This window comes from Microbacterium sp. CCNWLW134 (assembly GCF_037083565.1).
Lineage (GTDB): Bacteria > Actinomycetota > Actinomycetes > Actinomycetales > Microbacteriaceae > Microbacterium.
The window spans coordinates 446,993-673,294 of sequence record NZ_JBAOJU010000002.1 but is presented as its reverse complement, the minus strand read 5'-3'; the positions used below and the strand labels follow the sequence as shown (position 1 = coordinate 673,294).

General features: G+C 69.5%; 222 protein-coding genes, 1 tRNA gene, 2 pseudogenes and 1 riboswitch (2 of these 226 only partly in view). Of the genes and pseudogenes, 92 read left to right on the top strand and 133 right to left on the bottom strand.

The annotated features are described in order from the left end of the window. Window positions 1–98, top strand: partial view of a bifunctional diguanylate cyclase/phosphodiesterase gene (locus V6S02_RS13830; protein WP_235014991.1) — the 3' end only. 1,849 nt of this gene lie to the left of the window's left edge; only the last 98 of its 1,947 coding nucleotides appear in the window; the start codon falls outside the window, past its left edge; its stop codon occupies window positions 96–98. Between the two features lie 26 nt (window positions 99–124). On the opposite strand, the gene V6S02_RS13825 is transcribed toward V6S02_RS13830, so the two are convergent. Beyond that, entirely contained in the window at window positions 125–418 is a 294-nt protein-coding gene (locus tag V6S02_RS13825) for a DUF7882 family protein (protein WP_124292375.1), read from the bottom strand. A gap of 48 nt (window positions 419–466) precedes the next feature. Here V6S02_RS13825 and V6S02_RS13820 point away from each other — a divergent pair, with 48 nt between their 5' ends. Next, window positions 467–736 carry a hypothetical protein gene (locus V6S02_RS13820; RefSeq protein WP_336401308.1) on the top strand — a complete coding sequence of 90 codons (270 nt, stop codon included), beginning with the start codon at window positions 467–469 and terminating at the stop codon, window positions 734–736. A 60-nt stretch (window positions 737–796) separates the two neighbouring features. Here the strand turns inward: V6S02_RS13820 and V6S02_RS13815 are convergent, their stop codons facing one another. Further along, window positions 797–1,567: an EAL domain-containing protein gene (locus V6S02_RS13815; protein ID WP_336401307.1), complete on the bottom strand. Its 771-nt coding sequence runs from the start codon at window positions 1,565–1,567 to the stop codon at window positions 797–799. A gap of 134 nt (window positions 1,568–1,701) precedes the next feature. Between V6S02_RS13815 and V6S02_RS13810 the strand changes: the two genes are divergently transcribed. Next, complete coding sequence (locus V6S02_RS13810) at window positions 1,702–2,001, top strand: DUF7882 family protein (RefSeq protein ID WP_124292373.1); 300 nt, start codon at window positions 1,702–1,704, stop codon at window positions 1,999–2,001. A gap of 6 nt (window positions 2,002–2,007) precedes the next feature. Here the strand turns inward: V6S02_RS13810 and V6S02_RS13805 are convergent, their stop codons facing one another. Continuing rightward, on the bottom strand, window positions 2,008–2,568 hold the full coding sequence (locus V6S02_RS13805; protein WP_336401306.1) for an acyl-CoA thioesterase: 561 nt from the start codon (window positions 2,566–2,568) through the stop codon (window positions 2,008–2,010). Between the two features lie 118 nt (window positions 2,569–2,686). Between V6S02_RS13805 and V6S02_RS13800 the strand changes: the two genes are divergently transcribed. Then, window positions 2,687–3,193 carry a GNAT family N-acetyltransferase gene (locus tag V6S02_RS13800; protein WP_124292371.1) on the top strand — a complete coding sequence of 169 codons (507 nt, stop codon included), beginning with the start codon at window positions 2,687–2,689 and terminating at the stop codon, window positions 3,191–3,193. Between the two features lie 7 nt (window positions 3,194–3,200). Further along, entirely contained in the window at window positions 3,201–4,034 is an 834-nt protein-coding gene (cofE, locus tag V6S02_RS13795; protein ID WP_124292370.1) for a coenzyme F420-0:L-glutamate ligase, read from the top strand. On the opposite strand, the gene V6S02_RS13790 is transcribed toward cofE, so the two are convergent. From V6S02_RS13790 to V6S02_RS13765, 6 genes are all read right to left on the bottom strand, one after another. Continuing rightward, window positions 4,010–4,897 (bottom strand): DUF4097 family beta strand repeat-containing protein, encoded by an 888-nt coding sequence (locus V6S02_RS13790; RefSeq protein WP_336401305.1) that lies wholly within the window; start codon window positions 4,895–4,897, stop codon window positions 4,010–4,012. The genes cofE and V6S02_RS13790 overlap by 25 nt on opposite strands. Beyond that, the gene (locus V6S02_RS13785) at window positions 4,894–5,601 is read right to left on the bottom strand and encodes a response regulator transcription factor (RefSeq protein WP_336401304.1); all 708 of its coding nucleotides are present in this window, start codon (window positions 5,599–5,601) and stop codon (window positions 4,894–4,896) included. Before V6S02_RS13785 ends, V6S02_RS13790 begins: the two co-directional genes overlap by 4 nt. After that, on the bottom strand, window positions 5,589–6,920 hold the full coding sequence (locus V6S02_RS13780; RefSeq protein ID WP_336401303.1) for a sensor histidine kinase: 1,332 nt from the start codon (window positions 6,918–6,920) through the stop codon (window positions 5,589–5,591). Before V6S02_RS13780 ends, V6S02_RS13785 begins: the two co-directional genes overlap by 13 nt. Before the next feature lie 93 nt (window positions 6,921–7,013). Beyond that, on the bottom strand, window positions 7,014–8,372 hold the full coding sequence (locus V6S02_RS13775) for a cytochrome b/b6 domain-containing protein (protein ID WP_336401302.1): 1,359 nt from the start codon (window positions 8,370–8,372) through the stop codon (window positions 7,014–7,016). 393 nt (window positions 8,373–8,765) lie between these two features. Continuing rightward, complete coding sequence (locus tag V6S02_RS13770) at window positions 8,766–9,743, bottom strand: electron transfer flavoprotein subunit alpha/FixB family protein (protein WP_336401301.1); 978 nt, start codon at window positions 9,741–9,743, stop codon at window positions 8,766–8,768. A 7-nt stretch (window positions 9,744–9,750) separates the two neighbouring features. Then, entirely contained in the window at window positions 9,751–10,527 is a 777-nt protein-coding gene (locus V6S02_RS13765) for an electron transfer flavoprotein subunit beta/FixA family protein (protein WP_124292364.1), read from the bottom strand. Between the two features lie 102 nt (window positions 10,528–10,629). Here V6S02_RS13765 and V6S02_RS13760 point away from each other — a divergent pair, with 102 nt between their 5' ends. Continuing rightward, window positions 10,630–11,160 carry a MarR family winged helix-turn-helix transcriptional regulator gene (locus V6S02_RS13760; protein WP_336401300.1) on the top strand — a complete coding sequence of 177 codons (531 nt, stop codon included), beginning with the start codon at window positions 10,630–10,632 and terminating at the stop codon, window positions 11,158–11,160. A gap of 1 nt (window position 11,161) precedes the next feature. Here the strand turns inward: V6S02_RS13760 and V6S02_RS13755 are convergent, their stop codons facing one another. From V6S02_RS13755 to V6S02_RS13745, 3 genes are read right to left on the bottom strand one after another with little or no spacing between them, the layout of a single operon-like run. Beyond that, complete coding sequence (locus tag V6S02_RS13755) at window positions 11,162–11,938, bottom strand: enoyl-CoA hydratase-related protein (protein WP_336401299.1); 777 nt, start codon at window positions 11,936–11,938, stop codon at window positions 11,162–11,164. Next, the gene (gene mmsB / locus V6S02_RS13750) at window positions 11,935–12,843 is read right to left on the bottom strand and encodes a 3-hydroxyisobutyrate dehydrogenase (protein WP_336401298.1); all 909 of its coding nucleotides are present in this window, start codon (window positions 12,841–12,843) and stop codon (window positions 11,935–11,937) included. The genes V6S02_RS13755 and mmsB overlap by 4 nt, the downstream gene beginning before the upstream one ends. After that, complete coding sequence (locus V6S02_RS13745; protein ID WP_336401297.1) at window positions 12,840–13,970, bottom strand: acyl-CoA dehydrogenase family protein; 1,131 nt, start codon at window positions 13,968–13,970, stop codon at window positions 12,840–12,842. Before V6S02_RS13745 ends, mmsB begins: the two co-directional genes overlap by 4 nt. A 232-nt stretch (window positions 13,971–14,202) precedes the next feature. Here V6S02_RS13745 and V6S02_RS13740 point away from each other — a divergent pair, with 232 nt between their 5' ends. After that, complete coding sequence (locus tag V6S02_RS13740; protein WP_336401296.1) at window positions 14,203–17,694, top strand: choice-of-anchor I family protein; 3,492 nt, start codon at window positions 14,203–14,205, stop codon at window positions 17,692–17,694. Window positions 17,695–17,839: 145 nt separating this feature from the next. Here V6S02_RS13740 and V6S02_RS13735 read toward each other — a convergent pair whose 3' ends face one another. Next, the gene (locus V6S02_RS13735) at window positions 17,840–18,457 is read right to left on the bottom strand and encodes a hypothetical protein (protein ID WP_336401295.1); all 618 of its coding nucleotides are present in this window, start codon (window positions 18,455–18,457) and stop codon (window positions 17,840–17,842) included. Window positions 18,458–18,913: 456 nt separating this feature from the next. Here V6S02_RS13735 and V6S02_RS13730 point away from each other — a divergent pair, with 456 nt between their 5' ends. Beyond that, complete coding sequence (locus tag V6S02_RS13730; RefSeq protein WP_268815541.1) at window positions 18,914–19,048, top strand: hypothetical protein; 135 nt, start codon at window positions 18,914–18,916, stop codon at window positions 19,046–19,048. A 25-nt stretch (window positions 19,049–19,073) separates the two neighbouring features. Then, entirely contained in the window at window positions 19,074–19,451 is a 378-nt protein-coding gene (locus V6S02_RS13725) for a bleomycin resistance protein (protein WP_141939861.1), read from the top strand. Window positions 19,452–19,526: 75 nt separating this feature from the next. On the opposite strand, the gene pulA is transcribed toward V6S02_RS13725, so the two are convergent. Then, a complete protein-coding gene (pulA, locus tag V6S02_RS13720; protein ID WP_336401294.1) occupies window positions 19,527–25,541 on the bottom strand; it encodes a pullulanase-type alpha-1,6-glucosidase in 6,015 nt (2,004 codons plus the stop codon). Between the two features lie 290 nt (window positions 25,542–25,831). Between pulA and V6S02_RS13715 the strand changes: the two genes are divergently transcribed. Together V6S02_RS13715 and V6S02_RS13710 are read left to right on the top strand one after the other, a co-directional pair. Beyond that, complete coding sequence (locus V6S02_RS13715) at window positions 25,832–26,539, top strand: Pr6Pr family membrane protein (protein WP_336401293.1); 708 nt, start codon at window positions 25,832–25,834, stop codon at window positions 26,537–26,539. A 37-nt stretch (window positions 26,540–26,576) separates the two neighbouring features. Next, the gene (locus V6S02_RS13710) at window positions 26,577–26,750 is read left to right on the top strand and encodes a hypothetical protein (RefSeq protein WP_336401292.1); all 174 of its coding nucleotides are present in this window, start codon (window positions 26,577–26,579) and stop codon (window positions 26,748–26,750) included. 140 nt (window positions 26,751–26,890) lie between these two features. Here the strand turns inward: V6S02_RS13710 and V6S02_RS13705 are convergent, their stop codons facing one another. Beyond that, window positions 26,891–27,889 (bottom strand): DUF2332 domain-containing protein, encoded by a 999-nt coding sequence (locus tag V6S02_RS13705; RefSeq protein WP_336401291.1) that lies wholly within the window; start codon window positions 27,887–27,889, stop codon window positions 26,891–26,893. A gap of 367 nt (window positions 27,890–28,256) precedes the next feature. Between V6S02_RS13705 and V6S02_RS13700 the strand changes: the two genes are divergently transcribed. Next, complete coding sequence (locus tag V6S02_RS13700; protein ID WP_336401290.1) at window positions 28,257–28,637, top strand: hypothetical protein; 381 nt, start codon at window positions 28,257–28,259, stop codon at window positions 28,635–28,637. A gap of 197 nt (window positions 28,638–28,834) precedes the next feature. Here the strand turns inward: V6S02_RS13700 and V6S02_RS13695 are convergent, their stop codons facing one another. From V6S02_RS13695 to V6S02_RS13665, 7 genes are read right to left on the bottom strand one after another with little or no spacing between them, the layout of a single operon-like run. Further along, on the bottom strand, window positions 28,835–29,392 hold the full coding sequence (locus V6S02_RS13695) for a hypothetical protein (RefSeq protein WP_336401289.1): 558 nt from the start codon (window positions 29,390–29,392) through the stop codon (window positions 28,835–28,837). A gap of 19 nt (window positions 29,393–29,411) precedes the next feature. Further along, entirely contained in the window at window positions 29,412–30,584 is a 1,173-nt protein-coding gene (locus V6S02_RS13690) for a thiolase family protein (protein ID WP_336401288.1), read from the bottom strand. Then, complete coding sequence (locus tag V6S02_RS13685) at window positions 30,581–31,042, bottom strand: hotdog fold thioesterase (protein WP_336401287.1); 462 nt, start codon at window positions 31,040–31,042, stop codon at window positions 30,581–30,583. Before V6S02_RS13685 ends, V6S02_RS13690 begins: the two co-directional genes overlap by 4 nt. Then, complete coding sequence (locus V6S02_RS13680; protein ID WP_336401286.1) at window positions 31,039–32,229, bottom strand: bifunctional 2-methylcitrate synthase/citrate synthase; 1,191 nt, start codon at window positions 32,227–32,229, stop codon at window positions 31,039–31,041. The genes V6S02_RS13685 and V6S02_RS13680 overlap by 4 nt, the downstream gene beginning before the upstream one ends. 40 nt (window positions 32,230–32,269) lie before the next feature. Further along, window positions 32,270–33,178 carry a methylisocitrate lyase gene (prpB, locus tag V6S02_RS13675; RefSeq protein WP_336401285.1) on the bottom strand — a complete coding sequence of 303 codons (909 nt, stop codon included), beginning with the start codon at window positions 33,176–33,178 and terminating at the stop codon, window positions 32,270–32,272. Further along, window positions 33,178–34,704: an MmgE/PrpD family protein gene (locus tag V6S02_RS13670; protein ID WP_336401284.1), complete on the bottom strand. Its 1,527-nt coding sequence runs from the start codon at window positions 34,702–34,704 to the stop codon at window positions 33,178–33,180. The genes prpB and V6S02_RS13670 overlap by 1 nt, the downstream gene beginning before the upstream one ends. After that, a complete protein-coding gene (locus V6S02_RS13665) occupies window positions 34,701–35,345 on the bottom strand; it encodes a GntR family transcriptional regulator (RefSeq protein ID WP_336401283.1) in 645 nt (214 codons plus the stop codon). The genes V6S02_RS13670 and V6S02_RS13665 overlap by 4 nt, the downstream gene beginning before the upstream one ends. Window positions 35,346–35,491: 146 nt before the next feature. On the opposite strand from V6S02_RS13665, the gene V6S02_RS13660 reads away from it, so the two are divergent. The 5 genes from V6S02_RS13660 to V6S02_RS13640 are packed head-to-tail and all read left to right on the top strand — an operon-like array spanning window position 35,492 to window position 40,564. Next, entirely contained in the window at window positions 35,492–36,400 is a 909-nt protein-coding gene (locus V6S02_RS13660; protein WP_336401282.1) for an ABC transporter ATP-binding protein, read from the top strand. Beyond that, the gene (locus V6S02_RS13655) at window positions 36,397–38,004 is read left to right on the top strand and encodes an ABC transporter permease (protein ID WP_336401281.1); all 1,608 of its coding nucleotides are present in this window, start codon (window positions 36,397–36,399) and stop codon (window positions 38,002–38,004) included. Before V6S02_RS13660 ends, V6S02_RS13655 begins: the two co-directional genes overlap by 4 nt. Then, window positions 37,997–38,476, top strand: a complete 480-nt coding sequence (locus V6S02_RS13650; RefSeq protein ID WP_235014999.1) for a GbsR/MarR family transcriptional regulator — start codon at window positions 37,997–37,999, stop codon at window positions 38,474–38,476. Before V6S02_RS13655 ends, V6S02_RS13650 begins: the two co-directional genes overlap by 8 nt. Beyond that, entirely contained in the window at window positions 38,476–40,005 is a 1,530-nt protein-coding gene (locus tag V6S02_RS13645; protein WP_336401280.1) for a carboxylesterase/lipase family protein, read from the top strand. Before V6S02_RS13650 ends, V6S02_RS13645 begins: the two co-directional genes overlap by 1 nt. 37 nt (window positions 40,006–40,042) lie before the next feature. After that, on the top strand, window positions 40,043–40,564 hold the full coding sequence (locus V6S02_RS13640; RefSeq protein ID WP_235015001.1) for a ribonuclease H family protein: 522 nt from the start codon (window positions 40,043–40,045) through the stop codon (window positions 40,562–40,564). A gap of 23 nt (window positions 40,565–40,587) precedes the next feature. Here the strand turns inward: V6S02_RS13640 and V6S02_RS13635 are convergent, their stop codons facing one another. After that, the gene (locus V6S02_RS13635; protein WP_336401279.1) at window positions 40,588–41,322 is read right to left on the bottom strand and encodes a hypothetical protein; all 735 of its coding nucleotides are present in this window, start codon (window positions 41,320–41,322) and stop codon (window positions 40,588–40,590) included. Between the two features lie 6 nt (window positions 41,323–41,328). Next, the gene (locus tag V6S02_RS13630; protein WP_336401278.1) at window positions 41,329–42,150 is read right to left on the bottom strand and encodes a TrmH family RNA methyltransferase; all 822 of its coding nucleotides are present in this window, start codon (window positions 42,148–42,150) and stop codon (window positions 41,329–41,331) included. Window positions 42,151–42,272: 122 nt separating this feature from the next. Here V6S02_RS13630 and V6S02_RS13625 point away from each other — a divergent pair, with 122 nt between their 5' ends. Then, a complete protein-coding gene (locus tag V6S02_RS13625; protein WP_336401277.1) occupies window positions 42,273–43,118 on the top strand; it encodes a hypothetical protein in 846 nt (281 codons plus the stop codon). 7 nt (window positions 43,119–43,125) lie between these two features. Here the strand turns inward: V6S02_RS13625 and V6S02_RS13620 are convergent, their stop codons facing one another. From V6S02_RS13620 to V6S02_RS13565, 12 genes are all read right to left on the bottom strand, one after another. Then, window positions 43,126–43,587, bottom strand: a complete 462-nt coding sequence (locus tag V6S02_RS13620) for an NUDIX domain-containing protein (protein ID WP_124294353.1) — start codon at window positions 43,585–43,587, stop codon at window positions 43,126–43,128. Beyond that, window positions 43,587–44,600, bottom strand: a complete 1,014-nt coding sequence (locus tag V6S02_RS13615) for an aldo/keto reductase family protein (protein WP_124292343.1) — start codon at window positions 44,598–44,600, stop codon at window positions 43,587–43,589. Before V6S02_RS13615 ends, V6S02_RS13620 begins: the two co-directional genes overlap by 1 nt. A gap of 23 nt (window positions 44,601–44,623) precedes the next feature. Beyond that, the gene (locus V6S02_RS13610; RefSeq protein ID WP_336401276.1) at window positions 44,624–45,553 is read right to left on the bottom strand and encodes an aldo/keto reductase; all 930 of its coding nucleotides are present in this window, start codon (window positions 45,551–45,553) and stop codon (window positions 44,624–44,626) included. Window positions 45,554–45,660: 107 nt separating this feature from the next. Beyond that, window positions 45,661–47,658 (bottom strand): ABC1 kinase family protein, encoded by a 1,998-nt coding sequence (locus V6S02_RS13605; protein WP_336401275.1) that lies wholly within the window; start codon window positions 47,656–47,658, stop codon window positions 45,661–45,663. Between the two features lie 44 nt (window positions 47,659–47,702). Beyond that, window positions 47,703–48,545, bottom strand: a complete 843-nt coding sequence (locus tag V6S02_RS13600) for an ABC transporter permease (protein WP_336401274.1) — start codon at window positions 48,543–48,545, stop codon at window positions 47,703–47,705. Continuing rightward, a complete protein-coding gene (locus V6S02_RS13595; RefSeq protein ID WP_124292340.1) occupies window positions 48,542–49,447 on the bottom strand; it encodes an ABC transporter ATP-binding protein in 906 nt (301 codons plus the stop codon). The genes V6S02_RS13600 and V6S02_RS13595 overlap by 4 nt, the downstream gene beginning before the upstream one ends. Window positions 49,448–49,501: 54 nt before the next feature. After that, a complete protein-coding gene (rlmN, locus tag V6S02_RS13590) occupies window positions 49,502–50,731 on the bottom strand; it encodes a 23S rRNA (adenine(2503)-C(2))-methyltransferase RlmN (RefSeq protein ID WP_336401273.1) in 1,230 nt (409 codons plus the stop codon). Between the two features lie 399 nt (window positions 50,732–51,130). Further along, window positions 51,131–52,063: an agmatinase gene (gene speB, locus V6S02_RS13585; protein WP_336401667.1), complete on the bottom strand. Its 933-nt coding sequence runs from the start codon at window positions 52,061–52,063 to the stop codon at window positions 51,131–51,133. A 16-nt stretch (window positions 52,064–52,079) separates the two neighbouring features. Continuing rightward, window positions 52,080–53,108 (bottom strand): LacI family DNA-binding transcriptional regulator, encoded by a 1,029-nt coding sequence (locus tag V6S02_RS13580; RefSeq protein ID WP_336401272.1) that lies wholly within the window; start codon window positions 53,106–53,108, stop codon window positions 52,080–52,082. A 55-nt stretch (window positions 53,109–53,163) separates the two neighbouring features. Next, on the bottom strand, window positions 53,164–54,114 hold the full coding sequence (locus tag V6S02_RS13575) for a carbohydrate ABC transporter permease (protein WP_336401271.1): 951 nt from the start codon (window positions 54,112–54,114) through the stop codon (window positions 53,164–53,166). Beyond that, window positions 54,111–55,106: a carbohydrate ABC transporter permease gene (locus tag V6S02_RS13570; protein ID WP_322411000.1), complete on the bottom strand. Its 996-nt coding sequence runs from the start codon at window positions 55,104–55,106 to the stop codon at window positions 54,111–54,113. The genes V6S02_RS13575 and V6S02_RS13570 overlap by 4 nt, the downstream gene beginning before the upstream one ends. Window positions 55,107–55,187: 81 nt before the next feature. After that, on the bottom strand, window positions 55,188–56,483 hold the full coding sequence (locus V6S02_RS13565; protein ID WP_336401270.1) for an ABC transporter substrate-binding protein: 1,296 nt from the start codon (window positions 56,481–56,483) through the stop codon (window positions 55,188–55,190). A 162-nt stretch (window positions 56,484–56,645) separates the two neighbouring features. On the opposite strand from V6S02_RS13565, the gene V6S02_RS13560 reads away from it, so the two are divergent. Then, entirely contained in the window at window positions 56,646–57,869 is a 1,224-nt protein-coding gene (locus V6S02_RS13560) for a glycoside hydrolase family 32 protein (protein ID WP_336401269.1), read from the top strand. Here the strand turns inward: V6S02_RS13560 and V6S02_RS13555 are convergent. The 3 genes from V6S02_RS13555 to V6S02_RS13545 form a co-directional block, all read right to left on the bottom strand. Further along, the gene (locus V6S02_RS13555; protein ID WP_336401268.1) at window positions 57,846–58,877 is read right to left on the bottom strand and encodes a LacI family DNA-binding transcriptional regulator; all 1,032 of its coding nucleotides are present in this window, start codon (window positions 58,875–58,877) and stop codon (window positions 57,846–57,848) included. The genes V6S02_RS13560 and V6S02_RS13555 overlap by 24 nt on opposite strands. Window positions 58,878–59,088: 211 nt before the next feature. Beyond that, the gene (locus V6S02_RS13550; protein ID WP_336401267.1) at window positions 59,089–59,451 is read right to left on the bottom strand and encodes a GntR family transcriptional regulator; all 363 of its coding nucleotides are present in this window, start codon (window positions 59,449–59,451) and stop codon (window positions 59,089–59,091) included. Continuing rightward, entirely contained in the window at window positions 59,448–60,371 is a 924-nt protein-coding gene (locus V6S02_RS13545; RefSeq protein ID WP_336401266.1) for a hypothetical protein, read from the bottom strand. Before V6S02_RS13545 ends, V6S02_RS13550 begins: the two co-directional genes overlap by 4 nt. Before the next feature lie 237 nt (window positions 60,372–60,608). Here V6S02_RS13545 and V6S02_RS13540 point away from each other — a divergent pair, with 237 nt between their 5' ends. From V6S02_RS13540 to V6S02_RS13520, 5 genes are all read left to right on the top strand, one after another. After that, the gene (locus V6S02_RS13540) at window positions 60,609–61,526 is read left to right on the top strand and encodes a PRD domain-containing protein (RefSeq protein WP_336401265.1); all 918 of its coding nucleotides are present in this window, start codon (window positions 60,609–60,611) and stop codon (window positions 61,524–61,526) included. Between the two features lie 170 nt (window positions 61,527–61,696). Next, on the top strand, window positions 61,697–63,565 hold the full coding sequence (locus tag V6S02_RS13535) for a beta-glucoside-specific PTS transporter subunit IIABC (protein ID WP_336401264.1): 1,869 nt from the start codon (window positions 61,697–61,699) through the stop codon (window positions 63,563–63,565). A gap of 8 nt (window positions 63,566–63,573) precedes the next feature. After that, window positions 63,574–65,028, top strand: a complete 1,455-nt coding sequence (locus tag V6S02_RS13530; RefSeq protein ID WP_336401263.1) for a glycoside hydrolase family 1 protein — start codon at window positions 63,574–63,576, stop codon at window positions 65,026–65,028. 4 nt (window positions 65,029–65,032) lie between these two features. Beyond that, the gene (locus V6S02_RS13525) at window positions 65,033–65,878 is read left to right on the top strand and encodes an HAD-IIB family hydrolase (RefSeq protein ID WP_336401262.1); all 846 of its coding nucleotides are present in this window, start codon (window positions 65,033–65,035) and stop codon (window positions 65,876–65,878) included. 593 nt (window positions 65,879–66,471) lie between these two features. After that, window positions 66,472–66,939, top strand: a complete 468-nt coding sequence (locus V6S02_RS13520; protein ID WP_336401261.1) for a GNAT family N-acetyltransferase — start codon at window positions 66,472–66,474, stop codon at window positions 66,937–66,939. A gap of 4 nt (window positions 66,940–66,943) precedes the next feature. On the opposite strand, the gene V6S02_RS13515 is transcribed toward V6S02_RS13520, so the two are convergent. The 4 genes from V6S02_RS13515 to V6S02_RS13500 form a co-directional block, all read right to left on the bottom strand. Continuing rightward, the gene (locus tag V6S02_RS13515; protein ID WP_336401260.1) at window positions 66,944–67,774 is read right to left on the bottom strand and encodes an SDR family oxidoreductase; all 831 of its coding nucleotides are present in this window, start codon (window positions 67,772–67,774) and stop codon (window positions 66,944–66,946) included. Next, window positions 67,771–68,592 (bottom strand): enoyl-CoA hydratase/isomerase family protein, encoded by an 822-nt coding sequence (locus V6S02_RS13510; protein ID WP_336401259.1) that lies wholly within the window; start codon window positions 68,590–68,592, stop codon window positions 67,771–67,773. Before V6S02_RS13510 ends, V6S02_RS13515 begins: the two co-directional genes overlap by 4 nt. Next, entirely contained in the window at window positions 68,589–69,350 is a 762-nt protein-coding gene (locus V6S02_RS13505; RefSeq protein WP_336401258.1) for an SDR family NAD(P)-dependent oxidoreductase, read from the bottom strand. The genes V6S02_RS13510 and V6S02_RS13505 overlap by 4 nt, the downstream gene beginning before the upstream one ends. A 111-nt stretch (window positions 69,351–69,461) precedes the next feature. Further along, entirely contained in the window at window positions 69,462–70,496 is a 1,035-nt protein-coding gene (locus V6S02_RS13500) for a TerC family protein (protein ID WP_124292332.1), read from the bottom strand. Window positions 70,497–70,674: 178 nt separating this feature from the next. Between V6S02_RS13500 and V6S02_RS13495 the strand changes: the two genes are divergently transcribed. Then, entirely contained in the window at window positions 70,675–71,409 is a 735-nt protein-coding gene (locus V6S02_RS13495; protein WP_336401256.1) for an aminoglycoside 3'-phosphotransferase, read from the top strand. Continuing rightward, a complete protein-coding gene (locus tag V6S02_RS13490) occupies window positions 71,406–71,915 on the top strand; it encodes an SRPBCC domain-containing protein (protein WP_124292330.1) in 510 nt (169 codons plus the stop codon). Before V6S02_RS13495 ends, V6S02_RS13490 begins: the two co-directional genes overlap by 4 nt. A gap of 219 nt (window positions 71,916–72,134) precedes the next feature. On the opposite strand, the gene V6S02_RS13485 is transcribed toward V6S02_RS13490, so the two are convergent. The 3 genes from V6S02_RS13485 to V6S02_RS13475 form a co-directional block, all read right to left on the bottom strand. Then, the gene (locus V6S02_RS13485) at window positions 72,135–72,923 is read right to left on the bottom strand and encodes an energy-coupling factor transporter transmembrane component T family protein (RefSeq protein ID WP_336401255.1); all 789 of its coding nucleotides are present in this window, start codon (window positions 72,921–72,923) and stop codon (window positions 72,135–72,137) included. After that, window positions 72,920–74,383 (bottom strand): ABC transporter ATP-binding protein, encoded by a 1,464-nt coding sequence (locus V6S02_RS13480; RefSeq protein WP_336401254.1) that lies wholly within the window; start codon window positions 74,381–74,383, stop codon window positions 72,920–72,922. The genes V6S02_RS13485 and V6S02_RS13480 overlap by 4 nt, the downstream gene beginning before the upstream one ends. Window positions 74,384–74,387: 4 nt before the next feature. Beyond that, the gene (locus tag V6S02_RS13475; RefSeq protein ID WP_336401253.1) at window positions 74,388–75,026 is read right to left on the bottom strand and encodes an ECF transporter S component; all 639 of its coding nucleotides are present in this window, start codon (window positions 75,024–75,026) and stop codon (window positions 74,388–74,390) included. Further along, window positions 75,020–75,129: riboswitch (TPP riboswitch) on the bottom strand. It overlaps the preceding gene by 7 nt. Before the next feature lie 36 nt (window positions 75,130–75,165). On the opposite strand from V6S02_RS13475, the gene V6S02_RS13470 reads away from it, so the two are divergent. Next, entirely contained in the window at window positions 75,166–76,683 is a 1,518-nt protein-coding gene (locus V6S02_RS13470) for a D-alanyl-D-alanine carboxypeptidase family protein (protein WP_336401252.1), read from the top strand. A gap of 37 nt (window positions 76,684–76,720) precedes the next feature. Here the strand turns inward: V6S02_RS13470 and V6S02_RS13465 are convergent, their stop codons facing one another. The 7 genes from V6S02_RS13465 to V6S02_RS13435 form a co-directional block, all read right to left on the bottom strand. Continuing rightward, complete coding sequence (locus tag V6S02_RS13465) at window positions 76,721–77,647, bottom strand: DnaJ domain-containing protein (RefSeq protein WP_336401251.1); 927 nt, start codon at window positions 77,645–77,647, stop codon at window positions 76,721–76,723. Window positions 77,648–77,656: 9 nt separating this feature from the next. Further along, window positions 77,657–77,956: a helix-turn-helix transcriptional regulator gene (locus V6S02_RS13460; protein ID WP_336401250.1), complete on the bottom strand. Its 300-nt coding sequence runs from the start codon at window positions 77,954–77,956 to the stop codon at window positions 77,657–77,659. A gap of 260 nt (window positions 77,957–78,216) precedes the next feature. Next, on the bottom strand, window positions 78,217–78,630 hold the full coding sequence (locus tag V6S02_RS13455; protein ID WP_336401249.1) for a hypothetical protein: 414 nt from the start codon (window positions 78,628–78,630) through the stop codon (window positions 78,217–78,219). Continuing rightward, window positions 78,627–79,655: a TerC family protein gene (locus tag V6S02_RS13450; RefSeq protein ID WP_336401248.1), complete on the bottom strand. Its 1,029-nt coding sequence runs from the start codon at window positions 79,653–79,655 to the stop codon at window positions 78,627–78,629. Before V6S02_RS13450 ends, V6S02_RS13455 begins: the two co-directional genes overlap by 4 nt. A 183-nt stretch (window positions 79,656–79,838) precedes the next feature. Further along, on the bottom strand, window positions 79,839–80,093 hold the full coding sequence (locus tag V6S02_RS13445; RefSeq protein WP_336401247.1) for a hypothetical protein: 255 nt from the start codon (window positions 80,091–80,093) through the stop codon (window positions 79,839–79,841). A 66-nt stretch (window positions 80,094–80,159) separates the two neighbouring features. Further along, window positions 80,160–80,996, bottom strand: coding sequence for an AlbA family DNA-binding domain-containing protein (locus V6S02_RS13440; RefSeq protein ID WP_336401246.1), 837 nt, complete (start codon window positions 80,994–80,996; stop codon window positions 80,160–80,162). A gap of 9 nt (window positions 80,997–81,005) precedes the next feature. Continuing rightward, the gene (locus V6S02_RS13435; RefSeq protein ID WP_336401245.1) at window positions 81,006–81,629 is read right to left on the bottom strand and encodes an NUDIX hydrolase family protein; all 624 of its coding nucleotides are present in this window, start codon (window positions 81,627–81,629) and stop codon (window positions 81,006–81,008) included. Between the two features lie 87 nt (window positions 81,630–81,716). On the opposite strand from V6S02_RS13435, the gene V6S02_RS13430 reads away from it, so the two are divergent. Then, complete coding sequence (locus V6S02_RS13430) at window positions 81,717–82,406, top strand: alpha/beta hydrolase (RefSeq protein WP_336401244.1); 690 nt, start codon at window positions 81,717–81,719, stop codon at window positions 82,404–82,406. A gap of 21 nt (window positions 82,407–82,427) precedes the next feature. Here the strand turns inward: V6S02_RS13430 and V6S02_RS13425 are convergent, their stop codons facing one another. After that, complete coding sequence (locus tag V6S02_RS13425) at window positions 82,428–82,781, bottom strand: hypothetical protein (protein ID WP_336401243.1); 354 nt, start codon at window positions 82,779–82,781, stop codon at window positions 82,428–82,430. A gap of 830 nt (window positions 82,782–83,611) precedes the next feature. Between V6S02_RS13425 and V6S02_RS13420 the strand changes: the two genes are divergently transcribed. The 5 genes from V6S02_RS13420 to V6S02_RS13400 all read left to right on the top strand — a co-directional run bounded on the left by V6S02_RS13420 (window position 83,612) and on the right by V6S02_RS13400 (window position 92,024). Next, a complete protein-coding gene (locus V6S02_RS13420; RefSeq protein ID WP_336401242.1) occupies window positions 83,612–85,207 on the top strand; it encodes an ABC-F family ATP-binding cassette domain-containing protein in 1,596 nt (531 codons plus the stop codon). An 89-nt stretch (window positions 85,208–85,296) separates the two neighbouring features. Further along, window positions 85,297–90,048, top strand: coding sequence for an ATP-dependent helicase (locus V6S02_RS13415; protein WP_336401241.1), 4,752 nt, complete (start codon window positions 85,297–85,299; stop codon window positions 90,046–90,048). Further along, window positions 90,041–90,814, top strand: a complete 774-nt coding sequence (locus tag V6S02_RS13410) for a DNA-formamidopyrimidine glycosylase family protein (protein ID WP_336401240.1) — start codon at window positions 90,041–90,043, stop codon at window positions 90,812–90,814. Before V6S02_RS13415 ends, V6S02_RS13410 begins: the two co-directional genes overlap by 8 nt. Window positions 90,815–90,966: 152 nt before the next feature. Continuing rightward, on the top strand, window positions 90,967–91,374 hold the full coding sequence (locus V6S02_RS13405) for a transferase (protein WP_179559830.1): 408 nt from the start codon (window positions 90,967–90,969) through the stop codon (window positions 91,372–91,374). Between the two features lie 38 nt (window positions 91,375–91,412). Further along, complete coding sequence (locus tag V6S02_RS13400; protein WP_336401239.1) at window positions 91,413–92,024, top strand: LysR substrate-binding domain-containing protein; 612 nt, start codon at window positions 91,413–91,415, stop codon at window positions 92,022–92,024. 191 nt (window positions 92,025–92,215) lie between these two features. On the opposite strand, the gene V6S02_RS13395 is transcribed toward V6S02_RS13400, so the two are convergent. From V6S02_RS13395 to V6S02_RS13380, 4 genes are all read right to left on the bottom strand, one after another. Beyond that, complete coding sequence (locus V6S02_RS13395; protein WP_336401238.1) at window positions 92,216–94,666, bottom strand: CHAT domain-containing protein; 2,451 nt, start codon at window positions 94,664–94,666, stop codon at window positions 92,216–92,218. 146 nt (window positions 94,667–94,812) lie between these two features. After that, window positions 94,813–96,486 carry a S8 family peptidase gene (locus tag V6S02_RS13390; RefSeq protein WP_336401237.1) on the bottom strand — a complete coding sequence of 558 codons (1,674 nt, stop codon included), beginning with the start codon at window positions 96,484–96,486 and terminating at the stop codon, window positions 94,813–94,815. A 54-nt stretch (window positions 96,487–96,540) separates the two neighbouring features. Further along, on the bottom strand, window positions 96,541–97,011 hold the full coding sequence (locus V6S02_RS13385) for a hypothetical protein (RefSeq protein ID WP_336401236.1): 471 nt from the start codon (window positions 97,009–97,011) through the stop codon (window positions 96,541–96,543). Next, window positions 96,998–97,615: an RNA polymerase sigma factor gene (locus V6S02_RS13380; RefSeq protein ID WP_248241586.1), complete on the bottom strand. Its 618-nt coding sequence runs from the start codon at window positions 97,613–97,615 to the stop codon at window positions 96,998–97,000. The genes V6S02_RS13385 and V6S02_RS13380 overlap by 14 nt, the downstream gene beginning before the upstream one ends. A gap of 78 nt (window positions 97,616–97,693) precedes the next feature. Between V6S02_RS13380 and V6S02_RS13375 the strand changes: the two genes are divergently transcribed. Then, on the top strand, window positions 97,694–98,440 hold the full coding sequence (locus V6S02_RS13375) for a glutamine amidotransferase-related protein (protein ID WP_336401235.1): 747 nt from the start codon (window positions 97,694–97,696) through the stop codon (window positions 98,438–98,440). 21 nt (window positions 98,441–98,461) lie between these two features. Here the strand turns inward: V6S02_RS13375 and V6S02_RS13370 are convergent, their stop codons facing one another. From V6S02_RS13370 to xylA, 6 genes are all read right to left on the bottom strand, one after another. Further along, window positions 98,462–98,953: a glutaminase gene (locus V6S02_RS13370; RefSeq protein WP_336401234.1), complete on the bottom strand. Its 492-nt coding sequence runs from the start codon at window positions 98,951–98,953 to the stop codon at window positions 98,462–98,464. Continuing rightward, window positions 98,950–100,170: a cation:proton antiporter gene (locus tag V6S02_RS13365; RefSeq protein ID WP_336401233.1), complete on the bottom strand. Its 1,221-nt coding sequence runs from the start codon at window positions 100,168–100,170 to the stop codon at window positions 98,950–98,952. The genes V6S02_RS13370 and V6S02_RS13365 overlap by 4 nt, the downstream gene beginning before the upstream one ends. A gap of 49 nt (window positions 100,171–100,219) precedes the next feature. Beyond that, window positions 100,220–101,095, bottom strand: coding sequence for a transposase (locus V6S02_RS13360; RefSeq protein WP_336401232.1), 876 nt, complete (start codon window positions 101,093–101,095; stop codon window positions 100,220–100,222). A 54-nt stretch (window positions 101,096–101,149) separates the two neighbouring features. Next, complete coding sequence (locus V6S02_RS13355; RefSeq protein WP_336401231.1) at window positions 101,150–101,863, bottom strand: GTP pyrophosphokinase; 714 nt, start codon at window positions 101,861–101,863, stop codon at window positions 101,150–101,152. 68 nt (window positions 101,864–101,931) lie between these two features. After that, on the bottom strand, window positions 101,932–103,230 hold the full coding sequence (xylB, locus tag V6S02_RS13350) for a xylulokinase (protein ID WP_336401230.1): 1,299 nt from the start codon (window positions 103,228–103,230) through the stop codon (window positions 101,932–101,934). A 99-nt stretch (window positions 103,231–103,329) separates the two neighbouring features. Then, window positions 103,330–104,517: a xylose isomerase gene (gene xylA / locus V6S02_RS13345; protein WP_336401229.1), complete on the bottom strand. Its 1,188-nt coding sequence runs from the start codon at window positions 104,515–104,517 to the stop codon at window positions 103,330–103,332. A gap of 116 nt (window positions 104,518–104,633) precedes the next feature. On the opposite strand from xylA, the gene V6S02_RS13340 reads away from it, so the two are divergent. The 3 genes from V6S02_RS13340 (at window position 104,634) to V6S02_RS13330 (ending at window position 110,403) form a co-directional block, all read left to right on the top strand. Beyond that, window positions 104,634–105,653, top strand: a complete 1,020-nt coding sequence (locus tag V6S02_RS13340; RefSeq protein ID WP_336401228.1) for a LacI family DNA-binding transcriptional regulator — start codon at window positions 104,634–104,636, stop codon at window positions 105,651–105,653. Window positions 105,654–105,748: 95 nt separating this feature from the next. Beyond that, window positions 105,749–109,090, top strand: a complete 3,342-nt coding sequence (locus V6S02_RS13335; protein ID WP_336401227.1) for an endo-1,4-beta-xylanase — start codon at window positions 105,749–105,751, stop codon at window positions 109,088–109,090. An 80-nt stretch (window positions 109,091–109,170) separates the two neighbouring features. Then, complete coding sequence (locus V6S02_RS13330) at window positions 109,171–110,403, top strand: ROK family transcriptional regulator (protein ID WP_336401226.1); 1,233 nt, start codon at window positions 109,171–109,173, stop codon at window positions 110,401–110,403. Here the strand turns inward: V6S02_RS13330 and V6S02_RS13325 are convergent. After that, window positions 110,375–111,373, bottom strand: coding sequence for a LacI family DNA-binding transcriptional regulator (locus V6S02_RS13325; RefSeq protein ID WP_124292301.1), 999 nt, complete (start codon window positions 111,371–111,373; stop codon window positions 110,375–110,377). The genes V6S02_RS13330 and V6S02_RS13325 overlap by 29 nt on opposite strands. A gap of 158 nt (window positions 111,374–111,531) precedes the next feature. Here V6S02_RS13325 and V6S02_RS13320 point away from each other — a divergent pair, with 158 nt between their 5' ends. From V6S02_RS13320 to V6S02_RS13300, 5 genes are all read left to right on the top strand, one after another. Continuing rightward, window positions 111,532–112,821, top strand: a complete 1,290-nt coding sequence (locus V6S02_RS13320; RefSeq protein WP_124292300.1) for an ABC transporter substrate-binding protein — start codon at window positions 111,532–111,534, stop codon at window positions 112,819–112,821. Between the two features lies 1 nt (window position 112,822). Beyond that, the gene (locus tag V6S02_RS13315) at window positions 112,823–113,836 is read left to right on the top strand and encodes a carbohydrate ABC transporter permease (protein WP_442927932.1); all 1,014 of its coding nucleotides are present in this window, start codon (window positions 112,823–112,825) and stop codon (window positions 113,834–113,836) included. 5 nt (window positions 113,837–113,841) lie between these two features. Next, window positions 113,842–114,714, top strand: coding sequence for a carbohydrate ABC transporter permease (locus V6S02_RS13310; protein ID WP_336401666.1), 873 nt, complete (start codon window positions 113,842–113,844; stop codon window positions 114,712–114,714). Window positions 114,715–114,808: 94 nt separating this feature from the next. Beyond that, window positions 114,809–117,085 (top strand): glycoside hydrolase family 3 N-terminal domain-containing protein, encoded by a 2,277-nt coding sequence (locus tag V6S02_RS13305; RefSeq protein ID WP_336401665.1) that lies wholly within the window; start codon window positions 114,809–114,811, stop codon window positions 117,083–117,085. A 283-nt stretch (window positions 117,086–117,368) separates the two neighbouring features. Continuing rightward, window positions 117,369–117,722: a DUF7882 family protein gene (locus tag V6S02_RS13300; RefSeq protein ID WP_124292298.1), complete on the top strand. Its 354-nt coding sequence runs from the start codon at window positions 117,369–117,371 to the stop codon at window positions 117,720–117,722. A gap of 143 nt (window positions 117,723–117,865) precedes the next feature. On the opposite strand, the gene V6S02_RS13295 is transcribed toward V6S02_RS13300, so the two are convergent. Further along, window positions 117,866–118,207: a DUF7882 family protein gene (locus tag V6S02_RS13295; RefSeq protein WP_124292297.1), complete on the bottom strand. Its 342-nt coding sequence runs from the start codon at window positions 118,205–118,207 to the stop codon at window positions 117,866–117,868. A gap of 127 nt (window positions 118,208–118,334) precedes the next feature. Beyond that, window positions 118,335–118,619: a hypothetical protein gene (locus tag V6S02_RS13290; protein WP_336401224.1), complete on the bottom strand. Its 285-nt coding sequence runs from the start codon at window positions 118,617–118,619 to the stop codon at window positions 118,335–118,337. A gap of 215 nt (window positions 118,620–118,834) precedes the next feature. Between V6S02_RS13290 and V6S02_RS13285 the strand changes: the two genes are divergently transcribed. Together V6S02_RS13285 and V6S02_RS13280 are read left to right on the top strand one after the other, a co-directional pair. After that, complete coding sequence (locus V6S02_RS13285) at window positions 118,835–119,269, top strand: hypothetical protein (protein WP_336401223.1); 435 nt, start codon at window positions 118,835–118,837, stop codon at window positions 119,267–119,269. Continuing rightward, on the top strand, window positions 119,269–119,454 hold the full coding sequence (locus tag V6S02_RS13280; RefSeq protein WP_336401222.1) for a hypothetical protein: 186 nt from the start codon (window positions 119,269–119,271) through the stop codon (window positions 119,452–119,454). Before V6S02_RS13285 ends, V6S02_RS13280 begins: the two co-directional genes overlap by 1 nt. A 238-nt stretch (window positions 119,455–119,692) precedes the next feature. Here the strand turns inward: V6S02_RS13280 and V6S02_RS13275 are convergent, their stop codons facing one another. From V6S02_RS13275 to V6S02_RS13250, 6 genes are all read right to left on the bottom strand, one after another. After that, on the bottom strand, window positions 119,693–119,986 hold the full coding sequence (locus tag V6S02_RS13275; RefSeq protein ID WP_336401221.1) for a hypothetical protein: 294 nt from the start codon (window positions 119,984–119,986) through the stop codon (window positions 119,693–119,695). A gap of 5 nt (window positions 119,987–119,991) precedes the next feature. Next, entirely contained in the window at window positions 119,992–121,146 is a 1,155-nt protein-coding gene (locus V6S02_RS13270) for a hypothetical protein (RefSeq protein WP_336401220.1), read from the bottom strand. 133 nt (window positions 121,147–121,279) lie between these two features. Further along, window positions 121,280–121,915 (bottom strand): hypothetical protein, encoded by a 636-nt coding sequence (locus V6S02_RS13265; protein WP_336401219.1) that lies wholly within the window; start codon window positions 121,913–121,915, stop codon window positions 121,280–121,282. Window positions 121,916–122,063: 148 nt separating this feature from the next. Next, on the bottom strand, window positions 122,064–124,490 hold the full coding sequence (locus V6S02_RS13260) for a family 43 glycosylhydrolase (RefSeq protein ID WP_336401218.1): 2,427 nt from the start codon (window positions 124,488–124,490) through the stop codon (window positions 122,064–122,066). 86 nt (window positions 124,491–124,576) lie between these two features. Beyond that, entirely contained in the window at window positions 124,577–127,534 is a 2,958-nt protein-coding gene (locus V6S02_RS13255) for a family 43 glycosylhydrolase (RefSeq protein WP_336401217.1), read from the bottom strand. Between the two features lie 183 nt (window positions 127,535–127,717). After that, the gene (locus V6S02_RS13250; RefSeq protein ID WP_336401216.1) at window positions 127,718–128,755 is read right to left on the bottom strand and encodes a LacI family DNA-binding transcriptional regulator; all 1,038 of its coding nucleotides are present in this window, start codon (window positions 128,753–128,755) and stop codon (window positions 127,718–127,720) included. 54 nt (window positions 128,756–128,809) lie between these two features. Here V6S02_RS13250 and V6S02_RS13245 point away from each other — a divergent pair, with 54 nt between their 5' ends. The 3 genes from V6S02_RS13245 to V6S02_RS13235 are packed head-to-tail and all read left to right on the top strand — an operon-like array spanning window position 128,810 to window position 131,024. Beyond that, a complete protein-coding gene (locus tag V6S02_RS13245) occupies window positions 128,810–128,992 on the top strand; it encodes a hypothetical protein (protein ID WP_336401215.1) in 183 nt (60 codons plus the stop codon). 10 nt (window positions 128,993–129,002) lie between these two features. Beyond that, window positions 129,003–130,643, top strand: a complete 1,641-nt coding sequence (locus V6S02_RS13240; RefSeq protein WP_124292292.1) for an FAD-dependent oxidoreductase — start codon at window positions 129,003–129,005, stop codon at window positions 130,641–130,643. A gap of 30 nt (window positions 130,644–130,673) precedes the next feature. Then, a complete protein-coding gene (locus V6S02_RS13235) occupies window positions 130,674–131,024 on the top strand; it encodes a UBP-type zinc finger domain-containing protein (protein WP_124292291.1) in 351 nt (116 codons plus the stop codon). Between the two features lie 9 nt (window positions 131,025–131,033). Here V6S02_RS13235 and V6S02_RS13230 read toward each other — a convergent pair whose 3' ends face one another. Next, complete coding sequence (locus tag V6S02_RS13230; protein WP_124292290.1) at window positions 131,034–131,936, bottom strand: zinc-ribbon domain-containing protein; 903 nt, start codon at window positions 131,934–131,936, stop codon at window positions 131,034–131,036. Here V6S02_RS13230 and V6S02_RS13225 point away from each other — a divergent pair. Next, window positions 131,935–132,438 (top strand): GIY-YIG nuclease family protein, encoded by a 504-nt coding sequence (locus V6S02_RS13225; protein ID WP_336401214.1) that lies wholly within the window; start codon window positions 131,935–131,937, stop codon window positions 132,436–132,438. The genes V6S02_RS13230 and V6S02_RS13225 overlap by 2 nt on opposite strands. Window positions 132,439–132,444: 6 nt before the next feature. Here the strand turns inward: V6S02_RS13225 and V6S02_RS13220 are convergent, their stop codons facing one another. Both V6S02_RS13220 and V6S02_RS13215 read right to left on the bottom strand, forming a co-directional pair. Then, entirely contained in the window at window positions 132,445–133,437 is a 993-nt protein-coding gene (locus V6S02_RS13220; RefSeq protein ID WP_336401213.1) for an NADP-dependent oxidoreductase, read from the bottom strand. A gap of 127 nt (window positions 133,438–133,564) precedes the next feature. After that, window positions 133,565–134,650, bottom strand: a complete 1,086-nt coding sequence (locus V6S02_RS13215; RefSeq protein WP_336401212.1) for a hypothetical protein — start codon at window positions 134,648–134,650, stop codon at window positions 133,565–133,567. 87 nt (window positions 134,651–134,737) lie between these two features. On the opposite strand from V6S02_RS13215, the gene V6S02_RS13210 reads away from it, so the two are divergent. Then, window positions 134,738–135,226, top strand: a complete 489-nt coding sequence (locus tag V6S02_RS13210) for a YdeI/OmpD-associated family protein (protein ID WP_124292287.1) — start codon at window positions 134,738–134,740, stop codon at window positions 135,224–135,226. A gap of 38 nt (window positions 135,227–135,264) precedes the next feature. On the opposite strand, the gene V6S02_RS13205 is transcribed toward V6S02_RS13210, so the two are convergent. Continuing rightward, entirely contained in the window at window positions 135,265–135,840 is a 576-nt protein-coding gene (locus tag V6S02_RS13205; RefSeq protein ID WP_124292286.1) for a TetR family transcriptional regulator, read from the bottom strand. 50 nt (window positions 135,841–135,890) lie between these two features. On the opposite strand from V6S02_RS13205, the gene V6S02_RS13200 reads away from it, so the two are divergent. Continuing rightward, on the top strand, window positions 135,891–136,931 hold the full coding sequence (locus V6S02_RS13200; RefSeq protein WP_336401211.1) for an SDR family NAD(P)-dependent oxidoreductase: 1,041 nt from the start codon (window positions 135,891–135,893) through the stop codon (window positions 136,929–136,931). 84 nt (window positions 136,932–137,015) lie between these two features. Here the strand turns inward: V6S02_RS13200 and V6S02_RS13195 are convergent. The 3 genes and pseudogenes from V6S02_RS13195 to V6S02_RS13185 form a co-directional block, all read right to left on the bottom strand. Then, a pseudogene (locus tag V6S02_RS13195) lies at window positions 137,016–137,807 on the bottom strand (SDR family oxidoreductase); the annotation flags it as partial. Continuing rightward, window positions 137,698–138,132 (bottom strand): MarR family winged helix-turn-helix transcriptional regulator, encoded by a 435-nt coding sequence (locus tag V6S02_RS13190; protein WP_164478143.1) that lies wholly within the window; start codon window positions 138,130–138,132, stop codon window positions 137,698–137,700. The gene V6S02_RS13190 and the pseudogene V6S02_RS13195, both read right to left, overlap by 110 nt. Beyond that, window positions 138,129–138,764, bottom strand: a complete 636-nt coding sequence (locus V6S02_RS13185; RefSeq protein WP_336401210.1) for an NAD(P)-dependent oxidoreductase — start codon at window positions 138,762–138,764, stop codon at window positions 138,129–138,131. The genes V6S02_RS13190 and V6S02_RS13185 overlap by 4 nt, the downstream gene beginning before the upstream one ends. Window positions 138,765–138,816: 52 nt before the next feature. On the opposite strand from V6S02_RS13185, the gene V6S02_RS13180 reads away from it, so the two are divergent. Beyond that, window positions 138,817–139,812, top strand: a complete 996-nt coding sequence (locus tag V6S02_RS13180) for an ROK family protein (RefSeq protein WP_336401209.1) — start codon at window positions 138,817–138,819, stop codon at window positions 139,810–139,812. A gap of 179 nt (window positions 139,813–139,991) precedes the next feature. On the opposite strand, the gene paaE is transcribed toward V6S02_RS13180, so the two are convergent. The 10 genes from paaE to V6S02_RS13130 form a co-directional block, all read right to left on the bottom strand. Further along, window positions 139,992–141,149 carry a 1,2-phenylacetyl-CoA epoxidase subunit PaaE gene (gene paaE / locus V6S02_RS13175; RefSeq protein WP_336401208.1) on the bottom strand — a complete coding sequence of 386 codons (1,158 nt, stop codon included), beginning with the start codon at window positions 141,147–141,149 and terminating at the stop codon, window positions 139,992–139,994. Between the two features lie 13 nt (window positions 141,150–141,162). Continuing rightward, window positions 141,163–141,681: a 1,2-phenylacetyl-CoA epoxidase subunit PaaD gene (gene paaD, locus V6S02_RS13170; RefSeq protein WP_336401207.1), complete on the bottom strand. Its 519-nt coding sequence runs from the start codon at window positions 141,679–141,681 to the stop codon at window positions 141,163–141,165. Beyond that, entirely contained in the window at window positions 141,675–142,529 is an 855-nt protein-coding gene (paaC, locus tag V6S02_RS13165; protein ID WP_442927931.1) for a 1,2-phenylacetyl-CoA epoxidase subunit PaaC, read from the bottom strand. The genes paaD and paaC overlap by 7 nt, the downstream gene beginning before the upstream one ends. Further along, window positions 142,526–142,831, bottom strand: coding sequence for a 1,2-phenylacetyl-CoA epoxidase subunit PaaB (gene paaB / locus V6S02_RS13160; RefSeq protein ID WP_336401206.1), 306 nt, complete (start codon window positions 142,829–142,831; stop codon window positions 142,526–142,528). Before paaB ends, paaC begins: the two co-directional genes overlap by 4 nt. Continuing rightward, window positions 142,831–143,787 carry a 1,2-phenylacetyl-CoA epoxidase subunit PaaA gene (paaA, locus tag V6S02_RS13155; RefSeq protein WP_336401205.1) on the bottom strand — a complete coding sequence of 319 codons (957 nt, stop codon included), beginning with the start codon at window positions 143,785–143,787 and terminating at the stop codon, window positions 142,831–142,833. Before paaA ends, paaB begins: the two co-directional genes overlap by 1 nt. A gap of 152 nt (window positions 143,788–143,939) precedes the next feature. Continuing rightward, window positions 143,940–144,329 carry a hydroxyphenylacetyl-CoA thioesterase PaaI gene (paaI, locus tag V6S02_RS13150; protein WP_336401204.1) on the bottom strand — a complete coding sequence of 130 codons (390 nt, stop codon included), beginning with the start codon at window positions 144,327–144,329 and terminating at the stop codon, window positions 143,940–143,942. Between the two features lie 5 nt (window positions 144,330–144,334). Next, window positions 144,335–146,395, bottom strand: coding sequence for a phenylacetic acid degradation bifunctional protein PaaZ (gene paaZ, locus V6S02_RS13145; RefSeq protein WP_336401203.1), 2,061 nt, complete (start codon window positions 146,393–146,395; stop codon window positions 144,335–144,337). Further along, complete coding sequence (locus V6S02_RS13140) at window positions 146,392–147,297, bottom strand: 3-hydroxyacyl-CoA dehydrogenase family protein (RefSeq protein WP_336401202.1); 906 nt, start codon at window positions 147,295–147,297, stop codon at window positions 146,392–146,394. The genes paaZ and V6S02_RS13140 overlap by 4 nt, the downstream gene beginning before the upstream one ends. Continuing rightward, entirely contained in the window at window positions 147,294–148,034 is a 741-nt protein-coding gene (locus tag V6S02_RS13135) for an enoyl-CoA hydratase/isomerase family protein (protein ID WP_336401201.1), read from the bottom strand. Before V6S02_RS13135 ends, V6S02_RS13140 begins: the two co-directional genes overlap by 4 nt. A gap of 91 nt (window positions 148,035–148,125) precedes the next feature. Then, window positions 148,126–148,617, bottom strand: a complete 492-nt coding sequence (locus V6S02_RS13130; protein ID WP_336401200.1) for a MarR family winged helix-turn-helix transcriptional regulator — start codon at window positions 148,615–148,617, stop codon at window positions 148,126–148,128. A 27-nt stretch (window positions 148,618–148,644) separates the two neighbouring features. Here V6S02_RS13130 and V6S02_RS13125 point away from each other — a divergent pair, with 27 nt between their 5' ends. Further along, a complete protein-coding gene (locus V6S02_RS13125; protein ID WP_336401199.1) occupies window positions 148,645–149,571 on the top strand; it encodes a DMT family transporter in 927 nt (308 codons plus the stop codon). Window positions 149,572–149,575: 4 nt separating this feature from the next. After that, the gene (locus V6S02_RS13120) at window positions 149,576–150,193 is read left to right on the top strand and encodes a TetR/AcrR family transcriptional regulator (protein ID WP_336401198.1); all 618 of its coding nucleotides are present in this window, start codon (window positions 149,576–149,578) and stop codon (window positions 150,191–150,193) included. A gap of 20 nt (window positions 150,194–150,213) precedes the next feature. On the opposite strand, the gene V6S02_RS13115 is transcribed toward V6S02_RS13120, so the two are convergent. Beyond that, on the bottom strand, window positions 150,214–150,564 hold the full coding sequence (locus V6S02_RS13115; RefSeq protein WP_124292270.1) for an ArsR/SmtB family transcription factor: 351 nt from the start codon (window positions 150,562–150,564) through the stop codon (window positions 150,214–150,216). Between the two features lie 82 nt (window positions 150,565–150,646). On the opposite strand from V6S02_RS13115, the gene V6S02_RS13110 reads away from it, so the two are divergent. The 7 genes from V6S02_RS13110 (at window position 150,647) to V6S02_RS13080 (ending at window position 156,678) form a co-directional block, all read left to right on the top strand. After that, on the top strand, window positions 150,647–151,954 hold the full coding sequence (locus V6S02_RS13110; protein ID WP_336401197.1) for an NAD(P)-binding domain-containing protein: 1,308 nt from the start codon (window positions 150,647–150,649) through the stop codon (window positions 151,952–151,954). A gap of 17 nt (window positions 151,955–151,971) precedes the next feature. Further along, on the top strand, window positions 151,972–152,460 hold the full coding sequence (locus V6S02_RS13105; RefSeq protein WP_336401196.1) for a GNAT family N-acetyltransferase: 489 nt from the start codon (window positions 151,972–151,974) through the stop codon (window positions 152,458–152,460). A gap of 70 nt (window positions 152,461–152,530) precedes the next feature. Continuing rightward, a complete protein-coding gene (locus V6S02_RS13100; protein WP_336401195.1) occupies window positions 152,531–153,421 on the top strand; it encodes a metalloregulator ArsR/SmtB family transcription factor in 891 nt (296 codons plus the stop codon). A 55-nt stretch (window positions 153,422–153,476) separates the two neighbouring features. Next, a complete protein-coding gene (locus V6S02_RS13095) occupies window positions 153,477–153,890 on the top strand; it encodes an arsenate reductase ArsC (protein ID WP_124292267.1) in 414 nt (137 codons plus the stop codon). Beyond that, window positions 153,887–154,549 carry an arsenate reductase ArsC gene (locus tag V6S02_RS13090; protein WP_336401194.1) on the top strand — a complete coding sequence of 221 codons (663 nt, stop codon included), beginning with the start codon at window positions 153,887–153,889 and terminating at the stop codon, window positions 154,547–154,549. Before V6S02_RS13095 ends, V6S02_RS13090 begins: the two co-directional genes overlap by 4 nt. A 77-nt stretch (window positions 154,550–154,626) precedes the next feature. Continuing rightward, window positions 154,627–155,307, top strand: a complete 681-nt coding sequence (locus V6S02_RS13085; RefSeq protein ID WP_276310454.1) for an aquaporin — start codon at window positions 154,627–154,629, stop codon at window positions 155,305–155,307. A gap of 126 nt (window positions 155,308–155,433) precedes the next feature. Then, window positions 155,434–156,678, top strand: a complete 1,245-nt coding sequence (locus V6S02_RS13080) for a phosphotransferase (RefSeq protein ID WP_124292264.1) — start codon at window positions 155,434–155,436, stop codon at window positions 156,676–156,678. A gap of 29 nt (window positions 156,679–156,707) precedes the next feature. On the opposite strand, the gene treS is transcribed toward V6S02_RS13080, so the two are convergent. From treS to V6S02_RS13060, 4 genes are all read right to left on the bottom strand, one after another. Continuing rightward, a complete protein-coding gene (treS, locus tag V6S02_RS13075; protein WP_336401193.1) occupies window positions 156,708–159,023 on the bottom strand; it encodes a maltose alpha-D-glucosyltransferase in 2,316 nt (771 codons plus the stop codon). 68 nt (window positions 159,024–159,091) lie between these two features. Continuing rightward, window positions 159,092–159,931: a universal stress protein gene (locus tag V6S02_RS13070; RefSeq protein WP_336401192.1), complete on the bottom strand. Its 840-nt coding sequence runs from the start codon at window positions 159,929–159,931 to the stop codon at window positions 159,092–159,094. Between the two features lie 54 nt (window positions 159,932–159,985). Continuing rightward, complete coding sequence (locus tag V6S02_RS13065) at window positions 159,986–160,342, bottom strand: SHOCT domain-containing protein (protein ID WP_124292261.1); 357 nt, start codon at window positions 160,340–160,342, stop codon at window positions 159,986–159,988. Between the two features lies 1 nt (window position 160,343). Further along, complete coding sequence (locus V6S02_RS13060; RefSeq protein ID WP_124292260.1) at window positions 160,344–160,775, bottom strand: DUF6325 family protein; 432 nt, start codon at window positions 160,773–160,775, stop codon at window positions 160,344–160,346. Between the two features lie 197 nt (window positions 160,776–160,972). On the opposite strand from V6S02_RS13060, the gene V6S02_RS13055 reads away from it, so the two are divergent. Further along, window positions 160,973–161,416 carry a YbhB/YbcL family Raf kinase inhibitor-like protein gene (locus V6S02_RS13055; protein ID WP_336401191.1) on the top strand — a complete coding sequence of 148 codons (444 nt, stop codon included), beginning with the start codon at window positions 160,973–160,975 and terminating at the stop codon, window positions 161,414–161,416. Between the two features lie 21 nt (window positions 161,417–161,437). Here the strand turns inward: V6S02_RS13055 and V6S02_RS13050 are convergent, their stop codons facing one another. Next, window positions 161,438–161,977, bottom strand: a complete 540-nt coding sequence (locus tag V6S02_RS13050) for a YaeQ family protein (RefSeq protein ID WP_124292258.1) — start codon at window positions 161,975–161,977, stop codon at window positions 161,438–161,440. 83 nt (window positions 161,978–162,060) lie between these two features. Further along, entirely contained in the window at window positions 162,061–162,183 is a 123-nt protein-coding gene (locus V6S02_RS13045; RefSeq protein ID WP_276310444.1) for a hypothetical protein, read from the bottom strand. Between the two features lie 131 nt (window positions 162,184–162,314). Here V6S02_RS13045 and V6S02_RS13040 point away from each other — a divergent pair, with 131 nt between their 5' ends. Next, the gene (locus V6S02_RS13040; protein ID WP_336401190.1) at window positions 162,315–163,235 is read left to right on the top strand and encodes a LysR family transcriptional regulator; all 921 of its coding nucleotides are present in this window, start codon (window positions 162,315–162,317) and stop codon (window positions 163,233–163,235) included. A 32-nt stretch (window positions 163,236–163,267) separates the two neighbouring features. On the opposite strand, the gene V6S02_RS13035 is transcribed toward V6S02_RS13040, so the two are convergent. The 3 genes from V6S02_RS13035 to V6S02_RS13025 are packed head-to-tail and all read right to left on the bottom strand — an operon-like array spanning window position 163,268 to window position 165,692. After that, window positions 163,268–164,248, bottom strand: coding sequence for a cation diffusion facilitator family transporter (locus tag V6S02_RS13035; protein ID WP_336401189.1), 981 nt, complete (start codon window positions 164,246–164,248; stop codon window positions 163,268–163,270). Continuing rightward, window positions 164,245–164,733, bottom strand: coding sequence for a hypothetical protein (locus tag V6S02_RS13030; protein WP_336401188.1), 489 nt, complete (start codon window positions 164,731–164,733; stop codon window positions 164,245–164,247). Before V6S02_RS13030 ends, V6S02_RS13035 begins: the two co-directional genes overlap by 4 nt. Before the next feature lie 11 nt (window positions 164,734–164,744). Continuing rightward, window positions 164,745–165,692 (bottom strand): SDR family NAD(P)-dependent oxidoreductase, encoded by a 948-nt coding sequence (locus V6S02_RS13025; RefSeq protein ID WP_336401187.1) that lies wholly within the window; start codon window positions 165,690–165,692, stop codon window positions 164,745–164,747. Window positions 165,693–165,889: 197 nt separating this feature from the next. Between V6S02_RS13025 and V6S02_RS13020 the strand changes: the two genes are divergently transcribed. Further along, a complete protein-coding gene (locus V6S02_RS13020) occupies window positions 165,890–166,957 on the top strand; it encodes a YihY/virulence factor BrkB family protein (protein WP_336401186.1) in 1,068 nt (355 codons plus the stop codon). On the opposite strand, the gene V6S02_RS13015 is transcribed toward V6S02_RS13020, so the two are convergent. Both V6S02_RS13015 and V6S02_RS13010 read right to left on the bottom strand, forming a co-directional pair. Next, a complete protein-coding gene (locus V6S02_RS13015; protein WP_336401185.1) occupies window positions 166,943–167,665 on the bottom strand; it encodes a DUF72 domain-containing protein in 723 nt (240 codons plus the stop codon). The two genes, V6S02_RS13020 and V6S02_RS13015, sit on opposite strands and share 15 nt — an antisense overlap. 4 nt (window positions 167,666–167,669) lie before the next feature. Continuing rightward, complete coding sequence (locus V6S02_RS13010; RefSeq protein ID WP_336401184.1) at window positions 167,670–168,332, bottom strand: hypothetical protein; 663 nt, start codon at window positions 168,330–168,332, stop codon at window positions 167,670–167,672. A 211-nt stretch (window positions 168,333–168,543) separates the two neighbouring features. Between V6S02_RS13010 and V6S02_RS13005 the strand changes: the two genes are divergently transcribed. The 7 genes from V6S02_RS13005 (at window position 168,544) to pdxH (ending at window position 172,037) form a co-directional block, all read left to right on the top strand. Beyond that, entirely contained in the window at window positions 168,544–169,284 is a 741-nt protein-coding gene (locus V6S02_RS13005) for a hypothetical protein (RefSeq protein ID WP_336401183.1), read from the top strand. Next, on the top strand, window positions 169,262–169,675 hold the full coding sequence (locus V6S02_RS13000; protein WP_141935425.1) for a phage holin family protein: 414 nt from the start codon (window positions 169,262–169,264) through the stop codon (window positions 169,673–169,675). The genes V6S02_RS13005 and V6S02_RS13000 overlap by 23 nt, the downstream gene beginning before the upstream one ends. Then, on the top strand, window positions 169,672–170,232 hold the full coding sequence (locus V6S02_RS12995; RefSeq protein WP_336401182.1) for a DUF3618 domain-containing protein: 561 nt from the start codon (window positions 169,672–169,674) through the stop codon (window positions 170,230–170,232). The genes V6S02_RS13000 and V6S02_RS12995 overlap by 4 nt, the downstream gene beginning before the upstream one ends. Window positions 170,233–170,333: 101 nt before the next feature. Continuing rightward, entirely contained in the window at window positions 170,334–170,642 is a 309-nt protein-coding gene (locus tag V6S02_RS12990) for a hypothetical protein (RefSeq protein WP_336401181.1), read from the top strand. Window positions 170,643–170,762: 120 nt separating this feature from the next. Further along, window positions 170,763–171,095, top strand: a complete 333-nt coding sequence (locus V6S02_RS12985; protein WP_141935431.1) for a DUF7882 family protein — start codon at window positions 170,763–170,765, stop codon at window positions 171,093–171,095. Then, window positions 171,095–171,346 (top strand): hypothetical protein, encoded by a 252-nt coding sequence (locus V6S02_RS12980; RefSeq protein WP_336401180.1) that lies wholly within the window; start codon window positions 171,095–171,097, stop codon window positions 171,344–171,346. The genes V6S02_RS12985 and V6S02_RS12980 overlap by 1 nt, the downstream gene beginning before the upstream one ends. Before the next feature lie 43 nt (window positions 171,347–171,389). Further along, entirely contained in the window at window positions 171,390–172,037 is a 648-nt protein-coding gene (pdxH, locus tag V6S02_RS12975; RefSeq protein ID WP_336401179.1) for a pyridoxamine 5'-phosphate oxidase, read from the top strand. 79 nt (window positions 172,038–172,116) lie between these two features. Here the strand turns inward: pdxH and V6S02_RS12970 are convergent, their stop codons facing one another. The 3 genes from V6S02_RS12970 to V6S02_RS12960 form a co-directional block, all read right to left on the bottom strand. Beyond that, the gene (locus tag V6S02_RS12970; RefSeq protein WP_124292255.1) at window positions 172,117–172,644 is read right to left on the bottom strand and encodes a DUF1269 domain-containing protein; all 528 of its coding nucleotides are present in this window, start codon (window positions 172,642–172,644) and stop codon (window positions 172,117–172,119) included. Between the two features lie 72 nt (window positions 172,645–172,716). After that, window positions 172,717–173,952 carry an NAD(P)/FAD-dependent oxidoreductase gene (locus tag V6S02_RS12965; RefSeq protein WP_336401178.1) on the bottom strand — a complete coding sequence of 412 codons (1,236 nt, stop codon included), beginning with the start codon at window positions 173,950–173,952 and terminating at the stop codon, window positions 172,717–172,719. A 25-nt stretch (window positions 173,953–173,977) separates the two neighbouring features. Next, entirely contained in the window at window positions 173,978–174,766 is a 789-nt protein-coding gene (locus V6S02_RS12960; protein WP_336401177.1) for an SDR family NAD(P)-dependent oxidoreductase, read from the bottom strand. Window positions 174,767–174,863: 97 nt separating this feature from the next. On the opposite strand from V6S02_RS12960, the gene V6S02_RS12955 reads away from it, so the two are divergent. Then, window positions 174,864–175,457, top strand: coding sequence for a TetR/AcrR family transcriptional regulator (locus tag V6S02_RS12955; protein WP_336401176.1), 594 nt, complete (start codon window positions 174,864–174,866; stop codon window positions 175,455–175,457). 59 nt (window positions 175,458–175,516) lie between these two features. On the opposite strand, the pseudogene V6S02_RS12950 reads toward V6S02_RS12955, so the two are convergent. Then, window positions 175,517–175,690: pseudogene (locus tag V6S02_RS12950) on the bottom strand (aldo/keto reductase); the annotation flags it as partial. Window positions 175,691–175,737: 47 nt separating this feature from the next. Here V6S02_RS12950 and V6S02_RS16975 point away from each other — a divergent pair. The 6 genes from V6S02_RS16975 to V6S02_RS12925 all read left to right on the top strand — a co-directional run bounded on the left by V6S02_RS16975 (window position 175,738) and on the right by V6S02_RS12925 (window position 181,168). Then, window positions 175,738–175,968 carry a hypothetical protein gene (locus tag V6S02_RS16975; RefSeq protein ID WP_442927942.1) on the top strand — a complete coding sequence of 77 codons (231 nt, stop codon included), beginning with the start codon at window positions 175,738–175,740 and terminating at the stop codon, window positions 175,966–175,968. Window positions 175,969–176,218: 250 nt separating this feature from the next. Continuing rightward, entirely contained in the window at window positions 176,219–176,938 is a 720-nt protein-coding gene (locus V6S02_RS12945; RefSeq protein ID WP_336401175.1) for an ABC transporter ATP-binding protein, read from the top strand. Next, complete coding sequence (locus V6S02_RS12940) at window positions 176,935–178,233, top strand: ABC transporter permease (RefSeq protein WP_124292253.1); 1,299 nt, start codon at window positions 176,935–176,937, stop codon at window positions 178,231–178,233. Before V6S02_RS12945 ends, V6S02_RS12940 begins: the two co-directional genes overlap by 4 nt. Before the next feature lie 17 nt (window positions 178,234–178,250). Beyond that, window positions 178,251–178,871, top strand: coding sequence for a TetR/AcrR family transcriptional regulator (locus V6S02_RS12935; RefSeq protein ID WP_336401174.1), 621 nt, complete (start codon window positions 178,251–178,253; stop codon window positions 178,869–178,871). Between the two features lie 45 nt (window positions 178,872–178,916). Beyond that, complete coding sequence (locus tag V6S02_RS12930) at window positions 178,917–180,500, top strand: MDR family MFS transporter (protein ID WP_336401173.1); 1,584 nt, start codon at window positions 178,917–178,919, stop codon at window positions 180,498–180,500. A 5-nt stretch (window positions 180,501–180,505) separates the two neighbouring features. Next, a complete protein-coding gene (locus V6S02_RS12925) occupies window positions 180,506–181,168 on the top strand; it encodes a GTP pyrophosphokinase (protein WP_336401172.1) in 663 nt (220 codons plus the stop codon). On the opposite strand, the gene V6S02_RS12920 is transcribed toward V6S02_RS12925, so the two are convergent. From V6S02_RS12920 to V6S02_RS12905, 4 genes are all read right to left on the bottom strand, one after another. Further along, window positions 181,169–182,743 (bottom strand): cation:proton antiporter domain-containing protein, encoded by a 1,575-nt coding sequence (locus tag V6S02_RS12920; protein ID WP_336401171.1) that lies wholly within the window; start codon window positions 182,741–182,743, stop codon window positions 181,169–181,171. A gap of 6 nt (window positions 182,744–182,749) precedes the next feature. After that, window positions 182,750–183,046 carry a hypothetical protein gene (locus tag V6S02_RS12915; RefSeq protein WP_336401170.1) on the bottom strand — a complete coding sequence of 99 codons (297 nt, stop codon included), beginning with the start codon at window positions 183,044–183,046 and terminating at the stop codon, window positions 182,750–182,752. 50 nt (window positions 183,047–183,096) lie between these two features. Continuing rightward, the gene (locus tag V6S02_RS12910; RefSeq protein ID WP_336401169.1) at window positions 183,097–184,527 is read right to left on the bottom strand and encodes a DUF2252 domain-containing protein; all 1,431 of its coding nucleotides are present in this window, start codon (window positions 184,525–184,527) and stop codon (window positions 183,097–183,099) included. 116 nt (window positions 184,528–184,643) lie between these two features. Beyond that, window positions 184,644–185,360: an ester cyclase gene (locus V6S02_RS12905; RefSeq protein WP_336401168.1), complete on the bottom strand. Its 717-nt coding sequence runs from the start codon at window positions 185,358–185,360 to the stop codon at window positions 184,644–184,646. A 154-nt stretch (window positions 185,361–185,514) separates the two neighbouring features. Here V6S02_RS12905 and V6S02_RS12900 point away from each other — a divergent pair, with 154 nt between their 5' ends. Next, window positions 185,515–186,399 carry a LysR family transcriptional regulator gene (locus tag V6S02_RS12900; RefSeq protein ID WP_336401167.1) on the top strand — a complete coding sequence of 295 codons (885 nt, stop codon included), beginning with the start codon at window positions 185,515–185,517 and terminating at the stop codon, window positions 186,397–186,399. Between the two features lie 19 nt (window positions 186,400–186,418). On the opposite strand, the gene V6S02_RS12895 is transcribed toward V6S02_RS12900, so the two are convergent. Further along, on the bottom strand, window positions 186,419–186,649 hold the full coding sequence (locus tag V6S02_RS12895; protein WP_336401166.1) for a hypothetical protein: 231 nt from the start codon (window positions 186,647–186,649) through the stop codon (window positions 186,419–186,421). 194 nt (window positions 186,650–186,843) lie between these two features. Next, window positions 186,844–187,293 carry a nuclear transport factor 2 family protein gene (locus V6S02_RS12890; RefSeq protein WP_124294342.1) on the bottom strand — a complete coding sequence of 150 codons (450 nt, stop codon included), beginning with the start codon at window positions 187,291–187,293 and terminating at the stop codon, window positions 186,844–186,846. Window positions 187,294–187,524: 231 nt separating this feature from the next. Here V6S02_RS12890 and V6S02_RS12885 point away from each other — a divergent pair, with 231 nt between their 5' ends. After that, window positions 187,525–188,037, top strand: a complete 513-nt coding sequence (locus V6S02_RS12885; protein ID WP_336401165.1) for a TetR/AcrR family transcriptional regulator — start codon at window positions 187,525–187,527, stop codon at window positions 188,035–188,037. 552 nt (window positions 188,038–188,589) lie between these two features. Here the strand turns inward: V6S02_RS12885 and V6S02_RS12880 are convergent. The 3 genes from V6S02_RS12880 to V6S02_RS12870 form a co-directional block, all read right to left on the bottom strand. Next, window positions 188,590–189,681, bottom strand: coding sequence for a methionine synthase (locus tag V6S02_RS12880; protein WP_336401164.1), 1,092 nt, complete (start codon window positions 189,679–189,681; stop codon window positions 188,590–188,592). Continuing rightward, a complete protein-coding gene (locus V6S02_RS12875; protein WP_336401163.1) occupies window positions 189,678–190,769 on the bottom strand; it encodes a putative oxygenase MesX in 1,092 nt (363 codons plus the stop codon). The genes V6S02_RS12880 and V6S02_RS12875 overlap by 4 nt, the downstream gene beginning before the upstream one ends. Window positions 190,770–190,893: 124 nt before the next feature. Further along, window positions 190,894–191,748 carry a sulfurtransferase gene (locus V6S02_RS12870; RefSeq protein WP_336401162.1) on the bottom strand — a complete coding sequence of 285 codons (855 nt, stop codon included), beginning with the start codon at window positions 191,746–191,748 and terminating at the stop codon, window positions 190,894–190,896. A gap of 192 nt (window positions 191,749–191,940) precedes the next feature. Here V6S02_RS12870 and V6S02_RS12865 point away from each other — a divergent pair, with 192 nt between their 5' ends. The 4 genes from V6S02_RS12865 (at window position 191,941) to V6S02_RS12850 (ending at window position 196,818) form a co-directional block, all read left to right on the top strand. Next, on the top strand, window positions 191,941–192,441 hold the full coding sequence (locus V6S02_RS12865) for an NADPH-dependent FMN reductase (protein WP_336401161.1): 501 nt from the start codon (window positions 191,941–191,943) through the stop codon (window positions 192,439–192,441). 202 nt (window positions 192,442–192,643) lie between these two features. Continuing rightward, on the top strand, window positions 192,644–193,966 hold the full coding sequence (locus V6S02_RS12860; protein WP_336401160.1) for an O-acetylhomoserine aminocarboxypropyltransferase/cysteine synthase family protein: 1,323 nt from the start codon (window positions 192,644–192,646) through the stop codon (window positions 193,964–193,966). Next, on the top strand, window positions 193,963–195,285 hold the full coding sequence (locus V6S02_RS12855) for an LLM class flavin-dependent oxidoreductase (RefSeq protein WP_124292241.1): 1,323 nt from the start codon (window positions 193,963–193,965) through the stop codon (window positions 195,283–195,285). Before V6S02_RS12860 ends, V6S02_RS12855 begins: the two co-directional genes overlap by 4 nt. A 468-nt stretch (window positions 195,286–195,753) precedes the next feature. After that, on the top strand, window positions 195,754–196,818 hold the full coding sequence (locus V6S02_RS12850; protein ID WP_336401159.1) for a hypothetical protein: 1,065 nt from the start codon (window positions 195,754–195,756) through the stop codon (window positions 196,816–196,818). A 62-nt stretch (window positions 196,819–196,880) separates the two neighbouring features. On the opposite strand, the gene V6S02_RS12845 is transcribed toward V6S02_RS12850, so the two are convergent. Continuing rightward, the gene (locus V6S02_RS12845) at window positions 196,881–197,957 is read right to left on the bottom strand and encodes a LacI family DNA-binding transcriptional regulator (RefSeq protein ID WP_336401158.1); all 1,077 of its coding nucleotides are present in this window, start codon (window positions 197,955–197,957) and stop codon (window positions 196,881–196,883) included. A 93-nt stretch (window positions 197,958–198,050) separates the two neighbouring features. Here V6S02_RS12845 and V6S02_RS12840 point away from each other — a divergent pair, with 93 nt between their 5' ends. The 5 genes from V6S02_RS12840 to V6S02_RS12820 are packed head-to-tail and all read left to right on the top strand — an operon-like array spanning window position 198,051 to window position 202,965. Beyond that, window positions 198,051–198,959: a PfkB family carbohydrate kinase gene (locus tag V6S02_RS12840; RefSeq protein WP_336401157.1), complete on the top strand. Its 909-nt coding sequence runs from the start codon at window positions 198,051–198,053 to the stop codon at window positions 198,957–198,959. Window positions 198,960–199,002: 43 nt separating this feature from the next. Next, complete coding sequence (locus V6S02_RS12835) at window positions 199,003–200,283, top strand: sugar ABC transporter substrate-binding protein (protein WP_336401156.1); 1,281 nt, start codon at window positions 199,003–199,005, stop codon at window positions 200,281–200,283. Next, window positions 200,268–201,203 (top strand): carbohydrate ABC transporter permease, encoded by a 936-nt coding sequence (locus V6S02_RS12830; protein ID WP_336401155.1) that lies wholly within the window; start codon window positions 200,268–200,270, stop codon window positions 201,201–201,203. The genes V6S02_RS12835 and V6S02_RS12830 overlap by 16 nt, the downstream gene beginning before the upstream one ends. A 2-nt stretch (window positions 201,204–201,205) precedes the next feature. Beyond that, entirely contained in the window at window positions 201,206–202,060 is an 855-nt protein-coding gene (locus V6S02_RS12825; protein ID WP_336401663.1) for a carbohydrate ABC transporter permease, read from the top strand. 17 nt (window positions 202,061–202,077) lie between these two features. After that, window positions 202,078–202,965 carry a nucleoside hydrolase gene (locus V6S02_RS12820; RefSeq protein ID WP_336401154.1) on the top strand — a complete coding sequence of 296 codons (888 nt, stop codon included), beginning with the start codon at window positions 202,078–202,080 and terminating at the stop codon, window positions 202,963–202,965. A gap of 116 nt (window positions 202,966–203,081) precedes the next feature. On the opposite strand, the gene V6S02_RS12815 is transcribed toward V6S02_RS12820, so the two are convergent. Further along, window positions 203,082–203,972 carry a helix-turn-helix transcriptional regulator gene (locus tag V6S02_RS12815; protein WP_336401153.1) on the bottom strand — a complete coding sequence of 297 codons (891 nt, stop codon included), beginning with the start codon at window positions 203,970–203,972 and terminating at the stop codon, window positions 203,082–203,084. 115 nt (window positions 203,973–204,087) lie between these two features. On the opposite strand from V6S02_RS12815, the gene V6S02_RS12810 reads away from it, so the two are divergent. Continuing rightward, complete coding sequence (locus V6S02_RS12810) at window positions 204,088–205,146, top strand: aldo/keto reductase (protein WP_336401152.1); 1,059 nt, start codon at window positions 204,088–204,090, stop codon at window positions 205,144–205,146. 615 nt (window positions 205,147–205,761) lie between these two features. Here the strand turns inward: V6S02_RS12810 and V6S02_RS12805 are convergent. Then, window positions 205,762–205,852, bottom strand: a tRNA-Ser gene (locus V6S02_RS12805). Window positions 205,853–205,924: 72 nt separating this feature from the next. Next, complete coding sequence (locus V6S02_RS12800) at window positions 205,925–207,607, bottom strand: FAD-dependent oxidoreductase (protein ID WP_336401151.1); 1,683 nt, start codon at window positions 207,605–207,607, stop codon at window positions 205,925–205,927. 139 nt (window positions 207,608–207,746) lie between these two features. Here V6S02_RS12800 and V6S02_RS12795 point away from each other — a divergent pair, with 139 nt between their 5' ends. Beyond that, window positions 207,747–208,697, top strand: a complete 951-nt coding sequence (locus tag V6S02_RS12795) for an L-lactate dehydrogenase (RefSeq protein ID WP_124292228.1) — start codon at window positions 207,747–207,749, stop codon at window positions 208,695–208,697. Between the two features lie 12 nt (window positions 208,698–208,709). Here V6S02_RS12795 and V6S02_RS12790 read toward each other — a convergent pair whose 3' ends face one another. Genes V6S02_RS12790 through V6S02_RS12770 form a run of 5 tightly spaced genes read right to left on the bottom strand, consistent with a single transcriptional unit; the run spans window position 208,710 to window position 213,728 of the window. Next, complete coding sequence (locus V6S02_RS12790; protein WP_336401150.1) at window positions 208,710–209,426, bottom strand: FadR/GntR family transcriptional regulator; 717 nt, start codon at window positions 209,424–209,426, stop codon at window positions 208,710–208,712. A gap of 9 nt (window positions 209,427–209,435) precedes the next feature. After that, entirely contained in the window at window positions 209,436–210,209 is a 774-nt protein-coding gene (locus V6S02_RS12785) for a 3-oxoacyl-ACP reductase (protein WP_336401149.1), read from the bottom strand. Window positions 210,210–210,236: 27 nt separating this feature from the next. Continuing rightward, entirely contained in the window at window positions 210,237–211,595 is a 1,359-nt protein-coding gene (locus V6S02_RS12780; RefSeq protein WP_336401148.1) for an aldehyde dehydrogenase family protein, read from the bottom strand. After that, window positions 211,592–212,392, bottom strand: coding sequence for a gamma-glutamyl-gamma-aminobutyrate hydrolase family protein (locus tag V6S02_RS12775; RefSeq protein ID WP_336401147.1), 801 nt, complete (start codon window positions 212,390–212,392; stop codon window positions 211,592–211,594). Before V6S02_RS12775 ends, V6S02_RS12780 begins: the two co-directional genes overlap by 4 nt. Next, window positions 212,373–213,728, bottom strand: coding sequence for a glutamine synthetase family protein (locus V6S02_RS12770; RefSeq protein ID WP_336401146.1), 1,356 nt, complete (start codon window positions 213,726–213,728; stop codon window positions 212,373–212,375). Before V6S02_RS12770 ends, V6S02_RS12775 begins: the two co-directional genes overlap by 20 nt. Window positions 213,729–213,927: 199 nt before the next feature. On the opposite strand from V6S02_RS12770, the gene V6S02_RS12765 reads away from it, so the two are divergent. Together V6S02_RS12765 and radA are read left to right on the top strand one after the other, a co-directional pair. Beyond that, window positions 213,928–215,472: an amino acid permease gene (locus V6S02_RS12765; RefSeq protein WP_336401145.1), complete on the top strand. Its 1,545-nt coding sequence runs from the start codon at window positions 213,928–213,930 to the stop codon at window positions 215,470–215,472. Between the two features lie 97 nt (window positions 215,473–215,569). Beyond that, the gene (radA, locus tag V6S02_RS12760) at window positions 215,570–216,931 is read left to right on the top strand and encodes a DNA repair protein RadA (RefSeq protein WP_336401144.1); all 1,362 of its coding nucleotides are present in this window, start codon (window positions 215,570–215,572) and stop codon (window positions 216,929–216,931) included. 21 nt (window positions 216,932–216,952) lie between these two features. On the opposite strand, the gene V6S02_RS12755 is transcribed toward radA, so the two are convergent. The 9 genes from V6S02_RS12755 to V6S02_RS12715 all read right to left on the bottom strand — a co-directional run. Continuing rightward, window positions 216,953–217,360 (bottom strand): dehydrogenase, encoded by a 408-nt coding sequence (locus V6S02_RS12755; RefSeq protein WP_336401143.1) that lies wholly within the window; start codon window positions 217,358–217,360, stop codon window positions 216,953–216,955. A gap of 671 nt (window positions 217,361–218,031) precedes the next feature. Further along, the gene (locus V6S02_RS12750) at window positions 218,032–218,757 is read right to left on the bottom strand and encodes a hypothetical protein (protein ID WP_336401142.1); all 726 of its coding nucleotides are present in this window, start codon (window positions 218,755–218,757) and stop codon (window positions 218,032–218,034) included. 116 nt (window positions 218,758–218,873) lie between these two features. Next, a complete protein-coding gene (locus V6S02_RS12745) occupies window positions 218,874–219,152 on the bottom strand; it encodes a GlsB/YeaQ/YmgE family stress response membrane protein (RefSeq protein ID WP_124292219.1) in 279 nt (92 codons plus the stop codon). 143 nt (window positions 219,153–219,295) lie between these two features. Then, a complete protein-coding gene (locus V6S02_RS12740) occupies window positions 219,296–219,799 on the bottom strand; it encodes an amino-acid N-acetyltransferase (RefSeq protein ID WP_336401141.1) in 504 nt (167 codons plus the stop codon). A gap of 90 nt (window positions 219,800–219,889) precedes the next feature. After that, the gene (locus V6S02_RS12735) at window positions 219,890–222,415 is read right to left on the bottom strand and encodes an ATP-dependent Clp protease ATP-binding subunit (protein WP_124292217.1); all 2,526 of its coding nucleotides are present in this window, start codon (window positions 222,413–222,415) and stop codon (window positions 219,890–219,892) included. 126 nt (window positions 222,416–222,541) lie between these two features. Then, window positions 222,542–223,483, bottom strand: a complete 942-nt coding sequence (locus V6S02_RS12730; protein WP_336401140.1) for a hypothetical protein — start codon at window positions 223,481–223,483, stop codon at window positions 222,542–222,544. A 473-nt stretch (window positions 223,484–223,956) separates the two neighbouring features. After that, window positions 223,957–224,706, bottom strand: a complete 750-nt coding sequence (locus tag V6S02_RS12725; protein ID WP_336401139.1) for a hypothetical protein — start codon at window positions 224,704–224,706, stop codon at window positions 223,957–223,959. Window positions 224,707–224,757: 51 nt separating this feature from the next. Further along, complete coding sequence (gene cls, locus V6S02_RS12720) at window positions 224,758–226,224, bottom strand: cardiolipin synthase (RefSeq protein ID WP_124292214.1); 1,467 nt, start codon at window positions 226,222–226,224, stop codon at window positions 224,758–224,760. Between the two features lie 51 nt (window positions 226,225–226,275). Continuing rightward, window positions 226,276–226,302: the 3' portion of a hypothetical protein gene (locus tag V6S02_RS12715; RefSeq protein ID WP_124292213.1), read on the bottom strand. It continues 183 nt past the right edge of the window; only the last 27 of its 210 coding nucleotides appear in the window; the start codon falls outside the window, past its right edge — the gene reads right to left on this strand; its stop codon occupies window positions 226,276–226,278.

Here is a 226,302-nt window from a genome sequence, read left to right as displayed (position 1 = left end):
CCGCAGCCCAGCGGCCGACCTCGTCAGAGCTGCTGGAAGCCGCCGACGCGGCGATGTACCGCGCCAAGCGCGCCGGGCGCGGTCGCGTCTCGCGCTAGCCGGCGCATCGGCGCCGGTGACGAGCTCAGGCGCCGGGTTCGGGCAGGAGCCGCAGACCACCGGGCGAGTTGGCCGAGTCGACGAGGTCCTGCAGCCAGGCCTTGTTGATCTCGGGCATGGGCCCGTCGTATTCGAAGCGGAGCGTGCTCGCGGGCGAGATCCACAGCGCCTGGCGCCGGTTGGTGTCGTCGTCGATCACGGCCAGCGACGTGCTCTCACGTCGGCGGAGCTTGGCCACGATCACGAGTTCGAGGTGCGCGAGCGTGCGGTCATCGATCGGAACGGCGACCGAAGGCGCGCCATAGTGCAAGGTACCCATCGTTGTCGATCCTACGTTCGTCGTGACGCGTTCCCGTACTCTGGTGCGATGGCCATCGTGAACCGACTCACCGTCGACGGGCGTGACTATTTCCTTCCCGACCCGGTCACCGAGCTCAAGGGCAAGATCCTCGACGCCATCAAGGCCGGGGGCGGGTATGTGAACATCCCGCCGCTGCGCGGAGGCCCGGGCATCGACATCCTCTTCTCCCCCGGCATGCCCGTCACCTGGACGCAGATCGACGTCCCGTCCGAGCAGGCCCACGGCAGCACCCACGACGACACCGACATGGTGATCGACGACTACAGCGGGATCTGACGGCCCCCGATCATCCGCTCGGTCGCTCGACGCCTCTTCTGGCGGGGTCGTCGCGACCGGTCAGGCCGACAGCAGAGCGGTCAGCTCCGACGCAGGCATCGGCTTACCCAGGAGGAACCCCTGGCCCCGGTCGCACCCCCGGCGACGCGCGCGCTCGAGGTCGTCGTGAGTCTCGATCCCCTCGGCCACGACGGACCATTCGTTCCGCCGCGCCTGCTCGACCGCGGCGGCGACCGCCTCATCCGCCTCGGCATCGGCCCGCTGGGTCAGTGACCGGTCGATCTTCACCTCGGTCAGCGGCAGCGCGTCGAGCATGGGGGTCGTGGTGTCGCCGGCGCCGAGGTCGTCGATCGAGAGGCCGAGGCCGGCTGCACGGGCACGCTCGAGCACCGCGAGCACGCGCGGCAGCAACTGCGGCGCGGGCGACTCGGTGATCTCGATCGTGAGACTGCCCGCCGACAGCCCGAGCTCGTCGACGCGCTGGGCGACGGTGTCGACCCACGCAGCCGAGAACTCCGACGGCGAAGCGTTCACCGACAGGCCCAGATCGTGACCGGCACGTTGCCATGCGGCGACCTGTCTGCCGGCGCGGGTGAGCACGGCGGCGCCGAGGTCGGCGATGATGCCGTGGGTCTCGGCGAGGGGGATGAAATGCACGGGCGAGATCGTGCCGAATCGAGGATGATGCCAGCGGCAGAGGGCTTCCACCGCGACGGGGCGATCCGGCTGACCGGAACCATCGAGGTCGAAGATGGGCTGGAACTCTATGGAGAGTCCGCCGGCGGGCACGGCCGCGCGCAACTCGGTGGCGAGGGTTGCACAGGGGTCCATGTCTCTCAGGGTCACAAGTATGCCCATTTCGAGCAACACCAGACAAACGGGCGCAACGTACCTATAATGCGACACGCACCCCGGATCATGCCGACCTGATCGCTGCGGCCCCGCGGCAGATTACGCTGGTCACGATGGGAACTCTGACCTACGACTCCAAACTGACCGTCGCGCTGGACGACCGTGTCCTGGCGCACCTGCAGGCCGTGGTCTGGTCGAAGCTCCGCCGTGGCGAGCAGTTCTCCTTCACCTGGACCGACCCCACCCGCAACGGAATGGGCCGCACCTCGGTGTGGCTGAGCCCGAACATCCCGGTGGCGTTCGAGTACTTCGGTAGCCGCACGCCCAAGCTCAACCCCGCGTGGCTGGACGCACTGTCCAAGTCGGCGAATTCACCGGGCGGGCTGACGATCGTCCCCGAACCGGAAGAGTAGACCGGGTCAGTTCCAGTCGCTGGGCGCCGGCTGACGGGTCGAGGGCAGAGCGGATGCCGCGGCCCAGTCGTGCACCCAGGGCTCGACGTCCGGCATCCCTTCGGGGCGACCGACCGCGGCGAACAGCTCCTCGTGGGGAAGGGTTCCGCCCGACCGCTTCAGCATCCGGATACGGATGATGGCCCTCGCGTAGATCTCACCGCGTACCAGCGCCCGGTGCTCGAGGTAGAGCGCGCGATCGTCGTGTCCCAGCATCCTGGTCTGGAGTTCGAAGCGCTGCCAGAGCTCCAGCGACTTGCGGAAGGTGACGGTCTCGCTCGAGACCACCCCGTACCACCCGTGCCTGCGCATCGCGTCGACCATCCCGGTGCGCACCAGCAGGTCCCAGCGACCGAGGTCGAACAGAGACAGGTACCGCCCGTTGTTCATGTGGCGCAGCACGTCGATGTCGGTCGGCAGGGTGGTCAGCCGGATGCGCCCGACGTCCTGGAAGGTCAACCACCCCTCACGACGGAGGCGCAGGCGCGCGAGGAGGTGGACGAGCAGGGTGCGCCAGAGGACGTTCACGGTCTCGGATCGTAGCCAGGAACGATGATTCCGCCGATTCGGTTGTGCAGGATCGACAGTTTTCCTGCGGCATCCCGCTCGATTTCGCGACGTCGGAACCCGCGCGTAGAGTCTGGCCATGGACGCTGAACTGCGAACGGATGTCGTGGTGCGGCCGGTGCGAGACGTCGATGCCGTCGCTCTCGGCCAGGTGCACGCCACATGCTGGCATGAGACCTACGACCAGGTGATCAGCAAGGCGGCGCTGGAGAAGATCTCCCCCCGCCGGCTGGCCGAACTGTGGACCCACTGGGCGGTCCAGGGACCCGAGTTCAAGATGAGCGCGGCCCTGGTCGACGGCGAGATCGTCGGGTTCGTCGGCTCGGGACCGGCCCGCGACAAAGATGCGCCCCGCAACCGCGAGCTGTACTTCATCTACCTTCTCGATGCGTATCACGGGAAGGGGATCGGACAGAAGCTCTTCGACGCCGCGGTCGAGAACGGTGAGCCCCTGTACCTCTGGGTCGCCGAAGACAACCCTCGTGCGCACCGCTTCTACGAGCGCAACGGCTTCAGCCTCGACGGCGCCTCGCACACCGAGCCCTTCCTCGGCGAGACGCTCACCGAGGTCCGGTTCGTCCGCTGAACCCGCCGTGCTGAGCGTCTGGGCGCTGGAGGGCATCCCCGAGATCACCACGGGTGACGATCTCATCGCGGTGATCGGCACCGCTGCGGCCGACACCCTGCAGGATGGCGACATCGTCGTGGTCACCTCGAAGGTCGTGTCCAAGGCCGAGGGCCGGTTCGTCCAGGCAGACGATCGCGAGGACGCCATCACCGCGGAGTCGGTGCGGGTGGTCGCGCGGCGCGAAGGTCCGAGCGGACACGTGACCCGCATCGTCGAGAATCGTCTCGGCATCATCGCCGCCGCGGCCGGGGTGGATGCGTCCAACACCCCCGAGGGGACGGTGCTGCTTCTGCCCGAAGACCCCGACCGGTCCGCCCGGGCACTCGCGGCGGGCTTGCGCGCACGCCTGGGCGTGCGCGTGGGTGTGCTCATCTCCGACACGCTCGGACGCGCATGGCGCGAAGGTCAGACCGATCACGCCATCGGCGCCGGCGGAGTGGCCGTCTTCGAAGACCTCAGAGGGACGACCGATGCCGAGGGCCGGCCCCTCGCCGTGACGATGCCGTGCGTCGCCGACGAACTGTGCGCCGCCGCGGATCTGGTGAAGGGGAAGGTCGGACGCCGACCCGTCGCCGTCGTCCGCGGCCGTGGCGACCTGGTCGGAGACCTCGATCTCCCCGGTGCGCGGTCGATCGTGCGGCCGTGGGAGCGCGACATGTTCCGCCTCGGCGCCGACGAAGCCTACGCCGAGGGGTTCGCCGCCGGCCGTGCCGGTCAGGAACCCCTCGGCGGTCCCGGTGAGCCCGGGGTCGACGGTGCGGAGGCGGAGGATGCTCAGCCGGCGCGCAGCTCCACCTGACCGGCGGTGACGCTGACCTCGACGGTGCTGCGGGCGCCCGGGGTCGAGCCGAGGCCGTTATCGAAGTCGCCTGCGGAGACCTCGGAGGTGATGTCGTACTCGCCTTCGGGCACGGTCGCGGTCACCCGTCCCGCGCTGACGTCGAACGTCATCTGGCCCGGCTGCGTACCGGTGAGGACGAGGTCCATGTCGCCCGCGCTGACCGTGACGTCCGCTTCGGCGACATCTGACAGCTCGAGGTCGGCCTGACCGGCCGACACCGTCGCGTCGACGGAACGGGCAGAGCCGGTGATGTCGATGCTGCCCGCGCCGAGGTCGAGGTCGAGCTCGCCGAAGTCACCGTCGACGACCCGGAGGTCGCCCGCGTTCATCGTCAGGTCGGCGTCGAGCCCCTCCAGGGTGTCGGGAAGGGTGAGCACCGCCTCCGACCGGTCACCGAACATCCATCCGCCCCACCATCGGTCAGGCGAGGACACCCGGATGGTGTCTTCGACGCGCTCGAGGCGCCATTGATCGGCGCCCCACCCGCGCGTCACCTCGAGGGTGGCCTCATCGACGTCGGCGAATTCGATCCTGAGGCTCCCGGCTCCCACCTCGGTCTCCACCTCGGTCACCCCGGTGGCGTCGACGGTGCTGTCGCTGGAGCTGCTCCCGCCGCCGCCACCGGTGACGGCAGCCGAAGCCGTCCCCACAGCGGCGGTGCCCAGGGTTCCGAGGATGACCAGGGCGCCGAAGGCGCCGACGAGGGTCGCGACCACGCGGGGCGCGGCGGAACGGGGCGCGTCCGGCCGGGTCGGGCGCTCGGACCCGGTCGGCGGAGTGGGCTGTTCCGGCTCCGGGGCCGGAGGAGGGACGGTACTCATCGGTTCGTTCCTGTCTGAAAGGGTCCGCTCTGCGGACGCGGTGTGGGGGCGGCGGGGCCGCCGTGTTCGAGATGGGCGAGGGCGGCGAGCACCCGGCGGTTGCCGGAGTCGTCGGGTTCGAGGTCGAGCTTCTGGAAGACCGCGGTGATGTGCTTCTCGACGCTCCCCTCACTGACGTGCAGCGTGCGGGCGATGGCCTGGTTCGATCGCCCTTCGGCGATGAGGGCCAGCACCGTGGATTCCCGGTCGGTGAGCCGCTGCATCCGCTCGTCCCGGCGACGTCGGGCCAGCAGCTGCGCGACGACCTCGGGGTCGAGGACGGTGGCGCCCTCGCCGATCCGGCCGACCGCGTCGAGGAACTCCCCGACATCGGCGACCCGGTCCTTCAGCAGATAGCCGAGGGCCCCGCCGCTCGCGGCGATGAGGTCGGCGGCGTAGCGCTCCTCCACGTACTGCGAGAGCACGAGCACCGGCAGCTGCGGCAGTCGCGCCCGCAGCGAGAGGGCCGCGCGGATGCCCTCGTCCGACCAGGTCGGCGGGAGCCGGACGTCGAGGATGCAGAGGTCGGGGGCCACCTCGTCCACCGTGTCGTCGAGGTGCTCGGCGTCGGGAAGGGCGGCAACGATCTCGTGGCCGGCGTCGGCGAGGAGACGGCTGAGGCCTTCGCGCAGGAGCGCGGAGTCTTCGCAGATCAGGACGCGCATGGGATGTTCACCTCCACCGAGGTGGGCCCGCCGATGGGGCTGTCCAGTCGCGCGGTGCCGCCGGCGGCCAGCACCCGGTTGATGATGCCGTCGATGCCGCCACCGGCGATCACCTGGGCACCACCGACGCCGTTGTCCTCGACCCGGGCCCACAGGGTGCGGGATCCGGTCTGCGGCTCGTCTCGGAGCCGGACGACCACACGGCACTCCGACGCACGGGCGTGTTTGGCGGCGTTGGTGAGAGCTTCGGCGATGGCGAAGTACGCCGCCGCCTCGGCATCTCGCGAGCAGCGCCCGTCCATCCGCACATCCAGCTGCACCGGCACCACCGATCGCGCCGCGAGGGCGGAAAGAGCGGCGTCGAGACCCCGGTCGTCGAGGACCGACGTGTGGATGCCGCGGGCGAGCTGCCGGAGCTCGGTGATGGCGGCCTTCGTGGAGGTGTGCGCCTCGGCGATGAGCTCTTTCGCGGCGGCCGGGTCGGTGTCGAGCTTCTGCTGGGCGAGGCCCAGCGTCATCCCGACCGAGACCAGCCGCGGCTGGACGCCGTCGTGGAGGTCGCGTTCGATGCGGGTGCGCTCGACGTCGGCGGCGCGGACCGCGCCGACCCGCTGCGCGTTGGAGGTCCGGGCCTCCTCGGCCAGCTGTGCTTCGCGGGAGGGCACCATGATCGCCCGGGCGAGCACGCCGTGCAGGATCGCGAGGCCGACGATGCCGGCCGCGGCCAGGACGACGACGAGGATGCCGGCGACGACCGCCCAGCCGCTCGCGACGACGAAACCCGTTCCGAAGAGCCGGAGGACGCCGTCGTCGGCGAAGAGCGGGCTGAAGGTGAAGACGATGCCGCTCGAGATCGCCTGGAAGAGGAAGAGGGTGATCCCGCCGAGGAGGGTGGCCACGGCGAGGTTCGCGATGGCCCGCCACATGCCGGGATCGATCGTCTGCTGGCCCAGGGAGCGGATCCAGCCGCCGAAGCCGGGCCTGCCGCTGCGGCGCAGCCGTCTCGGGGTGAGACCGAAGTGGTAGAGCCCGTCGATGCGGGCGGTTTCGAGCCAGCCGAGCGCGAACAGCACGTAGACGAGGCCCACGAGGAAGAGCAGCCCGATGCCGATCACGAGGAGGAAGCCGAGACCGAGGCCGAGGAGCGAGAAGAGGAATCCGAAGAGCGCGGAGCCGATGACGCCGAGCGCCGCGAGGTGGGCGATGGCGAAGGCGATGCGAGAGGGCGAGGCGATCTGCGATTTCACCTTCGCGGGGCGCGCCGGCGCGGGGCTGGGTGCCTCACGCGGCGCGGCGGGGGTGAGAGGTGCTGTGGTCATGACACCCACGGTAGAACTGCGGCCCGTTCGGCGCGCCCGAGGCATCCGGACTCTTCACCGGGGGTTATCCCCCGGTGCGGTGATCCCGCCCGCTCACCGGCTCTTCACCGTGCCGAACAGGCGGGCGATCGGCGCGACGACGAGGGGCCGGGCGGCGACCCACCCCGCGACGATGATGCCGAGCGACAGGGTGAAGATGAGGAGCCCCGCCCAGTTGTCGGCATAGGCGTTCGGGTCGACCGAGCCCTGGGCGGCATACATGTGGTTGAGGTTGCGAAGAGCGCCGGTGGCGAAGACGAGCGTCACGTGGAAGATGATGAAGACCACGAAGTAGAGCATCACCGGGAAGTGCACCTTGCGCGCCCATTCCACCGGGTAAAGCCGGTTCAGGCGCGCGGCGTCCTTCGGCCAGAAGCCGCTCATGCGCACTCCGGTGATGATCGCCAGCGGCGCTGCGATGAACACCGTGGCGAAGTACGCCAGCTGCTGCAGGGAGTTGTAGTTGACCCAGCCGTTCTCGGTCGGCCAGTCGAGCGAGAGGTACTGCAGGCCCGCGCTGACGGCGTTGGGGATGACCTCCCAGCTCGTCGGCACGATGCGCACCCACTGACCGGTGGTGAAGAGCAGGACGACGTAGATGATGCCGTTGGCCACCCACAGCACGTCGAGCGCCTGATGCAGCCACAGGTTGAGGCTGATCTTGCGGCGCTTGTTGCCCTTCGGGCTCCAGAACACCGTCGGCCGCTTCTCGGTGCGCACCTGGAGCCCGGTGCGGATGATCAGCACCATCAGGAAGACGTTGAAGAAGTGCTGCCAGCCGAGCCAGGCGGGAATGCCGACCGGTGCCCACTCGGGAAGGTGGTACTCACCCGGGAACTGCTCCACGAACCCCTGCAGGGGCGGGATGCTCAGGAGGAACCGCACGATCACGACGACGAGTCCCGCCGCGACGAGCAGCGTGAAGCCGCCGACGGCGGCGACCCCCGCCCACTGGAGCGGGGTGTACGGACCGATGCGGCGGGGCTCGGCAGGCGGGGCAAGACGAACGGATGCCGCGGCACCGGGGAACACGGTCGGGGTGAACGGCAACGGGGCGCGGGGGCCCGCGGGCGCGGACGCGACGGCGATATCCGCCGATGCGGGGGGAGCGGTCGCAGCGGGGACGCGAGCGTCACCGTCGCGAGCCGTCGATTCCTGCTGCCCCGATGGCGCGGGAGCCGCCGATTCTGCCGGGTCGGCGACGAGGGTGGCAGCACGCGCCGACGCATCGGCTGGCGGCGCTGCGGCAGCACGAGGGCGCGGCGTGAAATCAGCCGGCGGCCACGGGTTACCGCCCGCGACCCGAGGAAGCCCGCGTCGGACCCTCTCTCCCCCGCGAGCCGTCGATTCCTGCGGGGTGGATGCCGCGGGGGCGACGTTTTCTGACGGGTCGGCGGGTGTTTCGCGGGTCACCGCTCGCTCCGCGCCCGCTCGCGCGCCCGCCCGGCCGGCCGCGGGCGCGGCCGCGGGCTTGGGCGTTGCCTCGTCGGTCTGCGGCCGCGGGGCGCCTCCGGGCGTGGCCGCAGCCGGTGGCCACGGCTCACCGCCGACGACCCGAGGCAGACCCTGTCGCATCCGCCTGGGCTCGCGATCCGTCGATTTCTGCTGCCCGGATGCCGCGGGAGCGACGTTTTCTGACGGGTGGGCGGGCGTTTCGACCCGCTGCGCTCGCTGTTCAGTCTGCGGGGCCTCAACTGCCGGCCGCTCCTCAACGACCGGGGGCACCTCACCCGGCGGAGGCCAGGGGTTGCCGCCGGCGACCCGGGGCAGGCCACGACGCATGGTCCGCGCGAACGTCGCCATCCGTTACGCCTTCTTCTTCGCCTCGAGCGCCTCGATTAGCTGCGGCACGACGGTGAAGAGGTCACCCACGACACCGAAATCGGCGATCCCGAAGATCGGCGCGTCGCCGTCCCTGTTGATCGCGACGATCGTCTTGGCCGTCTGCATGCCCGCCTTGTGCTGAATCGCACCCGAGATGCCGAGAGCGACATACAGCTGCGGCGACACCGAGACACCGGTCTGCCCGACCTGATACGACTGGGGAACATAGCCGGCGTCGACGGCCGCCCGTGAGGCCCCCACGGCGGCGCCGAGCACGTCGGCCAGCTGCTCCACGAGCGCGAACTTCTCAGCCGATCCGAGTCCCCGGCCCCCCGAGACGACCTTCGTCGCTCCTCGGAGCTCCGGCCGGCTCGACGTCGCGACGGCCTCCACGACCGAGAGGACGGATGCCGCGCGCCGGCCCGACCCCGATACGGTCAGCGTTTCCACGACCGGCGCCGCCACCGCCTCGGCGCGCGCCTCGATGGCGCCCTGCCGCACGGTGATGACCGGCGCACCCCAGGTGACCGCCGCGTCGACGTTGTAGGCCGCCCCGAAGACGGAGTGGTGCGCGACGATGCCTTCGGCGTCGCGGGAGACGCCCACCGCGTCAGCGCACAGACCCGAGCGGGAGCGTGCGGCGAAGCGTCCGGCCACCTCGCGGCCTTCGACCGAGTGCGAGATCAGCACGGCATCGGGCCGCACCTCGGCCACGGCGGCGTCGAGCGCATCGACGACCGGAACCGAGAGGCCCTCTCCCGGGGCCGCGACGAGGACCGTGCCGGCGCCGAGCGCCGCGGCCGCCGCGGCGACCGCAGCGCCGTCGTCCGTCACCACGAGTGCCACCGGTGTCCCCACCGCAGCAGCCGCCCCGATGAGCCCCGCTGCGCTCTTGGCGAGCTCACCCGAGGGCATCACGTCCAGAAGGACCAGGATCGCGTCATCCGCGTATTCAGCCATCACGCCCTCACACCAGCCGGTTCTCAGCGAGGAAGTCGGCGAGCTTCTGCCCGGCGTCGCCCTCGTCGACGATCTTCACGCCCGCCTCGCGCGGCGGCCGCTCGGCCAGCGAGATGACGATCGAGCGAGCCGCCTCGGGATCGGCGGCGTCGAGGCCGAGGTCGGCGAGGCTGAGCGTCTCGAACGGCTTCTTTTTCGCGGCCATGATGCCCTTGAAATTGGGGAACCGCGCGTCGGGGAGCGCCTCGGTGATCGAGACCACCGCCGGCAGTTCGGCCCGCAGCCGCATCGAGCCGGCATCGCTGAGCCGGACACCCTCGACGGCGCCGTCGGAGATCTCGACCGACGTCAGATTCGTCGCGCTCGGCACATCCAGGATCTCGGCCACCATCGCCGGGATCATCCCGCCCGAGCCGTCGGTGGAGAGGTTGCCGGCGATCACGAGATCGAACCCGATCCGCTGGAGCGTCGCCGCGAGCACCTCAGCCGTCAGTCCCATGTCGGCGCCGAGAAGGTCGCCGTCGACCACGTGCACCGCCGACGCCGCCCCCATCGCAAGACCCTTTCGCACCGTCGCCGTCGACGCTTCCGACGCCATCGACAGCACGACCACCTCGGTGCCCTCATGCGCGTCGGCGTACGAAAGGCCCACCTCGAGGGCGCGTTCGCAGATCTCATCCAGCACTCGATCGCTGGCGTCGCGTTCGGCGAGCCCGGTCTCCAAGCTCAGCTTCCGATCGCCCCATGTGTCGGGTACCTCTTTGATCAGCACCACGATCTTCATGGAGCCTCCTTGTCCGTCTGATCGAGTCTATTGCCGCGGGTGCCGGCGGCAGCCGGGACTCGGGCTGGGATCCCGGTACCGTGGGAGCGGGAAGGAGTCGCCGTGGCCCGACGTCTGCCGGTCGATCCGATCGCCGAAGCGAAACGCCAGTGGCTCGCGCACGGCTGGACGGATGCCGCTGCCGGCATGACCGCCGTCACGTCGATCATGCGCGCCCAGCAGCTGATGCTCGCGCGGGTGGATGCGGCGCTCCGCCCGTTCCGCCTGACCTTCGCCCGGTACGAGCTGTTGACCCTCCTGAGCTTCAGCCGCGCCGGGCGCATGCCCATGGCGTCAGCCTCCGCCCGCTTGCAGGTGCATCCCACGAGCGTGACCAACACGGTCGACCGGCTGCAGGCCGACGGGTACGTCCGTCGCGAGCCGCACCCCGTCGATGGGCGGGCCACGCTCGTCGTCCTCACCGATGCCGGGCGCGACCTCGCCGAACGCGCCACGGCAGCCCTCAACGCCCAGGTCTTCTCCGAGCCGGGCCTGAGCGCCGAAGACACCGACGAGCTCGTCTCGATCATCGCCCGCATGCGCCGCGCGGCCGGCGATTTCGACGACCCGCGCCCGACCCCCGAACCGCTGTAGCTCACCGGTTCTGGAACTCCGCCGGACGCTTCTCGCGGAACGCGCGCATGCCTTCTTTCTGGTCGGCGGTGTCGAACAGCGCGGCGAACGCCTGCCGCTCGAAACGCAGTCCCTCGGCGAGCGAGGTCTCCTGGGCGGCATCCAGCGCCGCCTTCGCGGCGTACAGCGACGGCAGCGACTTCGACGCGATCGACTCGGCGAGCGCGGTCGTCTCCTCGAGGAGATCGGATGCCGGCACGACACGTGACACCAGCCCTGCGCGCTCCGCCTCGTCGGCGGTCATGTTCCGCCCCGACAGGATGAGCTCGGCGGCCTTGTAGGGCCCGACGGCGCGGACGAGGCGCTGCGTCGCGCCCATGCCGGGGATCACACCGAGGTTCACCTCGGGCTGGCCGAACACGGCGGTGTCGGCGGCGAGGATGATGTCGCACATCATCGCCAGCTCGCACCCGCCGCCGAGTGCGTAGCCCGAGACGGCCGCGATCACGGGGGTGCGCAGCGCCGCGAATCGCGCCCAGCCGCCGAAGTGATCGGTCATGAGCATCTCGAGGCCCGACTTCTCCTCCATCTCCTTGATGTCGGCACCGGCGGCGAAGGCCCGTTCCGAGCCGGTGACGACGATCGCACCGATGCGGTCATCGGCGTCCCACCGGGTCGTCACGTCGACGATCTCGCGCATCACCGTCGTGTTCAGGGCATTCAGCGCCTTCGGCCGGTTCAGCGTGATCCACCCGACCCGTCCGCGCGTCTCGGCCAGGATCGTCTCGTATTCGGTCATCCTCGTCCTCCAGGGTCGTCGCTTCCGGATCGGATCATCGTGATGATCCCGGAGAAATCCTGCCCGGCCCCGGCGCCGTCCGCGAATGCGCGGTACAGATCACGGGCGAGCAGTCCGACGCGGGCATCGACCCCCGTGTGAGCGATCGCGTCGGCGGCGAGTCCGAGGTCTTTGGCCATGAGGGCTCCGGCGAAGCCCGGCTGGTAGTCGCAGTTCGCCGGGCTCGTCGGCACCGGCCCCGGCACGGGGCAGTTCGTGGTGAGCGCCCAGCACTGACCCGACGCGTTCGACGCGACGTCGAACAGGGCCTGGTGACTGAGCCCCAGCCGCTCTCCGAGCACGAAGGCCTCGGCGACCACGATCTGCGAGGCGGCGAGGATCATGTTGTTGCAGACCTTCGCCGCCTGCCCGAGACCCGCGCCGCCGCAGTGCACCACTCGGCGACCCATGGCCGACAGCAGCGGTTCTCCCGCGGCGAAGTCCTCCTCACTTCCCCCGACCATGAACGCCAGGGTGGCGTTCTCGGCGCCGACGACCCCGCCCGAGACCGGCGCATCGAGCGCTCGGTGACCAGCCGCCTCGGCGCATCCGTGCGCGAGGCGGGCATCTTCGACCGAGATCGTGGAGCAGTCGATGAAGAGCGTGTCGGCGGGTGCTGCGGCGAGGAGTCCGCCCTCATAGGCGTCGATGACCTGACGCCCGGTCTGGAACATGGTGATGACGACGGATGCCTCGGCCACCGCCTCGTGCGGTGCGTCGACGACCGACAGGCCTGCCGTCGCCGCGCTCTCGCGCGCCGCGGTCGAGACATCGAATCCGATGACCTCGTGGCCCGCTGCGGCGAGGTTCCGCGCCATCGGGGCACCCATGTGGCCGAGTCCGAGGAAGGCGGTGCGCACCGTCATCCCCCCAGCAGTTCGCGGCCGATGATGACGCGCATGATCTCGTTGGTCCCCTCGAGGATCTGATGCACGCGCAGGTCGCGCACCACCTTCTCGATGCCGTAGTCGTGCAGGTAGCCGTAGCCGCCGTGCAGTTGGAGCGCGTCGTTGGCGACGCGGAATCCCACGTCGGTGGCGAATCGTTTGGCCATCGCGCACTGCATGGCGACATCGGGGTCGTGCCGGTCGAGCGCCAGCGCGGCATCCCGCACCATGGCACGCGCGGCACGCAGCTCGGTCGCCATGTCGGCGAGCGCGAAGACCACCGCCTGCTTCTCGGCGAGGGGCTCGCCGAATGTGAACCGCTCGTGGACGTAGCGGATCGCACGGTCGAGCGCCCATTGCGCACCGCCGAGGGAGCACGCGGCGATGTTGATGCGGCCACCGTTCAGCGCGGTCATGGCGATGCGGAAGCCGCGACCCTCCTCACCCAGGATGTTCGCGGCGGGAACGCGCACCTCGTCGAGAATGACCTGACGGGTGGGCTGGGCGTTCCAGCCCATCTTCTTCTCGTTCGGGCCGAACGACAGCCCCGGGGTGTCGCCGGGGACGAGGAACGCGGTGATCCCCTTGGCACCCGGCTCGCCCGTGCGCGCCATCACGACGTACACCGATGCCTCGCCGCCGCCGGAGATGAACTGCTTCACGCCGGTGAGGACGTAGTCATCACCCTGGCGGACGGCGCTGGTCGTGAGGGCTGCGGCATCGGAGCCGGCGCCGGGTTCGGTGAGGCAGTAGCCGCCGAAGTCGGTCATGGCCGTCAAACGCGGGAGCCACTCCTCACGCTGTGCGTCGGTGCCGAAGGTGTCGATCATCCACGCGACCATGTTGTGGATCGTGATGTACGCGGCGATCGAGGGGTCTGCGTGAGCGAGCTCCTCGACGATCGCCACCGCGTCGACGCGCGCAAGGGCGGTGCCCCCGACGTCCTCCGCGACGTACAGTCCGCCCAGGCCCAGCTCGCCGGCACGGGCGAGGACGTCTCGCGGGAAAATCTTCTTCTCGTCCCACTCCAGCGCATAGGGGGCGATCTCGGTCGCGGCGAAGTCGCGCACCGCCTCGAGGATGGCGGCACGATCCTCCTCAGTCATGGCGACCGGCTGCGGCCGCGATGGCGTTTCGCTTGCGTGGGGGGTGATCGTTTGCGACATCCGTCCGCTCCTTCCGTGCCGTCCTTGGCACGTTGATCATTTTAGATGGACATCCATGTATTTACGAGGTCTCCGGAGTATCAGTTCGTTTCCGGCTGGTTCACCCATTCGAAACGTGCCCTGGCTAGACACGAGAAGCGTGCGCCCCGGCACGCCCGACCTGAGGACATTCATGCCTTCATCTCATCGACGCGCCGCGGCCGGCTTGACCGCGGCGGCCGTCGCCTGTTCCCTGGCGCTCGCGCCGGGCGCGGCGTTCGGCGCCATCGTCACCGACCCGATCACCACCTCCGCCGACGACGCAGCGCTGTCGCTGACGCCGCTCGGCTCGTTCGAAACCGGCGTCTTCGACGAGGGCGCCGCCGAGATCGTCGCCGCCTACGGCGACCGCCTCTTCGTGGTCAACGCGCAGGCGGCGACCGTGGACGTGCTCGACTACTCCGACCCGACCGCGATCACCAAGGCGTTCGAGATCGCCGGGACCGGCGTGGCGAACTCCGTCGCCGTCCGCGAGGACGGGCTCGGTGTCATCGCCCTCGAAGCGCCGGTGAAGACCGACGCCGGGTCGCTGCTCTTCTTCGACGCGAACGCGGCGGATGCTGCGTCGGCGACGCTCGGCTCGGTGACCGTCGGGGCGCTGCCCGACATGGTGACCATCTCTGCCGACGGGCAGTACGCCGTGGCAGCCAACGAGGGTGAGCCCTCCGACGACTTCACCGTCGACCCCGAGGGGTCGATCAGCGTGGTGAGCCTCCCCGACACGCTGACCGCGCCGACGGCCGACGACGTCGCGACCGCCGACTTCCGCGACTTCGAGGAGGGCGGGTCGCTGCCCCTCCCCGAGGGTGTGCGCGTGTTCGGGCCGAACCCGGCGGGCGACCTGCCGGTGAGCCGCAACCTCGAGCCCGAGTACATCACCGTCGACGGCACCACCGCGTACGTCACGCTGCAGGAGGCGAACTCGCTCGCCGTCGTCGACCTCGCGTCGGCGACCGTGGCGGCGATCGTGCCGCTGGGCACCAAGGACCACGGCGTCGACGGCGCGGGCCTGGACGCCAGCGACCGCGACGGCGCCGCCGACGGCCCCGCCGTCAACATCGACACCTACCCCGGCCTGAACGGCATGTACATGCCCGACGCCATCGACTCGTACACCGCCGGTGGCGCGACCTACCTCGTCACCGCGAACGAGGGGGATGTGCGCGAGTGGGGTGACTACATCGACGAGTCGCGCGTGGCGAACCTCGCCGCCGACGGATACGGCCCCGTGTGCGCCGACAGCCCGCTCGCTTCGCTGACCGGAACGGCCGACCTCGGTCGCCTGGCCGTGTCGAAGGAAGACGGCTTCAACGAGACCGACGGATGCTACGAGGAGCTCTTCTCCTACGGCGCGCGCTCGTTCTCGATCTGGAACACCGCCGGCGAGCTGGTCTGGGACTCGGGTGACGCCTTCGAGCGCATCACCGCCGAGCTTGTTCCCGCGAACTTCAACTCCGACCACGGCGCGTCCGAGTTCGACACGCGCAGTGACGCCAAGGGCCCCGAGCCCGAGAGCGTCACGGTCGGCGAGATCGACGGCGTGCCCTACGCGTTCGTCGGCCTCGAGCGCGTCGGCGGCATCATGGTCTTCGATCTGAGCAGCCCCGCGGATGCCTCGTTCGTCACCTACCTCAACAACCGCGATTTCTCGGTGTCGGGTGAGGACGCGACGGATTCCGCAGGCCTCGCCGCCGCGGGCGATCTCGGCCCCGAGGGCATCGCCTTCGTCGCCGCCGAGGACTCCCCCACCGGCGCTCCGCTCCTCGCGGTCGGCAACGAGGTCTCGGGGACGACCACCGTCTACTCGGTGGACTCGACCCTCGACACCACGACCGACGTGCAGGTGCTGACGATCAACGACTTCCACGGTCGCATCGAGCCGAACTCCGGCAACGGCGAGGCCGGCGCCGCGGTGATCGCGGGTGCGGTGTCGCAGTTCGAGTCGGAGAACCCCAACACGCTGTTCGTCTCGTCGGGCGACATGATCGGCGCGTCGACGTTCACGTCGTTCATCCAGCAGGACAACCCCACGATCGACGCACTGGTCGAGGCGGGCCTCGACCTGGGAGCCGTGGGCAACCACGAGTTCGACGCCGGCTTCGCCGATCTGGTCGACCGCGTCATACCTCGCTACGGCCAGGGCGACGAGGTCGCCGGGGCTCCGTACGCTCTGGGCGCGAACGTGTACCTCGCGGGGACCGATGAGCCCGCGCTGCAGGAGTACGTCGTCGAGGAGGTCGACGGCGTGCGGGTGGCCTTCATCGGCACCGTCACCGCCGACACCGCGACCCTCGTGAGCCCCGCGGGCATCACCGAGATCGAGTTCGGCGATCAGCTCGAGGCGGCCAACCGCGTCGCGGCCGAGATCACCGAGACGGATGCCGCCGACGTGATCGTGCTGCTCACCCACGACGGGGCACCGACCGAGGACTGCGCGACCATCGCTCAGGGCGACAGCGATTACGCCGCGCTCGTGAACGGCGCATCGGCGGAGATCGACGCGATCGTGTCGGGTCACACCCATCAGCCGTATGCCTGCGAGGTGCCGGTGAACGGTGTCGCCGGAACGGAGCGCCCGGTCATCCAGGCGAACCAGTACGGAACGATGCTCGGCAAGCTCGACATCTCCGTGGACACCACCTCCGGCGAGCTCGTCTCGATCGGCGGGTCGCTGGTGCCCCTGGTCGGCGAGGATGACGCGCCGCTGTTCGCCGCCGATCCCGAGGTCGAGGCGATCGTCGCCGACGCCGTCGAGGTCGCCGACGAGCTCGGCAGCGTCGAGGTCGGGTCGATCACGGGCGACATCGTCCGGGGCGGCACCCCTCCGGGTGACGACCGCGGCGTCGAGTCGTCGCTCGGCAACCTCGTGGCCGACATGTACCTGTGGGCGACGTCGAACGAGTCGTACGCGGGCACGCCTGCGCAGATCGCGCTGATGAACCCGGGTGGCCTCCGCGCCGACCTGCTGTTCGGCGAGGACGGCACGGTCACCTACCGCGACGTCGCCAACGTGCAGCCGTTCGCCAACACGCTCGTGACCCTGACTCTCACCGGTGCGCAGCTCGAGCAGGTGCTCGAGGAGCAGTGGCAGCCCGAAGGCTCGTCACGGCCGAAGCTGCACCTGGGTGTGTCGGAGGGCTTCTCCTACATCTACGACCCGAACGCCGCCGCCGGCTCGCGCATCCTGTCGATGTCGCTGAACGGTGAGGCGATCGGCGCCGACGACGAGCTGACCATCGTGACCAACTCGTTCCTCGCGGCCGGTGGAGACAACTTCTTCACCCTGGCCGAGGGCACGAACGTGGCCGACTCCGGTCAGGTCGACCTCGCGGCATCCGTGGCGTACTTCGAGGAGTTCGAGGTCGTCGAGCCGGCGCCGCTCGGCCGCGCGGTCGTTGGGGAGACCCCGGCACCCGGTGATGGAGACGGCGGATCGACCCCCGGCGCCGGGAACGGTTCGGGCTCGGGCACGGGCAGCGGTTCGGGCACGGGTTCGACCGCCGGTCAGCTCGGTGTCACCGGCGCGGAGCTGCCGCTCGGCGCCGCCCTGGGCGCGGCGCTGCTGCTGGTCGCGGGAGGCGTGCTGTTCGCCCTCCGCCGCCGCACCACCCCCGCCGGCGAGTAACCCACACAACGCAGGAGGGCCCTCGGACCACGGTCCGGGGGCCCTCCCGCGTCTCCGGCTTCCGGCTCTGGCTCGACGACCAGATCCGCCGCGAGCCGTCACGATCTGCGGGTGCGGCGCCCTCCGAGCCGCACTTCTTGACGGGTCACGAAGACCGAAAGACCTCGACGGTCGCGCCGCGACGTCGCGACCCCAGGATCACCGCCAGAACACCAAGCCCCACCGTCCCCGCGAGGAACGCGAGCGCTCCCAGGAGCAGGAAGACCCCGTTGATGCTGAGTACATCGGGCCCGAGGGCGACCGCGAGCGCCTGCGTGAGCGCCCAGGCCCCGACCTGGAACGCGAGTACCCACATCGGCGCCCACCGCCACGGGTCGGGCACGGTGCCAGCGCGCAGGATTGCGACCGCAGCGATGAGTCCCGCGGCTGTCGGGACGAGAATCGACGCGTAGCCGAGCACCGTCCACGCTGCTGCGGCATCCGGCTCCACCGCGCCGATTGCCGCGGCCGCGCCTTCGGCGATGAGAGGCCACAGCGCGAGGATGGCGACGGCGACGACACCGGTCGGTCGCCGGGCGACGACGCTGTCGGCTCGCGTCATCCCGACGGCCAGAAGAAGAGCGGATGCCGCGAACGCGACGTTCTGCAGGATCGCCAGAACGCCCGATCCTGCAAGGCCCGCAGAACCCGCACCGAGGAGCCCGAGAGCCCCGCTCAGGATGAGGCCGATGCCACCGATGATCCACGTCGTGCCGCGCCGCATGCGAGCAGGCTATCCCCGGCCACCGGGCGACGCGCGGCCCGCTCTCCCCGTCCCCCTCCCCGCGAGCCGTCACAAACGGCGGTCGCGACGCGCAACGGGCCGCACTTTTCGACGGGTCGCGGCGGGAGCGGGCCGCGCGAACCACGCCGGTTCCCGCGAGCCGTCAGAAACGGCGGGCGTGACCCGCGACGAGCCGCACTTTTCGACGGGTCGTGGCGGGAGCGAGCCGCGCGAACCACGCCGGTTCCCGCGAGCCGTCACAAACGGCGGTCGCGACGGGCAACGGGCCGCACTTTTCGACGGGTCGCGGCGGGAGCGAGCTGCGACGGGTCGTCGTGGGAGCGAGCCGCGGCGGGCCGTGACGGGCCGCGCGGGCGGCGAAGGTCATCCTCGCGAGGGACGGGGATACACCCCGGGGCCGATGCCGTCGCGGCATCCGATTCCTAGCGTCGAGGTATGAGTAAATCGACGGCCTTCCTGCTCTCCATCGGTGGCACGGTCCTCGTCATCGGACTGCTGCTGGCCACCCTTGCCACCGTGGCCGCGGCGGCGCTGCTGATCTTCGGCGGCCCGGTGCTCGACGGCTTCTGACGCGGGGCAGCGCTAGCCTGGCGTCGTGCGCGAGTCGGCCGTCCCCATCCTGCTCAGCCGCGATCTGCGGCGAACCCTGCGGTTCTACGAGGCGCTCGGCTTCGAAGATCGCGGATCACGGCCCCCCGAGGAGTGGCACTACCTGATCCTCGCGCGCGGCGACATCGCGCTTCACTTCTCGGAAGACCCCGAGCTCGACCCGCTGACCACGGCGAGCATGTGCTACCTCTACGTCGACGACGCCGAATCGCTGTACGAGCAGTGGCGAGCGCACGTCGTTCCCGACGCGGCGACCGGCCACCGCATCACGCCGCCCGCCACCACCGAGTACGGCCTGGTCGAGTTCGCGCTCGTCGACCCCGACGGCAATCTGGTTCGGGTCGGTTCGCCGCTTCCGGCGTAAGCCGATGTCGGGGTCGCGCAGGACATCTCGGGTGAGACCCTGCGCGACCCCGACGTGGTCCGCTGTGACGGGCGGTCAGCCGCGCCGCGCCGCCGCCCGACGAAGGATCACCATCAGCGCCCCTCCGAGAAGGAGGAGCACCGCCGCAATGGCGAGGCCGAACGGCAGCTCCGAACCGGTCACCCCCAGCACACCCGGGGCGGCCGAGTCTCCGCCGGTCGACGCGCCGTCGTCATCCGACCCGACACCCGAGCCTGCACCAGGCTGCTCGCCCGATCCGTCACCGGGGCCCTCACCGGATCCGTCGCCGGGACCCTCACCGGGCTCCTCGCCGGACCCGCCGTCGGCCTGGCCCTCGACCAGCACCGCCACGGAGCGCGCCGGCACGGTCAGGTCGCCGGTCGCGGCATCCCACGCTGTGGACTTCACGACCTCGTCGGTGCCGTCCGCGAGCGTCGGCGCGAGGGCGAACGAGCGCCCCTCGAGCTCGGGCAGCGTCTGCGAGACCGCGTCGGGCGAGACGTTGAAGACCACCAGCGCACCGCTCAGCTCGGGGTCGACATCCTCGCCGAGGAGGTCGTCGATGAGCATCACCAACAGGCCCGCAGGGGCCTCCGGGCCGCTGCCGGGGAACGACACCTTCTCCTGGATGAGAGCCGCCGATCCGAGGCGCAGCAGGTCGACATCCTCGCGCGTCCGCAGCAGATCCAGAGCGGATGCCTCGGCGGCGGTGATGTCGGCTGCAGCGGGCTTCAGGGCCGGATCCGCCAGCAGGGGGCTCATGATCGCCCACTTGTCCTCGTTGTCGGCCGCCCGCGGGAGACCCGAGCCGAAGGTCGACTCCTGCCCGGTCCAGTCGATGCGATTGAACCAGTCGCCGGAGTTGTAGCTGTTGCGGTCCAGCGACTTCGAGCGCAGCAGCTCGGTGCCGGCGTGCCAGAACGACGGCGTCTGGGCGAACGCGGTCGTCGCCAGCGACAGGGTGTTCATGCGCACCCGGTCGGCCATCGCCGTGTCGGCCGGAAGCTTGAGCACCGACAGGTCGTAGAGCGTCTCGTTGTCGTGCGCGTCGACGTAGGTGATGATCTCGTCGGGCTGCTCGGCGTAGCCGGCGGGCGACCCGCGGTAATCGAGTTCGTCGCCGGCCCTCACCGCACCGGTGTGATCGGTGAGCGTGAAGTCGCGGAGGTTCCCCGCGAGCCCGAGCTTGACCAGGTCGGTCTGCAGTCCGAGGTCGGCCAGCGCCTCCTCCGGCGTGCCGTTGATGGGCACCCCGTTGGGGTCGGTGCCGAGCCCGGTGCCGAAGCCCTGCTGCTGCACCGTCTCACCGGCCACAGGGCTGCCGCCGTGGACGGCGTCGCGCAGCCGGTCGCTGAAGGTGCCGATGCCGGTGCCGCCGAGCTGACCCTGCGTGGCCTGCTCGAACAGGGCGTTGTTCGCCACCTCGCCGAAGTTCCAGCCCTCGCCGTAGAGATAGATCGCCGAACCGTCGACGCCGTCCTCTTCGAGGGTCAGCTCGTCGAGCGCGGCGCGCACCGCGAGCATGTTGGCCTTGGAGTGGTGGCCCATGAGGTCGAAGCGGAATCCGTCGACCTTGTACTGCTTGGCCCACAGCACCACCGAGTCGACCATGAGCTTCTCGGCGAGCTCGTGCTCGGTCGCGACGTTCTGGCAGCAGGTGGAGGTCTCCACTCCCCCGGCGAGGTTCAGGCGGTGGTAGTAGCCCGGTACGACCTTGTCGAGCACCGACTTCTCGCCCTGACCCGACTGGGCGGTGTGGTTGAACACCTGGTCGAGCACGACCTGGAGCCCCATGCCGTGCAGCGCCCCGACCATCTCGCGGAACTCGTGCACGCGCGCGCCGCCCTCGGCGTCGACGGCGTACGAGCCCTCGGGCGTGGAGAAGTGGTACGGGTCGTAGCCCCAGTTGAAGCCGTCGGCGTCGGCGATCGCCTCGATGCAGGCCTGCTGCGCGGTGTCGGCGGGGCCGTACGAAGCCAGGTCGCAGTCGGGCTGCGCCTGCTGCGAACGGTCCTCCTCGATCGTGGCGATGTCGAAGGTCGGGAGCAGGTGCACGGTGTTGATGCCGGCGTCGGCGAGTTCGCGCAGCTGTGCGGTGCCCGCGCTGTCGCGCGTGAACGCCCGGTAGGTGCCGCGCTCCTCCTCGGGGACCGTGGTGTCACCGATCGAGAAGTCGCGGACGTGGAGCTCGTAGATCGCGCGGTCGACCGGGCGGTCGATGACCGGCGCCGGGGTCTCCTCCCACGCCTCGGGACGCCAGTCGTCGGCGGCGAGGTCCACGGCGACGGACGCGGTCGAGTTGAGCGTCAGGGCGACCGCGTAGGGGTCGGTGACCCGGTTGGTCTCGATCGCTCGGGTCGACGGGGCGTAGACGACGACCTCCCAGAGGTACTCCGCACCCGCGAGGGCGCTGCCGTCTTCGACGGTCCAGACCCCGGATGCCGCGTCCCACTCGGCGTCATGCCGCTCGGCGTCGGCCGGGTCTCCCCCGGCGTCCCAGGTCAGAAGGGTCGCGGACTGCGACGTCGGCGCCCAGAGGCGGAAGGTCGGCACGTCGCCGTCGAAGGTCACGCCGAGGTCGACGTCGGCGACCGCGCCGGCGTAGAGGTCGTCGAGCACACCGGGGATCTGCACACCCGTGAACGCGGCGACCGCGCCGTCGGCGCCCCGCTGCGACACCATCAGCTGCCCCTGGAGCAGCGCCGCGGCGTCGGCATCCGAGAGTTCGAGCGCGACGAAGTCGGCAAGCGCCGGGAACCGCGCCTGCTGATCCTCGGTCAGTCCTCCGTCGATCACGGTCAGATCGAACGCGTCGCCGCCGACGATCTCATCGTCTTCGAGAGCGAGGGATGCCGCGGGCGAGGCGTGCAGCTGCCAGGTCGCGTCAGCAGCGTCCGCACCGAGGTCGCTCGGCCAGGCGAGGGTGTTCTCGTCGATCCAGTGCGCACGGAGCTCACCGGTGCCCGCGAGCGGCGGGTTCGTCACCTCGATCTCGAGCAGGTGGGTGTCGAGGGTGTAGCGGAAGACGATGAGTTCGCCGTCAGCGGCGCTGAAGCTGTAGTTGCCGCCCCCGGGCGTGCCCCCGACGCCGTAGTTCTCATCCCAGCTCAGGCCGTGCGCGACCTTCGCCTCGTAGGCGCCGGCGGGGATCTGATCGGTCGTGAACTCGTAGACGCCGTCACCGTCGCCGTCGGCCATGAGGGTGGCGAGGCAGTCCGGCGCCCAGTCGCCGGCGCAGCCGAGCTCGTCCTGCATCGACCCGGGGACCGTCACGATCGGACCCTCGGCGGTGGACTGCACGATGTTCGAGCGCGGGTCGAAGTAGAACGTGATCGGACCACCGGCGTGCGTGATGGCGATGTTGGTCCCGTCGAGCACACCGTTCGCGCCGTAGTTGACGTCCCACGATCCGTTGAGGGCGACCTTGTACTCGTAGTCCCCTGCCGGAAGGTCGAAGGTGCCCTTCCAGATGCCATCGGCGCCGAGGGTGAGCTTCGCCGCCTCGCAGCCGGGGGCCCAGTCGCCCGCGCAACCCATCTCGGAGTTGAGGCTTCCGGGCACGGTCACCATGTCGATCGGCGACTCGGGAACCTCGGGCACCTCGAGCGTCACGGCGTTACCCACCGAAGCGTAGGTCGACGCCGCCGAACGCTGCCCCGCGGCGTCGACGCTGACCGCGCGATACTCCACCAGCGTGCCGGTCTGGAGGCCGCGGATGTCGTGAAAGACGCGGGGGTCGGTGTCCTCGGCCGTGCCGAGCGAGGTCCACTCGTCGGATCCGACGACCCGCCAGGCGAAGCTCGTCTCCTGCCAGGTCGCGTCGGCGACATCCGCTGCGATCGCCACCTGACCCGTCAGCGCCGCGCCCGGGGCGGGTGCAGACACCGAGATTTCCTGTGCGGCCTCGGGGGCGGTGACGGTCGCGTCGGCGCGATAGACCACTGCCGAGAGGGCGGGGACGGTGACCGACGCCGTCGAGGCGGCATCGGTCGTGAGGCCCTGGTCGGTGCCGTAGATCGGGGTGAACGAGGCATCCGCCGTCAACGTCGTCACCTCGACGGTCTTGTCGGCCGTGGTGTTGTTCAGGGCGACGAGGTACTCGGTCTTCTCGTCGCGGTCGACGCGTGAGAAGGCGTAGACACCCGCGCCGTTGTCGGCGTAGCGCTCGATCTGCGCCCCGGTCGACAGCGCCGGGTGGTCTTCTCGCAGCTGCGACAGCGCGGCGATGTGGGTGTAGACGGGGGCGTCGGTGTCGAAGCGGTCGACCGAGCCCGCGGTCTCGCCGGTGAGGAGCGTCTGCTCCTGGTACTCGGCGACCTGGCTGGCGAAGAGGCTCTGGCGGGCGCTCTTGTCGTTTCCGGGGTCGGCGCCGGCGAAGCCCTGCTCGTCGCCGTAGTAGACCACCGGCTGGCCGCGGCCGAAGAACATCAGCTCGTGGGCGAGGAGGTCGCGCGCCAGCGCGTCATCCGTGTTCTTCAGGAAGTATCCGACCCGGCCCATGTCGTGGTTGCCGAGGAAGGTCGGCAGCGCGGTCGCCGAGCTGTCGGGGGTGGTGTACCGGTCGTCGCCGGCGTACAGGCTCCGCAGACCCTTGGCGCTGTTGCCCGCGGCGAAGCTGATGGCCGACGACTGGAAGGCGAAGTCGAGCACGCTGTTCATGTCGGTGTCGCGGACGTAGGGCGAGAGCTTCACCGGGTCGGCGTCGTAGACCTCGCCGAACATGAAGAAGTCGGGCTTGCCCTGCGCGTGGGCGTAGTCGAGCACCTCGGTCGACCACGTCTCCCAGAACTCGAAGTTCACGTGCTTGGCGGTGTCGATGCGGAACCCGTCGATGCCGAGGTCGATCCAGTCCTGGTACACCGCGACGAAGCCGTTGACCACCGTGGGGTGCTCGGTCATCAGGTCGTCGAGGCCCGAGAAGTCGCCGTAGGTGACCGACTCTCCCGACCAGGTCGAGTCGCCGCGGTTGTGGTACAGCGTCGGGTCGTTCAGCCACTCGGGGGTCTTGGCGTTCTGATCGGCTTCGGCGATGACCGGGGTGTAGGGGAAGGATGTCGCGGGGTCGAGCTCGGGGAAGGTGTCGCCGCCGGCGTAGTCATCGGGGGTGAAGGCGTTGCCGGCCGCATCGAGGTAGGGCGAGGTCGCCTGGTCGATGTAGGAGTACTGGCCCTCGTCGTACGAGATCACGTCGGCGGTGTGGTTGGTGATGATGTCGAAGTAGACCTTGATGCCGCGGTCGTGGGCCTCGGCGATGAGGGCCTCGAGCTCTTCGTTGGTACCGAGGTGCGGGTCGATGCGGGTGAAGTCGGTGACCCAGTAGCCGTGGTACCCGGCGCTGGCGTTCTCGCCCTCGCCCTGCACCGGGCGGTTGGCGAAGCTCGGGGTCAGCCAGATCGCACTCGTTCCGAGACCTTCGATGTAGTCGAGGTTCGCGCGGAGACCGGCGATGTCGCCGCCGTGGAAGAAGCCCTTGTCGGTCGGGTCGAACCCGGTCGCGAGGCGGTCGCCCTCGAAGCCGCCGGTGTCGTTCGTCGGGTCGCCGTTGGCGAACCGGTCGGTCATGACGAAGTAGAACTGCTCGTCGCTGCCCGGCTGGCGTACCGGCGATGCGACCAGCGCGTCGTCCGCGCCGTCGTAGCCGCCACGGAGGCCGAGCGCTTCGAGACCCACTCGGTCGACGGTGTCGTCGAAAGTGAAGCGCAGGGTGGTGGGCCCGGCGATCGTGAGCGGGATGTTGTCGGCGCCGCCGTCGAGGCCGTAGGCCTCATCCCATGCGTCGTTGAGCGCGACCTTGTACTCGTAGGTGCCGGCGGGCACCTCGAACTCGGCCGCGTACACACCCTCGGTGTCGGTGAGGGCGAGCTCGGTGGCCGCGCAGTCGGGCTGCCAGTCATCGGAGCAGCCGAGCTCGGACTGCAGGGAGCCGACGAGGGCGACGGTGCGCGCATCGTCGGGCGGGGTCGCGGCGGTGGCCGCGGGGGTGAGCGCGACGCTCCCGCTGAGGACGAGCGCGGCGCCGGTGAAGGCAGCCAGAACGCGGCGGACACGGGAGGAGGTCGGCTTCGACACGGGGCTCCTGAAGGGGCGGCACGGCGACGTGCGGATGGGGGACTCCGGGTGACCGTACCTGGGAAAGCGTTCTGTTTGCAAGCGCTTACATCATGAGAATCCCTTAACGTTGCGGTTTCGCGCGGGTGCCACGAGGTTTGTTGCCTCATCCCCGCAATCGCTTGCAGTCGAGCGGGAGGCGGATCTGCGCTGGGTGCATGACGCCACCTCTCTCCGGTTGTTCCCTGGCCCACAGGCAGATGGATACGATGTGCCGGGCTGGGGAAAGCGTTTCAGGATCGGGGGAAGACATGACGACAACGGTGACGGAGCAGAGACAAGACGTCCGCGTGCGGATCGCGCGGGCCTGGTACGGCGCGATCGCGGTGGTCGTCGCCATCGCGCTGGTGATTCAGATCGTGTTGATCCTCACCGGTGGACAGGACGCGAATTCCGGATCGAACGCGACCGGACCCATCGGCACACGCCTGGTCAGGTTGTTCAGCTTCTTCACTATCCAGAGCAACCTGTTCGTGCTCGCGACGTCGATTGCGCTGATGCTGAACGTGCACCGTGACGGGAAGGTGTGGCGGGTGCTCCGTATGGATGCCCTGCTCGGCATCATCATCACCGGCCTCGTCTACGAGACCGTCCTCGCCCGCCTCGTCGACCCACAGGGCTGGGCGCTGGTCGCCACGATCGGCTTCCACTACATCGCGCCGTGGGCGACACTCGTCGGCTGGCTCATCTTCGGGCCGCGGCCCCGCATCTCGTGGACGACGACGCTCCTCGCCTTCATCTGGCCGGTGCTGTGGCTGGTGTACACCTTCCTCCACGGGGCGATCACCGGGTGGTACCCGTATCCGTTCCTCGACGTCACCGAGATCGGGTTGACCGCATCGGTCCTCAACTCCTTCGTCGTCCTCGCGATCGGCATCGTGCTGGCCATCATCCTCACCCTGATCGACCACCGGCTCCCGTCGCTGGTGCGCGGGCGGGCGGATGATGTTCGGGAATGAGTCACGCGTCCTGAGGGTCCAAGGCGAGACCTTCGAGGTGACCCTGCACGAAGGCGCGAATCACTTCGCCTGGCTGAGCGGCCCGAACACGGGGTACGGCTTCGCCATCGGACGCACCGACGGCGCGGCGCTCACCGACGCCGAGGCCCGCGATCACATCGCCGCGTTCCTGGCCGAGATCGACCCCGCCACGGGCTACCTGCGGGACTGAGCCGCGCCCACGCGCGACGCGCGGCGCTTGTTGCGCTCAGACGCTCGCGCGCTCACGCGCTCGCGCGCATCTTCCGCCTCCCCGCGGATGGTTTGCGCCCCGATGATCCGCGTGAGCGCGCATCTCCGCAGGAGAAGGGATCAGACCTTGAGCTCTGCGCCGGGGAGTGCCTCGTAGCTCTGCCCGTGCGTGCCCGCGAGGGCGAGCGGTTCGCCGTTCACCGCGAGGATGTTGCGGCCACCGGCATCCACCCCTGCCTTCATGGTGATACCGGTGAAGACGTCGGACCCCTCGTTGCTCACCCAGGTGACGTCGTCGAGGCTGCGCATGAGGTCGGCGAATGCGGCACGGCGCTCGGCATCGAGGTACATGACGACCGAGCTGTGATAGACGACCACGCGGGCACCGCGTGGTGCGCGGGAAACGAGACCGGGAACACGCTCGAGGATGTCGCCCTGCTCGAGGTGCGGCGGGTCGGCCGCGGCGATGGCCGCCGCGGCGTCCAGGCGCCGGCGACGGTGATCGTGCTCGGGCCAGATGAGGGTCTCGAGCCAGGTGAGGGCGGCGGGGTCGGTGATATCGAGCGGGTTGAGGTCGATACCCGCCCGCCAGACGACTTCAGGGAGCCTCTCGGGAACGCTCGCCTCATCGATGGTGCATTCGAGGATGGCACCGCTCGTCCCATCGGCAGGATCCAGCGCGCGGATGTGGCCCTCAACGTCGTAGCGGTAGCTGTACCGATCGGGGTAGAGGGTGAGCCCCGCCGAGGCACCGGCCTCGATGAGGGCGAGGGGACCGGGCAACCGCGAGAGCACGGGGAGAAGCACCGCGCACCGCCCCGCCTCGTTCGTCTGCGTCGCGCGCACGAGCGCCTCCGCGCGGAGCTCCGGCCAGCGGGCGAGCATCCATTCTCGGAGCGGCGGGAACGGCCCGACGGGCGCGCCGAGCAGGCGCGCGCAGGCGAAGATCAGGTGCGGCTGCTGCTTGCGCCGTGGCAGTTCGGCAAGGAGCGCGAGGATCTCGGGGTCATCCGCGATCGCGCGCGCCCAATCCTCATAGATCGCCGAGGTGCCGTGGGCTTCGAGGTCGGCGAACCGTCGGTAGCCGACGGCGATGGGGTCGAGGTCGGAGTCGGGCATGCCGGAACGCTACCAAGCGTCGATGACACGCCCGTAGTGGGCTGGCGCGACGCCGCGATCGACCCCACCACGGGACTGAGCCGCGCCCACGCGCGACGCGCGGCGTCCCGAACTCCTGCAGTTCACGCGACGCCGGGCCGCGAAGTCCCGAATCCCCGGGTTCCGCGCCGAATCTGCAGGAGTTGGGGACGGCGGCATCGGCATAACTCCTCAGATTTCGCCGAGAAATGCCCTCCGGGCGAGCGATCTGCGCGGTGGAGAGGAGTTGTGCAGGCGGCTCGCACGATCCCGTCGGGCGACGGGCTCGCCGTCCACCGCCAGGATCCGAACCCTGGCCCCGCAGAGGCCCGGAGGCTAGGGTCGCACCATGACGCAGCAGTCGACGGTCGAGCCGGCCGCCATCGCGCCGCCACGCCGTCCGGTCAGCCGTGGAATCGTCTTCGTCGTCGGCGTCTTGCTGATCCCCTTCGCCCTCTCGGCCGCCTTCAACGGGTACGGCGCCTTGACCGTCGACTCGGCGTTCCGCATGCACGCGGCCACCGTCTCGGGGCAGACCATCGCGATCCTCACGGCGGTCCTCGTCGTCGTCCTGACCGTCCGCCGTCGTTACGCCTTGCCGGCCATCCTCGCGGTCTCGCTCATCGCGATGCTCGTCACCGCACACGCCTTCGGCGCGATCGAGAGCTCGGGCGATCTCCTTCTCACTCGCCTCGACCTGATCGCCGAGACCGACCGCCTCAACCCCTGACGTCGGCGATCACCCGGTCGCCGTCCGGATAGGTGACCATCAGAGGCTCGCCGACGAAGCTCCAGGTTCGCGAGTGGACGTGCCGGGCCGGCACACGACCATGCTCGCAGGCGTCACCGCCCGAGCCGGTGGTTGAGCGAGCGCAGCGAGAGGAAACGACATGCCACCGCGTTTCGTCTCGTCGCGGCGCTCCTCGCTCAACGACCGAACCGGTCGACAGCGTCGGTGAGCGCCGCGAGTCGCGCTTCGCGCGCGCCGCCGATCTCGACGGTGCGAGCGCGCGGACCGACCAGGTCTTCATCGTCGACGAGGTCGAGAAGGATGTCGTTCATCATCTCGCGAAGCTCGGCGTACTCTCCGTCCTCGTCAGGGGCCGGTCCGTCGACGTCATCGGCAGCGAGAGGGAGGACGACGATGAGATCGACGTGGTGCATCGCCTCAGCGGTGATCGCTCTCGCGCGGTCGAGAAGCTCGGGGGCGACGTCGGCGACATCCATCCGATCCAGCGCCCACAGGTAGGCGAGGAAGTCGAGCGGTCCGCGCTCGGCGATCAGGTCCGCAGCCTCCGGGTGCCGCAGACGATCCGCCGCGATGCGGAGCTGCGCGGCGAATGCCGCCGGATGCGGACCGTCCCAGCGCTCGTCGATGAGGTCGAAGGGGTCGGAGAAGACGACGAAAGCAGGATGCCGCTCCACGAAATCGGAGATGAGCGTGCTCTTGCCCGCGGCGTGCGTACCCGACACGACGATGCGCATGCGGGAACGGTAGCGCGACTCAGCCGAGCCGCTCGATGATCGTCGCGTTGGCCATGCCGCCGCCCTCGCACATGGTCTGCAGTCCGTAGCGTCCACCCGTCGCCTCGAGGTACGCCAGCATCGTGCCGAGCAGCCTCGTTCCCGACGCCCCGACCGCGTGACCGAGGGCGATCGCCCCGCCCCACGGATTCAGCTTCGACGGGTCGGCGCCGACCTCGGCCAGCCAGGCGAGCGGCACCGATGCGAACGCCTCGTTCACCTCGAACACGTCGAGGTCGTCGATCGACAGCCCGCTCCGCTCGAGGATCCGCCTTGTCGCCGGTATCGGTCCGGTCAGCATCATCAGCGGATCATCGCCGACCACGGCGAAGGCGTGGAACCGCGCCCGCGGTGCGAGCCCGAGCGCGAGCGCCCGCTCCTCGCTCATGATCAGCACCGCCGACGCGGCATCGGTCAAGGGCGACGAGTTGCCCGCCGTGATCCGCCACTCGAGCTCCGGGAAGCGCGCCGCGAGCTCATCGGTGCGAAAGGCGGGCGCGAGCCCCGCGAGCTTCTCCGGCGTCGTCTGAGCCCGCACCGTCTCATCCATCGAGGATTCGACACCCGCGACCGGGATCAGCTGCGAGGCGAATCGGTCATCGCCCCACGCCGCGGCAGCGCGTCGGTGGGACTCGGCGGCGAACGCATCCAGTTCTTCGCGCCCCAGGTTCCAGCGTTCGGCGATCAACTCCGCCGACACTCCCTGGTTCACGAGGCCCTCGGGATACCGTGCTCGCAGACCGGATGACACAGACCCGCCCTGACGCGAAGAGCCGAGCGGCACGCGGCTCATCGACTCCACTCCCCCGGCGATGACGATGTCGTACGCACCGGCGATCACGCCCTGCGCGGCGAAGTGCACGGCCTGCTGACTCGATCCGCACTGGCGGTCGATCGTCGTCGCCGGAACCGACTCGTCGAACCCCGCAGCGAGCACCGCCTGCCGGGCGATGTTCATCGCCTGATCGCCGATCTGGCTCACGCATCCGAGGATCGCATCGTCGACCTGCGCCGACTCCAGCCCGTTCCGCTCGAGCAGGCCCTCCAGCACCCCCGCGGCGAGATCCACCGGATGCACCCCGGACAGCGCACCGCCCGGCTTCCCGCGCCCCGCGACCGTGCGCACCGCGTCGACGATCACCGCCGACCTCACAGCGCCAGCCTCCGATCCGGGGTGGCGTACGAGCTCCGCTGCTCGATCACCGCGAGGGTGCACCGCGAGATGCAGACCAACCTGTCCGCGTCGTCCACGATCCGGATCTCCCACACGTGCGCCCGTCGGCCCAGATGCACCGGCGACGCGGTGGCGGTGACCCACCCCGACGAGACCGGACGCAAATGGTTCGCGTTGATCTCCTGCCCCACGACGTGGAACTTCTCCCGGTCGACAGCGAGGTATCCGGCCCACGACGCCAGCGTCTCGGCGACGGCGACCGACGCCCCGCCGTGCAGCACACCCGCCGGCTGCGTGGTGCGGTGATCCACCCGCATCCGGCCGACCAGCGCGTCATCCCGCACCTCGACGATCTCGATGCCGAGGTTCTCGATCATCGTGCCGGGCGCCATCGCATCGAGGTCGACGGCGGCCACATCGCCGAACCAGACACTCACCCCGCCGACTCCTCCGGACGATCGGCGACGGCCAGCACGGCCTCGTCGGGCACATACCCCTCGACGTGCCGCTCGTCGGGGCCGTTGTACTCCGAAAGCGGCCGGATGAGGGCGTTCGCACCCAGCTGCTCGATCACGTGCGCCGTCCACCCGACGATCCGCGCCGCGACGAACAGCGGCGTGAAGGTGAGGGTGTCGAAGCCCATCAGGTTGTAGGCCGGGCCCGACGGGTAGTCGAGATTCGGGTAGATGCCCTTGCGCGAGACGAACTCCGACTCGAGCGTCTCGTAGAGCGCGAGCACATCGGGCCGGTCGTAGTGCGCGACGAGAGTGTCGAGCGCGGCCTTCATCGTCGGCACCCGCGAGTCGCCGCGCTTGTAGACGCGGTGTCCGAACCCCATGATCTTGCGCTTCTCGGCGAGCGCCGCGTCGAGCCACGGCACGACGTTCTCGGCCGAGCCGATCTCGTCGAAGATGTGCAGCACGGCTTCGTTCGCTCCACCGTGGAGCGGTCCCTTCAGGGCGCCGACGGCGCCGACGACCGCCGAGTACAGGTCGCTGAGCGTCGACGCGATCACCCGCGCGGTGAAGGTTGAGGCGTTGAACGAGTGCTCGGCGTAGAGGATCATCGACCGGTTGAACGCGTCGACGACGACCGGATCGGCTTCCTCGCCGAAGGTCATCCAGAGGAAGTTCGCCGCGTAGTCGAGGTCATCCCGCGGCGCGACGGGCTGCTGACCCCGCCGGCGCCGCTGCCCATAGGCGACGATGGCCGGCAGGACGGAGAAGAGACGGATGCTGCGCGCGAGGTTCTCCTCGGCGCTCCCGCTCGCGTCGAGAACCGAGCCGGTACCGGCGAGATCCCGTGCGCCGATGAGGCTGAGAGCGGTCCGCACCTCGTCCATCGGGTGCGCATCGAGCGGAACCAGGTCGATCGCGGCCCGCACGTCGGCGGGGAGCGCGCGGTACGAGCGTTCGGTCGCGCGAAGCTTCGCCAGCTCCACATCGGTGGGCAGCTCGCCGTTCCACAGCAGGAAGGCCACCGCCTCGAACGGCTGGGTCGCGGCGAGCTCCTGCACCGGGTATCCGCGGTACAGCAGCGAGTTCGTCTCGGGGTTGACCTTCGAGACCGCCGTGTAGTCCACGACGACGCCGGCGAGGCCCTTCTTGATGTCGGGTTCGGTCATGCGGTGCTCCTTTGCTGGCGTTTCGTCTCGCTTCGCTCGCTCAACGACCGGTGGTGTCGATCTGGAAGTTGAAGACGTCCTGATCGAAACGGGTGTACTGCTCGTAGTCGATGAGGTCGTACAGGTCGGCGCGGTGCTGCATCTCGCCGAGCTTCGAGGTGAGGTGACCCTCGTCGACGAGCGTATCGAGGGCGCGCGACGCCGCCCCCATCGCGATCCGCAGCAGCGACACCGGCCAGATGACGATGTTCACACCGACATCCCGAAGCTGCGCCACCGAGAAGAGGTCGCTCTTGCCGAACTCGGTCATGTTCGCCAGGATCGGCACGTCGATCGCGCGCCTCACCGCCTCGAACTCCGACAGGTCGCGCATAGCCTCGGGGAAGATCGCGTCGGCTCCGGCGTCGACCAGCGCGCGGGCGCGGTCGATGGCGGCATCCAACCCGTCGACGGCACAGATGTCGGTGCGCGCCATGATGAGGAAGTTCGGGTCGCGCCTCGCGTCCGCCGCTGCGCGGATGCGCTTGATCGCCGTGTCTTCGTCGACGACCGACTTGCCGTCGAGGTGACCGCAGCGCTTCGGGTTGACCTGATCCTCGATGTGGGTGCCGGCGATCCCTGCGTCTTCGAGTGTCTGAATGGTGCGGGCGACGTTCATCGGCTCGCCGAACCCGGTGTCGGCATCGATGAGCGCGGGGAGGTCGGTCATGCGCGCGATCTGCTGACCGCGACCGGCCACCTCGGGGAGGGTTGTGAGGCCGATGTCGGGAAGCCCCAGGTCGGCCGAGAGCACCGCCCCCGAGATGTAGACGCCCTCGAAGCCCTTCCGCTCGATGAGGCGCGCCGACAGCGGGTTGAAGGCACCGGGGAAGCGCAGGAGCTCGCCCGAGCGCAGCCGCTCACGGAACGCACGCCGCTTCTCATGCGCAGGAACGGTCGAGTACAGCATCAGAAGAGGCCCTTCGGCGCCGGCGCGGTGGCCAGCACCCCGGGCTTGGCGACGATCGAGAGCTGCCGCACCTCGTCGGCGGTGAGCTCGGGCAGGCGCTCGGCGAGCCCGAGGAAGCGCTCGATCTCCTCGGGCGCGAGCACGGGTTCGGCGAGCAGCCGGAACTTGCGCACGTAGTCGCCCCGCGCGAAGGGCCGCGCCCCGAGAGGGTGCGCGTCGGCGACGGCGATCTCGTCTTCGATCACGGTGCCGTCGGTGAGCGTGATCACTACGCGACCACCGAAGGCCTTCTCGTTCGGGTCGTCGGAGTGGTAGCGGCGAGTCCATTCGGCGTCCTCGGCCGTGGTGATCTTCTGCCAGAGCTCGACCGTGTCGGCCCGCCCCGCGCGCTCGGGCGTGTACGAGTCGACGTGGTGCCAGCCGCCGTCCTGGAGGGCGACGGCGAAGATGTACGGGATCGAGTGGTCGAGGGTCTCGCGCGACGCGGTGGGGTCGTACTTCTGCGGGTCGTTCGCGCCCGATCCGATCACGTAGTGGGTGTGGTGCGAGGTGTGCAGCACGATCGAGGCTACGTTCGCGGGATCGGTCGCTGCCGGGTGCTCGCCGTGGAGCTTCCGCGCCAGGTCGATCCAGGCCTGCGCCTGGTACTCGGCCGAATGCTCCTTGGTGTACGAATCCAGAATGGCGCGCTTCGGCTCTCCCGCGGCGGGCAGGGGCACGTCGTACGAGGCGTCGGGGCCGTCGAGCATCCAGGCGATCACGCCGTCCTCACCCTCGTAGATCGGCGAGGGCGAGGTCTCGCCGCGCATCGCACGGTCGACGGCCTCGACCGCCATCTTTCCGGCGAACGCGGGCGCGTGGGCCTTCCAGGTGGAGATCTCTCCCTTGCGCGACTGCCGAGTGGCCGTGGTGGTGTGCAGGGCCTGACCGACAGCCTGGTAGATCGTCTCGACGGGAAGGTCGAGCAGCGTGCCGATCCCGGCGGCCGCCGACGGGCCCAGGTGGGCGACGTGGTCGATCTTGTGCTTGTGCAGGCAGATCGCGCGCACCAGGTCGATCTGGATCTCGTATCCCGTGGCGATGCCGCGCAGCAACGCCCGCCCGTCGGCACCGACGTGCTGGGCCACGGCGAGGATCGGCGGGATGTTGTCGCCTGGATGCGAGTAGTCGGCGGCGAGGAAGGTGTCGTGATAGTCGAGCTCCCGCACGGCCACGCCGTTCGCCCACGCCGCCCATTCGGGGCTCGTGCGCCGCTCGAGCGCGCACCCGAAGATCGTCGCGCCGTCGCCGCCCACCGACACCGCGTGATCGAGCGCCTGCTGGCGTGCGGCGCTCACGGGCGCCCGGGTGAGGGACGCGGCCGCGACCGCGGCGTTGTCGATGATGCGGTTGATGATCATGTCGGTCGTGTCGGCGTCGACCTCGACGGGGTCGGCGGCCACCTCCGCGATGTGCCAGGCGAGCTGCCCCTCGCGCGGCAGGTGTTCATCGCTGCGGTGGACGCGCAGATGGTGGGTGACGGTCATGCTGCTCCTTGCTGGGTGCGGGGGGATGCGATCACGTGCGAGAGCGCGTGGTGAAGGTGGACGTGCGTGGCGTGGGCGGCGAGGTCGGCGTCGCCGTCGGCGATGGCCTGCGCGATCAGGTGGTGTTCTGAGACGGATGCCGCCAAGCGGCCGGTGTGCTCGCGTGCGAGCCTACGCACCCGCACCAGGTGTGTGCGGACGGGGCGGAGGGCGGCGGTGAGGTAGTCGTTGCCGTGCGCGGCGTCGAGGGCGGCATCGAAACGCGCGATGAGGGCGTAGTACTCCTCACGCGCTGCCGCGCTGCTGACGTCCACCTCGGCGAAGCTCTCGGCCAACTCGGCGAAGCGCCGGCGGTGGTGGCTGCGGGCGGCCGCGCGGGCAGCGGCCTCCTCGAGGGCGCGGCGCACCTCGAAGAGGGCGCGGATGTCGTCGGAGTCGATGGGTGCGACCACCGTCACGCGGGGGGACTGCTGTACGACGAGCCCGTCGGCGACCAAGCGCGCGAGCGCTTCGCGCAGCGGTGTGCGGCTCACCCCGAGACGGGTCGACTGCTCGACCTCGCCGAGGACGGTGCCCGGCGCGAGAACCCCCTGCTGGATCTCGTCGAGGAGGGTCGCGTACGCCCGATCACTCGCCCGCACACACATCACCTCCCGTGGTCAGCACCAGTGTATACATATTCGCCGAATTGACGGGGTCGATGCGGCGATAGTCACGGCGACGTATACACACCGGGCCGCAGCGCACACTATTCACAAATTCGTGAAACGCGTGTAGCGTCACCCGCATGACAGACGTCATCCGCACGCACGGCCTCGTCAAGCGATACGGGCGGGTCGCCGCTCTCGACGGCCTCGACCTCCACGTTCCCGCGGGACAGGTTCACGGATTCCTCGGCCCGAACGGGGCGGGGAAGTCGACGACGATCCGCATCCTTCTCGGCCTCGCGCGCGCCACGTCCGGCGACGCGCGCGTGCTCGGCGGCGATCCGTGGCGCGACGCGGTGCGCCTGCACCGCCGAATCGCGTACGTTCCCGGTGACGTGAGCATCTGGCCGAACCTCACGGGAGGAGAGGCCATCGACTTCCTCTCCCGCCTGCGCGGCGCCGGCCGGAACGACGCCCGATACCGCGCGGAACGCGAGCGACTGTGCGAGGTCTTCCAGTTCGACCCGCGCAGGAAGGGCCGCACCTACTCGAAGGGCAATCGACAGAAGGTCGCGCTCATCGCCGCCTTCGCCGTGCCCGCAGACCTGTACATCTTCGACGAGCCGACCAGCGGCCTGGACCCGCTGATGGAACTGGTCTTCCGCACCGAGCTTCAGCGAGCCAAGGAATCCGGGGCGACGGCGCTGCTCTCCAGCCACATCCTCCCCGAGGTCGAGCAGGTCTGCGATCACGTCTCGATCATCCGGGCGGGTCGGGTCGTGGAATCCGGCACCCTCGCCGAACTTCGCCACCTCACCCGCACCTCGGTCTCGTTCTCCGCCCGTGACGGAGCCGTCCCCGCCATCCCGGGCGCGCACGACGTCGAGGTGGAGGGCGGGCGGGTCCGAATGTCGCTCGACAGCGACCGGGTGACCGCCGCGCTTCCCGAACTGTCCCGTCTCGGCGTCGAGGGTCTGCGCATCGAGCCGCCGAGCCTGGAGGAGCTGTTCCTGCGCCACTACGGCGACGAGCCCGTGGAGGCGTCGTGATCCTCCTGGCCCAGCGTCTGCGACGCGACGGCGTGCAGCTGCTGGTGTGGATCCTCGCGACCGCCGCCCTGTGCTTCTCGGCCACGGCGGGTGTCAGCGAAGCGTTCGCCGCCGAATCCGAACGACAGACGCTCCTGGCCGTCGCGCTGGCCAACCCTGCCATCCTTCTCTTCCGCGGACTGCCGTCCGGGGCGAGCGAAGGCGCATTCCTCGTCTTCACCATCCTCCCGTTCCTCGTCCTCCTCGGAGCGCTCATGGCGAGCTTCCTCGCCGTTCGCCACGTGCGCGCCGAGGAGGAAACGGGACGCGCCGACGCGGTGTCGGCCACTCCCGCCGGTCGTCAAGCGCCCTTCATCGCGACGGTCGCCCACGGACTGATCGCCTGCGTGCTCCTGGGTGGAGCGACCACCGCCGCATTCATCGCGGCGGGTCTCGGGGGAGGCGGCAGCGTCGCGCTCGGGGGTGCCCTCGCGTCCTCGGCGGCCGTGTTCCTCGGGGTCGGTCTCGTCTCGGCGCAACTGTTCCGCAGCTCGCGCGCGGCCAACTCCTTCTCGGTCGGGGTGATCCTCGTCGCCTTCCTCGCCGCGGGGATCGGCAACGCCGTCGGCACGCCGTCGGACGACCTCACCCGGATGGAGAGCTCGGGATTGGCCTGGCTGTCGCCCTTCGCGTGGGCAGAGAACGTGCGGCCCTTCGCCGACGACGACGCGCGGCCGATCCTCCTCGCGGTCGGCGTGAGCGTGGCGCTGCTGACGCTCGCCGCCGCGCTCCAGGCCACCCGCGATCTCGGCGCCGGCGTGATCTCTCCGCGTCCGGGCCGCGCCGCGGCATCCGCTCTCCTCTCCCGCCCGCTCGGACTGGCGACGCGCGTGAGCGCCGGATCCCTGCTCGCCTGGGTCGTCGGCGCTGCCGTCGTCGGCGCCCTGTCGACGTCGCTCGGCGACGTCATCGACGAGATCGCCACACAGAACCCTGCCGTCACCGACATGCTCGATCGGCTTGCCGCGCAGGGGTCGATGGATCAGGGACTCGTCGTCACCTTCTTCGTGATGGTGGGCACCTTGGCGGCGTGCTTCGGGGTGCAGACCGTGCAGCGCGCCCGCCAGGAGGAGACGCACGGCACGGCCGAGCAGACGCTGGCGACCCCGGTTGCACGCGCGAGGTGGCTCGGCGCCTTCCTCGCCACCGCTCTCGCGGGAATCGTCGTCATCGTCGCCGCGGCGGTGGCGGCCGCGACGCTGGCCCTCCTCGCGCGTGGCGGAGACCCCGCCATCCTCCCAGACGTGGTGGTCGCAGGCGCCGGTCAGGTCCTCGGAGCGGCGGTCTTCCCCGTCCTGACCGCGGTGGTCTTCACCCTCCTTCCCCGCGCGACGACGACGCTGGGGTGGGTGCTGGTGATCGCGGCGGCATCGCTGGCCCTGTTCGGCGCACTGCTGGGCCTCGACGAAGACATCGTCTCGCTCTCGCCGTTCGCCGCGGCACCCGTGCCGGCCGCGGACGGCGTCGCTTGGAACGGCAGCGTTTGGCTCGTCGTGCTCGCCGTCGCCGGGGTAGCGTCGTCCCTGATGCTCATGCGACGCAGGGAAGTTGCCACGGGTGGCTGAACCGGAGAGGTCCCACCCCGGCGTCGAGCGCGCGGAGCGGGCAGCGGCGATGCTGGCCGCCGCGGGGATGCCCCGCATGCCCGCACGGGTGATGATGGCCCTCGTCGGCTCACCCGACGAGGGGTATTCCGCCGCCGAACTCGCGTCGCGCCTGGGTGTCTCCCCCGCCGCGGTCTCCGGCGCGGTCCGCTACCTGGAGTCGATGCGGATGGTGCACCGACTCTCGCGCCCCGGCGAGCGCGTCGCGCGCTTCGACCTCATCGACGACGGCTGGCGCTCGATGGTCGTCTCCCAGACTCCCATGTACGGACGCCTCGCCGACGACATCGACGCGATCGCCGACGACAACGCCGATGCGCCGGCATCGGTCGAACGTGCACGGGAGATCGCCGGGTTCCTCCGTTACCTGGAGAAGCGGATGCCGGAGCTCGTCGTGGAATGGCAGGAATCGACCGGCAGGAGCCCGAGCTGATGACAGACACCGCCACGGCGACCGCCCCTGCGGGCGTCTTCCACGGTGACGGCCTGGCCGGCGGGGTCCGCCGCTGGCGCGGCATCCGATATGCCCTTTCCCCCGCCGGCGAGGGGCGGTGGCGACCCTCCGAGGCGGCCCCACCCGCGTCGGGACCGGTCGAGGCGCGGGCGTTCGGGCCTGCCGCCCCCCAGGGTCACACCCCGGCGGTGAAGCTCCCCGCCGACACCCCCACCGACGAGGACTGCCTGACGCTGAACATCTGGAGTCCGGATGCCTCGGGCGACCGTGCCGCACCGGTGATGGTGTGGCTCCACGGCGGCGCGTACATCTTCGGGGCGAGCAGCCAGGCGATGTACGACGGCGAGGCACTTGCACGCGCGGGCGCCGTCGTGGTGACGATCAACTACCGCATCGGCGCCCTGGGGTTCCTCGATCTGACGCGCGTGTTCCCCGATGAGGGCTTCACAGCCAACCCGGCGCTCGGCGACATCCTGCTCGCCCTTCGGTGGGTGCAGGACAACATCGCCGCCTTCGGCGGCGACCCCCACCGCGTGACGGTGTTCGGCGAGTCGGCCGGTGGGGGGCTCGTGACGACCCTCCTCACGAGCCCGGCAGCCGAAGGCCTCTTCTGGCGGGCGATCGCCGAGTCGTCGCCGGCCTCGAGCGTCTACGACGCCGACCGCGCCGCGGGGATCGCCGACCGCGTGCTCACCGAGCTCGGCGTCACCGACGTCGCAGGCCTCCGAGCCGCGACGCCATCGGCGATCGTCGCCGCGCAGATGGCCGTGTTCGCGGCCATTCCAACAGCCGAGCCCGGCACGATCGCCTTCGCCCCGGTGATCGACGGCGACCTCGTTCCCGAGGCCCCCGCTGCGGTGCTGGCGCGTGGGGAGGGGCATCCTGTCCCGCTGCTCATCGGCACGAACCGCGACGAGGCGTCGTTGTTCCGCATGATGAAATCGCCGCTGCTCCCCGTAGACGACGCCGACATCGACCGCATGATCGCCGACCTCTCGCACGAGCGCCCCGAGCTCGAGGTGCCCACGCGCGCCGAGGTGCACGCCGCGTACGAAGGGGTGCGGCACCATGCCATCGGCATGGGGATCGCGCGCGACATCGGCTTCCGCATGCCGACGATCTGGGTCGCCGAGGGACACAGTGGTCGCGCTCCGACCTGGCTCTACCGTTTCGACCACGCCACCCCGATGCTGAAGCTGCTGCGGATCGGGGCGACGCACGGCTCGGAGCTGGCGTACGTCTGGGGAACCCTCGGGGCGAACGCCCACGACATCACCTTCCGCCTCGGCGGCCGCCGCGACGCCGAGCGGATCGGTGGCCGCATGCGCGAACGATGGGTCGCGTTCGCCGCAGGCGGGAGTCCCGATGCCGCCGACGCCGAGGCCTGGCCTCCCTACGACACCGTCGAGCGGGCGACGCTCGTCATCGAGAGCGTCGACCGGGTCGTGCCCGACCTCGATCAGAAGCTGCGCGAGAGCTGGGGCGACGAGGTGCTGGCCTTCCCGTGAGTGCGGGTGCGGGTCCGAGCCCGGGTAGCGTATCGGGGTGACCAGCTACACCGTTGCCACCGACGGCGCCTGCAAGGGCAACCCCGGCCCGACGGGCTGGGCATGGGTCGGCGAGGACGGCCACTGGGCCGCCGGCTCGATCGCGCTCGGCACGAACAACATCGGCGAGCTCACCGGCCTGCTGCGCGCGATCGAGGATCACCGCGAGGTCGCCGACCTCATCGTTCAGGCCGACTCGATGTACGCCATCGACACGTACACGAAGTGGATGGACGGGCACCGCCGCCGCGGCTGGAAGACCTCGACCGGCTCGCCGACGAAGAATCGCGACCTTCTCGAGCAGCTGATCGCCGCGCGCGACGCGCGACGCGCGGCGGGCCTCCCCGACGTCGTGCTGCAGCACGTGCGCGGCCACTCCGGTCACGTGCTCAACGCCTGGGCCGACGAGCGCGCGGTGCGCGCCGCCGAGCACGCCGCCGAAGGCAAGGAGAGCGCGTGGTCATCACTCGGCTCCCATCCGAAGCTGGATGTCGCGGCGGCGCCGAAGAACGGACGCTGACCGGCCCCGACGCCGCGCGGCGGTCACGAATCCGGCGCGGCGAAGATCGCCACGGCGCGTGACCCGATACGGAAGGATGCGAGGCGACGGTGCCCTTCCCCCGCCCCTACCCGGCGGCCTCGGGCCGAGATAGCGATGACCCCGCGACGGTCCACGACCTCCGCCACGGCGCTGAGCATGTCCGCCAAGGCGGCGTCGGGGTCACGGCCCGACCACGTGGTCTGCTCGCCGTAAGGGACATCAGTGATGACCAGCCCCGGTCGCTCGTCGCCGAGTGCCTCTCGGAGCTGTCGGGGGTCGAAGACGTCGGCGATCGCGACGCGGGTCGACAGTGACGGATTGTCCTCCTGTCGCGCGGCGGCGAGCCGTTCGGCGGCCGCCGCCGCATCGGCGTACGCGGGCTTGCCGAACAGCTCGGCCCTCTCCCGCAGCGCTGACGCCCGCCTGTGAAGACCGTGGGGGGCCAACAGACGGAGATTCCGGCGGGCCAGCGAAACGGCGACGGGATCGACGTCGCTGGCGATGACACCGGAGATCTCCTTCCGATGCAGGATGGCCAGGGTTGTCAGCAGGTAGCCGCTGCCGCAGCACGGGTCCCATACCGTCACCGGGCCCTCCGTGCCGCGGGCCCGGGCGCACTGGAAGATCTCGCTCGCGAGGCGCACGGGGAAGGCGGGGAATCCCGGCGCCGAGAAGAGCACTCGGCCGGAGGCCAGATCTGAGTGATCACGGCTGGCGGTGGCGTAGCGGTAGGCCACGTCGTCTCACCTCCGCCGACGCTGACGGGCGGCCTCGTAGAGGGCGACCGTCGCGGCGCTGGCGGCGTTCAGCGAGCTCGCCGCCCCACCGATCGGGATGCGCGCCAGCACGTCGCAGTTCTCACGCCACCCCCTACTCATCCCCCGAGTCTCATTGCCGACGACGAGCAGGGCGGGTCCGGCGAGATCCACATCGGCGATGTCGACGGCAGCCTGCTCATCGGTTCCGATCACCGTGATCTGGCGCCCACTGCCCCGACGCTCTCGCACCCACCTCATGACCGCCTCGTGCGACGCGACCCGCACCACGGGCACGGCGAACACCGAACCGGTGGATGCCCGCACCGCCGCGGGATCGTAGGGGTCGGCGGCACGCCCGGTCACAATGAGCCCCGCGCCGCCGAACGCGTCGACCGAACGTAGCAGGCTGCCGATGTTGCCCGGCATGATGGGGCGATCGAACACCACAGCGAGGAACGCCGGGCCCACCTCGATGCGAGACAGATCATCGGACGGAAGCTCGGCGACGACGAGGACCTCCGGCACGTCATCCTTCTCGCTGAGCCGCCCGAGCAGCTCTCGGGACAATGCGATCACCTCGCCGCCCGCGCGCTGAAGGACACTGATCGCCCACCCCGACGGCGGCCTCTCGCGGTCGTAGAGCACCGCCCGCACAGGCCAGCCGTGCTCGAGGGCGAGAGTGATAGGGCGAACGCCATGAACGAGAAACTCACCAGCGCGGTGGCGTTTGTTGCGGCTGTGGAGGAGTGCCTCCCATTGCTGGAAACGCGCGTTGGGTCGCGAGATCGTGATCACTGTCTGCCTCACCTCGGGCTCCACGGTGCACGACCACCGAGACCCTTGCACGACAATTCCTGCCCGATCCGGTCGCCGCCGCGGAAACGGTTCTGACCGGCCCCGACGCCGCGCGGCGGTTCTAGCCTGGAAACGTGGCAGAGGAGCCCGACCGCCTGCGTGCTGACGAGCGCGCCGAGTTGCGCGCGCTCCAGCGGCGCGCGTACGGACCCGACGCCGACATCGACACCGACCCGGCGGCGCTGGCCCGGTTGAGCGAATTGGAGACCGCTGCGGCGCGGCCCACCCCCCAGCAGGACCAGGGGCCGGTCGACGACGACCCTGTCGACCATCATCCTGGCGCGAACGCCGCGGCAGCGGCATCCGATCCCCTCCGTCGCTCTGCTCGGCGGCCCACCCTGCTCCTCGTCGCCGGGGGCGCCGCACTGGCGGTCGGCGGCGCGGCCCTCGTGACATCGATCACGGGGACACCGGCGCCGGCCGAGGGTGATGACATCGCGATCATCCGACAGGACGCCGCCGACGCCGCCGCGGAGCGCCTCGCGCTCGACGACGCGTCGTATCGGAACCCCTACGAGCTCTACTTCGACGGCAAGCGGGATGAAGTCCTCACCCTCCCGGGCGCGGAGGGCGTCGCATCCCGCGTGGTCTACGACGAGTTCCTGCCCTACGGCACGCTCTACGGGCGCCTCGTCGGCGCCGGTCCGACCGAGGACGACCGGTTCTGCATGATCGTCGAGAGCGACCCGTCAGCGGTGACGGTCTGTCTCGACCCGGCGATCTGGGGATTCGCCCCGCTGCCCAAGACCCTCGTCTTCCCCGCGCCGCAGTTCGACGCCGCCTCCCCCGGCGAGGTCGCTTACGTCGGCTACACCCTCGAGCCCGACGGTCAGGTCGTTGCTCGTCCGGGCGTGGATCCGCAGGCGGCATCCGAGCCGGAGCCCACGCGCACGGCGGTTCCGGCGCCGGGCACCCAGTAGACCGGCATCACACCGCGGCGAGCCGGGCCTGGAGGGCGTCGATGGCGGGGCGCTGGCCCTTCACGAGGCGCTCACGCGCCACGTCGAACCCGACCCATTCGGCCCGGTCGACTTCGGGGAACACCGCCCGCTTGCCCGAGCGGGGCGGCCACTCCATCTCGAACTCGCCGAACCCCGCCGTCGGGGCGTCGAAGCCCGCGCCGTCACCGACGAACACCGTCACGCGTTTCCCCGACGAGTACGCGTAGGTGCCCAGCTCGGCGTAGTCCACCTCGGGCGCCTCGACGCCGAGCTCCTCGCGGAACTCCCGCCGGGCGGCATCCAACGGCGCCTCATCGTCGTCGAACTCGCCCTTGGGGATCGACCACGCGCCGGCGTCCTTCTTCGCCCAGAACGGCCCGCCCATGTGGGCGATGAGCACCTCGGGGTGCCCGCCGAGCCGGAAGAGAAGGATGCCGGCGCTGCGCATCACGTGAGGCGCTGCTTCGGCGACACCCCGTAGGTGTGCTCGGGGTCGTCGAAGACGGCGCCGCCGAGGGCGGTGTCGATGGCCGACATCGTGTCGGCGTCGAGTGTGACACCCGAGGCCTTGACGGTGTCGGCGAGCTGCTCGGGGCGCGACGCGCCGACGAGGGCGGCGGCGACGTTGGGGTTCTGCAGCACCCACGCGATCGCGAGCTGAGGCATGGTGAGCCCCGCCTGCTCGGCGATCGGCTTCAGTCGCTGCACGGCCTCGAGCACCTCGTCGCGGAGGAACCCCTTGATGAACTGCGCGCCGCTCTTCTCATCGGTCGCGCGCGACCCCTCGGGCACCGGCTGGCCGGGGAGGTACTTGCCGCTGAGCACGCCCTGGGCCATCGGCGACCACACGATCTGCGAGATGCCGAGCTCCTCCGACGCGGGGACGACCTTGCCTTCGATGACCCGCCAGAGCATCGAGTACTGCGGCTGGTTGGAGATCAGCTGGATGCCGAGGCTCTTCGCCAGGGCGTGACCCTCGCGCAGCTGCTCGGCGGTCCACTCCGAGACGCCGATGTACAGGGCTTTCCCCTGTCGCACGACGTCGGCGAACGCCTGGAAGGTCTCCTCCAGGGGTGTCTCGTCGTCGAATCGGTGCGCCTGGTAGAGGTCGACGTAGTCGGTGCCCAGTCGCTTCAGCGACCCGTTGATCGACTCCATGATGTGCTTGCGGCTCAACCCGGTGTCGTTGGGTCCACCCGGCCCGGTGGGGAAGTACACCTTCGTGAAGATCTCCAGCGACTCCCGGCGCTGACCCTCCAGCGCCTTCCCGAGCACCACCTCGGCGGCGGTGTTGGCGTAGGTGTCGGCGGTGTCGAAGGTGGTGATGCCGGCGTCGAGCGCGGCGTGCACCGTCTTCACGGCGGCGTCGTCCTCGACCTGCGAGGCATGTGTCACCCAGTTGCCGTAGGTGATCTCCGAGACCTTCAGTCCACTGTTTCCGAGATAGCGATATGCGACCACGTGGGTCCTCCTTCGAGAGCGGTTCAGGGCACGCGGTATCCGGCGGCACGGAACAGCTCGTACCACTCGGCCCGCGTGAGGGGGATGTCGGAACCGAGCGCGGCACCCTGCACGCGCTCGATGGTGGTGGTGCCGAGCACGACCTGCATGTTCGCCGGATGCCGCGTGATCCACGCCGTCGCGATGGCGATGGCGGGGACGTCGTAGGCCTTCGCGAGGCGGTCGATGACGGCGTTCAAATCGGCGTAGTCGGGGGAGCCGAGGAAGGTGCCGGTGAAGAAGCCGGCCTGGAAGGGCGACCAGGCCTGCACCGTGATGCCGTGGAGGCGGCAGTAGTCGATGATCCCGCCGCCGTCGAGGACGATCGACTGCTCGGTACCCGCCATGTTCGCCGCGACCCCCTGCGCCACGGTCGGCGCATGCGTGATCGACAGCTGCAGCTGGTTGGCCACGATCGGCTGGGCGACCGCGGTCTTCAGCAGCGCGATCTGGGCGGGAGTCTGGTTGGAGACGCCGAAGGCGCGGACCTTGCCCGAGCTCTCGAGGTGATCGAACGCGCGCGCGACCTCCTCGGGCTCGACGAGCGCATCGGGCCGGTGCAGGAGCAGGATGTCGATGTAGTCGGTCTTCAGCGCCTGCAGCGACCCCTCGACCGATGTGACGAGGTGGTCGTAGGAGAAGTCGAAGTACGGACCCTCTCTCACGATTCCCGCCTTGGTCTGGAGGGTGATCTGCTCGCGCTCGGACGGGGAGAGCTGGAGGGCATCGGCGAAACGCGACTCGCAGCCGTGCAGCTCGTTGCCGTAGACGTCGGCGTGGTCGAAGAAGTCGATGCCGACGTCGCGGGCGGCCGCGACGAGCGCGCGGACCTCTTCGTCGGTCTTGTCGGCGATGCGCATGACACCGAGGACGACGTTGGGGGCGTCGTTCGCTCCCAGGGTGATCTTTCTCACAGCGGTCCTCTTCTCGGAGTCGGTGCGCTCGGTATCCCGGGCGTGCTCCCCCACACTAGGCGGTGGGTGGCCGGCGCGTTCCCGGTGGACAACGGCGCGGCGAGGCGTCAAGCTTCGCCGTCTGACGCGTCACCCTCGAGCACGTCGCCTCGCAGACGGAGTGCACGTCGGAGGCTTCGCAGCAGCAGCAGGAAGCCGCCGAGAGCCACGACGCTGCCGAGGAAGGGCGAGACCGCCACCTGGGTCGTCAGCTCCGGTCCGCCGTCGGCGACGGCCAGCAGGATGCCCATGAGAAGCAGCGCGATCCCCACGATGGTGACGGTCACCTGACCGAGCAGGCCGTCGAGCCAGCTGCGCTCCGACGGGTTGGAGAAACGACGCAGTTGCACGACGAAGGTGCCGTCCTCGAGAGACCGGCCGAGGTTCTCCATTCGGCGGGGCAGGCGTCGCAGCTGCTCCACGAGCAGCGCACCGTTGGACTGTGCCGACAGGAGGAGGTCGCGGGGGGTGTTCATCAGTCGCGCCGTGTGGGGTGCGCGGCTGAGCGCATGGCCGACCATGTCGTAGTCGGCCTGCAGCCGTCGCATCGACCCTTCGAGCGAGGCCAGGGTGCGGAAGACCAGAAGCAGCGACGGCGGCATGGCCAGTCGGTGCGCCCGCAGCACATCGATCAAAGCCCGGAAGACGTTCTGGTCGTTGGTGTCGTTGTGGATGCGGGTCAGCACCACCCCGATGTCGTGCTGCAGCGCCGCGCGATCTGCCGATGTGCCGCGCGCCGGCGCGCACAGCAGAAGGACGACGTCGGTGGCGGCGATGTCGTCTTCGTTGAGGATCGCGATCAGAAAGGGCACGAGGAGGTGGCGCATGCTGCGTTCGAGCACGCCGATGGCTCCGAAGTCGACGAGCGCGACGCTGTCATCATCACGCAGCACCAGGTTCCCGGGGTGCAGGTCGGCGTGGAAGACGCCCCGGACGGCGATCTGCTCGAAGACGGCGTCCACGACGCGGTCGGCGATCGCAACGGCCCGATCGGGCGGGAGCTCACCGGGGCTCAGGCGGCTGAACGGGGTTCCGGTCACCCGCTCGAGAACGAGCATGCGTGTGGTGGTGAACTGCGCGTACACCTTCGGGACCGACACCTGCGAGTCGCTGGATCGGGCGATGGCCCCGCGCAGCAGCTCGGTGTTCGCCGCTTCGACGCGGTAGTCGAGCTCGTCACGCAGCGCCCGCGCGAACTCGACCACGAGTGCGCGCAGTCCGTAGTCGCGGGCCCACTCCATGCGGCGTTCGGCGTCGGCGGCCAGACGCTCGAGGATGTCGAGGTCTGTCGTCACCTGCGCGCGGGCCCGTGGTCGCTGGATCTTGACCACGACCTCCTCCCCCGACAGCAGCGTGGCCGCGTGCACCTGTGCGACGGATGCCGCGGCGAGGGGTTGCTCCTCCACCGCCGCGAACACCTCGTCCAGCGGCCGCCCCAGCTCGGCGATGATCGCCGCCTCCGCCTCCGCCCACGGGATGGCGGTCGAATCCATCTGCAGGGTGGACAGGGCGCGCACGAACTCGGGCGGAAGCACGTCCTCGCGGGTGGACAGGGTCTGCCCGAGCTTGACGAACGTCACCCCCGCCTGGTTGAGAGCAGCGACGAGGGCTGTCGGCAGATCGTCGCCGTCGCCGCGACGATGGCGCTGGTAGAGCCCCAGCCCGTGTCGTGACCCGATCGCGACGATCTGCGCGTAACGGCGAGCGCGGTCGCGTCGCCGGAGGGCTTGGCGGAAGGCCGTGACAGGGTTGCGGAAGCCGCGGGAGGGCCAGAGGAACTCCACGGCCATGATGACGGCGACGACGATCGCGAGCATCCACCCGAGCGTCAGGGCGAGGAACGCCAGGGCGATGAACCCCTGGACGGCGAACGCGAAGTCGGCGTCGAGGACGCCCGAGCGCTGCAGCATCCACAGCGCCACCGGCGCGCTGATGAGGAAGACGAGCACGGAGAGGATGAGCGCCCGGATCTCGCCGATCCGCCGGTCGAGGAGGCGACGCGCCACCCACGTCGCGATGAGCGCGAACACGATCGCGAGGAGACCTACGATCACCCAGGCCGGCATAGGTCGATTGTGTCAGTGCTGGCGGGCGGTGTCAGGCGGGACGCTCAGCCGTCCTTGCGAATCCACCGGAAGGTCAGTCGGGCGAGGATCAGACCCACCACCAGCCAGATGAGGAGCGCGATGAGGGTCTCCTGGTGCTGCCACGATCCGCCCGGCTCGGCGTCGGCGAAGACCTCGGGGAGGAACACCGAGCGCATCCCCTGCGCGATCCACTTCAGCGGGAAGATCCCGGCGAAGTTCTGAAGCCACTCCGGCAGCGTGTCGAAGGGGATGAAGACACCGGAGATGAACTGCAGCACCAGCACGATCGGGATGACGACCGCGGTGGCGCTCCGGCCGCTGCGCGGAAGGGCGCTGAGGGCGATCCCCAGAACACCGCAGGTGATGGCACCGAGGAGGAAGACCCAGGTGAAGGTCAGCCACCGCTCGGGGTCGGTGGGGAGGGTGACGCCGAAGAACACCGCGGCGATCACGAGCAGCAGAGCAGCCTGGAACACCCCGGTGACGAGCACCTGGCCGAGCTTGCCGATGAAATACGACACCGGTGAGAGGGGCATGCCCCCCAGGCGCTTGAGGGTGCCGTCGCTGCGTTCCATGGCGATGTCGATCGCCAGCAGCTGCGTGCCCGAGAGCAGCAGGCCCGCGGCGAGCATGGCGGGGAGGTAGTACCCGGCGGCGGTGACCTCGTCGGTGGGCGGACCGAAGGTGCTGCTGCTGAAGGCCACCGCGAAGATGAACAGGAACAGCACCGGGAAGAGGAAGGTGAAGAACACCGAGTCGCCCTGGCGGAAGTAGGCGCGCACCTCGAAGGCGATGCGGCGAAGGCCCAGGCGGATGGTACGGCTCGGCCCGAACGACACCTTGTGCGATGCGCGGGTGGTGCTCATCGGGTCACCTCCGTGACGGTCTCGGTGTCGCCACCGGGCTCGGGCGCGGCGTCGTCGCCCGCTTCGCCCTCCACGAACGACAGATACACGTCTTCGAGGCTCGGTCGCACGATCTCGAGCCCCTCGGGCTCGGCACCGAGCGCGTCGTAGAGGTCGGCGACCACGCGCCCCGGATGCTCGGTGCGCTCCTCGCGGACTCGGCCGTCTTGGCGCCACCGCACGATCGGGATGCGCGCCTCGGCCCCGCCGAGCTCACCGACCGGACCGAGCGAGGCGAGCTTGCCGCCCACGACGATCGCCGCGCGCTCGGAGAGCTCAGCGGCCTCATCGAGGTAGTGGGTGGTCAACAGGATGGTCGTTCCCTCGCGCTGGAGCCCCCGGATGAGCTCCCAGAACACCCGCCGGGCTTCGGGGTCGAACCCGGTGGTCGGCTCATCGAGGAAGAGCAGTTCGGGCGACCCGATGATCCCGAGGGCCACATCCACACGCCGACGCTGACCACCGGACAGCTTGCGCACCGAGGTCTTCGCCTTCTCGGAGAGCCCGACCGCCTCGATGACCTCGTCGACCTTCCGCGCCCGCGGGTAGAACGACGCGAAGTGCGACAGCAGCTCCTTCACGCTCGCCGACGGCGCCTCCCCCGTGCTCTGCAGCACGATGCCCAGCCGCGACCGCCAGCGGAGATCCCCCTGGCGCGGGTCGACCTTCAACACCCGCACCTCGCCACCCGAGCGGTCGCGGTACCCCTCGAGGATCTCGATGGTCGTGCTCTTGCCGGCGCCGTTGGGGCCGAGGAGCGCGAAGGTCTCGCCACGGCGGATGTCGAAGCTCACGCCCTTCAGCGCCTGGAAGCCGCCGCGGTAGGTCTTGGTGAGGTCTTCGACCTCGACAACACTCGTCATACTCCGACCATGCCGTATCTCGCGGCCTTCGAGGACAATCTGTCGGGTCGCCGATCAGCTGGAGGCCGCCGCCGCGACATCCGCCTCGGTGGCCACGAGCTGTCCGCAGGCGCCGTCGATCTCCTTGCCGCGCGTGTCGCGGAGGGTGGTCGGAATGCCCGCGGCGTTCAAGCGCCGCACGAACTCGTTCTGCACGCTCCGCTCCGACGCGGTCCAGACCGACCCCGGGGTGGGGTTGAGCGGAATCGGGTTCACATGCACCCAGCCGCGACCGCGGGCGTTGAGCTTCTCGGCCAGCAGATCCGCGCGCCAGGCGTGATCGTTCATGTCCTTGATGAGGGCGTACTCGATCGAGACGCGGCGCCCGGTCTTGTCGAAGTACTCGCGGGCGGCGTCGAGGGCCTCATCGACCTTCCACTTCGAGTTCACCGGGATCAGCTCGTCGCGCAGGTGGTCGTCGGGTGCGTGGAGCGACAGGGCGAAGGTGACGGGGATCTCTTCGGCCGAGAGCTTCCGGATCGCCGGCACGAGTCCGACGGTCGACACCGTGATGCCACGCGCGCTCATGCCGAGCCCGCGCTGCGGGTCGATCATGACGCGCACCGCCTGCATCACCCGCGCGTAGTTGGCCAGCGGCTCGCCCATGCCCATGAAGACGATGTTGGTGACGCGCTCGTCGGGGTGGTCGGGCTTGCCGAGCCCGCCCTCGCGGATGAGGCGGTTGGCCCGCACGATCTGGTCGACGATCTCGGCCGCCGACATGTTGCGGGTGAGACCCGCCTGGCCGGTGGCGCAGAACGGGCAGTTCATGCCGCATCCGGCCTGGCTCGACACGCACAGCGTGATGCGGCCGGGGTAGCGCATGAGCACCGACTCCACGAGCGCACCGTCGTGGAGCTTCCAGAGGAACTTGATCGTGTCGCCCCGGTCGGTCTGCAGGCGGCGCACCTCGGTGAGGAGCGGCGGCAGGAGCCCGGCGACGAGGTCGTCACGGACGGATGCCGGGAGGTCGGTCATCTCGCCGGGGTCACTCGTGTAATGGCGGAAATAGTGGATCTCGAGCTGCTTGGCGCGGAACGCGGGGAGGCCGAGCTCGGTCACCTTGGCGGCGCGCTCTTCGGCGGTGAGGTCGGCCAGGTGCACCGGGGGTTTCCCGCGCTTCGGGCTGGCGAACTGCAGCAACGGGCGGCCGTCGGCATCCTTCTGCTGCTTCCACCCCTCGGTGCGGGGCCGCACCTGGCGGACGGGCCCGGCGATGCCGCGGGCAGGAGGATTCTCGGTCACCGTCCCAGGGTAGCGGGGGCATCATGGGAAGCGCCCGGGGGCGTCGGTGGTGGGACGGCGTGGGCCTGTGAGAGGCATCCGAGCTCGGCGCGCGGCACGGGTTCACGGGAGGCTCCCGTCTTCGAGCAGGAGGTCAACCCTGATGCCTTCGGTGTCTCGTATCGGACTTGCCCACCCGAAGAGGTCTAGCTGAGTTGCGACACATAGCTCCGAGAGATGCCCTGCGGTCAATTCCGCGGGTCACGAGGGTGCGGCATTGGACCTGCGAGACGTCTCGCAAGGGAAGGGATTCGCGACAGGTCGCGCTCCGAGATGGGCGACCGCAGTTCGAGATTGGCAAGCACGCCGGAACGAACGGTCGCGCGGTAGCCGACAAAGCCCGGTCTGGACGGCGGCTGGTTAGGCGAGGCTCATGAGCGTGACGAGCTCCCACGCGGTGTGTGCTGCGGCGAGGCCTGTGATGCCCGCGTGGTCGTAGGCCGGCGCGACCTCGACCACGTCAGCACCGACGATGCGGGTACCGCGCAAGGCGCGTAGCACGGCGAAGAGTTGCGCGGTTGCGATTCCTGCCACCTCCGGGGTGCCGGTTCCCGGAGCATATGCGGGGTCGAGCACGTCGATGTCCACAGAGATGTACACCGGGACGTCAACGACCCGCGCTCGAATGCGGTCGGCGATCTCCGCGGGAGTGTCGGTGAGGAACGCCTCGCTGCGGATGATCTGGAAGCCGGCTTGCGCGTCGTCCTCGAGCTCACGGGTGTCGTAGATGCCGCCCCGGATACCGACATGTTGGCAGTGAGCGAGGTCGAGTAGCCCTTCTTCCGCGGCCCTCCTGAATGGTGAGCCGTGCCAGTACGACGCACCGTGCAGTGTGTCCCACGTGTCGAGATGCGCGTCGAAGTGCACCACGGCTAACGGTCCGTAAACTTCAGCTGCTGCACGGAGCAGAGGAAACGCGATCGTGTGGTCACCTCCCAGCGCAACAATTCGGGATCCCGCGGTTGTCAGGCGTCGGGCAGCCCTCTCTACGACCGTGATCGCGCGGGGGATGTCGTACGGGCCGACGGCGACGTCGCCCGCATCCGCGACTTGCATTGCTTGGAAGGGGTAGGCATCGAGAACGGCATGGTACGGATGCAGCTGCCGTGAGTTCTCTCGGATGTGGGCCGGGCCGAACCGCGCGCCGGGCCGGTAGCTCGTTCCAGAGTCGAAGGGTACGCCGAGGATGGCAATTTCGGCTCGGTCCACGGAGTCGAGCGTGGGGAGGAGCGCAAAGGTCGCCAGACCGGCGTAACGAGGAAGCTCGGGGTCGTCGCGTTGACCGAAGTTCATTCCGTTCACCACACCATCATCGCTCCACGCCCATTCCTGTGCCGGTGTCGAGCTGCGGAGGTCGGACGCTCCCGCCCCGGACCATCGAAGCAGCGATCATTCGCGCCGGGATCGCCTTGTCGCCTAGGTCGGCGCTTCGTAGGAGCATTTCTAGTGCAGCTTGGCCGATCTCCTCCGCGGGCAACCGAGCTGTCGTCAGTCTCGGGGAAGTCGTTTGTGCGGGGGTGGTATCGCCGAAGCCTGTGACGCTGAGGTGATCAGGAACGATCAGGCCGACCTCTCGGCTGCGTTGGAGAACACCGATTGCGACGCTGTCGTCCACGCACAGCACCGCTGTGGGGCGCAGCGACAGGTCCGGGGTGACCATGAAGAGCTCGTCTATCGCCACCCTGCCCCCGTGCACGGACACCTCAGCCGAGATCGTTGTGATCCCGACCCAGGGGATTCCCGCTGCGATGAGACCGTCGCGGAGCCCTGCGGCTCGTTCGGACCATTTCCCGCTCCATCGCGCCGGGGTCACGATGGCCACTCGAGTATGTCCGGACGAGACGACGAAGGTGGCCAAGTCGTGTGCGGCGGGGCGAGGGTCAATCATCGCGGCGGCGGCACGGCCAAGGCGGTGCTCGCCCTCACCGGCGAGCACAACAACGTGTCGCGCAGCAAGAGTGGCGTATGCCTCCGCCGAGAACTCGTTGTCGGTCACGTAGATCAGGGGTTCCCCGGTTTGTCGCGCCCCGACGCGACCACTTTCTGGGCAAGATGAAGGCCCGCTGTCAACCGATACCGTGACGATGATGTCGCGCGCGGCTGCCTCCGCGAGGATGCCGCTGGTTACCCGCGCGACGAACGGGTCGGCGGCATCCGCGCTGACCACTCCGACTGTCGAGACTCGGCTGGAGCGGAGGCCCCGCGCGAACGCGTTGGGCCGGTAACCGAGCCGGGCGATAGCGAGCTCGATACGAGTACGCCTCTCTTCCGAGACATACCCCGTCCCGTTGATCACATAGCTGACTGTGGTCTTGGACACATCGGCAAGCCGGGCCACGTCCGTGATCGTCGGCCTGCCTGACCGCGCCATCCGCCGCCGCCCTGCGTTGTGCTTACTTCACAGAGCCGGCGGTGAGACCGCGGACGAAGAACCGCTGCAGTCCGAAGAAGATCGCGAGCGGGACAACAAGGGTGATGAACGAACCGGCGGCCACGCGCTGCCACCCCTGACCGTATTGTCCCAGGAGGGTATAGAGCCCTTGCGTGAGGACCTGGTTCGGGCCGCTCTGAATAAACAGGTAAGCCACGAAGAAGTCGTTCCACACCCAGAGGAATTGGAAGATTGCAAACGAGGCCAGCGCGGGGACGGACATCGGGACGATCAGGCGCCAAAAGATCTGGAAGTGGCTCGCTCCGTCTACACGTGCCGCTTCGATGAGCGAGTTCGGCAGGGTCTGCATGTAGTTGCGGAGGATATAGATCGCGAGTGGCATGGCGAAGGTAGCGTGAACGATCCACGCGGCCTGGTATTGGCCGATGATTGGGATGCCGGTGACGTCGCCGAACCAGACGAACAGCTGCAGGATCGGGATGACGGCGATCTGGACGGGCACCACCATGAGTCCGAGGATCACGGCGAAGTAGATTTCTTTCCCGCGGAATTGGAAGAAGGTGAACGCGTACGCGGCCATCGCCGCGAACATCACTGGGAGCACGGTTGCCGGCACGGTGACGGCGACCGAGTTCCAGAACGTTGTCCCGGCGTCGAGCGCTGTCCAGGCCTGCGCGAACGGCTCGAGTGTCCAGGCCGTTTGGAACGGACTGAGGATTGCTGTCCACCATCCCGTCGACTCCACATCGGCGCGGGGGCGGAGACTGGTGACAAGCAACCCGAGAAGGGGGAACAGCCAGGCGATCGCGATCACTCCGGTGATGACAGTGATCAGAACGTGCGGCTTCTGCTTCTCCGCGCCGGTCTTGTCGTACTTTTTCTTCCTGCCGCCATCGATGGTTTCGCGCTTGCCGGAGTCTTCGTCGACGATCGGGGTGGGGATCACAGTCATCGGAGTTCCTCCTGCGCCTTGTAGCTGCGGATTTGGTACACGATCAGGGGGACGACGGCGATGATCAGGACGATGACGACCGCGGCGGCCTTGCCCGGATTCTGGAAGCTGAACAGCTGGGAGTAGAAGTCGACGACCAAGACGCTGGTGTTGTACTGCCCACCCGTCATCGCGTAGATGATGTCGAAGCTCTTCATCACGAAGATCGTGATCGTCACGAACACGGCAAGCAGCGTGCCGCGGATCTGCGGCACGATCACGAGGAAGAAGGTCTTCCGCTCCGTGGCCCCGTCCAAGCGTGCAGCCTCGATGGTCTCTTCGGGCACGCCTTTGATCGCGGCTGAGAGGAGAACCATGGCGAACCCCACCTGCAGCCAGATCACGATGAACATCAACAGAAAGCTGTTCAATCGTCCGGCGTCAAGTGTGAGCCAGGGCACGGGGTCATTCCCGGTGATCCCGGTCCAGATAGCGTTCAGCAAATAGATCTGCGGGTTGCCGGGTGGCGCGTAGAAGTAGATGAACCGCCAGGTGACCGCGGCCGCGATGCCGCTGATCGCCATGGGCAAGAAGATCATCGACTTGAAGGTCGTCTCGCGCTTCTTTCCCAGACGATCCGTAAGGATCGCGATGAGCAGGCCGATCAGCACGGTCGCGGCCGGTACCACAAGGACCCACAGCAGGTTGTTGAGCAGGACGCCGAGGAAATTGGGGTCGGTGAAGAGCGAGATGTAGTTGTCGAATCCGACGAAGGTTGCTCCTTCGCCGCGTCGCTGGCTCTGCTCCATGAAGCTTTCGACGAAGGTTCGAATCGCCGGGTACAGCAGGAACAGTGCGACGAGAACGATCACGGGAAGCAGGAAGACGTACGGCAGCAGCCGGGACTTCGCCTTGTCATGCGTCCTCTCGACGAGCCAGTTCAGGCTCAAGAAGATCAGGAACGACACGCCGAGTCCGAGGACCACGGAGATCACTGCGCTGAGAATGGCCATCGAAACCGCCTGACGTCATTGTGAGGGTGGATCGTCTGTCGGGCGGCCAGCGGTGGCCGCCCGACAGACAGTGAATGAGGCCTACCGCGGCCAGGACGCGTCGATATCCTGGAACGCTTGCTGCATCGTCTTCTGCCCTGTGAACCAGTTGGTCAGCTCGGTCCACTCGGTTCCCGCCCCGACCTCACCCGGCATCTGGTCGGACGCGTCAAAGCCGAACAAGGTCGACGCGGCGAGCAGCTCCTGCGCTTTGCGTTGGAACTCGGTGGTGTAAAACGACGTGTCGAAATCGTTGTGCGGGGACAGGAAGATCGCCTGGCTCGCGTACCCGTTCGTGCCGAACTCGGAGCTGGTGATGTACTCCACGACCTGCTTAGTGGCATCCGAGTTGGTGAAGGCACCGACCAGGTCCCCTCCGCCGAGCATCGCTGTGTCTGTCCCTTCCGGTGAGGGCAGCTGGAAGAAGTCGATGTTGGTCAGGTCGCCTTCGGCGATCTGTGACTTGATGTCGTCGGGGAAGAAGTCCGCGATGAACGACCCCTGACGCATCATGAAGCACTGACCGTTCTCGACGCCTTCCACGAACAGCTGGTTGCCGGCCGTCTGGAACGCGGTCGTCGCCGCACCCGCCCCGCCACCGTTGACCTTTCCGGGCTCGAGAAGCTCTGTCGCCACCTTGTCGCCGGCTTCGGTGACCAGCGGGCTATCGAACAGGACATCACCGGCGATCCAGGCGTTGTACTCCTCCAGTCCCCCGTATCGCAGGACGTACTCCTCCAGCCAGTCGGTCGCGGGCCATCCCGTGCCCGCACCTGATTCGAGACCCACGCACCACGGGTATCCAAGGCCTTCGTCGATGATCTGCTGCTGCAGGGCGGTGAGCTCCGCATCGGTGGTCGGAACACTCAGGCCCGCCGCTTCGAACGCCGCGGGGTTGTACCAGACGAGCGACTTGACGTTGATGGAGTACGGCAGGCCGAAGGTCTGACCGTCGACGACAGCGATGTCCCCGAGCCCGTTGGCTTGATCGGCGGTGATCGCCTCCACGTCGATGCCGAGGTCCTCGAGCGGGTAGAGCGACTGGGTTTGGCTCTTCAGTACGCCCGGCTGCGGGTAGATCGCAATGTCCGGCGGGTTCCCGGCCGTCGCGCGAGCGACCACCGCAGTCTGGAAGTCGGTGTTGCCGTCATAGGTGACAGTGATACCACTCTCCTCCGACCAGGCATCCAAGTCGGCCTGGAAGGCCTCGGCTTGTGCGTCGGTGAAAGCTCCCATGATGGTGACGGCCTCGCCGTCGCCTCCCCCGCTGTCCTCTCCGCCGCCGGTGCACCCTGCCAACGCGATCACGGCAACGGCAGAAGCCGTCACGCCGACCATTCGGTATCGAAGCATCGTCACTTCATCCTCTCGTCGGGGGAAAGGAATCCCCAAAACGTTTTGTGATTGCGACTATAGTGAGCAGGCACGGCAACACAAAACGTTTTTGGTAACGACGCAGTAACGATGATTCGGCCACGCCGCGCATGAGATGGAGCAGCCATGAGACCGACGTTTCACTTCACCGCGAACGGTTGGATCAACGACCCTCACGGGATCACCTTCGATGGCGATCGCTACCATGTCTTCTTTCAATACGTCCCGGACTCCGTGGTCTGGAGCATGAACTGCTCCTGGGGGCACGCCAGCGGCAGGGACCTTTTCTCACTCGCGGAGTTGCCCCCCGCGCTCACCCCAGGCGACGGTGACGATGGCGTCTGGTCTGGTTCGCTGCTCGTCACCGATGACGGGTCGCCGCGGATCCTTTACACGTCGGTCTCATCCGAGAATCCTGCGATTGGGCGCATCCGAACGGCCACTGCCAAAGATGAGGGCTGGATCACCTGGGAGAAGGGCGCTGTGGTTGCGACCGCGCCGGAACAACTCCCCGTCAAGGTATTCCGTGACCCGGTCATCATTCCGGATGAAGCCGGCTGGCGGATGCTCGTCGGCGCCGGACTAGCGGAGAAAACGGCCGCCGCCCTGGGATTCACCTCCCCCGACGGAGCGACCTGGGTCGCCGACGGGGTGGTCGCGTCCCGATCGAGCGCCGATCGGGATCCCGTTTGGAGCGGATCCATGTGGGAGTGCCCGCAGATCGTCGAAATCGACGGCGTGCACGCACTCATCGTCTCCGTCTGGGACGAAGACGAACTGTTCGACGTTGTCTACGCACTCGGCGACTTCGACGACGGCTCATTCACCCCCAGGTCGTGGGGCAACCTCAGCCACGGCCCCTCCCCCTACGCCGCCACGACATTCCGTGATGCACAGGACCGCCCCTGCCTGATGTTCTGGCTCCGCGGCGTCGAAGGCGATGACTGGAACGGTGCACACTCCCTTCCCTACGTCATCACTACCGTCGGTGACCGCCTCGTGCTCAGTCCGCACCCGGATCTCGATCGATACCACGACGCTGGCGCCGGCGGTGAGGCCGCGGACATTCTCTGGCCCGAGCACGTCCACACCACTCTCAAAATTAGAGATCGCGGCGTAGTTGCGCTCGAGATCAATCGGGTCGGGCAGCATCTGCGAGTCCTATCGAGCGAGAACGCTCACACACTGCCGTGGGCGGGCGACGTGCGCGTCATCCTGGACGGGCCGATCCTCGAAATCTCGTCCCACGCCGGCGTCTTCGCCGCCCCGATCACCCCGCTCTCAGCGGGCTGGGAGCTCGCAGGCCGTGGACACGAACTACGCCGGTTAGGGCAGCACGCTCGGGCGTGATCGGGGCGACGTCAGCGACTGCCGGCTCACCAATGTTCCCGGCAGCCGTGTCTCCACCGGGAGATCCAGTGGCCCCGTGGCATCGAGCAGTTCCAAAGCCACGCGCACTCCCCACCGACCCATCTCGTAGTGCGGAAGGGAAACCGTCGTCAATCCAGGGAGGAGCGCCGCGGCAACCGGCTCGAAGTCATCAACACTCACGACCGAGAGATCATCCGGAATGGACACGCCGACCCGCGATGCCTCCTGGTAGATTCCCATCGACATCGGGTCGTTGAACGAGAACACCGCCGTCACGTCGTCTGCGCCCGCGTCCAGCATCGCTGCGAACGCCTCACGACCGGCGGCCGATGTCCCAGGGTCACCTCCCCTGAACACCCGCGGCTGGAAACCTGCGGCTCTCATCGCCGAGGTGTAACCCACCAGTCGTCCGATGCTCCCGCGACCGGCACCGGACACCGTCAGATGCGCGATGCGGGTATGCCCCGCCGCCAGCAAGGTCTCCGTCGCCAGACGCCCAATCTGCTCTTCGTCCGGAACGACCGAAGGAATTTGTCCCCGCTGATCGGTGGTGTCCACGAGCGCTGTCGGGATGCCGGTCAATTCCGGGGGCAGCACCGACGCGCCTTGGTGAAACATGCGGGCGTAGACGACTGCATCAATGCGCGCCGTCAGCAACCCCGAGATTTGCCTCGACTCGATCGCTCGGTCGCTATTGCTATTGACGACAACTAGCAGCTGGCCCCGCTCAGACGCTGCGTCCTGGGCACCGAGAACCACACGCGTCGCGAAAGGGGTGGTCGCGATGTCATCCGAGACAAATCCCAGGATCTGGGAACGCTGCCCACGCAAAGCGCTAGCCAAACGGTTCGGAATATACCCCAGATCCTCAGCGACTCGCCGCACGCGCTCCCTCGTTGACTGCGCCACCTGACCGCGCCCACTCAGTGCATGCGAAACCGTCGTGATGGACACAGACGCTGCGCGCGCGACGTCTTCGATACCCACCGGCTTCGTTGCAGATACGTCTTGTGGCATGAGGTATCTCCGCTCTCGCATTCTGACTGTCACTGTAGCCCAAAACGTTTTCTCTCCGGCCAGCGGCCACGACGGCTGGTGCTCGAACCGTTCGCCGCATCCGGAAGCGTCGCAGTCGCAGGGGATACGAGACAGTCGCCGGCAGACGGGTCCGCGCGACCCGGTTCGCCGGAGCTGCTCCTCAGTCTGTTCTCTGGTGTGGCCAGACGGCGCGGATGATGCGGATCGTTTCTTCCAGAGAGGTGTGGTGGCGGAGGCTGGTATTGACGAGAGCGCGAGCGTCCTGAAGGACCGCTCGGTGGGTGGTGGTCGCGGCGGGACTGACGCGGGTTCCTGCTCCCGTGCGGGTGACGAGGAGACCTTCCTGCTCAAGTGCGCGGTACGCCTTCGCGACGGTTCCGGAGGCGAGTCCGAGGTCGTGCGCGAGCTGCCGCACCGAGGGGAGGCGTTCATGGCTGGCGAGTTGGCCGGCCGCGATGAGCCCACGGATCTGGTCGCGGATCTGGTCCGCCGGTGGGGCGGAGCCGGACAGAAAGATCATCATGCGGGGATCGGAGCTGGAGTGGTCCTCCGGGCCGGCACTGCGGATAGTGCTACCGCAGCCCACAGGCCGGCCCCCAGCGCGGCAGCGACGTACGAGCCGACGGTGAGTACGATCTCGAGCGCTGCGAAGGGTGTCCAGACGCTGAAGGTCCCGATGCTCGAGGAGAAGGACCCCCGCAGTGACGCGGTCCCCGCGAGCGATTGCAGGACCGTGGCGAGGTGGAGCGAGAGTGCCGCGGTGGCAGCGACGAAGACGTTTCGTGAGCGAAGTTGGCGCGTGCGCGATTCCCCCGCCGGATTCAGACCGAGTCGCGGACGGGCGATGGCTGCCAAGACACCGAGGGTGACGACGGCGAGGACGGCCAGAGCGACAAGGGCCGGGACGGAATAGAACCAGCCATAGATCCCCGTCCCTACGCTGTTCTCACCGCCCAGCTCAATCACGTACGCCGTGTAAAAGCCGGTCGCCTCGTCCGGCCGCGAGGCAAGACCCGCCGGGATCGTCAGCAGCAGGATGAACCCGAGGACGACCAACGGCGCGATGAACCAACGGCCCCTCGAGAAGCGGAACACTCCCCGCCGCGACAACTCCGCGACACCCGCGCTCCTCCGCGACGGCCACGGGAAGGCAAGGGCAGCGACCAGAGCGATCCCCACGATAAGAGGAATCAGGAACCGGTACTGCGCGGAGAGGTCGAACAGCTGGAAGGGGACGGCCAAGCTGACAGGGAACAGGAAGGAGGCACCCAGCAGCACCGTGCTCAAGTACGAAGCGAATCCGACGGCGCCAACACCGAGCGTCACCCCTCTGACGGTGCCTCCCGCGAGTGCTTGCCGGCGACCCCGTAGGGCGAACCACCCCACTGCGCCGAGGACACCGACGATCAGCGACCCGAACACCGCCACCACGAGCACACCCATCCCCACTCCCCCATCTCCATGGCGGCCAATGTATCATCCAACTAATACAAAATCGTCACACAGGCGAGGATGAACTCCGCACCGACCGCAAGGGCTCGCGAGACCAGCTCGCGGAGCGATGAATGAATCCCCGAACCGCCGGGGCCTCCCCCCCCGCGCGACGTCTTCCGGCGCCTGCGCGTAACCTGCCCGACCCCGCAGGCCGGATCCGGCAACCGACCGCCCTAGAATGCACGCATGCCCGCCCCCGCAGGGCACGATGCCGCGCGTGACTCGACCGTCGTCGCCCGGAAGGTGCTCAACAACAACGTCGTCATCACCGTCGACGCGGCCGGGCGCGAGCGCGTGCTGATGGGCAGGGGCCTCGGTTTCGGCCTCAAGCCCGAGACGCCGATCGACCCAGCCAAGGTGGAGAAGACGTTCGTGCTCGATGCGGCGAGCGACTCCGCGCAGGCACAGCAGCTGCTGCGCGACGCGCCGTACGAGATCGTCGAATCGGTCATGCGCGGGGTCGAGGTCGCCGAGCGCCGCCTCGGGCGCGACCTCGGGCGCCGGCTCCCCCTCGCCGTGATCGACCACGTGCAATTCGTCCTCGAGCGTCTCGACGCCGGGGTGCGCATCCCGTCGACCTCGATGCCCGAGCTGCGGATCCTCCACCCCGACGAGTTCGGCGCCGCCCAGGCGATGGCCAACGCCATCGCGACCTCGCTCGGTCGCGAACTCCCCGCCGAAGAGGCGGTGTTCCTCACGATGCACCTGCTCAACGCCACGCGCGACGAACCGAACGGCACCGCCGCCCTGCTCTTCCGCCGCGTGCAGCATGTCGTCGCCACGGTCGAGCGCGGGCTCGGGGTCACCCTCGACATCGGCGACGCCAATTACGCCCGCTTCATCCTCCACGTGCAGTTCCTTCTGCAGCGTCTGGTGAACCGCGCGATGCTCGCGAGCGGCGACACGTCGTTCTTCGAATTCGCCGCGCGCAGCTACCCCCGCTCGTACGCCATCGCCCAGGACGTCAAGGCCTATGTGCTCGCAGCGACCGGCTCGGCTCTCACCGACGAGGAGCTGCTCTACCTGATCGTCCACGTCGAACGCCTGGCGACCGCGATGGCGGCACCCGATCAACCTGTGGTAGGTTCCCTTCCGCAGGAGTGATCTCCTGCCGCGACTGGATTGTTACCGCGCTAGCGGGCAAAACCTGAACTCGCACCGTCGTTATCGACGGTGACCTGAGTTCAGGTCTTTTTTTTGCCCGGATGCCGGTGCGACGGCCGCGCGAGAAGGGCAAGCGTCGCGCAGAGGCGGCGAGAAAGAAGCGGATCGCAATGGCGGATTACGCGAAGACCGCGGCGGGGGTACTCGCCGGGGTCGGTGGAGAAGAGAACGTCCAGTCGCTGGTGCACTGCGCCACCCGGCTGCGTTTCGTGCTGAAGGATGACGCGAAGGCCGACGCGCAGAAGCTGCGCGCCACGCCGGGCGTGATCACCACGGCGCAGGCAGGTGGCCAGTACCAGGTGGTCATCGGCAACGACGTGCCCGAGGTGTACGCCGCGATCGGTGCGATCTCGAAGATCGGCGCGGGCGCCGGCGGCACCGGTGACGGTGCGGAGGCCCCGAAGGGCAACCTCTTCAACCGCTTCATCTCTATGATATCGGCGATCTTCACCCCCGTGCTCTGGGCGCTCGCCGGCACCGGCCTGTTGAAGGCGTTCCTCGCCGCAGCCGTCACCTTCGGCTGGATCGACACCACGACCTCGACCTACGTGGTGCTGAACTCCCTCTCCGACGCGTTCATCAACTTCCTCCCCCTCGCCCTCGCCTTCACCGCGGCGCGCTACTTCAAGGCGAGCGAGTTCACCTCGTTCGCGATCGCCGCGGCGCTGCTGTACCCCGCCGCGACGGCCCTCGTGGGCGTGGAAGGGCTGACGTTCTTCGGCATCCCGTTCACCATGGCCAACTACGTCTCCAGCGTCATCCCGATCATCATCGTGGTGTGGCTCCAGAGCCACGCCGAGCGCTTCCTCTACGCCACGCTGCCCGCGGCCGTGCGCCGGTTCGTCACGCCGATGATCATCGTCCTGCTCGCCGTCCCGCTCGTCTTCGTCGTGATCGGACCGCTGTCGGCCCTGGTCAGCGGCTGGATCGCCGGAGGGATCGGCTTCGTCTTCACCACCGTGCCGTGGCTCGGCGGTGCGCTCATGGGCGGTCTCTGGCAGGTGTTCGTCATCTTCGGCCTGCACTGGGGTCTCGTGCCGCTGTTCACCGTCGAGTACCAGACCACCGGCCAGATCCTCCTCGTCGCCCCCGTCTACGCAGCCGTGCTCGCCCAGGCCGGAGCCGTCGCCGGTGTGTGGGTGCGCACCCGCAACAAGACGCGTCGCTCGCTCGCGGCGCCGGCGACCCTCTCGGGCTTCCTGGCCGGCATCACCGAGCCCGCCATCTACGGCATCAACCTGCCGCTGAAGCGCCCGTTCGCCTTCGGCATCGTCGGCGGCGTCATCGGCGGTGCGATCATGGCCGCCGGCGGCGTGTTCGCCACCGCGTTCGTCGTCCCGTCAGCCCTGGCCATCCCGGCCCTCATCGGCAACGGCAGCACCGCGCTGATGATCGTCGGACTCATCGCCGCGATCGTCATCCCGTTCCTCCTCGTCGTCATCGTCGGCTTCAAGGAGCAGGCGGAGGACGCCCCTGTCACCCCGGCGACCGCCGAGACCGACCTCGCCGTCCGGAGTCCCCTCGACGGCACCGTGGTGGCGCTGTCCGAGACCCCCGACGCCGCATTCGCGGACGGCAGTCTTGGCGACGGCGTGGCGATCCTCCCCCGATCGGGCGCGCTGTACGCGCCGTTCGATGCCGCGGTGGCCGCGCTCTTCCCGACCGGCCACGCCATCGGCCTGCGCTCGAAGGACGGTGCAGAGGTGCTCATCCACATCGGCATCGACACCGTGCGTCTGAAGGGCGAGCACTTCCAGGTCAAGGTCGCCTCCGGCCAGGAGGTGTCGGCCGGCGACCTGCTGATCGAGTTCGACCTCGACGCCATCGCCGCGGCCGGCTACGACCTGACCACCCCCGTCGTCGTCACCAACGGCGACCTGTACCCCGAGATCACCGATGCCGCATCGGGCCCGATCGCTCACGGTGACGCACTGTTCGTCGCCCGCGCGATCGAGTCGGCCGCGGCATCCGTTCGATGAGGATGCTGATGAGCAACGTCTCCCTTCCGCTGACCTTCCCCGACGACTTCCTCTGGGGCGGTGCGACCGCCGCCAACCAGATCGAAGGCGCCTACGACCAGGGCGGCAAGGGCCTCTCGGTGCAGGACGTGATGCCGATGGGCATCGTGGGTCCGCGCACCGAGGCCCCGACGCCCGACAACCTCAAGCTCGTGGCGATCGACCACTACCACCGCTACGCCGAAGACATCGCGCTGTTCGCCGAGATGGGCTTCAAGGTCTACCGGTTCTCGATCGCGTGGAGCCGCGTCTTCCCGAACGGCGACGATGCCGAGCCGAACGAGGAGGGCCTGGCGTTCTACGACCGCGTCCTCGACGAGCTCGAGAAGCACGGCATCGAGCCGCTCGTGACGATCTCGCATTACGAGACGCCGCTCCACCTCGCCGAGGCCTACGACGGCTGGACCGATCGCCGCCTCATCGGGTTCTACGAGCGGTACGCCCGGACGCTGTTCGAGCGGTACGGATCGCGGGTGCGGTACTGGCTGACCTTCAACGAGATCAACTCGCTCCTGCACGCGCCGTTCATGTCGGGCGGCATCGCGACGCCGAAGGAGGACCTGAGCGACCAGCAGCTCTACCAGGCGATGCACCACGAGCTCGTCGCGTCGGCGCGGGCCACCCGGATCGCCCGGGAGGTCGCGCCCGGTGCGCAGATCGGCTGCATGGTGCTGTCGATGCCGGTCTACCCGCTCTCGCCCTCGCCCGAGGACGCGCTGGCGGTGATGACCGCCGATCACGCCAACCTCGTCTACGGCGACGTGCACACCCGCGGGGTCTATCCGGGATACTTCCTGCGGACCCTCCGCGAGAAGGGCATCGAGCTGCAGATCACCGACGAGGACCGGGACGATCTGACGAACACCGTCGACTTCGTCTCGTTCAGCTACTACATGTCGATCGCCGAGACCGCCGACCCCGCCGAGAAGGCCGCGGGCGAAGGCAACATCATGGGGGGCGTGCCCAATCCCACGCTCCCGGCGAGCGAATGGGGCTGGCAGATCGACCCGATCGGGCTGCGCCTCGTGCTCAACCAGTTCTGGGACCGCTGGCAGAAGCCGCTGTTCATCGTCGAGAACGGGCTCGGCGCGAAGGATCAGCTGGTCGAGGTCGACGGCCGCAAGACCGTGATCGACGACTACCGCATCGCGTACCTCCGCGACCACCTCGTGCAGGTCGGCGAGGCGATCGCCGACGGTGTCGAGGTGCTCGGGTACACCACCTGGGGGTGCATCGACATCGTCAGTGCCTCGACGGCGCAGCTGAGCAAGCGCTACGGGTTCATCTACGTCGACCGCAACGACGACGGCTCGGGCACCCTCGAGCGCTACCGCAAGAAGTCGTTCGACTGGTACCGCGAGGTCATCCGCACCAACGGGGCGGCGCTCGTCGACGAAACGGCGGCGAAGGATCTGACACGCTGAGATGGTGACCTCCCGCCGCATCGCCTTCCTCGACGTCGACGGCACCCTCGTCGACCACCATCAACAGCTGGCGGAGTCGGCGATCGCGGCGGTCCGCGGCGCCCGCGCAGCGGGGCACCTGGTCTATGTGTGCACCGGGCGCGGGCGTCGCGAGATCCCCGACAGCGTGCTGCGGATCGGCTTCGACGGCGCGATCACGGCCGGCGGCGGGTTCGTCGAGCAGGGCGATGAGCTGGTCGCCAGCTACACCATGCCCGAAGCGGATGTCGCAAGGGTGCGGTCGTTCTTCGAATCGGCTGACATCGAGTTCATCCTGCAGGGCTACGACGACATCTGGGCGAGCCCCGGTCTCCTCGCCCGCGTGAGGCCGCTCTTCGAGGGCGACATCGCGCGGGGGCGTGACGCCGCCGCGACCGCCGACATGGAGAAGCTTGCCGCGCGGATGGCTCCCCGCCCCCGCCCGGCGGGCGAGCCCGTGGCCAAGGCGACGTTCTTCGGCAGCGACCCGGGGGCCTTCGCGCGGGTGCGCGACGGGCTCGGCGAGGGGTTCCACGTCATCACGGGCACGATCCCCTATCTCGGCGAGTCGGGGGGCGAGGTGAGCCTCGCGGGAATGACCAAGGGCGCGGCGATCGTCGACCACGTCGGCCGTGTCGGGCTCACCCTCGCCGATGCGATCGGCATCGGCGACAGCGTCAACGACCTCGAGATGCTGCAGGTCTGCGGGCTCGGCATCGCCATGGGCAACGCCCCCGCTCAGGTCAAGGACGTCGCCGACGAGGTCACCTCGGGCGTCGACGACGACGGCGTCTGGAAGGCTTTCGTGCGCCACGGGCTCGTCGCCGCCTGACTGCCCGCGGCGCGCGCCGCGACCCGGATTCTGCGCGACCCGTCAAGAAGTGTCGCTTCCCGCAGCGTCGGGCCGCATTCTCTGACGGGTCGCGGCGGGGAGGCACGGACCGCGGCGGGGAGGCGCGGGTCGCGGCATCCCTTCCCCGCGCCGATCCGTCAAGAATCGTCGCTACCCGCAGCGTTGGGCCGCATTCTGTGACGGGTCGCGGCGGGGCGGCGCGGGCCGCGGCGGGGAGGCACGGACCGCGGCGGGGGCCCCAGGTCGTGACGGGTCACGGCCGGTCCGCGGCATCCCTCCCCCGCGCCGATCCGTCAAGAATCGTCGCTCCGACCCGCGTTGGACCGTATTCTTGACGGGTCGGGCGGGTGGGCACGGGTCGCGGCGGGTGGGCACGGGTCCGCGGCGGGTGGGCACGGGTCGCGGCGAGGACACGAGGGCCGCGGCCGGGAGATGCGGGTCCCGGGGTCGAGGGGCCGACGTCGCGAAGCGGATGCCGAGGATCGCCGATGAACTCGCCGAGCGAATGCGAGGCGCGCGCGACCGCGTCAAGCCCGAGCGGGGTGCGAGCCTGCCCGGGCTAGCGTGGGAGCGTGAGTGAGCTGCAGATCCGCGACATCCGTCCCTCCGACGCCGGCGAGGTGCTGACGCTCCAGCGCGCGGCGTTCGTGTCGGAGGCGCTCATCTACGGGAGCGTCGAGATGCCGCCGTTCACGCAGACCCTCGAGGAGGTCGAGCATGAGCTCGCCGAGAATCTCGGCTGCGTCGCGCACCTGGGTCACCGGATGGTCGGCGCAGCACGCGCACGCGTCGACGATGGGCTGCTCCTCATCGGGCGGATCTCCATCGCCCCCGACGTGCAGGGCGAGGGCGTCGGCTCGCGACTCCTCGAGGCTCTCGAGGAGCGGGGCCGCGCGGCCGGCGCGACCGAGGCCGAACTGTTCACCGGGTCGCTGAGCGAGGCGAACCTCCGCCTTTACGAGCGCCAGGGCTACCGCGAGACCCAGCGCGTTCCGGGCGACGGCAGCGATCAGGTCTTCTTGCGCAAATCCCTCCGCTGAGGGCTCAGTCGAGGAAGATGTCGGGGAAGAGCTCGGAGTCGGGGGTTCCCGGCACCGCCGCGTAGCGCGAGAAGTCGGTCACACCGGCGGCTTCGAGCACGTCTTCGACGATGAGCGTCTGTCCGGTGTAGTCCCGCGACGGCTTCGTCAGCACCTCGTACGCGGCGTCGGCGTAGATCTCGGGCGTGCGGCTGGCCCGCATCATCCGATCTCCCCCGAGGGCGAACTGAACCGCGGCGGTGGCGATCGTGGTGCGCGGCCACAGGGTGTTGGCGGCGATGCCCGCCTCGGCGAACTCGGCGGCGAAGCCCAGGGTCGCCATCGTCATGCCGTACTTGGCCAGGGTGTAGCCGGTGTGGGCGCCCAGCCAGCGCGGGGTGATGTTCAGCGGCGGCGAGAGCGACAGGATGTGCGGGTTCGCCGACTCGCGCAGGATCGGAGCCGCGGCCCGGGAGAGCATGAACGTGCCGCGGACGTTGACGTCCTGCATCAGGTCGTACTTCTTGGCCGCGAGGTCGAGCGAGGGCGACAGATCGATGACGCTGGCGTTGTTGATGACGATGTCGATGCCGTCGAACTCGCCCTGGGTCTTCAGCACCGCCTCGGTGATGTCGTCGTCGTTGCGCACATCGCCGACGATCGGGAGGGCCCGTCCCCCGGCCTCTTCGATCGCGGCGGCAGCGGTGTGCACGGTGCCCTCGAGCTTGGGGTGCGGGGTGTCGGTCTTGGCGAGCAGCGCGATGTTCGCCCCGTCGCGCGCGGCGCGCAGCGCGATGGCGAGGCCGATGCCGCGGCTTCCGCCCGAGATCAGGATGTTCTTTCCGGCGAGGCTCATCGGTTCTCCTCCGAACGGGGACGGGTGCGGGATGCCGCGGCGAACGCCGCGACGCGGGTGCGGGCTTCCTCGGTGGCGAACCGGGCGCCGATCGTGGCGGCCTCGTCGTCGAGGTTGGCTGCGAAGGTGCGCTCGGCCCCCTGACGGACGAGGCGCGTCGCCTGCCCGAACGCCGCGGTGGCGCCGTCGAGCCAGAAGCGGGCGATCGCCTCGGCGCGCGCCGCGAGCTCGGCCGCGGGCACGACCTCGGCCACCAGGCCCCAGTCGAGGGCCTCGTCGGCGGTGAGGGTGCGATCCTGCAGCAGCAGCTGCAGTGCGCGCCGCTGGCCGATCGCCGCGGGCAGCAGGGTCGTCACGCCCAGGTCGGGAGTGAGTCCGATGTTGGCGTAGCGGCTGACGAAGACCGCGCGGTCGGCGGCGACGATGTAGTCGGCGGTGAGCATGAGCCCGAGGCCGCCGCCGGCGACCGCGCCCTGCACCGCGGCGACGATGGGGATGTCCGAGAGGGCCAGGGTGCGGATGCCGTCGTGGATGACGTGCGCGGTGGCGGTGACGTCGGCGCCGGTGGCCCCGGTGGTCGACATCGCCACGACGTCGCCGCCCGCGCAGAAGGCCGGGCCCGCGGCATCCATGATCACCGCCGTGATCGCGGGGTCCTCCGCCACGCGGTGGGCGACCTCGCGCCAGCGCCCGGCCATGTCGAAGTCCATGGCGTTCAGTCGCGCGGGGCGGTTGAACGTGATGCGGGCGAGACCGTCGTCCGAGACGGCGAGGAGGATGCTGTCCTCGGCGGCGGTGCTGTCCTGGGGGGCGGTCATCGCGGGGCCATCCGGATCGCGCCGTCGAGGCGGATCGTTTCGCCGTTGAGGTAGCCGTTCTCAACGATCTGCTGCGCGAGCGCGGCGTATTCGTCGGGGCGGCCCAGCCGGGCGGGGTAGGGCACCTGCTCGCCGAGCGAGTCCTGCGCCGCCTGCGGCAGGCCCTTCAGCATCGGGGTCTCCATGATGCCGGGGGCGATCGTGACGACCCGGATGGCGTGACGGGCCAGCTCGCGGGCGATCGGGAGGGTCATCGCGTGGACGCCGCCCTTGCTGGCGGCGTACGCGGGCTGGCCGATCTGGCCGTCGAAGGCCGCGACACTGGCGGTGTTGACGATGACGCCCCGATCTCCGGATGCCGTCGGCTCGGTGCGCGCCATCGCCGCCGAACCCTGGGCGATGACGTTGTAGGTGCCGATGAGGTTCACCCGGACGAGCCGCTCGAAGTCGGCCAGCGGGGTCGGCCGACCGTCGCGGTCGAGCACCTTGGCCGGCGGGGCGATGCCGGCGCAGTTGACGATGATGCGAAGCGGTCCGGTGCTGGCCGCTGTGGCGACGGCCGCCGCGACCTGCTCGGGGTCGGTGACGTCGGCCGGGGCGAAGGCTCCGCCGATCCGTGCGGCGACCTCGGTCCCCGATGAGGAGGGCAGATCGACGATGGTCACGACGGCACCCGCGCGGGCGAGTCTGTCGGCGGTGGCGAGGCCGAGCCCGCTCGCGCCGCCGGTGACGAGGGCTGCTGCGCCCGAGATCTCCATGCCGTTCCCCTTCGAACCGTTCCGCCTGTCAGCGACACGGCGTGTCAGTCCCCATGGGACTGAGTGTCACCGCCGTATCGCTGACACCAGGCTAACGGGTTCGCCGAGACGTCACGAGCCGCGCGACTCGTCCTTCGCGACGACGACCGGCTCGCCCTCGATCTGCTCGCGGTCCTTCGCCTCGCGGTCGTTGCGGGTCTTGATGAGGCTCGCGATCGTCGCCACCGTGATCGTGCCGGCGATGAAGAGCAGCGACAGCCAGATCGGGATCTCGGGAACCCACAGCAGCGGCTCGCCGCCGTTGATGAAGGGCAGCTCATTGACGTGGAGAGCGTGGAAGACGAGTTTCACGCCGATGAAGGCGAGGATGACCGCGAGACCCTGTGCGAGGTAGACCAGGCGCTCCAGCAGACCGCCGATGAGGAAGTACAGCTGACGCAGACCCATCAGGGCGAATGCGTTGGCGACGAAGACGATGTACGCCTCCTCGGTCAGACCGTAGATCGCGGGGATCGAGTCGACGGCGAAGATGAGGTCGACGAACCCGATCGCGACGATGACGAGCAGCATCGGGGTGACGAACCGGCGGCCGTCCTTCTTGACGGTCAGCTTGTCGCCGTTGTACTCGTCGCTGACCGGCAGGTGGCGACGCACGAACGTCATGAACTTGCCGTTGGCGGGGTCGGACTCGCCGTGCGAGAACGCCTGTCGGTAGGCCAGGAACAGCAGCAGCGCCCCGAAGATGTAGAAGATCCACGAGAAGTTCTCGATGAGGGCCGCACCGACCGCGATGAACGCTCCACGCATGACCAGCGCGATCACGATGCCGATCATCAGCACCTTCTGCTGGTAGATCTTCGGCACCGCGAACCCGGTCATGACGATGAGGAAGACGAAGAGGTTGTCGATCGACAGCGCCTTCTCGGTGAGGTAGCCGGCGTAGTACTCGCCACCGAAGTCCCAACCCCAGACCATGCCGATGACGACGCCGAAGATGAGGGCGAGGCCGATGTAGAAGGCCGACCAGCGGGCCGACTCGCCGATGCTCGGCTCGTGGGGCTTTCGCACATGGGCGAAGAACTCGTAGATGAAGAACGCGATGGTGACCGCGATCGTGATGATCCAGACGAGAGGAGTGATGTCCACGGAAAATGCTCCAAGAGTGAGGGCAGGCGTCGTACCGCCCAAGGTCTCCTCCGCCCAGAGTGGGTCGGCGGCCCGGAACGCTGCATCGGATTCGTATTGACGGGCACGCCGCAAACGGGAGTACTCCCCTTGTTGCGGGTACCAGGGTACCAAACCCCGCCGGGCTAGGGTGGCTCGCGTGTCGATTCCGACGGACGAGGTGGTGGTGCCCACGCGGGTGCGCCATCTCGCCGGCTCTGACGACCTGATACCCGTCTGGCGGAACGGACTGGGTGGGCTGACCTTCCGCGCGACCGGGGCCGCCGGCATCCGCTACGTGAAGTGGGGACCGAGAAACGCCGAGACCACCGTCGAGGGGGAGGCGGAGCGCCTGGTGTGGGCGGCCGCATTCACACCGGTGCCGAGAGTGATCGCGCGGGGCGGAGACGACGACGAGGAGTGGCTCGTCACCGAGGCTCTCCCGGGCGAGAGTGCCGTCGCGCCGCGGTGGATCGCGGCACCCGAGATCGCCGTATCGGCGATCGGGGTGGGCCTCCGATCGCTCCACGACCGGCTCCCCGTGACCGACTGCCCGTTCTCGTGGCGGGTCGCCGATCGTCTCGCGGGGGCGGCGCGCCGCGGCATCCGTGTGCCCGAGCCTCTGCCGGAGGCACCCGACGAGGAGGACCTCGTGGTCTGCCACGGCGACGCCTGCAGCCCCAACACGGTGCTCACCGACGAGGGGACCGTCTCGGGGCACGTCGATCTCGGCGCGCTCGGCGTCGCCGACCGCTGGGCCGACATCGCCGTCGCCGCGATGAGCCTGGAGTGGAACTATGGGCCAGGATGGACCGAGACTCTGCTCGAGGCCTACGGCATCGCCCCGGACCGGAGTCGGATGACGTACTACCGAGAGCTGTGGAACGCGACATGACAGATACCCCGCGGGTGACCGGAACGGTCGAGACCATCGACGATGAGCGCCACCTGGTGCTGCGGAGGACGTTCACCGCCTCGGCGAAGAAGGTGTGGCGCGACCTGACCGACGCCGACCGGCTCGAGCGGTGGATCGGCACGTGGGAGGGCGACCCGGCCGACGGGCAGGTGATGTTCCGCATGACCGCCGAGGGTGAGAATGTGCCGGCCGAGACCTTCACCATCCGCGAGTGCGACAAGCCACGGCGGCTCGTCGCCGACACCGCCGTGGGCGAAGGGACCTGGCACCTGTGGTTCGAGCTCAGGGAGGACGAGGGCGAGACCCTGCTCTCGTTCGGCCAGCGGCTGGACGGCGGTGAGGACGTCGGCTCGATCGGCCCCGGCTGGGAGTACTACCTCGACCGGCTCGTCGCGGCGCGCGAGGGGCGCGACGTCGCCGAGATCGAGTGGAGCGCGTACTACCCGGCGCTGCGCGAGGAGTACCTGAGGGTCGACGCGGGCTGAGCGCGGGGCGCGTGGCGCGGGGGCAGCGGTCGCGCGGCGGCGCGGCGGAGCGGTGCCGCGTGCAGTGGCCTCGCAGATAAGTGGCGCATGTGGTCGCCGTACGGCGCTCCACCCGACAATCTGCGCCACCTCGATGAGCCGGCGCCAGGGCGTTGCCACGCAGGTACCCGCGCGCGCTCCGGGCGACCCGACCCGCAGCGCGACCCGGTAGCCCTACCCTCAGCCCGGCCCGAGGATGAGGTTCCACGTGCCGGCGACGACCGCCGCGCCGACGGCGATCGCACCGATCGCCGCGCCGACGGCGAGCAGCGCCCACTCGCGGCGCCCGAACGTTGATTCCCGGGCCCAGGTGCGGCGGCCGGGCGCGCCGAATCCGCGCGCCTCCATCGCGGTGGCGAGGGTCGCCCCGCGGCGGAGCGACAGCACGAGCAGGGCGAACGCCATGCCGAGGAAGCGCCGCACCCGCCCGCGGTCGGCGACTCCGCGCGCGCGGCGCGCGAGCTCGAGCTCCCGCCAGTCGTCGAGGAACAGCCCTACCATGCGCAGCCCCGCGAGCGCCCCGAGCACGAAGCGCGAGGGCAGCCGCAGCACCTGGCCGAGCCCGTCGGCGAGGTCGGTGGGGTCGACGGTGACGAACAGCACGACCGAGGGCAGCGCGATGGCGAGCACGCGCAGCATCGTGGCGAACGCCAGCTCGAGCGACCCTTCGCTGACGCGGACGACGAACAGCTCCAGCAGCACCCGTCCCGACGTCTCGCCGTAGAGCGCGATCGTCAGCGCCGTGAGGGGTGCGGCGAGCCACACCGGCCACGTGCGCCGCCAGAACTCGCGCCAGCCGAGGCCTGCGAACGGGAACAGCGCGAACTCGAGCAGCAGGGCCACCCCCGCCGACACCGGGTCGAGGGTCAGCACGAGCGGCACGGTCAGAAGTGCCGCCGCGCCGAGCTTGGCGACGGGGTTGATCGCGGCGACCGGGCCGGTGCGCGCGCGGGTGCGCTCGAGCGTCATCCGACCGCCCCCATCTCCAGTTCGTCGGCGCCGAGCGCCCGTACCACCTCGCGGTCGTGCGTGATCGCGACGATCGCCGTCCCGGCGTCGCGGAGCTCTGCAAGCAACGCGACGAGCTCGCTCCAGGTGCGGGCGTCCTGCCCGAAGGTGGGTTCGTCGAGGATCAGCACCCGCGGCCGGGTCGCGATCGCCGCCGCCACCGTCAGCCGACGCTTCTCGCCGCCCGAAAGCGTGTACGGGTTCGCCGCCGCGAGGTGATCGAGCCGCAGCCGCCGCAGCAGCTCGTCGACGCGGGCTTCGACATCGGGCGCGGCCATGCCGAGCGCACGCGGCCCGACCGCGAGCTCGTCACGCACAGTGCGGGCGAGGAGCTGGTGCTCGGGCTCCTGGAACACCGTCCCGATGCGGGTGAGAAGTGCCCGCGAGCTCCACCGGATGGGTGTCGTGCCCGCGCCGCCGGCGAGCGTCTCGGTCGCCGTAAGGGAACCGGATGCCGCGGGCACCAGTCCCGCCAGCGTCAGCCCCAGCGTGGATTTGCCGACCCCGTTGGGCCCCGTGATCGCCAGCACCTCGCGCTCGCGGACCACCGCACGGCGGACACGGGCGACCGGCGTGTCGCGCACGCGCGCGACTTCGAGGTCGTCCGCCTCGAGGAGCACGTCGCCGGGCGGGAGGGGCGCCGGTGCCGGATGCCGCGGCGGACGCCCGGGCACCCAGACACCCTGCGCGGTGAGAGCCTCCCCGTCTCGCCGGAGCACCTCATCGGGCGCACCGTCGGCCACGATCCCCCCGCCCCCGCCCCCGAGGACGACGACCCGGTCGACGACCGGCAGCCACGCGTCGACCCGGTGCTCGACGACCACCAGCGTCATACCCGTCTCGGCCGCCACGCGCGCCACCGCGTCGCGCACCTCGACCACGCCCGCGGGGTCGAGATTGGCGGTCGGTTCGTCCAGAAGCAGGATGCCGGGGCGCATCGCCAGCGCTCCGGCGAGCGCCAATCGCTGCTTCTGCCCGCCCGAGAGCGCCTTGGTCGGGTGGTCGAGCGGCACCTCCAGGCCGACGGCGTCGAGGGCGGTCCGCACCCGCGGCCAGATCTCGGCGCGGGGCACGCCGAGGTTCTCGCAGCCGAAGGCGACGTCGTCGCCGACGCGGGCGAGGATGACCTGCGCGTCGGGGTCTTGGAGAACGAGGCCGGCCCTCCCTCGGGCCTCGGCCGCCGGCATCCCGTCGATGAAGAGGTCGCCGGCGCGCTCGCCGTCCTCCCCCTCGCCGAGGACGCCGGCGAACCCGTGGAGGAGGGTCGACTTGCCCGAGCCCGACGCACCGAGCAGGAGCACGCGCTCCCCGGGGTCGATGCGCAGCGACACGTCGGTGACCGCCCACGCCCGGCGCGAGGCGTGTCGCCATCCCCAGCCCCGCGCCTCGAGCGCGCCCGGACGTGTTCCGGTCGAGTCCACCGGTTTAGACGCGCGCGCGCGCCTCGCGCCCGATCGCGAAGCGGTCGAGAGCGCCGGTCGCGGCAAGGCCCCGCGCGAGAACCCACGACAGCGCCCCGGCGATGAGCGCCCCTGAGACGAGGGTGCTGGCGAGGTACACCGTGATGAACAGTCCCCCCGAGCCGGGGTACCAGAGGATGAGGTTGTTGATGCCGCCCGCGAGCGCGGCGCCCATGCCCGCCAGCACCGCGACGGGGAGGCTCCAGCGCTTGTAGAAGAAGATCAGGAAGATCAGCTCGGCGCCCAGGCCCTGGACGAGACCGGCCTCGATCGTGAGGAACCCGCCCCACGTGTTGCCGACGAGGGCCGAGACCACCGCGGCGAGCGTCTCGGTGTACAGCGCCGCGCCGGGCTTGCGGATGATGAGCGCTCCGAGCACGCCGGCGAACAGCCACGGCCCGTCGAGGAGGCCCTGCAGACCCGGCAGGAGCGGGCTCAGGAAGTTGCTCGGCCCGAGGTAGGCGATGTTCCACAGCAGGAACACCAGACCCGCGGCCACGCCGAGGACGCTGGCGATGACGATGTCGATGACGCGCCACCGGAAGCGGTGAGCGCCCCCGGTGCCGGTGGTCGACGACGCGGACGTGGACGTATGCGTGTGCATCAGTACTCCCTTCCTGCGCTGGCATGACCCAGATCAGGTTCGACGGTCGGAGCGCGAATCGCTCCCTCTCAGCCCGGCTCGCCGGACTCCCGTGGTTTCGGCGATCATCATATCGCCGTCGGCGTTGTAGCGTAGGCGAATGGCGGAGGACGACCGGCACCCCCTCACGCGTCGCGCATTGCGCCGGCACCAGGGGGAGACGGATGCTGCGGACTCGCCGTCTCACGCCGGAGTGCTGACCGCCCCCGAGGGCGACGCGGCGCCGTCGCCCACCAGATCGAGCCTGGCCGAACCGTCGATCGTCACCGCGTCGCGGCATCCCACCGCCCTCACCTGGGTCGACGAGTCTGCGATCCTCGCCCGCCCGCCCGGGTTCACCGACCTCTCCGGCGGGGGTGTGCCGTATGTGCCGGTGGGCGCCGATCTGCTCGCCGGCGCCCCGCGCCGCTCGATCCTCCGCCCCGGCGTCGTCATCCTGGCCGCGGTGATCCTCGGCCTCCTCGGCGGCTACGCCGCGACCACCGGGCTCTGGCCGCTGTATGCCGTGACCCCCGAGGTCGAGGCGGTGCAGGTGCTGCCGGCGGCAGCTCCCGCCGCGGCTCCGGTCTGGCCCGCCGAGGGGAGCGCCGCCGTCGCCGTCGAGGGGATCGGCGGACCGCTGGCCTCCAGCGCAGACCGCGACGCCATCGCGAGCATCACCAAAGTCGTCACCGCCCTCGTCGTGCTCGACGAGCTGCCGTTGGCCCCGGGCGAGCCGGGTCCGGAGTTCCGCTTCACCGGGCGCGACAGCGACGAGTACTGGGATTACCTCGCCGGCGGCGAATCCGCCCTCGACGTCCCCGTCGGGGGCACCCTGTCGATGTACCAGATGCTCGAAGGCATCCTCATCGGATCCGCGAACAACTACGCCGACCGCCTCGCGTCATACCTCTATCCCACCGACGCGGTCTTCGCCAACGCGGCGGCCAGCTGGCTCGACACGCATGGCATCGACGGGATCACGATCGTCGAGCCCACCGGCATCGACGCGCGCAACAGCGCCAGCCCCGACGCGCTCATCCCGCTCGCCCAGCGCGCCCTGGCCAACCCTGTGGTCGCCGAGATCGTCGCCAAGCAGGCCGTTGAGATCCCCGGCGCGGGACTGGTGACCAACACCAACGGCCTTCTCGCCGACCCGGGCGTCGTCGGCATCAAGACCGGCACCCTCGACCGGTGGAGCCTGCTCTCGGCGAAGAACATCACGGTCGCCGAGACACCGGTGACCCTCTACGCCGCCGTCCTCGGTCAGCCCGATGATGAGGCGCGCCTTGCAGCATCCCGCGCCCTCTACGCCCAGCTCGAGGCCGAGCTGCAACCGACGGTCGCGGTGCCGGCGGGCACGACGGCCGGGTACGTCCGCACCGCCTGGGGCGAGGACGTCCCGATCGTGACGAGCGCGGATGCCGCGGTCATCGCGTGGAACGGCGGCACGGCGACCGTCGAGTCGACCTTCGACCTCGACGATCTCCGCGCCGCAGGCGACACGGTCGGCGCGCTCACCGCGACCGGCGCGCTGGATGACAGCGTCGTCGGGCTCGAGCTCGCGCAGGACGTCGGGGAGCCGTCGTTCTGGTGGCGGCTCACGCATCCGCTGGAGCTGTTCGGCCTGACGGGCTGAGCGCGGCGGGTCCGCCGGCCCGCCGGCCCGTCGGGGCTCAGACGAACTGCGCCGTGTGCTGGAGCCGGGTGCGGATCTCGAACAGCTCGGTGCCGCCGATGGCGCGGGCACCGGGCAGGCCGCGTCGGAGCACCGTGGCCAGGGCGCTGCGCGAGACGAGCGCCACGGGGACGCCCTTGACTTTGCCGAGCTCCTGGATCATCTCGGTGACGTCCTCGTCGGGGAGCACCACGATGGCGCCGGTGAACTTCACTCTCGCGGCGCGGGAGACCACCCGCATCCGCGACAGCAGTCCCGCGACCGATCCTTCGGGGATCCCGTCGCCGACGATCTCGCCCCGGCGAACCCCGACCGGTCCGCCGAAGTCCTCGGAGAGGATGCCGAACAGTCCGCTCGGGCCGAGCACGATGTGGTCGAGCTTGACGTCGGGGTCGCCGTCGCGGCCCGAGGCGGCGACGTCGTGCCACACGGTGTAGCCCATGCCGAGGTCGGCGACGGTGCGGGCGGTCTCCTCCTCGGCGAGGGCGTCGGCCAGCAGGCGGCGCAGGTGGTGGGGTGCGGAGCGGACGAGCGCCGGGTCGTAGGGATCGTCGAGGGTGACGCCGCGTCCGACCCACTCGCGGATGAGGGTCAGGTAGCGCTCGCGACGCCACCCGCCGGGGTGCCCGTACGACCGGGCGCGGGGGCGGGTGTCGGCGCGGGGCGCCGGCGGGCGCCATCCGGACCATTCCGGTGCCGGCTCGGCACCGAACCCGTGACCGCGGTCGTAGGCGGCGCGGGCCTCGGCGGTGCCGACGAGTTCCCAGGCACGCTGCACCTGCACGAACACCGCGGCGTCGCCGCCGGTGTCGGGGTGGGTCTGGCGCAGCCGCAGGCGGTAGGCGCGGCGGAGGGTCTCGTCATCGGCCGTGGGGTCGACCTGCAGCACCTCGTAGGCCGAGGCGGACAACGGGCTGTCGAACACCGTTTCAGGCTATGCGCTGCTGATCGAGACTCGGCTGAGAGCGCCGATCAGGTCGCCGATCGTGTGGCCGGCGTTGGAGGGATGCCGCAGCGGCTGCGTCCCGCGCACCGTGTAGTGATTGCGGCGCCCGCGGCGCTCGCGTTCGACATAGCCCTCGGCGACGAGGTCGTTCAGGATCGTCACCGCCGACCGCTCGGAGATCCCCACGATGCGGGCGATCTCGGCGAGGGTGACGTCGTTGTTGTCGGCGACGGCGACGAGGACGTGCGCGTGGTGGGTGAGGAACGTCCACGAGCCGCCGCTTGCCATCCCTCGATTGTGTCGCGCGCACCCGCGCCCCGCCAACCCCGCCTCCCCGGCCCCCTCGCCCTGCGCCGCCTCCCCGCCTCCGCGCCCCCCTCCCTCCGCCTCCCCACCTCCGCGCCTCCCCGCGTCCCCGCCTCCCCGCTCCCCCGGCGAGAATCCATCTGGGCGCCGAGGATGCGGGTGGACCCCGCGTTCTCGGCGCGCAGATGCACTCTCGCGGGAAGGGAGCGGGAGGGAGGGGGGGCGTGGGCGCGGCCGCGCCGTCAGTCGGCGCAGGCGCCGGCCTGGAGATCGACGCGCGCGCCCCAGTGGTCGATCGGCACTCGCGCCGTGTCGGCGGTGGTCTGCACCTGCACACGGTCCAGCCAGAAGGGCCCGCCGTGGACGGTGAGGCAGGACGCCTCGGGCACGGCGACCTCATTCGTGACCCCCAGCAGCAGATCGCGCGAATCCGGCGCGACGGCGTAGGTGGCCCGCTCCGTGCCATCCGCTTCGAAGGCGACCACGGTGAGGTCGGAGTCCCCGGCATTTCTCACGCTGCCGCATCCGAACGGATTGCCGCACCTGCTCTCCGGTCCGCTCACGAATGCGAGGGTCAGGAGGGCGAGGAGCCCGAGGGCCGGGAGGGCGATGAGGAGAGCCGCGCGGGGCCGGCGCGTTCGGGTGGTCTCGCTCATCGCCGGCTCCCGGCCAGGGCGCGACGCGAGCGGAAGACCGGCTCGAGTTCGGCCATCTCCTCCTCGGTCGCGGTTCGGAAGGCTCCCGCCGACTCGACCTCGATCTCTCGGCGACCCTGTCCCCGGGTCGCGACGAGCGACGCGGTGATGGCGATCGCGATGATCGCGGCGACGACCGCGAGCGACACGAGGGTCGGGATCTTCACGACGTCGAGGAGGGCCATCTTCACGCCGACCCAGACGAGCACGAAGGCAAGACCGATCTTGAGGTAGCGGAAGCGGTGGATGAGGTCGGCGAGGAGGAAGTACATCGCCCGAAGCCCCAGGATTGCGAACGCGTTGGCGGTGAAGACGAGGAAGGGCTCACTGGTGACGGCGAAGATCGCAGGGATCGAGTCGACGGCGAAGATGATGTCGGTCACCTCGACGAGCACGAGCACCGCCAGCAGCGGGGTCGCCAGCAGCACGCCGGCCTTGCGGACCAGGAAGCGCTGCCCGTGATACGCGTCGGTCATGGGCACGAAGCGGCGGAAGAGTTTCAGGGTCCGCGACTTCTCGGGGTGGACGTGCTCGTTGCGGGTGCGGATCATCTGGATGCCGGTGAGGATGAGGAACGCGGCGAAGACGTAGAGGATCCACGAGAAGTTCTCGATGAGCGCGGCGCCGGCGGCGATGAAGATCCCGCGGAAGACGAGGGCGCCGAGGACACCGAGGAAGAGCACGCGGTGCTGATACTCGCGGGGCACGGCGAACGCGGCGAAGATGATCGCCCAGACGAAGACGTTGTCGACGGCGAGGGATTTCTCGATCACGTAGCCGGCGAAGTACTGCTGGCCGAACTCCGCGCCCCACGAGTTCCAGACGACGATGCCGAACGTGATGCCCGAGAGCACCCAGACGACCGACCAGGCCGCGGCCTCGCGGACGCCGATGACGTGGGCTTTGCGGTGGGCGACGAGATCAACGGCGAGCATCGCGACGATGACGCCGAGGACGGCGAACCAGGCCCAGAGGGGGACGGACATGAGAGAACCTCCACGAGTGTCGTGAAGGTCTCATCGGCGTCCGTTGCCCGCGCACCGGGTCACACGGGTGACCGTACTGTCGATGCGTCGCGAGGATTACTCCCCTTCGGGGAATAGTGAAGCATAGTTCATGCTTTGGGCGCAAGCGGGTGCACCCGGACGACGCGCAGGGGTGGGTCGCCCTCAGTCGCCGGACGGCCCCGTCGCGGGCGGCGGCGGCACGTCGCCCCTCGACCCGCCGCGGCGCGCGCCGACTTCCTGCGCGAGGCGGAATCCGCCGGCGATCATCAGCGCCATGCCCGCGACGAAGAGCAGGATGCGGGTCCACAGCTCCGCGTCGGGGAAGAACAGGTTCGGAAGCGAGAAGGCGAACGTCGCGCCGACGAAGTACCACACCGCGATCTGGGTGGGCGATCCAGGATGATTCGTGTCGGTCATCTCTCGAGGCTAGGCGCTCGTGTCGGCGTATCCCTCCCCCGCAGGGCGGAGATCGGGCGAAGGCGCTCAACCCGCGGGGCGCCCCGTCAAGACCGACGCAAGCGTCGGGCGCCAGTGCCGCTGCACGTACTCCAGGGCCTCATCGACCGGCAGCGCCCGGGTGGAGTTGCCCACGCGGATCCATAGCTCCGTCGTCGCACCACCCCCACTTCCTGCGAGGAACACGGGCTTCGGCGACGGCGGACACTCCACGGCGCAGACGACCGCGTCGCCGGGAGCGACGCTGACGAACCGGATGCGCGGCAGCGCCGCCGCGTTCCGACCGAGCGCCGTGGAGAGCATGTCGCGCAGCCACAGCTCGAATCGGTCGTGATCGGGCGTCCGCAGGGTCGCGAGGTCGCGGTCGAGTCCCACCGCCTGACCGGCATCGTTCGCGCCGATGACGAGCACGCCGCCGCGGCTGTTGAGGAATGCGGCGATCGTCTTGGCGATCGCGAGCTCCATCCGCGCATCCTTCTTGCTCTCCCGCACGTTCCAGCGCGCCGTCTCCTTGAACTCCGAGCGCTCCGACTCCCCCGCGCGCAGCACCGCCGAGACATCGGTGTCGCCGACCCCGCGTTGCGTGAGGGCGACGATCGCCGCGACGAGGAACGACAGCCCGAGGCTCGTTCCGAAGGTGAGGAGGAGGGTGGTGGGCATCCAGAGCCGCTGACCATAGAGGAACATTCCGGCCAGGAAGATCCCCACGCTGAATCCGAGCAACGAGATCAGCGTCATCGCCGTGACGCTCAGTGACAGGCGGCGCCCGAAGATCGCGAGGATCAGCCGGGCGAGCAGATACGCGATGCCGACGGAGATCGGCAGCGCGACGGCGAAGTCGACCAGGAGGGGGCTCTGCGGCATCCGTCCCTCTCAGCGCAGCGCGCCCACGCTCGCCAGCGCGAGGCGGATGAGGGTTCCGCGGCCACCCTCCATCTCCGCCGCGACAGCGTCGGTCGACGCCTCGTCGGGCGAGAGCCAGGTGACTTCGAGCGCGTCCTGACGCGGCTCGCAGGTGCCGGTGACCGGCACGACGAACGCCAGCGACACCGCGTGCTGCCGGTCGTCGTGGAACGCGCTGACGCCGGGGAGGGGGAAGTACTCGGCCACGGTGAAAGGCACGGGCTGAGGCGGCAGGAGCGGGAAGGCCATCGGGCCGAGGTCGTTTTCGAGGTGGCGGAACAACGCGTCTCGCACCGTTTCGCCGTAGCGCACCCGACCCGACACGATCGAGCGGGTGATCTCCCCGACGGGGGTCGCGCGCAGCAGGATGCCGACCTGGATCACCTGACCCATGCCGTCGGTGCGGACGGGAATGGCCTCGACGTAGAGCATCGGGAGGCGTCGGCGGGCCTCGGCCAGCTCGATGTCGCTCAGCCATCCGGGGTTGGCCGACGAGCCCGTCGAACCGCCGCCGAGCCCGTCGAGCGGATCGCGGCGAGCGCTGCGGGCGTCGTCGTTCTCGCTCGGGTCGGGATCAGGGGTGCGCACCGGCATAGGTCATGTATACCCCGAGGTGTCGCGATCACCGAGGAGCAGGGACGCCGGGGCGGAGCTGTCGGCGACCTCTGGAAGGATGTCGGCATGTCCGACGAGCCCGCTCCCACCCTCGCCCTCGATGACGACCTGGTGCTGTGGTCGGCGGATCCCGATGACCGCACCGGGCGTCCGCTGCTGGTGCTGCTGCACGGCTACGGCGCCGATGAGCGCGACCTCTTCGGGCTGGTCCCCTTTCTCCCGTCCGACTTCGTCGTCGCCGCGGTGCGGGCACCGCTGACCCCGCCGTGGCCCTCACCCGGATACTCCTGGTACCCCATCGAGGGCCTGCAGAGCCGCGATCCGGGGGCCGTCACGTCGGCTGCGCAGGCATTCCTGCACTGGCTGGATGCCGCGGCCGCGCCGGCGACGAGCGTCGGCCTCCTGGGTTTCTCGCAGGGCGCCGCCGTCGCCCTGCAGGCGCTGCGCCTGGACCACGAGCGGTTCGCCTTCGCGGTGAACCTGTCGGGCTACGTCACGCCGGGTGCGCTTCCCGGCGACGCCGCCCTCGCCGCCCGGCGTCCGCCGGTGTTCTGGGGTCGCGGCTCCCGCGACGACGTCATCCCCGCGGCTCTGGTGGATCACACCACGAGCTGGCTCCCCGAGCATGTCGACCTCAGCGGGAGGCTGTACCCGGGGCTCACCCACAGTGTCTCGGAGGATGAGCTGCGCGATGTGCAGGTCTTCCTCGACAAGCGCCTCGCCGCGATGGCGGAGACCGAGGCCGGGGCCGGGTAGGTCGGGCCGAGAGGGTCGGCGTCAGTCGCCTCCGCCGCCTCCGCCGCCCCCGCCACCCCCGTCGCCGCCGGCGCCCGCGCCTCCGTCGAAGCCGCCGTCGGTGGAGTGCCGATCATCCCAGGTCGCAGCCCCCGTAGCTCCGGCGGCCTCCCCTCCACCCGAGCGATCGGGGCGACGCCTCGACGGCGACCGGGCCGCGCCGAACGACAGAGCGAGCACCATCCCGATCCCCGCGCCGATCGCGATGCCCACGCCGACGTTGCCGAGCGCCAGACCGATCGCCACGCCCACGGCGACTCCGATGGCGATCCCGCCGATCCATCCCCCTGTCCGCCGATCGGGGCGACCCCCGTCGGCGCCTTCGTCTTCGACCATGGGCCTCACGCTATGCGCGGCGTCTGCTGTGCGCGTCCCTCGCCGGGCGGATTCCGCTCCGCCCCTCGGCGGAGAGTGCGAGGGGCGCGCGATCGGGTCGCCGGGTCGATAGCGCGCGGCACGCGACCCGACACAAAGTGCGGCTCGCGCATCGCCAAGGCAGCACTTCTTGACGGGTGGCCGAATCGCCGGGCCGTCGGGCCGTCGGGCCGTCGGGCGCACAGCGCGCGCTGCCGCGCGCTCCGCGCGACCCGGCCTTTACCGCGCGAAGCGCCGCATCCCGTCGCGACCCGTCAAAGAGTGCGGCTCGCTCGGCGCGAGGGCGACGTTTTTCGACGGGTCGGCTACGCGCCGGCGCGCGCGAAGCGCCGCTCATCCCGCGACCCGTCAGAAAGTGGGGCCCGCGCGGCCCACGGGCAGTGTTTTCCGACGGGTCGAGGCCGCTTCACCCTTGCGCGCGAAGCGCCGCTCGCCCCGCGACCCGCCAGAAAGTGCGGCTCGCTCGGCGCGAGGGCGACGTTTTTCGACGGGTCGGCTACGCGCCGGCGCGCGCGAAGCGCCGCTCACCCCGCAAGCCGTCAGAAAGCGCGGCCCGCACGGCCCACGGGCAGCGTTTCTCGACGGGTCGAGGCCGCTTCACCCTTGCGCGCCGCCCGGGATGACCCGCTACAGTGTTCAGGTCCTGTCCCCGACGTGAGGAAATCCGGTGAAGGTATCCGACGGCTCCGCGTTCACGCGCTGACACCGTCGACCCGCCGCATCCGTCAGGTCTTCTCTGCCGCATCTCGGCGCCCGGTGTCTGCGCATCCCTCAGACACCCGGGAGGCCTCGTGCCGCAGTCATCCGTTCACCCCTCCGTCGTCCTCGACGACGTCTCTTTCCACTGGCCCGACGGGACGGTCGCGCTCCGCGACGTCTCGGGCTCCTTTCCCGCGGGCCGCACGGGCCTCGTCGGCCGAAACGGCACGGGCAAGACCACTCTCCTCCGCCTCGTCGCCGGCGATCTCATCCCGACTGCGGGGCGCATCCAGCGCACCGGTGATGTGGCGACCCTCGCGCAGCGGCTGACGCTCGACGTCGATATCCCCGTCGCCGACCTGTTGGGCGCCGGCCCGGCCCTGCGCGCGGTCCGCGCGATCGAGGCCGGCGATGTCGCCCTGCGGCACTTCGACGCCGTCGGCGACGACTGGGACATCGAGGCGCGCTGTCACGCCGCCCTCGCGGAGGCGGGCCTCCAGCCCGACATGCTCGACCGCCGCGTGGGAGAGCTCTCGGGCGGCGAGGCCGTGCTCGCCGCGATCGCGGGCATCCGCGCGGGCGGGGCGGCCATCACCCTGCTCGACGAACCGACGAACAACCTCGATCGCGATGCGCGCCACCGCCTCTACGACCTGGTCGACCAGTGGCAGGGAACGCTCATCGTCGTCAGCCACGACATCTCCCTGCTCGAGCGCATGGACGACACCGCCGAGCTGTACGACCACACGCTGTCGGTGTTCGGCGGGCCCTACTCGCAGTGGCGAGCCTGGCTCGATGCGGAACAAGACGCGGCGCGCCAGGCCGAGCGCGCCGCCGCTCAGCACTACCGCCGAGAGCGCCGCGACCGCATCGAAGCCGAGACGAAGATCTCGCACCGCCTGGCGATGGGACGCAAGGCAGAGCGCGAGAAGCGCGTTCCGAAGATCGTCGCGGGCGGGCTGAAGCGGGCCGCCCAGGTGTCTGCGGGCAAGTACCGCGGCGAGATGGCAGACCGCGAGCAGGCCGCCCGTGCAGCCCTCGACCTCGCCGAGCGTCGGATCCGCGACGACGACGCGGTGCGCATCGACCTCCCCGACCCGGGGGTCGCGGCGGGACGCCGCATCGCCACCCTCGCCGGCGATCAGCGCGCGTGGATCATCCAGGGCCCTGAACGGGTGGCCCTCGTCGGCCCCAACGGGGCGGGGAAGACCACCCTGCTGGAACGGCTCGTCGGCGGGGGCGGTTCCGTCGGCGACATCCTGATCGAACCTCACACCGACCGGATCGGCTACCTCCCGCAGCGGGTCGACGGGCTGAACGATCAGGATTCCGTGCTCGCGAACATCGCCGCCGCCGCGCCGCACACCGGCACGGTGGAACTGCGCAACCGGCTCGCCCGATTCCTCATCCGCGGTGCGGCGGTCGACCGCCCGGTGTCGGCGCTGTCAGGCGGGGAGCGATTCCGGGTGGCGCTGGCCCGCCTCCTCCTGGCCGACCCGGCACCTCACCTTGTGGTGCTCGACGAACCGACGAACAACCTCGATCTCGACACCGTCGACCAGCTCGTCGCAGCGCTCTCGTCGTATCGGGGGGCGGTACTGGTCGTCAGCCACGACGACGCGTTCCTCGGCCGGCTCGGCGTGGACCTCGTGCTCGAGCTGCGGGACGGTGCGCTGGATGAGCCCTGACCTCAGCGGAGAGAACCCGCAGGACGGGGAATGAGGAGGGGTCCGGTCAAGCCCGCCCCGATGTCGGAGGTGCGCGGGAAGATGGAGGGATGAGCGACGCCTCGACGGTGGCGGCACCTGAGGTGCTCGGCCGCTTCGGTCCTGCGACCCAGGACTGGTTCCGTGGCGCCTTCGCCGAACCGACCGCGGCGCAGGCCGGGGCATGGGATGCGATCTCCCACGGCAAGCACGCACTCGTGGTGGCACCGACCGGCTCGGGCAAGACGCTGTCGGCGTTCCTGTGGGCCATCGACCGCATCTTCCGGGAGAAGGATGCCCCGGCGACGACCTCCGACGATGCTCCCCGTCGCCGCCGCGGCGCCCGGGCGACTCCGCCTGCCCAGACCCGGGTGCTCTACATCTCGCCGTTGAAGGCCCTGGGGGTCGACGTCGAGCGCAACCTCCGCTCGCCGCTGGTCGGCATCGGCCAATCGGGCCGGCGCCTGGGCCAGCCTGTGCCGAACGTCACCGTCGGTGTGCGGTCGGGTGACACCTCATCGAGCGACCGCCGCAAGCTCGTCACCGATCCCCCCGACATCCTGATCACGACGCCCGAGTCGCTGTACCTCATGCTCACCAGCCAGGCCGGTGAGACTCTCCGCGAGGTGCACACGGTCATCATCGACGAGGTGCACGCGGTGGCCGCCACCAAGCGCGGCGCGCACCTGGCGGTGAGCCTCGAACGCCTCGACGCGTTGCGTCAGTCGCACGATGCGGGCGCGGCGCCGGCGCAGCGCATCGGCCTTTCGGCCACGGTCCGTCCGATCGACGAGGTCGCCCGGTTCCTCGGAGGGTCGCAACCGGTCGAGATCGTCGCACCACGATCGACCAAGGCGTTCGACCTGCGCGTGGTGGTGCCCGTCGAAGACATGCTCAATCCGCCACCGCCGCCGGGAGCACCCCCCGAACCGGTGGACGGCGGCGACGCCTCCGGCGATTGGTACGCACCGGACTCCGCTCCGGAGGAGCGGACCGGGTCGCTGTGGCCGCACGTCGAGGAGGCGATCGTCGACCGCATCCTCGCCCACCGATCGACGATCGTATTCTCCAACTCTCGACGTCTCGCCGAGCGATTGACCGGTCGGCTGAACGAGATCTACGCCGAGCGCATCGGGGCCGAGGTCCCCGATCCGACGGTCCCGGCGGCGATGATGGCCCAGGCCGGGTCGTCGGCCGGCGCGCCCGCCGTTCTCGCGAAGGCCCACCACGGCTCGGTGTCGAAGGAGCAGCGCGCCCAGGTCGAGGAGGAGCTGAAGTCGGGCGTGCTCCGCTGCGTCGTGGCGACGTCGAGCCTCGAGCTCGGTATCGACATGGGCGCGGTCGATCTCGTCATCCAAGTCGAAGCTCCGCCGTCGGCTGCATCGGGGCTGCAGCGCATCGGGCGTGCGGGCCACCAGGTGGGCGAGATCAGCCGCGCCGCCCTGTTCCCCAAGCACCGTGGCGATGTGCTGCACACCGCGATCGTCACCGAGCGGATGCTCGCCGGACAGATCGAGGCGATCGCCGTCCCGCAGAATCCCCTCGACATCCTCGCCCAGCAGACCGTCGCCGCGTGCGCCCTCGGACCGATCGACGTGGAGGGCTGGTTCGAGACGGTCAAACGCAGCGCCCCCTTCCGCACCCTCCCCCGCTCCGCCTATGAGGCCACACTCGACCTGCTGGCCGGGCGCTTCCCGTCGGACGAGTTCGCCGAGCTTCGGCCGAGGCTCGTGTGGGATCGCGACCACGGCACCCTCACCGGTCGTCCCGGCTCCCAGCGGATCGCCGTGACGAGTGGGGGGACGATCCCCGACCGGGGGCTGTTCGGGGTGTTCGTCGCCGGCGAGAGCAGCAACGCCCGCGTCGGCGAGCTCGACGAGGAGATGGTCTACGAATCCCGCGTCAACGACGTGTTCACGCTCGGCACGACCAGCTGGCGAATCGTGGAGATCACGCACGACCGGGTGAACGTCGTGCCGGCCTTCGGCCAGCCGGGCAAGCTTCCCTTCTGGCACGGTGACGGGATCGGTCGCCCCGCCGAACTCGGCGAAGCCCTCGGGAAGTTCTCTCGAGAAGTGACCTCGGCGGGGCCCGAGAAGGCGGCGCAGCGCCTCGACGCCGCGGGGCTCGACCCCCACGCGCAGCAGAACCTCCTCACCTACCTCGCCGAGCAGCGCGAGGCGACCGGATCCCTCCCGACAGACCGCACGCTGACGGTCGAGCGCTCCCGCGACGAGGTCGGCGACTGGCGTGTCATCCTTCATTCCCCGTTCGGCATGCAGGTGCACGCGCCCTGGGCGCTCGCGGTGAACGCCCGGATCCGCGAGCGCCTCGGCGTCGAAGGCGCGGCCGTCGCCAGCGACGACGGCATCATCGCCCGGGTGCCGGATGCCACAGCCGAGCCGCCCGGCGCGGAGCTGTTCGTGTTCGAACCCGACGAGCTCGAGCAGATCGTCACCGACGAAGTCGGCGGGTCGGCGCTGTTCGCCTCCCGGTTCCGCGAATGCGCCGCCCGCGCCCTCCTCATGCCGCGGACGAACCCCAACCGCCGGAGCCCGCTGTGGCAGCAGCGTCAACGTGCCGCCCAGCTGCTCGAGGTCGCGCGGCGCTACCCGACCTTCCCGATCATCCTCGAGACACTCCGCGAGGTGCTGCAGGACGTGTACGACCTGCCGGCGCTGCTGCGCATCGCTGCGAGCATCGCCGACCGTCGCATCCGGCTGATCGAGACGACCACCAGCCAGCCGTCCCCCTTCGCTCGCGACCTGCTGTTCGGATATGTCGGAGCGTTCATGTACGAGGGCGACTCGCCGCTCGCCGAGCGTCGCGCTGCCGCCCTGTCGGTCGACCCCGCGCTTCTGGGCGAACTGCTCGGCAAGGTCGAGATGCGGGAGCTGCTCGATCCCGACGTCATCACGCAGTTCGAACGCGAAGTGCAGCGGCTCGACCCCGAACGCCGAGTGAAGGGGATCGAAGGGGTCGCCGATCTGCTGCGACTGCTCGGGCCGCTCGACGCAGACGACGTGACCGCGCGCCTTCAGCCGGACGAAGGGGCGGCATCCGCCGCACCCGAGCGGAAGACCGCCCAGGCACTGCTCGACGCCCTCGTCGAGTCGCGACGCGCGATCCCCGTCACGATCGGCGGTGTGCCCCGCGTCGCCGGCATCGAAGACGCCGGTCGTCTCCGCGACGCTCTCGGCGTGGCCCTGCCCGTGGGCATCCCGGTGGCGTTCCTCGAGCCGTTGGCCGATCCGCTCGGCGACCTCGTCGCGCGCTACGCGCGCACCCACGGCCCGTTCCGAACCGATGACGTCGCCACCCGCCTGGGCATCGGCACCGCGGTCGCCCGCCTCACCCTGCAGCGCCTCGAAGCGCAGGGGCGCCTCTCGAGCGGGTTCTTCCTTCCCGTGGGCGACGACCGGACCGGTCGCGCCGAAGAGGCCGAGTGGTGCGACAGCGAGGTGCTGCGCCGCCTGCGGATGCGCTCGCTCGCCGCCATCCGTGGCAGCGTCGAGCCCGTTCCCCCCGACGCTTTCGCGCGATTCCTGCCCGAGTGGCAGCATGTCACCCGGCCCCTCGAAGGCATCGACGGCGTCGCCGCCGTCGTCGAGCAGCTGGCGGGGGTTCCCATCCCGGCCAGCGCATGGGAGTCGCTCATCCTCCCCTCGCGGGTCAGCGACTACACCCCGGCCCTGCTGGACGAGCTGACCACCAGCGGCGAGGTGGTCTGGTCCGGACACGGGTCGCTTCCCGGGCGCGACGGCTGGATCGCCCTGCATCCGGCCGACACCGTGCCGCTCACGCTCGCACCGACCGAGGACGAGCTCACCGAGGGTTCGCTCGAAGCGCGCATCATCGAGGTGCTCGAGGCCGGCGGCGCCTACTTCGCGGCTCAGTTGCGCTCACTGGCCGACGCCGAGAACGAGCAGTCCGTGATCGATGCCCTCTGGGCGCTGACGTGGACCGGTCGCGTCACCAACGACACCTTCGCGCCCATTCGCACCCTTCTCGCCGGTGGCTCGCAGGCCCACCGCGTCAGCCGGCGTGCGCCGCGCGCGCGGATGTATCGCGGCGCGGCGCTGCCCCGTGTCACCCCGTCGGCACCGCCGCGCCCGCCGGCGATCGGCGGGCGCTGGTCGCTCCTTCCCGCGGTCGAGCCCGACCCCGCGCTGCGGGCGACGGCGGCGGCGAGCCTGCTGCTCGACCGCTACGGGGTGGTGACGCGCGGCTCCGTGCAATCCGAGGGGATGCCGGGCGGCTTCGCTCAGGCGTACCGGGTGCTCGCGGGCTTCGAGGAGGCCGGTCACTGCCGACGCGGGTACGTGATCGAGAAGCTCGGCGCCGCCCAGTTCGCCGCGTCGAGCACGGTCGATCGCCTGCGCCACTTCGCCGCTCTGGCCGACCCGCCGCCACGGGCCGCCGTCACCCTCGCTGCGACCGACCCCGCCAACCCCTACGGCGCCGCTCTTGGCTGGCCTCGGGTCGAGGGCGTCTCCCACCGCCCCGGCCGGAAAGCCGGCGGCCTCGTCGTCCTCGTCGACGGTCGTCTGGTGCTGTACGTCGAGCGCGGGGGCAAATCGACCCTCGCCTTCACCGATGATGTCGCCTCACTGCAGTCGGCAGCGCGCGACCTGGCCGCGACGATCGCCGCGCGCCGGCTCGACACGGTCACGATCGAACAGGTCAACGGCTCGTTCGTTCTCGGCACGTCCGTGGGAGGCGCCCTGCGCGAGGCCGGTTTCGTCGAGAGCCCGCGCGGTCTGACACTGCGCCGCGCCACCGCGGCCGCAGCCGGTGCGGGAGGACCGGGGCGCCGTGCCTGAGGGCGACACCGTGTTCCGTGCGGCGCGGCGGCTCCACGAGGCACTCGCCGGTCACCCGGTGGCGCGCTTCGATCTGCGGGTTCCGCAGGTGGCGACGGTCGACCTGTCCGGTGAGACCGTGCACGCGGTGGTTCCGCGGGGCAAGCACATCCTGCACCGCATCGGCTCCTGGACATTGCACAGCCATCTGAAGATGGAGGGCGAGTGGCACGTCTATCGCCGCGGCGGGAGGTGGCGCAAGCCCGGGTACAAGGTCCGTGCGATCGTCGGCACGACGGAGTGGGACACCGTCGGATTCGACCTGGCGGACATCGCCGTCGTCCCGACCGAACGCGAAGGCGAGCTTGTCGATCACCTCGGCCCCGATCCCCTGTCGAAGGACTGGGACCTGGCCGAGGCGGCACGACGGGTCTCCGCAGACCCGCGCGAGATCCATGTCGCCCTGCTGGAGCAGCGCAACGTCGCGGGGTTCGGCAACGAGTACGCCAACGAGATCCTCTTCGTCCGCGGCATCCGTCCCACCACCCCCGCACCCGAGGTCGACGCGGCGGCACTGCTCGATGTCGGGGCACGGATGATCCGGGCCAACCGCGATCGCTCGGGTCGGACGTTCACCGGCGACTCGCGCCCCGGTCAGAGCACCTGGGTCTATCGCCGTGAGGGACGGCCCTGCCGACGATGCGGCACGCAGATCATCGGCGGAGAACTCGGGGCCGATCCGACGCGGGAGCGCATCATCTTCTGGTGCCCGGTCTGTCAGACCTGATCTGTCCAGCCCGTCCACCCATCCGCTGCCTACCTCCGCGACGAAGACTTTGCAAGCCCCTGCATCCAAGAAGGCTGATGCGAGGGAATGTATCTGTGCAGGCATCGGTTGTATCTGTACTCGGCGCAACAACCGCGCTGAAGGAGGAGATCGTGGGTAAGAACTACGTCGACATCGAGAACGACCAGGGTGAGACGCTCCGCTACCGCAAGCACGTCAACGGGCGCGGACTGATCGCCCACGGCGCGAAGGTGCACCCGACTGCCATCGTCGAAGCCGGCGCCTACGTCGAACCCGGCGCGCAGATCGCGGCCGGCGCTCGTGTCGGACGCGGTGCGTGGATCGAGGCGGAGGCCCTCATCGGCCCCGAAGCCCACATCGCACCTCACGCCCACGTCGGACCCGGTGCCGTCATCGGCGCCGGCGCTCGCATCGGCGTGCGGACGAACATCGGCGCGAACGCGCGGGTCGCGGTGAACTCCCTCATCCGTGACGACGAGACGATCGCCGACGGCGAGCGCGTCGCGACAGACCGGCGAGGCTTCCGTCTGGCCGCATGAGATCGGCGGCCCATCGGCGGCACGGCTAGCCTGAATCCATGGCAGCCCGTCCGTTCCGTCTCGGCGCGGTTCCCGGGGCGACCCCCGGAAAGTGGATCGCTATCTGGAGAGAACGGATGCCACGGGTCCCGCTCGAACTGATTCCCGTCGCCGTTTCGGAGCAGCGACGGAGTCTCACCGCCGGCGAGGTCGATGCGGCGCTCGTGCGCCTTCCCCTCGACCGGGACGGACTGCACCTCATCCCGTTGTACGAGGAGGTCCCGGTCGTCGTCATGTCGACCGACTCGCACCTCAGCGTGGCGGATGAGCTGACCTCAGACGACCTGGCCGGCGAGACGGTCTACATCCCCTCCGACGACGTCCTCGGGATCGCGACCCCCGACGTCGTCGTGGCATCCTCGAGCGGCTCGCTCGACACGGCGGAGGCGATCGCCACGGCGGCCAGCGGCGCCGGCATCGTCATCGTCCCGATGTCGCTCGCCCGGCTGCATCATCGCCGCGATGCCACGTTCCGTCCGCTGACCGACGGCCCGCGGTCATCCGTCGGGCTGGCCTGGCCGGTCGACGACGTCGACGACGAGACAGGCGCGCACATCCAGACATTCATCGGGATCGTCCGCGGACGCAGCGCCCGTTCCTCGCGCACATGAGGCAGGGGTGCCGCGGACCGAAACCTCCGCGACACCCCTGGAAGCAGCACGGATCCTCACGCCCCGCGGGAGCGCGCCCCCCGGCAGATCCTGAGTGCCCCCCGGTCGGGCTTCGGCCGACCGCACTCACTGCCGCTTCACAGTGTCGGAGCCCCACGCGGAGCCCCTGATACACCGCGGACGGATCTTTTTCAGAATCCGCGGCCGTGCACCTGGAACGGCGCGCGAATCCCCGTCCGGGCGGCCGCTCCTGCGAGCGCTTCGGCGGGTGCCTCACCGGCCGCGAGACCCTCGTGCATCGCGGCCAGCAGTTCGCACGCATCGTCGTCGGCCACCCGGACGGGCGCGGCGACGACCGACTCCGCTCCGCCGTGAAGCCAGATCCGCGTCATCCCCAGCGCCTCCTCCCCCCATCGCACGGAGGAGCGCCCCACCTCGCACGCCGAGAGCACCACCACGCGGGGGACCTCGGGGATGAGATCGATGTCGTAGCCGAAGAGCACGCCGTCGGCGAGTTCGAGACCGGAGAAGAGCGGATTGTCGGCCGTGTGGCGCCCGTGCGCGGCGACGTGGAGGACACCGGATGACGCGGCGAGCTCGGCCGCCCCGCGCACCGTGGCATCGGCGCCGACGAGGGTCGCGGCCGACGGCCACGCGACCCGCGCCCGGGCCACCTCCTCCTCACCGCGCGGCACCCCCGGCCCGACCACGAATGCGGTCGACGCGCTCGGCGCGGACGCGGTGCCGGACATCGCCCGCACCCACCGGGTCGCGGACGTCGCCGCAGTGAACACGCGGCCCTCCATCGCCGGGAGCATCCCCCATGGCACCCCGCTGAGCATGCCGGGGACGGTCAGCACCAGTCGACGCCGATCGGTGCGCGTGAGCACGGGGTCGAGGAGGCCGGCGGAGAGCTCGGCGAGTCGGGTCTGCAGCGCGGACTGGACCACCGAGACCAGCGGCCCCGATCGCACGGCCGCCGCCATGTCGAGATCGGCTCGCAAGCCCGAGAGCAGAGCGCCGATCCGATCCGGACCCTCCAGCGCGACGAGGGTGTCGCGTGCGCTGTCGGACACCAGGACGGCCAGGCGCGAGCCGGTGTAGAGGAAGCTGAGCACGGCGGTGTCGGCGTCGAGCGCGTCGCGTACGTTCGGCAGCGTCGCGCGTTCGGCCGTCTCCCCGGCGCGCGTGTGGGCCCACTGCCGGCGACGCGCGCGCTCCCGCAGCTCGGCCGCACGCGGCTCGTCCAGCCAATCCGCGCCCGGACGTTCGGCCCGGATGGTGCGCAGCTCGGCGAGCTCGGCGGCCAGCTGCGGATCGGGAGGCGGGCGCAGCGGTGTCGACTGCTGACTGAGGTGGCGGGCGCGCTCGGCCCACTCGAACACGATCTCCGGATCGCGGGAGCGGAGGGCGGCGTCGAGACCGGCGTACATGAGGCGGGCTCCGTGCATCGCCGCCGAGGTCTGCAGGTCGAGACTCCCGAACGAACCCGTCCAGGCGGCGAGCGTGTCGATCCCCCGGGCGGCGTACCGGCGCACGTCGCCGTAGCGACCGCGCCGCGCGGCGCGCGCCGCCCTGACCTCGTGACCGATCAGTCGCACCTCCAGCGGGGCGTCGTCACGGATGCGGACCGGGCGCCCGTCGAGCGCGGAGTCGGCGGCGGCGGCCGTCAGGCGCAGCGCGGTCGCCTCGCCTCGGAAGCCCTCCCGTGCGAGGGCGGTGGCCAGCGTGTCCACCCTCTCTGCCACCTCTTCCCGTGCGCGTCGCCGCGGCGACGGCATTCCGGCCCGCAGCCCGATGGCCTCGGCCCGGTGCGCCCAGGTGTCGTTCCCGAGCCGCTGGAATCTGCGGGATGCCGCGAGCGCGACCTTCCGCGCACGGTCCGGGTCGTGGGCGAGGAGCGATCGCGCCAGCTGGAACTCCGCCTCAGCCCGCGACTGGGGCATCCGGTGGGCACCGAAGACCGCCGCGACGCGCTCGAGCAGTCGCTCCGCCTCGGTGGTCTGCCCGGCCTCGCGCAGGACCTCGGCCCTGTCCATGTCGCCCACCGCTCCCGCAACGGGGGTGGTGGCCGCGGCGGGCCGGGCGATGAGCATCGCCTCCAGCGCCGAGACGAGATCGCCCGACAACAGGGCGATGTACCCGAGGTTGTGGCGGGCGTGCGACTCATCCGTGGCCAGGCCGGCAGCGGCGAAACGGGTGGCCGCCCACTCCGCGTCCGCCGCGGCTCCCTCGAGGTCTCGCCGCTGCATCCGACCGAGGCTCCGATTCATGCGCACCCGGGCGGCGGCGAGCGGATCGGTATCGTCCAGCGCCTCGACGGCCTCGCCGAACAGGCGCTCGGCCTCATCGAGTCGTCCGCCGTACATCGCCAGAGCCCCGAGCTGGCCACGGAGGATCGCGCGGGTGTGCGCGGTCAAGCCTCGAGCCGCCAGCGCCTCGCGCAGCACCTCCTCGGCCTCGGACGGCGATCCGGTGCGCTGCAGCGCCAACGCCCGGGTGCCCTCGATGCGCGCACGGAGATCGGGGTCATCCGTGCGGCCGGTCGCCAGCGCGAGAACCGAGAGGGCCCGCGCGTACCGTCCGGAGATGCACAGCTCGACGGCGAGCCGGTGCAGATCCTCGGCGCTTCTCGTGGCCACCCTTCATCTTGGCGCAGACGCGATCTCGGCGCAGGGCAGGGGTTCCGGGCGGCGGGACCGAGGGGCGGGCACGCCGACTCCGGATGCCGCGGAGCGGCGTGTCGCTCGCGGTCCCCGCCGTTGCGCACGGCCCCGCGCCGAGGAACTCAGGCGGGTGCCCGGGTCGTGCCCTTCCACTCCTTCTCCAGCTGCGCGCCGGCCTTGCGGAGCGCCTTCACCCGGGGGCCGGGCAGCTCATCGAGGGAGCCGTCCATGAGCCCCACCCCGACCATCTCGGCGAGCGCGCCGGCGATGTGCGGGGCGGCGAAGGAGGTGCCGCTCCAGATGACGAAGCCGCCGGTGAAGTCGTCGGGGTCGATGGTCTCGCGCCGGAGGCCGTAGCGGTCGTTGCGCGTGCCTGCCTGGATGCCGCCGTTCAGCGGCGGCGCGGAGCTGACCACCGCGACGCCCGGGGCGTACACGCGGACCCAGTCGCCGACGTTGCTGAAGAGGGCGACACTCCTGCCGTTGGGGTTGAGCGCCCCGACCGACAGGTGCGGCGCGGCGTCATCGGGGTCCTCCACGGTGAAGTCGGCATCCGGCCACTTCCACAGCGCGGCGGGGAACGCGGGGCGATCGGTCGCATCGTTGCCGGCCGAGCAGACCACCGCGCAGCCGTGCCGGCGCGCGGCGACGAGGTACGTCACGAGGGTCTGGTCGAACTGCCCGTCCTCGGGCGTCTCGTGGTAGTAGCTCAGCGAGAGATTGAGGACGTCGATCGGCCGGCCACCCTCACCGCGGGCGTAGCGGATGACGAGCTCGGCGACCGCGCGCACCGCCTCGAGGAACTCCCCCTCGAGGAGGGTGCCCTGGCTGTCGGCGACGCGGATGGAGATCAGATCGGCGTCGGGGGCGATCTGGCGGATCACCCCGGCGACGAAGGTGCCGTGCCCCGCTGCCTGGTCGAGGAATCCGTCGAAGGGCCCTGACACGTCGCCGACCTCTTCGGGGTCGGTGGCCGCCCCCACGACGCCGACCGGGTCGCTGCCGTTGTGGAGATGACGATCGACGATGCTGTCGGGCAGCCACGCGTGCCGCCCGCATCCGGTGTCCATGAAGGCGACCACGGGGCGGCGCCCCCGGATCGAGTCGTCGTCGCAGCGGGGCGGGTCGCCGATGTAGGAGACCACCTCGCGGCCGCCGGACCCCGGATAGGCGTAGGAGCCGGGTCCGGGGGCGTTCGTCGACCCGTAGGGGTTCGTCGACCCGTAGGGGTTCGTCGACCCGTACGGGTTGGTGGAGCCGTACGGGTTCGTCGAGCCGTACGGGTTCGTGGAGCCGTACGGGTTCGTCGAGCCATAGGGATTGGTGGATCCGTAGGGATCGATGGAGATGATGTGGTCCAGTCCCACTCCCGGGAGCGCCTTGTCGGACCGACCGCGCGCTCGCTGCAGCAGCCGCCACGCGTCGATGGGCGGAACGGGCTCGTCGTCGCGATCCGGCTGCGGGTCGGGGAAGATGCGGGCGACGAGCACGAGAGGAAGACCGAGCTCGCGACGGGCGGTGCCCGCGCGCTCCCGCGCCGCCTCGTCGGTGAGGCGCTCACCCCTCACGGTCTCCAGACGAACCCCCCACCCGAAGTCCCCCGCGGCGCCGCGAAGGATCGAGAGGATCTCGTCGAGCAGCTCGTCGTCGGTCACGAGCAGGTGATCGGGGTCGTAGGCGGTCGGATAGGGCCGCACGCCCTCGACGCGCTCGCTCGTGGGATCGAGGGGCACCCCGCGGGGGCGGGCGGCGTCGACGCGATCGCGCCAGTCGGGTGTTCCGTCGGGTCGGACCATGGTGAAGCGTCTCCTCGATCAGGGGCGAGGCTGCGCCGATTCGGCGCAGCGGGATCAGATTTCGAACTGCGGGGTCTGGAACTCGCGGGGGTCGGCTTCCCCCGCCACGGCGGGAAGCGACAGGCGGAGGCGGGTCAGGCCCGGCGGAATGTCGACGAAGGCGAATCGGCCGTGCTCGCCGGCATCCGTCGTCCACTCCCGCGCGTCCTGAACGAGCCGGATCGACAGCGGTTGGGCGTCGACCCAGCCGTCCACGCGCCGTCGGCCGTCCTCGGCCACCGACAGGTGCAGCAGCACATTCGTGCGTCCGTCGCTGAACTGCAACGTGGCCGTGTCGGTGTCGCCGCGGGTCGCCGCGAGCGTTCCCTCGACGAGCGTCAGCAGCGCGTATTCGCGGGAGAGGTCTTCGACCGCCACGGCGGCGACCATCCGGTCGACCAGGCCCGCGGGCATCGGGTCGACCTCCTCCCACACCGCGCGCAGTCGCGCGAACAGACGGGCATCGGCGGAGTCATCCGTCGTCATCTCTGCCGTCTTCTCCTTCCTCTGCGAGGATCGCCCGCAGTTTGCCGAGACACCGCTGCCTCGTCGGACCGATGGAGCCGATCGGCATCGCGAGGTCTGTCGCGATGCGGGCGTAATCGGGTCGTTCGTCGAAGGCGACCACCCGCAGCAGGCGCTGACACCGTTCGTTGAGCTGGTTCACGGCGAGCCAGAGTCGGCGCGACGCGTCGTCGCGGAGCGCGGTCTGCTCGGCCGACTCGTGCGTCGGCAGGTGCGGCTCGAGGTCGTCGACCTCGGTGGGATCGGCCCGGCGCTGCTGGCGCCCGACCCGCCACGCCTCGCGGCGGGCGGTGGTGGTCAGCCACCCCGATACCGCCTGCGGCTCCACGATCGATTCGTGGCGCCGCACCAGGGTCAGCCAGGTCGTCTGCACGACGTCCTGTGCGAGCGCCGCGTCGACGCCGTAGGCGCGGACGACGTGCCACAGGGTGGGGGTCATGAGTCGGACGAGGTCGTCCATCGCGCTGCGGTCGCCGCCGCGCCATCGCTGGAACAGGGTGGCGGCGAGCTCCCAACGCAGGGGGCGGGCAGGGTCGACCCCGGCATCCGCGTCAGCATGCGTCATAGCGCCCATTGTGGCCACACCCGAACAGAGGCACCACCCGGGCGTGTGATACATCCGAGCCCGACCTAAACTTCACAGGTGACCTCCGCCGATCTGCTCTACCTCTGCGCGCGGCCCCAGGAGGCGGCGGCGGAGGCCGAATACGCGTCGTTCCGCGAGGCGATGGGCGTCGGCCCCGAGCGGATGCACCGTCACGATCTCGTCCGCTCCCCCCTGCCGGACGGCGCGCTGGACGCCTACCGCGCCGTCGTGGTGGGAGGCAGCCCCTTCAACGTCGTCGATCCCGAGTCGACGAAGACCGACGTGCAGCGCCGCGTCGAACGCGACCTCGAGCGCGTCGCCGCTGCCGCGGCCGGGGGCGACAGCCTCGCGGCGATGTTCACCTGCTACGGCATCAGCGTGGTCACGCGGCTCCTCGGTGGCGAGGTGAGCCGCGGATTTCCCGAGGATGCCGGCCCCACGGACGTGTCGCTGACGCCCGCCGCTCAGGACGACCCGCTCTTCGCCTCGCTCGCGTCGACGTTCTCGGCTCTGACCGGCCACAAGGAGGGCACCGCCGCCCTGCCGACGGGCGCGGTGCACCTCGCCACGAACGAGGCCTGCCCGGTGCAGGCCTACCGCGTCGGCGATCGGCTCTACACCACGCAGTTCCATCCCGAGCTGACCCCGAGGGCCTTCACCGAGCGCATGCAGGTCTACCGCAATGACGGCTACTACGACGCGCGCGACTACGACGTCATCGCCGAGCGGGTGCTCGCCACGCCGGTCAGCGAACCGGCTCGACTGCTGGCCGCGTTCGGTGCGCGCTTCGGCTCACCGGCCTGACACCTGCTCCGGCAGGAGCGCTCAGGTCGCCCCTCCGGGGGGTTCGATGAGCAGACCGACCCGTTCGTCGAGATATCCCGCGAGCGGGACATAGCCGCCGGTCGCGCTCCACCGGACGCATGGTTCGTCGTCGAGCGTCTTCACCGGGCCGGATGCGACGCCGCGGCCGATCGCGTCGAGGTCCAGGCGCTGCCATCCGACGTGGACGGTCTCGCCCTCGGCGAACCCGCCCCGTCGAGCCGCCGCGGCCAGCGCCGCCCGCTGCCGCTGCGACTCGGCGGTGAACCCGCGCCGCACTTCGGCGCGCGCACGCAGGATGTCACCCGTCGCCAGCAGCTCGTCGTCGGTGAGCAGGAGTGTTCCGAGATGCCACGCGGCGCCCCGCCGGACGATCCGGGGCGCGCGGGGGATGCCCAGCAGGCGCCGAGGGGGGAGCAGTTCCCCGAGCCCCTCACGCGGCGCGTCGGCCAGCCGGGTACGGGCGGCGGCGAGCAGATCGTCGAGGGAGCTCACGCGGGATCGGCCATCGGGGCGGAATCCCACTCGAGACTGTCACCGGCGGATCTCGCGCGCTTCCCGCGCGTGATCGCGGCGAGGAGCGGGAAGAGGAGGACCGAGAGCATCCCGGCCCCGACCAGCACCGCCGCCGTAGACCCGTCGAGCACCTGCTCGTCGACGCCGATCGTCGTCACCGCGACGATGATCGGCAGAGCGGTCGCACCCATGAACATCGTCGCCACGCGGTCGCGCGCACTCGATCCCCGCGGCGCAGCCAGCATCGAGGGCAGCCCCCGCACGACCAGCAGCCCGATGAGGGCGACGGGGACGGCCAGGATCAGCAGGGGTTCGGCGATGAAGCTCGCCAGATCGAACTCGATGCCGGTGTCGATGAAGAACACCGGGATGAGGAAGCCGAACGCCACCGCCTCGACTTTGGTCTCGACGTCTTTGCGCTGCTTCTCGCCCGCCCCTCGCATGAGGAGGCGCCAGATCACCCCGGCCGCGAAGGCGCCCAGCAGCACGTCGACACCGAGGATGACGCTCAGCACCACCAGCGCGGCGATGATGAGGAACATCACCCGGATGGCGAACTGGCCCGAGGTGTGGAGGGTGGCGGTGACGACCGTGTAGAGCGGGCCCTGCGGCATCCGGTACGCGAGCACCATCGCACCGGCCGCGACGACGAGGAAGACCAGGAGGACCACGGTCGCCGTGCCGATGTCGCGTCCGCCGAGGAACAGGGTGATCGCGATGAGCGGACCGAACTCGCCGACAGTGCCGACCGCCATGACCGAGCGGCCGAACGGGGTGCGCAGGTCGCCGCTGTCGCGGAGGATCGGCACCAGGGCGCCGAGCGCCGTGGAGGCCAGCGCGATGCCGATGATGACGCCGGCCTCGCCCGGGGAGAGGACGAAGCCGATCCCCACGCCGACGGCGATGCTGATCGCCCAGCCCAACCACGCGAAGCGGCCGCTCCGCCCTCTCAGTGCGCTCGCTTCGATCTCGGAGCCGGCGATGAAGAACAGCGCGACGAGCCCGAACTCGCTGAGGAAGTCGATGAACGCCGACTCGCCGACCCAGCCGAGAACCTGCGGCCCGACGAGGATCCCGAGGAGGAGCTCGAACACCACGATGGGCACGGCGACCCAGCGGCTGAGGCCGCGGACCAGCAGCGGCGCCGCGACGGCGACCAGCGCGATCACCACGGCGGCGATGTCCAACCCGTTCACGTCGCTCAGCGTAGCGAGCGGCGGGTCGCGAGTCAGCGCCGAGCGGCGATCATTCCGGGGGAAGGGCCTCGCGGGCGGTTTCGAGGGTGCGGCGGGCGCCGTCGACCCGCTCGGCGGCGGCGGCGCGCGCGCCCTCGGCCGCCGTCCGCGCGTCGGCGGCGGCGCGAGCATCCTTCTCCACGCGCGCAAGCTGCGCACGCAGTTCCTCCACCCGGTCGGAGAGGTGCTCGGCACGTTCCGTCGCTGTGGCGAGCACGGCGGCCGCCCGGGCGAGCTCACGCTCGGCGTCACTCGCGCCGCGCTCCGCCGCGCGCACCGCCTGCTCGGCGGCCTTGCGGGCCCGGCGCGCGGCGAGATCATCCGTGCGAGCCGGGCGGGCGGGGGCGTCGGGAACCCCGGGGATGCTGCCGCCCACGGCCTCGGACAGGTCGACCGGGTCGACGCCGGTCGCCTCGAGGGGCCGGATGAGGCGCCCGGTCGCGACCGCCGCACCGGCGAGCGGGTCGAGGAGAGCGGCGGTGATCGTCGCGGCGACGTCGTCGCGCGCGGCCGCACTCACCGTCACGCCCTGGTCTGCGGCGAGCGACACCGCCTGGCGGGTGAGCGCCTGGACCAGCGCGCGGCGCTCCCGGCCGAGGCGCTGCAGCTCCCGCGCGTCGAGGTCGTCCTGCGCTTCGCGCAGCGCCGCGGCGAGTTCGAGCACCTCGGCGAGGAGGCCCTCGCGGGCCAGCAGGTCGACCGCCCAGGCGGAGGCCGCGGGCTTGCGGAGGGCGCGGATGCGGGTGCCGAGCGCCCGCGACGCGGCCTGGGCGCGGGCGTTGCGTGCGACGGTGAACTCGTCGGGGCGTAGGGCGTAGAGCTCGGCGGCGACGGCATCGAGCTCGCCGGCGTCGCCGCCGTTCTCGTCGCCCGCATCACCGGCCATCGCCCCATTCTGCCCCGTGCGGCTCACGCCGACCGGGCGAGGTGTCGCGCGGCGTCAGACCGCCAGCGCGCCCCGACGCGGCACCGGTACCGGCTCGGCGGGCGGGACGGCCGGCGCGTGCAGCTCACGGTGCAGCCGCTCCATGCGGGCGTCGAGCTCGGCCGCGGTGTCGGCGGCATCCCTCAGACTCTCGATCAGTCCCTCGGGAACCTGCCGGTCGTACTTGTAGTAGATCTTGTGCTCGAGGCTCGCCCAGAAATCCATGGCGATGGTGCGGAACTGCACCTCCACCGGCACGGTGACACGACCGGTGGAGAGGAACACCGGCACCTCCACGATCGCGTGAAGGCTCTTGTAGCCGTTCGGCTTGGGGTCGGTGATGTAGTCCTTCACGGTGCGCACCGTCACGTCGTCCTGGCGCGTCAACAGGTCGAACAGCCGGTAGGCGTCGGTGACGAAGCTGCAGGTGATGCGGACGCCCGCGATGTCGGTGATGTGCTCGCGGACCGCGGCGAACTCGGGATCGATGCCCTTGCGCGCCACCTTGTCCACGATGCTGTCGGGCGACTTCACCCGGCTCGAGACGTGCTCGATGGGGTTGTAGTCGTGCAGGTACAGGAACTCATCGCGGAGGATGGCGATCTTCGTCTCGATCTCCTGCATGCCGAAGCGGTACTCCAGGAGGAACCGCTGCATCTCGTCGCGGAGCGCGCGCATCTCGGCCGGGCTCACCGAGATGCGGTCGTCGTCGTCGGGTGCGGGATCCATGCTCCGACGCTAGGCACGCCGGCTCTGAGCGCGCTGGGAGAGCTGCGACGCTCGTGAGGGCGCGAAGATCAGAGGATGCCGGCGGCCTGCCGTGCCGCGCCGAGGGCAACGTACTCACCGGGCGCCGGCACCTCGACGGGCATGCCGAGCACGAGGGGCGCGATCTCGCGCACCGCTTCGGACTGGGCGCCGCCGCCGATGAGCAGGGCGCGGCGAAGCGGCACGCCGAGGTCGCGGAGGGCGTCCAGGCCCGCGCCGAGCCCGCCGAGCATCCCCTCGACCGCGGCGCGCGCGAGGTTCTCGCGGGTCGTGGAGGCGAGGGTCATGCCGTCGAGCGATGCGGTGGCATCGGGCAGGTTCGGTGTGCGCTCGCCCTCGAAGTACGGCACGAGTGCGAGGCCCGCCGCCCCCGGCTCGGCGGCGAGCGCGAGACGGCTGAGCTCGGCGTGATCGACGCCCAGGAGGCGGGCGATCGCGTCGAGCACGCGCGCGGCGTTGAGGGTCGCCACGAGCGGCAGGAACCGCCCGGTGCAGTCGGCGAACCCTGCGACCGTGCCGGTCGGGTCGATCGTGCGCCCATCGCTGACGGCGAAGACGGTCCCGCTCGTTCCGATGGAGATCACGACGTCGCCCGCGGCCGCGCCGAGGCCGAGTGCGGCACCGGCGTTGTCGCCGGCTCCGCCGCCCACGCGCCGCCCGTCGGCGTCGACGACGTACTCGTCGGGGCCGAGCACGCGCGGGAGGCGGGCGTCGTGCCCGAGCGCGGCTTCGAGGAGCGCATGATCGTAGCCGCCGGTCTCGGGATCCCAGTACCCGGTGCCCGAGGCATCCGATCGGTCGGTGACGAGCTCGTCGAGAACCCCACCACGCGGGGCCTCGCCCGCGGGCCCGAACCCGCGCAGCCGCCAGGTGAGCCAGTCGTGCGGGAGGGCGACCGCGGCGACCTGCGCGGCGTTTGCGGGCTCGGCGTCGCGGAGCCAGCGGAGCTTGGTGATGGTGAACGAGGCCACCGGCACGAGGCCGGAGCGCTGCGCCAGGTCGTCGGCACCGAACTCGGCGATGAGATCGCGGGCGGCGCCCGCCGAACGGGTGTCGTTCCACAGCAGGGCCGGACGGATGACGCGCCCGTCGGCGTCGAGCACCACCATGCCGTGCTGCTGCCCGCCGATGGCCCACGCCTCGACGTCGTTCAGGCCCCCGGCCTTCTCGATCGCCGTCTGCAGGGCCTGCCACCAGGCGGCCGGGTCGACCTCGGTGCCCTCCGGGTGCGTGGCGCGTCCTTGGCGGACGACGTCGCCCGTGGCGGTGTCGACGATGACGACCTTGCACGACTGGGTCGACGAGTCGACCCCCATCACGAGCGCCATGGCTCTCCTTGCGTGTGGCGTGAGCCGCCGAAACCCACCGCGGCCGTCGAGACCGACAGCGTCACGGTGGGTTTCGCGCGGATAGGTGGGTTTCGAGGGTCAGCGCGCGCCGAGCAGGTGCTCGGTGGCCAGCTGCTGCAGACGGACGAAGCCGAACCCGTGGCCGCCGAGGTAGGCCTGCGCGTCGAAGTCCTCGTACGCCGAGCGGTCGCCGAGCAGGTCGTCGTACGACTCACCGGCGTTCAGCGTGGGCTGGGCGAGCTCGGTGACCTTCGACGCCTCGAGCGCCTCCTGCACCTCGGGATCGGCGCGGAAGGCCGCGGCGCGCTCCTTGAGCAGCAGGTAGGTGCGCATGTTCGCAGCAGCCGAGTCCCAGACGCCGGTCTCGTCTTCGGTGCGCGAGGGCTTGTAGTCGAAGTGACGGGGACCGTCGTAGGCGGGCACCCCGCCGGGGCCGCCGTTCTCGAGCAGGTCGACCAGGGCGAAAGCGTTGTGGAGGTCGCCGTGACCGAACACGAGGTCCTGGTCGTACTTGATGCCGCGCTGCCCGTTGAGGTCGATGTGGTAAAGCTTGCCGTGGTACAGCGCCTGGGCGATGCCGGCGGCGAAGTTCAGGCCCGCCATCTGCTCGTGGCCGACCTCGGGGTTCAGGCCCACGAGCTCCGGCCGCTCGAGCGAGTCGATGAACGCGAGGGCGTGACCGAGCGTCGGCAGCAGGATGTCGCCGCGGGGCTCGTTGGGCTTCGGCTCGATGGCGAAGCGGATGTCGTAGCCCTTGTCGGTGACGTAGTCGCCGAGAAGGTTGACGGCCTCGCGGTAGCGCTCCAGGGCGGCACGGATGTCCTTCGCCGCGTCGTACTCGGCGCCCTCGCGGCCGCCCCACATGACGAACGTCTTCGCGCCGAGCTCGGCGGCCAGGTCGATGTTGCGGAGCACCTTGCGCAGGGCGAAGCGCCGCACCTGGCGGTCGTTGGAGGTGAAGCCCCCGTCCTTGAACACCGGCGCGGAGAAGAGGTTGGTGGTCACCATCGGAACGATGAGGCCGGTGTCGGCGAGGGCGCCCTTCAGCCGGTCGATCTGCGTCTGGCGCTCGCTGTCGCTCGAGCCGAAGGCGAAGAGATCGTCGTCGTGGAAGGTGAGTCCGTAGGCGCCGAGCTCGGCGAGCTTCTCCACCGCATGGGCGACGTCCAGCGCGGGTCGCGTCGGGCCGCCGAACGGGTCGGTGCCGTTGTATCCGATGGTCCAGAGGCCGAACGAGAACTTGTCGGCGCGGGTAGGGGTGGGCATGGCGCTCCTTCGCGGGAAAATGTTGCGGTTAACAACCTATACCATGAGGACCGGCGGGTCCAGCCTCGCGCGAAGCCCGCCATCGAGCTTCGAAACTTTCGCCGTACACTCGTTCCATGACGGACACGACGCGCGTCACGCTGGCGCAGCTGGCCGCAGAGGCCGGGGTTTCGATCGCGACGATGTCCAAAGTCCTCAACGGCCGGACGGATGTCGCCTCGGCGACCCGGGCGCGGATCGAGCGGCTCTTGGCCGAGCACGGCTACACCCGCCGAGCCGGCAACCGTCGGGGCGAGTACGTCGAGCTCGTCCTCCACGAGCTCGAGCCGAGCTGGTCGACCGACCTCATCACCGGCGTCGAGACCGTCGCGGCGGAGTCGGGCCTGTCGACCGTGCTCACGCTCAGCGGCGACCGGCATGCCCCCGGCGACGACTGGATCGACGGCGTCCTGCGCCGAAGCCCGGCCGCCGTCATCCTCGTCTTCTCCGACCTCGCACCCGCCCATCGTGACAAGCTCAAGCGTCGTGGCATCCCGTTCGTCATCGTCGATCCGTCCGGTGACCCGGCCGCCGATGTACCCGCGGTGGGATCGGCGAACTGGACGGGAGGCTTGGTGGCGACCCGCCACCTGATCGAGCTCGGGCACCGACGGATCGCTGCGATCACTGGCCCCTCCGATGCGATGTGCTCGCACGCCCGCCTCGACGGCTACCGCTCGGCGATGAACGCCGCGGGCCTGCCCGTCGACCCGGGCTGGGTGCGTTTCGGCGATTTCCACCCCTCGGGCGGCGAAACGTGGGCCCGGGAACTGCTCGCACTCCCCGACCGGCCCACGGCGATCTTCGCCGGCAGCGACCTCCAGGCGATCGGGGTCATCGCCGCGGCGCGCGGTGCGGGACTCGAGGTCCCGGCTGATCTCTCCGTCGTCGGATACGACGACATCGCGCTCGCGCGCTGGTTCAGCCCGCAGCTGACGACGGTGCATCAGCCGCTGCGCCGCATGGGAGAGGAAGCCACCCGTCTGGCACTCCGACTCGGTGCGGGCGGGCACCCCGAGACGCTGCGGATGGACCTGGCCACCCACCTCGTGGTGAGGGAGAGCACGGCACCCGCGCCCCACTCGAAACTTAAGTGAGAAGTTTCGTAACGTTTCCATGAGGAAGCCCCTCGCCAGCTCTGCGCGCACATAGGTTTGCGACCACGACAAACCCCGCGCAAAGGAGCGTATTCGTGAGACGACATCGCGCCCGATCCGCTGCGGCCGCCGTCCTGGCAGCCGCAGCACTGATCGTCGCCCCCCTGTCGGCCGCCTCGGCCGCCGGCACCGAGATCGCCTCGATCGACTTCGAGGACGGCACCACCGGCAGCTGGAGTCAGAGCGGAGGAGGTGAGAACACGCTCGCCTTCCCCGAGGTCGACGGCAGCCGCGTGCTGGCGGTCCAGGACAGGACCGCCGACTTCGACGGCGTCCAGAGCCCGACCGGCATCTTCGAGGCCGGAACGACGTACGAGGTCTCGGCACGGATGAAGCTCGCCGAGGGCGTGCCCGACACCCAGGCGCGCTTCGTGATGAAGCCCGACTTCACCTGGATCGGGAACACCACCATCTCGGCCACCTCATGGACGACCGTGACCGGCGAGTACACCGTGCCCGAAGGGGCCGATCTGACCGCGCTGCAGCTCTACATCGGCACGTCCGAGCTCGCGACGCCCGCGCCCTACACGTACTACGTCGACGACCTCGTCGTCACAGCGCTCGACACCGAGCCGACCGACCCGACGGATCCCCCCGACCCGACCGACCCGGGCACCCCGCCGGTGACCGGTCCGACCGCGCTCTCGAACGACTTCGAAGAGGGCCTCGGCGGCTGGGTTCCGCGCGACAGCGGCAGCGGCGCTCCGACGGTGGCCCTCACCACCGACGACGCGCAGCAGGGCAGCCAGGCGGCAGCCCTGACGGGACGCACCTCGCAGGGCTCGGGCCTCGGCCACGACATCGCCGAGCTCCAGGCAAACACCACCTACGAGGTGACCGCCTGGGTGCGCTTCGGCGAGGGTCAGCCGACGAGTCCGGTCTGGTTGAGCCTGCAGCGCGACTACCAGGGGGCGACGACCTTCTCGACCTTGGCGCAGTTCGCGACCGTCACGAACTCAGGGTGGACACAGGTGCGGGCATCCTTCCCGCTCCAGGCGTTCGACACGGGCCTGCTCTACTTCGAGACCGACTACAACGGCACGAACACGTCCGACCTGTACTTCGACGACATCCAGGTGAGCGTTCCCGAGCCCGGTGAGATCCAGGACCTCACGCCGCTGCAGGACACGCTCGACGTGCCGGTGGGCGTCGCGATCGACAGTCGCGAGACGACGGGTGTCGCCTCGGAGCTGCTGCTGCGTCACTTCGACCAGATCACGGGCGAGAACTACATGAAGCCCGAGGCCTGGTACGACGCGAACGGCCAGTTCCGCGCCAACCCCGAGGCGGTCGCGCTGATGGACTTCGCCGAGGCCAACGACCTGGCGGTGTACGGCCACGTGCTGGTGTGGCACAGCCAGACGCCGGCGTTCTTCTTCCAGGCAGCCGACGGCTCGCCGCTGACGACGAGCGACGCGGACAAGCAGATCCTGCGGGATCGCCTCCGCGAGCACATCTTCAACGTCGCCGAGTGGCTGGCCACCGAGTACGGCGAGTTCGGCGGCACCAACCCGCTGAACGCGTGGGACGTGGTGAACGAGGTCGTCTCCGACGGCTCCGAGTACGCCGACGGGCTCCGTCGCAGCGAGTGGTACCGCATCCTCGGTGAGGAGTTCATCGATCTGTCGTTCCAGTACGCCGACGAAGCGTTCAACGACGTCTACGCCGCCGACGGCACCGACCGACCGGTGACGCTCTTCATCAACGACTACAACACCGAGCAGTCGGGCAAGCAGGGGCGCTATCTCGCACTCGTGGAGCGGCTCCTCGCCCGCGGCGTGCCGATCGACGGGGTGGGGCACCAGTTCCACGTGAGCCTGGCGATGCCGGTCTCGGCTCTGGAGCAGGCGATCCGGACGTTCGCCGATCTGCCGGTGACCCAGGTGGTCACCGAGCTCGACGTCACCACCGGGACTCCGGTGAGCGAGGCGCTGCTCATCGAGCAGGGCTACTACTACCGTGACGCCTTCCGGGTGTTCCGCGAGAACATCGACGAGCTCTACAGCGTGACCGTGTGGGGTCTCACCGACGGCCGCAGCTGGCGCTCCGCCAACGGCGCTCCGCTGCTGTTCGACGACGCCTACCAGGGCAAGCCCGCCTTCTTCGGTGCCGTCGACGAGGAGCTGCCCGCGCGGCAGCGCAGCGCGTTCGTGTTCGGCGGTTCCGTCCCGGTGGACGACGCCGCGACCACCGCGTCCGAGTGGCAGCGCCTTCCTCTGCTGCCGATCGAGCAGAGCGGCGCGTTCCAGCTGCGCTGGGAGCCGGGCACCCTCACTGCGTACGTCGAGGTGACGGACGGATCGAGGGATGACGCCGACGGCGTCGGCTTCACCGTGGGCGGCCAGGAGTACGTCGTCGGCCGAGACGGTGAGGGCGACGTGTCCGCGTCGGTCGCCGAGACAGAGACCGGCTACCTCATCGTCGCGGCCCTGCCGCTCGGCGACGCCGACCTCGGCGACGTGGTCCGCTTCGACGTGAGGATCGCCGACGGCGACGCCACGGCCGGGTGGAACACGGCCGGCGAGCTCGGCAACCTCACGCTCGTCGAGCCGCTGTCGTTCGTCGAGGTCGTCGAGGCCCCCGAGACGCCGACCATCGACGGCGCCGTGGAGGACGCGTGGGCAGCGGCGAACGCCGTGACCACCGACCGCCAGGTCGAGGGCACGGACGGTGCCACGGCGTCGGTGCGGACCCTCTGGCAGGACAACGCGCTGTTCGTCCTGGCCGAGGTCGCCGACCCGGTGGTGGATGTCTCCGGTTCGGATCCCTGGATCCAGGACTCGGTCGAGATCTACGTCGACGCCGGCAACGTCAAGAACGGCTCGTACCGCTACGACGACACCCAGATCCGCATCAGTGCGGCCGGCGCGGTGTCGTTCGGAACCGGTGACGAGGCGTTCCAGCGAAACCGAGTGGAGTCGCAGGTGTCGACCGTCGATGGCGGCTACATCGTCGAGGCCCGCATCAGCCTGCTCGATTCGGGCGGCGAGGGGACGTTCCACGGTCTGGACTTCCAGGTCAACGACGCCTCCGAGGGCGCGCGCACCGGCATCCGCAACTGGGCCGACCCCACCGGCGCCGGGTACCAGTCCACTGCTCGCTGGGGCGTGGGAGAACTCGTCGCCGCGGACGACGCCACGCCCACCGATCCCGGTGAGCCCACGCCGCCGACCGAGCCTGGTGCACCCGGTGAGCCCGGCACGCCGACCACGCCTCCGGCGTCCGGCAGGGCGGGCGGCGGCACGGCGGACGACCCGCGCAACCCGCTCGCCGCGACCGGCGGCGGTCTGCCGATCGGTCTGGGCCTCGCGGGCCTGCTGGCCCTTCTCGCCGGCGCGATCCTCGTGCAGCGACGACGGGAGCGGATGCAGGGCTGAGGCGCACCTTCCCCACCTCCCCCACTGCGGTGCCCCGCGTCCGTCCGGGCGCGGGGCACCCTTCTCCCTACACTGGAGCGATGAGTCTGGTCGGGCCCGGCGGTCGGCAGCGGAACCTGTCGACGATCCTGACGCTGTTGCATCGCACCGGCCCCCTCTCCCGCGCGAGCCTCACCGAGGCCACACGCCTCAATCGTTCGACGATCGCCGACCTCGTCGGTCAGCTCGTGCGCCACGGTCTCGTGACCGAGCGCGCACCCGACCCCGCCCGGCGGGTGGGAAGGCCGTCGCCGATCGTCTCGGTGTCACCGCGTGTCGTCGCGATCGCCGTGAATCCCGAGGTCGACGCGATCACGCTCGCCGCCGTACGCCTCGACCAGACGACCGTCGTCCGCGAGCGTCACGAAGTCGACCGGCCGCCGACTCCCGAGGAGGCCACCGCCCTCCTCGCAGCACGGCTGGAGGCGTGGCGCGAAGGGGTGCTCGCCGATGCCGCGATCGTGGGGATCGGCCTGGCCGTCCCGGGCCTCGTTCGCGCCTCCGACGGCCTGGTCCGCGACGCCCCCCACCTGCACTGGCGCGATGTCCCCCTCGGCGACCTCGTCGCCGAGGCGACCGGCCTGCTCACCCGGGTCGCCAACGACGCCAGCCTCGGGGCGATGGCCGAGCACCTCTTCGGCGCCGCCCGCGGCGTCGACGACGTCGTCTACCTCAACGGCGGCGCGAGCGGCATCGGCGGTGGCCTCATCGTCGGCGGGGTCGCCGTCGGAGGCTCCGGCGGGTACGCGGGCGAGTTCGGTCAGAATCGACCGGGGATCGCCGACGGCGCAGACCGGCTCGCCGCCGACGGCGTCCTCGAGGACGAGGTCAGCAGATCGCGACTCCTCGCGGCCGTCGGGCTCGATTCCGCCGACGAGCCGACACTCGCCGCCGCCCTCGCCGATCCGCCCGATCCCGGCAGCCGGGCCGCCGTCTCCGCCGAGGTCGCGCGGCAGCGCCGCATCCTGTCCACCGCTCTTGCCAACGCCGTGAACGTCCTGAATCCCTCCGTGGTCGTGCTCGGCGGGTTCCTGGCGACCATCGCCGACGTGGACGTCGACGACCTTCTCGCCCGCGTGCGCGCCCAGGCGATGCCGGCCGCGACGGAAGACCTGCAGCTGCGCCTGGCCTCGCTCGCCGAGGACCGTCTGCTCATCGGCGCGGCCGAGGTCGTCTTCGACGGTCTCCTGGCCGATCCTTCGAGCGTTCCGGAGCTCTCCGAGCCCGTCCATGTCGGCGCCGAGGTCATCGCGGCGGCGCCGTCGTCCCCCTGACCACCAACCGCGTCGCGAGCCCCACGTGCGTGGCGTCGAGCGTCTCGCCGTTCATCAGCGAGACGAGCATGCCGGCGGCGGTCGCCCCGAGTCCCTGCATCGGCTGGCGCACGGTCGTCAGCGACACCGGCCCCTGCGTCGCCTCGGGGATGTCGTCGAAGCCGATCACCGACAGATCGTCGGGGATCTGCAGCCCCATCCCTGCGGCCACGTCGATCACCGCCAGCGCGGACAGGTCGTTCGCGGCGAAGACGGCGGTGGGCGGGCGGGTCTGCGCCAGCAGCGCGCGGGCCTGCTCGCGCACGACGTCGGGCTGATACATCCCGACCCGCACCAGCGACGGGTCGTAGGCCACCCCGGCATCCGACAGCGCACGACGGTACCCGGCGTCCCGCAGGATGGATGACCGCAGGTCGGGGCGACCGGCGATGAAGCCGATCCGCCGGTGGCCGAGTTCGAGCAGGTACCGGGTGGCCTCGCGGGCACCCGCGAAGCTGTCGGATTCGACGGTGGGCAGGTCGGCTCGACCGGTGTGGGGGTCGACGGCGACGATCGGCACCTCGGCGCTCGCGCCGACGACGGTGGGGGTGACCATGATGACCCCGTCGATGAGGGTTCCGCTCAGCCGGCTGAGCGAACGGCGCTCCCACCCTTCGCCGTTCTGCTGACGCGAGCCGCTGTAGGCCAGCAGGTCGTAATGCGTGTCGCGAAGGGCACGCCCGACGCCCTTCATGATCTCGGCGCTGAACGGCTCGAAGTCGGCCACGAGCACCCCGATCACGCCGGTTCTGCGCGATCGCATGCTCGACGCGACCAGGCTCGACTCGTAACCGAGCTCGGCGACGACCTGCAGGACGCGCTCGACGGTGTCGGGAGCGACGCCGTAGCGACCGTTCACGGCTTTCGACACCGTCGCCGCCGAGACGCCCGCGGCGCGGGCGACGTCGGTGATGGTCGGACGGGATCCCATGGGGGGATGCTAGCGCCATTGAAACTGTTTTCGAAAACGTTTGACACACTTCCTTCGGTTACGAAGACTGGACGCCGTCCGGGTCCCGACAGCAGCCCGGAATTCGCAGCACCTCGAGGACCGAGAGTGCACCTCAAGGAAGAGAACAGGTGAATCACATGAAAGCCAGCAGAATCACAGCGGGCGCAGTGTCACTGCTCGCCGGCGCGCTCGTGTTGAGCGCATGCGCCGGTGGAGGCGGAGGCGAGTCCGCGGACGGCAGCGTGCAGATGACCCTCTGGCAGAACTCCACCACCGGCCCCGGCCAGGAGTTCTGGCAGAACGCCATCGACGCGTTCGAAGAGGAGAACCCGGGCGTCACCATCGAGATGCAGTCGGTGCAGAACGAAGACCTCGACGGCCTGCTCCAGACGGCGCTCAACGCCGGCGACCCGCCGGACATCTTCCTGCAGCGCGGCGGCGGAAAGATGGCCGACATGGTCAACGCCGGTCAGCTGAAGGACCTCACCGACCTGATCTCCGACGACGTGCGCGCCGAGATCCCCGAGGGCTCCTTCGCCGCCGAGACGTACCAGGACTCGGTGTGGGCCATGCCGCTGTCGGTGCTCCCCGGTGGCTTCTGGTACAGCGAGGACGCGTTCGCCGCGGCCGGCATCGAGGAGACCCCCGCCTCGATCGACGACCTCGAATCGGCCGTCGAGGCGCTGAAGGGCACCGGCATCGCGCCGATCGCCCTCGGTGCGCAGGACGCGTGGCCGGCCGCGCACTGGTACTACTTCTTCGCCCTCCGCGAGTGCAGCCCCGAGGTCATCGAAGAGACCGGCGACTCGAAGGACTTCAGCGACGAATGCTGGACCCGTGCCGCCGAGAACCTTCAGGACTTCGCCGCGATCGAGCCCTTCAACGAGGGCTTCCTGACCACGCCCGCCCAGCAGGGAGCGGGATCGTCGGCGGGACTCCTGGCCAACCGTCAGGCCGCGATGGAGCTCATGGGCGCCTGGAACCCGGGTGTCATCGCCTCCCTCACACCCGACGAGCAGCCGCTCCCCGACCTCGCCTGGTTCCCGTTCCCCGAGATCGAGGGCGGCGAGGGTGAGCCCGGGTCGATGATGGGCGGTGTCGACGGATACTCGTGCGCCGCGGATGCGCCCGACGAGTGCGTCGACTTCCTCAACTTCGTCGCCAGCGCCGAGCAGCAGCAGCTGTACTACGAGGCCTTCCAGTCGCCCCCGGTGAACACGGTGGCGCAGGAAGCGGTGACCGAGCCCTACCTGCAGCAGATCCTCGAGGCGTACAACAGCGCCCCGTTCGTCTCGCAGTGGCTCGACACGGTTCTCGGTCAGAACGTCGGCAACGCACTGAACGTCGCGGTCGTCGACATGCTCGCGGGCAACAGCGACCCCGAGCAGTTCATCCAGTCGGTCAACACCGCCGGCGCGCAGGGCTGACATGACCGTTCGCGAGATGTCCGCCACGGACTCCGATCTCGCGCAGCACGACGGGGGCGGCGCCACGCCGCCCCCGTCCGTGCGGCGGGACAAGAGCCATCCGCGCGGCCTGGGCTGGTCCGGCCGCCTCGAGGTCCTCCTCATGGTGGGCCCCGCCGTCGCCTTCTTCGTCGGCTTCGTCATCCTCCCCGTGGTGATGGCGGCCTACTACGGCTTCTTCCGCTGGTCGGGGTTCGGCCCGGCCACCGACTTCGTCGGCCTGCAGAACTACTTCGTCATCTTCAGTGACCCGAACTTCCAGGCCGCGCTCGGGCACAACGCCTTCATCGTCATCGCCTCCCTGGTGATGCAGGGACCGGTCGCGCTGCTCCTGGCCCTGCTGCTGAACCGCAAGATGCGCGGCCAGTCCGTCATCCGCGTGCTGATCTTCGTCCCCTACGTCATCGCCGAGGTCGTCGTCGGGACCGGGTTCAGCCTCCTGCTGGCCACCCGCGGAGCACTGAACGGCTTCCTCGAGAACGCCGGGCTCGGGTTCCTCGCGGCCGACTGGCTCTCCGACCCGGCGATCGCGATCTGGACCCTGATGGCGATCCTCACCTGGAAGTACGTCGGCTTCGCCGTCATCCTCTTCCTCGCGGGTCTGCAGTCGATTCCGGAAGAGCTGTACGAGGCCGCCGCGATCGACGGGGCGTCGTACTGGCAGATCCAGCGGCGGATCACCCTGCCGCTGCTCGGACCCACCGTCCGCATCTGGGCGTTCCTGTCGATCATCGGCGCGCTGCAGCTGTTCGACCTCGTCTACATCATCTGGGGTCAGTACGTCGCATCCGTGGCGGGCACCAACACCATGGCCATCTACATGGTCGCCACCGGCCGCAACGCCGGGAACTTCGGCTACGGCAACGCCGTCGCCGTCGTCATCTTCCTCATCTCGCTGGTCGTCGCCCTGGTCTACCAGCGCTACGTGCTGCGACGCGACACCGCCGGCGCGATCACCGAAAGGGGTGCCGGATGAGCACCATGACCATCACCACCCGCGTCGCCGGGCGACGCGACAAGGGCGCTCCCGCGAAGAAGCTCCCGTGGGGCCCGCCGAGCGTCTACTTCATCGCCCTCGTCGTCATCGGGATGATGCTCGGCCCGGTGCTGTACATCATCATCGGAGGATTCCGCAGCAACTCCGAGATCACCGTCAACCCCGCCGGACTTCCCACCGAGTGGCGCTGGGAGAACTACGCCAGCGTCCTGGCGGCTCCGCAGTTCTGGACGCAGGTCGGCAACTCCACCCTGGTGGGCCTGGCGACCACCGTCGGCGCCGTCGCGCTCGGGCTCATGGCCAGCTACGTGATCGCGCGCTACAGCTTCCGCGGACGCGGCGCGCTCTACGCCCTCTTCGCCGCAGGGCTGATGTTCCCCATCACCGTCGCGATCACGCCGCTGTACATCGTGATCCGCAACCTCGGCCTGATGAACAGCCTCCCGGGCGTCATCCTGCCCCAGATCGCGTTCGCGCTCCCGGTGACGATCATCATCCTGGTGCCGTTCCTGCGTGCCATCCCCGATGAGATCCAGGAGGCGGCGTACATCGACGGCTGCGGTCGTTTGGCGTTCTTCTGGCGCATGGTGCTGCCCCTGGCCGTGCCCGGGGTCATCACGGTGTCGATCCTCGCCTTCATCGGCAGCTGGAACGCCTATCTGCTCCCCCTGTTCATCCTGAACAACGAGGCGGCCTTCACCCTCCCCCTGGGTGTGCAGCAGTTCTCCTCGCAGTACTCCGTCGACACCGCACGGGTGCTGGCGTTCACGTCCCTGTCGATGCTCCCCGCGCTGATCTTCTTCAGCCTGTTCGAGCGTCGCATCGTCGGCGGACTGACCGGCGCCGTCAAGGGCTGACGCCTCCTTCCTCGTCGACATCGAAGAAAGCAGCATCGTGACACTCCCTCCTGCCCTCTCGGCATCCGAGCGCGTCCTGGACCTCGTCCACCGCATGACCCTCGAAGAGAAGCTCGGCCAGCTCGTCGGCTTCTGGATCGACCAGGGCGATGAAGTGGTCGCCCCGCTCGCGGGCGAGATGAAGACCTCCACCCGGTTCGAGGACGCCGTCACGCACGGCATCGGGCATTTCACGCGCGTCTACGGCACCCGCCCGGTCGATCCCATCGCCCGGGCGGAGTGGCTGTGGAGCGAGCAGCGCCGGCTGCAGCGTGAGACCCGGCTGGGCATCCCCGCGCTCGTGCACGAGGAGTGTCTCACCGGTCTCGCCGCGTGGCAGGCAGCGACGTTCCCCACCCCGCTCGCGTGGGGCGCGGCGTTCGACCCCGACCTCGTGGCCGAGATGGGCCGCCTCATCGGCGGATCGATGCGAGAGCTCGGCATCCACCAGGGACTTGCTCCGGTGCTCGATGTCATCCGCGACCCGCGATGGGGCCGGGTCGACGAGTGCATCGCCGAAGACCCCTACGTCGTCGGCACGATCGGCACGGCGTACGTGCGGGGACTGCAGGATGCGGGGGTGCACGCCACCCTGAAGCACTTCGTCGGCTACTCCGGCTCGCAGGCCGGTCGCAACCACGCGCCCGTGCACGCGGGCCCTCGCGAGATGGCGGATGTCTTCCTGCCGCCGTTCGAGATGGCGGTGCGCGACGGCGGAGTGCGTTCGGTGATGAACTCCTACGCCGAGATCGACGGCGTGCCCGTCGCCGCGTCCTCCGAGTACCTCACCGAGCTGCTGCGCGACCGGTGGGGCTTCGACGGCGTCGTGGTCGCCGACTACTTCGCCGTGGCCTTCCTCCACACCATGCACCAGATCGCCGCCGACCTCGGCGAGGCGGCGCAGCTCGCGCTCGAGGCCGGTATCGACGTCGAGCTCCCCACCCTCGACGCCTACCCCGCGCTGATCGAGCGCGTGCGCTCCGGCCTCCTCGATGAGGCGGTGATCGATCGGGCGGTGACGCGGGTCCTCACCCAGAAGGAGGAGCTGGGTCTGCTCGACGCCGATTTCGACACCCCGCCCCAGCAGATCGACCTCGACAGCCCCGCCCATCGCCGCGTGGCCCGCCGGCTCGCCGAGGAGAGCACGGTGCTGTTGACCAACGACGGGATGCTGCCGCTCGGCCCCGATGCGCGTCGGATCGCGGTCCTCGGGCCCAACGCCGACAGCGCGGAAGCCCTCATGGGCTGCTACTCGTTCGCCAACCACGTTCTCGCGCACCACCCCGAAACCGCGATGGGCTTCGAGATCCCCACGGTGCTCGAGGCGCTGCGCACCGCACTCCCCGACGCGGAGATCTCCCACGAACCCGGCTGCGACGTCGAGGGCGACGACCGGTCGCGGATCGCGTCGGCGGTCGAGCGGGCCGCGGCGAGCGACGTCGCGGTGATCGTCGTCGGCGACCGCGCGGGCCTGTTCGGCCGCGGCACGGTCGGCGAAGGCAACGATGTCGAGTCCCTCGACCTTCCGGGCCTGCAGCGAGAGCTCGTCGAGGCTGTCGTCGCCACCGGCACCCCGGTCGTGATGGTGCTCCTCACGGGGCGCCCCTACGCCATCGCGTGGGCAGTCGAGGGCGAGCGCAGCCCTGCCGCCGTCGTGCAGTCGTTCTTCCCCGGGGAAGAGGGCGGCGCGGCGCTCGCGGCGGTTCTCACCGGCGCGGTCAACCCGTCGGGCCGGCTGCCGGTGTCGCTCCCCCGCTCGGCCGGGGCGCAGCCCTACACCTACCTGCACCCGCTCCTGGGGGGTCCCTCCGACGTCACCAGCGCCGCCAACGCTCCCGTCCTGCCGTTCGGGCACGGGCTCGGGTACACCGCGTTCGCCCGCGAAGACCTCACCGCCGATCGGTCTGTGGCCGCCGGCGGGACCTTCACTGCCACGGTCACGGTGCGCAACGCGGGCGAGCGGAGCGGCACCGACGTGGTGCAGCTGTACGCCCACGATCCCGTCGCCACGATCACCAGGCCCCAGGCCCAGCTGCTCGCCTACCAGCGGGTGACCCTCGAGCCCGGTGAATCGGCGACGGTCACGTTCGAGGTCCCCACCCAGCGGCTCGCCTTCAGCGGACGCGACCTCACCCGCATCGTCGAGCCGGGCACGATCCACCTGTGGGTGGGACCGTCGGTCGCCGAGCGCGAGACGACGGCGACGCTCGAGATCACCGGAGGGGTCCACCCCGTCGGGGCGGGCGATCCGCGGATGGCGACCGCCCGCGTCACGCCTGCGGCGACCTCCCGCGGCACGGCACCGACCTCCGTGGCCGCCGGCGTCCGCTGACAGGCGGAACGTCGGGTCCCCTCACGCGGGCGCGCGGGTATACCTCCGACGCCGGGCCGTCAACCCACTGGGCTGACGGCCCGGTTCGTCGCAGGGTGGAGCGTGAAGGAGGTTGTCATGACTTTCGCTGCACTCCCTCTTCCTGAGGAGACACCGGGCTCCACCCCCTCGGAGCCTCTCGTCCCGACGCCGGACGAACCGACAGCTCCGAACCCGGCGGAACCGAATCCGCTCCTTCCCCCCGAGCGCTCGGTCGCGCCACTCGGGCGGGCGTGATCCGAGCATGGGCACCATCTTCTACGGGAGCTCGGCGACCCCCATCCACATCGAGGACCGAGCACTGTCGCACCTGAAGGTCGTCATCGCCACGAAACTCCGCCGCGACGAGAGCTTCACCGTTTCGTGGCGGCATCCGGACGACGAGCCGACCGGGCGCAGCACGATCTGGCTGCACCCGTCGATTCCCTTGCGCTTCGTCTTCGACGAACCTGAGCAGCCGACCATCAGCCGCGCGTGGATCGACGAGCTCGTGGGTTCGGCCAACTCCAGCGGCGGCATCACCTTGATCACCGAGCACATGGACGCCTCGAACGAGAACACCCCGGCGCACATCGCCGAGTTGCGCGCCCTCCGCTGACCTGCTCGCCCGCGCCGCCACCGCACGCGGGCGCCCACACCGACCCGCGAGGCCCCGACGTCACGCGAGCCGTCAAGAAATGCGGCCCGGATGCCGCGGACGCAGCGTTCTTCGACGGGTCGCGGTTGATCGGGCGCGACGAGTCAGCTGAGACCGCGGGGAGCTGAACCCGGGCTCGGCGGGTTCTCTTCCTCGGCCGGCTCGGGCGAGATGCTCAGGCCGTTCGGGCCGCTCGCGGCGAGCATGAGCTCTTCGATCCAGAGGCGGTTGATGCGCGGATTCCGGCTGCCGAAGAAGTGGAACTGCATCGGCACCGACGGATGCATCCAGAAGCTGCGCCGTCCGCTGCCGTCGCCGATCTCGACGTCGAACATGAACGACTCAGACCGGCGGAGCTTGTTCATCACGACGATCCGGAGGTGAGCGAGCGTCCGGTCTTCGATGTCAACGGAGTTCGCCATCGTGTCGTAGATGAACCTACCCATGATCAGATCCTAGTCAGTCCGGTGCCCGCAACGGCGGCGTGCCGGACGTGAGCTCATCCTCGTCGGAGCCGGTCGCGGGGATGAGTGGCGTCCAGCTCGCACCTGCCCCGATCGGGGGAAGGAGGGGTCACCCGCGCGCGGGCCGACGGTGCGGGATCGGCACCGGGCGGCGTGGTCCGCCGCTGCCGCACGACAGCACCTCCACGGCGGTGCGCAGCACGTCGTCGAGACCACCGAAGTGGTGGGGTGCGCGGATGCCCCGGCCCCAGATCACATCGACTCCGAACGCGACGCGCGTCACGATCGCGATGACGCCGCGGGGGTCACCGTCGGGCAGGACCCGATCGCGGAGCTGCCACGAGTCACCCGACACCGGCGTGAACTCGAAGAACCTTTCGCTGAGGTTGTGCATGGCTTTCACCTCGTGTCGATGGTGCGCCCGGAGGAGCGGCGTCGCCCAGACCCTTGACAGCGGCGATCGGACCGCTTCTGCTGCTCCGCCTCCCGGCGCTACCCCGCCGCCCCGGGGCCGTCAAGCGCGTGTGAACCGAGCTCCGGCGCGCCAGGCTGGGCGATAGCCGCGGTATCGTCCATCGACGGCACCGCTCCCCGGGAAGGGAACACCACATGACCTCGAACCACCCGTACGACGACGACCAGGCAGCATCCGTGAGCCCGACGCCCGCCGGCGGCGGCGGGGCCGACTCCGGCGCGGCGCCGGCGGTCGCCCCGGAGGGGACGGGTTCCACCGACGCCGAGGCGTCGAGCCAGAACGACATCGCCGGCGTCGGCCCCCGCGGCGGAGAATCCGACGGGGTCGGCACGCAGGACGCCCCGCTCGAGGATCAGAACGCCACGACGCTGAGCGAAGAGGTGCGGGGCATCCTCGTGCAGACCCGGGCCGACATCCAACTGGGCAACGCCCGTGAAGACCAGGTCCGCGACATCCTCTCCCGTCGCCTCGGCGATGCCGGCCTCGATGACGACGTCGACCTCGACGCCCTGGTGAGAGAGGTGGAGAGCCCGTCGGACGACGACACCGCTCCGGGCGTCCACTCCTGATGGACGCCGTCGAGGCGCTCGCGCAGCGCGCCCAGGATCGCGGGGCACGGCTTGCCGTGGCCGAATCGCTGACCTGCGGCCTGCTCGTCTCGACGATCGGGAAGGCGGAGGAGTGGGGCACCGCCCCCGTCGGCTGGGCGGACGACACGGGCACCGGCCACCGGATCCTGAAGCGCCTCGCCTGACCCCGAGGGTGCACTCCCCGCACGCGAGGGTGCACTCCCCGCAGGCGAGGGTGCACTCCTTCGGAAGGGCGCTGCGGGCTGCCGCTCCGCGGCTCGCCGCGGAGTGCACCGTCGCGGGGAACGAGTGCACCGTCGCGGGGAACGAGTGCACCGTCGCGGGGAACGAGTGCACCGTCGCGGGGAGGGGAGGATTCCGCTCGCGGGCTCACGCCGCCTGCGGATGTCGGGGGAGTCGACGTCAGCGGGGGGGCGCACCGCGCCGAGAGCGGCGCGCGAGCAGCGCCACCGCGCCAGAGAGCAGCAGGGCCGCCCCCAGAACGATCGCCGCCGTCGGATCGACGCCGGTCACGCCGAGCCCATCGGGCACGTTCCCTCCGGACCCGGGCGACGCGCTGACACTGGGAGTCGGCGTCACGGAGGGCGTGGGGGTGACCGTCGGCGTGGGAGTCGGCGACGGCGTCTCGACCGGTGCGATGTCGACGAGGACGTCCACACCCCCCTCGCCGGGCACATCGTCTCCGGCATTCGTCACGGCCATCACCTGCGGCTCCGTCGGGTCACTGGTCCTCCTGGGGGTGAGGGGTCGGGGGTCTGGTCGGGTTCGGCGACGACGGACGTGTCGGCCGCGGCGCCGGGGGTTCGGGCGGCGACGAAGCCCTCCTCGCGAGCCGCAGCAACGGCCGCGGCCAGGCGGGCCTGCGAACGCCTGCGGCGCCAGAGGAGAGCCGTGAGGAGAAGGGCGACGCCGGCGAGGAGGATCAGCTGCGGGAGGGGCAGAGCCCACAGCGTCGCCGCCGCGACGCTGGCCGTGACGGGGATGTCGGCGCCGGCGAAGTCACGGGCTGTCGGCGCGAAATCAACGTTCAGCGGCACGACGACGGTCGGCCAGACGCCTGCCAGAGCCAGCGTGAGGGTGCGCGTCTCGCCCGGCAGGAGTTGCTGCACGGCTTTACCGGCGGCAGGGAAGCCCGCCGACGCGGTCCCGGCCGTGAGGGTCCCCTGCGCCTGGACGGCGGTGTTGCCGGTGTTGGTGACCTCGAACGACACGGTCGCCTCGCCGGGTCGGAAGGGATTCCACGACAGATCGTACGAGCCGGCGACCGCCTGCACGGTGGCGGCGGGAGCGAGCTCTCCGGTGACGCGGGTGGTGATGCGGAACCCGACGCGGCTCTCCACCCCGACGCCGGTACCCGACTCGTCGGTGCCGGCCGACAGCACCGACGCCGCGATCCCCGCGGCGTGATCGCCGGGGGGGGCGTCGTCGGGCACCGAGGTGGTGAACTCCACGACGGTCGTACCGCCGGGTTCGACGGTGACCGACTCGGGGAGGGTGATCCAGGTGCCGGCGTCCACCGAGGGCTCGCTCGAGGGCAGCATGGTGAAGCGACCGTTGTCGGAGTAGTACCCGTCGGCGGCGCTCAACGCGAAGGTGACGGGGATGGCGCTGAAGTTGCGAACGGCGAAGCGATCGGTGCGCGACTCGCCCGGATCGAGTTCCTGCTCGATCACGCCGCGCTGATCAGGGCCGGCCTCGTCGGCGGGTGTCACCGCCCAGGTGATCTCGCCGTCATCGGTGGCGGCGGCGGCGGGCTCCGCAGCGGCGGGCTCCGCGGCCGATGCGGCCGCCGGCGCGAGCCCCAGGAGCGGAGCGCAGGCGAGGGCGACCGCAGCGATGAGGCCGGTACGCGTCATCCGTCGGCGCATCGTCGCACTCCTTCGCACATCCGGTGTTGGGGGGAACAGACCGGAGAGGGTCGAGATCCGTGGGGAGATCTCGACCCCCTCCCCTGCCGACCGGATCGACCGGCAGGATGGCGGTCGATGGTCAGCCGATGTCTTCGAACAGGGAGATGGTCAGCACCGAGGCGTAGGCGCCCGGAGCGACATCCGCATCCGTCTTCAGCGTCAGACCGGCGGTCGCCGACCACGAGGTGTTGCCCTCGTTGACGGCATCCTCAGAGGTGAACGCCGAGTACAGCAGCTCGCCCTCGACCAGTCCGACGTTGGCCTCGGGGCCGTCGTCGAGGACCGTGCCGATCGGGTCGCCCTCGGTGATGTACTCGTAGTCGCCGAGCACCTCGGGCGTCCAGCCGAGGTTCTCGGCCGGGATGTTCGGCTGGCCGTCCTGGCCGACGAAGTCGGTCGCCTGGCCGTACACCGACCAGAACGATCCGTCCGGGATGCTGTCGGGGTCGCGGGTGTCGCTGACGGTCACCTGGGGCAGCTGCCCGTCGAACTGCCGGATGGTCGGGTCGCCCGACACCACCTCGGCCAGGCTCGTCGAGGTGCCGCCGACGGTCAGGGTCAGCGCGCCGTCATCGGTCGACTCGATGTCGACCGTGACGTCGACGTCGCCCGTGTCCAGTTCGTCGGCGATCGCGGCGCTCGCGCCGCCGGCCAGCAGCAGGCCGCCGACGGCGGCCACGGCGATCCGGGCCGAAAGGCCCTGGGGGAACTTCATTGTCTTGCTCCGTTCTTCGGACGTCGGCTACGACGCCCGAGCAGATGTTACCGAGAACACTCCGACATCACAATGGAACCGGGGTTCGACCGAGATGTCTCGCGGGAGTCCGGGGTCGGGCGGATCGCCCGACCCCGGACGGGGACTGCTAGCCGCAGGTGCGGCTGTCGTACGGCGCCGTCACGAGCGTCGAGACCGGCTGGCCGTCGACGGTCGCACTCGCGGTCACATCGACATCGCCGGCGGCGATGTTCGTGGCGCGGGTGGTGTAGGCGTGGGTGGCCGACTTGCCAGCGGCGACCGAGGCGAACGTCTTGGTGCCGTACTCCGACACCGCCGCGACCTGGACCGCGACGTCGTCGTTGTTCGTGACCTTGACGGTGACCTGCACCTTGCCGGCGGCGCAGCGGGTGGCAGCCTCAGCCGTCACGTCGAGCGACGGCTGCGCCGCGCCCTCGGTGAAGGCCCAGGTGTCGAGCTCGAACAGGTCGCCGCTCTCACCGGTGTAGGTGAAGAAGACGTCCTTCGTGCCCGTGGCACCCGTGAGGTCGGCGCTGAGCTCGGTCCACTCCCCGATCTCGCCGGTGACCGGGATGGTCGCCAGCACCGCACCGGTGTCGCTGCCGTCGCGCACCTGGATCGCGCCGCCCTCCTGCAGCGGCTTGACCTTGACCGTCACCGAGGCGGCTCCGGTCTCGCCGAAGGCCACCGACGACAGGCCGGTCCAGTCGCCGTTGTCGATGTCGCGCACGACGAGGTTCGGAGCAGTGTCGCCGAACTCCGCAGAGCCGCCGTCGATCTTCGCCGTCGCGATGCCCTTCGTCCAGCCGAGGGTCTCGGCCTCGAAGGTGCGGAACGGATCGAAGTCGCGCACCTGATCGACGCCGGCGTAGTCGCCCACGACCTGCTGGATGGTGCCGTCCTCGTTGAAGGTCAGCTCCTGGATGTGGGGGCTGCGGTAGCCCTGCGTCGTGTTGCCGTTGATGCGCTTGTTGAGCGTGGGGGCGTGGTACGTGAAGTAGTACTTGCCCTCGTACTCGAACACCGACTGGTGGTTGTTGCCACCGGTCCCCGCACCGAAGAACTGCGACTGGTTCGGGAAGAGCACACCGGCGTAGGTCTCCTTCGGGAACGACATCGGGTCATCCGAGATCATGTAGCCGATCTGCCCGCCGCCGGGGTAGCCCGGGAGCGGCGTCTGGTTGCCACCGAAGTCGTTGCCGCCGAAGTGCGACGAGTAGGACAGGTAGTACTTGCCCTCGCGCTTGAACACCTGCGCAGCCTCGAACGCCACGGGGGCGTCCACGACAGCGGCCGTGCCCTGCGTGTTGACCATGTCGTCGGCCAGCTCGATCACGCGGATGTTCTTCGGGTTGTTGAAGCGCTCCGCGGCCGGGAAGCTCGTCGACGCGGGGCCACCACCGAAGTAGAGGTACGCCTGGCCGTCGTCGTCCACCAGCGGTGCCGGGTCGAACAGCCAGCTGACGCCCTGGGCGCCCGGCGTGCTGCTGTTGATCAGCGTGCTGGACCGCTCGCTGACCCACGGGCCCAGGGGCGAGTCACCGGTGATGACGTTGCTGGAGCCGCCGCCGTTGGCGTAGTAGAGGAAGAACTTCTCTTCGCCGTCGACGACCTTCTTCTCCATGCCCGGCGCCCACGAGTTGTTCGTGAACGGCGCGATGCCCTGCGAGCCGGCGACCGGGATCTCACCGTGGTCGACCCAGTTCACCATGTCGGTGGTGGAGATGAGCGTGATCTGGTTGATGTCGCCGTAGTTGATGCCGGGCGAGACTCCGGTGGCGGGGTTGGGAGCGTATCCCTGGGTGTCGTTGGTCATGTACATGTAGACGCGACCGTCGTGGACGAACCCGTAGCCGTCGGCGCCGAACTTGTGACCGATGAGCGGGTTGTGCTCGCCGGGCAGCTTGCCGACGACCTCGACGGTCTTCGACGGGGCGGGCGGCGGCGGGGGCGGCGGGGCTCCGACCAGCGAGACGTCGTCGACCGTGAAGTCCATCAGGTGGAGGTTCGGGTCGCTCTGCGGGCTGCCGTTGAACGGCGTCTCGATGAACAGGCGCGTGGTGGTGACGTTCTGTCCCGCGGGGATGGTGAAGGTGGCGTTGATGTACCCCCACTGGCCGCGAGCCGGGGTGACGCTGCCGAGGTTGGTGTACGTGAACCCGCCGTAGTGCATCGTCGCGAAGAACTGCTTCGTCGCAGGGCTGCTGGGGTTGTCGTACTTGACCCGGGCCGTGACGGTGTAGGTCTGGCCGGCTTGGAGCTTGCCGGACAGATCCTGCATCGGACCCGAGCCGGTGGTCTGACGCGCGGAGGCGCGCAGACCGTTGGACCCTGAGAACGCATCGTTCACGATGGTCAGAGTGGCACCGTCGGTGGCGTTGCCGTTGTTGGCGAACCACCCCTCGGTACCGTTCTCGAACCCTCCGTTGACGATGAGCTCCTCTTCAGCCGCGTACACCGGGCTGGTGACAGCGATACTCGCTGCCATCAGGATGCCGGCGGCGGCCATGGCGGCGATCCGGAACCGGGATCGCTTCGAGGCGCGCTCGTGCAAGAGATGTCTCCTTGATGTGTTTCTGACATGGGTGTTCAGTTGTCGGTCGTGTTCAGTTGTGGGGGCGGGGTTCGTGGAGCGCACGGTCAGCCGCACGAGCGTGCGTCATAGGGTGCGGTCGCGGTGCGGGTGACGGTCTCACCGTCGATCTCGGCCGTGGCCGTGACCGTCAGCTCGCCGGCGTCGATCGCGGTCTGGCGCGTGGTGAACGCGTGGGTGGCCGACTTCTCGGCCGACACGGCGGCTAAGGTCTTCGTGCCATAGGCCGAAGACACCGCGGCCCGCACGGGCACCCCGTTCGGGTTCGCCACGAGCGCCGTCACCTGCACCTTCCCGGCTGCGCAGCGGGTCGCCGCCGTCAGATCGATGTCCAGAGAGGGAGCGGGCCGGATGACGCCGAGTCGAGCGAGTTGCAGGCTCAGGGCGCGCTCGGGGGCGTCGATCTGGTTCTGCGTGCCGACCGGGCCGGCCGCCGCAGCCTCGGCCCACACGAGCGCGGCCTGCATCGCCTGCCAGTCCTCCTCGGGATAGTCGGCGGCGTCCAGGGTTTCCGCGTGGGCGATCGCCGCATCGAGCGCGGCGGTGTCGAGCGGCAGATCCTCTGCCGATCGCACGTCGCTGAGCAGGAAGTGATCGATGTCGACGTACCCGCCGGTGGCTTGCGTGGCGTAGCTGAACACCCCGATCCGGTGCCCCATGAAGTGCGTCAGCGCCCCGTCGAGGGTGAGGGGCCCGACCCGGTTGCCGAGCGCGGTCCAGCTGATCCCGTCGAGGCTGTACGAGAAGGTGGTCCACAGCTGCCCGGACGGATTGGCGAAGTCGAGATCGGCCTTCAGGTGCACCTGCGTGGCGTCGCCGAGCGCCGCCGTCGTCCCTGGCACGAAGGCTTCGACGGCGTTCTGGTCGATCGTCGCGGTGAAGGGCGTCGTGCGGTTCACCACTCCGACGGTGTTGACGCCGTCGACGCGCTTCACGCCGACGTAGGAGAAGTTGCGTCCGAAGGCCGCGAGCCCTGCGACATCCCCGTTCTTCATCGCTGAGATGTCCATCGAGATCTCCGCCGACTGACTCGGACCGAACGTGCGCTGCGACAGCGTGTTGCGCGCCTCCTCGAGGTAGGTCGCCTCATCGTCGTTCGCGAGCTTGTCGTGACGGGTGTTCCCCGTGACGACCTTGCCGTTGGTGAGGCGGAGCCACCCCTCGCGCTCGGTGAGCGACCAGTGGCGGTTGTCGGGCGCATGGTTCCACTGCCACTGCAGGGCCAGCCGCGAGCCGTTGGGCGCGATCTCGTCGGGGTGTGCCGTCTCCTGTGTGAGCGGACGGCCGGTGACCGAGACGTCGTCGACGGCGAAGTCCATCAGGTGCTGCGACGGGTTCGCCCCCGGGTTCTGCGTGTAGGGCGTCTCGACGAAGATTCGCGCCGTGTCGACGTTCTGACCTGCCGGCACCGTGAACGATCCGGTGATCGTCGCCCACTGCCCACGCGGCGCGGTGACCGTCGCGAGGTTCGTGAAGGTGCTCGAGCCGTAGCGGGCCGTGACGAAGAACTGCTTGGTCGCCGGAGCCAGCGGATCGGTGTAGCGCACCTTGGCGGAGACGTCGTAGGTGATACCGCGCTGGAGCTTGCCCGACAGGTCCTGCGCAGGGCCCGAGCCGGTGGTCTGGCGGGCGGTGACCTGCACGGCCCCCGCCCCGGTAGCGGCGTCGCCGCTCGCGGTGAGCGTGGCCGTGTCATTCACGATCCACCCGGTCGTGCCGTTCTCGAAGCCGCCGTTCTGCACGAGCTCGACACCCAGCAGCGACGGGTCGACGTCCGGCCCCGGCGGGATCACCCAGTCCTCGTCGATGTAGGCGCGCTCGGGGGCGTCGTTGGCGAAGTCGTCCGAGACGACGACCGACTTCAGGCGCTCGAGCCGCTCCTCCTCGGGGCTCAGCGTGATCGGCTTGTCGAACGACCCGCCGATGGTCACGCTGCCGTTGTTCCCGAACACCGGCCAGCCGTCCTCCCCCCAGGTGGCGGGGATGAGGGCGGGGATGCGACCGATGGGGAAGGTGTCGCGGAAGAACATGCCCCAGTAGTCGGTGCCGCCGTCCTCCCGGGCGATCGGGACGAGGCTTCCCTGGGCGAACCCGTTGGAGTTGAGCACGCCCTTCGCCTCGTAGGGGTTCGACCCGTCCGCCGTCGCGTAGCGTCCGAGCAGATCGTCGGAGCGGAACAGCACCACCTGACGCCCCTGTCCTGACGGCCACGTGATGATGACGATGTAGTAGGTCCCGTCGATGTAGGTCACCTGCGCGCCCTCGAACAGGCCCCCCACGGGGGCGTTCGGGTAGTCGGCGGGGCGGATGATCTGCGGGTACTCCGCGAGGACGGTGGAGAAATCGGCGCTGTACTTCACGGCGCTGGTCGAGCCCGAGCCGTAGAAGATGTAGGGCGTGCCGTCGACGTCGAAGAAGAGGGACGGGTCGTGGTACGAGCGGCCGAGCGAGATGCGGTCCCACGAGCCGTCGTCGATGTCGTCGGTCGTGTAGAGGTACGAGCCGCCGAGGTTGTTGGTGTTGAAGGCGACGTACCAGAGTCCGTCGTGGTAGCGGAGCGACGACGCCCACTGCCCCTGGCCGTACGAGGTCCGGCCGTTGCGCAGCGAGAAGTCGTCGCCGATGTTCGCGCGGTCGAAGACGTAGTTGACGATCTCCCAGTTGACGAGGTCGTACGACTTCATGATCGGGGCCCCGGGGCTCAGATGCATGGTCGTGCTGATCATGTAGTAGAGGTCGCGGCCCTCGTCGTTCTCGGCGGCGGGGATGCGCTCGACCGAGACATCCGGCACATCGGAGTTCAGCAGCGGCACCCGGTAGGAGCCGTCGCCGTTGTCGGACGAGGTGTAGGAGGAGTCAGGATTCCACTCCTCCGCGGCCGTGGCCGCCTGGTCGATCGGCATCAAGCCCGCTCCCATCACCGTTCCGGCGACGACGAGCGCCAGCATCCGCCCCCACGATCGCCGCGGCGGATTCGTCGCTGAGGCCACCCGGTCCCGCGTCATTTCAGCTCCTTCGCTGGCGGCGACGTCCTGATCACCGCACGCCACAACGTTTACTTGTGAGCGCTAACGACTCAAGGAGTCAGTGCTCACCTCGAGGACGGTCAAGGATCCCCCTGCCCGATGCGGACGGGGATGCGGTGACCGACTTCTGCAGCGAATCCGGATGCCGCTCCCGGGGAGTGCTTAAGTGTTACCGTTAACAGCGGGAGAAGGCAAGGGTTTCGACGAGGTTCTCGACCACGGTGGCGCCGTCGACTCGCGCACCACCAACCGGGTCGACAGCTCGATCCGCGGCCGCTCCAGGGTCGGGTGATGTGCGAGCTCGAGAACCGTCTTCGTCGCCTGTGCCGCCATCTCGGACAACGGCTGACGAACGGTGGTCAAGCGCGGGCGGACGTAGCCGGCGAGGGTCACATCATCGAAGCCGACGACCGACAGCTCCCGGGGCACGGAGATCCCGGCCGCAGCGGCGGCGTCCAGCACACCGACGGCCTGCATGTCACTTCCGGCGAAGATGGCGGTCGGCGGGTCGTCGTGGGCCAGCAGCTCCCGCGCCTCCCGCTCACCGGACTCGGCCGTGAAGTCCCCGAAGCGCACCCAGTCCTCGCGCACCGTCTCCCCCGCTGACGTCAGCGCCGCACGGAAACCGTCCACCCGCGCGATCGCGGGGAGCGACGTCGCGGGACCCGTGACCGCCGCGATCTTGCGGTGGCCCAACCCCAGGAGATGCCTGGCCGCCTCGAGTCCACCCGACCAGTTCGCGGCTGACACCGCCGGAACATCCGGGATCGGATCGCCCGCAGGATCGATGAGGACGAACGGGATGCCAGCGGCCCGCAGCCGCGCATGCGCCTCCTTCGGCACCGCATCCAGCAACACCACGACCGCGGTCGCATTGCGGCGGAGAGCCTCGTCCACCCATGCGGGATCGTCACTTTCTCGATCGTCGTTGACGACGAGCGAGATCCCGTGTCCGGCTCGCGCCGCCGCCTCCTGGATTCCCGCGACGATCCCGAACACCCAGTCGCCGCTGAGATTCGGCACGACCACCTGCAGATACCCGGTACTCACCTGTGGCAGGCGTCGACGGTAGCCGCTGCGATCGAGCTGCTCCTCGACGAGCGCTCGCGTCTGCGGCGAGACGTCGCCGCCACCGTTCAACACTTTCGAGATCGTCGTCACCGACACCCCGGTGCGCTGAGCGACATCTCGTAACGTCACTCTCCGCACGACCACGGGGATCCTCCCGAATTTCTAACGTTGTATACAATGACAATGCCAACCTCGCACGGCCGTGTCAATCGCGTCACCGCGATGTGCCGGACCCACGGGTGGTCCGCCCTCTTCGCTGGGCGGACGCCGGCATACGGCTTCTCCGACCCGCAGATCCTCATCCGTTCGCTGCAGGCGTCACGCGGGGAGCCGCAGGCCCCTCGCGCCGGCGCGTCGGCTGAGTAGCCTTCTGGGCATGGCCGGTCCGAATCTCGACCCTGTCCAATCACCGACGCTGACCGACTCCCAGTGGGAGCGCCTCACGTCCGCCGCCGAGCCGCGGGATGTCGCCGCCGGCGACGACGTCTTCCGCTCGGGTGAGCGCGACTATCCCATGATCCTGGTCGCCACCGGCGAGGTGGAGATCGTGCGCGACGCGCTCGCCTGGGCGGAAGAGGAGATCCTCGCCAGGCTCGGTCCCGGCTCGATCGTCGGCGAGCTCGGACTGCTCAACGGGCAGGCGGCGTTCCTCTCCGCGCGCGTGGTCGAGGCGGGGCGGATGTATGTCCTCCCCCGGTCTCAGCTGCGTCGGATCATGAACGAAGACGACGAGCTGTGCGACATCATCCTGCACGCCCTCTGGGCCCGCCGCGAGAGCCTCCGGCGCGGGTCGGCGGCGTGGACGCTGAAGTTCCTCGGACGCGAAGGGTCGAGTGAGTTCCTCGCGCTCCGCCGATTCGCCGAGCGCATCGACCTGATCCACGCCGCGCACGCGGTGACCGATCACGACGTTCACCTGGCCGGGTCGTCGGGGAAGACCGCCTTCACGGCGGACGACCTTCCCGTCGCCTTCATCCAGGGTGAGCCGATCGTCCGAGCGACCCCGGGCATCGTGGCGGACCGCCTCGGACTCAGCTACCAGGGGCAGGCCGATGAGGTGGTCGACCTCGTGGTCGTCGGCGGCGGTCCGGCAGGCCTCGCGGCCGCGATCTACGGCGCCTCGGAGGGTCTCGAAACCGTGCTCCTCGATGCCGTCGCGCCGGGTGGGCAGGCGGCGTCGACGTCACGGATCGAGAACTTCCTCGGTTTTCCGTTCGGGGTCAGTGGCAGCGATCTGATCGGCCAGGCGACGCTCCAGGCACTGAAATTCGGCGTGCGGGTCTACGCACCCTGCGAAGCCATCGCCATCGAGCGACACGGCGACGACCTCGACGTGACCCTCGCCGACGGGCGGCGCATCCGCACGCGCAGCACGATCGTCACCTCCGGTGCCAGCTACCGCCGGCTCCAGTTGGACCGCTGGGAGGATTTCGAGCGGTCGGGCATCTACTACGCCGCGACCCCGCTCGAGCTGCGCCAGGTGGCCGCATCGCCCGTGGTCGTGGTGGGCGGGGCGAATTCCGCCGGGCAGGCGGCGCTGTATCTGTCATCGAACGGATGCCCCGTGCACCTCGTCGTGCGCGGAGACGACCTCTCGGCGCGCATGTCGAGCTACCTCGTCGACCGTCTCACCGACGACCCGCGCGTCCAGGTTCACACCCGGTCGCACATCGTCGGGCTCGAGGGCGACCGCGGACTGCGCAGGGTCGCGATCGACAGCGTGGGCGAGGTCGATGCGCGCGGCCTGTTCTGCTTCATCGGCGCCGACCCCGCGACCGGTTGGCTCCCCGACCTCGACCGCGACGACGACGGCTTCGTCCGCACGGGCACCGACATCACCGTGCAGTCGCTGACGCGGTGGCAGGCGATGGGGCGCGAGCCGCTCCCGTTCGAGACCTCGCTCCCCCGCATCTTCGCCGCCGGAGACGTGCGGCGCGGCTCGATGAAGCGTGTCGCGGCGGCGGTCGGAGAGGGATCCAGCGCCGTCGCCTCGGTGCACCGTGCTCTGGCGGGATGACCGTGCCATCGTTCGACAAAGAGGGAACCCATGAGTGAGACAGTCATCGATCCCGAGGCTCCCCCGAGCGGCGACGGGTGCGCGGAGTGCCTGACGCACGACGGTTGGTGGGTGCACCTGCGGCGGTGCGCGGCCTGCGGTCACGTCGGATGCTGCGACGACTCGCTCGGCCGCCATGCGACGGACCACTTCCGCCAGACGGGGCACCGCGTCATCCAGAGCTTCGAACCGGGCGAAGACTGGTTCTGGGACTATGTCGACGAGCGGATCGTCGACGGGCCCGCGCTGGCGCCGCCTCGCAGTCATCCCGACGACCAGCCGGCACCCGGGCCGCGGGGTCGCGTTCCGCTGAACTGGAGGCAGATCCTCCAGGACCGCTGACACGACCGCTCACGTCGCGTAGGCATCGATGAGGAGAGAACCCCGGATGCCGCGGAACGCGTCGAGCAGCAGTCCCACGGTCCGCGGGCCCGCCGTGGTGATCTGCAGATCATGGGGCCCCAGCTTCTCGAGCTTGCCGCTGCGCAGGCGCACGACCTCCCACCCGGCCTCACGGAGGAGTCGGTCCTTGCGTCGGTCGGAGTCTTCGCGGGCGCCCACGTGCTCCAGGCCGAACCGGCCGATCGTGTCGTACTCGACCGCGATGCGCAGCTCGGGCAGGACGAGATCGGGCCAGACTTCGCGGTGCTCGAAGAAGGGGCGCGAGACGCGGACCGCGGTGTGACCTCGCGTCACCGCGAGCGCGCCGAACAGTCGTTCGTGCAGCAATGCCTCCGCCGCCGACGCGGGCTTCGGTGCACACGCGCTGGCGAACGAGGTGCCTGGGGGCAGGTCGGGAGTCTTCTCGCAGATGCGGCGGGGCCGCGTGCGGGGTCGCCGCGGACGTGATGCCGGGCTGTGGGCGGGCGCCGCGAGCGGCGACGCGGGCGATGGCGGAGCGGTCTCGACGCCCTTCGGCGGCAGCGCCAGTGCGGGGAAGGCGCCACGCCCCGTCGCCGCATCGAGGCACTCGGGACACCAGGCCGACCGCCGGCGCACACGCCCCGGGCGACTGCGCTGCTCGGCCGGGGTGGCGGCGAAGAGGTGTCCGGCGTCGCACTGCCACCGCAGCAGCACATCGGCGGCCGGAGGGATCTGCGACAGCGCGATCCCGGCGTTGAGGTCGGGGTGGTACTGGCGCGCGACGGCCGGGTAGGCGGCCCACGCCTCGCGGTAGGTGCCGAGCGGGTACGGCACCTCGGCGCCCCGCGAGAACTGCCGCCTCGCCCACCACAGCTCCACCCTCTCGGCCATGGCGGCGAACCTAGCGGGGGCATCCGACACGGCCGGCTGTGGTGTCGGAGACGTGACGTACGGTGTCGCCATGGGGATCAGGCGGGTGATGCCGGGGCCGTGCGTGCTGTGCGGCGCGCGTCGGGGCGATCGCCGGAACGGCGAGTGGTTCTGCTCCGTGTGCGACTGGCGCGTCGGCGATGCCCCCGATCCGGATCTCCCGCCGCCTCGGGTCGACGTCGTGTACTACCTCGGGTACGCCGAGAGGGTGAAGATAGGCACCACACGTGAGCCTCGCGCGCGCCTCCGCGCGATCAGGCACGACGAGCTGCTCGCCTTCGAACCCGGCGACCGCACCGTCGAGCGCTCACGGCACGACCTGTTCGCCCACCTGCGTGAAGGGGGCGAATGGTTCACCTCCGCGCCCGAACTCCTCGCGCACATCGGCGCCCTTCCCGGCAGCGTCGATCCGTGGGGCTCATACGCCCGATGGGTCAGCAGCGCGCACCGGGAGCGGCTGTGACGGCTCTCAGCCCGCCGCCTCCCAGACATCCCGGGCCTTGAGCGTGCGCACCGTCGTGACCGGTCGCGTGGCGAGCACGACCTTCCCGCGGGCGTGCAGTTTGCCGAGATCGGCGTAGGCCTCGGCCACGTCTCCGAGCGCGTAGAGTCCCGACACCAGAAGGGTGAAGGCGCGCTTCTCGGCGAGCTGGGCCACCCGTTCGAGGAGTGACGTCGCCTGGGCGACCGACTCGGGGTCGTCCTGCAGCAACCGCACCTCGGCGTCTCGACGGTCTTCGCTCGAGCGGTAGCGCGAGGGGGAGACCTCCAGATCCTCGGCGAGCGCGCGACCGTCCTGCCCGAAGTTGTCGATCATCGCGGTGATGGGCTTTCCCGCCGCCTTGCGGATGCGGTCGGCGATGCCCGGCCCGTAGAGCACCGGCTTGATGCCGAGCTGTCGCAGGTAATCGAAGTTGCGCTCACCGCACGTGCCGATGACCGTCGCCCCGCGGTATCGCGCGATCTGCGCCTCGATGCTGCCGACGCCGCCGGCCGCAGCCGACACGACGACGGTGTCGCCCTCGCTGACACGCACCTGGTCGAGGATGTCGAGGGCCGTCGCTCCGGCGAGGAAGAGTCCACCGGCGGCCTCCCACGACACGGTGCGCGGCTTCTTCACCAGAACCGACGTCGGCACCGTGATCGCCGAGGCGTGGGCTCCCGCGCGGACGTGCCCCACGACGTCCATCCCCCTGGAGAAGCCCTGGACGTCCTCACCGACCGCGATGATCGTGCCGGCGAAATCGCTCCCCGAGCGACGCGGGAACGGATCGTTCGCGAATGCGTCCTCTCGGCCACTGCGGATGAAACCGTCGATGTGGCTGATGCCCGCGGTGATGATCTCCACGGTGACCTCCCCGCGGCCCGGCGGTCGGAGCTCGGTGGTGCGCACCTCCAGAACGTCGGCATCGCCTGTGCGGTCGTACTCGACGACCGTCGCTTCCGTCAGCTTCTTCGCCATGCCGGTCCCCTTCCACCGTCGCCGAGCCGGGCGGCTCGGCGGACACCATCGTCCGCGTCACAGAGGTATTCGGTCCGAACGGCCAGAACGGATGCATCGTCCGCCCGAATCCCGGCGTCGGCCCCGTTCACGCCAGCGCGTCGACCGCATCCGTCGGTCGATCGGCGGTGAGGAACCGGATGAAAACAGCGATCCAGCCGAAGATCAGGGCGAAGACGATGATCTCGAAAGCCGTGAGGGCGAAGTAGCCGGTGACGAACAGCACCACCGAGACCAGCAACGCGATGAGGAACAGCCCCGCCGACCGGAAGTAGGCGCGGGGCAAGCCCCGCATGAGCCAGCGTCCTCCGGCCAGAAGGCCCAGGAACATCGCCGCCAGCCCCATCGCGCAGAGGTTGTGGATCAGCAGACTGAGATTCACCGGGACAGCTCCGACGCCCGCGAGCATGAGGCCCATGATGACGAAGAGCGTCGGCACCACGCGCCAGCGCGCTCTCGGGTCGAGTCCCCCGGACGCCGCCACCGCTGCCAGGTCGTGGGCGACGTAGACGGCGAATGCCGTGACGAGCAGTCCGCCGACGATCAGGGTGCCGTTGAACACGACGCTCGAAAGGTGCCAGAAGGTGCCGAGGTGGCTGAAGTGGATCTCCCACCAGTCGGGGTCGGGGGTCGACACCATGGCCGTGAGGGTGCCGACTACGACGAACGCCAGCAGCAGCGAAGACATCCGCCGCGTCGTCATCCCGGAAGCGGACAGGTACACAAGATAGGCGGTGATACCCGTCGCCGCGCCCATCAGCACGGCCGACCAGAACGGTTCGACCTGCCAGCCGATCATCCCCGCGCTGAGGACGAGGAAGACGGCGAGGGCCGCCAGCGCCGCAAGTCCGGCATGCACGAGCGACACCGCCACCAAGTTGACGCCGAATCGCCACGACGGCAGTACCAGCCGCCCCTCGTCTCCGCGGGTCTTCCGGGCACGCCCGTAGCCGACTCCCGCCGCGGCGATCGCCGTCACCGCGCACGCCGCCGCGGAGATCCACCCGAAGGAGCCCTCACCGGCAAGGGGACGGGGCGGCCCGAACCATCCGAGAAGAAGGCCCAACGCGCCGCCGGACGCGGCGGCTGCCGCGAAGGCGTAGAACGCCTCGCTCTCGACCCGCACGCGGGCGGTCGCGGTGACGGGGATGTGCTCAGCGGCGGACGATGTCACGGCATCCCCTTCAACGAGGTGGGTGAGGTCACCGTACCGCCGCGTCGTCTCGGCCGGTAGAGTCCGGGTGCGCCGACCGTGCGAGCGATGACGGAGGATGACGTGAGCGAGTCGTGGCCGCTACTGGGTGACCCGCACGAGGTGACGGGGTTCATCGAGCCGATGGTGTGGGGACGGTCGCGCTACACCGTGCTGCGGGTGCCCGCCTCCCTCGTCGCCGCCGCGGAGGAGGCGGCGACTCGACGGGTCGCCGGGCGGCTGGAGGATGTCGCGGTGAACCTGGCGCTGACCCGCGCCCCGGTGATCGACGACACCTTCGTCTGGGCCGGATCCTCGCTGCTGCGCCGGCTGCGCCTGGAGACCGGCGACCCCGTCACCGGGTGGCTCGCGCCGGTCGACCCTGACGAGGTCCCGGTGCCCGACGACCTCGCCGAGGCGCTCGCCGCCGCCGGACTGCGGGAGCGATGGGATCTGCAGCCCCCGGCCACCCGCCGCCGTCAGCTCGTGCCCGTCGACGGCGCGGGCACGGCAGCCACGCGCGCCCGTCGGATCGAGGCGCTGCTGCGCTCCCTCTGAACCGTTCGCGCGCACCGCCCTCGCCGGGCAGCGGGCACTCAGCCCGGGATCGCGAGGTCCATCACGGTCCGCGCCGACGGGAGCGCCCTGTCCACCCGGTCGCGCAGCGGCTCGCGTGCGTCGTCCTCGAGCCAGCCGACGAAGGCGGTCCGGTACAGGGCGAACCCGATGGCCGCGAGCAGCTCTGCGTCAGCCCCGGTGTAGCCGCGCGCAGCGATGGCCGCAGCGATCTGCGGCTGCCATGCGGCCTGTTTGGCGAGCTCGCGACCGGTGAGGGCGACGTCGGTCTTGATGATCGCGTGCCGTTCGCGCAGGCGCGTCCGCTCCGGCTCCATCCTGTCGGCCAGCGTGCCGAGCGCGTGGCGCATCAGCTCGTCGGCGCGGAACGGCGGCTCGAGCGATGCGATCGCGCCGAGCAGGAGGGGAAGCAGCTCGTCCTCCTCGGTGAACAGCACCTCCTCCTTGTCACCGAAGTGCCGGAAGAACGTGCGCGGCGTGACCCCCGCCGCCGTGGCGATCTGCTCCACCGTCGTCGCGGCGAAGCCGCGCTCGACGAAGAGCGAGATCGCGGCGTCCACGAGTCGCTCGCGGGAATCCTCCGGCCAACGCGGCATGCGCCCACTCTACCCTTGCGTCACATTGTGACATCACCTATCCTGCCGCTATGACACAAAGTGACGTCACGCCCACCGTTCTGCTGACCGGACCGACCCGGGGCATCGGCCGAGCCCTGCTCGAGCGCCTTCTCGTCCACCCCGCGCGCCCTCGCCTCGTGCTCCTTGCGCGCGACCCGCTCGCGCTCGACGAGGCCGTGGCGACGTCGCGCGACGCGGGCGCCGACGCCCGCGGCATCCTTCTCGATCTCGCCGACCTCGACTCCGTCCGCTCGGCGCTCCAGGAGGTCACCGAGCTCATCCGCACGGGAGAGCTCTCCCCGATCGATGTGGCCATGCTCAACGCCGGCGGGCAGTTCCTGGATCGCCGTCAGACGAGCGCCCAGGGGTACGAGCTGACGTTCGCGATCAACGTGATCGCCCAGCACGCCCTGCTGCGAGGACTCCAGCCGCTCCTCGGTCCCGGGGGCCACGTCGTCCTCGCCGGCTCCTCCACCCACCGCGGCAAGCGCCGGTCTTTCGGGCTCGTCCCCGACCCCGTCTGGCAGGAGCCGGCCGAGCTCGCCCTCACCGATGACACACCCCGCGGGGGGTTCCGCATCGAACGCGAGCGCGGCGGCATCGCCTACGCGACGAGCAAGCTGGCGCTCGTCACCCTCGCGCACCCGTGGGCGGCGCGGTTGGGCGCCTCGGCACAGCGCCTCAACGTCTACGACCCCGGGCTCGTCGCGGGCACGGGTCTCGTGCGCGGCATGCCCGCCTACATGGACTGGGTGTGGCGCAACGTCATGCCGGCGATGTCGGTCCTCCCGGGGGCGACGACACCGCGAGGTACCGCCCGCCACGCCGTCGCTCTCGCCCTCGGCGACCGGCACGGCGACAGGAATGACGCCTACATCGAGATCGGTCGCGAGACCCGCGCCGAGGCGGTCACCTTCGACGCCGGCCGCCAATCACGCCTCTGGGCCTGGCTGGAGGCTGCCACCGACCCCGTCGGGCATCCAGACATCCCGATGATCGATCGCGAACTGCCGGAAGGTGGCGGCGGGACGCCCGGTGAGTCGACGCACCGTCCGGTTGGGCAGCGCTGAGACGTTCGCGCGCACGATGCGGTAGATCATCCGCTGCACAGCGAGGTACTCCTGCGGTGCGCCGTTCCGGCGCAGACGCTCGAGGTAGACCTCCTCCTTCGGGCGCGCATAGCGGATCGGCCTGCCCAGCACGTCGCTGAGGATCTGCGCGACGCGGCGATAGCCCAGGGACTGCTCGCCCGAGAGCGTGTACGCCTTGCCGATATGGCCGGGCTCGGTGAAGACGCGCGCGGCGACCCGGCCGATGTCGCGGGCGTCGATGAAAGCCGTACGCGATCGCCCCGCGGGGACGAAGACCTCGTCGTCGTCGCGGATCTCGGCCGCGTGGACCGAGGAGAGGTTCTGCATAAAGAAGTTCGGGCGCAGGAACGTCGACGGGGTCCGGGTCCGTCTCAGGTACGCCTCCACCGCGTGATGCGGGGTGCGGCGATTGAACTGGACGCCCTGGAGCGAGAGGAAGACGACCTGGCGCACCCCGCGAGCGCGGCTGGCGTCGATCACCGGGAAGAGGTGGGTCGCGACATCGGCGATCGGCGGGGGCCGCAGGAGGAAGAGCCGGTCGACACCCTTCATCGCCTCCGCGGCGCGGCTCGCGGAGCGGTCGAAGTCGAACGGGCGGAGCGGCACGCCGAGCGCCCGCGCCGCCGGCGTCGAGGGATCCCGCACGGCGGCGATCACGGTCACGCCGCGGGCGCGCAGTTCGGCGACGACCGACGACCCGACCGTTCCGGTCGCGCCCGTCACGAGGACCGCGCCGGCTCCGGCGTCACTCACGACCCACCCGCCCGAGCAGAGCGGCGAGCTGGTCCAGCTCGGCCGCCGAGAGATCCGCGAAATGGGGTCGCATCTCGGCGACCACTCCGGCCTCGAAGACATCGACCTCGTCGCGCGCGGACGCCGTCAGTCGGATGACACGGGAGCGCGCGTCCTCCGGGTGAGCCAGCTGCTCCACCAGACCCGCTCGCTTCAGGCCGTCGAGGAGCTGGGTGACCGCGCCGGCGGTCACCCCGAGCCGCTGGGCCAGTGCGCTCGGGGTGACCGGCTGCGCCGCGTGGGTCAGGACGAAGAGCGCCTCCAGCTGCGAGCTCGTGAGCATCAGCGAGGCGAAGGGTCGGCGCCGGGCGTCGCCGAGGAGCCGGCGGGCCGAGACGACTCCTTCGAGCACCCTGCCGATGGCCGCGTCGCGGTCATCCGTCCTCATGCGCTCACGAACGGCATCGACCCGACGAAGGTGCGGTCGTCGATCTGTGTGAGGAGAAAGTCGGCGAGGTCGTCGCGGCTGATCTGGGTGCTGGCGTTCACGCCGACCCATCCGACGCGGTACGTGCCCACGCCGGGCTTCTCGGTGAGCCGCGGACCGCGCACCACGGTCCAGTCCAGGCCCGACGCGCGCAGCACCGCGAGGTGACCTTCCGCGTCGGCGAGGACGGGACCCGAGAGCGTCTTCAAGAGGAATCGTATGACGCGGTCCGCCGTCTTCGGACGATCGTGCTCCTCGTCGCGGAGCCCCCCGCCCGAGAGCGTGACGATGCGGGTGACGCCGGCCTCGCGCATCGCCTCGACGATCACGCGGGTGCCGTCGGTCTGCAGGGTGGGGGGCGAGCCCTTCACCTGTCCGAACAGGCTCAGGACGACATCCGCTCCCCGCACGGTCTCGGCGACCGCGGCGGGGTCGCGGACGTCGCCGGGGACGACGGTCAGGCGCGGGGAGGTCACGAGGAGCGCATGGGGGTCTCGGACAAGGGCGCGGACGGTGTGGCCGACGGCGAGCGCGCGGTCGAGCACGCGTCGCCCGGTCTTGCCGGTCGCGCCGAAGAGGGCGATGGTGGTCATGGTTTTTACTTTAGCGACTAAAGCAGATGCGGGGCGCGATAACGTGTGAGCCGTGACGAACGACGTGTTCCTGGCCGTGGATCTCGGCGGCACGAAAGCCGAGGCGGCCCTGGTCGTGGTCGACGAGCGGGGACGCGGAGCGGTGATGCCCGGCTCGCGGCATCGGCAGGCGACGGGCCGCGCGATCAGCGCCGACGCGCTCACACGTGTCATCCGGTCGCTCGTCACCGCGGCGCTCGCGAGCGCGGAGGCACCGGTCGCCGGCGCGGGTGTCGGCGCTGCCGGCCCGATCGACCTCGGCCGGGGCACCGTCAGCCCGCTCAACCTGCCGGAGATCCGCGAGTTTCCCCTGCGCGACCTGGTCGAGAGCGCCGCGGGGGCGCCCGCGACCCTGCGGCTCGACGGCACGTGCATCGCCCTCGCCGAGCACTGGCTCGGTGCGACGCGAGGAGCTGCCACGTCGCTCGGCATGGTCGTCTCGACCGGCGTCGGCGGCGGACTCATCGTCGACGGGCGACTGCTGTCGGGGACGACGGGCAACGCCGGACACGTCGGTCAGCTCCACGTCGTGGACCCCTGGCGCGCGGGGGACGCGGGTGCGGGCGCCGCGGGCGAGCGCGCAGGGGGTGCCCGGGATGCGGGTGTCGCGCCCGCAGGGAGCGAGGGGACGACGCTGGAGGAGACGGCGTCCGGCCCCGCGACCGTAGCCTGGGCCCGCCGTCACGGCTGGCGGGGCGAGACCGGAGAAGACCTGGCGGCAGCCGTGGCCGCCGGCGACCCGGTCGCCGACGCGGCCACCCGGCGTTCTGCCGAGGCTGTGGGACAGGCGATCGCGAGCGTGTCCGCCCTGGTCGACCTCGAGGTCGTGGCGATCGGCGGCGGGTTCTCACGCGTGCGCCCCGACTATCTCGACCTCGTCGATGCCGCCGTCATCCGGTGGAGCGCGCTCCCCCGCACCCGGCCGGTCATGGTCCGGCCCTCGGGCCTGTCGGCGGACGGGCCGCTCCTCGGCGCCGCGGCGCTGCGCGCCCGCGCCGACCTGCTCTGACGCGGCCGCACCGGGCCGCCCGCGATCGTCGCGCGCAACCCGACCCCTCCCACCCTTCATCCGTCGGATATGTACGTTTTGAGGTCCCAGAGGCGTACATCTGCGACGGATGAACAGCCGCTGCCCCGCCGCGGGGCGCGACGGATGAACGGGGCGCAGCCCCGCCGCGGGGCGCGCCGTCACACGTCGTAGTCGACGACCACCCGCTCGGTCGTGGGCCGCGACTGGCAGGTGAGGATGTACCCCGCGGCGATCTCGTCGGGCTCGAGCGCGTAGTTCTCGTCCATCGTGACCGCACCGTCGACGAGGCGCGCACGACAGGTGCCGCACACGCCCCCAGAGCACGAATACGGCGCATCAGGCCGCACCCGCAGTGCCGCGGCGAGGACCGTCTCGCGCGCATGGACCGGCGAGGCGACGCTCGCGCTCTGCCCGTCGAGGCGCAGGTCGATGCGGTGCACCGGCTCGTCGGCCCGCGGACGCGGGGGCGGCGCGACCGCCGATTCCAAGGAACCCTCGACGCCGGTCGTGAACAGCTCGAAGCGCACGCGGTCGCGCGGCACCCCGGCATCCGTCAGTGCCGTGCGGCACCGGTCGACCAACTCCAGCGGTCCGCACAGGAACCACTCGTCCACGGTGTCGGGGAGGACGACACGGGAGAAGATCCCCCGGATGCGCTCGTCATCGAGGCGTCCTGACAGGAGCGGCGCCGTCCGCTCCTCCCGGGAGAAGACGTGGTGCACCGCGAGTCGGGTCGGGTAGCGATCCTTCAGGTCGGCGAGGTCGTCGAGGAACATGACGTCGGCCGACGAACGGTTGGCGTACACCAGGGTGAACCGCGACGACGTCGACCGGCCGAGCACCGCGGTGGCCAGCGCCATGATCGGAGTGATGCCCGAGCCCGCGGCGATCCCGGCGACGTGGGCACCATCGAGGTCGGCGAGCGAGGAGGTGAAAGAGCCCTGCGGACTCATCACGTCGATGCGCTCTCCCGGCTGGAGACCCGTCTGCGCCCAGGTGGAGAACCGGCCGCCGGCGTCGCGCTTGATCGCCACGCTGATCGATCCGGGTGCCGGCGGCCGACACAGCGAGTACGACCGTCGCAGTTCGTCGCCGTCGAGGTGTGCGCGCAGAGCGACGTGCTGGCCGGGGAGGAACGCGTACTCGTCGTCGAGCTCGGGCGGCACCGCGAAGGTCACCTCGACCGCGTCGTCGGTGAGCCGACGCACCCCACTCACTTCGAGGGTGTGGAAGCGGGCGCGACGGCGGGATCCTCCGCCGCGGGCGTTGGCGAGGAGGGTTTCGGCGACCTCGTCGGTCGCCCGTGCGGTACTCACGGGGGGACGCTCCTCAGTGCACCTTGAAGTGATCGAAGGGCTCGCCGCACTCCTGGCATTCGTACAGCGCCTTGCACGCTGTCGACCCGAACCGCGACACCTCGCGGGTGTGCAGCGTCCCGCAGCGGGGGCACGCCACGCCGAGCGTGACGGGGATGGGGCCGCGCACCGCGGCGCGGCCCGTCGGCGGGGCGATGCCGTAGGCACGGAGCTTCGCCTTGCCGTCCTCGCTCATCCAGTCGGTCGTCCACGCGGGGGCGAGCGTCAGGCGCACGTCGACGCGGGCGAAGCCCGCGCGGGTGAGGGCCAGCACGACGTCGTCTCGGATCGCGTCGACCGCGGGGCATCCGGAGTAGGTCGGGGTGAGCGTCACCGTCACCGTGTCGCCGTCGACCGCGACGTCGCGGAGGATGCCGAGGTCGGCGATCGTCAGCACCGGCACCTCGGGGTCGGCGACCTCACCGGCGATGCGCCGAGCGGCGTCGAGATCGGGCGCGGGGCGGGTGCCTGCGGTGTCGCGGACGCTCACCATGTCGCCCCCGGGTGTGCGCGGGCGAGCACCTGCATCTCGGCGAGGATCCCGCCGAGAGCGGGGAACGGGATGCCACGGCGTCCGCCTCCGCTCGACGGCGCGACGCCGGGGCGGGTGAGCTCGGCCTCGGCGAACACCGCATCGAGCACCCGATCGACCTCGGCGCGCAGCGCCGACGGCCGCACCGCGATGCCCTCGAGGCGGTCGATCACGGGTTCGTCGCGGAAGAGCTCGTCGACATACGGCCAGATATCCGCGACGGCCACGATCATGCGCCGCCGCGATTCGTCGGTGCCGCCGGCGAGCCGGAGCGTCCACTGCACGGCGTGGTCGCGGTGGTACTCGACCTCCTTCACCGCCTTGGCGGCGATCGCCGCCAGCGTCGCATCGGCCGAGGACTGCAGGGCGGAGTACAGGGCGAACTGGAAGGTCGCGGCGACGAGCTGCCGGACGATCGTGTGCGCGAAATCCCCGTTGGGCTGGCAGAAGAGCCACGCCGCCCGGAACTGCAGGTCGTCGCGCCAGAACGCCAGATCGTCTTCGCTGCGCCCGTCGGCGGTGCCGGCGTAGCGGAGGAGCGAGCGTGCATGGCCGAGCTGATCGAGCGCGATGTTGGCCAGCGCCACATCTTCTTCCAGTTCGGGAGCCCGCGCGACCCACTGCATGAGCTGCTGCGAGAGGATCAGGGCGTCATCGCCCAGCCACAGGGCGTACTCGGCGACGTCGCGCGTGGCAGGCGCCGCATCGTCGCCGAGCATCTCAGCGGCGAGCTCGTGCTCGACCACGTCGACGTGGGGATGGGGCTCGACGTGCGGGTGCGCGTCGACGCTGGCCTGGGGACCGGTCACAGGTGCGGCACCCCCTCAGAAGCCGTGTAGTACGACGCGTGGCGGAAGTTCTTCCCCGACGACGACTCGAAGAACGCGCCCTTCGCGTCGGGGTCGCTGGTGGTGATCGCTTCGGCCGGGACCACCCAGACCGATGTGCCCTCGCCCCGGCGCGTGTAGAGGTCGCGGGCGTTCCGCAGCGCCAGTTCGGCGTCGGGCGCGTGGAGCGATCCGACGTGGACATGGCTGAGGCCCCGCCCGGAGCGGACGAACACCTCGAACATCGGCCAGCTCTCGCGGTCGGAGGCTCCCGGGGTCGGCATCACGCCACCGCCCGCTCGGTCGCCGTCTGAGCCTCGCGCTTCTGCGCGTAGGCCGCCGCCGCCTCGCGCACCCACGCGCCGTCGTCGTGCGCCGCCTTCCGGTGACGCAGCCGCTCGGCGTTGAGCGGGCCTCGGCCGGCGAGCACCTCGCGGAACTCGTCCCAGTCGAGCTCGCCCGTCTGCCAGCGCTGCGTCTCCTCGTCCCACCGCAGCTCGGGATCGGGGAGGGTCACCCCCAGGATCTCGGCCTGCGGCACCAGCATCCCGATGAAGCGCTGACGCAGGTCGTCGTTGGAGAACCGCTTGATCTTCCACGCCATCGACTGCGCCGAGTTCGGCGAGGCGTCGTCGGGCGGGCCGAACATCATCAGCGACGGCCAGTACCAGCGGTTCACCGCGTCCTGCGCCATCTGCCGCTGCGCGGTGGTGCCCTGCATGAGGGTGAGGAGGATCTCGAAACCTTGCCGCTGGTGGAACGACTCCTCCTTGCAGATGCGCACCATCGCCCGCCCGTAGGGCCCGTACGACGCGCGACACAGCGGCACCTGGTTGCAGATCGCCGCACCGTCGACGAGCCAGCCGATGGCGCCCATGTCGGCCCAGGTGGGTGCGGGGTAGTTGAAGATCGAGGAGTACTTGGCTTTGCCGTCGATGAGCTGCTGGGTCATCTCGTCGCGGGTGATGCCGAGAGTCTGGGCGGCGGAGTAGAGGTAGAGGCCGTGGCCCGCCTCATCCTGCACCTTGGCCAGCAGGATCGCCTTGCGCTTCAGACTCGGAGCCCGCGTGATCCAGCCGCCCTCGGGCTGCATGCCGATGATCTCGGAATGGGCATGCTGTGAGATCTGCCGAATGAGGGTGCGCCGGTACGCGTCGGGCATCCAGTCCCGGGGCTCGATGCGCTGATCGGCGGCGATGAGCGCATCGAAGTGCGCCTCCTCGGCGGTGAGGTCCGTCATCGTCGACTCCTTTACAGACCGCTCGTTCAGTAATTCTAGGCCGCCGCCTCCTCGACGGCAACCAGCCGCCCACACGGTCACCGCTCGCCTGTCGCGATCGGCGCCGCCCGACCGCACAACGTGACAGGCGAGCGGATGCCGCGGGACGAGCGTCAGCCGTCGTCGAGACGCCGATCGGTGCGGCGGGCGTGCCCGCGGAACTCCGCGACCACCGCGCCCTCGGCGTCGGTCACCGTCACGTCGTAGAGCCCAGTCCTCCCCCGCGTCACCCGGTGATGCGCCTCCGCGGTCAGCACGTCGCCCGGCCGCGTGGAGCGGAAGAACACGATGTCGGCGCCGACCGACACCGTGACCGGGCCGTCCGGGTCGTTGCACGCGACGGCGAACGCGGTGTCGGCGAGGGCGAACACCACCCCGCCGTGGGTGATGCCGAAGCCGTTCGCCATGTCGTCGCGCACCGGCATCCGGATGACCGCCCGCCCCGGCTCGTCGACGATCACCTCCATGCCGAACGCGTGGAACGTGCGATCGTTCTCGAGCATCCGTCTCACACCGACGCCCCCTCCTTCGCGACCAGGGTCAGCACGTCGTAGGTCGCGACGATCTCGTCGCGCTGATTGCGGATGACGGCGTCCCACCGCACCTCGCCGTACTCGTCAGTCTCGCGCGGCGTGATCTGCTTGGCAGTGAGGATGACGCGGATCTCGTCGCCGGGCGACACCGGTGTGACGAAGCGCAGATTCTCGAGGCCGTAGTTGGCGAGCACCGGACCCGGAGCCGGGTCGACGAAGAGACCCGCGGCCCACGACACCAGCAGATAACCGTGGGCGACACGACCGGGGAAGAACGGGTTGGCGGCCGCTGCCTGCTCGTCCATGTGGGCGTAGAAGGTGTCGCCGGTGAACCGGGCGAAGGTCTCGATGTCATCCAGGCCCACCTCCCGCGTCGCGGACACGACCTGGTCGCCGATCCGCAGTTCGGCCAGCGATTTGCGGAAGGGATGCCTCCCACCCGGTCGCGACCCGGCGCCGGCGTGCCACACCCCGGTGAGCGCGGTCAGCATCTCGGGCGAGCCCTGCACGGCGGTGCGCTGCATGTGGTGGAGAACAGCGCGGATGCCGCCGAGCTCCTCCCCGCCGCCCGCGCGGCCGGGCCCGCCGTGGACCAGGTGCGGCACGGGCGCGCCGTGCCCGGTCGAGGTGCGCGCGTTCTCGCGGCTGAGGAAGAGGACGCGACCGTTGAAGGCGGCGATCCGGGTCATGAGCTCGGTGGCGACATCCGGATCGTTCGTGGCGACCGAGGTCACCAGCGATCCCCCACCGCGGTCGACGAGGTCGGCCGCCTCGGCGAGGGAGGAGTAGGGGAGCACGCTGGCGACGGGTCCGAACGCTTCGATCTCGTGGACGGCCGGCGCCGCGGCATCGTCGAATCCGACGAGGATGGGCGAGACGAAAGCGCCCTCGGGTGCGAGCCCGATCGAACCGTCGGCGTGCACGACCTCGGGCGCGTCGAGCGACCCGAGGAGCAGACGGCCTCCGGCATCCTGCAGCGCCCGCACCTGCCGCACCACCTCGTCGCGCTGCGCGCGCGAGACCACGGGGCCCATCGTGACGCCCTCGCCGCGCGGGTCGCCGATCACGATCTTCTCGGCGATCTTCTCCCCCAGTGCGCTGACGACGGCGTCGACCGACGCCGCGGGAACGATCGCGCGGCGGATCGCGGTGCACTTCTGCCCCGCCTTGGTCGTCATCTCGACCAGCAGCTGGCGGACGTAGGCATCGAACTCGGGGGTGCCGGGCGCGGCGTCGGGGCCGAGAACCGAGGCGTTGATGGAGTCGGTCTCAGCGGTGAACCGCACGCCGTCGGGGGTCTGCTCCCGCAGACGCACGGCGGTCGTCGCGCTGCCGGTGAAGCCGACGAGGTCGCCGAGGCGCAGCGCGGTGAAGAGGTCGGGGACGCTGCCGCTGACCAATTGGAGCGATCCGGCCGGGAGGCGTCCGGTCTCGGTGAGCATGCGCACCCACGCCTCGGCGATGTAGGCCGTCGGCGAGGCGGGCTTGACCACGGTGGGAACACCCGCGAGGAATGCGGGGGCGAACTTCTCCAGCGCTCCCCACACCGGGAAGTTGAAGGCGTTGATCTGCACCGCGACCCCCGGGAGGCGGGTGTAGACATGCCGGCCGAGGAACGATCCGTCCTTGGAGAGAGGTTCGACCGGCCCGTCGACGTAGACCTTGGCGTTCGGCAGCTCGCGCCGCCCCTTGGACGAGTAGGTGAACAGCACGCCGATGCCCCCGTCGACGTCGTTGAGCGAGTCGCGGCGAGTGGATCCGGCCCGCTCGGAGAGGGCGTAGAGCTCGTCCTTCCGCTCCTGCAGCACGAGGGCGAACTCCTTCAGCAGCATCGCCCGCTGGTGGAAGGTCAGCGCACCGAGGCTCTCCTGCCCGACGGTGCGGGCGTGGTCGAGCACCGCGGCGACGTCGAGGCCTCGGGTGCTCAGGCGCACAACCGGTTCGCCGGTCGAGGCGTCGAGGATCTCCGCAGCATCCGGGTCCTCCGCCGGCGCCCACCAGCCGTCGCGGATGTAGCTGGGAAGGATGTCGGTCACGGCGTGCTCCATTCGTAGAAGCCGCGCCCGGTCTTGCGGCCGAGGTGCCCCTCGGCGACCATTCGGCGCAGCAGGTCGGGAGGGGCGAAACGGTCGCCGAGGGTGGCCTGCAGCTCTTCGGCGATCGCGAGGCGGACGTCGAGTCCGACGATGTCGGTGGTACGGAGCGGCCCTGCGGGGTGGCGGTAGCCCAGTTCCATGGCCGTATCGATGTCGGCCGGGCTCGCGACGCCGGCTTCGACCATGCGCACGGCCTCGAGGGCGAGCGCGAGGCCGAGGCGGCTGGAGGCGAAGCCGGGGGCGTCGCGCACGACGATCGGGGTCTTGCCGATCGCCGCGACCCATCCGCGCGCGCTCTCGACGACCGCGGGTGCGGTGGTGTCGCCGACGACGATCTCGACCAGGCGCGACGCGGGTACGGGGTTGAAGAAGTGCAGCCCCAGGAAGCGGGCGGGGTCTTCCAGCGCGCCGGCGAGCGCGGTGATGCCGATCGACGAGGTGTTGGTGGCGAGCACGGCCTCGCCCGCGATGACCGCCTCGATGCGCGCGAGCGCGTCGCGCTTGAGCATCCGGTCTTCGGGTACGGCTTCGACGACGAGGCCCGCGCCCGCGAAGTCGGTCACGTCGGTGGAGAGGTGGACGGATGCCGCGAGCGCCGCCTCCTCACGATCGGTCGCTCCGCGGCGGATCGAATCGCCGATGCTCGCGAGGATACGACCGCGCGCCGCCTCGGCCGCTTCGGGGTCGCGCTCGACGACCGTGACCTCCGACCCGGCGAGGACGAACGCGTGGGCGATCCCGGCACCCATCCGTCCACCGCCGAGCACCCCGACCCGCGGAGGCGCCGCGACGGGACCGCTCGGGACGTCGGGGCGGGGCGCTGCCTCTGCGGCATCCGTCATCGGGCTCTCCGTTCGAGGAAGGCGGTCATGCGGCGGATCTTCTCCGGGCTTTCGAACAGCTCGGCCTGCAGTTCGTTCACGAGCGAGGGCTGGTCGCGCGGCTCGGCGCGAAGCACCTGCTTCGTGTAGCGGGTGGCGAGGGGATCGTTCCGCGCGATGCGGTCGGCGAGGGCGTGCGCGGCGGGGAGGAGGTCGTCGGCCGGATGGAGGGCCGACACGAGCCCCCACGACAGGGCCTCGTGGGCGTCGAGGATGCGCCCGGTGAGGAGCATCTCCGCCGCGCGCGCGTCGCCCACGATCGCGGGGAGACGCCACGTCGCACCGGCGGCGGCGATGATGCCGAGGCCGGTCTCGGGGTTGCCGATCTTCAGCGTCGGCGTCGCGATGCGCAGGTCAGCGGCGTAGGCGAGCTCGGCTCCGCCGCCGAGGGCGTAGCCGTCGAGCGCCGCGATCACGGGCATCGGCAGGGCGCGGATGCGGGTGAAGACCGCCTGGTTGATCGCCCGGCGCGCGTCGGCGGCGCGGCGGTCGCGCAGCTCGGCGATGTCGGCCCCCGAGGCGAACACGCCGCCCGAGCCGGCGAGGAGGAGGATGCGGGGTTCACGCTCGAGCTCGGCGCAGACCGCGTGCAGCGCGTCGACGGTGGCCTGGTCGATGGCATTGCGCACCTCGGGGCGGTCGAGGGTGACGACGCTCCGATCGCCGGCGTGCTCGACGCGCAGGGGTGAGCGGGTCATCCGGGGCCTTCCGCTTCGTCGCGAATGTCTTGCAGACCGATCGTTCAGTAATTCTGTCAGGCGGCCGTGCCGCATGCAACGACGGGCGGGGTCAGGTGCCCAGAGCGCCTCCCCATTTCCGGAGGATCCGGACGAGGGCATCACGATCAGCCGCATCCAGCGAGGCGAGGAGATGGCGCTCGTTCTCCATGTGCGCGTCGAAGGCTCGGTCGATGAGCGCGCGCCCCTCCTCTGTGAGCGCGACGACCCGGCCGCGGCCATCGACGTCGCTGCCGCGGCGGCGCACGAGCCCCGCCGACTCGAGTCGATCCAGCCGCTTGGAGACGGCTCCGCTCGTCACCATCGTCTGAGCGGCGAGCTCGGTCGGATTGAGCTCTCCGGAGCGACGCAGGGTGGCCAGCACATCGAACTCGCCCTCTCCGAGCCCGAACTCGCGGTAGAGGCTTATGAGCTGCTCGCGGACGGCGTCGTTCACGCGCGCGAGCCGCCCGATGACTTCGATCGGCGACGTGTCGACATGCGGTCGCGCGGCGCGCCACTGCGCCCGCACGCGATCGACGTGGTCCCGCGGTGTTTCGGACATGGGTGGATTCTATCTTCCATGGAAGCTATGATGTCTTCCGTGGAAACTAAATGGCGATGGCTGCTTGTGACGGCGGTGGCACCGATCAGCTGGGGTGCGACGTACTACGCGACCCGGCACTTCCTCCCGGCCGACGCCCCCCTCTGGGGCGCCGCCCTGCGGGCGCTTCCCGCGGGTCTTCTCCTCCTTCTCGTCGCGCGGCGTCTGCCGCGCGGCACCTGGTGGGGAAAGGCCGTGATCCTCGGCATCCTGAATTTCGGCGCGTTCTTCGTGCTCGTCTACCTCGCCGCGCAGCTCCTGCCCACCTCGATGGCGGCATCGGTGATGGCCCTCGCGCCCGTCGTGCTGGGGATCATCGCGTGGCCGCTCCTCGGACAGCGACCGACTGCCGCAGCGGGCGTGGCCGTGCTCGTGGGCGTCGTCGGAGCCGTCCTGCTCATCGGCGCGGCCACCGGCGGCATCGACCCCCTCGGCGCGGCGGTGTCGCTCACCGCGCTCGTGCTGTCATCGCTGGGCGCGGTCCTCACCACGCGGTGGCGCGATGACCTTCCGCTCGTGGCCACGACGTCGTGGCAGTTGATCGCGGGCGGCGCGATCCTCCTAGCGATCGCGGTCGTCGTCGAAGGACCGCCCCCGGCGGTGTCGGCGAGCAGCGCGACGGCGTACGCGGCCATCGCGATCGTCGCCACGGCGCTGGCCTTCCTCTGCTGGTTCGCCGGGCTCCGCCACCTCTCCGCCTCGACAGTGGGTACGGTCGGTCTCTTGAATCCGGCCACCGGAGTGATCCTCGGAGTGGCGCTCGCGGGCGAGTCGCTCACCCCGCTGCAGATCGTCGGCCTGGTGCTGATCGGGGCGGCGATCCTCCTCACGCAGCGCCGTGCTCGCCGGCCCGGCCGGCACCCTGCGGCGGGCGCCCCCGCGCTCGCCGTTCCGACGGGCGCTGTGCGAGAGTGAGCGGGTGACGAGCGACACCGCACCCGCGGGCGCAGCCCCGCGCGGGCGGCGGGGACGGCCGGGGAACGATCGGGAGCAGGTCCTCGCCGTCGCCGTCGCGCTCTTCATCGAGAAGGGGTACGACGCGACCTCGGTCGCCGACCTCGCCGACCGCCTGGGTGTGACCAAATCGGCGCTGTACCACCACTTCTCCTCGAAGGACGAACTGCTCGGCCTCGCCCTCGACGACGCCCTCACCGCCCTGGAGGGCGTCTTCGACGAACCGGCCGCCGAGCCGGGCGCGCAGCTCGAGCGGGTGATCCGGGGCGCCGTGGGCGTCCTCGTGCAGAAGCTCCCCGAGGTGACGCTGCTGCTGCGCGTCCGCGGCAACAGCCCGGTCGAGCACGCGGCGCTCGAGCGCCGCCGGGCGTTCGACCACCGGGTGACCGAGGTCGTCACCCGCGCACAGGACGAGGGGATGCTGCGCCCCGACGTCGATGCCGCCGTCGCCACCCGTCTGGTGTTCGGCATGGTCAACTCCCTCACCGAGTGGTACCGCCCGGGCGGCGCTCTCGATGCGGATTCCCTGGCCGACGCGGTCCTTGCGACGGCCCTCGAGGGCCTGCGCCCCCGCCACCCCTGACGTCCTCGCGCTCCGCCCGGTCAGGGGGACGTGAGCACCGCCGCGACCGAGGGCAGGGCCTGAGGCTGGAGCCGGTAGTACGCCCACGTTCCACGCTGCGAGCGGGAGAGGAACCCGGCACGGGTCAGCACCTTGAGGTGATGGGACACGGTGGGCTGGGCGAGGCCGAGCGGTTCGATGAGATCGCACACGCAGGCCTCCTGGTCGGGCGAGGACGCCACGATCGACAGAAGCCGCAGTCTCGCCGGATCAGCAAGGGCCTTCAGCTGCGATGCCAGGCGCTCGGCGTCGTCGGGTCCCATCGGCTCGCGCGTCAGAGGCGCGCAGCAGACCGTGGTCGACGTGTCGATGAGCGGCAGAGCGGTGGGCATGCATCGATGCTAATCGATATTGACAACCATCGATATACCCTTCCATACTGAATCGACGTTCATCGATATGGAAGGTTTCGGGATGACGCTCCTCGACCTCGCCCCGCGCACGCGCACGACGCCGCGCCTGGCCACACTCCCCGTCGCCATCATCGGTGCCGGCCCGATCGGGCTCGCCGCCGCGGCCCACCTGGCCGAACGCGGCATCGCGTTCGACGTCTACGAAGCCGGGCCCGCACCCGCAGCCGGCGTTCGACTCTGGGGGCACACCCGCCTGTTCTCTCCGTGGCGCCACCTCATCGACCAGGCCGCGCGGCGTCTGCTCGAACGCCATGGCTGGACGGCTCCCGCCGACCTCGACGCCGCCCCGACCGGTCACGAACTGGCCGACCTGTTGCTGGAGCCGCTCGCCGCGCTCGACGAGATCTCCCCGCACGTGCACTACGGCACCCGGGTGACCGCAGTCACCCGCGACGGCATGGACCGCACGCGGACCGCCGGCCGCGCCGACAGCCCCTTCCTCCTTCGCATCGACCGCGGCGGTGAGATCGTCGACCTCACCGCACGCGCCGTGATCGACGCCTCGGGCACGTACACGAGCCCGAACCCGCTCGCCTCCTCCGGCCTCGACCCCCTCGGCGCGGCCGAGGTCTCCGACCGCATCCTGCACGCCCTCCCCGACGTCGCCGGCCGGGATCGCGCTCGCTTCGCCGGCAGCGACGTCACGGTCGTGGGCGCCGGGCACTCCGCGGCGAACACCCTCATCGCCCTCGCGGCCCTGGCCGACGAGGAGCCCGGCACCCGCGTGACGTGGCTCATCCGCAACGCCGGCGCCGTCCGCGTCACCACCTCCCCCGACGACGAGCTCACCGACCGCGCCCGTCTCGGCTCGCGGGTCGACGCGCTCGTCGACAGCGGTCGCATCCGCCGCGTCGACTCGTTCGAGATCTCGCGGGTCGCTCGCCACGACGGCGGGATCCGCCTGATCGGCACCCGCCGCGGCGAACCTGCACACCACGACACCGACCTCGTCGTCGCCGCGACCGGGTTCCGTCCCGACCTCGCCATGCTCCGCGAGATCCGCCTCGACCTCGACGAGATCGTCGAAGCACCCGCCCGTCTCGCCCCGCTCATCGATCCGAACGTCCACACGTGCGGCACGGTCGAACCCCACGGATTCGCCGAGCTGCGGCATCCCGAACCCGGCTTCTTCCTCGCAGGCATGAAGTCCTACGGCCGTGCGCCGACGTTCCTCCTCGCGACCGGCTACGAGCAGGTGCGCTCGATCGTGGCCTGGCTCGCCGGCGACATGGCCGCGGCGACCACGGTGGCCCTCACCCTGCCGTCGAGCGGCGTCTGCTCGACCGACCTCGGAGGTTCGTGCTGCTGATGGTCTCGGTTCGGGCGATGACGGCGGAGGACTGGCCGCGCGTCGAGGCGATCCTCGCCGAGGGCATCGCGGAGGGCGAAGCCACCTTCGAGAGCACGGTTCCCTCATGGGAGCATTTCGACACAGGCAAGGTCGCGCACCCCCGCCTCGTCGCAGAACTCGACGGCCGGGTGGTCGGGTGGGTGGCCGCGTCGCGCGTCTCCTCGCGCGAGGTGTACCGGGGCGTCATCGAGCATTCGGTGTACGTCGACGCGCGCGCCCGGGGTCGCGGAATCGGCGCCGCTCTGCTCCGAGCCTTCCTGGATGCCGCCGATGAGGCCGGGTTCTGGACGGTGCAGTCGAGCATCTTCCCCGAGAACACCGCGAGCCTGCATCTGCACGAGCGCGCCGGGTTCCGGATCGTCGGCACCCGCGAGCGGATCGCGCGGTCGACGAACGGTCCACACGCCGGCCAGTGGCGGTCGACCGTGTTCCTCGAGCGCCGTTCGCGCCGCAACGGCCGCTGAACGTCGCTCGCGACATCCTCGTCGCCTCCGACCCCGCCGTCGCCGCCCGGCGGCGCATAGACTGCCGTCTATGAGTGCGGGGACGGATGACGCGGGGCTGGCCCTGCTCGCCGACCCCACCCGCGCCCGCATCCTCCGGATGATGCGCGACAGCGCCGACGGGCGCGTCCTCGTCGGGCGACTGGCCGAGGCGCTCCGCCTGCGCCAACCCACGGTCAGCCACCACATGGCCGCCCTCCACGCCGAAGGCATCGTCCGCCGGGAGAAGGACGGCAGGCGGGTCTGGTACTCCCTCGACCCGGCGCACGAGGAACGCGTGAGCGCCCTCCTGGGCCCGGCGCCGGAAGCATCGGGCGAGGCCGACCTGTCCCGCGTCATCGACGACCTGACGGCCCGCTATCGCGGGGTGTTCAGCCCCGAGACCGTGACCCGCTACGTCACCGACAGCCACCGCATGCTCACCGCGGCCGGGCGGCCGGCGCTCGAAGCCTCGCGTACGGCCGCGTTCGCGGCATCCCGGCTCGACGATCTGACCCGCATCGAGGGCCGCGCACCCGACCGACCCTCCGTCCTGTTCGTGTGCGTTCAGAACGCCGGTCGTTCGCAGATCGCGGCCGGAATCCTCCGCCAGCTCGCCGGCGACCGGGTCGTCGTCCGGACGGCGGGATCCGCGCCCGCCGCGGATGTGCGCTCCTCGATCGTCCACGCCCTCGACGAGATCGGCGTGCCGCTCGGCGGGGAGTTTCCGAAGCCTCTGAGCGACGAGGCGGTACGGGCCGCGGACTGGGTCATCACGATGGGATGCGGCGACGCCTGCCCGGTCTACCCCGGGCGCCGCTATCTCGACTGGGAGATCGAAGATCCGGTCGGCAAGCCCGCCGCCACCGTTCGACGCATCCGGGATGACATCGAATCCCGTGTGCGCGGCCTGCTCGCCGAACTCCCGGTGACCGCGGCCTAGGCAATTGATAGATGCTGGTCTATGCTTTTCTCATCCACGAGAAAGGGAGGACCGGATGTCCGACAAGCCCACCGTCCTGTTCGTCTGCGTCCACAACGCCGGAAGGTCGCAGATGGCGGCCGGATTCCTCCGCGAGCTGGGAGGCGATCGCGTCGAGGTGCTCTCGGCCGGGTCCGCGCCGAAGGATCAGATCAACCCCGTCGCCGTCGAGGCGATGGCCGAAGAGGGCATCGACATCGCCGGTCAGCAGCCGAAGGTGCTCACCGTCGAGGCCGTGAAGGAATCCGACGTCGTCATCACGATGGGCTGCGGCGACGCGTGCCCGATCTTCCCCGGCAAGCGCTACGAGGATTGGGAGCTCGAAGACCCGGCCGGTCAGGGCATCGACGCCGTCCGTCGCATCCGCGACGACATCCGCGGCCGGATCGAGAACCTGCTCTCCGAACTCACTCCCGCAGGCGCGTCATGAGCGTCGCATCCGGGATGAACGGGCTGCTGTCCAACGAAGCGGTCCTCCACCGCGCCGCACAGCGCCTCGCGCAGAGCTTCACCGGGATGGTGAACGAAGAGACCGTCGAACGGGTGGTCTTCGAGTCGTACGCGGCGCTCGCGCGGACGGCGACGGTGTCCAGCCACCTTCCGAGCGTCACGGAGAAATTCGCCCGCGACCGGCTGACGGCGCTCGCGCAGTCGAAGGGCCTCATCGCGAAGCCGGTTCCGGAGATCCTGTACGTCTGCGTGCAGAACTCCGGACGATCGCAGATGGCGGCGGCCCTCACCCGCCACCTGGCCGGCGAACGTGTGCACGTGCGGTCGGCCGGCTCTCAGCCGGCCGCCGAGATCAACGCGCAGGTCGTCACCGTGCTGGCCGAGATCGGCGTCGAGGTCGGTGACGAATTCCCCAAACCCCTGACCGACGATGTCGTGCGCGCCGCCGACGCGGTGGTGACGATGGGATGCGGCGACGCCTGTCCCCTGTATCCGGGCAAACGGTACCTGGACTGGCAGCTCGCCGACCCGGCCGAACTCGACCTGGACGGCGTTCGCCGGGTGCGCGACGATGTCCGCGCGCACGTCGAGCAGCTGCTCGGCGAGCTCGTCCCCGGCCTCGCGGCGACCCCGTCGTGACCACCGGACTGCCCGACACCGCACCCGGTCCCGCTCCGACGGTCGACGGCGCGCGCCCTGCCGTAGGGCGGCGCGCGCTGGCCGAGTTCCTCGGCACGGGACTGCTGGTCGCCGTCGTCGTGGGCTCGGGCATCGCGGCGCAGCGGCTCTCGGATGACGTCGGGCTCCAGCTGCTGGAGAATTCCTTCGCGACCGCGCTCGGCCTCGGTGCCCTCATCCTGCTGTTCGCACCGGTCTCGGGCGCGCACTTCAATCCCGTGGTCTCGCTCACCGATGCACTCCTCGGCCGCGCGGATCGCTCCGGCCTGAGCCCCCGCACACTCGGCGTCTACCTGGTCGCGCAGGCAGCCGGCGGAATCGGGGGCGCGCTCCTGGCGAACGCGATGTTCGACGTCCAGACGTCGATCTCCGCCACCGACCGGGCCACCCCCGCGACCCTCCTCGCGGAGGTCGTCGCGACGGCGGGCCTGGTGTTGCTCATCGCCGGGCTCACCAGGACGCAACGGACCATCCCCGTGATCGCGACGGCGGTCGGCGCCTACATCGGAGCGGCGTACTGGTTCACCAGCTCGACGTCCTTCGCCAATCCGGCGGTCACCCTCGGGCGCATCTTCACCGACACGTTCGCGGGCATCGCGCCGGTGTCGGCGATGTGGTTCGTCGGCGCTCAGCTCGTAGGCGCCGCGGTGGCGATGGGCCTCGTCGTGCTGCTCTTCCCCGCCGCCGCAGAGAACGCGCCCGCTTCCCCTCGGGCGTAGAGCGTCATCCCCTCCGCGGCATCGAGGTCGATCGGGGCGAACGTGCGATGGGCCCGATCCTTTACGCCTCCTGGCAACGATCGTCCAGTGCTTTACCCGGCGTTCTGCACACGCCAAGGTGGGATGGTGCCTTCTGCAGACGATCTCGGCGCCTGGGTGGCGCAGCAACGCTGGTATGCGGGAAAGAGCCATGAGCCCCGCTTCCGGCTCCTCGACACCCAGTCGGCGCCCCACGCGACCCGCTACCTGCTGATGGATGACGCCGGCGCCCGCCCCGTGCTCTACCACGTGCCCGTCTCGAGCGTGCCGACGGCGCCCGATACTCCTGCGCTCATCGCGCGCACGGCCGAGGGCTGCGAGATCGATGCGGCGCAGCATCCGCCGTTCGCGATCGCCACCCTCGAAGCCATGGGCGTCGATGTCAGCCGGGTCACCGGCAGCCGTGTGCTCACCGGCGAGCAGTCCAACACCTCGATCGTCTTCGACGAGGACGGTCAGCCCACCATCATCCTGAAGCTGTTCCGCACCCTGCACGACGGGGAGAATCCGGATGTCACGGTGCAGCGCGCCCTGAGCGCCGCCGGTTCGCCCTTCGTCCCGAAGTTCCTCGGCAGCGTCGACGCGGAATGGCCCGACAGCGGGCTCGACAGCGGCGTCGCGCACGGCACGCTCGGCTTCGCGCAGGAGTTCCTCCCCGGCGTCCGCGACGGATGGGCCATCGCCCTGGAAGCCGCCCGCGAGGGTCGGGACTTCACCGCTGCCGCACGCGACCTCGGGCTCGCCGTCGCGGGCGTGCACGGCGCGCTCGGGCGGACGCTCGGCACCGCCGACGGGGGCGCGGAGGCGGTCGCCGCCGCCGAGGTCACGTGGCGTCGACGGCTCATGCTCGCCGTCGCCGAGGTGCCCGCCGTCGCCGATCGTGCCGCCGCGATCGAGGCGGTCTACGAAGCCGCGCTCGCGCGCCCGTGGCCGCGGCTGCAGCGGATCCACGGCGACCTGCACCTCGGGCAGGTGCTCGCCGTCCCCGGCGCCGGATGGCGCATCGTCGACTTCGAGGGCGAGCCGCTGCGACCGATGCACGAGCGCGCGGTGCCCGACCTTCCGGCCCGCGATGTCGCGGGCATGCTCCGCTCCTTCGATTACGCCGGCGCGGTCGGCGGAGCAGTGGATGCCGCGGGGTGGGCCGCCGCCTGCCGCGCCGCCTTCGTCGAGGCCTACGCCGGAGCCGACGGCTCGGTGGGCCTGGACCCGGTGATCCTGCGAGCGCTCGTGCTCGACAAGGCCGTGTACGAATCGATCTACGAGGCGCGCAATCGCCCCACCTGGCTGCCGGTGCCGCTGGCCGGCATCGACGCCGCGCTCGCGGGCTGACGGCCCGGCCGCGTCATCCGATCAGACCGTCATCCGATCAGGCCTTCGTCCTCGTCGGGCTCACCGGGCTCGAGGAGGAGGAACACCGCGCCGTAGGCGGGCAGCGACACGGTGAAGCTCTGCAGGTCGTCGACGTGGCCGATCACCTCACCGCTCGCGGCGTCGCGCACCTCCGACCGACGCACGAGCTGCTTCGAGCGCACCGTTCCCTCGACCGGCTCACCGGCGAAGTTCAGCACCGTCACCTGCAGCGGCGCATCGGGATCGTGCGCGCCGTCGTCGAGTCGGTGCACGAGCACGAGCATTCCGTGGTGGGCGACCTCGGGTACGTCGACCTGCGTCGCGGTGGCGATGCCGTGCCGGCGACGCAGCTCGATGATCTGCGACAGCCGCGAGGCGAAGGACTCTTCGTCGGTGAACTGCGCCGGGAGCGATCCGTACAGCGAGCGCCCGCGGGGCATACCGGCCGCGGAGCGGGTCGCCTGCGGATCGACGTCGAGGAGGTCGTGCGCGCCCCGCTCGATCCAGCGCGTGTCGCCGGAGGAGATGAGGTCGGCGACCTGCGTCGCCGGGACCGTCAGCATGCCGACGAGGTCCCAGCCCGAGAGGGCGAAGACTCCGGGCTGCCAGGCGTTGTAGGCGCACAGCAGCAGGTGGGCGTCGCGGATCGCGGGGATGTCGGCGTCGGTGATGTCATCGAGCCGCGTCGCGCCGCGGGCGGCGGCGATGAGCGAGGTCGTCGTGCAGGCGATGCCGTTCTGGGTGAACACGCGGTTGAAGTCGGCCGTGCCGGTGAGGCTCTCGGTGAGCTCGGCGCGGACGATCTCGGCGAGCTCGCTGCCGCTCACCTCCCGCCCGCGGAACCGGTACTCCTCATCGGCGTGCCGGGTCGCCCAGTGGACGAGCTCGTAGGTGAGCTCGTCGTGATTCTGCAGGCCGTGCACCAGCTGCACCGGCTGCACCCCGAGCTCGAGGGAAGACGTGAGGGCGAGGCGCAGGAAGTCGGTGCGCCCCGTCGCCAGCGCGTGGTGGTAGCCGGGGCGTCCGATGAAGTCGTAGGAGAGGTCGGCACCCACCGCGCCGGTGTCGCGGATGTCTTCGATGGTGAGGTTCAGCTCCTGGAAGGTGAACCCCCCGACCTTGCGCACCATGCCGGCGATGATGTGGTTCGCCGCATGCGAGAGCGGGTGACCCTCCGACCAGGCGGGGAGTCCCTCGGCGCTCTTCTCCACCCCGAGGAAGCCGTTGGCGTCCAGGCGCAGGGCGCTCGTGCCGAGCTCGCCGAGCGAGTGCAGGGCGTCGCCGATCACGAGGCGCATCCCCGCGAAGGTGGGGTCGAGCCAGTTGATCGAGGGCTGGCCCTGCTTGAAGTAGTGCAGGTAGACCCACCGGCGCGTGACGCCGTCCGGCCCGAGCACCGGCGCCGTCGCGCTCCAGTTGGTCTCCTTCACCCCCGGGGTGTAGAAGATGACGCGCTGCAGCGCACCGATGATGTAGCCGCGCTCGGCGAGCTCGTGCTCGGTCGCGGGGTCGAGGTTGACGCTGTCGACGTCACCCGGCACGTCGGGAAGGAGCGCCCAGTCCTCCTCGAGGATCTCGACCATGTGGTAGATCCCGGGGTAGTCCTTGAACCCCATCTCGGCCAGGCGGAAGTCGGCGCCCTTCCCGGTGTGACCCGGCACGATGTCGTCGATGATGCTGCCGCCGTGGGTGTCGGCGACGTCGCAGAGCGCGCGGAATTCGTCCTCGGTGCCGAACGCCGAGTCGATCGCCGTGCTGATGCGGTCGAAGTGGCCGTCGACGCTCGGGGTCTCGAGCCACCCGGCGATGCCGCCGGCGCGCTTGACCGGACCGGTGTGGATGGCGGTGATGCCGACCCGCTCGAACGCCGACCACAGGGCGTCGTCGCCGAGCGCGGCGAGGAACGACTGGCCGGGCCGCGTGATGAGCGAGATCGGGTAGGCGGTGAACCACACGTCGCTCGTCGCGATCGCGCGCCGCGCATCGGGGCGGGCGTAGGGGTTGCGCCACATCGACGGCTGCCCCGACAGCTGCCGGGCCAGCACGTCGGCATCCTTCAGCATCGACTGCCGCACCAGCCACTCGACGTACGACGGGTTCGTGCCGTTCGCCGTGCGGGGGTCGGTCGTGACCCGGCGCACGCGGCCACCGCCGCGCAAGTGGTCGCGGGGCCGCAGCCGGCGCGGACGGGCGGGGTACCGCTGTTCGTCGTAGCTGATCTCGGGGGTCTCGGGATCAGAGGTGTCGTTATCGAGTTCTTGGAGGAGGGGGAGGTCGATAGGGCCGGTGTAGAGCTCCTCCGGCCGATACTCGTCGCGCGCCATCCTTCGACCGTACGTACTCGACGACTCGGATGCGACCTCTGGCGTGTCGTGCTGCGGACGGGTAGGGGTCAGCGCACCGCGGCGGTCACCGTCGCGAGGTGGGTGAGGACGTCGTAGCTGACCGATCCCAGGACGAAGCGGCGGAACGCGCCGCGGCCGTGGGTGCCGACGACGACCAGCCGCGCCGTCGCCGCGTGGCGATTGATCATCTCTGCCGGGTAGCCGCGCTCCGCGCGCGCGACGATCTCGAGGTCGGGGTAGCGACTGCGGAGCCCCGCGAGGGCGATCGACAACGTCTCCTCGGTGAGCGCCTGCATGTTCTGCAGGTACTGCTCGGGGTACGTGCCGCGGTTGCCCGGCGCGGGAAGCGGCACCCACGCGCCGATCGCGATGAGCGGCTCGCCGAGACGGTCGGCTTCGGCGGCCGCCCAGGCGACGGCGTGCTCCGAGGTCTCAGAACCGTCGACGCCGACGACCACTCCGCGGCGCTCTCCGAGATCGAAATCGGGGACGACGACCACCGGGCACGGCGCGGCCGAGACGATGCGGAAGCCGTGCGGGCCCCGCGTGGCTCCGGCCCGGGGGCCGCGGTGGTCGCTGCCGATCACCAGCAGCGCGGCGCCCTCGGCGGCGGCGATGAGCTTCTCGGTCGGGTTGCCGCGTTCGACGACCACCTCGACCTCGACTCCGGCGGCGCGCAGGCCCGCCGCGGTCGCTTCGGCCCGCTCCCGCATCTCGGTGAGAAGGCGGTCGACGAGGGCATCCTCGCCGACGACACCCACCGCGCCGCCCAGGATCGAGACCAGCCTCAGCCGCTGTCGTCGATCGCGGGCGCGGGACGCCGCCCACGCCACCGCGCGGTCGGCCACGGGCGCGTCGGTCAGGCCGACGGCGATCACCTCGGACATCGTCGTCTCCTCTTCTTCTCGCTCATCCCCTCCCCTCCCCGCGAAGCGGGGTGGTCAGGACAGGAGTTTCGCCTTCGCGGCGGTGAACTCCTCGTCGGTGAGCACGCCGCTCTGCTTGAGCGCGGCGAGCTGCTGCAGGCGGGCGATCATGTCATCGCCTCCGCCGGCGGCCGGAGCGGATGCCGCGGGGGCGGCCTGCGGCATCTGTGCGGCGACCGCGGCCTGCGCCGCCGCATCGAGCTGCGCCTGCTGCTGGGCAGCCTGGTACTGCTCCTGCTCGTACTGCGCCTGCGCCTTGCGCTCCCGCGAGCCCTGCATCGAGCCGCTTACGGCCGAGGCGGTTCCCGCGACAACGGCGGTGCGCGCGGCGAGGCCCAGCAGGCCCGGGCGTCCCATGCGTCGGAACGGCATGTCAGTTCTCCTCTGCGTCGATCATGTCGGCCACGGCGTTGACGACCGGGGCGGGGATGCGCTCGGCCGTGAGCACCGTGCCGCCGCTCTGCGCCACCTTCTCGGCGAGCGCACGCACGTAGGTCATCTCCAGTGCCACGAGCACGGCCGAGCTGCCGGGCGCGATGAGCTCGGCGAGTTCATCGATGTCCTCCGACGCGGTCAGGCCCGCGGCGAACAGCTCGATGCCGTCGATGCCGAGGGCGTTCTGCTCTTCGACCTCGATCATCTCGATGTCGCCTTCGGCGGACTTGCGCAGGACGACCAGGTCGAGCAGGCGCACGACGCCCGACTCGATGATCTCGCGCAGCGCCGCCACGGCGTCGGGGTGCGGCCGATCGCTGTCGAAGCCGACCAGATACAGCTCCACCGGCCCGTACCGGAACTCGACCATCGGGTGTCCTCTCTCGTCGCGCCGGGGCGCGCGGCAGTCAGCGACACACGGCCCTCGGGATCACCGCCATCCTCTCGCGGAGCGGGTGCCGGGCGCCATCCTCAGATTCCGAGAGCTGCGTCGACGTCGCCTGAGAGAACGGGGAGTGATCTGCACTCGCCGGGCCCGCGGCATCCCTCCGAGGGCAGGATGTATGCATGCGTATCGACAAACTCGCGATCTCGAGCCCCGACATCCCCGACCTGGGAGACGTTCCCGAGCGTTTCTCTGCCGACGGCGGCAACGACGTGCCGCGGTTGGAGATCACCGGGGTGCCGGAGGGCACTCGCGAGGTGGTCGTGATCTCGCACGACCCCGACGCGCCGCTGCCGAACGGCTTCACGCACTGGGTGCTCTACGGCCTGCCGCCGGTGGACCAGACCGTCGACACCGCCGCCGCGACCACGGGCCCCAACGACGCGGGAAAGACCGGATGGTACGGACCGCAGCCGCCGCAGGGACACGGCCGTCACCACTACTACTTCTGGGTGTACGCGCTCGACCGTGAGGTGACGGGCACACCCCGTCGCGAGGAGTTCCTGCGCGACTACGCCGACGCCGTCATCGAGCAGAACCGGTTCGTCGGGCACTTCCAGCGCTGAGGCGGATCCCACTCCGGCCGCTCAGACGAGCGGCTCGTCGTGGATCGCGGAACTCAGGGCGGTGCCGTTGAGGTCGAGGTAGAGCTGGCGCTCGGTCACCGACAGGGTCACGGTGTTGCGCCGGGCGAGGGCTGCGACGGCGGCGTCGATGAAGCCCGGGTCGAAGCTGTGCAGCACGATGTCGTCGGCGCGGTGGATCGTCTTGCCCGCCACTCCCGCCCGCACCTTCGCCGGATCACGGTGGGTGTACACGGTGGTGCGGTCGGCGAGCTTGCTGCCGAAGTGCAGGCGCCCGGCGTCAGGCGCCCCGACTTCGATCCACGCCGTGATGCGACCGGTCGCGTCGCGGATCAGCACGGCGGGTTCCTCGGTGGACGAGATCCCGCCGCTGAAGGCGACGCCCTCTTCGTACTCGAGCAGGTAGGCCAGCACCCGGGTGACCATGTACGCGTCGGTCTCGGACGGATGACGCGCTGCGCGCACCGTCACCTCGTCGTAGACACCGCGATCGACATCCGCCAGCTGCACCTCGAAGGTGTGCATCACTGCGCCGGCGGCCATGGTCGTCAAGCCTACGGTGCGGGCACGCCTGCACCGAGCGGTCGCGCGCGACGACTCGTGGGGAAGGGTCGCGCGCGTCGGGTTCAGATGGCGCGGGCGTAGGAGCGGGCCGGCACGCGGCCGTACCCGTCGGTGACGGTGAGCGAGACCGCGCCGGCGATGGCGGCGACGGCGGTGGCAGCGAGGAGCGCGAGGAAGACGACCATGGTCGGACCTTTCAGACAGTGAACGTCGATGTACGACGAGCCCCGTTGCTCTTACTCGACTCTCTTATCCTCGGTCCGTCGACCTTTCAGCACAAGCGCACAGTTCTGTAATGTCATTGTAGCTTTGCTTCATGGATGTGCGACGACTGGACCTTCTTCGCGAGCTGGCGGAACGCGGCAGCATCACCGCGGTCGCCGCCGCCACGCACCGCACCCCGTCGGCGGTCTCGCAGCAGCTCAAGGTGCTCGAGCGCGAGGCGGGCCTCCCCCTCACCGAGCGCGTCGGGCGCGGCATCCAGCTCACCAGCGCCGGCCACGCGCTGGCTCGCAGCGCCGGAGAGGTGGCCGTCGCACTCGAGCGCGCCACCGCCCTCTGGGACGAGTTCCGCAATCACCCGAGCGGCGAGGTCCGCCTGGCCACCTTCCCCTCGGCGGGCCAGGTGCTGCTGCCGGGCGTCCTGCAGGAGGTGTCGCGCACCCCCGGGCTGATCCTGTCGTGCGCGGACGGGGACCACGAGCTCTTGGACTTCCCCTCGCTCACCGCTGACTACGACATCGTGCTGGCCCATTCCCTGCGCGGTGCGCGTGCCTGGGGTGGGCGCGGCCTTCGGGTGGTCCCGCTCATGACCGAGGCACTCGACATCGCCCTCCCGGCCGATCACCGGCTCGCGGGCCGCAGCTACCTCACCGCCGCAGACGTGGTCGACGAACCGTGGATCGGGGTGCCCATCGGGTTCCCGTTCGAACGCATCCTCCACGACATCGAGGAAGCCGCGGGGCGAAGGGCGACGATCTTCCAACGCATCAGCGATCTGCGAATGGTCGAAGCGTTCGTGGCCGCGGGCTTCGGAGTCTCCCTCATCCCCCGCTCCACCTCGGGCGGGATCGACCCGGGACGGGTGATCCTCAAGCCCCTGCGCGGGGTGGATTCCGAGCGAGACATCGTCGCACTGCTGCGTCCCGACACCGCCGAGCGCCTCGCGGTGCGCACCGTCCTCTCCATCCTCCAGTCGAAGGCCGCCGAGATCGAAGCGGCTCACGCGGCATCCTGACTCCCCCCGTCGGGTCGTCAGGCGAAGGCGCGTCACCGGCGGTGGTCGACGACTTCGGGGAGTTCGCGCACCGGAACCACGACGATGTCCTGCACCTTCCAGTCCAGGTCGATGCAGGCCCGGCGGGCTTCCTCGAGGGTATCGAGCGACGGCGACCTCCCCTTCCGTGGAACGACGAAGGCTTCGATGTGGAACACATGGCCCTCGTCGCGCACGCGGCTGCCCGCGTCATCCACCCACCTCAGGCTCCGGAGGTAGTCGTCGACGGCGATCGCCACCGGATGCGGCTTCTTGTCGTCGAAGGTGGTGGCGCGGGCGTCCATCAGGTCGGTCACTGCCGCCCCCATGTTGCGCAGACCATCCCAGAGGATGCTGGCGGCGATGAAGACGGCGGCGGCGCCGTCCAGCCACCAGATCCCGAGGCCGATGCCGGTGACACCGACGATGGATCCGACCGCGGTCATCCAGTCGGCCTTGTTCATGTCGGCGTCGGCATACAGCACCTTGTCGTGCAGCTCTTCAGCGAGGCGCATCTTCGCGCGCCCGATGAACACCGGCGGGAGCGCGATCGCGGCCATGACGCCGATCATGAGCCAGCCGAGCCAGAACGTCAGGCCGAAGACCTCGACAGTTCCGATCGTCGGATGCTCGAGCAGGATGAGACCGAGCGCGGAGTCCACGATGAGGTACGTGCCCATCGTCGTCAGCGCGACCGCAGCCACGAGGTGTCCGATCGCGACCGAGCGGTGCTGACCGTAGGGATGCTTCGCGCTCGGGAGGGTGCGACTGACCCGCACCGCCACGAGGAAGGCGATCGGCGGCAGGAAGGACAGGAGGTCTTCGATCCATGCGGCCTTCATCGCCTGCGAGTTGCCGAGGACGAGCCCGACCAGGGTGACCGATACGACGAGGAACCCGATGGTGATCCACTCGAGGCGGATCGCCCGCCGCAGCACCTCGCGCTGACGGTCGGGCAGCTCGGTATGTCCGAACCGCACCGTCTGGCCGGTCATCGGTCGCCCAGTTCGACGTGATCGGAGAGGAAGCGCTCGAGCTCGGAGAGGAAGGCGTTCTCACCGAGGGGAACGAGCATGACGAGCAGGTGCGTACGCCCCTGGTCGTCGACGACTTCGCGATACGCGCGGGTCACGCCCGCCTTATCGGTCCAGGGGGTCTGGTCGGTGATGCCGCCCGCCACGAGGTCGAGGGTCCCGTCCTCGAGACCGCGCACGAGCGTCTCGTCCGGGCCGACGGTCCAGTCCACGTCGGCGTCGAGCGACGCGGCGAACGCGCGGATCGCGTCGGCCTCGTCGCCCTGCGGCTCGTCGCCTGCGACATCCAACAGGTCGCCGTTCGGTGTGACACCGGCATGCAGCACGTCGCCCTGCACGTCGACCAGGGTGCCGTCGGGGTCGGCCGGCATGAGCGGCTGGCCGCACCCCGCGAGGAGCACGATGACGCCGAGGGCCGCGCTCGCGAACGCTCTTCGTGTGTGCATGACGACTCCTTTCACAGGCCCAGAAGACGGAGCGGTCCGGAGCGGTTCTCCCGGCGCATGCGGGCCCGGACGCCACCGGTCACCGTCGCGCCTGTCACCGTCGGCTCGTGGATGGCCCCCGGTGTGTGGGCGGCCGCATCGCCGAGCCGCGCTTCGACGCCGGCAATCCGCGCTGATACCCGATCGACCGCCCCCGGGGCGAGGCGTGCAGCCACGAGGGCGAATCGCGCTTTGGGTCCGACCGGCCGCCACGGTCGGGGCTGCACGCAGGAACGGACGATGGCATCGACGACGGGTCGCGGACTGCTCATCGCCGCCATGCGCAGCGAATGACCGGTGCGATTGCCGGAGCGGTTCCAGAACGGGGTGTCGAGCGCCCACGGGAGGATCGTGCTCACACGGATGCGCCGGTGGTCGCCCGACAGCCGCAGCTCTTGGCGGAGGGTGCGCCCGAGGGCGGTGACCGCAGCCTTCGACGCCGCATACGAGGCCTGGTAAGCCAGAGGTGCAGCGCTCTCGACCGAGCCCAGATTGATGAGAACCCCGCCGCCGGCCTGCGCTCGGAACTGTCGGAGGGCGGCGTGCGCCCCGTAAATCATTCCGCAGACATTGACGTCGATCACACGCGCGTGATCGACGACCGGCACGTCCCAGAATGGCCCCAGTGCGCCGATCCCGACGTTGTTGACCCACACATCGATTCCACCGAAGCGCGATGCGGCTGCAGCCGCGAGCCGTTCGACCGCGGAGGCATCGCTCACATCGGTCGCCACGGCGACGGCGACGCCCCCGGCAGCGGTGACGCAGGCGACCAACTCATCGAGCTCCTGCTGGCGCCGAGCCGCTATGACGACGTTCGCACCCGCTCTGGCCGCCTCCCATGCGACTCCGCGTCCGACCCCCGTCGTGGCGCCGGTTACGACGATGGTCTTTCCCCGCAGCTGCCCGTGCTCGTTCACGACCCCATCGTGCGCACCTCTCCCGACCCCGTCACGGGCCTTGCCAGACGACGACGACATGGCTAGTGGTCGCGTCGCGGCATCCTCTTCTTCCCGCCCGCGCATAGCGCCGCGCTCGGCCGAAATCAAGGCCCGTCCGCGTTCCACGTCCCCCGCCGAAGAATGCTGCTTCCGCACACCGACGCCGGGAGAACCTCATGACCACCGACACTTCGGCGCACGACCGAGCGAACGCGTCTGCGCCCGATCCGGAAGCGCCGGGCAAACCGGATTCGCCCGACGATCTTCACAAGCGCTCATGGAAGTACGTGATCGGCAAGACCGCGCGAGAATTCTCGTCTGATCAGTGCACCGACATCGCAGCCGCCCTCACCTACTACTCGGTGCTGTCGATCTTCCCCGGTCTCGTGGCGATCTTCTCGCTCCTGGGCGTGGTCGGACAGGGGGATGCCGCGGCGACCACGGTGCTCGGCATCGTCGACCAGGTCGCTCCTGGGGAGACCGCGGAAGCGCTCCGAGGCCCGATCGAACAGCTCGCCGGATCACCGGCCGCAGGATTCGCGCTGGTCACCGGCCTCCTCCTGGCCGTCTGGTCGGCGTCCGGGTATGTCGGGGCGTTCAGCCGGGCGATGAACCGCATATACGAGATCGACGAAGGTCGCCCGTTCTGGAAGCTGAAGCCCAGTCAGCTGCTCATCACTGTGATCGGTATCGCGCTGATCGTCGTCTGCGTGATCATCCTGGTCGTCTCGGGGCCGGTGACGGAGGCGGTCGGCGAGGCCCTCGGCCTCGGCGAGGTCGTCCAGACGGTGTGGTCGATCGCGAAGTGGCCGGTGCTGGCCTTCATCGTGGTGCTGATGGTGGCGATCCTCTACTACGCGACGCCCAACGCAAAGCAGCCGAAGTTCCGATGGCTCAGCATCGGCGCCTTGCTGGCGATCGTGGTGCTGGTGCTCGCCACGACCGGCTTCGCCTTCTACGTCGCGAACTTCTCCAATTACGACCGCACGTACGGGTCGCTCGCCGGCGTGATCGTCTTCCTGCTCTGGCTGTGGATCGCCAATCTCGCGCTGCTCTTCGGCGCCGAGTTCGATGCGGAGCTCGAGCGAGGCCGCCAGCTGCAGGGCGGGATCGCCGCCGAGGAGGACATCCAATTGCCGCCGCGCGACACCCGGAAGAGCGAGAAGGCCGCCCAGAAGGACCGTCAGGACATCGAAGAGGGCCGTCGTCTTCGCACCGTAGCCGGCCCGTCACCCGAGAAGTGACCGAAGCGTTCGCGCGTTCCGGACGGCGTGGCCGGCGCCGTCGTTGTTGAAGTAGGCGTACACCTCCCTCCCCTGCACCTCCCACTCACGAATGCGTGCGGCCCACCACGACAGGTCGGCGTCCGAGTACGAACCGGCGTAGAGCGCGCCGGTGTCGGGCCCGTGGAGCCGGACGTAGACGAAGGGCGCCGTGGCACGGAGGACGCACGCGAGCCCCGCCCCGCTCATGACGCAGTATGCCGCGCCTCGACGTTCGAGCATCGCGAACACGTCGTCGTGATGCCACGACGGGTGACGGAATTCCACGACCGGCCGCATCCACGTCGGGGTCTGCCGCAGGAATCGATCGAGGCGCTCGTCGTCCCGCCCCATCTCGGGCGGCAGCTGTATGAGGAGGGGTCCGCGGCAGTCGGCGAGCGCATGGAGCCCTCTCGCCATACGTTCCAGCCACACCTCGGGCTGGCGCAGCTTCCGGCCGTGAGTGAGCCCTCGCGGCGCCTTCACCGACATCTGGAATCCCGCGGGGCTCCGCTCCCGCCACCCGGTGAACGTCGCGTCCCGCGGCCAGTGGTAGAAAGTTGCGTTGACCTCGACCGTGTCGAACTGCCCGACGTAGTACGCGAGCCGATTGCGGGAGGCCAGGCCCGGCGGGTAGAGCACACCGTTCCAGTGGTCGTAGCTCCATCCCGACGTTCCGATCCACGCCATCGATCTAGTGTGCGGCGGTCACGCCACCGAGTCCCACACGATCGACCCGGCGGTGGAACCGCATACCCGCCATCCCTCCGAGGACTGCTCCGATGAGAGCGATGATCGCCGCACCGATGGCCGTGAGGATGCCGGTGAGGGTTGCTGTTTCGGGGGTGACCGGGATGCGCGGGAAGCTGTCGAGCGCAGCCAGGAAGTCCCATTGGCTGCCCGCGATCGCGGTGATGATCGCGACCACGACGGCGATGACGATCGCCCAGATCCACACGGCGATCCCCTGTTTTGCTCCGCTGAAGCGCGCCATCCGCCCGGCGACGTAGCCACCGGCGAAGTAGGCGATCAGCAGCACGAGCGCGAGAAGGATCGCGCTGATCACCGTTGCCGACACCGGGATCGACGCCGCGGCATCGGCGGCGTCGTCCACCGCGCCGGTCTCGACTCCGACGGCCCCGGCGATCGCGGCGACCAGCGCCGTCAACAGCACTGCGGTCCCGGTCGCGGTGAGCCAGCCGAAGAAAGCCGACCCGAACTTCATCCCGCCGAAGCGCTCGCGTTCCCGAGCGAGCACGTCGTCGCTCCGTGCGGCTGGAGCCGACCGGTCATCGGCGGGTCGCGTCTCGCGGCGGTCGTCGCCGTAGCCGTCGCGGGCATCGGTGTGAGAGGTCATGGCCGGGACGGTAGCGAGCGGCGTCTGTGTTCGTCTCCGGGGTTGCGGGTTCACGTGCGCCGTCGTACTCTCCCGCCCGCGCTGCGCGCCTCACTCGCGCGTGCGGTTAGCGATCGCGCCCCGATTTGGCAAGGGGGATCTGCGTTCCCACCGCGATGCGTAGGAATGGCGATCACCCCGTTCGGATCGAGCGGGTTGGAAAGGAAGAGCGATGTCGAACTACGACGACACGAGCGTGTCGGGACTGAACAGTGGCGGGTCGATGGGCTCACCGAGCACCGTCGACACGGCCAAGCGCGAGGCATCGGATCTCGCGCACACCGCCGGCGACCAGGCGAAAAGCGTCGTCGACACGGCGAAGCACGAGGCCTCGTCCGTCGTCCACGAAGCGAAGTACCAGGCCAAGGACCTGTTCGCCCAGTCTCAGCAGGAGCTGAAGGATCAGGCCCGTACTCAGCAGGAGCGGGTGGCCGGCGGCCTTCGCACGGTCGGTGGCGACCTCCAGAGCATGGCCGACGGCGCAGCATCCGATTCTCTTGCTGCGGATCTGGTGCGCCAGGTGTCGACGCGGGTGTCGCTGGCGTCGGATTGGCTCAGCGAGCGAGAGCCGGCCGATGTGCTGAACGAGGTCAAGCGCTTCGCCAGGCGCCGCCCGGGTGTGTTCATCCTGAGCGCGGCGATCGCAGGCGTGGTGGTGGGCCGCCTTACCAGGGCACTCGCGACCAATGCGGCCGAGGCGAAGACGTCGAATGCCGCTCCAGCGGTCAGTGCACCGCCCGCGCAGCCGGCCGGTGACGCGGCGCTCATGACGCCGCCGGTCGGCAGCGCCGACGAAGAGCTGTCGGTCGCGGAGGAGACTCCGATCTACGCGCAGTCGACGGCAGGTGCGACAGCGCCGACAGCTGCCACGTCGATGAGGGAGGACGGCGATGAGCGGCCCTACTCCGTCTGAGCAGAAAGCGGCCACGACATCGCTCGGCGACCTGCTGGGCGAGGTGACGAGAGACCTGTCGACGCTGATGCGTCAGGAAGTGGCCCTGGCCAAAGCCGAGTTGAAGGAGTCAGCCGGCAAGACCGCCAAGGGTGCGGGTGAGCTGGGCGGCGCTGCGTACGCCGCGATGATGGCGATCTTCTTCCTGTCGGTGGCGCTGTGGTGGGCGCTCTCGCTGCTCGTCGACGGAGGCTGGGCGGCCGTGATCGTCGCGGTGATCTGGGCGGCCATCGCGCTGGTCTTGTTCGCCGTCGGACGCGGCGAGATGAAGAAGGTCCAGGGTGCTCCGCAGACCGTGGAGACCCTGAAGGAGATCCCTGAAACGCTGAGAAGGAATGAGGAGAACCGATGAGCGATTCACCGGAAGCGATCCGCGCCGACATCGAGCGCACGAGGCGCGAGCTCGGCGGCGACGTCGACGCCTTGGCCGACAAGGTGTCGCCGGCGAAGATCATGGAACGACGTACGAGCGCCGTCAAGGACGCCGTCGGGTCGGTGCGCGATCGCATCATGGGAGCCGCGGATGATGCCGGCTCGACCCTGTCGGACGCGGGCGGGGCGATCGGGTCGGCGACCCACCGTGCCGCGGCGAAGGCCGAAGGAAATCCGTTGGCGGTAGGCCTCATCGCGTTCGGCGCTGGACTCCTGGCGGCGTCGCTGGTCCCGGCCTCGGCGAAGGAGAGAGAGCTCGCCGACACGGTCAAAGAGAAGGCGCAGCCGCTCGTCGACGAGGTGACCGAGGTCGCCAAGGAGGCGGGGGCGCACCTGCGCGAGCCGGCCAAAGAAGCGGCAGCCGCGGTGAAAGAATCCGCTGCCGAATCGGTGGGCGCGTTGAAGGACGAGACCGCTTCCGCAACGGCGGAAGTCAAGGGCCAAGCCGACGCGTCCCGCCAGCACGTGGCGGACTGAGGCCGACGACAACCCGGATGGTGCCGGGCACAACCGACCCGGCACCATCCGTCGTCAAGGAGATGAGGACATTGCGACGACTTCACTATTCAGGCGGTTACGTGCTGACCTCGGACGAGGTGAGCAAGGCCTTGTTGCGCTACGCCCGCGCGCTTGCCGACACCCACACATCGGATGTCGTATCGATCCCCGTCCTCGAAGAAGGCGGGTCACAAGGATCGGCCCACTTCCTGATCGGTCCGGCAAGCCAGCTGTATTCGACCCCGGTCGCGGAGCCGATCGTCGAAATCGACGATCCCGAGCTCGTCGAGGAGCTTCAGCGACGTACCAGCCGTCTGCAGCCATCCGTCGCGGAGTGGCCGGACATGATGCATGACGACGATGTGGGATACGGCGAGGACGACTTCTGACGAGCCCGCCCGTAGCATCCTGGGCGCTCGCCGGTCAAGCATGTTGCCACGGCACCACCCGGAGTTCAGCGTGGGGAGCACCCCCCAACCCGACGAACACCGAAACCCAGGAGGTGCCCGGTGGGAAAATTCATCTATGACGGCCTCGTCAAAGTCGATTTCGAGGATCGTCTTCTTCTGCATCTGCAGATGGTGATTGCTGCCAAACTGCGACGAGGCGAAGCGTTCAACTTCACCTGGAAGGACGACAGCAGCATCGGCGACGGCCGCACCACGGTGTGGGTGCACCCGCGGTGTTCGATCGTCTACAAGTTCTACGGCAGCCGTCGCCCGGCGATCAATCGCGCATGGATCGAGGCCCTTGCATACACGGCCAACGCGCCGACGGGGCTGTACATCGTTCCCGAACCCCAGACCGACCAGCTCCGGCTCGACGAGGCAGGAACAATCTGATGAAACGCATCGACCTCATTTACGGCGGCCAGCTCTTCAGCGTCGGCGGTCGCACCCCCGAGGATCTGACGCGGGAGATCACCCAGGCCGTGGCCGACGGAGGCGGATGGCTGACCGCCAATGACGGGGAGGGTGAGCGGCGAGAGGCACTCCTGTTCATCGGTCCTGGCATCCCGATCGCTGTGGTGCCGATTCCGGATCCGCCGGAGGAGCCTGAGGCTGATGCGACAGTGACGAGTCTGGGGTCGTGATCCGGCAGCCGCCATGGTTGTGGGATCGCTTAGGGTCGATGCTGTGACCGATCCGCTCGCCCGACACACGGATTACGGCGCCGAGAGCCTGAGGGAATCGGATGTCGCGGACGATCCGATCGTGCAGTTCTCAGTCTGGTTGGAGGATGCCGCGGCGCGCGGTGTCTACGAGCCGAACGCGATGGTGCTCGGCACCGTCGACGCCGACGGCACACCGTCGAGCCGGACCGTGCTGCTGCGCGCCGTGGACGCCGACGGCTTCGTGTTCTACACCGACCGGTTGTCGAGGAAAGGCCGAGCCCTTGCGGCGCACCCCGTCGCGACCCTCCTCTTCCCCTGGTACACGCTGCACCGGCAGGTGAACGTCACCGGCGAGGTGGCGGCTGTCGACGACGCGGAGTCGGACGCCTATTGGGCGTCGCGGCCGCATGGGTCGCGCGTGGCGGGAACGGCGAGCGCGCAGTCGCAGCCGATCGGATCGCGCGCCGAGCTCGACGCGCGCGTGGCGGAGGTCGAGGCGGCCTTCCCCAAGGGGCGCGAGGTGCCTCGTCCCGCGCGTTGGGGCGGCTACCGGCTGCGCCCTCGACGGATCGAGTTCTGGCAGGGCCGCACGTCGCGCCTCCACGACCGGCTGGTGTTCACCCGTGACGAATCCCTTGGTGACTGGAGCGTCGAACGACTGCAGCCATAGCGCCGGCGCCTGCGGCACGTCTGCCGGCCGGGCGGACCGATCGCTCACTTGAGCTGACGCGACCCCGGACGCAAGGACCTCAGGAGTTGATCTGCTGCACGACGTCGTCGGCTGACTCTTCGATCGCCCTGCGGAGCCGGTCGTAGTCGTCGGAGTCGATGGCCTTGCTGATGCGCTTGTCGGAGCGGACCAGGGCCTTCTCGACGCGATCGGCCCACGTGTCGTCGACGACGGCGATCACGGCTGATGTGCCGGGACTGAGGTACTCGTCGACGTCGACGCCGAACTGCTTCTCCTCGCGGTTCTTCTTGATCTTCCCCAGGATCGCTCCGATTCCCGCGCCCACCGCCGTGGCGGCGAGCAGGGGTGGAGCGAACAGGCCCACCACGACTCCCGCACCGGCGCCGATGGCCGCACCTCGGCCGACCGACTTGTCGCCATGCTCTTTGACCTGGACTTTGCCGTCTTCGTCACGGGTGAGCACCACGGCACCGATGATCTCGTACCCCCCGGAGTCCTGACCGCTCCGCAGCGCCTGATAGTCCTCCGATGCTTGCGCGGTGTCGTCATACGATCCGACGACCAGTGCGAGGTTCTTCGTGCTCATCGCTTCTCCTTCGATCGATCTCCGAGGCAGCCGACCACCGACCGGTGGTGTGGCGCCGAGGACGAAGCGACGCTACGACCCGTCCGGCGCCGTCGCCTCACCCTCGGAGGATGAAGTCGCGGAACCGACGACGGGCGTTGAGGATGCGTCGTTGGCGTAGATGTCCCGATAGAGCCGCAGGGCGGCATCGCGAAGTTCCCGCTCAGGTCGCCCCTCGAATCGGTCGGCGGCGAACTCGGACCGCAGCGACCCGCCCCGCAGGATGGCCGCGGACAGCTCGGCGGCAGCCCCGCCCGCGTGCGTGACCCAGATCGCCTGTGCAACCCAGAGACGCGGTTGCCGAGCGTGCGGGCCGAGAAACGGAAGATTATCGGGCGTCATCGCGAAGACACCGTTGACGCGGCGTGAGGGGACGAAGCGGGCTTCGGGACGAAGTCGCTGCTGAGCTCGGGTGACAGCCGAGTCGAAGTCGGCTCGCCATTCGAGCCCGGCGCCCGCCGCCAGGTCACCGCGCGCAACACGCACGGGCGGGTGATCATACGTACCGATTCCCAGTGTGTCGCCGTGCGCACGAGCATAGACGTGGTGCTCCGGCCAGCGAACGAAGGGCCCGGGTTCCACCCGAGGTGCGTTCGGGGCGGCATAGACATAGGGGTGGGCGACGGGGTAGATGGGCAGGTCGATACCGACCCTGTCGTTCGCCTCCGGGGACCAGACCCCTGTGGCGAGGACCAGGTGGTCCGCGTCGACTGTGGTATCGGCCCGCTCGGTCTGGATCCGCCAGAGCCCGCTCTCGCGCGTCATCCGCTGCGCAGTCTGCCCGTGACGGAAAACCGCACCCTGTGCGGTGGCGGCGCGCTGAATCTCGCGGCGCAGGATCGCTGGGTCCGCCGACGCGTCGCCGGCGTAGTGCGCGCCGGTGATGACACCGCGAGGGTCGACGAAGGAGGGGAGAGCACGATCGTCCGGGAGAGCGTGCAGCCGCGCATCGAGACCGGCCTCTCGGGCCGCGGCGACGCGATCCTCGAGGTGGGCGGCGCCGGCGTCGCTCGTGGCGAGCTCCCAGCCGCCCCGCACCGAGAACGCGTTCGCGAAGGAGCGATAGCGATCGACCGACGTGCCGGCAAGGGCTGTCAGCGCGGGGGCGTCGTTGTACACACCGATGAACCCCGGCGCGAAGGCCGTCGATCCCGACGACTCACCCCGGAAGGAGTCGAGCACGGTGACGGTCGCTCCTCCGCGCGCGAGCTCCCAAGCCAGCGCGGTGCCGACGATTCCTGCTCCGACGATGGCGATGCGCGGTGTCACACTCATACTCTTCCCCCGACCCCGGTCATCGTCCCATCAGCGACGCTGTGAGCGGCAGAGACAGACGGAGCGGCGCGAGCCGACCCACGAACGCCCCCAGACGGTTGTTCGCACCCGAGACCACGACAGGAGGCGTCCGCCGGCTGTCCAAAGCCCGCATTGCCGTGGCGACCACCTGTTCCGGAGTTTCGTAGTTGCCGACCTTCGCGTCCTCGGTGCCGACCACGTCGAAGAACTCCGTTTTCGTGGCTCCAGGGCAGAGCGCGGTGACCCGCAGTCCGCTCCCCCGGGTCTCCCAGGCCAGTGCGGCCGTGAAGCTCTTGACGTACGCCTTCGTCGCTCCGTAGACGGCCATCGACGGTACCGGCTGGAACGCCGCGGTGCTGGCGACATTGACAAGTGCGCCGCCGCCGCGGGCGACCAGGTCCGGCAGGTAGAGCCGGGTCAGTGCGGTGAGGGCGGCGACATTCACCTGGACCTGGTCATCCGTGCGCCTGGCTCGCGCCTCGACGAGCGGGCCGTAGGTCGCGAAACCTGCGTTGTTGATGAGGGTCGAGATGGAGAGCCCTTCCGCATCGGTATAGGCCTTCACCCCGTCCCAGCTCGAAGGATCGCTGAGGTCCGCAGTGTGCACCCGCACATGGACACCGTGGGCCCGTCGGACGGCGTCGGCGAGGGCATCCATCCGTTCCCGACGACGGGCCACGAGGACGAGATCGGCCCCACGCCCAGCGAGGACGCGCGCGAACTCGGCACCGAGCCCGGAACTGGCGCCCGTGATGAGGGCGGTGGAGGAGGAGAAAGAAAGTGTCACGGTCTGTCCTTGTTGTCAATGCCTACATGTTGTCAGTGCCTACATTGACATGTCGCGGCCATTGTTGTCAATGCCTACATCGGGTTAGGCTTCGGGCATGAACGCTTCGGAGCGCCCATCCCTGCGCGATGCCCTTTTGTCGCGGGCGCAGTCGGTCGTGGTCGATCAAGGCGCCGAGGCTGTGTCGCTTCGTCAGCTCGCTCGAGATCTCGGCGTCTCCCACGCCGCGCCCGCCCGTCACTTCCGCACTCGGGCCGACCTCCTCAACGCCCTCGCCGTCGGCGGGTTCGACCTTCTCGCGACGGCATTGCAGGATGCCGCTCGCTCCTCGGAGCCGCGCCGGCCCCAGGAGCGATTGCACGCTCTGGCCGACACCTACCTCGCATTCGCGACGGAGCGGACGCGACTGCTCGACCTGATGTACTCCCGGAAGATCGCGGACGACTCGGATTCGTCCGTCTCGGATGCGGGGCGAAGCTCGTTGCTTCCGCTCCTCGCGGTCCTCGATGACGCCGTGGAGCAGAACCAGCTGCCTCCCGGAGACTCCGTCGCACGTGCGCAGGTGGCTCTCGCGGCCGTTCACGGGGTGAGCGCTCTCGCCGGACCGCAGGGGATGGATGGCACCTCTCCGGCGGCCGTCCTCGACGCAACGCTCGAGGTGCTGTGGAAGGGGATGGGAGGAACCGTCTGACCACGGCCACTCTCCGCGCCCGACGATCACCGGCGTCTGACCGACAGAGCTCTCGCCGCTCAGGGCACGACGTGTCCCGCTGCACGAAAGAGCTCGTACCATTCCGCCCGACTGAGGGGGAGGTCCGAGCCGAGGGCCGCCCCGCGCACACGCTCCGCCGCCGTCGTGCCCAGAACGACCTGCATGTCTGCGGGACGACGCGTGATCCACGCCGTGGCGATCGCGATAGTGGGAGGGCTACCTCACCGCATCACTTCGCCTCGCTCAGGAAAAGCACGAGCTGAACCTGTCCGACGAACCTGCGCAGACCGCCTTCGAACTCTCAGCGCTGCTCGACCACGCCAATCGGGAGTCGCTGCTGCGAGCGACCCCGCTTCCCTACCGCCGCGCCCGCCGTGCGATAGGCAGCCGCCTCCGAGATGCGGGCGCGGACATCGAACTCCTCGATCGGTTTCTCGCGGTGCCTGACGACGCCGCCGGGCGGATGGCCTCGAGCGCACCGACGGCGTGACCGCCTAGACATCACACCTCGCCGACGGCTGACTCAGCCGACCGAGGTGGAGGCTCAGCGACAGCCGTGCCGGTCATGCCGTGCCGCGCGTGCGGATGACTGCCGCAGCGACGACCGAGCGGCGGTCCGACGCGCGCGATGAGTCCGCCGACGATTCTCATAACCTACTTTCAGTCTCTGCATTGTTTTCTGCAGTTCGTATGGATTAGTCTGCAGTCACTGCACATTAGAGACAGGAAGGCAGGTTGCCATGTCAGAAGCGGATGGCGCCGGCGCGCAGCCGGCGGTCCTCAGGGCGAGATCCTTGACCCGGACGTATGGGAAGGGGGAGTCGGCGTTCACCGCGCTGCGCGGTGTCGATCTGAGCGTGGAACGCGGCCGCTCGGTCGCGATCGTCGGGAAGTCGGGGTCGGGCAAGTCGACGCTGATGCACCTGCTGGCGCTCCTGGACAAACCGACCACCGGTGATGTCGAGGTGGAAGGCCGTCCCGCCTCACGGTTGCGGGCGGGTGAGCTGAACCCGCTGCGCAACAAGACGTTCGGGTTCGTGTTCCAGCAGTTCTTCCTCACCGCCGGCCAGACGGTGTTCGAGAACGTGAGCCTGCCGCTCGTGATCGCCGGAATGCCCGCGCCCGAGCGGCGCGAGCGCACGATGGCCTCTCTCGAGGCGCTCGGCCTGGCCGACAAGGCCAAGAACCGCGCCAACGACCTGTCGGGCGGACAGAAGCAGCGCGTGGTGATCGCCCGGGCCCTCGTGAACGACCCGTCAGTGATCTTCGCCGACGAGCCCACCGGCAACCTCGATACCGCCACGGGGGCCCAGGTCGAAGACATCTTGTTTGGTCTTCAGCGTGATCGCGGCATCACCCTCGTCGTGGTCACCCACGACCCCGACCTCGCCGCGCGCTGCGACAGCGCCGTGACGATCGCCGACGGACAGATCGTCGCCCGAACGGGGGTGGCGGCATGAAGACCACCGACATCGTGAGGATGGCGTCGAAGAATGCTTTCCGCAGCAAGCTGCGCACCACCCTCACCGTTCTGAGCCTCTTCGTCGGCGCCTTCACGCTGACCCTCACCACCGCCCTCGGGGCCGGCGTGAACGACTACGTCGAACGCCAGGTGGCCACGCTCAGCGACGGCGACATCCTGCTCGTCAGTCCCGCGGCCACCGTCGACACCGGCGACGGCCCGACCGAGTACGACCCCGACGGCCGCCAGCAGGGCGCCGCCGGCAACCCGCTGACATCCGGCACCCTGCTCAACAGCGACGACATCGACGCGATCGAGCAGATCGACGGCGTCCGCAACGTCGAAGCGATCAGCGGGGTGACCGTCGACTGGATCGCCGAGTCGGACTCCTCCTCCGACACGCGCTACGAGATCGACATCAACCCGACATCCTCCATCGGCCAGAGTGACCTCGTCGCCGGCGAACAGCTCGATCAGGAAAGCTCGCAAGATCAGATCGTGCTGCCCGAGGAGTTCGTCGACGCGCTGGGCTTCAGTACCGCCGAGGAGTCGATCGGCGAGACCGTGACCCTCGGCTACACCGACGCGGCACAGCAGGAACAGGAGGTGACGGCCACCGTCGTGGGCGTCGCTCGCGAGAGCCTCTTCGCCGCGGGCGCCGGCGCCAACTCGGCGCTCACGACGGTCATCGCCGATGCCCAGTCGGCGGACGGAGCCCCCGACGCGTGGCCGCTCGCGGTCGCGCAGCTCCAGCCGGAGGACGGCGAGACCGTTACGGCGGAGGAGATTCAGCGGGTGAAGGACGACCTCGCCGACGCAGACCTCGCTGGGCAGACGATCGAAGATCAGCTGGGCATCGTCCAGACCATCATCAACGGCATCATCGGGGTGCTCAACGCCTTCGCGGTGGTCGCGCTCGTCGCGGCATCCTTCGGCATCATCAACACCCTGCTGATGAGCGTGCAGGAACGAACCCGCGAGATCGGCCTCATGAAGGCCATGGGCATGTCCAACGCCCGGGTCTTCACCCTGTTCAGCCTCGAGGCTGTCTTCATCGGATTCCTCGGCTCGGTGATCGGCGCCGTGGTTGCGATCGGACTGGGCTCGGTGCTGTCCGTCGCCCTCGCCGACACCGTGCTCTCCGCGCTCCCCGGACTGCAGATCCTTCTGTTCACCCCTGCGAACGTGATCGGCGTCATCGTCATCATCATGCTCATCGCGTTCCTCTCCGGCGTGCTCCCCGCCCGCCGAGCCGCCAGGCAGGACCCCATCGAGTCGCTTCGGTACGAGTGACCAAGGAGCCGCAGATCATGTCGACCACCCCGCCGAACCGCCGCCGCGACGCGGTCGAGACGAGCGTCCTCATCGAGCGCGCTGCGATCGACCTTGTTCTGGAGCATGGCTACGAGGCGGTCACGGTCGACATGATCTGCGAGCTCGCCGGGGTGAGCCAGCGCACCTTCTTCAACCACTTCAAGACCAAAGACCTCGCCCTTCTCGGTCCGGGCGGACCCGCGATCGACCAGCGCGCGGCACGCGCGTATGTCGCCGCGAAGGGCCCGCTGCTCCAGGGCGCAGTCGAACTGATCCATATCGAACCCGGACAGATGGCTGCCGACCCGACGCTGCTCGCGGCCCGGATCCACGCGGTCGGCACCAGCCCCGCGCTGGTCGCGCGGCAGATGGAACGCCTCTCCATGATCGAGGAAGAGCTGGAGGAAATCATCCAGCTCCGCCTCCGCACGCAATGGCCCGAGGAGGACGCCTCAGATCTCTCCGCGCAGGCGGAGCTCATCACCCATCTCCTTGCCGGGGTGATGCGATTCATCGCCATGAGCTGGGCCGACGACGTCCGACGCGGGCAGGAACCGAAGATCGATCCCGTGCACGTTCGCTCCACCCTGGACAGCACGATCCGCAAGCTCGTGTGACCGCCCGGGCGCGACCCCGTACACACAATCCCGAACGGAGAAGCCGTGTCTGATGACAGGCTCACGCCACCACTAGTCCTCACGCAGCGACGCGTCTGGGTCATCTTCAGTGCGCTCCTCGCCGGGATGCTTCTCGCCAGCCTCGACCAGACGATCGTCTCCACCGCGATGCCGACCATCGTCGGACAGCTCGGCGGTGTCGAGCATCAGGTGTGGATCACCAGCGCCTACCTGCTTGCCACGACGATCGTCATGCCCATCTATGGCAAGTTCGGCGACGTGCTCGGCAGGCGACGGCTGTTCCTCGTCGCGATCGCGCTCTTCACGCTCGCCTCTGTCGGGTGCGCCTTCGCCGTCGACTTCTGGACGTTCGTGGTCTTCCGAGCGATGCAGGGCCTGGGCGCCGGCGGACTCATCATCCTCTCGCAAGCGATCATCGCTGACATCGTGCCGGCCTCAGAGCGAGGCAAATACATGGGTCCACTGGGAGCGGTGTTCGGGGTCTCAGCGATCGCGGGGCCGCTCCTGGGTGGATTCTTCGTCGACAATCTGTCCTGGCAGTGGGCGTTCTACATCAACATTCCCGTCGGGATCGCTGCCTTCTTGATCGCCTTCTTCACTCTCCGGCTCCCGAACAAGAAGGCGACGCAGCCGGTCGACTTCCTCGGGGTCGTGTTCCTCTCCCTGGCAACGACCTGTCTGATCTTCTTCGTCGACGACGGCGGCGACAGTGACGTCGGATGGCTGTCACCGGCGACATGGGCGTGGGGCGCGGGGCTCCTGGCGTCTGCCATCGCCTTCGTCCTGGCCGAGGCTCGAGCAAAAGACCCGATCATCCCGCTCACGCTGTTCCGCAACCCGGTCTTCGTCAACGTCACCGCGATCGGGTTGACGCTCGGGATCGCGATGTTCTCGGCCCTCGGCTTCATCCCCACCTTCCTCCAGATGTCGTCGGGCACCTCGGCGGCAGCATCCGGCCTGCTGATGATCCCGATGATGGTCGGCGTGATCGGCACGTCGATCACCTCGGGCCTGCTCATCACCCGGACCGGGAGGTACAAGATCTTCCCGATCATCGGCACCGCCACCGCGGGCGTCGCGATGATCGCCATGACGACGCTGACCGCGTCCACGCCGATCTGGCTCATCTGCGTCTTCCTCTTCATCTTCGGCGCCGGTCTCGGAATGGTGGTGCAGGTCGTCGTCCTCGTCGCGCAGAATGCTGTACCTCCGGCTCAGGTGGGCACCGCCACGAGCACCAACAGTTACTTCCGAGAGGTGGGCGCAGCGCTCGGCATCGCCGTATTCGGGACGCTGTTCACAACGCGCCTCACCGACAACCTCGAGGACGTGTTCCGGGGTGCCGGCGCGTCGGCGGCGGAGGCCGCGGATACGACATCCTCCATTGATCCGCAGACTCTCTCTCAGCTGCCGGCCGCCCTTCGAGAAGGTGTGGTGAACGCGTACGCGGATGCCCTCGCGCCGGTGTTCTGGTACCTGGTGCCCTTCATGGCGGTCGCGCTGGGGTTGTCGCTGTTCCTCAAGCAGATCCCGCTGTCTGATGTCGCAGGCCTTGTCGCGCGCGGTGAAGCGACCGCGGCCGGGGCAGCCCCTCCGGAGAGAGGGTGACCGCGATGGTCCTGGACAGCCACGCCGTGGCCCGTGCGCGTGAGTTACGCGAGGAGTACGAGGGCTTTCTTCTCGAGTACCGATTCGGGATGCGTGAGATCGAAACGAAGATCGACATCCTCCGCGAGGAGTTCGCGCACACGCACGCCTACAACCCCATCGAACACGTGACCAGTCGGCTGAAGTCACTCGACAGCCTGGCGGTCAAGGTCGAGCGCAAGGGCATCGCGACGAGTATCGAGTCGATGCGCTCACATGTGACCGACATCGCAGGCATCCGCATCACCTGCACATTCGTATCTGACGCCTACCGTCTGTTCGACCTGTTGACCCGCCAAGACGACATCGTCGTGCGATCGGTCAAGGACTACATCGCCGAGCCCAAACCCAACGGGTACAAGAGCCTGCACGCCGTGGTCGAGGTACCGGTCTTCCTCTCGTCGGGTCGAGTACACGTGCCCGTGGAGGTGCAGTTCCGAACGATTGCGATGGATTTCTGGGCGAGCCTGGAACACAAGATTCACTACAAGTACCAGGCGCGGGTGCCACCGGGTCTGCGTGCCTCCCTGAAGGAAGCGGCAGATTCTGCTGCTGAACTCGATGAGCGGATGGAGCGGCTCCACGGTCAAGTGCACGGCAGTCCGGCCCGCCGACCAGAGAGCGGGTGATCAGCGAAGCGGCCCGTCGGAGACCGCGGGGTCGGAGGTACCTTTCGCGGAATCCGGGAGGAGCAGCTCGTCGATGTAGCAGTATCGCCAGGTTTCGCCCGGTTCCGCGGACGCGATGATCGGATGTCCTGAGGCGGTGAAATGCTCGGTGGCGTGACGCCCCGGCGAGTCGTCGCAGCAGGCGATGTTCCCGCAGCTGGTGCACAGACGCAGGTGTACCCACTCGAGGCCGTCTTCTCGGCAGCGTCGACACTCCAGCGGCCCGTCCGGCTCGTTGACGACGAGACTGTCGAGGTGCGTGCACTCTGAAGACGTCGTGAGCTCGCGAACGTAGGTGAAGTTGCCTCGGAAGAGTCGGTCCGGGAGTATCCGCGCGAGCATGTGCGAGCGGGATGCCGCGAGGGGGCTGAGCACCGCGAGGATCAGCAGGTAGAGCGCGACGAACGGACCGACCCTCTCGTCGAGACCGGCAGCGATTGCAAGCGACGCGAGAATGAGCGAGAACTCTCCGCGCCCGAGAAGCGTGAGGCTGATGTTCGCTGCGGCACGTTGATTGAGCCGGTACATCCGAGCGGCGATGACGCCGGCGACCACATTCAGCGTCACCGTGAGGAGCACGGCGAGGAGCGCGGGGAGGACGACGTCGCCGAGCTCACGGACGTCGATGGTGAGCCCGAACGCGATGAAGAACACCGCCGCGAAGACATCCCGCAAGGGCAGCACGACGCGCTCGACCCGATCTTTCAAAGACGTCCGCGAGACGACGAGGCCGATCATGAGCGCCCCGATCGCATCCGACACCCCCAACTCGGCGGAGGTACCGGCGACGAGGAAGACCAGGCCGACGACACCGATGGTGAGCAGCTCCTCCTCCCGGCTTCGAATGACGGCGGCGATGACACGCCCCCCGAATCGTGCAACGACCAGCAGGACGAGAAGGAACAGGAAGCTCGTTCCGATATCGACGACGAGTGCCAGCGGTGACTCCGCGTCACCCAGAATCGGCGTCAGGAGCGAAAGATACAGGGCCAGGAACAGGTCTTCGACGACGATGATCCCGAGGATCAACGGAGTCTCCGTGTTGGCGAGGCGGCGCAGCTCGATGAGGAGTTTCGTGACGATCGCGGAACTGGAGATTCCCAGGGCACCGCCGATCACCAGGGCCTCACCGACGCCCCACCCCAGGAACAGTCCGAAGACGATCCCGCCACTGACATTGAGACCGATGTAGGTGAATGCGACGAGGACGAGGCGTCCGCCGCTGGCTCGCACCTGCTCGAGCGGGAACTCCACTCCGAGGTGGAACAGCAGAAGGACGAGACCCATCGTGGCCAGGAACTCGATGACCGCGGGATCGTCGATCAGCACGGGGCCCGGCGTGCCCGGTCCGAGCAGGATCCCCGTCGCCATGAAGAACGGGATGGTCGGAAGGCCGATGCGCCGACCGAGCCGGGCGAGCAGCGCTGCGACAAGCAGGAGCGCACCGACGGCGATCAACTCGTTGATGGGGATCCCGAAGGGTGCGCCCACGATGTTCACGCCGGGTGGCTGCACCTGGCCGTCGAGGATCGTCATCTCGGGTCAGTCGGTGATGTACGAACCGTTGAGTACTGCTCCCAGGAGGCGAGCCTGTTCGGCGGAGAGCTCGATCACGGAGGTGGGGTCGGTCGAGCTGTTTTCGAACGAATAGATCTCGCGCCGGCCATCCCTGTGCTCGATGACCGACACGCGCTGTGGGGCCCGATTTCCGGCGACGTCGTATCGCGTCCCGATACCTGGCATCTCGACTTTCCGCACGTGGCTGCCCATACCGCTGATGATAAACATGCGGGTGCTTCCTCTGCCACGGATCAGTCGAGGCGCGAGGAGTCGAATCACCGTGCCTTCCTCCTGAAGCCGGGGGCACCCCGGGCCGATCCGTTGCCGGCTCAGACGGTTGTGGCGGGGACCACGCCGTCGGCGATGGCCGCGCACAGCGCCGCGTGATCGCGCTCGGTCACGTCCGCGTAGTCCACGGCGAACGAGGCGACGGCCTCGTCGAAGGCGCTGGAACCGCCGAGGTAGCCGGCGATCATCGCCGCCGAACCTGCGCGGGCGTGGGCCCGAGCGAGGACCGCGCCGCACACGCGGCCGTACATCGCCAGACCCTCGCCATCCAAGGCGGTCAGGTCGACACCGCCCTTCATGTCTCGCAGTTGGCGCACGAAGTACTCCCGGCGTGGGAGGCGGGTGCCTTCGGTCCAGCCGAGGAAGGGATCGCTCGCCGCCTGGAGCAGCCGCTGCCCATTCACCACGCGACGCCCCGCGTGCTCCGGCGACGTGGATGCGGGTGGCGATATCGTCTCGAGGACTGATCGACCCGCTTGCTTCACCTGAAGAAGCAGTGCATCGCCGTCCCCGGACTCGAACAACAGGACGAGCGCCCGCGTGCCGACGCTCCCCACTCCGACGACTTTGTGGGCCACGGCCCGGTAGCCGAACCGACTCAGGAGCACCTGCCGGTCAGGGGTGAGGGTGGAGAGGTATCGGTCGAAGAGAACTGCCACTCGTGCATCGATACCCGGCTCGAGGTGGTCGTCGACGGGCACGAGGAGGGGCTGATCGGCGCGGAAACGCAGCCGTCCGTCGGGCGCGGCCTCGGTCAGCTTGCCGACAGCCACGTCGCCGGTGTTGCGGAGTGATTTCTTCGCGGCCCGCCGCACCCCCTTGCCGAGCGCCGTGCGCCGAAGACGTGCGGCGAGCTCGTCCACCTCGACCCGCGCGTACCACGCCTCCAGGGGAGACATGGCGGCCATGGCGGCGATGGTCTTCCGGTACGACTTCACTGTGGTGACCGCCGCCGCGTGCCTCGCGGCATCGCTCGCCCCGCCAGCACAGGCGGCCACGACGACGCTGGCGGCCAAGCGTTTGACGTCCCACTCGAAAGGGCCCGGATACGTCTCATCGAAGTCGTTCAGGTCGAACACCAACGACCGGTCGGGCGCCGCGTACATACCGAAATTGGCCACGTGCGCGTCTCCGCACAGTTGCACGGTCAGGCCGGTCGAGGGGCTCGCCGCCAGGTCTCGGGCCATGACCGCTGCCGAGCCGCGAAGAAAGGCGAACGGGGATGCGGCCATCCGGCCGTACCTCAGCGGGATCAGCCCGTGCTCCCGAGCGTCCTCCTGCGCGCGAAGCACCCCGACCGCGTCCCGGTCCGGCCGATCCGCCCCGGACTCGGCATGGGCGGCCAGCGGCAGGTCTGATCGATGCGCCTTCCCCTGAGCGCGCAGCTCCGCACGCGTGGGAGGCTGAACGCCGAAGCCGCCGAGGGCTGACCCCTCGATCGATGCGGCTCGGCTCCTGATCTCGGCGCTCATGGCAACCGTCCTTCGTGGAGCGTGGGAGGCGACTCGGGTCGCACGGTGGCTTCAACCTACGCCCCGGCGCAGGGTCGATGAAGCCTCGACCCCACTGTTCGGGGTGGATCACGAGGTCAACCCTGAAGCTGGTCGAGCACGGCGAAGAGGTCTTCGATGTGCCAGGATTGCGCGATCTTGCCGCTCGACAGCCGGTGGAAGTCGAACGCGCGGAATTCGACGATCCGACCGGTCGGCGCGACCCCGAGGAACTCTCCGAGGTGCGTGCCCCGCGCCACGACCCGCGTGGCGACCCGGTCACCCGAGATCAGGACGTCTTCCACCGTGACGCTCAGATCGGGGAACGCCGCGCGAAGAAAGGCGACCGTTGCCGTGAAGCCTTCGACGCCGGCCGGAACCCCGGGGGGAAGCGGGATGTCTTCCCAGCCCTCGGAGAGAAAGTCACGGGCGGCGCTCGTGTCTCCGCTGGACATCGCTTCGTAGAACCGCCGAACCGTCGCCTCCGCGTCGTTCAGCTCGAGTGCGCCTTCGCCCCCACCATCTTCGACCCCCTCGACGAAGACCAGAGTGCGCTCGAGCGCCGTCCTGGCGATTTCGCGAGCCGGTGCGTACTCGGCAGAGTGGTACCACCGATGGATGTGTTGCATGTCGGGGAACTCGATGAGAACAACCCGCTTGTCCGGTGCCCATTCGCCTTCGGCGATATCGGCCTCGGCAGCAAGCACTCGGAATGCTCCACCGTATGCGGCGACGGCCGCACGGGTCAGCTCGGCGTAGTGCTGAGCACCGGCTTCGTCGAGCACGGTGACTTCGGTAAGGCTGTATGCGGGCATGACGGTCTACTCTCGCTGAATGATCGGGTCGCTGACAGGAGCTCACTACGGTCCTCGGGTTTCTCCCGCCGCAGCATCCTGGTTTCCAGATTGTTCCCATCGGTCTGCGATAGGAAACGAGCATTCGACGTGAAGTCACAACCGGGGGCGCTCGATGCCTGATCTGCGGCAGCTTCGTGTCTTTCTCGCGGTGGCTCGGGAGCTGAACTTCACTCGGGCGGCGTCGGCGTTGTTCATGACGCAGCAGGCGGTCTCGAAGACGATCGGGCAGCTCGAGCGCGACCTGGGCGTTCCTCTCTTCGAGCGGTCGACACACGATGTGTCGCTCACGCCGGCGGGCGCCGAGCTGCAGCGCGGCGCGCCCGCGGCCCTCTCGATGGTCGACGCAGTTCTCGAGCGCGTGCAGCGCGTAGCAAGCGGAACGGCGGGGACGGTCGAGGTCGGTGTGTCGCCCGCGCTCAGTCAAGGAGAGCGGCTGGCCCTGGTCGACGCGCTTCGCGTGAACGTACCGTCATTGTCCGTCGTCATGCACGAACTTCGACCGGAGCACGTGCGTGCCGCCCTGCGCGACCGTCGCGTCGAGCTGATGTTCGCTCGATCGGTTCTCGTGGCGCCCGGTATCGACAGCGTTGCGGTTCGGTCGACGCCGGCACGGCTGTACGTGCCCGCACGCCACCGGTGGGCCCAGCGGACAGACGGTGTGCACCTTCGGGAACTCGATGGCGAGCGGCTGCTGGTGTGGAACGAACCCGGCACACCTCTGACCGATGGCCTCCTGCGCCTGGTCTCCGCGCACGGGGCGACGATCACGCCCGTACTGTCGCGGGCGAGCGGCCTGGGGGTGTCGTTGAGCGACCTCTCCGAATTGGATGTCGTGGCGATTGCGTCGCCAGACGCGACCCGCGACCCCGAGATCGTGCAGCTCGAGATCGCGGAACCGGTCTCGCTGCCCGTCGTCGCGATGTGGACGCGCGGTTCGCGCCCGGCAACGGTCGACCGAGTGCTCGCGCATCTGGGCGACGTACCAGGGTCGGGATAACCTGCCCGACCGCGGAAGTTCAGCTCCGGACAGTCTTGAAAGTCCGGAACAGCGCGTGGCCGATGATCATCACAAGTCCGAGTGTGCCGACCGGAACGCCGACCATTGCCAGGATTCCCGCGCCGATGTTCGCATCCGGAGCCGTCGGGTCCAAGAGCAGAACCACGCCGACGAGCATGGCGAACCCGCACCCAAGAAGGACAGTTCCAATGTGATAAATCTTCATGATCTCCCTGGAGGCGTCAGACACCCGCTCCGAAGAACCCTACGCGGGGAAAGACCGCGGAAACATCGCCAAGACCCGACGACGCGGATCTCGAGGGGCCGCCCGCAGCGCTGAGGGCCGGGTCGCACAGGAGTTCGACGCCGCCTGCCGCTCACTTCCGTCCGTCGATGCCGTGCGTAGGGCTGGCCGCCCCTGAACAGGGCGGCCAGCCCTGACCATTAGTCGTTCGCAATGGTGGCGAAGACGCCGTCCGCCCCGCCGCGCAGCGCGTCGGCGGCAACCTGCGGGTTCCAGAAGTCGACGTAGCGAGTGATCTTCCCGTCGGTCGTCTCGACAACCGAGATGTATGTCTGGTTGTAGGGGCGGCCCGTAGTCAGGGCGGTGCCGACGCTCGAGAATTCAGCGATGACGAGCGACGGGTCTGCCGTCTCGTGGAAGACGAGGTCGGTGAACTTCACCGAGAAGTGCTTCGGGAAGTTCTGCATGTAGTCGAGCAGCTCGGCTTTTCCACTCACCGCCTTCGGGAACCCCTCGGGACCGTAGGGGAACTCGAGCACACCCTCGTCCGCGAACAGCTCCACCCACTCGGGGATCCGGCCCGACGACAGGTAGTCGAGGTGATTGCGGAAGGTCTGGCGCGCGGCATCCCGCACGTTGTTGATAGTCATGTCGTTCACGACCGCTCCTTTCATTGCCCGCTTAAAGCGAGTTCTTTCTCTTTACAGTTCGACGTTAGCACGCGTGCGTTCGAACCGCGAAATTATTCGCGATAGCAGCCAGGGCCACACCGTCTGCGACACTCCTCGCGTTAGAGTGAGCCGATGAATGATCCGGCGTCGCGGAAAGCCCAGCGTCCGGGCGGTCGCTCCGCCCGCGTCCGCTCCGACGTTCACGCAGCGGTGACGGCCCTCCAGTCGGAGCAGCCGCTAGCCGAGATCACGATGGCTCGGATCGCCGAGCGGTCGGGTGTTCACCTCGGCACCCTGTACCGCAGATGGGGCAGCGTGGACGGCGTCCTGCTCGACGTCGTGAGTGAACGGTTGAGCGCGCGCTCGCCGGTGCCGGATACCGGCGACTACGCGAACGACCTGCGGGAGTACGCGCGCCAAGCCGCGGAGGATCTCGCGGGCTCGGAGGGAGTACTGCTCCTACGCACGCTCGTCTCCGTGCGACTCGGCGACGGGGGCTCTTTACCGCCAGCCTTGTCGCGTCGGTTCGACGAGCTTCAGCTCATGCTCGACCGCGCGGCGGCCAGAGGTGAGACGGTGCCCACGTCCGAGGACGTCTTCGAGCTCGTCATCGCCCCGTTGTGCGCAAGCTTGCTGTTCGGGACCGATCCACCCCCGGTAGAGCGGTTGGTCGAGAGGGTCGACCTCCTCGCCGCACACGCGGCCGACACTGAGGGCAAGTAAATCGGGGGGGTTTCCTCATCCGTCCGACGGTTGCAGCGGACCATCGGTCGGAATCTGCCCCACGGCAGGTGCGGACGGCCGGCGGATTGCCGCGGCGCTCCTCGGTTGGAAACGAAAGCCCTGGCGAAATAGGAGAAGCGCCGCGCTCCAGGCGCGACGCCTCTCCCCAAGCGAATCCGACCGAGAGCGAAATCAGCGTCTGGTCAGGGATCCATGGCGGTGACGGTGGGATTTAACTCGTATCCCCCGGTCTTTCATGGGTGTGCGAGGGCATGCTCGTCTGTGTTTCCGCGGGAGTCGACCTTTCGCAGGTGTCCCCGAGGCTATCGATCGCGACACGTTCTTTCTCACGGGTCACTCGCGGTGGGGCACACATCAGGTGCTTCACCATGCGCGCCGCGTCCCGGCGGCTCTCGATTGCTCAGCGCGCCATCTCCGCCACCCAGGCGCCTATCGCCCCAGCGTGCAGGCTCCACTTGCGACTCTCCGACCGATCGAGCCGGGCCCGATCGAGCCGGTCGAAGGGGTGCGAATCGGCCGTGCGGGCAGGGGTCATCCGTCGGTGCGGACGGCGCCGGTCGAGGAGGGCTGCTGGCCCGCAGCATCCGAGATCTCGGACCGGACGATCTCCGCCCCGGCGCACAGCGCGGCCAGCTTCCCGCGAGCGACGCTCGACGCCAACGGTGCCATGCCGCAGTTGGTCGACGGATAGAGCTTGTCCGCATCGACGAAACGCAACGCGGCGCGCAGCGTGTCGGCGACCTCCTCCGGCGTCTCGACGGTGTTCGTCGCGACGTCGATCGCGCCGACCATGAGCTTCTTCCCCCGGGCGAGGTCGAGAAGCTCGATCGGCACGCGGGAGTTGTGACGCTCCAGAGAAAGGATGTCGAGACTCGACCGCTGCAGGGTGGGAAGGGTCTCCTCGTACTGGCGCCACTCGGATCCGAGCGTCTTCTTCCAGGTGGTGTTGGCCTCGATGCCGTACCCGTAGCAGATGTGCACCGCGGTTTCACAGGACAGCCCGGATGCGGCGCGCTCCAGCGCGGCGATCCCCCAGTCGTTCGCCTCGTCGTGGAACACCGTGAAGGCGGGCTCGTCGAACTGCACGATGTCGACACCGGCGGCGGCGAGGTCCTTCGCCTCCTGATTGAGGATTCCCGCGAACTCCCACGCGAGTTTCTCCCGGCTGCGGTAGTGCGCGTCGAAGAGGGTGTCGACCATGGTCATCGGACCGGGAAGAGCCCACTTGATGGGCCGGTCGGTGTGCGCGCGCAGGAACCGGGCATCATCGACGAACACCGGGGCGCCCCGGGAGACATCCCCGACGACCCGCGGCACAGCTGCGTCGTATCGATCCCGGATTCTCACCGTGGCGCGGTTCTCGAAATCCACCCCGACGAGATTCTCGATGAAGGTGGTGACGAAATGCTGCCGCGTCTGCTCCCCGTCACCGACGATGTCGAGGCCCGCTTCGAGCTGATCGGCAAGGGAGAGTCGCAGCGCGTCCCGCTTGCCGCCGGCGAGTTCCTCACCGGTGAGTTTCCACGGCGACCAGAGGGTCTGCGACTGTGCGAGCCACGATGGCTTCGGCAGGCTGCCCGCCGTCGAGGTGGGAAGAAGTCTGGTCGGGATGTCTCGTGTCACCGTTTCTCCTCCGGATCGCCGGTCTGAGCGGACTGCAGGTCGGACCACCGCTGCAGCCTCTCCCCGTGGGGGGCGATGAGCACCTCGTCGGCGAATCTCCCCTGCTCGACAGCGAGACGCGCGCGCTCATCCCGGTCATAGGTGACCTGCGTCGTGGAGAAGTCGGTGTGCTCCAGGCTCGGACGATATCGCGCACCCGCGGCGGCGTTGGCGTTGTAGATCTCGGGTCGATAGATCTTCTGGAACGTCTCCATCGTGCTGACCGTCGCGATGAGCGGAAGGTTCCCGTAGTCGCTCAGAAGGTCGCCGCGGAAGTAGAACGCCAGCGGCGCGACGCCGCCGGGCGGCATGAAGTAGCGGACGCCCAGTCCCATCTTGGCGAAGTAGGTGTCGGTGAACGAGTACTCGTCCTGCACGTACTCCACACCCAGGAGGGGATGACGGTTGTCCGTCCGGTGGTAGGTCTTCGTGCTCGACGCGCTGAGGCACACGACGGGCGGGGTGTCGAACGCGCGGGTGTACGCGTCGGACGCGAGAAAGGCGCGGAACAGGTTCCCGTGGAGCTGTCCGAAGCTCTCGGGGATGCTCCCGCTCGGGCTCTCTCCGGCGAGACGGGGCAGGAGGATGCTGAAGTCGTAGTCGCGCACATACGAAGACAGGTTGTTGCCGACGATGCCGGGGATGCGCCGGCCGAGCCGCCGGTCCACGATCGTCGTCTGAAGCATCTCGATGAGCGGGAAGGCGGGCGTTTCGAGATCGGCTTCTCCGCCGCTGTCGATCTGAAGGCCCACCGAGACGATCTGGAGTTCGACGCGGTAGCGGTCGCGGTCGGGATTGTCCCAATCGGCGAGATCGTTGAAGCGCGCGTCGATCATCGTCAGGACGTTGCGCAGGTTCTCCTGACGGCGCTCACCACGGGCGAGATTGGCGTAGTTGGTGGTCAGCCGGGTGCTGGGGGGCGGCACGTACGTCTCGTCGAACGGCGTGCGCTCGACACGGAATGTCAGGCCGACGGGACAGTCCGCATCGGACTCGGCCGACTCCGATGCGGCAGCGGGCCGGTGAGAGACCGGGGAGATAACACTCATCGAAGATCCCTCGGGTTCGGGTGGCATGTAGTCGTCCTGACGATGAACCCTTCACCACGGGCATGCAAGTGCGGCGTAACACAGGTACCCACACCACCCGACAGGGGCGCGGGGCGCACAGTCGTCACCATCCGCGCATCGCGCCGGACGGCGTGGGACCGACCGCGATCGGCCGGGTGGAGGAGAGCGCCCACTGGCTCCACGATCCGACGTAGATGCGCGTGTCGATCCCCGCGCGGGCGAACGCGAGCGCCGAGTGCGCAGAAGCGATCCCGGTGCCGCAGTACAGCGTGATCTGCACACTCGGATCGACGGATGCCGCGGCGACCGTCGCCCGGATGTGCTCGGCCGACCGGAGTGTTCCATCGGGCGCGATGTGGGAGACGGTCGGTATGTTGACGGCGCCCGGGATGTGGCCGGCCACGTCGTCGAGTCGGGTCGACTGACCCCGGTAGTGCTCGGGCGACCGGACGTCGATGAGGTACCCCGAGGCGGGTGCTCGTGCCGCATCATCGATGGTCGCGACCCCTGGATCGCGCTCGGGAAGGATGATGTCGCCCCGCGGCGGCAGCACGTCACCCCGCTCGATAGGAAGACCGGCCGCCACCCAGGCGCGGATGCCCCCGTCGAGCACCCGCACATCCACGCCTCTTTCGCGGAGGAGCCACCACGCGCGCGCGGCCGGCACCGCATCGTTGTCGTCGTACGCGACGACGAGGTCGCCCTCGCGGATCCCCCAGCGTCTCGTGGAGTCCTGAAGGGCGGAATGTCGCGGCAGCGGGTACCGTCCGACCTCCGGATGGCCGCGGTCTGCCAGTTCTCGCTCCAGGTCGACGTAGACGGCGGCGGGAAGATGGCCCGACACATACCCCGGTCGCCCCTCCGGCAGGTTCAGACGCCACCGCACGTCCAGCAACCGCACGCTGCGCCCCGCCTTCAGCTCGGAGGCCAGCTCGAGCGCGGTGATCAGCAGCGGCATACATCGAGTGTCCGAAGTGCCGCGCAGCATGTCGTGGAGGGGTGAAACAGAGCGCAATCCGCCGACCATCGACGAAACAAAGCGGCCAGGACCGGACGTCACAGTTCGTCGCACAGCGGTGCCCCTCCGCAGCGAGAACCCTAGCCTGGCGCGGAAGAACCAGGTCTTCCCGACCCCGCCAGTGAGGAACCCATGTCGTCCATCGTCGTTCTCGTCGGCAACCCGCGACCCGGTTCGCGCACCCGGCTCGTGGCGGAGGAGCTCGCCGGCCAGCTGGCCGAGCGGACAGGTGCTCATGCCGAACCCACCATCGATCTCGCTGACGTCGCGCAGAGGCTGTTCCGATTCCCCGACGAGGACGTCGACGCCTTGCTCTCACGCGTCGCCGCGGCGGACATCCTCATCGTCGCCAGCCCGACGTACAAGGCGGCGTACACCGGGCTGCTCAAGGCGTTCCTCGACCGCTATCCGTCGTCCGGACTGGCCGCGGTGACCGCGATCCCGGTGATGACGATCGGCGCGCCGGCGCACGCCCTCGCTGTGGAGCACACGCTGCGACCGTTGCTGGTCGAACTCGGGGCCTCGGTACCGAGCCGCGGACTCGCCTTCCCGGCATCCGTCATCGACGATCGACGGGTCATCATCGCCGAATGGCTCGAGACGGAGGGCTCTCGCATCCGACCCCGCGAGTGAAGAGTTCTCTGTGACGCGAGATGACGAGCTGTGTTTCCTCGGGTGACGCACCGATCGGAGGGGCCCCGAGGGCGGCTCTATTCTCCCTTCATGGTTGCCCGGCGTTCGATCCCCCCTCTTCAGATTTGGCACGCGATGCACCTCGCCGTCCTGAACTCGCAGGCTGAGGAAGACTCGCCCGCCGACGAGGGAGCGAACGTCGATGCCCGTTGACGGGCTCGGGTTCGCGACCCGGCAGATCCACGCCGGCGTGGAACCCGACCAGTCCCACCGCCCGCGCGCGACACCGATCTATCTGACGGCCGGATTCGTGTTCGACGACTTCGATCAGGCGAACGAACGGTTCGCCCAGGCCGATGACGGCTACAGCTATTCACGGGCGGGCAACCCGACGAGCGCGGCGGTCGAGCGGCGCATCGCCGACCTCGAGGGCGGCGCGGATGCGCTTCTCGTCGGGAGCGGCCAAGCCGCGGTCTCCACCGCGGTGCTCGCCCTGGTCGGCGCGGGCGACCACATCGTGTCGGCGAACAGCATCTACGAAGGGTCTCGCGAGCTCTTCCGCGACAACTTCGCCCGACTGGGCATCACGACATCCTTCGTCGGTGACGCGAACGACCCGGAGGCGTGGGAGGCGGCCATCCGGCCGGAGACACGAGTGCTGTTCGCCGAGTCGATTCCGAACCCCAAGAACGACATCCTCGACATCCGCGCCGTCGCCACCGTCGCCCAGCGCCACGGGATCCCCTTGATCATCGACAACACACTCGCCACTCCCTACCTTCTGCGGCCGATCGAGCATGGTGCGGACATCGTGGTGCACTCGGCGAGCAAGTTCCTCGCCGGCCACGGCACGGTCCTCGGAGGGGTCATCGTCGACGCGGGCCGGATCGACTGGACTGCGACCGACGGCCGCTACCCGCACCTCTCGGACAACCGCGGCCCCGACGGGCGCACGGTCGCCGATCGCTTCGGCCGCGCCGCGTTCTCGGCGTACGCGAGGTCGGTCGTCGCGCTGCGGCAGGGGCCTTCGCCGTCGCCCTTCACCGCGTTCCTGCTCCTTCAGGGCATCGAGACGCTGTCGCTGCGCGTGCAGCGGCACTCCGAGTCCGCCCAGCGCATCGCCGAGTGGCTCGAGGCGCATCCCGCTGTCGAGTCCGTCGACTACAGCGGACTCGCATCCAACCCCTACCGGCCACTGGCGGAGCAGTACCTTCCGCGGGGGCAGGGGTCGGTGTTCGCCTTCACCCTGCGGGGCGGGAGGGATGCCGCGAAGACGTTCACGAATTCCGTGCGGCTGTTCACCCGGATGACCCACCTCGGCGACGTCCGCTCGCTCGTGCTGCATCCCGCCTCGACGACGCACGTCAACCGCACGGAAGACGAGCGCGTCGCCGCGGGCATCGGGCAGGGACTTCTGCGCGTCTCGATCGGCCTGGAGGATGTCGAGGACCTGATCGCGGATCTCGACCGCGCACTGGCCGCGGTTCAGGCTGCCGATCTCCTCGAGCGCGCGGGGATCGCATGACCAAGCAGCAGCACTTCGGCTGGTTCCTCTCGCGCGGCTTCGGCCCTCACGGATGGGGGCGCCCGTACTACGAGTGGAACTACGACTGGCGCACACCCGGGCTCTACCAAGAGGGCGCCCGCACCCTCGAGCAGGCCGGTTTCGACTTCGTGCTCATCGAGGACGCCCTCTCCGTCGGTATCAGCCCCGCCACGCTCGACCTCCGGGTGCGCAAGGCCTACGGGGGCCCGAAGCACGATCCGTGGACGCTCGCCCCGTACCTCTTCGCCGCCACCGAGCACCTCGGCGTCATCCCGACCGCCAACCCCGCCGCCTGGCATCCGTACACCGCCGCCCGTCAGTTCGCCTCGTTGCAGCACCTGTCCGGTGGCCGCCTCGGACTGAACGTGGTGACCGATGTCGGGTCTGCCCACCACTTCGGCCAGGATCGCCTGCCGCACGATGCGGCCTACGACCGCGCGCAGGAGTGGCTCGAGGCGCTGCGACTGCTCTGGCGCAGCTGGGGTGACGGAGCACTGATCGCCGATCCTGAGACGCAGATCTACGCCGACGGTACGAAGATCCGCGCTGTCGAGCACCGCGGCAAGTACTGGTCGTTCGACGGTCCGCTGAACGCCGAGCCACTCTCCTCCGAACCGGTCATCGCCTCACCTGGAGGCTCGCCGCGCGGCATCCGATTCGCCGGTGAGAACTCGGACATCCAGCTCGCCCTGTCGAATCTCGACGTCGAGGCCGTGCGCGGCTACCGCGAACGCGTTCGCGCCGACGCGGTCGAACACGGCCGCGATCCCGGCGCCATCAAGACGATGTTCGTCTTCAAACCCATCGTCGCGTCTTCCACGGAAGAAGCCGACCGCATCGTCGCCGCATCCGCGAACCCCGACGACGCGGCACTTCTCGCGGTCGCCGAGGCATGGTCCAGCGACCTCGAAACCGACCTCACCACCCTCGATCTCGACCGACCCCTGGACCCGGCGATCTTCGGCGAACACGTATCGCAGGGAACCATCAAGGGCCTTCGCGGTCGCTTCGACTCCTTCGCCGACGTGCCGTTCCGCGAGATCCTCGCCGGCAAGGCACGGCTCGGCCGCATCGGCGACGGCATCAGCGGCACCGTCGGGACAGCTGAAGAGCTCGCCGACGTCATCCAGGCCCTCGGGGACGACGCCGACAACGACGGGCTCATCTTCTCGGGCGACCTGCACCCCGTCACGCTGCACCGCGCGCTCGACGAGATCGTGCCGATTCTGCGGCGCCGCGGCATCCTGCGTACCGAGTTCGCAGGCGGCGGGCTGCACGCGAACCTGTCGTCGTCCTGAGTCCTCAGCGGCGGTGAGAAGCGAGAGAAGGCGCCGCGCACGAGGCGCGACGCCTTCTTTCGACTCCTCTGAACAGAGTCGCGGAGCTCCTCTTGATCAGGGATTTTATGGCGGTGACGGTGGGATTTGAACTCAAACCCCGCGGCATTTCACGGGTGTGTGAGAGCTCGCTCGCCTGTGTTTGCGCGGAGGGTGACTTTTCGCACATGTGCCGGAAGCAGTCGATCGCGACACGATCTTTCTCACGGGTTTACCCGCCGTGAGGCACACCTGGCGGTCGGGACTCGGCGATCGGCCGAGCCTGAGGTGAGATAGGCCTCAACCGCGTGATAACGAAATGTCACTGGGCGTCCGCGGCCGTAACCCCTGACGTTGTCGAGTCGTTGCGATTCGAGGTTTGCTGGGCGTAGTGTCAGATCTACTCGCGTAGATTAACTCGCGGGCAACGCCGAATCAAAGGAGATCAGGGTGAATCTGCGAAAGCGACTTGTATTGGCGGTGATGGCGATCGCTGTCGTTTCGACCGTGCTGGTTGCGCCGACCGCTGCTTCTGGGCTGGGCACGTGGTCGAGTCCGACATTCGTGTACGCGGCGAGTTCTATCCAGTCTCCGGGCTATTCGTATGCCGCGTCGGCAATCGATGGAACCACGGAACGGTATTACACCTGTCACAGTCGCGCGAGCGGTGACATCCGTGATCACGCCTTTCTCACGAAGCGCACGGGAGGCATCGTTACCTCGAGCGCGTCTGCCCTGGGGCCATCGAGCGCCGGGTGGGACTCGTACCATTTGTGCGATCCAAGTGTGATTCGGGTGAATGCCTCGTACAGCGGGCAGTCGTACTCCTACGCGATGTTTTATCTAGGGAATGACCAGGCGTGTTCTTGCCACAACCAGGTCGGCGTGGCCTACTCCAACAGCCTCGATGGTCCGTGGGTGCGATACCCCTCCCCGATCGTTGCGTTTCGAACGGGCGAACCGACGTCTGACTGGGGCGCCGGGCAACCCAGCGCCACCACCATCGACCCGACCAGCGGCACAGCCGTGCTGACGTGGACAGAGGGGTACGGAGGACCGAACGTGGGGAAGATGGCGATGGTCGACTTAGACGGTGGGGCACCGGTTTTGTCAGGCATCCACGACATCACCACGGCGGGCCTCGTTGATGCAAACGGAAATCCAGACGACCTGAACAATTTTGACATCGTCTATTCGCCCCAGCGAGACCGGTTCTACATGGTTCGTGAACGCCACCCTTACCCCACCAGTAGCCCGAACTACATCTCCACAGCTGTGCAGATTCTCAGTCTCCCAGGCAGCGATATGTGGAACAGCACCGGGACATGGACGGTTGAGGGGTCGATTGATGGCTCGCTGTCTGGCGCGGCGCGGACACACAACCCAGGATTCCTTCGTACCCAGTACGGGACTCTGCCGAACGAGAGTGAGATCACGGTCGTCTACACGACGTCGACACTCGACCCCGACTCACTTTGGTCTTATGCGCTGTCGCGGGTAACCGCCCCGCTGTGACAGGTGACTCCCCGGCGGATCGCGCGTGCGGGCCAAGGTCCGCGTCGAGTGGTCCGCCGGGGTTAGTCCGGAAGGTGCGAGCTATCCTCGTCAACTGCTTTCGACGTCGAGTCGGGGGACACAGATTGTCGACGCTGACGAGCGCAGCCGCACGACTCTCCGACGACCAGGGTGTGCGGCACGGTCGAGTGGAGCCCAAGCTTCCCGGGACCCTGCAGTACTTTCTGGAGGGCATGTTCTGCCATCAGCTCGAGCGGGAGGCGCACAGCTGTCAGTGAGGGGACGCTGAACTGTCCCACCTGCGTCCCATCAAAAGAGACCACGGCAAGGTCGCTGGGGACGCTGAGGCCGAGATCGGTGGCTGCGCGGATGGCGCCGATCGCCTGCACGTCCGAGGAGGCGAAGAGTGCCTGCGGATGGCGGCCGAGCTGCTCGTGGATGGTGATGTATCCGTTGTAGCCTCCCTCCAAGCTGAACTCTGTGGAGACGGCCAGGTGCTGTGCCGCAGCATCGTCCAGGCCGGGGAGGACCGCCGCTCGCCAGGCGTCGCGTCGCGCCCCAGATACCTGGAGATCTTCCGGCCCACCAATGAAGGCGATCTGCTGGTGGCCGTGCCCGATGAGGTGCTCTATCACTGTCCGGGCTGCTCCGTAGTCGTCCGCGACGATCGTTGGGACCGATCCGTCCTGTAGCTGCCAGTCCATCGACACAAGTGGGATGCCTGAGGTTATGAGCCGGTCGAGCTGTGCCGCACCCTTGATTCCGAATGCGATGAGGCCGTCGACCTGTCGCTCGATTATAGATCCGAGTTGGGTTTCTTCCCGATCCGGATCTAACCCGGTGTTGCCGATCATCACGGCGAGGTCGCGCTTCTGTGCTTGGTCCTGCACGTGCTGCGCGAAAGCCGCGAAGAACGGGTTGGCGATGTCGGGTACGAAGAGGCCGATTACGCCGGTTCGCGCGAGCTTCAACGCGCGGGCGGACGCGTTTGGTCTGTAACCCAAATCCTCAATGGCTCGAAGCACACGGGCCCGCGTCGGCGCAGCAACGGGCCGCGGGCCGTCGTTAAGGACATAGCTAACAACAGCAGTGCTGACGCCCGCGCGCCGGGCCACGTCATTGCGTGTTGGACGAGTCATCTTGTTCCACTTCTCGTTGATACTTGCGCAACTGCTGTAGACAGAGTATTACTCTACTGAAGTCGTCTACGCGAGTAGAACAGAGAGGTTCACGTGCAGCAACGAATTTTGGTCATCGGGGCGATCAACGTCGACCTCGTTGAGCGGGTTGAGCGTTTCCCCCAGCGCGGGGAGACCGTTGCCGCATTGAGCTCTCACCGCTCACCCGGGGGGAAAGCGGCGAATCAAGCTGCGGCTGCTGCGCACCATCTTCCCGATCCGGGGCAGGTCATGCTCGTCGGCGCGGTGGGGGATGATCAGCACGGCCTGGAGCAGGTCGAACTGCTTGACAAGGCTGGAGTCGACACCCGCCTGATCCGACGCGTGATGGGGACAGCTACCGGATCTGCAGTCGTGATCGTGGATGAGCACGGCGAGAACCGCATCATCGTCAACGCTGGAGCAAACCGTTTCGTCTCGGCCGGGAACCTTTACGGCGCTCCTGCTGTCGCAGTGGTGGTCGCGCAAACCGAGGTCAGCACCGCAGCCGTGTCAGCCGCCGCACATCATGCTCGGACATACGGAGCCCGATTCATCGTCAACAACGGTCCGGTCGCAACGCTGGACAGTGAGGTGCTTGTCCAGTGCGATCCCCTGGTCGTCAACGAGGGGGAAGCGCGCGCGATGCTTGGAGATCAAGCAAGCGGGCGAGAACACCTTGCAAAGCGCCTCGTTCGAGGGACAGAGTGCGTTTCCGCCGTAGTAACGCTCGGAAGAGACGGTTGCGTTTGGGCAGCCAGAGATAACAACGGTTCTATCCCCGGCCGTTTCGTTGCCGACGTCGTTGACACGACCGGGGCCGGCGACTTCTTCGTGGGCACGCTCGCGGCAGAACTCAGTCGTGGGAGTGATCTTCCCGCCGCAGCGGACACAGCGACTGCTGCCGCGGCTCAATCCGTCCGATGGACCGGAACCCGCGTTCCGGAGCACATCGGCGCATCCGGCTCCCTCATGCCGGACTAGCAATAACCCGATTCACACAGCAATCCTCAAAGGAGAGAAACACATGCGCACCACAACCGCGTTCGTCGCGCTTGGCGCCGCCACCGTTCTCGTGTTGGCTGGCTGCTCAGCGAGCCCCAGCGGTGACGCGTCCGACGGGCCGAGCGAGATCACGATGATCGGCGCGGACCCGGCAGAGGTCTTCCAGCCGCTGATCGACGCTTTCGAGGAAGCCAACCCGGACATCACCGTCAGCTATCAGAACGTCCCCTTCGATCAGTACAACAACGTCATCCAACAGCGCGTCGGCGACGGCGATGCCGGCGTTGACGTCTACTTGGCCGACGCGGGAGCGATCGGTTCGCTTGCCACCCGGGGGCTTCTCACCGATCTTTCCGAGTACCGGGATCAAGTTCAGGGCACGTCGCTTGCTGCGGCAGCCGAGGGCAACGAGTTCGAGGGCAAGTTGTGGGCGTTGCCAATGTGGACGTCGCTGCAATACCTCTACTACAACAAGGACCTCCTCGACGCGGCAGGCGTCCCCTACCCCTCTGTGGATGAGCGTCTGACCTGGGAAGAGATCACCGAGCAGGCCACCGCGGCGCAAGCCGCCGGGGCGGAGTGGGGTCTGCTGTTTGATCAGACCGATCGCTACTACCAGCTGCAGGCCCTTACAGAGTCCGCCGGCGGCGGATCCGGCGCTACCGGCGAAGATCTCCTCACGGCGGACGTCACCAACGAAGGATGGGTGCGGGCAATGACCTGGTACGGCGACCTCTTCGCCAACGGACTCGCCCCCCGCGGCATCGAGACCGACCAGATGAGCCAGCTCTTCGCCGCCGGATCGGCTGCGTTCTTCATCGGCGGACCGTGGTCGCTGAACCCGATCAAGGAAGCCGACACGCCCATCAATCTCGGGCTCGCACCCAACCCTGAGTTCGAAGGCGGCACGCCCGCGATGCCGACCGGCTCCTGGAACATCGCGATCAGTCCGGCAACGGACTCGCTCGAGGCGTCCAAGCGGTTCATCGAGTTCGCCTCGCTGAACCCTGAGGGCAACGCCATCTCCGCGCAGGAAGTCATCATCCCGCCCACGAACACCGACTCGTTCGACGCGTATATCGAGAAGATCGACGCGGAGTTCCCGCCGGCCACCGATGGCATGGGAGCGCTGACCCTGTCCGAGCTGGAAACAGCAGCGGTGAACCGTCCGAATAGTCCCGGCTTCACGCAGTTGCAGGACGTCCTCGGACGTGCATACGCCGACATCCGAAACGGTCAGGACGTCGTCGCGACCCTGGAAGCCGCGCAAGAAGAGCTGCAGTCGCTGTGGGATCGACTCTGATCGAGCGCCCGACGAACGCCCGGGGAGCGGAGCCCACCGCTCCCCGGCGCCGCCGTCGGCGAAACGGTAACTGGCGGGCCGCCGCTCTCTTCCTTGCGCCCGCACTTCTCCTGCTGATCTTCCTTCGGATCGTGCCGACTGTGGAAGCCGTCATCGAAAGCTTCAAGCGGGGATCGCAGAACTTCGGGGGCGGCCGGTTCGTCGGCCTGGACAACTACGTCCTGCTCCTCAACGATCCCGGTTTCATCGGGGTGCTGCTCACCACGGGCAAGTTCCTCCTCATCATCGTCCCCGGGCAAATCATCATCGCGCTCTTCCTCGCCCTGCTCCTCGTGGAACGGATGCCCGGCGTCGGTATCATCCGCGCGCTCGTCTTCGTACCCGTCGCCGCCCCCGCCGCTGTCGCCACCGTCATCTGGGGCATCGCCTACCAGCCGCAGGGACCCATCAATGCCGTCCTAGAGAGCGTCGGCATTCCACCGCAGCCGTTCCTCACGTCGCCCGATCAAGCGCTCATCGCGATCATCATCCTGATGTCCTGGATCGGAATCGGCTACTGGACGCTGTTCCTTATCGCTGGGCTGCAAGACATCCCCCACGAGCTTTATGAGGCCGCCGCGATCGACGGCGCCGGCTGGTGGCGGTGCCTGTGGTCCATCACCCTGCCCAACCTCCGACGACCGCTCGCGTTTGTCGTGGTCGCCAACACCGTCGCCAGCGTCCTCGCCTTCGTGCCCGTCCTCATCCTCACCGGCGGGGGGCCCGCCAACAGCACCCGCCTCATCATGTACGACCTGTACAACAACACCTTCGTGCTCGGTGACCCCAACATCGGGCAAACCGAAGTCGTCATCCTGCTGGTCTTCCTGGTCATCGTCACCGCGATCCAGTTCCGCCTCCTCAGCAAGGAGAAGCAGTGACCATGGAACTCCCCCACCGCATCGGTACTACTAAACCCCGCCGTGTCGTCGTGGCCGTTCTCGGCGTGATCGCCGGAATCGCGTTCGGCCTCCCCCTGCTGTGGATGCTCTCAAGCAGCTTCCGCACCAGCACCGACATCTTCACCAGCCTCTACCCGCTCAGCCCCGACATCCTCATCCCTCGTGTCTTCACCCTTGACAATTACGCCACCCTGCTCGGCGGGGGATTTGGCCTCAGCGTCGCGAACTCGCTCTTCGTCACAGCGGTCACCGTCATCGTGGGGCTTCTCATCTGCGCGATGTCCGCCTTCGCGCTCAGCCTGCTCAAGTTCCGAGGCGCAACCCTCATCTTCGCCATCGTTGTTCTGAGCTTCCTGATCCCCTTCGACGCGATCGCTGTGCCCCTGGCGAATCTCTTCCGCGACTGGAACCTAGACAACACCTACGCCGGCCTCATCCTCCCCGGACTGGCCAACGGATTCGCCATCTTCGTCCTCCGGCAGTTCTTCCTCAACATCCCCGCAGAACTCGCAGAAGCGGCACGCGTTGACGGACTGACCTGGTGGGGCATCTTCTGGCGCATCTACCTCCCCCTCTCCAAGCCCGCGCTCATCGGGGCCGGCTTCACCCTGTTCCTCTTCCAATGGAGCGCCTACCTCTGGCCGCTTCTCATCGGAACAGAACCCGACAAAGTCCTCGGGCCCATCGCCCTGGCGAACCTCGCTGGCCAATTCAACATCGACTTTGGCGCCATCTTCGCCGGAGCGATGCTCCTCACCCTTATCCCCCTCATCCTTCTCCTCATCTTCCAGCGGCACTTCACCGCATCCCTCGCCGCCACCGGATCCAAGAACTAGACGACAGAAAGCAGGACATGCACCTCATCTTCGACACCGACATCGGTACCGACGTCGACGACGCCCTCGCCCTCGCCGTGCTCCTCGGCTCAGACGAGATCACCATCGACCTCATCACCACCGTCTACGGCGACACCCGACTCCGCGCCCAACTCGCATCCCGACTGATCAGCATCAGCGGGACGGCCAAAAGCATCCCCGTGGCAGCAGGCCTTGCGGAGACACGAAGCAAGAAGCCGGTCTGGTGGCCCGGCCATGAGGGAGCACTCCACACCAACCTCGACCACGAGAACATCGACACCACCCCAGGCGTCGACGCGATCGCTCAGCACATCCAGGACGGTGCGCGCACCATCCTCGCCGTCGGACCACTCGCGAACATCGCCGCGCTGCTCGACCGTTACCCTCGGGAGGCCGCTCAACTCGACCGAATCGTCATCATGGGTGGCGACTTCTCAACAGAGCGAGTCCCAGAGCACAACATCCTCTCCGACATCACCGCCGCGCAGCGGGTTGCAGCGTCAGAACTCCCCCTCGTCATCGGAGGGCTCGACCTCACCACCCAGATCGCCCTCGACCACCACCACGTCGACCGCATCTCCAACGCCGGCCCTCTCGGCGGAGCCCTCCGCGACGAAATCGCCCAGTGGTGGACCTTCCACGGCCACGAATGGAACAACCCGCACGACCCGATCCTCGCCGCCTATCTGCTCGAACCGCGCCTCTTCACCACGGAACTTGGGCGACTCGAAGTATCCGACGACGGCAGAACCTGGTTCACGCCCGATCACACCGGCTCCGTGACCCGCCTGGTCGACCTCGACCGGCGGGCCGTCGCAGAACTCATCGTCGAACGCATCCAGCAAGCCGGCGCACCCGCCGACAACGCGGCCGCCATCACCTGATTCCGCCATCCGCTGAGACGAGGGAACCGATCGTGGGACAGAGGAAGCTCATGTCCGAACGAGGGCTTCGCGCGCAGCCTTCTCACCCGGGCCGGGACCTCGGCGGACTTGGGCGTTTACAGAGGGCGACGCACTGTGGCCCACCATGTGCCGAGGAGTTGCAGGGTTTCCTCGGCGGGTGAGCCTGCCGGCGCGGTGTAGACGATCAATCGTTGTGCATCGTCGTCGACGCTGAGGGTTTCGTAGTGGAGGGTCAAATCACCCACCACCGGGTGGGCGAATCGCTTCAGCCCCGGGCCCTTTCGTGCGACGTGCTGTTCGCTCCACCACCGTCTGAAATCCGCACTGCTTTCAGCTAGTTCGTTCACCAGTTCGGTCAGCACCGGATCGTCTGGGTGGCGGGCGGCGTCGCGCCGGAGGGAGCCGACGGTGTCGCGGGCCACATCGGCCCAGTCCGGGTACAGGGCGCGCGTTTCGCGGTCTTTGAACAAGAGCCACACCATCTCATTCCGGACATGGCGCGTTAAGGGATCACCGTGCAACGCGGCACCAAGCGCGTTGTAGGCCAGAAGCCGCGTCCTCGCACCGATGACGAACGCCGGCGACGCAGGATCCAGCGCGTCCAGAACGCGCAACATGCTCGGCCGCACCTCCCCCTCCACCGTTGAGTCGCGGAGCCACGGCGTGGCCGCCATCGCATGGTGGACGCCTGTCGTCGCCAGAGCGAACAGATGCTCGCGCTCTACACCACTCAGCTGCAAGGCCTTCGCAATCGCGTGAAGAACCTGCATCGACGGCGCGACAGCCCGGTCTTGTTCGAGACGGGTGTAGTAATCCGCACTCACCCCCGCGAGAACTGCGACTTCTTCCCGCCGCAGTCCCGTGACCCTCCGCGACTTTTCCCGGGGAAAGCCCACCTGCTCCGGCGCCACGGCCGAACGACGCGATCGAAGATAACCACCCAAGGAGGGCTGACGCACCTCAGGAGTCTCCTCATTCGCGGGCACAGTCCAAGTGTGACGCCGCTTCCCGTTGCGAAGGTAGGAATGGCAGACCCAGGCTCCTCTGTCTCAGGTCGCCCAGAGCCTGGGGTCCAATGAGAACCCAGGGCACTCTGAGGTCATGGACATGACTCTTCTCGGCTCCACCGGCATACGGGTTTCACGACTCGCGCTGGGGACGATGACGTTCGGATCCGCCTGGGGTTGGGGTGCCGACGAAAAGGAAAGCCGCGCGATCTTCGACCTCTACGACGAAGTCGGCGGCAACTTCATCGACACCGCAGACATCTACACAGCTGGCGAAAGCGAGACCCTTCTCGGCCGCCTCCTGACTGGGCGTCGAGATCGTTTCGTGGTCAGCACCAAGTACGGCATCGCCACCTCCGCAGAAGACCTGAACTCAAGCGGAAGCCACCTCAAAAACCTTCACACGTCGATCGATGCAAGCCTCAAGCGCCTCGCTACCGACTACATCGACCTGCTATGGGTCCACGTGTGGGACGGCGTCACACCCATCGACGCCACCCTGACCGCCCTCGAACGCGCGGTGTCCTCCGGGAAAGTCCTCCACGTCGGACTGTCGGATCACCCCGCCTGGCTCGTCGCCCGAATAGACGCGATCGCGGAAGCCCGCGGCGCCTTTCGACTCGCCGCGATTCAGGTCGAATACAGCCTCGCCCAGAGAGAAGCGGAACGGGAACTGATCCCCATGGCCCGACACCTGGGGCTCAGCGTCCTCGACTGGTCACCCCTCGCAGGAGGCGCACTCACCCATCGCGACACCACCAACCGCCCGCACATCGAACGTGCCGACGCCGTCGCCCACTTCGCCCAATACCGCGACCAACGAACCGCCGACATCGCCGACGTGGTGCGGACCATCGCCGAGCAACACAGCGCCACCCCGCCTCAAATCGCACTCGCGTGGATACTCCACCAAGCCCCCGAACACATCCCCATCATCGGCGCGCGTACAGTCGCACACGCGCGAGACAACTTTGGCGCCCTGGAACTGAAGCTCTCAGAGACGGAGCTCGCAACACTCCAGCAGGCGAGTTCCATCCCGCTCGGCTTCCCAGTCCAGTTCCTTCGTGACGGCAGAAGCGGCTGGTTCCACAACCTCGACCACCGCATCGACAAGCAAAGAACAGGCCCCGATCACCAACTCCTCGCCGAATGACGGATCGACCCAGCAGGATAAGTCTGAAAAATCGTCCGATCATCGGTCTCAAGCCGGGTGGGGACGTTCCTCCTGGTTAGCGCGCTCATAGCTCCCCCAGCAGTCATCGAGGCAACGATGCGTGGCGAGGACTCGCTACGAAATGCTGGCATCGACCAGATCATCGTCCGCCCAAGATCATGTTCGAGGCAGTCGACGGTAACGACAACACGGCGCCATCAGAGCAACTGACGCTCGTGCGGCTCGAACGGGAGTGCCCGGTCGACCGGCCCCCAGGCCGCGAAGGCTGTGCGATGCATCCGCCCCTGAACGTGCGGATCATGGCCCACCCCGAGCTCGTCCTGGGATTCCCTCGCTGGCAGTCCGGCCGGTGGGGCAGAATCCCACCGTAGGTTCACGCTCAAATTCGGCTCAACCGGGACTTTTCTTCACTCGAGCCCAGGTCCTCGCGCCTCTGCGAGCAAGAATCGAGCAAACCGCTTCTTTCTCACGGACTGAGCATGAACTTGGTAATAAAATGCCCGGCCAGATGCAAAAAGCGCCGCGCATCACTCGCGACGCTTTTGCTCAATCTCATTGAACAGAAATCAAAAATAACCTCTGATCAAGGATTTATGGCGGTGACGGTGGGATTTGAACCCACGGTAGGGGGTTACCCTACACAACTTTTCGAGAGTTGCACCTTCGGCCGCTCGGACACGTCACCGCCGACCAGTGTACGACACGCCTGGGAGCGCCGCGAATCGTGTCCCACCGCACACCCGGCCGCCGCGCCGCGTCACCGCCGCGCCAGGTGCCGGTGCACCGACGAGATGACCACCGAGCCCTCGCCCACGGCCGACGCCACGCGCTTGACCGAACTCCGGCGGGTGTCCCCGACGGCGAAGAGTCCGGGCACGGATGTCTCCAGCGGCCCCGGCACGCCGCGACCCGCCCACGGTTCAGGCGCATCCTCGTCCGCCTCGGACGCGCCGGTGAAGACGTAGCCCCACCGGTCGCGCAGCACCTCGGGCGGCAGCCACTCGGTGCGAGGGCGGGCCCCGATCGTGATGAAGAGCCCCTCGCAGGCGACGCGACGTCGTTCACCGGTCGCCACTTGCTCGATCTCGATCTCGGTGAGCCGCTCCCCGGCCGCGTCGGCGAAAGCGTCGACCACTCGGCTCTCGGTCACGATCTCGACCCCGAGCGCGGTGAGCTGGGCGATGAGGTACGACGACATGCTCGCGGCGAGAGAGGTTCCGCGCACGAGGAGCGACACGGATGCCGCGTACCGTGCCAGATGAAGCGCCGCCTGTCCCGCCGAGTTGCCGCCCCCCACCACGTACACGGCGCGCCCCCGTTGCGCCTTCGCCTCCACCGAGGACGCACCGTAGAACACCGACGCCCCCACGAAGCGGTCGAGCGCGGGCACCCTCAGACGCCGGTAGGACACCCCCGTGGCGAGGACGACCGCTCCCGCCCGAACGGCCACGTCTCCCACACGGAGCGTGAAGCCTTCTGCGACATCCAGCCCGGTCACGCGGCGCGCGAGGCAGAACTGCGCGCCGAACACCCAGGCCTGCTGATACGCGCGCTCGGCGAGTTCGCCGCCGCTGACACCCCGGGGGAAGCCGAGGTAGTTCCGGATGAGCGAGCTGCCGCCCGCCTGCCCCCCGAGCGACTCGCGCTCGACGACGAGGGTCGACAGGCCCTCCGACGCGGCGTAGACCGCGGCCGCGAGCCCGGCCGGCCCCGCTCCGATGATCGCGACGTCGACCGGCCCGTCGGGGAGGTCGGTGCCGAGCCCGCGGGAGGCGGCAAGGTCGGCGTCATCCGGGTCGACGATCACGCCTCCGTCCGGCGTGCGGACGACAGGCACCCCGGTGTAGGTCATCCCCGCGCCGGCGAGGAGGCGCTCGGCGTCCGCGGATCCGGGATGCCAGCGGGCGACCGAGACCCCGGTGCGGGCGAGCAGCTGCTCCAGCACATGGGTGCGGGGGGCGTGGTCCTCCCCGATCACCGTGTACCCGACGCGGTGTCCCACCGCCCCGCGCCACTCCCGCAGGAGGTCGGTCACCGTCCGGTGGAAGTCCTCGTCGGCCGTGGCGTGCGGGCGCACGACGTAGTAGTCGATCTGAAGGCTCGACATCGCCTCGAGCACCCGCTGCGCCGTGGCGGGGTCGGCCCACGCCCCCCAGTCGAGCAGCAGTCCCCGCCGGGCGTCCGGAAAGAGGTGCCGCGCGCGGGCGAAGACGGTCTCGCCGTCCTCCCCCGGCAGATCGCCGTCGGCCAGGACGAGGGCGACGGTGCGTCCTTCGGCGGCGGCGGCAGCGAGCGCGGCATGCGGTTCACGCCCTGCGTCGACGATCACGTAGTCCGACCCGTAGCGACGGCGGAGCACATCGGGCACGGCCGGTGCCGCGGCATCCTCTCGGTCTTCGGCGACCAGGATGACGGGCGGCTGCGTCGTCGGATCAGCCATCGTCCCTCGCTCTCGCGGGCAGTGTATCGCCGGGGAGCGCGGGGGGCCATGGCGTGTGCGTCACGCCGCTCGAGCGCGGGTCGCTCGGCACCGAGAGATTGCAATGGCTCGCGGCAAACCGCGCTGGGAGACTGAGCGCATGGCGGTCATCGAGAACTCCAAGGTCACCATCGTCGGCGCCGGAAGCGTGGGTGCGAGCACGGCGTACGCGGCGCTGATCCGCGGGTCGGCCCGCCACGTCGCCCTCTACGACATCGCCACCGCGAAGGTCGACGCCGAAGTACTCGACCTCGCCCACGGCACGCAGTTCACCGGGCGGAGCGACATCACGGGCGGCAGCGACATCTCGGTCGCCGAGGGGTCGCACGTCATCGTCATCACCGCCGGCGCCAAGCAGGACCCCGGCCAGACGCGCATCGACCTCGCGGGCGTGAACGCCGGCATCCTCCAGCGCATGCTCCCCGACCTCCTCGAGGTCGCCCCGAACGCCATCTACGTCATCGTCACGAACCCCTGCGACGTGCTGACCGTCCGCGCGCAGCAGGAGACCGGGCTTCCACCCGAGCGCATCTTCGCCTCGGGCACGGTGCTCGACACCTCGCGGCTGCGGTGGAAGCTCGCGCAGCGCGCGGGGGTGTCGACCTCGAGCGTGCATGCCTACATCGTCGGCGAGCACGGCGACACCGAGTTCCCGCTGTGGTCGCGCGCGACGATCGGCACCGTGCCGATCCGCGAGTGGCAGGCCGCAGGTCATCCGCCGATGACGCAGACCGAGCTCGACGAGATCGCGGTGGACGTGCGGGATGCCGCGTACAAGGTCATCCAGGGGAAGGGCGCGACGAACTACGCCATCGGCCTCTCCAGTGCCCGCATCATCGAGGCGGTCCTCGGCGACGAGCACGCGGTGATGCCGGTCTCGACGGTGCTGCGCGACTTCCACGGGGTCGACGGGGTCGCCCTCTCTGTCCCCTCGATCGTCAGCGCGTCCGGCGCGACACCGGTGCGTGAGACGACCTTCTCCGACCACGAACTGGAGCTGTTCCACCGCTCGGCCGCAGCGATCCACGACGTCGCGCGCGCACTTCCGTAGAACGCAGAGCGCTCAGCCGAGGAACCCGCGAAGGAGCGCCTCCGACCCGGCGAGGTGTTCGAGGACGGCCGCCTCGGCGGCATCCGCTCGCCCGGCCAGGATCGCGGTGACGATCGCCTCGTGCTGGGCGTTGGAGTGCTCGATGTTGCGGGGAAGGAGCGGAAACGCGTCGAGCCAGACGTTGACCTGCGCCCGGTTCTCGGCGATGAGGGCGACCAGCGAAGGGACCGCGGCGAGCTCGGCGATCGTCAGGTGCAGCAGGGTGTCCAGCCGCCGGTAGTCGGCGATCCCGACGACGGCCGCCTCTTCATGCCGCGCCCAGAGCTCCGCCCGGGCGTCGGAATCGAGGGTGCGCCCCGCCGCGGCGCGCGCGGCCCCCGCCTCGAGTACCCGTCGAAGGCCCAGCACGTCTTCGAGCTCGGTCGCGCTCACCGCGACCGACGCCGGCTGCGGAAGCGGGTCGGCGACGAAGGTGCCGCCGTACCGGCCCCGCCGCCGCACGAGGTACCCGGTGTCGGCGAGCTCGCGGATCGCCTCGCGCACGGTGTCGCGGCTGACCCCGTAGAGCCCGGCGAGCTCGCGCTCGGGCGGCAGCGAGTCCCCCGGCGCGACGACGCCGAGCCGCACGGTCTGGATGAGGCGGGCGATCGTGTCTTCGAGGGCGTTCCCCCCGCGCACCGGCCGGTAGACCGCGCGCCGCACGGCGGGGAGGGGCACCTCGACGGACACGGCACTCACCTACAGGGGGGTGACATACGCGTTGGTGATGCCGCCGTCGACGACGAACGCGGTGGCGGTGATGAACGAGGCGTCGTCGGAGGCGAGGAAGGCCACCGCCGCGGCCATCTCCTCGGGCTCGGCGAACCGGCCCATCGGCACGTGGATGAGGCGACGCTGTGCACGCTCGGGGTCTTTTGCGAAGAGCTCGCGCAGGAGCGGGGTGTTCACCGGCCCCGGGCAGAGGGCGTTCACGCGGATGCCCTGCCGTGCGAACTGCACTCCGAGCTCGCGCGTCATCGCGAGCACCCCGCCCTTCGAGGCCGTGTACGAGATCTGCGAGGTCGCCGATCCCAGCAGCGCCACGAACGACGCGGTGTTGATGATCGATCCGCGCCCCGCCGGCACCATGTGGCGCAGCGCCGCGCGCGAGCACAGATACACGCTCTTGAGGTTGACGTCCTGCACCCGGTCCCACGCGGGGAGCTCCGTCGTCTCGATCGAGTCGTCGTCGGCGGGCGAGATGCCGGCGTTGTTGAAGGCGATGTCGAGGCGCCCGAGATCGCCCGCGACCGAGTCGAAGAGCTGATTGACGGATGCCTCGTCGGCGACGTCGACCGGACGGAAGAGCCCGCCCACCTCGGCGGCCGCCCGCTCGCCCGACGCGGGGTCGACGTCGGCGATCACGACGCGGGCGCCTTCGGCGGCGAAGCGGCGGGCGGTGGCGAGGCCGATGCCGCTCGCACCACCGGTGACGATGGCGACCCGGTCGGCGAGGCGTTGAGTGAGGTCCATGGGTGTTTCCTGTTCGGGTCGTGCGGGTCAGTCGGTGGCGAAGAAGACGTTCTTGGTCTCGGTGAAGTGCTCGGCGGCGTCGGGCCCGAGCTCGCGCCCGAGGCCGGAGGCCTTCATCCCGCCGAACGGGGTGGCGTACCGCACCGAGGAGTGCGAGTTCACCGACAGCACGCCGCTCTTCACCCCCCGGGCGACGCGGACGGCGCGGCCGAGGTTCTCGGTCCACAGCGACCCGGCGAGGCCGTAGATCGTGTCGTTGGCAAGACGGATCGCGTCGGCCTCGTCGTCGAACGGCAGCACCGCGACGACGGGTCCGAAGACCTCCTCCTGCGCGATCCGGTCGCCGGGGGAGGCGAGCACCACCGTGGGCGCGAACCAGAACCCCTCGCCACCCGGCGCCGCCCCGCGGAAGGCGACGTCGGCGCCGTCGAGAAACCCGGCGACCGTGTCACGGTGCGCGGCGGAGATGAGGGGGCCCATGTCGGTGTCGGGCGATGCGGGGTCGCCGACCCGCCACGCCTGGACAGCAGGCTCGAGAAGCTCGAGGAACCGGTCGTAGACCGAGCGTTCGACGAGGAGGCGGCTGCGGGCGCAGCAGTCCTGCCCGGCGTTGTCGAACACCGATCCGGGCGCACTCGCGGCGGCGCGCTCGAGGTCGGCGTCGGCGAAGACGATGTTGGCCGACTTGCCGCCGAGCTCGAGAGTCACCGGCTTCAGCATGCGGGCACAGCCCGCCGCGACATCCGTCCCCACCTCGGTGGATCCCGTGAAGACGACCTTGCGGACGTCGGGGTGGCTGACGAACCGCTGTCCGACGACGGAGCCCGATCCGGTGACGACCTGGAAGAGCCCGTCGGGAAGGCCGGCGTCGAGAGCGAGCTCGCCCAGGCGGATCGCGGTCAGCGGCGTCAGCTCGGCCGGCTTCAGCACCACCGCGTTGCCGGCGGCGAGCGCGGGCGCGAACCCCCATGAGGCGATCGTCATCGGGAAGTTCCACGGCACGATGATCCCCACCACGCCGTAGGGCTCGTGGAAGGTGACATCCAGTCCCCCGGCGACGGGGATCTGCTGGCCGATCAGGCGCTCGGGCGAGGCGGCGTAGTAGTTCAGCACCTGCGCGACGTGCGAGGCCTCCCACCTCGCCGACCCGATCGGGTGGCCGGAGTTCTCGACCTCGAGAGCGGCGAGCTCGTCGACGTGGGCCTCGACCACGCGCGCGAAGGCGCGGAGGGCGTCGGCTCGGGCACCGGGGGCGAGCGCTGCCCAGGCCCGCTGTGCGGTGACGGCGGACGCGATGGCGGCGTCGACCTCAGCGAGACCGGCGCGCGGGATCTCGCGGAACGCCCGTCCGGTGGCGGGGTTGACGAGGGTGATCGTGTCGCTCATGCCGACACCTCCTGCTCGGGGTGCGAAGCGCGCGAGCGCGCGCGGTAGTCGGCTGCCTCGCGCACGAGTCCGGCGAAGAGCCGGCGGTCATCGAGGTTCTGTTCGGGATGCCACTGCACGCCGAGCAGGTATCCGTCGCCGGTGCCCTCGACGGCGTAGACGAGCCCGTCATCGGTGCGGGCGGTGACGGCGAGCCCGTCGCCGAGGCGGTCGATGCCCTGGTGGTGGTAGCTGTGCACCTCCTGCGTGCCGGCCCCGACGAGCTCCGCGAGCCGCGAGCCGGCCTCGACCTCGGCCGGGTTGGTCGCGAAGACTCCGTTGCCGAGGCGGTACTTCTCGGTGCCGAGCACGTCGGGGAGGTGCTGATGCAGGCTGCCGCCGCGCGCGACGTTGACCACCTGCATCCCGCGACAGATCGCCAGCACCGGCATCCGCCTCTGTTCCGCCCCCCCGAACAGCGCCAGCTCCCAGGCGTCGCGGTCGGCGCGGGCCGGGTCGGTGAGCGGATGCCGCGGCGCGCCGTACAGCTCGGGCTGCACGTCGACCCCGCCGGTGAGGATCAGCCCGTCGAGTCCGTCGAGGACCGCGGGCGCGGCGTCGTCGGGCGCCGACTGCGGGGGAAGGAGCACCGCGATCCCGCCGGAGGCGGTCACGGCGTCGAAGTACACCTCGGGGAGGAAGGCGGCGCGCACATCCCACACCCCCTGGGCGGCCTGCTCGAGGTAGGTGGTGAGGCCGATGACGGGCCGCCTCGTCCTCGCGCCGCCGCCGGAGTCGTCAGAGCCGCTCGAAACCACGCACCCGCTCCCAGTCGGTCACGGCGGCGTCGTAGGCCTCGACCTCGATGCGCGCCTGATTGAGGTAGTGCTCGACGACCTCGTCGCCGAACGCCGCCCGCGCGATCGCGGACTCGTCGAAGAGCCGCGCCGCCTCGCGGAGGGTCGTCGGCAGATGGTCGACGCCGGCGGCGTAGGCGTTGCCGCGCAGCGGGTCGGGAAGGGGCAGCTCGTGCTCGAGCCCGTGGAGGCCGCCGGCGATGATCGCAGAGATCGCCATATAGGGGTTCACGTCGCCGCCGGGCACCCGGTTCTCCACGCGCAGCGACGAGCCGTGCCCGACCACGCGAAGCGCGCAGGTGCGGTTGTCCACCCCCCACGCGATGCCGGTCGGCGCGAAGCTGCCCTTGGCGAAGCGCTTGTACGAGTTGATGGTCGGGGCGTAGAGCAGGGTGAACTCGCGGAGCGTCGCGAGGATCCCGGCGATCCACGACTGCATCAGCGGACTGAACCCGTGAGGGCCGTCGCCGGACATCACCGGTTCCCCCGCCTCCGAGCGCACCGAAAGGTGGATGTGGCAGCTGTTGCCCTCGCGCTCGTTGAACTTCGCCATGAAGGTGATCGCCTTGCCGTGCTGGTCGGCGATCTGCTTCGCACCCGTCTTGTAGATGGTGTGCTGGTCGGCGGTCTCGAGCACCTCGGCGAAGCGGAACGCGATCTCCTGCTGCCCGAGGTTGCATTCGCCCTTCACGCCCTCGCAGTACATGCCCGCCCCGTCCATTCCGAGCCGGATGTCGCGCAGCAGCGGCTCCAGTCGGGTCGAGGCGAGGATGTCGTAGTCGACGTTGTAGTCGGTAGAGGGCGTGAGGTCGCGATACCCCTTGGCCCACGCGGAGCGGTAGCTCTCGTCGAAGACCATGAACTCCAGCTCCGTGCCGCTGTAGCCGACGAGCCCGCGCTCGGCGAGGCGGGCGCGCTGCGCCTGCAGAATGGCTCGGGGCGACTGCGCGACAGGCTCGCCGCCCTCCCACCCGAGGTCGGCCATGACCAGCGCGGTGCCCGGCTGCCAGGGGATGCGGCGCAGGGTCTCGACATCGGGCAGCAGCATCATGTCGCCGTAGCCGGTCTCCCAGCTGGCCATCGTGTAGCCGTCGACGGTGTTCATGTCGACGTCGACCGAGAGGAGGTAGTTGCACGCTTCGGCGCCATGGTGCAGCACCTCCTCCTGGAACAGGCGCGCCGACACCCGCTTGCCGACCAGGCGCCCCTGGGCATCGGCGAAACCGACGATGACCGTGTCGATCTCACCGGCCGCAATGGCCGCCGCCAACTCGGGCGGAGTCATGTTTCCCGGCATCCTTGCTCCTCACTGTGGCGCAGCACTCCCCCACCGTCAGGCGGCGGTGCCTTTCGACCGATGGGCCGCCGTCCGGTGGGGTCCGGTCGCGACCACTGTAACCGGGCCGGTCGAGATAAAGGTAGACACAGCCCACCATTGGGTCCACAATCATCCGCAAGGCGCACACCCTCGCCGCACCCGAGCGCACGGAGGACCGATGTCACAGTCGAAGAGCGAGCCCCAGAAGGTCGCGGGAGCAACCTATACGCGAGCGGGCCAGGAGTACTTCGAAAAGCGCGGGTTGAAACGCGCCGCGGGAATCTGGGGCCTGTGGGGCCTCGCCGTCGCCGCCGTGATCTCGGGAGACTTCTCGGGCTGGAACTTCGGCATCGACTTCGCCGGCTTCGGCGGCATGCTGATCGCCTTCGCCGTGCTGGTCCTCATGTACTACGGGCTGATCTTCTCGATCGGTGAGATGGCAGCGGCGATGCCGCACACCGGTGGCGCGTACTCGTTCGCGCGTTCGGCGATGGGCCCCTGGGGAGGGCTCGTCACCGGCGCGGCGGAGACGATCGAGTACGTGGCCACCACCGCGGTGATCGTCTACTTCTCGGCGTCCTACGCCAATGCGATCACGAGCGAACTGCTCGGCCTCTCGCTCCCTCCGTGGGTGTGGTGGCTGGTGCTCTACGTGGTGTTCATCGCCTTGAACTCGGCAGGGGCGGCGATCTCGTTCCGCTTCGCGATCGTCGTATCGATCATCTCGATCGGCATCATCGTGGTCTTCTCGCTGATGGCCGTCTTCTCCGGCGCGTTCCAGTGGGCGAACCTCTGGGACATCACCCCCGACCCGGGTCAGACCGCATTCCTGCCGCACGGCGTGCTGCCGATCCTGTTCGCCCTCCCCTTCGCGATGTGGTTCTTCCTCGGCATCGAGGAGCTGCCGCTGGCGGCGGAGGAATCGCACAACCCCGTGCGCGACATCCCGAAGGCCGGCTTCTGGGCCCGCGGCACCCTCATCGTCACGGGACTTCTCGTGCTCTTCCTCAACACCGGTGTGATCGGCGCCGAGGCGACGGGGGTCGCCGGCGAACCGCTGCTCGACGGGTTCCGCGCCATCGTGGGCGACGAGGCGGCGGCGGTGCTCGCCCTCCTCGCCCTCGTCGGCCTGCTCGCCTCGCTCCAGGGGATCATGTTCGCCTACGGCCGCAACATGTACTCCCTCTCCCGCGCCGGCTACTACCCGCGCTTCCTCTCCCTGACCGGCACGCGGAAGACCCCCTGGGTGGCGCTGACCGTCGGGGCGGCGATCGGCTTCGTGGCGCTGGCGATCCTCGACACCCTCGCCGCGGTGAACGAGGGTGCCGGCGCGGTCGCCGGCGCGATCGTGCTGAACATCGCGGTGTGGGGCGCGGTGCTGGCCTACTTCCTGCAGATGGTGTCGTTCGTGCTGCTGCGGCGGAAGTTCCCGAACGTCAGCCGGCCCTACAAGAGCCCGTGGGGTGTGCCGGGTGCGATCCTGGCGGCGGTGATCGCGGCGATCGTCTTCGTCGGATTCCTCCTGAACCCGACGTTCCTCCCCGCGATCATCGCGATCGTGGTCGTGTACGTCGTCATCTTGCTCGGATTCGGCCTGTTCTTCCGTCACCGTCTCGTGCTTTCGCCCGAGGAGGAATACGCTTTGTCCGGGGGCCGCCACGGCGACCCTCAGGCAGAGGGATACGACGCCATGGAGTCTCAGGTCTTCGGCAAAGACGCCTGACCTTTCTCACCGGGGCGAGGTGCTGCGACTGGGGGGTTGCAGCGCCTCGCCGACGGAGAGCGGATCGGATGTCGGGGGCCGCGGCTAAGGTCGCAGCATGCCCCGTCGCACCGCCACCACCGCCCCGTACCGGTGCACGGAGTGCGGGTGGACGACAGCCCGCTGGGTCGGGCGCTGCGGCGAGTGCCAGCAGTGGGGCACCGTCGTCGAGGCTGCGGAGCAGACCGGCATCACCACGCAGATCGCACCGGTGTCGCCGGGCGCGCAGCGCGCCGCGCGACCGATCACCGCGGTCGATACGCGAGACGCCCCACGGCGGACGACGGGGGTCGGCGAGTTCGACCGGGTGCTCGGCGGGGGTCTCGTCCCGGGTGCCGCCATTCTTCTGTCCGGTGAGCCGGGAGTCGGCAAGTCGACGCTGCTGCTCGAGGTCGCCGTGCACACGGCGCGCAGCGGGCAGCGGGTGCTGTATGCCAGCGCCGAGGAGTCCCTCGCCCAAGTGCGGCTGCGCGCCGAGCGGACCGGCGCCCTCCACGACGAGCTGTACCTCGCGAGCGAGACCGATCTCGCCACCATCCTCGGTCACATCGACGAGGTCGCTCCCGATCTGCTGATCGTCGATTCTGTGCAGACGGTGTCGTCGGCGATGTCCGATGGCGCGGCCGGGCATCCGAGCCAGGTCCGCGAGGTCGCCTCGACCCTCATCCGCGTCGCCAAGGAGCGCGCTTTGCCGACGATCCTCGTCGGGCACGTCACGAAAGACGGCACGATCGCCGGCCCGCGCATCCTCGAGCACCTCGTCGACGTCGTCTGCCAGTTCGAGGGCGACCGGCAGACCTCGCTCCGGTTCGTGCGGGCACTGAAGAACCGGTTCGGCCCGACCGACGAGGTCGGATGCTTCGACATGACCGGCGAGGGGATCGCCGAGGTGCCCGATCCCAGCGCCCTGTTCCTCGGCCACGGTGAGCCGGTCCCCGGCACGTGCGTCACCATCGCGCTCGAGGGCCGGCGCGCGATGCCGGTCGAGATTCAGGCGCTGACGATCCCCACGGCGTCGCCGAACGCACGCCGGGTCGTCAGCGGCGTGGACGGCGCCCGGGTGGCGATGATCCTCGCGGTCATCGAGAAGCGCCTGAACCTGAAGGTCTCGGCGTGCGACGTCTACGTCTCCACCGTCGGCGGAGTACGCCTGCTCGAACCAGCCGCAGACCTGGCCATCGCGGTCGCGGTGGTGAACTCGATGCGCGACCGCGCACTTGCCCGTGGAGTCGCCGCCATCGGCGAACTCACCCTCGCCGGCGAGGTGCGCCCCGTCACGCAGGCCGCGCAGCGGCGCACCGAGGCCGGCCGGCTCGGCTACGCGACGGTCGTCGACGCGTCATCCGGTCATCTCGCCGCAGCGCTCCGTGACCTGGTGCCCCACGCGTCGGGGCGCCTGCGCGACGTCCCCGAGTTCTAAGGCGAGCGCCGCGCGCCGGCGTCAGGCGTCGAGCGCGGCGATGAGATCGTCGGGCGATGCCTGCATCGGGTGGGGGCCGGCGATGTCGAAGAACACCGTCTTCACCGCCTCGCGATGGCGGCCGAGGAAGGCGCGCAGCCACGCCGGCGACTGCAGGGCCACCGTGGGCGGCAGGCTCTCGGGCTTGTGGGAGGCGTCGCTGAACAGCAGGAGGGCGAGATCACCCGATTCGGGGTCGCGGTAGGTCCACACCTCGCCGGCATCACGCGGGTCATCACGGGCCCCGGCGCGCAGCAGCGGGACGACGGTGGGTCCGTGCCGCAGAGCGAATGCCACAGCGGCCATGTCCTGCGTCTGGAGAGCATCGCTGAGCGCGGTGTTGCGGAATTCGAGATCGGGCGCTCGCCGAGCGCGCTTCTTCCCCGCCATCCCTCCAGCCTACGGGAACGTCAATGGCCCTCCCGGGGACCCTCTGCGAGGAGAGGATCGGCGGAAGGGCCATGCCCACCGGGGCACGTCTGGACGCTCGCTGGGGACGAACTCGCTGCTGGGGACAACGACGACAGCTCACCTGATGGACATCCTCAGGATACGTCGCTGCATCGACTTTCCGCTGTCCCCCAAATGGGGGACACGCCGGTGATGCCAGGACAGAAGACGCGCAGTTTTCCGGGCCCGCGGAAAAGGAGAAAATCTTGTCCCCCAAACGGTGGACAAGGCCGCTGGACGACGGTTAGTGTGATCACGGCGATCGAGCGGGGCTGGGGCTATCACAAGCCGCTCGATCCAACTGGGGAAGCTGGGAGCCAAGGGGGCATGGGGGCCGACTGATCGTTCACAGCATGTGAGTCCCCTCGCATCGACTGCATCGATGCGAGGGGACCGCAATCCCGTCTGAAGCACGATGACCGATTGGGGATTCGGATGGGTCGGCTACTTGGGGGACACCGACCCGGTGCTGGGGACACCGTACGTGCTCCTGAGTCCAGGACCAGCCCACTCTAACCCGGCCGCGACGCCCACACGTCGCGGCCGGGCCGGTATACCGGCTGGTCAGACGATATATCGGTTCGTCCGCGCGTCTTCGCGTCGCCTGTCGCTCACAGGAGCAGGAACTGCGCGGTGTTCGTGGAGTTCACGCCACCGATCGAGACGTACAGGTGATACGAGGCCCCTCCGGCCGGCGCAGCCTGGCGCTCGGTGGCGCCGCAGGTCTCTACCGACGACCGCGTGCGGTCCCAGGTGATGGGGGCCGCGCTGGTGACCACCTGACCCTCTTCGAGAAGCACCATCATGTCGCTCGGCTCCGCCTGGCAGTCGGTGGACTTCCACCACGTGTCGTTGCCGCTCATCACGGTGAAGACCTGGCCGGTCGTGCCGACGTTCAGCGTGCACGCGTCACCGTTGTTGGTGAGACGGATCGACAGCTGCGGGTTCTCCCCTGCTGCGTACTCGGTCTTGTCGGTCACCGCCTCGACGAGCAGGTCTCCGGGCACGCACGGCTCTGCCGCGCTCGTGACAGCGGCATCGTCCGCGGCTGCGGAGCTCTCGGCATCCGGTGCGGTGGCCGCGTCGCTCGGACCCGGCGTCGGCGTTGCCGCGGAACCGTCGGACTCGAGCGCGGGAAGGTCGGTGGCGACGGGGTCGCCCGTCGGCGTCGACGACGCGACGGGCGCAGGGCCGTCGGCGGCCGAGCCCCGCCAGGGCGGTGCGACGACCAGCCACACCACGAGGGCGATGACGGCGGCCAGACCGAGGAGCACCACGAGGCGCCGCCGGCGATACACCGCCGGGGAATGGCGCCGACGCGCGACGGTTTCGGTCATGCGACCAGGCTAGGTCGCCGTCGTCACCCGTCCGGGACGGCACGCCCTGGAGGCCCGGGAAAACGACAGCGCCGACGCGCCGCCGTGAAGCGGACGCGCCGGCGCGGAGGCGTCGGTCAGCGGGTGACGCTGCGGTTGCGCGTGGCGAGGACGTAGATCCCCAGCACGATGATGGCGCCGATGATCGAGCCGATGATGCCCGCCGGCTGCAGGAAGCCGCCCATGGGGTCGGCGCCGAAGATGAGGAATCCGAGGAATCCGCCGACGAACGAGCCGACGATGCCGAGCACGATGGTCAGCAGGATGCCCATGCTCTGCTTGCCGGGGATGACGGCGCGAGCGATGAGGCCGGCGATGAGGCCGACGACGATGAGGCCGAGAATGGTCCAGAGCATGATCTCTCCTTGTGGGGGTTGGGCCATGGGGGCCGTGTGCGCGCTCCGGGTGAAGCGCTCCACCCATCTGAGCAGACGCTGAGCGATTCGCTCAGGCGCTTGCCCCAGCTCTCGATGAGGCGTATAAGCGCCTCCCGCGAAGATCAGAGGGTTTTGAGCATCCGCGTGTTGCCGAGGGTGTTCGGCTTCACGTGCGCAAGGTCGAGGAATTCGGCGATGCCTTCGTCAGGGCTGCGCACCAGCTGCGAATACACGTCGGGATCGACGATCTGCTCGCCGATCTCGTCGAACCCGCGGCTGCGGAAGAAGTCCACCTCGAAGGTGAGGCAGAACAGCCGTGTGAGTCCCAGGGTGCGCGCGTTCTCCTCCAGGCGATCGACGAGGGCGCGCCCGACGCCGTGATGCAGCCACTCGTCCGCGACGATCAGGGTGCGCACCTCGCCGAGGTCCTCCCACATCACGTGCAGGGCGCCGCATCCGATCAGAACGCCGTCGGCACTCTCGGCGACGACGAACTGCTGGGTCGATTCGTACAGTACGACGAGGTCCTTGCCGAGCAGGATCCGCTTCTGCACATAGGGCTCCAGAAGAGTCTGGATGCCGCGGATGTCGGCGGTGCGCGCAGGGCGGACGGTGTAGTCGGACATCGGGTCAACGATACGCCTCGTTCCCGGAGCCGACAGACGACAGGGGCGGGCGCCGGTTCCCCGGCGCCCGCCCCTGTCGTCTCTGCTCGCTCAGCCTCCCGCGACGATGTCCGGCGTGGCGGTGATCTCACCGGCTGCGCCGACACCGACGGCGACCTTGTCGCCGCGCGGGCCGTGCTCGAAGGCGAATTCGCCGTTCTCGACATCGACCTTCACGTGGTCGCCGGGCTCGAGCTCGCCGTGCAGGATCTTCTCCGACAGGCGGTCCTCCACCTCGCGCTGCATGGCGCGGCGGAGCGGCCGGGCACCGAGCGCGGGGTCGAAGCCGACCTCGATGAGCTTGTCCTTCGCGGCATCCGTCAGCTCCACCGTCATGTCGCGATCGAGCAGACGCTCGCCGAGACGCTTGGTGAACAGCCCCACGATCTGACGCAGCTCAGCCTTGTTCAGCTGCGGGAAGACGATGATGTCGTCCACACGGTTGAGGAACTCGGGCTTGAAGTTGCGCTTGAGCTCCTCATTGACCTTGCCCTTCATCCGGTCGTAGGTCGTGCCCTGGTCACCCTCCACCTGGAAGCCGACGGGCCCACCCGCGATCGCCGACGAACCGAGGTTCGTCGTCATGATGATGACGGTGTTCTTGAAGTCGATCACGCGACCCTGGCCGTCGGTCAGACGGCCCTCTTCGAGGATCTGCAGGAGCGAGTTGAAGATGTCGGGGTGGGCCTTCTCGATCTCGTCGAAGAGCACCACGCTGAAGGGCTTGCGCCGCACCTTCTCGGTCAGCTGGCCGCCCTCTTCGAATCCGACGAATCCGGGAGGGGCGCCGAAGAGCCGCGAGACGGTGTGCTTCTCACCGAACTCCGACATGTCGAGGGAGATCAGCGCCGACTCGTCGTCGAAGAGGAACTCCGCGAGCGCCTTGGCGAGCTCGGTCTTTCCCACGCCGGTCGGACCGGCGAAGATGAACGAGCCCGAGGGACGCTTCGGGTCTTTCAGGCCCGCCCGCTGACGACGGATCGTCTTCGACAGCGCGGCGATCGCCTCCTCCTGGCCGATGACCCGCTGGTGCAGGGCCTTCTCCATGAAGACCAGACGGCTGGACTCCTCCTCGGTGAGCTTGAACACCGGGATGCCGGTGGCCTGAGCGAGCACCTCGGCGATCAGGCCCTCGTCGACGACCGCGTGGGAGGCGACGTCGCCGCTTCTCCACTGCTTCTCCAGGCGAAGGCGCTCAGCCAGGAGCGACTTCTCCTCGTCGCGCAGCGACGCGGCCTTCTCGAAGTCCTGCTCCTCGCTCGCGCGCTCCTTGTCCTCGCGGACCTTGGCGATCTTGTCGTCGAACTCGCGGAGCTCAGGGGGGCTCGACAGGATCGACAGACGCAGGCGGGCGCCGGCCTCGTCGATCAGGTCGATCGCCTTGTCGGGCAGGAACCGGTCGCTGATGTAGCGGTCGGCGAGGTTCGCGGCGGCGACGATCGCGCCATCCGTAATCTGCACCTTGTGGTGCGCCTCGTACCGGTCGCGCAGGCCCTTCAAGATGTTGATCGCGTGGGGAAGGCTCGGCTCGGCGACCTGGATCGGCTGGAATCGGCGCTCCAGCGCAGCATCCTTCTCGAAGTGCTTGCGGTACTCGTCGAGCGTCGTGGCACCGATCGTCTGTAGCTCGCCTCGGGCGAGGAGGGGCTTCAGGATGGATGCCGCATCGATCGCGCCCTCGGCAGCGCCCGCGCCCACCAGCGTGTGGATCTCGTCGATGAAGACGATGATGTCGCCGCGGGTGCGGATCTCCTTGGTGACCTTCTTCAGGCGCTCCTCGAAGTCACCGCGGTAGCGGGATCCGGCGATGAGCGACCCGAGGTCGAGGGAGTACAGCTGCTTGTCCTTCAGCGTCTCGGGAACGTCGCCCTTCACGATCGCCTGGGCGAGGCCCTCGACGACCGCGGTCTTGCCGACGCCGGGCTCGCCGATGAGGACGGGGTTGTTCTTGGAGCGGCGCGAGAGGATCTGCATGACCCGCTCGATCTCCTTCTCACGGCCGATCACCGGGTCGAGCTTGTTGTCGCGCGCGGCCTGGGTGAGGTTGCGGCCGAACTGGTCGAGCACCTGCGAGCCGCCCTGGGGGCCGGAGGTCTGCTGCTCGCCGGCACCGGTCGACACGCCCGCGGGCTCCTTGCCCTGGTAGCCCGAGAGCAGCTGGATGACCTGCTGGCGCACCTTGTTCAGGTCGGCGCCGAGCTTGACGAGCACCTGGGCTGCGACGCCCTCGCCCTCGCGGATGAGGCCGAGGAGGATGTGCTCGGTGCCGATGTAGTTGTGGCCGAGCTGCAGCGCTTCGCGCAGCGACAGCTCGAGCACCTTCTTCGCGCGCGGCGTGAAGGGGATGTGGCCGGTGGGCTGCTGCTGCCCCTGGCCGATGATGTCCTGGACCTGCTCGCGCACGGCGTCGAGAGAGATGCCGAGGGACTCGAGCGCCTTGGCGGCGACTCCCTCGCCCTCGTGGATCAGCCCGAGCAGGATGTGCTCGGTACCGATGTAGTTGTGGTTGAGCATCTTCGCCTCTTCTTGGGCGAGCACAACCACACGACGGGCTCGGTCGGTGAATCTCTCGAACATCGTTCACTCTCCTCTAGGACGCTTCGGGTCGACTCTCCCCCTGCGTCTTACATCGAGGGTAGCCAGCGGGCCCCTGCCGGATGCCCGTGTTCGCCGTGGGCATAGCGTCGCGGGAGCGGCTCGGGGTCAGCGCCCGAGTGCCGCCCGCACGCGGGCGGCGAGGAGTGCGCCGCCCGCCGCGAGGTGCGCGGCCGAGACGCGGACGACGAACCAGCCTGCGACGGCGAGCGCCTCGTGCCGGGCCAGGTCGCGGGCCCACTGCTGGGGGTCCGTCCGGTGGTGCTCGCCCTCGTACTCCACGGCGACCCGCGCGTCGGGGTAGGCGAGATCGACGCAGGCGATCACCTGTCCGGCGGCGTCGCGAACCTCGTGGTTCAGCTCGGGTTCGGGCAGACCGGCGTCGACGAGGAGCAGGCGGCACCATGTCTCACGCGGAGAGGCCGATCGAGAGCGGATGCGCGGCAGCGCCGCGCGAAGCGCCGGCCCGCCGACCCGTCGATGCGCCGACGCTGCGGCGGAGAGCTGCGCGAGGGTGGCGAGCGGCGGCGGGTCGTCTCGGAACATGCGCTCGCGCACCGCCGCGTCGCCGGCCGCGACGAGGTCGTAGGGGTCGCGCAGCGTCGCCCCGAGGGCTGCCCAGGTGCTCGCGGGCGAGGTGAGCGCCACTCCGTGGCGCGGGTGCTCGACGACGTGCGCCGACGAGGGATGGACCTCGTGGCCGCGGATCCCGCGCCGTCGGGGGTGGCGGGCGGGAGTGAACACGGCGACGTCGAGTCCCTGCCGGGCGGCGGGCCACAGGACGTGGGCGGGAAGCGGAAGACCCCAGAGCACTGCGGCCGTGACGTGGCTGAAGAACTGGTTCTCAGCCATGACCGGCCGATAGCGCAGTGCGCCATTCACGATCTCTTCCTCGGGGAGGCCGGGTTCTTCTGCGCGCGCGAGGCTTCGCACACCCCAGAAGGGCGTAACCAGGTCGCGGCCGCGAAGGCGTTTCGGCGTGACACCCGCCCGCAGGGCGTCGCGCACGCAGAAGGAGGTGTCCAGAGTCGACGGAAGTTCACGCGGCATCCCGTCATCGTCGTCGTGACGTGCGCGTCTCTGATTCCCCGGACCGCGATTGTGGACAACGCGCCGCTCACCCGTCGCTGTGCAGGAGAAGAACTCCCCCCTCGCCGCTCCCCCGGTTCCTCGCTCCCCCGGTTCCCCCGTCACCTTCTGTCCCTTTCCCCCCGCGCGAGAGGCGAAACGTGACGGGGGAGCAAAGAGGCGCCCTGCTCCCCCACTTCCCCGCTCCCCCGGTTCCCCCGTCACCTTCTGCCCCTTACCCCCCGCGCGAGAGGCGAAACGTGACGGGGGAGCAAAGAGGCGCCGAGCTCCCCCGTCACCTTCTGCCCCTTGGCGGCCCCGAGAAGGGCGGAACATGACGGGGGACCAAGCGGCGCGGGGCGCGGGGGCGCGGCGCGGGGCGCGGGAGGCGCGAGAGCGTGGAAGCGGGCGCGCGGGCGCGCGCGAGCGAGCGCGAGCGCGGGAGCGCGGGCGCGCTAGGCGCGACCGAGCACGGGTACCTGGATGTCGGCGAATTCGCCGCCCGACAGCACGGCCGTCACGGGTGCGTCGTCGTCGACGCTCCCGGTGACGGCGGCCACCGTCACCCGCGGCGCCATGTCGGCGGTGCACACCTGGTCGGAGACCGGCTCGGCGAAGCTCACGAGAACCTCGCTGCCGGCCGCCTCGGCGGACTCCAGCACCGGGGCGCACGTCGACGAGCCCCAGCTGAGGATCAACATCATGTCGTCGTCGGCCCACCCCGCGCTGGGCGCGAACTCCTCGGGCACGGCAATCTCGCCCTCGAGCCCGTCGAGGTCGGTGTCGTCGGCGTACGTGCCCGTGACGACGATCTCGAGCTCGCGGGTCGGGTCGACGCCCTCAGGCACTCCCACGTACGACCCGCGCGGCACGAGGTCGCGGGTGCAGGCCTCGCCCTCGGGGTCGCTGATGTCGACCGTGAGCACGCCGTCGGCGTAGGTCGGCTCGCCGACCACCGGGAGGCACGACGACGACCCATACGTGACCAGTCCCACGCCGCGGCCGCCGTCGAGCCACGCCGCTTCGACGTCATCCGTCACCACCACACCACCCGACGACGGCTCCGGCGACGCCGACTGCGAGGAAGACGACGTCGGCGACGCAGACGCCGTGCCGCTGCTTCCCGAGGGGGTCGCGCACCCGGCGAGCACCGCCGCCCCCGCTCCGAGTACGGCGAGAGCGAGAACCAGGCGAGGGCGTGTCATGTCCACATCATGCCGCGAACGGCGACCCGCGTCATCCGTCTGTGCCGCACGCTACTGCAGCGCCGACGTGAGGCGGGCGATGTTGTCGAGCACGGTCGAGCGCAGCGGCTGCTTCTGCCACTCCTCGAGGGTGAGTTCGCGGGAGAGCGACCGGTACTTGTCCTCGACCTCGCGCATCTCGCGCACGAACTCCTCGCCGCGCACGAGCATCGAGATCTCCATGTTCAGACCGAACGAGCGCATGTCCATGTTGCTCGATCCGATGACGGCGATCTCGTCGTCGATCGTCATCGACTTGGAATGGAGGATGTACGGCTTGCGATACATCCAGATCTTCACGCCGGCGCGCAGCAGCGCCTCGTAGTAGCTGCGCTGCGCGTGGTAGACCATCGCCTGGTCGCCCTCCTCCGAGACGAACAGCTCCACCTCGAGGCCGCGCTGGCAGGCAGTCGTGATCGCCAGCAGCAGCGCCTCGTCGGGCACGAAGTAGGGGCTGACGATGATGATGCGGCGCTGGGCGTAGTACAGCAGCGCCGCGAACAGGCGCAGGTTGTTCTCGGAGTCGAACCCGGGCCCCGAGGGCACGATCTGGCAGTCGAGGTCACCGCGGCTGGATTCGACCTTGAACAGGTCGATCTCGTCGGTGAGGATCTCGTCGGTCTCGCTGTACCAGTCGCTGAGGAAGACGGCATTGATGGATGCCACGACGGGGCCGTGCAGCCGCACCATGAGGTCGACCCAGTGCAGCCCGCGCTTGATGTTCTTGCGCAGGTTGTAGGTGGAGTCGGTGACGTTCTGCGAGCCCATGTAGCCGACCTTGCCGTCGATCACGAGGAGCTTGCGGTGGTTGCGCAGGTCGGGGCGCTGGTACTTGCCCTTGAGCGGCTGCACCGGCAACATCAGGCGCCAGTGCGCGCCCATGCCGTCGAGGCGGCGGAGCGTCTGCTTGTAGAACGGCTTCCCGCGGTTGGCCCAGTGATCGAGCAGCACCCGGACGACCACGCCGCGCGCGGCGACCTCTTCGAGCGCGGCGAAGAACTTCTCCGTCGAGGCGTCGGTCTGGAGGATGTAGAACTCCACGTGCACGTACCGCTCCGCCGAGCGGATGGCCTCGGCCATCTCGTCGAGACTCTCCTGATAGTCGGAGATCAGGTGGGCGTCGTTGTCGCCGGCGAGGGGCATGGCTCCGAGCGCGCGGTTCATCGTCACGAGCGACTGGAACCACTGCGGGGCGTGCGGGCGCAGAGTGCCGAAGTCGAGGCCGGCGCTGGTGTCGCGGATGTACTGGTTGATGGCGTCCTGCTGGCGACGGCGCTTGCGCGGCAGTCGCGGGTTGCCGATCAGCAGGAAGAGGAACACCCCGATGAGGGGGATGAAGTAGATGGCGAGAAGCCACGCCATGGCGGCGGTGGGACGGCGATTGCGCGGCACGTAGATGACGGCCAGGATGCGCACGACGATGTCGAAGACGAACACCAGGATGAGCCACCACGACGCATCCAGTGTGATCTCGATCACGACTCCCCCGTTCGCCCCGCACGCCCACTGTCAGCGTAGCGGGCCGGGCGATCAGCGCCCGGCGGGGGCCGGGGGCGC

Bases quoted from the DNA above. Each gene is read 5' to 3' on its own strand.
- V6S02_RS13825 (WP_124292375.1), bottom strand. From the start codon at position 418: ATGGGTACCTTGCACTATGGCGCGCCTTCGGTCGCCGTTCCGATCGAT.
- V6S02_RS13820 (WP_336401308.1), top strand. From the start codon at position 467: ATGGCCATCGTGAACCGACTCACCGTCGACGGGCGTGACTATTTCCTT.
- V6S02_RS13815 (WP_336401307.1), bottom strand. From the start codon at position 1,567: ATGGACCCCTGTGCAACCCTCGCCACCGAGTTGCGCGCGGCCGTGCCC.
- V6S02_RS13810 (WP_124292373.1), top strand. From the start codon at position 1,702: ATGGGAACTCTGACCTACGACTCCAAACTGACCGTCGCGCTGGACGAC.
- V6S02_RS13800 (WP_124292371.1), top strand. From the start codon at position 2,687: ATGGACGCTGAACTGCGAACGGATGTCGTGGTGCGGCCGGTGCGAGAC.
- V6S02_RS13790 (WP_336401305.1), bottom strand. From the start codon at position 4,897: ATGAGTACCGTCCCTCCTCCGGCCCCGGAGCCGGAACAGCCCACTCCG.
- V6S02_RS13785 (WP_336401304.1), bottom strand. From the start codon at position 5,601: ATGCGCGTCCTGATCTGCGAAGACTCCGCGCTCCTGCGCGAAGGCCTC.
- V6S02_RS13780 (WP_336401303.1), bottom strand. From the start codon at position 6,920: ATGACCACAGCACCTCTCACCCCCGCCGCGCCGCGTGAGGCACCCAGC.
- V6S02_RS13770 (WP_336401301.1), bottom strand. From the start codon at position 9,743: ATGGCTGAATACGCGGATGACGCGATCCTGGTCCTTCTGGACGTGATG.
- V6S02_RS13765 (WP_124292364.1), bottom strand. From the start codon at position 10,527: ATGAAGATCGTGGTGCTGATCAAAGAGGTACCCGACACATGGGGCGAT.
- V6S02_RS13755 (WP_336401299.1), bottom strand. From the start codon at position 11,938: ATGACCGAATACGAGACGATCCTGGCCGAGACGCGCGGACGGGTCGGG.
- mmsB (WP_336401298.1), bottom strand. From the start codon at position 12,843: ATGACGGTGCGCACCGCCTTCCTCGGACTCGGCCACATGGGTGCCCCG.
- V6S02_RS13745 (WP_336401297.1), bottom strand. From the start codon at position 13,970: ATGACTGAGGAGGATCGTGCCGCCATCCTCGAGGCGGTGCGCGACTTC.
- V6S02_RS13740 (WP_336401296.1), top strand. From the start codon at position 14,203: ATGCCTTCATCTCATCGACGCGCCGCGGCCGGCTTGACCGCGGCGGCC.
- V6S02_RS13735 (WP_336401295.1), bottom strand. From the start codon at position 18,457: ATGCGGCGCGGCACGACGTGGATCATCGGTGGCATCGGCCTCATCCTG.
- V6S02_RS13730 (WP_268815541.1), top strand. From the start codon at position 18,914: ATGAGTAAATCGACGGCCTTCCTGCTCTCCATCGGTGGCACGGTCCTC.
- V6S02_RS13715 (WP_336401293.1), top strand. From the start codon at position 25,832: ATGACGACAACGGTGACGGAGCAGAGACAAGACGTCCGCGTGCGGATC.
- V6S02_RS13705 (WP_336401291.1), bottom strand. From the start codon at position 27,889: ATGCCCGACTCCGACCTCGACCCCATCGCCGTCGGCTACCGACGGTTC.
- V6S02_RS13700 (WP_336401290.1), top strand. From the start codon at position 28,257: ATGACGCAGCAGTCGACGGTCGAGCCGGCCGCCATCGCGCCGCCACGC.
- V6S02_RS13695 (WP_336401289.1), bottom strand. From the start codon at position 29,392: ATGCGCATCGTCGTGTCGGGTACGCACGCCGCGGGCAAGAGCACGCTC.
- V6S02_RS13680 (WP_336401286.1), bottom strand. From the start codon at position 32,229: ATGACCGAACCCGACATCAAGAAGGGCCTCGCCGGCGTCGTCGTGGAC.
- prpB (WP_336401285.1), bottom strand. From the start codon at position 33,178: ATGCTGTACTCGACCGTTCCTGCGCATGAGAAGCGGCGTGCGTTCCGT.
- V6S02_RS13670 (WP_336401284.1), bottom strand. From the start codon at position 34,704: ATGACCGTCACCCACCATCTGCGCGTCCACCGCAGCGATGAACACCTG.
- V6S02_RS13660 (WP_336401282.1), top strand. From the start codon at position 35,492: ATGACAGACGTCATCCGCACGCACGGCCTCGTCAAGCGATACGGGCGG.
- V6S02_RS13645 (WP_336401280.1), top strand. From the start codon at position 38,476: ATGACAGACACCGCCACGGCGACCGCCCCTGCGGGCGTCTTCCACGGT.
- V6S02_RS13620 (WP_124294353.1), bottom strand. From the start codon at position 43,587: ATGCGCAGCGCCGGCATCCTTCTCTTCCGGCTCGGCGGGCACCCCGAG.
- V6S02_RS13605 (WP_336401275.1), bottom strand. From the start codon at position 47,658: ATGCCGGCCTGGGTGATCGTAGGTCTCCTCGCGATCGTGTTCGCGCTC.
- V6S02_RS13600 (WP_336401274.1), bottom strand. From the start codon at position 48,545: ATGAGCACCACCCGCGCATCGCACAAGGTGTCGTTCGGGCCGAGCCGT.
- V6S02_RS13595 (WP_124292340.1), bottom strand. From the start codon at position 49,447: ATGACGAGTGTTGTCGAGGTCGAAGACCTCACCAAGACCTACCGCGGC.
- speB (WP_336401667.1), bottom strand. From the start codon at position 52,063: ATGAACTTCGGTCAACGCGACGACCCCGAGCTTCCTCGTTACGCCGGT.
- V6S02_RS13575 (WP_336401271.1), bottom strand. From the start codon at position 54,114: ATGACTGTGATCCCCACCCCGATCGTCGACGAAGACTCCGGCAAGCGC.
- V6S02_RS13570 (WP_322411000.1), bottom strand. From the start codon at position 55,106: ATGGCCATTCTCAGCGCAGTGATCTCCGTGGTCCTCGGACTCGGCGTG.
- V6S02_RS13565 (WP_336401270.1), bottom strand. From the start codon at position 56,483: ATGGTCGGCGTGACGGCTTCTGCCGTTGCCGTGATCGCGTTGGCAGGG.
- V6S02_RS13560 (WP_336401269.1), top strand. From the start codon at position 56,646: ATGAGACCGACGTTTCACTTCACCGCGAACGGTTGGATCAACGACCCT.
- V6S02_RS13550 (WP_336401267.1), bottom strand. From the start codon at position 59,451: ATGATGATCTTTCTGTCCGGCTCCGCCCCACCGGCGGACCAGATCCGC.
- V6S02_RS13545 (WP_336401266.1), bottom strand. From the start codon at position 60,371: ATGGGTGTGCTCGTGGTGGCGGTGTTCGGGTCGCTGATCGTCGGTGTC.
- V6S02_RS13540 (WP_336401265.1), top strand. From the start codon at position 60,609: ATGCCCGCCCCCGCAGGGCACGATGCCGCGCGTGACTCGACCGTCGTC.
- V6S02_RS13535 (WP_336401264.1), top strand. From the start codon at position 61,697: ATGGCGGATTACGCGAAGACCGCGGCGGGGGTACTCGCCGGGGTCGGT.
- V6S02_RS13530 (WP_336401263.1), top strand. From the start codon at position 63,574: ATGAGCAACGTCTCCCTTCCGCTGACCTTCCCCGACGACTTCCTCTGG.
- V6S02_RS13515 (WP_336401260.1), bottom strand. From the start codon at position 67,774: ATGAGCCTCGCCGGAAAGAACATCCTGATCTCGGGCGGAAGCCGCGGC.
- V6S02_RS13510 (WP_336401259.1), bottom strand. From the start codon at position 68,592: ATGACCGCCCCCCAGGACAGCACCGCCGCCGAGGACAGCATCCTCCTC.
- V6S02_RS13505 (WP_336401258.1), bottom strand. From the start codon at position 69,350: ATGGAGATCTCGGGCGCAGCAGCCCTCGTCACCGGCGGCGCGAGCGGG.
- V6S02_RS13490 (WP_124292330.1), top strand. From the start codon at position 71,406: ATGACAGATACCCCGCGGGTGACCGGAACGGTCGAGACCATCGACGAT.
- V6S02_RS13485 (WP_336401255.1), bottom strand. From the start codon at position 72,923: ATGACGCTCGAGCGCACCCGCGCGCGCACCGGCCCGGTCGCCGCGATC.
- V6S02_RS13475 (WP_336401253.1), bottom strand. From the start codon at position 75,026: ATGCACACGCATACGTCCACGTCCGCGTCGTCGACCACCGGCACCGGG.
- V6S02_RS13470 (WP_336401252.1), top strand. From the start codon at position 75,166: ATGGCGGAGGACGACCGGCACCCCCTCACGCGTCGCGCATTGCGCCGG.
- V6S02_RS13460 (WP_336401250.1), bottom strand. From the start codon at position 77,956: ATGGCAAGCGGCGGCTCGTGGACGTTCCTCACCCACCACGCGCACGTC.
- V6S02_RS13455 (WP_336401249.1), bottom strand. From the start codon at position 78,630: ATGAGCGAGACCACCCGAACGCGCCGGCCCCGCGCGGCTCTCCTCATC.
- V6S02_RS13450 (WP_336401248.1), bottom strand. From the start codon at position 79,655: ATGTCCGTCCCCCTCTGGGCCTGGTTCGCCGTCCTCGGCGTCATCGTC.
- V6S02_RS13445 (WP_336401247.1), bottom strand. From the start codon at position 80,093: ATGACCGACACGAATCATCCTGGATCGCCCACCCAGATCGCGGTGTGG.
- V6S02_RS13440 (WP_336401246.1), bottom strand. From the start codon at position 80,996: ATGCCGCAGAGCCCCCTCCTGGTCGACTTCGCCGTCGCGCTGCCGATC.
- V6S02_RS13435 (WP_336401245.1), bottom strand. From the start codon at position 81,629: ATGCCGGTGCGCACCCCTGATCCCGACCCGAGCGAGAACGACGACGCC.
- V6S02_RS13430 (WP_336401244.1), top strand. From the start codon at position 81,717: ATGTCCGACGAGCCCGCTCCCACCCTCGCCCTCGATGACGACCTGGTG.
- V6S02_RS13425 (WP_336401243.1), bottom strand. From the start codon at position 82,781: ATGGTCGAAGACGAAGGCGCCGACGGGGGTCGCCCCGATCGGCGGACA.
- V6S02_RS13415 (WP_336401241.1), top strand. From the start codon at position 85,297: ATGAGCGACGCCTCGACGGTGGCGGCACCTGAGGTGCTCGGCCGCTTC.
- V6S02_RS13400 (WP_336401239.1), top strand. From the start codon at position 91,413: ATGGCAGCCCGTCCGTTCCGTCTCGGCGCGGTTCCCGGGGCGACCCCC.
- V6S02_RS13390 (WP_336401237.1), bottom strand. From the start codon at position 96,486: ATGGTCCGACCCGACGGAACACCCGACTGGCGCGATCGCGTCGACGCC.
- V6S02_RS13385 (WP_336401236.1), bottom strand. From the start codon at position 97,011: ATGACGACGGATGACTCCGCCGATGCCCGTCTGTTCGCGCGACTGCGC.
- V6S02_RS13380 (WP_248241586.1), bottom strand. From the start codon at position 97,615: ATGACGCATGCTGACGCGGATGCCGGGGTCGACCCTGCCCGCCCCCTG.
- V6S02_RS13360 (WP_336401232.1), bottom strand. From the start codon at position 101,095: ATGGCCGGTGATGCGGGCGACGAGAACGGCGGCGACGCCGGCGAGCTC.
- V6S02_RS13355 (WP_336401231.1), bottom strand. From the start codon at position 101,863: ATGGATCCCGCACCCGACGACGACGACCGCATCTCGGTGAGCCCGGCC.
- xylB (WP_336401230.1), bottom strand. From the start codon at position 103,230: ATGGCGCTCGTGATGGGGGTCGACTCGTCGACCCAGTCGTGCAAGGTC.
- xylA (WP_336401229.1), bottom strand. From the start codon at position 104,517: ATGCCCACCCCTACCCGCGCCGACAAGTTCTCGTTCGGCCTCTGGACC.
- V6S02_RS13340 (WP_336401228.1), top strand. From the start codon at position 104,634: ATGACGGACACGACGCGCGTCACGCTGGCGCAGCTGGCCGCAGAGGCC.
- V6S02_RS13330 (WP_336401226.1), top strand. From the start codon at position 109,171: ATGAGTCTGGTCGGGCCCGGCGGTCGGCAGCGGAACCTGTCGACGATC.
- V6S02_RS13325 (WP_124292301.1), bottom strand. From the start codon at position 111,373: ATGGGATCCCGTCCGACCATCACCGACGTCGCCCGCGCCGCGGGCGTC.
- V6S02_RS13320 (WP_124292300.1), top strand. From the start codon at position 111,532: ATGAAAGCCAGCAGAATCACAGCGGGCGCAGTGTCACTGCTCGCCGGC.
- V6S02_RS13315 (WP_442927932.1), top strand. From the start codon at position 112,823: ATGACCGTTCGCGAGATGTCCGCCACGGACTCCGATCTCGCGCAGCAC.
- V6S02_RS13310 (WP_336401666.1), top strand. From the start codon at position 113,842: ATGACCATCACCACCCGCGTCGCCGGGCGACGCGACAAGGGCGCTCCC.
- V6S02_RS13305 (WP_336401665.1), top strand. From the start codon at position 114,809: ATGACCCTCGAAGAGAAGCTCGGCCAGCTCGTCGGCTTCTGGATCGAC.
- V6S02_RS13300 (WP_124292298.1), top strand. From the start codon at position 117,369: ATGGGCACCATCTTCTACGGGAGCTCGGCGACCCCCATCCACATCGAG.
- V6S02_RS13295 (WP_124292297.1), bottom strand. From the start codon at position 118,207: ATGGGTAGGTTCATCTACGACACGATGGCGAACTCCGTTGACATCGAA.
- V6S02_RS13290 (WP_336401224.1), bottom strand. From the start codon at position 118,619: ATGCACAACCTCAGCGAAAGGTTCTTCGAGTTCACGCCGGTGTCGGGT.
- V6S02_RS13285 (WP_336401223.1), top strand. From the start codon at position 118,835: ATGACCTCGAACCACCCGTACGACGACGACCAGGCAGCATCCGTGAGC.
- V6S02_RS13280 (WP_336401222.1), top strand. From the start codon at position 119,269: ATGGACGCCGTCGAGGCGCTCGCGCAGCGCGCCCAGGATCGCGGGGCA.
- V6S02_RS13270 (WP_336401220.1), bottom strand. From the start codon at position 121,146: ATGACGCGTACCGGCCTCATCGCTGCGGTCGCCCTCGCCTGCGCTCCG.
- V6S02_RS13265 (WP_336401219.1), bottom strand. From the start codon at position 121,915: ATGAAGTTCCCCCAGGGCCTTTCGGCCCGGATCGCCGTGGCCGCCGTC.
- V6S02_RS13255 (WP_336401217.1), bottom strand. From the start codon at position 127,534: ATGACGCGGGACCGGGTGGCCTCAGCGACGAATCCGCCGCGGCGATCG.
- V6S02_RS13245 (WP_336401215.1), top strand. From the start codon at position 128,810: ATGCCAACCTCGCACGGCCGTGTCAATCGCGTCACCGCGATGTGCCGG.
- V6S02_RS13240 (WP_124292292.1), top strand. From the start codon at position 129,003: ATGGCCGGTCCGAATCTCGACCCTGTCCAATCACCGACGCTGACCGAC.
- V6S02_RS13235 (WP_124292291.1), top strand. From the start codon at position 130,674: ATGAGTGAGACAGTCATCGATCCCGAGGCTCCCCCGAGCGGCGACGGG.
- V6S02_RS13225 (WP_336401214.1), top strand. From the start codon at position 131,935: ATGGCGGCGAACCTAGCGGGGGCATCCGACACGGCCGGCTGTGGTGTC.
- V6S02_RS13230 (WP_124292290.1), bottom strand. From the start codon at position 131,936: ATGGCCGAGAGGGTGGAGCTGTGGTGGGCGAGGCGGCAGTTCTCGCGG.
- V6S02_RS13220 (WP_336401213.1), bottom strand. From the start codon at position 133,437: ATGGCGAAGAAGCTGACGGAAGCGACGGTCGTCGAGTACGACCGCACA.
- V6S02_RS13210 (WP_124292287.1), top strand. From the start codon at position 134,738: ATGACGGAGGATGACGTGAGCGAGTCGTGGCCGCTACTGGGTGACCCG.
- V6S02_RS13205 (WP_124292286.1), bottom strand. From the start codon at position 135,840: ATGCCGCGTTGGCCGGAGGATTCCCGCGAGCGACTCGTGGACGCCGCG.
- V6S02_RS13200 (WP_336401211.1), top strand. From the start codon at position 135,891: ATGACACAAAGTGACGTCACGCCCACCGTTCTGCTGACCGGACCGACC.
- V6S02_RS13190 (WP_164478143.1), bottom strand. From the start codon at position 138,132: ATGAGGACGGATGACCGCGACGCGGCCATCGGCAGGGTGCTCGAAGGA.
- V6S02_RS13185 (WP_336401210.1), bottom strand. From the start codon at position 138,764: ATGACCACCATCGCCCTCTTCGGCGCGACCGGCAAGACCGGGCGACGC.
- paaD (WP_336401207.1), bottom strand. From the start codon at position 141,681: ATGGTGAGCGTCCGCGACACCGCAGGCACCCGCCCCGCGCCCGATCTC.
- paaB (WP_336401206.1), bottom strand. From the start codon at position 142,831: ATGCCGACCCCGGGAGCCTCCGACCGCGAGAGCTGGCCGATGTTCGAG.
- paaA (WP_336401205.1), bottom strand. From the start codon at position 143,787: ATGACGGACCTCACCGCCGAGGAGGCGCACTTCGATGCGCTCATCGCC.
- paaI (WP_336401204.1), bottom strand. From the start codon at position 144,329: ATGCTCGAGAACGATCGCACGTTCCACGCGTTCGGCATGGAGGTGATC.
- V6S02_RS13140 (WP_336401202.1), bottom strand. From the start codon at position 147,297: ATGACGGATGCCGCAGAGGCAGCGCCCCGCCCCGACGTCCCGAGCGGT.
- V6S02_RS13135 (WP_336401201.1), bottom strand. From the start codon at position 148,034: ATGACCCGCTCACCCCTGCGCGTCGAGCACGCCGGCGATCGGAGCGTC.
- V6S02_RS13130 (WP_336401200.1), bottom strand. From the start codon at position 148,617: ATGTCCGAAACACCGCGGGACCACGTCGATCGCGTGCGGGCGCAGTGG.
- V6S02_RS13125 (WP_336401199.1), top strand. From the start codon at position 148,645: ATGATGTCTTCCGTGGAAACTAAATGGCGATGGCTGCTTGTGACGGCG.
- V6S02_RS13115 (WP_124292270.1), bottom strand. From the start codon at position 150,564: ATGCCCACCGCTCTGCCGCTCATCGACACGTCGACCACGGTCTGCTGC.
- V6S02_RS13110 (WP_336401197.1), top strand. From the start codon at position 150,647: ATGACGCTCCTCGACCTCGCCCCGCGCACGCGCACGACGCCGCGCCTG.
- V6S02_RS13105 (WP_336401196.1), top strand. From the start codon at position 151,972: ATGACGGCGGAGGACTGGCCGCGCGTCGAGGCGATCCTCGCCGAGGGC.
- V6S02_RS13100 (WP_336401195.1), top strand. From the start codon at position 152,531: ATGAGTGCGGGGACGGATGACGCGGGGCTGGCCCTGCTCGCCGACCCC.
- V6S02_RS13095 (WP_124292267.1), top strand. From the start codon at position 153,477: ATGTCCGACAAGCCCACCGTCCTGTTCGTCTGCGTCCACAACGCCGGA.
- V6S02_RS13090 (WP_336401194.1), top strand. From the start codon at position 153,887: ATGAGCGTCGCATCCGGGATGAACGGGCTGCTGTCCAACGAAGCGGTC.
- treS (WP_336401193.1), bottom strand. From the start codon at position 159,023: ATGGCGCGCGACGAGTATCGGCCGGAGGAGCTCTACACCGGCCCTATC.
- V6S02_RS13070 (WP_336401192.1), bottom strand. From the start codon at position 159,931: ATGTCCGAGGTGATCGCCGTCGGCCTGACCGACGCGCCCGTGGCCGAC.
- V6S02_RS13065 (WP_124292261.1), bottom strand. From the start codon at position 160,342: ATGCCGTTCCGACGCATGGGACGCCCGGGCCTGCTGGGCCTCGCCGCG.
- V6S02_RS13060 (WP_124292260.1), bottom strand. From the start codon at position 160,775: ATGGTCGAGTTCCGGTACGGGCCGGTGGAGCTGTATCTGGTCGGCTTC.
- V6S02_RS13055 (WP_336401191.1), top strand. From the start codon at position 160,973: ATGCGTATCGACAAACTCGCGATCTCGAGCCCCGACATCCCCGACCTG.
- V6S02_RS13050 (WP_124292258.1), bottom strand. From the start codon at position 161,977: ATGGCCGCCGGCGCAGTGATGCACACCTTCGAGGTGCAGCTGGCGGAT.
- V6S02_RS13045 (WP_276310444.1), bottom strand. From the start codon at position 162,183: ATGGTCGTCTTCCTCGCGCTCCTCGCTGCCACCGCCGTCGCCGCCATC.
- V6S02_RS13040 (WP_336401190.1), top strand. From the start codon at position 162,315: ATGGATGTGCGACGACTGGACCTTCTTCGCGAGCTGGCGGAACGCGGC.
- V6S02_RS13035 (WP_336401189.1), bottom strand. From the start codon at position 164,248: ATGACCGGCCAGACGGTGCGGTTCGGACATACCGAGCTGCCCGACCGT.
- V6S02_RS13030 (WP_336401188.1), bottom strand. From the start codon at position 164,733: ATGCACACACGAAGAGCGTTCGCGAGCGCGGCCCTCGGCGTCATCGTG.
- V6S02_RS13020 (WP_336401186.1), top strand. From the start codon at position 165,890: ATGACCACCGACACTTCGGCGCACGACCGAGCGAACGCGTCTGCGCCC.
- V6S02_RS13015 (WP_336401185.1), bottom strand. From the start codon at position 167,665: ATGGCGTGGATCGGAACGTCGGGATGGAGCTACGACCACTGGAACGGT.
- V6S02_RS13010 (WP_336401184.1), bottom strand. From the start codon at position 168,332: ATGACCTCTCACACCGATGCCCGCGACGGCTACGGCGACGACCGCCGC.
- V6S02_RS13005 (WP_336401183.1), top strand. From the start codon at position 168,544: ATGTCGAACTACGACGACACGAGCGTGTCGGGACTGAACAGTGGCGGG.
- V6S02_RS13000 (WP_141935425.1), top strand. From the start codon at position 169,262: ATGAGCGGCCCTACTCCGTCTGAGCAGAAAGCGGCCACGACATCGCTC.
- V6S02_RS12995 (WP_336401182.1), top strand. From the start codon at position 169,672: ATGAGCGATTCACCGGAAGCGATCCGCGCCGACATCGAGCGCACGAGG.
- V6S02_RS12980 (WP_336401180.1), top strand. From the start codon at position 171,095: ATGAAACGCATCGACCTCATTTACGGCGGCCAGCTCTTCAGCGTCGGC.
- V6S02_RS12970 (WP_124292255.1), bottom strand. From the start codon at position 172,644: ATGAGCACGAAGAACCTCGCACTGGTCGTCGGATCGTATGACGACACC.
- V6S02_RS12955 (WP_336401176.1), top strand. From the start codon at position 174,864: ATGAACGCTTCGGAGCGCCCATCCCTGCGCGATGCCCTTTTGTCGCGG.
- V6S02_RS12945 (WP_336401175.1), top strand. From the start codon at position 176,219: ATGTCAGAAGCGGATGGCGCCGGCGCGCAGCCGGCGGTCCTCAGGGCG.
- V6S02_RS12940 (WP_124292253.1), top strand. From the start codon at position 176,935: ATGAAGACCACCGACATCGTGAGGATGGCGTCGAAGAATGCTTTCCGC.
- V6S02_RS12935 (WP_336401174.1), top strand. From the start codon at position 178,251: ATGTCGACCACCCCGCCGAACCGCCGCCGCGACGCGGTCGAGACGAGC.
- V6S02_RS12925 (WP_336401172.1), top strand. From the start codon at position 180,506: ATGGTCCTGGACAGCCACGCCGTGGCCCGTGCGCGTGAGTTACGCGAG.
- V6S02_RS12920 (WP_336401171.1), bottom strand. From the start codon at position 182,743: ATGACGATCCTCGACGGCCAGGTGCAGCCACCCGGCGTGAACATCGTG.
- V6S02_RS12910 (WP_336401169.1), bottom strand. From the start codon at position 184,527: ATGAGCGCCGAGATCAGGAGCCGAGCCGCATCGATCGAGGGGTCAGCC.
- V6S02_RS12905 (WP_336401168.1), bottom strand. From the start codon at position 185,360: ATGCCCGCATACAGCCTTACCGAAGTCACCGTGCTCGACGAAGCCGGT.
- V6S02_RS12900 (WP_336401167.1), top strand. From the start codon at position 185,515: ATGCCTGATCTGCGGCAGCTTCGTGTCTTTCTCGCGGTGGCTCGGGAG.
- V6S02_RS12890 (WP_124294342.1), bottom strand. From the start codon at position 187,293: ATGACTATCAACAACGTGCGGGATGCCGCGCGCCAGACCTTCCGCAAT.
- V6S02_RS12875 (WP_336401163.1), bottom strand. From the start codon at position 190,769: ATGAGTGTTATCTCCCCGGTCTCTCACCGGCCCGCTGCCGCATCGGAG.
- V6S02_RS12870 (WP_336401162.1), bottom strand. From the start codon at position 191,748: ATGCCGCTGCTGATCACCGCGCTCGAGCTGGCCTCCGAGCTGAAGGCG.
- V6S02_RS12865 (WP_336401161.1), top strand. From the start codon at position 191,941: ATGTCGTCCATCGTCGTTCTCGTCGGCAACCCGCGACCCGGTTCGCGC.
- V6S02_RS12860 (WP_336401160.1), top strand. From the start codon at position 192,644: ATGCCCGTTGACGGGCTCGGGTTCGCGACCCGGCAGATCCACGCCGGC.
- V6S02_RS12855 (WP_124292241.1), top strand. From the start codon at position 193,963: ATGACCAAGCAGCAGCACTTCGGCTGGTTCCTCTCGCGCGGCTTCGGC.
- V6S02_RS12845 (WP_336401158.1), bottom strand. From the start codon at position 197,957: ATGACTCGTCCAACACGCAATGACGTGGCCCGGCGCGCGGGCGTCAGC.
- V6S02_RS12835 (WP_336401156.1), top strand. From the start codon at position 199,003: ATGCGCACCACAACCGCGTTCGTCGCGCTTGGCGCCGCCACCGTTCTC.
- V6S02_RS12825 (WP_336401663.1), top strand. From the start codon at position 201,206: ATGGAACTCCCCCACCGCATCGGTACTACTAAACCCCGCCGTGTCGTC.
- V6S02_RS12820 (WP_336401154.1), top strand. From the start codon at position 202,078: ATGCACCTCATCTTCGACACCGACATCGGTACCGACGTCGACGACGCC.
- V6S02_RS12810 (WP_336401152.1), top strand. From the start codon at position 204,088: ATGGACATGACTCTTCTCGGCTCCACCGGCATACGGGTTTCACGACTC.
- V6S02_RS12800 (WP_336401151.1), bottom strand. From the start codon at position 207,607: ATGGCTGATCCGACGACGCAGCCGCCCGTCATCCTGGTCGCCGAAGAC.
- V6S02_RS12795 (WP_124292228.1), top strand. From the start codon at position 207,747: ATGGCGGTCATCGAGAACTCCAAGGTCACCATCGTCGGCGCCGGAAGC.
- V6S02_RS12785 (WP_336401149.1), bottom strand. From the start codon at position 210,209: ATGGACCTCACTCAACGCCTCGCCGACCGGGTCGCCATCGTCACCGGT.
- V6S02_RS12780 (WP_336401148.1), bottom strand. From the start codon at position 211,595: ATGAGCGACACGATCACCCTCGTCAACCCCGCCACCGGACGGGCGTTC.
- V6S02_RS12770 (WP_336401146.1), bottom strand. From the start codon at position 213,728: ATGCCGGGAAACATGACTCCGCCCGAGTTGGCGGCGGCCATTGCGGCC.
- V6S02_RS12765 (WP_336401145.1), top strand. From the start codon at position 213,928: ATGTCACAGTCGAAGAGCGAGCCCCAGAAGGTCGCGGGAGCAACCTAT.
- radA (WP_336401144.1), top strand. From the start codon at position 215,570: ATGCCCCGTCGCACCGCCACCACCGCCCCGTACCGGTGCACGGAGTGC.
- V6S02_RS12755 (WP_336401143.1), bottom strand. From the start codon at position 217,360: ATGGCGGGGAAGAAGCGCGCTCGGCGAGCGCCCGATCTCGAATTCCGC.
- V6S02_RS12750 (WP_336401142.1), bottom strand. From the start codon at position 218,757: ATGACCGAAACCGTCGCGCGTCGGCGCCATTCCCCGGCGGTGTATCGC.
- V6S02_RS12745 (WP_124292219.1), bottom strand. From the start codon at position 219,152: ATGCTCTGGACCATTCTCGGCCTCATCGTCGTCGGCCTCATCGCCGGC.
- V6S02_RS12740 (WP_336401141.1), bottom strand. From the start codon at position 219,799: ATGTCCGACTACACCGTCCGCCCTGCGCGCACCGCCGACATCCGCGGC.
- V6S02_RS12735 (WP_124292217.1), bottom strand. From the start codon at position 222,415: ATGTTCGAGAGATTCACCGACCGAGCCCGTCGTGTGGTTGTGCTCGCC.
- V6S02_RS12730 (WP_336401140.1), bottom strand. From the start codon at position 223,483: ATGCCGCGTGAACTTCCGTCGACTCTGGACACCTCCTTCTGCGTGCGC.
- V6S02_RS12725 (WP_336401139.1), bottom strand. From the start codon at position 224,706: ATGACACGCCCTCGCCTGGTTCTCGCTCTCGCCGTACTCGGAGCGGGG.